Consider the following 230,686-nt stretch of genomic DNA (forward strand, 5'->3'; position numbering starts at 1 on the left):
TCAGGCCCGCACCTGTCAGAACAGCAAGCCGCTTGCCGCCCAGAATCCTTGCGGCTTCGCGGAGAGACTCGAGCTCATCCCCGCCCAATGCAACGGCGTCAGCCGGCGCCAGAATGGCAAAGCCAGTCATTCCAACGCCCGGCCGCTGGGTGCTCATCGGGGCTAGGCCTGGCCCAGCGCGGACAACGCCTCGCGATATTCCGCTAGATCCCGTGCCTGGCCGCGCGGATTGACAACGACATAACGGATGATGCCCGCGGCATCAATGATGAATGTACCCCTCAAGGACATACCGGTAGCGGAGTCAAACACCCCATACTTTTCGGCAACTGCCCCGTGCGGCCAGAAGTCGGCTAGGAGATCAAACTCGTAGCTTTCCTTTTCCGCGTAGGCCCGTAAAGCAAACTTGCTGTCAACCGATATGCCAAGGACGGTGGCGTTGGCGTGCTCGAAAATACCGAGATTGTCACGGATCTCACACAGTTCCCCTGTGCAGATTCCGGAGAAGGCGAAGGGATAGAAGACAAGTACCACGTTGCGGCCGCGAAGTCCGGACAAGCGAACTGGCTCCCCAAACTGGTTCACCAGCTCAAAATCCGGGGCTTCCTGCCCGACAACCGGAACGCCGGGGCGCAACCCGGCAGCGCTCAACTTGGCGTGCGTCACTTGTTCTTCTTGCGTGCCACCAGCCGAGTAGCGCTCCAGTCCTTGGAGACGCCTGCGGACGTAGTGCAGTGCAATCCCGCAGTCGGGGCAGCATCCTGAATATCCGAAGGCGAAACGTAGTTGTCGCGGCCCGATTTAGGCGTCAGAACCCAAACCACACCGCCCTCACCCAAGGTGGTCAGTGAATCCACGAGTCCGTCGACAAGGTCTCCGTCGCCGTCACGCCACCAGAAAATGACGGCATCCACTACCTCGTGATCGTCTTCATCGAGCAGTTCGGAACCCGTGAGTTCCTCAATGTCATCACGCAAATCGAAATCGACGTCATCGTCGTAACCGAGTTCCTGAATCAGATCCCCATCTTTGAAACCCAATCTTTCCGCCACATTTACCGATGTGGCGGCGTCGGCCTCGCTCACGTTTCCTCCTCTTGAAGTGATTTCGATTACTACAAGCCAACACCCTTTGGGCGTGGGCTTCAAGCCATTGTCCCGCGTTCCGCCATATTCCGCGCCCTAGCCACGCCTGTCACTGGGGCAACAGCTATGACTACAGCAACGACTGCATACGATGTAACAGCTTGAGTGTGACATACAACGCCTTCGCGGCAGCGCGGCTACGCATCGCGGCTCGTACAAAGCTACAGTGGCCAGTGAAGACTTTGGCTGCAGGGCAACCGCCCGCCGCGAATAGCGCAGCTTGAGCTCAAGAACCTGCCCGGCGCACATGACCGGGCTGTTGTAACCGATATGTCGCACACGCCGCGTTCATGACGGGCAGTTACCCTGCCGGACCTGAGGCGACGATGAATGCGCCAAAAGAGAGGTTGGACGTGGCTGCAGGAGAAGAGACCTCACACATCCTTAGCGGGTTGACTTCCCAGCTGCCTGATCGTGATCCGGAAGAGACTGCCGAGTGGGTTGAGTCTTTGGATGCGTTGATCAGGGAGCAGGGCACGGAGCGGGCGCAGTTCATCATGCGCAGCCTGCTTCAGCGGGCGGGGTCCCAGTCGGTGGGTGTGCCGATGGTGACGACCACCGATTACGTGAACACGATCCCGGCGGACCAGGAAGCGGAGTTCCCGGGCAACGAGGAGTTCGAGCGCCGGTACCGGGCGTACATGCGCTGGAACGCGGCCGTGATGGTGCACCGGGCGCAGCGGTCCGACATCGGGGTGGGCGGGCACATCTCGACCTATGCCGGGGCCGCGACCCTGTACGAGGTCGGCTTCAACCACTTCTTCCGCGGCAAGGACCACCCTTCCGGCGGGGACCAGGTGTTCTTCCAGGGCCACGCGTCCCCGGGCATGTACGCCAGGGCGTTCATGGAAGGCCGGCTCACGGAGGAGGACCTGGACGGGTTCCGGCAGGAAAAGTCCAAGGAAGGCCACGCCCTCTCCTCCTACCCGCACCCGCGCCTGATGCCCGCGTTCTGGGAATTCCCCACCGTGTCCATGGGCATCGGCCCGATGAACGCGATCTACCAGGCCCAGTCCAACCGCTACCTGCACGACCGGGGCCTGAAGGACACCTCCGGCCAGCAGGTCTGGGCGTTTTTGGGCGACGGGGAAATGGACGAGCCCGAGTCCCGCGGCCTGCTCCAGCTCGCCGCGAACGAGAACCTGGACAACCTGAACTTCGTGATCAACTGCAACCTCCAGCGCCTGGACGGGCCGGTGCGGGGCAACGGGAAGATCATGCAGGAACTGGAAGCGTTCTTCCGCGGCGCGGGCTGGAACGTCATCAAGGTCGTCTGGGGCCGGGAATGGGATGATCTCCTGGCCAGGGACACCGACGGGTCCCTGGTGAAGATCATGAACGAAACCGTCGACGGCGACTACCAGACCTACAAGGCCGAGTCCGGCGGGTTCGTCCGCGAACACTTCTTCGGGAAGACCCCGGCCACCAAGGACCTGGTCGCGGACCTGGACGACAACCAGATCTGGAACCTCAAACGCGGCGGCCACGACTACCGCAAGGTCTACGCCGCGTACAAGGCCGCGACCGAGTTCAAGGGCAAACCCACCGTGATCCTGGCCAAGACCGTCAAGGGCTACGGACTCGGACCCCACTTCGAGGGCCGCAACGCGACCCACCAAATGAAGAAACTCACCATGGAAGACCTCAAGGCCTTCCGGGACCACCTGCGCATCCCCATCACCGACGAACAACTCGACACGGACCTGTACCGGCCCCCGTACTACCACCCCGGCATGGACGCCCCGGAAATCCGGTACATGATGGACCGCCGCGCCGCCCTGGGCGGTTCCGTCCCGGAACGCCGCAGCACCCACACCCCCGTGGTGCTGCCGGAAGAGAAGTCCTACGAGGTCGCCAAGCGCGGCTCCGGCAAGCAGCAGGCCGCCACCACCATGGCCTTCGTCAGGCTCCTGAAAGACCTCATGCGGGACAAGAACTTCGGCGCCCGCTTCGTCCCGGTGGTGCCGGACGAGTCCCGGACCTTCGGCATGGACGCGTTCTTCCCCACCGCGAAGATCTACAACCCCAAGGGCCAGAACTACCTCTCCGTGGACCGGGACCTCGTCCTGGCCTACAAGGAATCCCCCCTGGGCCAGCTCATCCACCCCGGCATCAACGAAGCCGGCGCCGTCGCCGCGTTCACCGCCGCCGGCACCGCCTACGCCACCCACGGCGAACCCCTCGTGCCGATCTACGTGTTCTACTCCATGTTCGGCTTCCAACGCACCGGCGACGCCTTCTGGGCCGCCGCGGACCAGATGACCCGCGGCTTCATCATCGGCGCCACCGCAGGACGGACCACCCTCACCGGCGAAGGACTCCAACACGCCGACGGCCACTCCCCCATCCTGGCCTCCACCAACCCCGCCGTCCTCACCTACGACCCCGCCTACGGCTACGAAATCGGCCACATCATCCGCGACGGACTCCAGCGCATGTACGGACCGGACTCCGAAGACCGGAACCTCATGTACTACCTCACCGTGTACAACGAACCCATCACCCAGCCCGCGGAACCGGAAAACCTCGACACCGAAGGCCTCCTGAAAGGCATCTACCTGCTGGCCCCGGCGAAAACCGACGGGCCCCGCGCACAGATCCTCGCCTCCGGCGTCTCCGTCCCCTGGGCCCTGGAAGCCCAGCGCGTCCTCGCCCAGGACTGGGGCGTCTCCGCCGATGTCTGGTCCGTGACCTCCTGGAACGAACTCCGACGCGACGGCCTCGCCGCCGAGGAACACGCCTTCCTCAACCCCGGCCAGGAACCCCGCACCCCCTTCGTCGCCCGGCAACTCGCCGGCGCCACCGGACCCGTCATCGCCGTCACCGACTACATGAAGGCCGTCCCGGACCAGATCCGCCAATTCATCCCCAACGAATTCGCCTCCCTCGGCGCCGACGGCTTCGGCTTCTCCGACACCCGCCAAGCCGCCCGACGCTTCTTCAAGAACGACACCCACTCGATCGTCACCAAAACCCTCCAACTGCTCGCCCGTCGTGGCGAAGTGGATGCCCAGGCTCCGGCCCAGGCAATCGAGAAGTACCGTCTTCTCGATGTCAACGCGGGAACCACCGGCGGTGCAGGCGGCGAAAGCTAAGCCTCAGCGAGGCGAATCAAAGTCACCAAGACCACGACGGCGGTCCACACCGGAAGGTGCGGGCCGCCGTCGGGCTTAACAATCTCTCCTCAGCGCTGCGCGACCCGGACACTCGCGTGACCCACACCAAACGCAGTTGTAGCCTTCGCACAAATGGAGCTTGCGGATGATGCGCCGTATGCTCAAGGAATGGCAGAGCCGATTCAAACCCCCGCGAAACGCAAAGCGGCTGCGCGCGCGCTATCACCCGAAAAGGCGGAGACCCTGAAGCGGCTCCGCGCCAATGTGGGGCAACTGTCCACCACCACCATGCGCAAGCTTGAGAAATCACTGCCTTGGTACAGCCGGTTGAGCTCCGACGAACGTTCGGCGCTGGGCTTGGTTGCCCAAAACGGAATCGCGGCTTTCGTGACGTGGTACGAACGGCCCAGCTCGCCGTCGTGGATCCTGACGGATGTCTTCGGCAATGCTCCCACCGAGCTGACGCGCTCCATCAGCTTGCAAAAGGCCCTCCAGTTGATCCGTATCGTGGTCGAGGTGGTGGAGGACCAGGTGCCTGTGATCGCTCCTGAAGCCGACCAGCCTTCCTTGCGCGAAGCGGTCCTGCGCTACTCGAGGGAAGTGGCGTTCGCCGCCGCTGACGTCTACGCCCGGGCCGCGGAATCGCGCGGTTCTTGGGACACCCGGCTCGAAGCCTTGATTGTCGACGCCATCCTCCGTGGCGAGAACACCGATGCCCTTCGCTCACGCATTGCGGCCCTCGGCTGGAAGGCCCAGGAACGCTTCACCGTGATGGTGGGAAACTCGCCGTCGGAACCGAGCGCAAGCTATGTGAGCGAGTTGCGCCGGACGGCCGGACGCTACGCGGAGGACGCCTTGGTTGGCATCCAGGGCGATCGACTCATCCTTATTCTGGGTGGCGTGCAGGACCGCGATACCGCCTATGTGAAGCTGAGCGAGCTGTTCGCCCCGGGCGCGGTGGTCTATGGACCGGAGGCCGGCTCCCTGCTGGAAGCGAGCAGCTCTGCCCAGGCAGCCTTTGCGGGGCTCACGGCGGCCAAGGCCTGGCCCTCGGCTCCGCGACCGGTAGCCGCCGACGACCTGCTCCCGGAACGCGTGGTCTCCGGCGACGACGCCGCGCGCCGTTCCCTCATCAAGAACATCTACCGGCCGCTGCTTGCTGCCTCCAACGGGCTCGTTGAGACGCTGGGCACCTATTTGGAGCTCGGCCATTCCCTCGAAGCAACCGCCCGCGAGCTGTTCGTCCATGCGAACACAGTGCGGTATCGTCTCAAGCGCGTCTGCGACGTCACAGGGTGGGATCCACTCCTTCCCCGGGAGGCTTTTGTGCTCCAAACTGCCCTGGTTGTGGGCAGGCTTTCGGCTCAGCCGAAGGCGACGTCGGAGCGTCACGGTACCCGATCCGCGGGTTGAACCGTTGTAGACTTCCTACAAACTGACCCAGTGAGCTTGGTGTACGCAAACACCAGTAGTTCACGCGGCAATTTGGAAAGCTGGTTACGTGCTTGCAATCGTCTGCCCTGGACAGGGCTCCCAGACCCCTGGATTTTTGGCCCCTTGGCTGGAGCTCCCTTCCGTAGAGGCCCATTTGGCCTCCCTGAGCGAAATCGCAGGCATCGACCTCAAGGCCCACGGCACCACCTCCGACGAAGAAACCATCAAGGACACCGCGATCGCGCAGCCTTTGATCGTCGCCGCAGGACTCGTGGCAGCGAAGTCGCTGTTCGACGTCGAGCTCAGCACCCTTCCGATCGTTTTGGCCGGTCACTCGGTCGGTGAGATCACTGCCGCAGCACTTGCGGGTGTCCTCAGCGAGGAAGAAGCCATGACGTTCGTCCGCGAGCGTGCCAACAACATGGCAGCCGCTGCCGCCGTCACCCCCACCGGGATGAGCGCCGTGGTCGGCGGTGACCCGGCTGAGGTTCTCTCGGCAATTGCGGCCGCGGGCGCAACACCCGCGAACGTCAACGGCGCCGGGCAGACCGTTGCCGCGGGCACCTTCGAACAACTTCAGGCCCTCGCTGACAACCCGCCGGCCAAGGCCCGGGTGATCCCCCTGAAGGTCGCCGGCGCGTTCCACACCTCCCACATGGCTCCGGCCGTGAACGCACTTGAAGCACTCCGGCCCTCGCTCAAGCCGCAGGCCCCCACGGTTCCCCTGCTCTCGAACTTCGACGGCCAGGAAGTCACTGACGGCGGCGCCGCCGTCGAAAGCCTGATCGCCCAGGTGTCACGCCCGGTGCGCTGGGATCTCTGCATGGAGAACCTGGTCCAGCGCGGGGTCACCGGACTCATCGAGCTGGCGCCGGCCGGCACTTTGGCAGGGCTTGCCAAGCGCGGCATGCCCGGCGTCAAGACCGTTGCCGTCAAGACCCCGGATGACTTGTCCGCGGCACTTGCACTCTTCGCAGAACTGGAGGGAGAAGCATGAGCGCCCCCGTACTCAGGCAGGCACCGACCAACGAATATTCACGGATCGTAGGCATCGGGGCATACCGTCCGGACATCATCGTCACCAATGACGACGTTTGCCAGTGGATCGATTCCTCGGACGAATGGATCCGCCAGCGCACCGGAATCGTGACCCGTCACCGTGCAGCCGCCAATGTCAGCGTCATCGACATGGCGGAGGGAGCTGCCCGCGAGGCACTCAAGCAAGCGGGCATCGAGGCGTCGCAGCTGGGCGCCGTGATCGTTTCCACCGTCACGCACCCGTACGCCACACCGTCCGCAGCCGCCGCGCTCACCGACCGCTTGGGCGCAACCCCCGCACCGGCGTTCGACATCTCCGCGGCATGTGCGGGCTACTGCTACGGCATTGCCCAGGGCGATGCCTTGGTCCGATCGGGGGCAGCAGAATACGTTTTGGTGGTAGGCGCCGAGAAGCTCTCGGACGTCATCGACAACCACGAGCGCACCATCTCCTTCCTCCTCGGCGACGGAGCCGGCGCAGTTGTCATCGGCCCCTCCGATACGCCTGGCATCGCCCCCTCGGTCTGGGGATCCGATGGAAGCAAGTGGAACGCGATCGGCATGACGCATTCCCTCGACGAAGTCCGCAACCTTGGCGAGACTGCCCGCCATTCGGATGAGTCCGATGATCAGGCCATTATTTCCGCCGCGCAAGATGTTTGGCCGACGCTCCGCCAGGACGGCCAGACGGTCTTCCGCTGGGCCGTCTGGGAAATGGCGAAGGTTGCCCAGCAAGCCCTCGATGCCGCCGGGATAGAAGCCTCGGATCTTGCGGCTTTTGTCCCCCACCAGGCGAACATGCGGATCATCGATGAGATGGTCAAGAAGCTCAAGCTCCCGGAGACCGTTGTGGTTGCGCGCGATATCGCGGATGCCGGCAACACCTCTGCCGCTTCCATTCCGCTGGCCACGCATCGTCTCCTGCAGGAAAATCCCGGACTCAGCGGCGGCCTCGCCTTGCAGATCGGATTCGGTGCCGGCTTGGTCTTCGGTGCCCAGGTAGTCGTTCTTCCGTAGTTTGGACCGCTTCACCCCCCAATTGAATAGTGCTTTGAAACCCAAGCCGTATCCGCGGTTTGCCCCATTTCCGGCAGCAGCCGGCACAACAAGAAAAGGAGCCAACAATGGCTAGCAACGAAGAAATCCTGGCCGGCCTGGCTGAAATCGTGAACGAAGAGACCGGCCTCGCCACCGACGCCGTCGAGCTGGACAAGTCCTTCACCGAGGACCTGGACATCGACTCGATCTCCATGATGACCATCGTCGTCAACGCTGAAGAGAAGTTCGGCGTCCGCATTCCGGACGAAGAGGTCAAGAACCTGAAGACCGTCGGCGACGCCGTCAACTTCATTTCCAACGCACAGGCCTAGTCTGGCCTCAACTGTGCCGGACTTCGGGTGCGCCCTGTTGCATCCGAAGCCCGGCACAGCTGCTTTATCTCCCAGAGTTTTTTCCTGCCGTCCCAGTGAGAACAGCACATGGGTTGGCTGATCCGACAGAGAGTGATCGCATGGCACGCAAAGTAGTCATAACCGGTCTGGGCGCCACAACGCCCATCGGCGGCGACGTCCCCACGATGTGGAAGAACGCGCTCAAAGGGGTCTCCGGTGCCCACACACTCGAGGACGAGTGGGTTGCCAAGTATGACCTTCCGGTCCACTTTGCCGCCCGGTGCTCGACGCCGGCCCTCGAGGTTCTGAGCCGCGTTGAAGCCAAGCGCATGGACCCGTCCACGCAGTTCGGCGTCATCGCCGCACGCGAAGCCTGGGCAGATTCCGGCATCACCGAAATCGACCACGATCGCCTTGCCGTGGCTTTCGCCACCGGCATCGGCGGTGTCTGGACGCTCCTGGACGCTTGGGACACCCTGAAGGAAAAGGGCCCTCGACGGGTACTGCCCATGACGGTCCCCATGCTCATGCCGAATGGCGTCGCAGCTGCCGTCAGCCTTGACCTTGGTGCCCGCGCCGGTGCGCACACCCCGGTTTCCGCTTGCGCCTCGGGCACCGAAGCCATGCACCTCGGCCTCGACCTCATCCGCTCGGGCAAGGCCGACGTCGTCGTATGCGGCGGCGCCGAAGCCGCCATCCACCCGATGCCCCTCGCCGCCTTCGCCTCGATGCAGGCGCTCTCCCGCCGTAATGACGATCCCGAACACGCTTCGCGGCCATACGACCGCGACCGCGACGGCTTTGTCATGGGTGAAGGTGCAGGCGCCCTGGTCCTGGAAGCCGAAGAGCACGCCATCGCCCGCGGTGCGCGCATCTACGCCGAGCTCGCCGGCACGTCGGTAACGGCCGACGCCTACCACATCACCGCTCCGGACCCGGAAGGCCTGGGCGCCACCCGCGCATTGAAGGCTGCCATGTTCGATGGCCGGATCCAGGCCGAGGACGTCGTACACGTCAACGCCCACGCCACGTCAACGCCGGTCGGCGACAAGCCCGAGTACACGGCGCTCCGTGCCGCCCTGGGCACGCACGTCGACAATGTGGCGGTCTCTGCCACCAAGTCCCAGATGGGCCACCTGTTGGGTGCTTCAGGGGCCGTGGAGGCCGTGCTGACCGTGCTCGCGGTCTATGAACGCCAGGCTCCGTTGACCATCAACCTCGAAAACCAGGATCCGGAGATCCCGCTCGACGTCGTCACTTCGGCACGCTCACTGCCTGCCGGTGACATTGTTGCGTTGAGCAACTCCTTCGGCTTCGGCGGCCACAACGCCGTCATCGCTGTCCGCAGCGTCTGACAGCTCCTGCCAGTTCGGCGCGCAATCGGTGCACAAGAGGAGGGCCCCACCACGGTGGGGCCCTCCTCTTTGCTATGGAAAAGCTGTCTCTACGCCTTCGCGGCGGAGCTTGGGCCGGGCTTAGCCGACCTGGTGGAGCCAGCGGACAGGTGCGCCTTCGGCAGCATGGCGGAAAGGCTCGAGTTCTTCGTCCCAAGCCTCGCCGAGCGCCAGGGAAAGCTCGTGATAGACAGCCGCGGGGTCCCCTGCTGCCGACTCATACGCGTAGCGGATGCGGTCCTCGGTAACCATGATGTTGCCGTGGACGTCCGTCACGGCATGGAAAATACCGAGTTCCGGCGTGTGGGACCAACGCGCACCGTCCACGCCTTGGCTCGGCTCCTCGGTGACTTCGTAGCGAAGATGCGCCCACCCGCGCAAGGCCGACGCCAATTGCGCGCCGGTTCCGGGGACTCCTGCCCAAGACAATTCGGCGCGGAACATTCCGGGCGCAGCCGGTTGAGGGGTCCACTCAAGGTCGGTCCGCTTGTCAACGACCGATCCGATGGCCCACTCAACGTGAGGGCACAACGCGGTAGGGGCCGAATGCACAAACAAGACACCGCGGGTTGTTGCAACAGACATTCCATCCTCCATAGCTGTAGGTACGTCTTCCCCAACGACCTCTGCCTGGATGAAATTTTTGCTGCGCTCATGCCGCGCTGTTCCCGTTTCCCTACCTTTCTATGATTTTTCCGCAACGGAAGAACATTCAAGTTTTGGTTGAAAGTTCCCCCGCAGTGCTTTCATTTTGCCGTACAGACCGGAATTACGCCAGTGCGATTCCCGGGCGCGCCGATTTCGTCCCCGCAGGAGCTCTTCAGCCTGCTGCGAGGTTTCTCCGGACGTCGCTTTCCCTCAAGCACGCGGATGGGCCTGTTGATAGCTCTTACGAAGCCGGTCCACCGACACGTGGGTGTAGATCTGGGTTGTTGCCAGGCTACTGTGTCCCAGAATTTCCTGTACCGCCCGCAGGTCCGCCCCGCCGTCGAGCAAATGGGTGGCAGCTGTGTGGCGCAGGGCGTGTGGCCCTGTTGCCGCGGTGTCACCGAGCGCCGCCAGGAGGTCGTTGACCACGCTGCGTGCCTGGCGTTGGTCGATTCGGTTGCCCCTCAAGCTGAGAAAGAGCGCCGGTCCGCTGCGCTCGGTGACTAGCCGAGGACGACCGCGACGGAGCCAGTCGTCGACGGCGAGCGCAGCCGGGACCCCGTAAGGGACAGTACGTTCCTTGTTGCCTTTGCCAAGCACGCGAAGGGTCCGACGATCCGGGTCGAGATCGTCGATGTCGAGCCCGGCCAGCTCCCCGACACGAATTCCCGTGGCGTAGAGCAATTCGACGACGGCACGATTACGCAGCGGCATCGGGGAACCATCCGAAGCCGCCTCGGTGAGGTTTTCGAAAATCCTGGCGATTTGCTGTTGATGAAGTACTCCGGGGAGAGCGTGATCCCGTTTGGGGGCTTGGAGGCGAAGGGCCGGGTCCGACGCAATCAGTTCCTCCCTCAATGCCCAGGAGGTGAATGCCCGGGCCGTGGCGGCATGCCGGGCCAGAGTCGCTCTCGACCTGCCGGCTTCACTCTGTGCGCCCAACCAGCGACGTAGAGTGCCAAGTTCCAGGGCCGCGAGCTCCCCCACACCCTCCGCGGCGGCAAAGCCCAGTAAGTTCTCGACGTCCGCAATGTACGCCCTCACGGTGTGGGTGGATCTTGCCCGTTCGCCCTCGAGGTAGCGCCGAAAGTTCTCCACGGACTTGGCGAGCGCTTCGGGGAGCGGTTTCTCTTGCACTCCTCCACTGTGCCAGCAGTGGGCCCGGGCGGGTGGGATCGCCACGTTCGCCGCCAAGGGTCAGATTCCGGCCGGCTGGATCCCATTCGGTTGTGCACCCCCACCGCTTGCTCAATCCCGCTTCCCAGATCTCTTCCAGGCGCCGCTCACAGATGCTGCCAGTCCCAACAATCCGAGCCGTCCAAGTCCGGCCCTCACCGACTCCGGGCTGAGTCCCGCCACCACAGCGAGCTTCTCCACTGAGCTCGTTGAACGGACTGGAAGGGCATCCAACAGTATGAGGTCCTCAAGCGTGAGCCCATCGTGATCGGAAGCATCCTTTTCCTTATCCTCCGCGAGCGCTTCACCGCTGGACCCCGCCAGTTCGGCAATCTCGCCGATGTCCGTGACGCAAACGGCCCCGCCGTCCCTGAGAAGCCGGTGGCAGCCCGCCGAGTTGGCACTGTGGACGGATCCCGGAACCGCCGCGACGGCCCTGCCGATGGATTCGGCATGATGGGCGGTATTCAGCGCGCCCGAACGCCAGCGGGCCTCCACCACGACCGTCACTCCAGCCAAAGCCGCGATGATTCTGTTCCTCTGGAGGAACCGGTACCGGGTGGGCGCCGAACCCGGGGGAACCTCAGCGATGACCGAACCTTGATTTGCCACGGCACGCAGCAAGTCCTCGTTCCCCGACGGGTAGTACCTGTCGACTCCCCCGGCCATCACCGCGATGGTCGGCATGTCGTTGGTGCCCCCGGTGAGCGCTCCACGATGGGCATGGGCGTCTATGCCGTACGCGCCTCCCGATACGACGGTATAGCCTCGCTGGCCCAGCCCGTAGGCGAAGTCACCCGTTACGGAGGCTCCGTAACTGGTGCTGTCCCGTGAGCCGACAAGGGCAACGACCCGCCGCAAGGGCGGAAACTCCAATTCGTGTCCACGCCACCACAAACACAGCGGTTCATGGAGGCCTAGATCGGCCAACTGGGCAGGCCACATCGGGTCGCCGGGAATGATCATGCGGCCACCGAGGCGTTGCACGGTGGCAAGATCCCGTTCAGGTGCCAGATCCGGGATCCTTGGCGCCCACCGACGCAGCGCGGGAGCCAATCCGGCCCCTGCTGCGGAAACCCCGTTGTCAAGCAGCAAGGAAGTCACCTCCTGCTCAAGGCCGGGACCAGGCGCGAGCCGACCGGTCGCTATCCTAAGACCGTCGACGGCCCCCGCGGCTTGCACCAGCGCGAGTCCGGCCGCGTCTTGCGGCTCCATCAGCCTCGACAGCGCTGCCCGGGCAAGGCGTTCTTTCGACCGTTCCGGCGTTCCGATTCCAGGCAAGGACGGGGCGGCCTCCGAGGGAGGCGTTTCGCACAGCGGCTGCGGGTGGTTCTCAGTCATGGAGTGTCCTTTCATGCGGCCGCAACCGCCTGCCGGAGGCCAAGGGCCTGCCCAATGTCGTCGCTGTGTGGCCGGTCCCTGTGGCCTAGATCCGCAAGCGTCCATGCCAGCCGCAAGACGCGGTCGTAGCCTCTCGCGGTGAGGATTCCGCGTTCCAGGGAAGTATCCAGAATTTTCGTGGTCGCGGAGGGAAGGCGTAGTTCGCCGCGCAGTACACGCCCGGGAACTTGCGAGTTGGTTTCCATCCCGAGAGTCCCGAGGCGTTCACGTTGCCGTGACCGGGCGGCATGGACTCGCCCTGCGACTGTAGCTGTGTCCTCCTCCGCGCCGGACTGCCCGAAGTCCGCGAGGGATACACGTTCTACTTGAAGCTGGATGTCCACCCTGTCCAACAACGGTCCTGACATACGCCCGAAGTAGCGTCGCCGCATCACCGGAGTGCAGGTGCAATCGACGCCCTTGCCGGTGGCCTTTCCGCACGGGCAAGGATTCGCTGCAAGAACCAGCTGGAAACGAGCCGGGTATGCCGCGGTACCGGCCGAGCGGTGGATGACCAGTTCGCCGCTCTCCAGTGGTTGCCGCAGGGCGTCCAGAACGCGGCGTTCGTACTCGGGCGCCTCGTCCAGGAACAATACGCCACGATGGGCCCGGGAGGCCGCTCCAGGCCGTGGCAGGCCGGAGCCGCCACCGATGATGGCTGCGGCAGTCGCACTATGATGGGGGTTTTCAAAAGGCGGGCGGCGCAACAGCTGTACCGAGTCAACGTGGACAGCCGAAAGCGAGTGGATCGCTGTGACCTCCATGGCTTCCTGGTCGCCGAGATCCGGCAAGAGCCCCGGGAGCCGTTCTGCGAGCATCGTCTTGCCGGCGCCGGGTGGTCCGCACAGCAACACATGGTGTGCCCCGGCCGCCGCAACCTCGAGGGCACGGCGGGCGTCGCCCTGTCCCGAGACATCGCAAAGGTCCGGAACAACCGCGGCACCGCTGTTGCCGTCGCCCGTGGCTTCATCATCCGCGGGATCGTAGTCCAGGGCCAGGTCCTGGGGATCAGCGCCGAAATCAAAGGCCAGACGGGCCAAGGTCTTGTAGCCGCGAACTACCGCTCCAGGAACCAGCTTTGCTTCGGCAACGTTCGCCTGGGCCACCACAATTTCATGGTGTCCCGCCTGGACGGCAGCCATGACTGCCGGCAGGATGCCACGAACCGGCCTCAACCTGCCATCGAGTCCCAGCTCTGAGATGAATACCGTACTTTCGGTAGAACGGATGTCACCAGCAGCGCGCAACACTGCCATGGTGATCGCGAGGTCGAACCCCGAGCCACGTTTCGGTAGCGATGCCGGAATCAGATTTGCAGTGATCTTCCGACGGCTCAAGGGGATGCCGGAATTCTGGGCCGCGGAACGAATACGCTCCTTGGCTTCGTTCAAGGACGCATCGGGCAACCCCAGTATCACGAAGTTCGGGAGGGTCTGGCCAATGTCTGCCTCAACCTCCACGATGTAGCCGTTCAGACCCAGCAACGCCACGGAGTAGCTTCGGCCCACGCCCATCTAGCCCACACCCCTGAGGTGTTCGAGCCTTGGTTCGCCTACGCCGTCGTCGATGACCCCCACGACGTCCACCCGGCGGCGCAAGCAGCGCAGCTCGTGGTCACGGCACCATGACGAGGCCAAGCGGTGCAGCCGCGCAAGCTTGGCGGCACCAACGGCTTCGAAGGGATGCCCATAGGCCAAGTTCTTCCGGGTCTTCACCTCGGCAATCACCAGGATATCGCCGTCGAGCGCCACAATGTCGATCTCGCCCTCAGGGCATCTCCAATTGCGGTCAACAATTCGCATCCCTTGGTTTTCAAGGAACCCGGCGGCCAGCGTTTCACCGTGCTGGCCCAACACGTCTTTGGCTTTCATAACCACCTCCACTACCAGCGTGGAGGCGCGGAAAGTCCAACGACAGGGAGGAGTTTGGCTATGTGGGAAAGTCCGTCAAACGGACGGTGTGGAGGAGAAGTTGCCGAGCTCTCCTGGTTGGCGGGCTTTCCTAGTTGCCCAGGTTGCCGAGATCGCCTAGATCGCCGTCTTTCGGCAAGGAGAGTTCCTCGCTCCGCGGCAGTTCTTCGACGTTGACGTCCTTGAACGTGATCACCCGGACGTTCTTGACGAAACGGGCCGAACGGTAGACGTCCCAAACCCAGGCATCCTGGAGCGTCAGGTCAAAATAGACCTCGCCGTCGGCACTGCGGGCCTGCAGGTCGACGTGGTTTGCCAGATAGAACCGGCGCTCGGTCTCGACAACGTAGCTGAACAACCCGACGACGTCACGGTATTCGCGGTAGAGCTGAAGCTCCATGTCGGTTTCGTAGTTCTCAAGATCCTCGGCACTCATAGTTCCATCTTGCACCATGGAGCGGGCACACGCCGCAACGCCGGCGCGGCCAGCGTCCGCCACAGGGAAAAGCGAAGCTAGAGCAGGTTCCAACTGGTCCGGTGGTACGGCGTTGGGCCAGACGAACGGAGGGCCTCACGGTGGAAAGACGTGGCATAGCCCTTATTCTCATTCCAGCCGAAGGCCGGGTATTCCTCATGGAGCTCAAGCATGATGCGGTCTCTGGCTACCTTGGCCAGCACACTGGCGGCTGCCACGCTGAGACAGCTCATGTCCGCCTTCACCCGGGTGTGCACTGGCGCCTCGCAGGCGGGCCCGGAAGGCTCGTCGTCGAACAACGAACCTTGGCTTTGCGGAGAGAGCCAGTTGTGGCTCCCGTCCAGCAGGACGAGGTCCGGATGCACGCCTGCGGCGAGGATCTCGAACCAAGCGCGTGTTCCCGCAAGGCGCAAGGCGCCCACGATTCCCAGCGCATCGATCTCCGCCGAACTTGCGTGGCCCACCGCCGAGCCCACGGCCCATTCGCGAACCAACGGTTCCAGCCGCTCACGGTCTTCAGGCTTGAGCAACTTGCTATCGCGGACATCAGCGAGCAGGCCGTGGTCCCGGAGATCGACGACGGCGATCCCCACCGAAACCGGTCCGGCGAGGGCCCCACGGCCTACTTCGTCGACGCCGGCCAGGAGCGTGACTCCCGGGGCAAGGAAACCCCGTTCGACATCCAGGGTTGGAAAATCGGCGGGCTGTTTGGGCTTGGTCCCCGCGGCCTTCCCCGCTCTGGCAGCCTGCCGCTTTTTTGTGGGCGCGGCCGGCTTGGTCCCCGCGGGCGCCATCATTTGCTCGCTGGAGCCGTGGGCGAAGCCGTGTTCTGCGGCGACGGCGCGGGAACGTTACGGAAAACCTCGGAGTGGTTGTCGAGGATCTGCCAACGATTGACGGGCCAGGCAATAACGGTGGCTTTACCCTCCACGTCGGAGATGTTGATGAACCCACCATTGACAGCTTGGTGTTCGCGGGAGTCTGCGGAGTTATTGCGGTTATCGCCCATAACCCAAATTTTCCCCTCCGGGACCACCACATCGAAAGACTTGGCCATCGGAACTTGGGCAGGGTTGATATAGCTTTCGTTGAGAACCGTGCCGTTGACGCTGACCCGCGCGGAACTGTCACAGCATGAGACCCTGTCCCCTGGCAGGCCGATTACACGCTTGACGAGGTGCTGATTGGTCTCATCCGGGAGCAGGCCGACAAAGACCAGGCCATCCTGGAACCACTTGAACGGCCCTGGCGACGCCTTCTGCGTGGGCGGCAGCCACCCCTGAGAGTCTTTGAAGACCACGATGTCGCCACGTTCCAGCGCAAACGGCTTCGGGACCAGGAGGTTGACGAAAATCCGATCGTCAACGTCGAGGGTGTTGACCATGGACTCCGAGGGGATAAAGAAGGCACGGAACAGGAATGTCTTGATCAGGAAGGACAACACGACGGCGATGACCACCACGGTGCCGATTTCCTTGAGCCAACTGAGGAACGGACTGCCGTGGGTCTTGGCGTCGGCATCGGACTCATCGGTTTCGGCGGCGCGCCGCGCGGCCCGCCGAGGAGACTCGTGCCCATCCGGAGCCGCCGCTTGAACCGTCGGCACTAAGGAGGCCGGATCGGCGTCGTCCGCGGCGAGATCCCTGGCGGGAGCGGACGGTCCGTCCAGGAGCCGGGCGTCGTCGTCGTGCCGTTCTGGCTTCCCGGGAGTTGTCTCCGGCATCTACTGTCCGTTCTTCGAGGTTGTACCGGCCTGCGCAGGGCGAGGCAGTTCTGCAAATCTATCAAGCGGCCAGATAATCCGGACCGGACGGCCGATGACACGCTCCAGCGGCACCATTCCTCCACCGGGTGCGCCCAAAAGGCTACGCGAATCGGCCGATCGTGAACGGTGGTCCCCCATGAGCCACAATCGGTCATAGGGAACGATGATGTCGAATTTCTGCTCGCTCGGCGTGTCGCCGGGATACAGATAGGGTTCCTCAAGCGGCTGACCGTTGACTGTGAGTTTGCCACCGGTGCCGCAACAAACGACGTGGTCTCCGGGAAGTCCGATGACACGCTTGACGTAGGTGGTGTCACTTCCCGTCAGTCCCAGCCAGTGGCCCGCTGCGGCCAGCATGTCGGCAAACGGGCCTTTGCCGCTGTTGAGCGGGGCAAAAGTGCCCCTGCCGTCGAAGACCACGATGTCTCCACGGCGAATGGGATCCGAGGCGAAATCGGTCCTGGACACAAGGATGCGATCTCCCGTGCCCAGGAGCGGCTCCATGGACTCAGAGGGGATGAAGTAGACGTCGATCCACAAGGATCGGACAAGCCCGCTGATGGCCACGGCCAGGACGAATGCGAGCAAAACAAAACGCCAGCCCTGTTTCCGGGGCTGGCGTTTTGCGTGGTCCATGATTCGTTTCCTGTTGCGTTGCGGATTTCTCCGGCGCAGGCCGGACACGAATCCAGGACCCGCTATTGGTCGAAGACCTACTTGCCGGTGGCGAAGTCGCGCTTTTCCTTGATCTTCGCAGCCTTACCGCGCAGTGCACGCATGTAGTAGAGCTTGGCGCGGCGGACGTCACCCTTGGTGACGACCTCGATCTTGTCGATGATCGGGGAGTGCACCGGGAAGGTACGCTCTACGCCGACACCGAAGGAGACCTTGCGGACGGTGAAGGTCTCGCGAACGCCGTCACCCTGGCGGCCCAGGACAAAACCCTGGAAAACCTGGACACGGGAGTTCTTGCCTTCGATGATGTTCACGTGAACCTTGATGGTGTCACCCGCGCGGAACTCTGGAACATCGTTACGCAGCGAAGCTGCATCTACGCTATCGAGGATATGCATTAATCCACTCCTGGTGAACGCCACAGGTCATCCACTTTGGGTCACGGCGGGCAAGCCCGGGGCGCAAGGCCGTCCGGAAATTACCGCCGAAGATTTTCAAGTCCGGTACCGCCACTGATTGGCGGTTCCGGGTTGTCAGGCTGTTGGTGACGCTCCCCCTGTGGCAGGCGCGAACCCAGTAGACACAAGGGTTAATTCTGCCACACCCCGGGAGTTCCGGCCAATCCCGCGGATGCGGTCCGGCTTTCGCGGTCCAATCGCGGCACGCGCTGCCCGACGGCGGCAGGCTCAGGCCGGGACGTCGCCGTCAGGGCGGTGCCGCAACTGGCCGTTGACGACGTCGTACCCCAGTTCCCCGAAAACCGTACGGTCCGCACGTGTCAGGCCGCCGGCGTCGAACCCTGCCAGCAGATCCGGGCGGCGTTCCGCCGTGCGGCGGAACTGTTCGTGGCGCCGCCACTGGGCGATCTTGCCGTGATTGCCGCTCAAGAGGACGGCAGGCACGTCGCGATCGCGCCATGATGAGGGCTTCGTATAGACCGGGTACTCCAACAAGCCGTCTGAGTGGGATTCCTCCACCAGGGATTCGGGGTTGCCGACGACGCCTGGAAGCAACCGCCCGATCGCTTCGACCATGGCCAGGACTGCCACTTCGCCACCGTTGAGGACGTAGTCGCCCAGGCTGACCGGACGGACAGTGAAGTGCTCGGCCGCCCACTCAATGACTCGTTCGTCAATGCCTTCATAGCGGCCGCAGGCGAAAACGAGCTGTTCTTCTTCGGCGAGTTCGTAGGCGAGGGCTTGGTTGAAGCGCTCCCCCGCCGGCGACGGGACAATCAGGACCGGCTTCTTCCTCGGTCCGTCCGATGAATTCCCAGTTGCCGCACTCCCGGCTTCGGCACTCGCTGCAGAGGCAATGGACTCCAAGGCTTGGGCCCAAGGCTCGGGCTTCATGACCATTCCCGCCCCGCCACCGTACGGAGTGTCGTCCACGGTGCGGTGCTTGTCCGTGGTGAAGGCCCGCAGGTCATGGACATTCAACTCCAGGAGCCCATCCTGACGAGCCTTGCCTATGAGGGAAAGTTCGAGGGGCGCCAGGTACTCCGGAAAGATGCTGACGACGTCGATGCGCATCTAGGCATCGTCCTTGCCGTCGGTGTCCTCGGCATCGGTGTCCTCTTCCGCGTCCTCGGCGGATGAGTCTGTGTTCAGCTCGAAGAGGCCCGGCGGAGGAGTGAGCAGCACGTAGCCGTCCTCGACGTTGACCTCGGGCACGATCTCCTCGACGAAGGGCACCAGGATTTCCTTGCCATCCGCGTCTTCAATGACCAGCAGATCTTGGACGGGCATGGTGTTGAGTGCGGTCACCTTGCCCACGGCCTGCGAGCCAACGCGGACCTCAAGGCCAACGAGCTCGTGCTCGTACCAGCCCTCGTCGTCGTCCTCGTCCAGTTCTTCTGTCTCGATGAAGAGCTTGGCGCCGCGGATTTCCTCGGCTTGGTTGCGCGTGGAGATCTCTTCGAATCCGAGGAGCAGGATGTCTTTGTTCCACCGCGCGCTGTTGATGGTCAAAGGACCAGCCTTTGCCGGCTCCACCACGAATTCGGTCCCGGGGACAAAACGATCGCCGGGCGCGTCAGTGAGCACCTGTACTGTGACTTCGCCGCGGATTCCGTGGGGCTTGCCGATTCGGGCAACCTGAAGCTGCATGGGATTCCTCTGATTTCTTCGCTGGGCCGGATTCGGGACCAATGCTGGGTTTGGTCGTAAAACAATCCGGCCCCTCCACCATAATCTGGTGAAGGGGCCGGATCTAAGACAAGTATTGCTGAGCGCGTTACCGGCGACGGTCGGTGTCGACGACGTCGACCCTGACCTGTTCGCCGCCCGCCAATGCCGCAATCACCGTGCGCAACGCGCGTGCGGTACGGCCTTGGCGTCCGATTACCCGTCCGAGGTCGTCCTGGTGAACGCGTACCTCGAGGGATTCCCCGCGGCGGTTGTTCTTGGCACTGACCTTGACGTCCTCAGGGCTGTCAACGATCCCACGGACCAGGTGCTCGAGCGCTTCTGCCAGCAATTTACTCAGCCTCGGTGGTCTCTGCTTCAGCGTCAGCGGGAGCTTCAGTTGCTTCCGGCTGCTTGGCCTTCTTGGTGATGGCTTCCGGGATGATGACGGAAGCCTTCTCCGGAGCAACGAAAGCAGGCTTGGCGACCTTGGTCTTCAGCGTGCCTTCCTGGCCCGGGAGACCCTTGAACTTCTGCCAGTCACCGGTGATCTTGAGGATCGCAGCAACCTGCTCGGTCGGCTGGGCGCCGACGGACAGCCAGTACTGTGCACGCTCGGAGGCAACCTCGATGTACGAGGGCTCTTCGGTGGGGTGGTACTTGCCGATCTCTTCGATCGCACGGCCATCGCGCTTGGAGCGGGAGTCCATGACGACGATGCGGTAGTACGGTGCGCGCATCTTACCGAAGCGCTTAAGGCGAATCTTTACGGCCACTTTTGTGGTCACTCCTGTTTCTGAAACGGGGTTGAGCCCGTCGTTCTGCACCCGTGGGGCGGGCCATACTTGAGGGTTCGAAGGACAAGATGCACACACGGAGAGAGGGGCCGCGCGGATCGAGTACCTGTCCATTGTGCCAGATGGCAGACGGTATTTCGAACTACGGGCCCGTGTGGCGGGTTTACTGCGGGATTACTGCTCCGCTGACCAGACGTAAAGACCAGCGCGCTCGGCCTTTTCGACGTCGCTCGCGAGGGCCGCCAACTGCTGGACATAGAGGCGGGACTGCTGGGCATCGAAAGGCATATCTTCTTGGGCTGCCCAGCGCTCGGCGACGTCTTCGAGGACGCTGCCTTCACCCTCGGTCTCGTAGCTGAGAAGTTCGGACAGGGCACGCACCATGGCTTCAGGAACGCCCAGCAAGGCGTCGCTGGTGACATCCACCAGGGCCAACTCGTAGTCGGCGCCGGCCGCGTGCACGGCAGTGCCTGCCAGGTCGCCGAGCTGTTCTACTTCGAAATCGCTGATTCCCGGGATCCGTACAGCAGCGCCGGAAACGTCGCTGCCCTTCTCCAGGGCAGCGGCCCTCTTGAGTGCTTCATCGTGGGTGGCAACAAAGATTTCAGCAAAGCCCATGGAAACTACCCTCATTCATTCGTGCCGACGGAGCTGCGGCGTGGCCGAAAATATGCGCCACGCCGTGTACTCCACCCTAGCGGACAGCGACCCGCAACCGGTTCCGCCACGGGTCCTCGAAGCGCAACTCCAGCCCGGTGTGGTGGGACGCAATACCGGCAACCTTGAGGCGGTCGGCGAGCGCGCCGACGTCGTCCCCCGACGGCACTTCAATCACCACTTCACCCAGACCCAGCGTGTCCTTGCGCGGCCCGGCGCCACGGCTATTCCAGACATTCATGGCCATGTGGTGGTGGTACCCGCCCGCGGAGACGAACAATGCCTGCCCATGCCAGCCGGCGGTCTTCTCGAAGCCAAGCGTGTCAACGTAGAAATCGTAGGCGGTCTGCACGTCTCCCACCTGGAGGTGGACGTGCCCGACGCCGGCGCCCGCCTCATGCTGGCCGGTCACCGCTGCGTCGCTCAGGTACTGCTGGAGGTAGCGCTGCGGCGGGAGGGGCAGGCTGTCCATGACAACCGAACTGCCGTTCCATTCCCAGCCTTCGCGGGGCTTGTCATAGTAGAGCTCGATGCCGTTGCCCTCGGGATCCGTGAAGTAGAAGGCCTCGCTGACCAGGTGGTCGGCACTGCCGACGAAGGCGTGGGGCTCGTACTGCGCGGCAGAGGCAACGGTGGCGGCTAGTGCGGGCTGGTCTTCGAAGAGCAACGCTGTGTGGAAGAGTCCAGCTTCTCCGCGGCCCGGGACCTGGAGTCCGGAGGCCGGGGCCAAGTGCACCAGGGGCTTGCCGAGCCGGCCGAAGTAGAGTCCGCCATCCTGTTCGGCGACGACGTCCAGCCCGAGGGCCCGCTGGTAGTAGTCGCTCATGAGCAACATGTCCCCCACTTTGAGCATGACGGTACCCATGGTGAGTTCGGCAGGAAGGAGATCCTGGCTGGATGTGATGGTCATGTGAAACTCCCGGCTTTTGTGGCGCCGCCCTTCGGCAACCTCTATCTATCTAAATTACTTGAAGCTTCAATTTATTCCTAATGCTCGCCGCTTCCCGAAACTTGCCCCTCAGCACGATGGCCTTCGGTTTCAGCACGACGTCCAGGGACACCCGGGGATCCTTCTCGTACAGGACGACGTCGGCGCTGGCACCTTCGTTGATCCCCTCCGCACCAAGCCATTCCCGGGCGGACCAGCAGGCGGCATCGAGGGCGGCGGCCGCAGGCAGTCCCGCGTGGTGCAGCTCCAGGATTTCCTCGCCGATACGGCCATGCTTGATGACGCTGCCGGCGTCGGTCCCGGCATACAGCCGCACCCCGGCGTCGAAGGCCTCGCGGACCCGCTCGTACCGGCGCTCCCAGAGCCTTGTCATGTGGGCGGCGTAGCGCGGGAACTTCGCTTCAGCCTGTTTGGCGATGTCCGGGAAGGTGGCAATGTTGATGAGTGTCGGCACGATCGGCACGCCCTGATCCAGCAGTCTCGGAATGTGGTGCGGCAACAAACCGGTGGCGTGCTCGATGCAGTCGATCCCGGCGTCGAGCATGTCGTCAATGGTTTCCTCGGCGAAGCAATGAGCCGTCACCCGGGCCCCCTCGTCGTGTGCGGCCGCGACGGCGTCTTTGACGATGGCGGCCGGAAAGGACGGACCCAAGTCTCCGGAGGAGCGGTCGATCCAGTCTCCTACGATCTTGACCCAACCGTCTCCGAACCGGGCCTGCTTGCGTACCGCTTCCACCAGACCCTCCGGCTCAACTTCCTCGGCCAGCCCACGGATGTACCGGCGCTGCCTGGCGATGTGCCGGCCCGCGCGGATGATCCTCGGCGTATCCGCCTGGTTCTGAAGCCAGCGGGTATCACTTGCGGAACCGGCGTCGCGGATCAAAAGCGTTCCTGCATTCCGGTCCGCCGTCGCCTGGCGGCGAGCGGTCTCCTCGTCGACCGCCCCGCCCTTCCCCAAACCAACATGACAGTGCGCGTCGACAAGGCCGGGCAACACCCACCCGTCCAGGACGACGTCGGACTTCGCAAGGGGTCGGACAAAGGTCAGCCGGCCGTCGACGGACCAGAGCCCGCGCCGCTCATCTTTCGGCCCTGTGAGGACAGTGCCGCTGAACTCGATGATTTCTGCCATGATTCCACCTTAAACTCCGACACCGTTCCCGGCCCGGTCACATCTGTCCTGGGTCACATCTGTCTTGGGCACCAACGGCTGTGGTAGCTTCGTCTACGACCACACGGGGGCCCTTGCAAGGGCTGAGATCGGGCTGACGCAGCCTGCGACCGTTGAACCTGTCCGGGTAATGCCGGCGAAGGAAGTGAGTAATCCTTTGAGCACCAAAGAAACACAGCTAAGCCCTATCCACAACGGATCAACGCAGGAAGTGACCCAGTCCCTCAAGTCGCATTCCCTCGCGTTCCTGGAGGATACCGAGACGGGAATCCGGGTCCCGGTGACGGAAATCGCCTTGGAACCATCCCCGAACGGGGAGGCCAACGCACCCTTCCAGGTGTACCGCACCGCAGGGCCCGGGAGCGATCCGGTGGTCGGCCTTGAGCCGTTCCGCAGCGAGTGGATCGAGGCCCGCGGCGATACCGAGGCTTACAGCGGCCGTGAGCGGAACCTGCTCGACGACGGCAAGTCGGCCGTGCGCCGCGGCGCCGCCTCCGCGGAGTGGAAGGGCGCACAGCCGGTGCCCCGCCGCGCCGTCGAAGGCAAGACTGTCACCCAGATGCACTATGCCAAGCAGGGCATTGTGACGCCCGAGATGCAGTTCGTCGCGCTTCGCGAGAACTGCGATGTTGAACTGGTCCGCAGCGAAGTCGCCGCCGGCCGGGCGATCATTCCCAACAACATCAACCACCCGGAATCCGAACCGATGATCATCGGCAAGGCCTTCCTCGTGAAGATCAACGCCAACATCGGCAACTCGGCCGTGACCAGTTCCATTGCCGAGGAAGTGGACAAGCTGCAGTGGGCCACGCAGTGGGGCGCAGACACGGTCATGGACCTGTCCACGGGTGACGACATCCACACCACTCGTGAATGGATCATCCGCAACTCCCCCGTCCCGATCGGCACCGTACCGATCTACCAGGCCTTGGAGAAGGTCAACGGCGAAGCCAACAAGCTCACCTGGGAAATCTTCCGCGACACCGTCATTGAACAATGCGAGCAGGGCGTGGACTACATGACCATCCACGCCGGCGTGTTGCTGCGGTACGTGCCGCTGACCGCCAACCGCGTGACCGGCATTGTTTCCCGCGGCGGCTCCATCATGGCGGGCTGGTGCCTGGCCCACCACGAGGAAAACTTCCTCTACACCCACTTCGACGAACTCTGCGAAATCTTCGCCAAGTACGACGTCGCTTTCTCTCTCGGCGATGGACTGCGCCCAGGCGCGACGGCGGACGCGAACGACGCCGCGCAGTTCGCCGAGCTGGACACTTTGGCCGAGCTGACAATGCGGGCGTGGGAGTTTGACGTCCAGGTCATGGTCGAGGGGCCGGGCCACATTCCGTTCCACTTGGTGCGGGAAAACGTCGAACGCCAGCAGGAGCTGTGCAAGGGCGCTCCGTTCTACACCTTGGGCCCTCTGGTCACCGATGTGGCCCCGGGCTACGACCACATCACCTCAGCGATCGGCGCCACGGAGATTGCCCGCTACGGAACCGCCATGCTTTGCTACGTCACGCCCAAGGAGCACCTGGGACTGCCGAACAAGGATGACGTCAAAACCGGTGTGATTACCTACAAGATCGCTGCCCATGCCGCCGACCTCGCCAAGGGACACCCCGGCGCCCACGAACGCGACGATGCCCTGTCCAAGGCCCGCTTTGAGTTCCGCTGGCGTGACCAGTTCGCTCTGTCGTTGGATCCAGTCACGGCGGAAGCGTTCCATGACGAGACGCTCCCGGCCGAACCAGCCAAGACGGCACATTTCTGCTCCATGTGCGGACCGAAATTCTGCTCCATGCGCATCAGCCAGGACATCCGCGATGAGTACGGTTCAGCGGATTCCCAAGCGGCCATCGCAGAAATGTACAGCGGCATGCGCGAAAAGAGCGAGGAGTTCCTGGCATCCGGTGGCAAGGTCTACTTGCCCGAGCTCGAAGTTCCCGCAGGAAGGGGAACGAAGTCAGGAAGCTTGAACTGATCAGGAAGCTTGGACTGATCAGGAAGCTTGGACTGATCCGGCGCGGCTGACGTCCGCGATGAAGGAGCGGATCATCCGGTCTCCTTCGACTGAATCATGAGGCCGGTGTCCTCCTGCCGCAACGCGGTGGAGGGCACCGGTTTCCTGCAGGTAGCCGGCGATCTCTTCGTAAAGCGGTTCCCAGCCACCGGTCAAGACAAGCGTGGGGACTCCCGGCACAATGTGCAGGGGCGCTTCCCACGGTGGCGCCTGCAGCCGCAGGCGCCGAGCGGTACGCCGGGCCTCCGGGGTGCTGAGGACTGCGGCCTCCGAGGAAAACGCCCGGCGGACGAATTCCCGTTGGTAATCGTCATCGCTGAGTTCGTGCCGGATCGCGAACAAGGGCTCCATGAGTGCCCGGTAGGCCGCGGTGGCGGGTAATTCAGCCGTCAAGGAAAGGCACGCCGGTTCAACCAGGACGAGGGAACGGACCAGGTCCGGCCTCTCCACCGCAGCCAGCATGGCGGAGACCGCGCCTTGAGAGTGCGCCACAACATGGCCACCACGGGCCGGGCCGGAAGATGACGCGGTCTCCCGCGCTCCCAGGCACTCCAGCACGATGTCCACGTCGGCGGCGACATCGGATTCCAAAGGCTCGGCCTGCGCATCAAAGCCGTGGCGTTTCAGGAAGAGCGCGTCGTAGTCCAGAGCCATGCCGTGTTGCTTCGGCCAAGCGGCAGCGCCGAACGTGCCTGCTCCATGGACAAACACAACGCGCTGCTTTTGCATTCATCCAGCCTATGGCACGGGGCCGACAACCCAACTAGCTAGCAGTAGTTGTCGTTTTGAGCCTTCAAAACGACACTTACTGCTAGTTAGTTGGGTGGGACACCTGCTAGTTGGTTGGGTGGGACGGCTACTTGCCGAGGAACTTGTCGAAGCCCTTGGGCAGGTTCAGTTGGGAGGGGTCGAAGTCGCCGCCGGGCTGGCCGAACGCCGCACCGGTGGGGACGGCTTTCGCCCGCTTGTTCTCGGCGTCGCGCAGTTCCTGGGCCGCCTTGGCGGGGTTTCCGGAACGGGCCTTCTTCTTGGGCGCGTTCTTGCTAGCCTTGCGGGCACCGCCACCGAGGCCGGGCATGCCAGGCATCCCGGGCATCCCGCCACCCTGGGCCAGCTTCTTCATCATCTTCTGGGCCTGCGCGAAACGCTCCAGGAGGCCGTTGACCTCGGAGACGTGCACGCCGGAGCCTCGGGCGATGCGGGCGCGACGTGAACCGTTGATGATCTTCGGAGCCAGGCGCTCATGCGGAGTCATGGAGCGGACAATGGCTTCCACGCGGTCGATCTCGCGCTCGTCGAACTGCTCCAGCTGCTGGCGGATGTTCTGCGCACCCGGCATCATCATGAGCATCTTCTTCATGGAGCCCATGTTGCGGATCTGCTGCATCTGGGCGAGGAAGTCGTCCAGGGTGAAGTCTTCCTGGTCGGCGAACTTCTTCGCCATCCGGGCCGCTTCGTCCTTGTCCCAGTTCTTCTCGGCCTGCTCGATCAGGGTGAGAACGTCACCCATATCCAGGATGCGGGAGGCCATACGGTCCGGGTGGAACAGTTCGAAGTCGTCCAGGCTTTCGCCGGTGGACGCGAACATGACCGGCTTCCCGGTGACGGACGCGACCGAGAGCGCGGCACCGCCCCGGGCGTCGCCGTCGAGCTTTGACAGCACGACACCAGTGAAGTTGACGCCTTCATCGAACGCGACGGCCGTGTTCACGGCATCCTGGCCGATCATGGAGTCAATGACGAACAGCACTTCGTTCGGGATGATCGCCTGGCGGATGCGGCGCGCCTGGTCCATCATTTCGGCGTCGACGCCGAGGCGGCCCGCGGTGTCCACGATCACGACGTCGTGCAGCTTCTGGCGGGCTTCGTCGACGCCCGCCCGTGCGACGGCGACGGGGTCGCCCGTGGGAACGTCCAGGTCCGAAGTGGTGCCGGGGTGCGGAGCGAAGACATGGACGCCAGCGCGTTCACCGACGATCTGCAACTGCGTCACAGCGTTGGGACGCTGGAGGTCGGCGGCAACAAGCACGGGGCTGTGTCCCTGGGCCTTGAGCCATTTGGCCAGCTTGCCCGCGAGGGTGGTCTTACCCGCACCCTGCAAGCCGGCGAGCATGATGATGGTAGGGCCGGTCTTCGCCAAGCGGATACGTCGGGTCTCGCCGCCGAGGATCTCCTGGAGTTCCTCGTTGACGATCTTCACGATCTGCTGGCTCGGGTTCAGGGCTGCGGAAACCTCGGCACCCAGGGCACGTTCGCGGATGCGGCCGGTGAACTCGCGGACCACGGAGACGGCAACGTCCGCGTCCAAGAGGGCACGGCGGATCTCCCGGACGGTGGCATCGACGTCGGCCTCGGTGAGGCGACCCTTGCCACGGAGATTCTTGAAGGTTGCTGTCAACCGGTCAGAGAGTGAATTGAACACGCGCCGTGCACTTCTTTCAATGGTCTACGAATGGCGGCCGTTCCGGCGCACCAACATCTTGACGATTCCTGCCCCAAACAAATCTGACTCAACTGAGGGACTCGACTATCTAGGGTACCAAGACGCGCCTGCAAGATGGCATGCTGGCACAGTGACCAGCAAAACAACAGTAAAAACGTTGCTCATCCTCGGTGCCTCCGGAGACCTGACAGGCCGATTGCTGTTGCCGGGCCTTGCCAGGCTTGTAGCCGGCGGGCTCGCGGACGGCCTGGAGCTTGTGGGAGCAGGTTCCGACCCCTGGACCCCCCAACAATGGACAAAACGGGTACGGGGCGCCTTTGAGGAGGCTGCAAAGAATGCCGACGCCGCAGGAAAGAAGGCGGTCGCGGCGCTGGCGGACAACACCGCCTATCACCAGCTGGATGTCACGGCCGATGGCCAGCTAGCAACGCTGCTGGCCGGACTCGAAGCGCCGGTGGCCGTCTATTTTGCCTTACCGCCACACATCAGCCAAAAGGCCTGCGAAGTCCTCACCGCCGAAGACCTGCCTGCCGGGACGCGCTTGGTGATGGAGAAGCCGTTCGGCTCCAGTTCGGAATCTGCCCGGGAACTCAACAAGACCCTCGCCACCCTGGTCCCCGAAGACCACATCCACCGGGTGGACCATTTCCTTGGCAAAGCCACCGTCCTGAACATCCTGGGCCTGCGCTTCGCCAACAGGTTCCTCGAGCCCGTGTGGAACCGGGACCACATCGAAAAGGTGGAGGTCATTTTCGACGAAGACCTCGCACTCGAAGGGCGTGCACGCTACTACGACAACGCTGGCGCCCTGAAGGACATGATCCAGAGCCATTTACTGCACATCATGGCACTCTTGGCCATTGATGCCCCCGCCAGCATCGGCGAGCGCGATCTCCGCGAAGCGATCTCCACGGTGCTGCGTGCGAGCAGCATCAGTGCACCGTACCGGAAGACCACTCGCAGGGCCCGGTACAGCGCCGGCCGGAGTGGCGGGCATCCGGTTCCTGACTATGTCGAAGAGGAAGGCGTGGATCCCGCCCGGAACACCGAGACGCTCGCGGAAGTGGAGGTGGGGATCGACAACTGGCGTTGGAAGGGAGTCCCTTTCATCCTGCGCTCAGGCAAGGCCCTGGGACTCATGCGCAAGGAAGCCATCATCACCTTCCGGCCCGTTCCGCACCTGCCGTCCGGGTTCCAAGGCGTGGACTCCCCCAACCAGCTACGCATCGGATTCGGACCGGACACATTGCAGCTCGACGTTGACGTCAACGGCCCCGGGGACATCTTCACGCTTGACCGCGTGACACTCAACTCCGACCTGAATGCTTCCGATCTCCTGCCGTACGGAGAAGTCCTGGAGGGTGTCATCACAGGCGATCCCCTGCTTTCCGTCCGCGGGGACACCGCGGTGGACTGCTGGCGGATCGTTGAGCCTGTGCTCAAGGCTTGGGCCAAGGATTCGGTGCCGCTCGAAGAGTACGACGCCGGCGGCTCCGGTCCCGCGGATTGGCCCACCGCCGTCGGGGGCTAGCCAGGCAGGTTGCGCTCCTTCGGGAACACACACGCAAGAGGGGCCGGGTACCTTTCCAGGTACCCGGCCCCCTCTTTGCGTTGGTGCCTTAGATGGCTGCCGCGCCGCGTTCGCCGGTGCGGACACGGACTGCTTCGTAGACGTCCACGGTCCAGACTTTGCCGTCACCAGCGCGGCCGGTGTTGGAGGAAGCGATCAGGACGTCGAGGATGTCGTCTGCCTGCTCGTCCGTGGCCAGGACCTCCACGCGGATCTTGGGAAGCAGGTCCACGTTGTACTCGGCCCCGCGGTAAACCTCGGTGTACCCACGCTGCCGGCCGTATCCGCTGGCAGCACTGACCGTCAGTCCCTGTACCCCGTAAGCTTCGAGCCCCTCTCGGATGGCGTCGAGCTTCTCCGGGCGGACGATCGCCGTGATGAGTTTCATGCCTGGACACTCTCCTTGCCTGATACGGATGCTTCGTCAGCTGTTTCGGACGATGACTTGCCGGTGATGAGGTCGTGCAGTGGCTGGAAGCTTCCGCCGTGGCCGCCAACGCCGAACTCGTATGCCGTCTCGGCGTGCAGGCTGAGGTCTGCGCCGGCGATCTCCTGGCGTTCGGAGATGCGGAAGCCCATGAGCTTGTGGATCGGGTAGGCGATGATGAACGTCATAACGCCGGTGAAGACGATCGAGCAAAGCGCTGCGAGGGACTGTGCAACCAGTTGGGTGGTACCTCCGCCGTAGAACAGGCCGGCCGCACCCTGGGTTGGCGTGGCAAGGAAGCCGATGGCCACCGTGCCGATGATGCCGGATACCAGGTGGACGCCGACGACGTCCAGGGAGTCGTCGTAGCCGAGCTTGAACTTCAAGCCGACGGCGAGGGCCGAGGCAACGCCGGCTGCGACGCCGAGGGCGATCGCACCAAGCGGGGAAACGTTGGCACAAGCCGGGGTGATGGCAACCAGACCGGCGACGACACCCGACGCAGCCCCGAGGGAGGTGGGGTGGCCGTCACGGATGCGCTCCACGATAAGCCAGCCGAGCATGGCCGCTGCGGGAGCAGCGAGGGTGTTGATCCAGATGAGGCCCGCCTGCTCCACGGTTGCTGCTGCACCGGCGTTGAAGCCGAACCAGCCGAACCAGAGGATGGCGGCACCGAGCATGACCAGGGGCACGTTGTGCGGGCGGTGGTTCGGGTCCTTGCCGAAGCCCTTGCGGTTGCCGATGATCAGGACGAGGATCAGGCCAGCCACACCAGCGTTGATGTGCACCACGGTGCCACCGGCGAAGTCGATGACCGGAGCGAAAGTCTGGCCGAACCAGCCGTCCTTGGAGAAGAGGCCGCCGCCCCAGACCATGTAGGCCATGGGTGCGTAGACAAGGGTTGCCCAGATCGGGGTGAAGAGCGTCCAGGCCGAGAACTTGGCACGGTCCGCGATGGCACCGGAGATCAGGGCCACGGTGATGATCGCGAAGGTGGCGGCGTAGCCAACTTTAAGAAGGTCAGCGGGGTCCGTGAAGTTGTGCAGGCCGAAGTGGCTGAACGGGTTCGCGAAGAGCTGGAAGAAGTTGTCCGTGTTGCTCGTGGACATCGACGCGCCCCACAAGACCCAGACGATGGTCACTGTGCCGATGGCGATGAAGCTCATCATCATCATGTTCAGGGCGGCCTTGGCACGGGTCATGCCGCCATAGAAGAATGCCAGGCCCGGGGTCATGAACAGCACGAAGGCTGACGCGACCAGGAGCCAAACGAGACCGGCGCTGAATTCCATGGTCTACGTCCTCTCTGCTCTTTGTTGCGGACTTTGCCGCCTGTCCCAACGCATTTGCGTTCTATGTAAGAGTTTTGCGGGGCAGTGTTTCACCTGCGAAGGTTTTAGATTGCGGGCCTGTTACAAGAACTTCTCGAACGTAAATGGTGCATATCACCCTTGTTACGGATATGTTTCGTCAGTTCCACCCTCCCCGCACCAACACGACCCGAAGGACCTCAACACGATGACCGCAAGCCCCAAATCCCGCGCAAATCAAGGGGCTCGGGCCACGAAGGCTGCCATGCCCCGGGACATCAAGGTGATGTTGGTGGCAGCGTTCCTGATTGCACTGGGTTTTGGCCTCGTTGCCCCCGTGCTCCCGCAGTTCGCCACCACATTCGACGTCGGAGCAACGGCGGCCGCCGTGATCGTGAGTATCTTCGCCTTCATGCGCCTGGTATTCGCGCCGGCCGGCGGCGCGTTGATGGGCCGCTTTGGCGAGCGCCCCGTGTACATCGCGGGGTTGCTGATTGTGGCGGCCTCGACGGCGGCCTGCGCCTTCGCCCAGAACTATTGGCAGCTGTTGGTATTCCGGGGCCTTGGCGGGGCCGGTTCCGTGATGTTCACGGTTGCGGCGATGGGCCTGTTGATCCGCCTCGCTCCTCCGGAAAGCCGCGGACGGGTGTCCGGAGCGTACGCCTCTGCCTTCCTGATAGGAAGCGTCCTCGGTCCCGTGGTTGGCGGGCTGCTGGCCGGGTTCGGGCTGCGCGTCCCATTCCTGGCCTACGCGGCGGCCCTGGTGCTGGCGGCCCTCGTTGTGCGCACGCAACTGAGGGGAAGCTCCAACGCAGCGAGCAAAGGAGGCACTGCGGGGCCGGCAATGCAGTTGAAAGAAGCCCTGGGCGATTCGGCCTACCGGGCCGCTCTGTTCTCGAGCTTCAGCAACGGCTGGGCGACCTTTGGGGTGCGGATGGCCACCGTGCCATTGTTCGCCGTGGTTGTCCTGGCAGCTGGCGCGGGCTCGGCGGGCTGGGCCCTGGCCGTGTTCGCAGGCGGCAATGCGCTGGCACTGACGTTCTCGGGCCGCCTGGCGGATAGCTTCGGCCGGAAGCCCATGATGCTGCTGGGCTTGATCGTCACAGGCTTGGCCACCGCCACCATCGGTCTGACGAGCAATCTTCCCGCGTTTTTCGCGGCTTCCGCTGTTGCCGGCTTCGGCTCGGGATTGCTGAACCCAGCCCAGCAGGCCGCCGTCGGGGACATCATCGGCCGCGGCCGCTCAGGCGGCAAAGTACTCGCGGCGTTCCAGATGGCCTCCGATGCGGGTGCGATCGTCGGACCGGTCCTGGTCGGCCTCCTTGCCGACGGTTTCGGTTACGGCTGGGCGTTCGGCGCAACCGGCGGCATCCTCCTGCTCTCCGCCGTCGGCTGGTCCGTGGCCCGCGAGCCGATGCAGCGCGGCCCGGAACCCATCGACTCACCCAACTGAGCGCCCACCCAACTAGCTCGCAGTTAATGTCGCTTTGAGGGTCCAAAACGACATTAACTGCTAGTCAGTTGGGCTCGATGCACTTAGTTCAGCAGGGCGTCGACGAAGGCTTCGGCCTCGAACGGCGCGAGGTCGTCCGGGCCCTCGCCAAGGCCAACAAGCTTGACCGGGACGCCGAGAGCCTTTTGGATCGCGACGACGATGCCGCCCTTCGCAGTGCCGTCCAGTTTGGTGAGCACGATTCCCGTGATGTTGACCACCTCGGCGAAGACCTTGGCCTGGTTCAGGCCGTTCTGGCCGGTGGTCGCATCCAGCACCAGCAGGACCTCGTCCACTTCAGCCAGCTTCTCGATGACCCGTTTGACCTTGCTGAGCTCGTCCATGAGGCCGACCTTGTTCTGCAGGCGACCGGCGGTGTCGATCATGACGACGTCGACTTCCTGCTCGATGCCGGATTTGACGGCCTCATACGCGACGGAGGCGGGGTCCGCGCCGTCGACGTGGGATCTGACCGTCGCGACGCCGACGCGCTGCCCCCATGTGGCAAGCTGCTCCGCGGCCGCCGCCCGGAAGGTATCAGCAGCGCCCAGGAGGACGTCCTTGTCCTCGGCGACGAGAACGCGCGCCAGCTTGCCCACGGTGGTGGTCTTGCCGACACCGTTGACGCCGACGACGATCATGATGGCGGGGTGGTCTCCCTTCCGTTCCACGTTCAAGCTGCGGTCCATGGTGGGATCGACGAGCTTGATGAGTTCCTCGCGCAGGAGTGCTTTGACTTCCTCAGGGTTGCGGGTGCCTTGGACCTTCACACGTTCACGCAATGCATCCACCAGCTGCATGGTGGGCTCGGTGCCAAGGTCGGCAAGCAGCAGCGTCTCTTCGACTTCGTCCCAGACATCCTCGTCGATCTTGTCGCTCGCAAGCAGCGCCAGGAGACCCTTGCCGAGGATGTTGTTGGATTTGACCAGTCGCGCCCGAAGCCGGTTGAGGCGGCCCTCCACCGGCGCAGGGGTCTCCACCTGGATGAGTTCCAGTCCCGCGGCGTCGTCAAGAACATCCGTCTCGGGTACGGCGAGATCGGCGGGCTCGACGATGCTGCCGGGCGCCGGCCGTTCCCGCACGATTCCCGGGGCGTCGTCGACGATCGTTCCGCCGCCTGCCGACGCCGAATCAACGGGATCGTTGGCGTCGCGCGTTCCAGCGTAGGTCGAGGAGGACTTCCGCGCCTTGAGCAGGACAGGAATCAGCCCTCCGACCACCACAATGGCAGCGACAATGGACAGAATAATGGGGAGGAGATCGTTCACTCCCCTAGCTTCTCACAAAGCTAGACATCGGCACCGAGCCTCTGGCTGATGACGGTGGACACCCCATCGCCTCGCATTGTCACTCCGTACAGGGCGTCCGCGACTTCCATGGTCCGCTTCTGGTGGGTAATGACAATCAGCTGGCTGGACTCGCGCAGTTCTTCGAAGATCGTGATCAGCCTGCCCAGGTTCGTATCGTCCAGCGCAGCTTCCACCTCGTCCATGACATAGAACGGGGAAGGCCGCGCCTTGAAAATCGCCACGAGCAGGGCGACGGCTGTCAGAGACCGTTCGCCACCGGAAAGCAAGGACAAGCGCTTGATCTTCTTGCCTGCAGGCCGTGCCTCAACCTCGATGCCGGTGGTCAGCATGTCGTCCGGGTCCGTGAGCACCAATTTGCCCTCCCCACCGGGGAAGAGCCGCGCAAAGACGTGGTCGAACTGCTTGGAGGTATCGGCGAAGGCCTCGGCAAAGACCTGCTGGACGCGGTTGTCCACTTCCTTGATGATGTCCAAAAGGTCTTTTCGGCTGGACTTGAGGTCTTCCAGCTGCGTGCTCAGGAATTGGTGCCGTTCCTCGAGTGCCGCAAATTCCTCAAGCGCCAAGGGGTTCACTTTGCCAAGCGCGGCGAGGTCCCGTTCGGCCTTCCGGAGCCGTTTTTCCTGCTCGGAGCGGACAAAAGGAACACCCTCGACGATGGCGTTACCTTCTTCGTCCACCGGGGCGCGGAGTTCGGCCCACTTGTCCACCGTAGCGGCGGGCACGGGAACGGGCTGCTCCGGACCGAAATCGGCCACGAGTTGTTCCGCTGACAAGCCGAGCTCCTCGATGGCGCGCGTTTCCAGGGCTTCGATCCTGAGCCTTTGTTGGGCTCGCGCGAGTTCGTCGCGGTGCACGGAATCCGTCAGTCCTGCCAGTTCTTGGGCCAGGACGTCGTTACTGCTCCGGACCTCGGCAAGTTCCTTCTCACGCTGTTCACGGACCGCCTCCGCGAGGTCGCGGGCGCGCGCGGCCAAGTCCACTGAAACGTCAACGAAGCGCACTGTCTGTTCGACGGCGGAGGCCACTGCCGAGGCCCGCTCGGCTTGGGCTTTACGCCGCAGGGCCCGGCGCGCCGCCTCCTCACGGGCACGCCGTTCACTTGCGGCGGCCCGTTCCAAAGATGCGGCGCGGTTGCTGGTTGCGGCGAGTTGTTCCTCGGCACTGCGCAACCCTAGCCTGACCTCCATCTCATGGGACCGGGCTTCGCTGGCAGCCCTCGACAAGGCATCCCGGTGCTCGGTGGAAGGTTCTTCTTCCTGGGGGGCTTCTTGTGCCGCGGCCAGCCGTTCCGCCGCGAGCTCAAGGGATTCCTCGGCGACGGCGATGTTCATTTCAGCCTTGGCCAAGGACTCTGCCAGGCGATCGCTTTCCGCGACGGCGCTGCGCAATTGGGAATTCAGGTGGCCAAGCCGTTCGGCCACGGCAGCCAGCCGGGCATCCGAGTCGTGGAGTCTGTCCAGCGCCGCGTCAGCGCGCTCTTGGGCGTCGGCCCGGCGCGCTTCTGCTCCAGCAAGGGCGAACTTGCCTCGTTCTAAACGCGCGGTGAGCTCAAGAAGCCGGGCTTCGGCGTCGTCCACTGCGGCTTGCACCTCGAGGAGCGACGGCGCCGTGGCCGATCCGCCATCCACAGTCAGGGCTCGAAAGACGTCCCCCTCGAGGGTTACCGCGGTGAGCCTCGGATTGCTGGCAATGAGGCTTGCCGCCGCGCCCAGTCCGTCGACGACGGCGGTGAGGGCCAGGAGGGCCACGGCGCCACTGGCTTCGGGACCATCGGCCTGAACCAACTCGGTGGCCCACCGCGCGCCGACCGGCAACTTCGGCACTTCCGGCAAGTTAGGCTCCGGGGCAGCGGACGGGACCGCGCCCGCCAGCAAGAGGGAAGCGCGTCCGGCGTCGGCGTCCTTCAGCAACTGCATCGCGGCGACGGCTCCCGCGCCGTCGGCCACCACCACGGCGTCGGAGGCCCTGCCGAGCGCCGCGGCCACTGCCGCCTCATAGCCGGGCTCCACTGTCAGAAGCGAAGCCAGGGAACCCACGACCCCGGGGTGGCCCGAGGACAGGATCCGTGAGGAGCCATCCTTGCGGTTGAGTCCAAGCTGCAAAGCATCACGGCGGGCGACGAGGGCATCACGTTCGCGGACTTCGTCCCGTTCCGCAGCTTTCAACGCCTCGATCTCGGCGTCGATCTCGTCAAGAAGTGCGGTGGCGTCCTCGTATTCGGCGTCGAGGGTTTCCTCGCCGTCTTCAACCCCCGCCACCTGTGATTCGAGGCCCGTGAACTCGCTCTGCGCGTGGCGGCGGCGCTCCTCACCGGCAGAGAGCGACTCCCTGAGCCTGCCTCGTTCTGCCTCGGCCGCCTCCGCCCGGGAACGCGCGGCAGCCAACTGTCCAACGAGTTTCGCGAGTCCTTCACGACGATCGGCCGCTGCGCGCAGCACGGCTGTCAGTCGCTTGTCCTCGGCTGCGGCCAGGTTCTCGGCTTCCTGCTTGGCAGCGGTGGCCTCGAGAAGGGCCGCCTGCTTCGCCAGGATGTCGTGCTCGAGTTCCGACTGTTCCTGCCGAACCCGGGCCGCTTGCCGGTCGAGGTGGTCCGGGTCGCGGCCGGAATCGGGGGCAGCATCTGTGGATCCGAGGAGGCGGCGACGCTCGGTGGCGAGCGATCCCAAGGCTCTAAGCCGGTCCCTGGTTGCGGACAGCTGATACCAATTGTCCCTGGCGGCATTGAGCCTAGGTGTGGCCTCGGCCGCGAGTTGCTCAAGACGGATCTGGCGTTGGCGGCCTGCGCCGAGCTCCCCTTCAACGGTCTCGCGGCGTTCCTTCAACGCAGCTTCGTCGGCGACATCCTTCTCCAAAGCCTTGGTGAGCTGCACCAGTTCGTCAGCCAACAGCCGGGACTTGGCATCACGGACGTCGAACTGCACGGTCTGAGCCCGGCGGGCGACTTCAGCCTGCTTGCCCAGGGGCGTGAGTTGTCGGCGGATCTCTGCCGTAAGGTCGCCAAGGCGTTGCAGGTTTGCCTGCATGGCTTCCAGCTTGCGGACAGTCTTTTCCTTACGACGCCGGTGCTTCAGGATGCCTGCGGCTTCTTCGATGAATCCCCTGCGGTCCTCGGGAGTGGCGTGCAGGACCCGGTCCAGCTGTCCCTGCCCCACGATCACGTGCATTTCCCGGCCCAGGCCTGAATCCGAGAGCAGTTCCTGGATATCCAGGAGACGGCACGGCGAGCCGTTGATGGCGTATTCGGACCCTCCGGTCCGGAAGAGCGTGCGGGAAATGGTGACTTCGCTGTATTCGATAGGCAGGGCGCCGTCGGCGTTGTCAATGGTCAGCGAAACATGCGCCCGGCCCAATGGCGGCCGCCCCGATGTCCCGGCGAAAATGACGTCTTCCATTTTGCCGCCGCGCAGGGTCTTGGCGCCTTGCTCACCCATCACCCAGGCCAGCGCGTCAACCACATTTGACTTGCCCGAACCGTTGGGGCCGACAACGGCAGTGACGCCCGGCTCGAAGTCGAACGTCGTGGCCGACGCGAACGACTTGAATCCCCGGACAGTCAAACTTTTCAGATGCAAGGTGTTTCGGTTCTCCTGAGTGGCTGATTTCCCCTTCTCAATCTACTGCCCGACGGCGGAAATCCCCGGATTTGCGGGCCATACCCGTGATATCCGGCGGGCGCAGCTCCTGCCGCACTAGTTCACGGCTGTCGCCTGCGCCTGATCCCGGAACGCCCGATCAATGCTGTGGCCCTGGCCTCAAGGCCGTCGTCCACGAAGTTGTAGATCAGGGAGGCCAGCCAAATCACCACGGTGGCTGCAACCCAGCCCACTATTCCGTTGATCCGGAAGCCGCTGGAGAAGATGCCGGTGAGGATCAGGATGCCGAGGGTTGCCAATAGGCCGGCGGCGGAACTCAGGAGCTTTCCTGCACGCCCGGAGCGGGAATGGAGTCTTGCACCGCCGAGCGCGATCAGGGCAGTCATGCCGGGCTTGATCAGCAGGGTGGCCACCGTGAAGACCACCACCGCCCAGAGGAAACCCCCACCAAGCCGTACTCCGGGGAGGACGGAAGCCGCCCAGAGAGTGATGGCATTGAAGACAAGTGCAATGCCTATCCGGATGACCCAGGCTCTCATGCCCACAGTCTGCCACCGTAGCCCGGCAATGGAAACGGTGGAGATTGCCGGGCGAAACGTACTACCAGCGGCCGTTGCGCGGCTTCGGCTGGCAGACGGGGCACGTGTAGGAGGAACGGTTCATGAACTGCTCGCGTTTGATGACACCCGGCAGCCCTGCAGCGGCGCAGCGTCTGCACGGTTCGCCCGCCCGCCCGTAGGCATCGAGGGATCGGGCAAAGTAACCGGAATCACCGTTGACGTTGACATAGAGCGAATCGAAGCTCGTACCGCCAGCCGCCAGGGCGTCCCTCATGACGTCCCTCGCAGCATCTACAACCCGCAGTGCGTCGGGCCGCCGAAGGGTGTCCGTCGGCTTGGCATAGTGGAGTTTGGCCCGCCAGAGGGCTTCGTCGGCGTAGATGTTGCCTATTCCGGAAATGACGCCCTGATCCAACAGCACACGTTTGAGCCCGGTCTTGCGGGCTTTGACCTTGCGGTAGAAGTCGTCAAAGGAAAAGTGCGGATCCAGCGGATCACGGGCAATGTGGGAGGCTTCTTCGGCGATTTCCGGAAGGGGCGTCTCGCCCTGGCCGCCGGGACCGCCGTCGGGCGTTGGTACAAGGGAGGTGACAAACAGTCCGCCGAAAATCCGCTGGTCCACAAACCGCAATTGCTCGGGCATCCCGTCGGACTGGCTCAGGCTGATGCGGACTTTGAGGTGCTTCTCATCCGGAACATCGGGATCCTGCATAAGCAACTGGCCGCTCATCCCAAGATGCGCCATGAGTGCGACGCCGGGCAGCTGATCGGCTCCGGAACTGCGGGTATGGTCGGCGCTGTGGGCTTCTCCGGCCTGCAGCGGCATCCAAAGGAACTTGCCGCGACGGACGACGTCCAAAACCGTGGCGTGTTCCAGGTTGCCGATGAAGTCTTCCGTGCCCAAGCCGTGGCGGCGGATGGAGCGCGGGTCCAGGACATCCACAGACGTGATGGTCCGGCCCCGCACCCAGCGCGCCAAACCGCGGCGTACCACTTCGACTTCGGGGAGTTCCGGCATGGGACTCAGGCGCCGTGCGCGGAATCCGCCGGGGCGTCAGCCTTGCTGCCCAGATTGCCCTTGCTGTTCAGGGTGCGCCACGCATCTGCGGCGGCTTCCTGCTCGGCTTCCTTCTTGGAGTGGCCCGAACCCTTACCGTAAGCGGTGCCGCCGATCTGGAGCACCGCCTCAAAAGTGCGCGCGTGGTCCGGACCGGAGCCCTCCACCGCATAGTAGATGGATCCGAGCTGGCGGCTGGCGGCAAGCTCCTGCATGCTGGTCTTCCAGTCGGTACCGGCCCCGAGGGCTGCCGCGTCCTTCAGCAACGGACCAACGAGTCGCATGACCAACTGCCGCGCGGTCTCGATGTCATTGGACAGGTAGGTTGCGCCGATGAGCGCTTCCATGGTGTCCGCAAGAATTGAGGACTTGTTCTTACCCTCGGTGAGCCTTTCGCCCTGCCCGAGGTAGATGTATTCGCCGATCCCAAGGTCCCGGCCAATACCTGCCAAGGCGCGGGTGCTGACCACGGCGGAGCGTCGCTTGGCGAGTTCGCCTTCCGGCAGTGCCGGGTTGTCCCGGTAAAGGGAATCGGTCACGGAAAAGCCCAGAATGGAGTCGCCGAGGAATTCTAGGCGCTCATTGGTGGGAATCCCGCCGTTTTCATACGCGTATGAACGATGTGTGAGAGCAAGACGAAGCGTCTCGGCGTCAATAGAGACACCGAGACGCTTCAGAAGCTCTTCAGTTGAAGACATCCTTTGTCAGCCTATGTGGCGGATTTAGGCGTCTGCGACCTTGCGGCCCTTGTATTCAAGGAACAGCGCAGTGCCGGCAGAGTCGGTAACGACCTTTGCCTGGTGCGGCAGGCTGTAAACAACCTGGCCGTTTTCAATGGTCTTGACCAGGTTGGGGGCAGTTGCCTTCCACTGGGCACGGCGGGCGCGTGTATTCGCGCGAGACATTTTCCGCTTGGGAACAGCCACGGCTATCTCATTTCTCTCTTAGTCAACACTTACTAATCAGTTTGCCGGTCAGACTTAGCCAGTTCAGCTAGGGCAGTCCAGCGAGGATCCAGGACCTCGTGGTGGTGCCCCGGCTCGTCTTCCAGACGCACTCCGCATTCGGAGCAGAGGCCCTGGCAGTCTTCCCGGCACACCGGCTGGAACGGCAGCATAGTTACAACTGCGTCCCGCAACACCGGCTCAAGATCGATTAGATCGTGCTCGACTCGACGTTGCTCTTCATCGTCTTCTTCATCCGAAAGCTCAATGCCCTCATAGAAGAAAAGTTCTTGCACATTGACCTCAAGGTCATACGCAAGGGGATCCAGGCATCGTCCGCATTCGCCCTTTACTTCGGCGAATGCGGTTCCAGATACCAGAATTCCTTCGTGTACGGCCTCAAGCCTCAGGTCGAGCTCGATATCCGAGCCTTCCTGAACGCCAATGAGTGCCACACCAAGGTCACTTGGCGCGGGTACATGTTCAGTGAGCGTCCGCATGCTTCCTGGACTACGTCCGAGGTCCTTGACGTCCAGCGTCAAAGGCGAACTTGCATCTCGCTTAATGAGAACTCCTGTAGAACATATGACCGACGTACCATCTTAGCCTGAACGCGTGAACGGACTCAAACCGGGCCAATTGCAGCGCGTTCCGCCCCGAGGTACCGATCCAGCTTACCCGTTGCGGGGCTGCTATGCGGACGACTCGCCAGCCAGGAGCCTCTTGAGGACGGACTTGGGCACGAAATCGGAGACGTCGCCGCCCAGGACGGCGATCTCCTTGATCAGGGTGGAGGACAAATGCAGGTAATGGGCCTCCGCCGGAAGGAAGACAGTCTCGACGCCGGATAGCTGGCGGTTCATGGTGGCCATGGGGAGTTCGTAGTCAAAATCCGAGGACGAACGCAAGCCCTTCACGATCGCCGAAATCCCCCGATGCCTGCAGTACTCGGCCAGCAGTCCCTCCCCCATGGGCTCCACGATGATCCCTCGGAGGGAAGCCAAGGTCTGCCGCGCCATCTCCATGCGTTCTTCAAGGCTGAAGCGGTACTTCTTCGCGTAGTTGGTGGACACTGCCACGACCACTTCATCGAACAAGCCAGCGGCCCTCGCGATGACTTCCAGGTGTCCGTTGTGGATCGGGTCAAAGGAGCCAGGGCACACTGCGCGTCTCATGGTTCGAACCTACCGTATCCAGGGCCGTAGGCACTATGGCGATAGCATGGCTGACATGCTGGCCCGGACGAGCCGGAAGCCATCACTTCAGGAAGGCAACATACAGTGACGAGCCCGGCCCCTCTCAGCGCGAACACCTCTGGCGCCCCCCGGCAGCATGATGCCGGCGCTGCCCCGTGGCAACGTGCCGCAAGCGGCGCCAACCTGCTTTCCGCTGACGGCGGCCTCGGAGTGACCATCTTCGAAGAGATGACAACCCTGGCAATATCCACCGGAGCCATCAACCTGGGCCAAGGATTCCCGGACGAGGACGGGCCCGCGGAAATCAAGGCAGCGGCACAAGCAGCCATTTCGGCGGGGGCCAACCAGTATGCACCGGGCAAGGGCATCCCTGAACTTCGTGAGGCCATCGCCGCACACCAGGCACGCTTCTACGGACTGACTCCGGACCCGCAGACCGAGGTCATCGTGACCACCGGGGCCACCGAGGCCATCGCCGCGTCATTGCTCGCATTCATCGAGCCCGGCGACGAGGTCCTGACCTTCGAGCCGTTCTATGACTCGTATGGTGCAATCATCGGCCTCGCTGGCGCCAAGCATGTGACAGCTCCCCTGCTGGCGCCTGATTTCCTGCCGGACCTGGACGCCTTGGAAACAGCCTTCAGCGCGCGCACCAAGGTTGTGCTCCTCAACAACCCACACAATCCCACCGGAGCGGTCTTCCCGCGCGAGGTGCTGGAACGCGTCGTCGAGCTTGCCCGGAAATACGACGCCTTGATCTTCAGCGATGAAGTCTACGAGCACCTGACCTTCGGTGTGCAGCACATTCCTGTCGCAAGCATCCCCGGTGCTGCGGAACGAAGCGTGACCATTTCCTCGGCCGGAAAGACGTTCTCCTTCACTGGCTGGAAGATCGGCTGGCTCAGCGGACCTGCCCACCTCGTGGCAGCGATCCGCACCGCCAAACAGTTCCTCAGCTACAGTTCCGGCACTCCTTTCCAGAGCGCGATAGCCGTGGGCCTGGCCTTGCCGGATGAGTTCTACGCCGGCATCGCCTCCACTCTCCAGCACAAGCGGGACATCCTGGCCGAGGGCTTGCTGGCCGCTGGCTTCGGCGTCTACACGCCCCAGGGAACATACTTCATCAACGTTGACACCGCACCGCTGGGTATCGACGACTCCGTGGACTTGGCACGACGACTGCCGTCGCTTGTAGGGGTTGCCGCCATCCCCGTCCCGGTGTTCTGCCATCCCGAAGGCGCGGAACGGACGCGCAGCCTCCTTCGGTTCGCCTTCTGCAAGAAGACCGAAGTACTGGAAGAAGCCGCCGCAAGGCTGGCGACGCTGCGGAACAAGCTCTAACGGTGTCGACTCGCCAAAACCATGAGGGACGCCGCTTCCTCCGGACCACCGGGCAGCATGCGGCGATCGAAGCCGACGCGTTAATTGACGGCGCCTACGTATTGCGAATCGGCGACGCCGAGCAATCCCACGTCAATCTCGCGGAGCCCGCAGAGATCTTCTACGAGTACTTGCGCAGGATCGGCCATGTGGTGGATCTTGCAGCGCCCAAGGGACAGCCGATCACGGCCCTTCACCTCGGTGCGGGAGCACTGACCCTGGCCCGGTACATTCAGGCGACGAGGCCCGGTTCGGAACAGCACGCCGTAGAACTCGAACGCGAGCTACTGGACTTCGTGCTCCAGAAACTGCCCCTGCCGGACGGTACCCGCCTGGCTACGCACATCGGCGACGCACGCGAAATCCTCGCGGAACTGCCCCCGGAACTCGCGTTCGACGTCGTGATCCTGGATATCTTCTCCGGTCCCGAGGCTCCGGCCCACATTGCCTGCCAGGAGTTCTATGAAGAGGCCGCGGCGCGGCTTCGGCCGGACGGCGTGCTGATTGTCAACGTCGGCGATGAGGCAGCGCTGACCTTGGTGCGAAGCCAGGTTGCTGCGATGCGCGAGGTGATGCCCGATGTCGCGGCCTTCGCCGAGAGTGGCATGTTCGACGGGCGGTATCCCGGCAACATCATCCTCGTGGGAACGCGCTGGCCATGGCCAGCCGCATGGACAGCGGAACTCCTGGCCCAGGGACCGCACCCCGCTGGCGTGTTGAGCGGAGTGGACCTGGACCGGCTTTCGGGCTGATTTAGACGGGTTCGGCGAACCAGAGCTTGGTTTCGCCATACTTCTTGTCGGCAAACCGTTCGAGGGTGTCCGGCCAGTCCGGTTCCGGAGAGCGCGAAGAACGTTCGACGACGACGACGGCGCCCTCGTCCAGATGGAAGGCAAGCTTGGCGAGGACAGCCTTGAGGGAAGGCTCGTCCAAGGGATACGGCGGATCCAGGAAGACCAAGTCCCAAAGGGCGTCATCGGCAGCCCGCTCCAGGAAAGACTCCACTTTCGAACGGTGGACGGAGACGATCCTGCGTCCGAGCACCTGGTTGGCCATGTCGGCGTTTCGCTGGCAGACCTCGGACGCTCGGGCATCAAACTCGACGAGTTCGGCCGTGCGGGCACCTCGGCTGGCGCTTTCGATGCCAAGTGAACCCGAGCCGGCGTAGAGGTCAAGGACCCGGGCATCGTCGATAGCGTCGAGCGCCTCGAGCCGCGAGAACAAGGCCTCCTTGACGCGGTCCGTGGTGGGCCGGGTGGCATTTCCCGGGACGCTGACCAGCGGGTTGCCGCCCACCACGCCCGCAATGATCCGGCTCACGGGTGTTCTCCCAAGGGTTTGCACCCAGAGGTACCGTCGGGCGTGGATTCCTTAGCCGCGTTCAAGGAACGCCTCCTTTTCGGGGTTGAGATATTCGTCGATTGCCGCGGCGAGTGCCTGTTGGCCTTGCAGTCCTGGATCGTTGGCCACGAGCTGCTGGGCATCGGTGCGGGCACGGGCGATCACATCTTCATGCTCCAGGACCCGCAACAGCTTGAGGGTGGAACGCCCACCGGATTGCGAGGCACCCAGGATGTCACCTTCGCGACGCAGCTTGAGGTCTTCCTGGGAGAGCTCGAAGCCGTCGGTGGTGGAAGCAACGGCGTCGAGGCGCCTACGGCTTGGATGGCCGGGCTCGAGCGTGGTGACCAGCAGGCACGTGCCGGGCAGACCGCCCCGGCCCACCCGCCCGCGCAACTGGTGAAGTTGCGATATGCCGAAGCGGTCGGCATCCAGGATCACCATGAGGGTGGCGTTATGGACGTCCACTCCCACCTCGATGACTGTGGTGGACACCAGCAGCTGGGTCTGGTTGGCAGTGAACGAGGCCATGGTTTCAGACTTGAGCGCTGGATCCTGTCGTCCGTGCAGGGGTTCCACCCGGACGCCGCGCAAGGCGGGTTCCTGGCTGAGTGTTTCGACGACGGCGGTTACCGAGGCGAGCTCGCGCGCGGGGCCCTCGTCCGAAAGTTCCGCGTCGCTCGGTTCCGCTTCGCCGGGGCTGAAGTCGCCGTCGTCGTCGCCGCCGATCTTGGGACAGACCACATACACCTGGTGGCCGGCATCAATCTCTTCCCGCGAGCGTTTCCAGATCCTCGCCGCCCAACCCGGGTTTTCGGCGAGCCCTACGACGTGGGTGGAGATCGGTGCCCTGCCAGCGGGAAGTTCGTCCAGCACGGACGTCTCGAGGTCGCCGAAGACCGTCATGGCAACGGTGCGCGGAATCGGAGTGGCGGTCATCACCAACAGGTGGGGCGGACGGTTTGCCTTGGCCCGCAGGGCGTCCCGCTGTTCCACTCCGAACCGGTGCTGCTCATCCACGACGATCAGTCCGAGGTCCTGAAAGGACGTCTTGTCGCTCAGCAGCGCGTGGGTGCCGATCACAATGCCGGCGTTACCCGAGGCGGCGTCCAGCATGGCCTGCTTGCGGGCAGCCGTCGGCATGGAGCCTGTCAGCAAGGTGACCTGGACAGATCCCGGGCCGCTCCCGGGGTCGCTGCCCAACAGTCCGGCCCCGCCCAGCATTCCTGCGCCGCCGAACAAACCATCGCGGGCCAGCGGACCAAGGGTCCTCCGGATGGAATCGAAGTGCTGTGCCGCGAGGACCTCGGTGGGGGCAAGCAACGCCGCCTGCCCGCCGGCATCCACCACCTGCAGCATGGCCCGCAAGGCCACAATCGTTTTTCCGGACCCGACTTCACCTTGCAGCAACCGGTTCATGGGCGAGTCCAGTGCCAGTTCCTGGGAAAGCGTCTTCCCGACGGCGGCCTGGCCGGCGGTCAGCGTGAACGGCAACTGCCGGTCGAACGAGGCAAGGATGCCATCGGGTATGGGCCGTCGCGCGGTCGCCTCTTCGGCCGCCAGTTGGGCCCGACGCCGTGCCAGCGCGGTCTGCAACACCAAGGCTTCCTGGTAACGGAAACGGTCCCGGGCACGCTGCCAGTCCGTTGCCGTTTCCGGCGAATGGATGAGCCGATACGCCTGCCCTACCTCCAGGAAATTCTCCCGGGAGGCAATTTCCGAAGGCAGCGGATCTTCGATGCTGTCCACATCTATAGTGTCCAGAAGCGTGGTGACGACCTTGTGGATGGACCAGCTGGTGAGCTTCGCGGTGGCGGGATAGACGGGGATGGGCATGGCCGCGAGCTTCTCCGGATCAACGGAACCGGCCAACTCGGGGTCCTCGTCCAGCAGTATGAAGTCCGGATTGGTCATGCCCAGGGATCCGCCGTAACGGCTGACTTTGCCGGAGAACATGACGCGGCGCCCCGGTTGGAGTTCGCTGCGGGCGCGGAAGCCGTTGAAAAAACTGATCTTCAGGGTTCCGGGGATCTGCTCGCCGCTGGCCTCGTCAGTGACCACCACGTCGGTCAACGATCCACGCCTTGCCCGCATCTGCCGTGTGGAGTTGGATAGCACCCTGGCGATGAGGGTGGCCTCTTCATCCAGCGGCAGTTTGCTGATGGGGGTCAGCTCCCCGCGGCTCAGGTAGCGGCGGGGAAAGTAGTTCAGCAGCTCCCCGACGGTGTCCAACCCGAGGTGCTTCTCGATGACGGAGGCGGAGCGTTTGCCGATCCTTCGTTCGAGCGGAAGCTGGAGCTCAGGATTCATGCCCGTGCTGGCCTGCCGGGAGGCCAGGGTCGCGCGGCATCGACAGCTGGCTGACGGAGATGTCGGTGGGGTCGCCGAGTGAGCGGATGATCGCCACGGCCGGTTCCGCTTCCGGTACGTGGACATGCACGCGCCAGCGGTAGTTGGTTTCTACTGCGTCATCGTCGTCGTCATCATCGTCGTCGTCCGGTCCTGCCGGGCTGCCTGCATGGCTCGCGCTGCCCACCTGGCTCATGATGACGGAATCACCGAGTTCGTCCAATCGCTGGCGCAGCGTTGCAGCGGCGAGCGGTGAAAGACTAATGGTGCACATGACTTCGACCCCATCGTCATCAGGCATTCCCGCATGGATGTGCGGATCCTGCAGGTCATAGCCGTGGAGTCCGTCCAGGAGCTCATCCTGGAGTTCTTCGCCGAGGACGGCCGAACGCAGGCAGTCGAGGATCAACAACATACCCACGCCGCCCGCGTCCACCACATGCGCAGCATGGAGTGGGGCGAGCTGGTCCTCGGTGCGCACCACCGCATCCAACGCGGCATTGACGGCGGCATCGAGGGCCAAGCCCAAAGCCTGGTTGCTGTCATCGCCGTTGTGTGCGGTGTCGCATTCACCCGCGGCCCTTGCAGCAGCCTCCAGAACGGAGAGCATAGTGCCCGGCACAGGCTCGCTCAAGGCCGACCATGCCCGGATCTGGGCACGGTTCAGGGCGGTGGCAAGGAGCGGCGCGCTGAGCCGGGTGTGGCCGACGAGCGGCTCAGCCGCGGCACACAGAAAGACGGCAAAGAGTGTTCCGGAGTTCCCGCGCGCCTGCTCCATGGCCGCCCGGCCTGCACTGGCCAGAACGGCACCGACGTCGTTGCTTGGTTCGTCCGGGCCGGAACCATCAACGAATGCCGCGGCAGCGGCGCGGACTGTGAGGTATAGGTTGGTGCCGGTATCGCCATCTGCAACGGGGAAGATGTTGATGGCATTGAGGCGATCGCTGTGATTCCCGAGCGTGGTCTCCGCCTTGCCCAGCCACCGTTTCATGGCGTGCGCATTGGCGGCAATCTTAGTCTGCAAAGTGATCCCATCCCACGGTGTCAGCGGGCATTCCCGCTATCCGGACGCCGCTGTGCTGCCCTTCGGCAACGGCCTGGATCGAGCCTATCGCAGTGAAGCCGGAAGGTAACTGAACATTTGCTGGAAAAGTCGCCAGCAGGCCATGGTCCTCTCCACCGCCGAGAATCCAGTCCATGGGATCGCTGCCAAGGAAAGCCGAGGCAGCTTCCAAGCCAGTGGCGAGGGCCTTGAGCGCTATGGGGTCGAGATCGAGTGCGACACCGCTGGCTTCGGCGAGCCGGACGCCGTCGCGCAAGAGGCCATCGGAGACATCCATCATGGCGGTTGCTCCGGCTTTGGCACCCAGCGGACCTGCAGCAAGCGGCGGCTGCGGCCGGCACTGGCTGTCCATGAGTGCGCGCTGGGCAGGGTTCAGGTTTCCGAAGGGAATGGTGCTTTCCAGGAGAGCCAAACCAGCGGCAGCGCGGCCAACAGTTCCCGCAAGGGCCAGGACATCCCCCGGCCTGGCACCGGAGCGCAACACAGCCGGAAGCCCGTGCATTGTCCCGATGACCGCGACCGTCACGGCAATTTCACTGCCACGGCCCAAGTCTCCCCCGGCAACCGAACAGTCGGTAGCCCCCAGACCGACGATGCCGGCAGTCAAACCATCCGCGAAGTCCTCAACCCACTGCACGGGAGTACCGGGCGGCATGGTCAGGCTCACGACGAGGGACACCGCGGTTCCACCCATCGCGTTGATGTCGCTGAGATTCTGTGCCGCCGATTTCCAACCGACGTCATACCCTGTGGTGCGGTATCCGTTGTTCCATTGCAGGCGGAAGTCCTGGTCCTGGGTCTGGGTGTCAATGGAAATCAAGGTCCGGCCATCCGGAGCGGCGACGACGGCGGCGTCGTCCCCCGGTCCGAGCAGCACACTGCTGCTGCGGTGCAGGCGCGGAAAAATACGCGCAAGGAGCTCCCCTTCGGAGAGCTCAGCGACAGTCTGTTTTTCTATGGACACAGCTCTACGCTATCGCGAACCGCAGACAACAAAGGGCTGTCCCTTGGCGCGAGGGGCTTGCCGCGGCCGCGATAGGCTTGATCAATGCAACAAACGAAAGCCGCTGTGTACGTCCGCGCCCTTTGCTCCCTGACGGCCGCGGCGGTTTCGGTTCTTACCCTCGCGGCCTGCTCCCCCGTGGTCGACGTCAAGCCTGCCGCCGATGCAGCGAACGCGGCTTGCGCACCCATGATGGTGGCACTTCCGGACACCGTCGGCGATGCCGCCCTGCGGAAGACCAACAGCCAGGCGACGGCCGCATGGGGCGATCCTTCTGTCCTGATACTGCGTTGCGGCGTCAACATACCCGGCCCCACCACGGACCGCTGCGTCACCGTGAACGACGTCGACTGGGTAATCAAGGAAGGCGACCCGGTGTGGACACTGACCACCTACGGGCGCGAGCCCGCCACGGAAATCCTGATGGACCCGAACAAGATCAGCTCTGCGACGGTCCTCGCCGATTTGGCTCCTGCTGCAGCGAAGATCAAGGCCGTACGCAAGTGCGTTGGCCAGCCTGAGCTGCTGCAAAACCTGCCGACTAGCACCCCTGGGAAGTAGCTGTCCCGGCGCGAGCCGGCTTTCAGCGCGAGCCGATTTTCAGCGCTAACCTTTCAGCGCAGGCCGGTTTTCCGATTGAGCGCCAAATAGATGAGTTCGTCGATCAACTCGGCATAGCCCAGCCCGGAAGCCGCCCACATCTGCGGATACATGCTCTTGGGCGTGAATCCCGGCATCGTGTTGATCTCGTTGATGATGAGCTCGCCGTCCGGCGTGTAGAAGAAATCAACGCGGCTGAGGCCTTCAGCACCGACGGCATCGAACGCTGCCGCAGCAAGCTCACGCACGCGGACAATGGCCTCGTCCGGAATATCGGCCGGGCAGCTTAAGGCAGCGGCGCCGTCTTCCACATATTTGGCGTTGAAGTCATAGAACTCGTGCTCGCCTGGAGCGACCGCGATCTCTCCCGGCATGGAGGTGCGCGGAGCCGCAGTGCCGCGTCCTTCAAGGACAGCGCACTCGATTTCGCGGCCAACAATGCCGGCCTCGATCACCAGTTTGAGGTCGTGCCGACGTGCTTCCTCGATGGCGGCATCCAACCCGTCCATGGAATCGACCTTGGAAATCCCCATCGAGGAACCGGCGCGGGCGGGCTTGACGAAGACCGGGAAGCCGAGGCGGTCCACGCGCTTGCGCACGGCTTCGGCGTCGTTGATCCATTCACGGTCAGTGACAGCGACGTACGGTCCCACGGTAAGGCCGGCGGCCTCGAAAACGACCTTCATGAAGTGTTTGTCCATGCCGACCGCGGAAGCCAGGACTCCGGCTCCAACATACCGGGTGTCCGAAAGCTCCAAGAGTCCCTGGACCGTGCCGTCTTCGCCCCAAGGTCCGTGCAGGAGCGGGAAAACTACGTCCACGGAGCCCAGTTCCTCCGGCACAGCGTTCGGTGCCGTGACGATCAACTGGTGGGCCCCGCCTATCTCGGCAAGCGTGACGGTCTTCCCGGATGGTGCCACCTCCGGCAGTGCCGCGCCGCTCAATGACCACTTGCTGATGTCAGCGGAAGGGAGCACCCACTGGCCGGACTTCGCGATCCCGATGGGAACGACGTCGTACTTGCTCTTGTCGATGGCGCCCATGACTCCGGCAGCCGTGACACAACTGACGGCGTGTTCGCTCGAGCGGCCTCCAAAGAGTACTGCGACGCGCGGCCGACGACGTTCGGAGGGTTTTGCGGAAGCAGCAGTTCCAGGGGACTCAGCAGCTCCGGCGGACAAGGATTCTTCGGTCACAGTCAGTAATCGCCTTCGGACTTCAGGGAGCGGGCCAAGAGTCTGGGCCCAAGTTCATCAACGGAAAGTTTGCCTTCCAGGACGGCTACGACGGCCGCCGTGATCGGCATGTCGACACCGAGTTTTCCGGCTAGTTCGTAGACAGCGTACCCGGATTTGATACCTTCCGCGGTCTGCGTCATGCGCTCTGTAACCTGTTCGAGGGTCAAGCCTTCGCCGAGCAAACGGCCCGCCGTATGGTTGCGGGACAGCGGCGAGGAACAGGTCGCCACGAGGTCGCCCAGGCCGGCAAGACCGGCCATGGTGCGTGCCTCGCCACCCAGGGCAAGGGCAAGCCGTGACGTTTCCGCGAGGCCGCGGGTGATCACCGAGGCCTTCGTGTTGTCTCCCATTTGCTTGCCTTCGCAGATGCCGACGGCGAGGGCGATGACGTTCTTCACGATTCCGCCGATTTCGACACCGACCACGTCGTTGCTCGTGTAGGGGCGGAAGTAGGGCGCTGTGCAGCAGTGCGCAATTTCGGCAGCGGTTGCCTCGTCGCTGCATGCCACCACGGAAGCCGTCGGTTCTTGCCGCGCGATTTCCATGGCCAGGTTTGGCCCTGAAACCACGGCGACACGCTCCTGCGGGATGTCGAGTTCCTCGGAGATAACCTGGCTCATGCGCGAGTCCGTGCCGAGTTCAAGGCCCTTCATGAGGGAGACGACAATGGCCTCCGGGGCCACGAGTGGCTTCCATTTGCGCAGTTGAAGCCGGAGCGATTGTGCCGGCACGGCGAGAATGACGATCCCGGCACCGCTAAGGACCTCTGACACGTCCGTTGACGCGGTAATGCAATCGGGCAGCGCGATGTCCTTCAAATACTGCGTATTGCGGTGCTCCAAGTTGATCTGGGCAACTACTTCGTCCCGCCGGCCCCAAATGCGGATGCTGCGCTCTGTGCCGCTGGCTATTGCCGCATCCGCCAGGACCTTGGCGAACGTGGTGCCCCAGGATCCGGCGCCAAGAACGGCAACTACCGCCGTGTTAGCCATAGGTACCTCGGGAGCGGTCACTTCTGTCCGTCCGTGCCGTTGGTGCCCGTGGTTTCCTCAGTCGCCTGGAAACGACCGTGCTTGGACTGGTTGTGGGCTGCAGGATCCCAGCGTTCCGCGGGCGGTTCTTCCCCGCGCAAGGTAGCCAGGAGTTCCGTGATGGCGTCCATGATGATGTCCGTCGCCTCCACCAAAGTGGCCCGGTCCAGCGTCCGGCCGTGGAAGGCACTGAGATCCACGGGATCGCCCACCAGGACGCGGGAGGTCTTCCTCGGGAAGACATGGAGGCGCTTGGCGTACCGGGGAAGACCTCGTGGGCACCCCAATGGGCAATGGGAACCACGGGCGCACCGGTCTGGATTGCCAGGCGCGCAGCTCCGGTGTGGCCCTTCATCGGCCACAAATCAGGGTCACGCGTCAAGGTGCCTTCGGGATAGATGATGATGGCGCCGCCGGCATCCACCACTTGCTGGGCGGCTTGCAGCGAGCGGTTCGCACCCGTCGTTCGAGCGTTCCACCGGAATCTGGTTCGTGGCGCGCAACAGGCCCCCCAGGATCGGGGCCTTGAACAGTCCGGACTTCGCAAGGAAATGCGGTGGACGCTTCATGTTGTAAAGCATGTGACCCACTACAACCGGGTCGATTTCGGTGCAATGGTTCGGGGCGGCAATGAAGCCGCCTGCGGGAAGCTTTTCAGTCCCCTCCCACTTCTTCGCCATGAGGATATTCATGAGCGGACGCGCAATTCCCGCGAGAACTGCGAACATGGCACGGCTCCGGGCCGATTCCTTCAAGGTATCCCCCGTTACTTGGAGTCGGTGAGGTCGAAATCGGCACCGAGGCCGGCGAGCTTTTCAGTAAAGCGCTCGTAGCCGCGGTTAATGATGTCGATCCCGGTCACCCTGGACGTGCCGGTCGCGGCAAGCGCCGCAATTAGGTGGCTGAATCCGCCACGGAGATCGGGGATATCGATGTCGGTACCCCTGAGCGGGGTGGGTCCTGAGATGACCGCGGAATGCAGGAAATTGCGCTGGCCGAATCGGCACGGAACGCTTCCGAGGCACTCACGGTGGACCTGGATGGTGGCACCCATGCGGGTCAGCGCATCGGTAAAGCCGAAGCGGTTTTCGTACACGGTTTCATGCACGATCGACACGCCTTCAGCCTGGGTCAGGGCGACCACCAGGGGCTGCTGCCAGTCGGTCATGAATCCCGGGTGCACATCTGTTTCAAGGACGAGCGGGCTAAGCTTGCCGCCAGGGTGGTAGAAGCGGATGCCGTCTTCGCGGATATCCATGCCGCCACCTACCTTGCGGTAGGTGTTCAGGAAAGTCATCATGTCTCGCTGCGAAGCACCCTCGACGAAGATATCTCCACGGGTCACCAAGGCAGCGGAAGCCCATGACGCCGATTCGTTGCGGTCAGGCAGCGCGCGGTGGTCGTAACCGCCCAGGTCCTTGACGCCTTCGATCCTGATGGTGCGGTCAGTCTGGACGCTGATGATGGCGCCCATCTTTTGCAGGACAGCAATGAGGTCGATGATTTCGGGTTCGGTGGCGGCACCGCTCAGTTCAGTGATGCCCTCGGCGCGCGTGGCGCTCAACAGGACCTGTTCCGTGGCTCCCACCGAAGGGTACGGGAGGGAGATCTTGGCGCCGTGGAGTCCCTTGGGGGCAGAAATGTGGATGCCGCCGGGGCGCTTTTCGACAACGGCGCCAAACTGGCGGAGTACGTTGAGGTGGTAATCGATGGGCCTGTCACCGATCTTGCAGCCACCGAGGTCCGGAATGAAGGCTTCGCCAATGGCATGGATCAGCGGCCCGCACAGCAGGATCGGGATGCGGGAGTCCCCTGCGTGGGCGTCGATCGCGGTGCTGGACGCTGTTTTGGCGTTCTTGGGATCCAGCGTGAGATCGCCAGAGACAGGGTCTTTCTGAACAGTCACACCATGGAGCTGCAGCAGGCTGGTGACGACCTCCACGTCCTTGATTTCCGGGACGTTCCGCAGCACCGAGGGTTCGTTGCCGAGAAGCGAAGCCACCATGGCCTTGGGAACAAGGTTCTTGGCCCCTCTGACGGTGACACGGCCGGTCAATGGGACGCCGCCGCGGATTGTCAGGACACTACTCATCTATACCGGTTTCCTCACGAGTTGATGCCCCCATACTTACGAAGGCTCCAGCTAAGCATAAAAGCTGACGTTACCGATTCGAAATGGAGCACGCCCGGAAATGCTTCCACCGACGGAAAAGGACCGGCACGGAGCTTCGTCCCTGCCGGTCCTATCGGTTGAGCTACTGGATCTCCGTTGAGCTACTGGATCCGCGCGGGCAGGGTTTTCGGCTTGAAAGAGGGCCTCGTGGCTTCGTAGGCCGTGATATCTTCCTCGTGCTGGAGTGTCAGGCCGATGTCATCCAGGCCCTCCAGGAGGCGCCAGCGGGTGTAGTCGTCGATCTCGAACGGTGCCACGACGTTGCCGCACTCAATGGTTTTGGACACAAGGTCCACCTTGACTTCGGTGCCCGGGGCGTTTTCAAGCACTTTCCAGATGAGCTCGATATCGTCCTGGGCGAGTTCCGCAGCCAGGAGGCCCTGCTTTCCGGAGTTGCCGCGGAAGATGTCCGCGAAACGGGAAGACAACACGGCCTTGAACCCGTAGTCCTTCAGCGCCCAGACTGCGTGTTCACGGGATGAACCGGTGCCGAAATCGGGGCCCGCTACCAGGACGGATCCCGCGGTGAAGGGCTCCTGGTTAAGGATGAAGGACGGGTCCTTGCGCCACGCTGAGAACAGTGCGTCCTCGAAGCCGGTACGGGTAATCCGCTTCAGGTAGACGGCTGGAATGATCTGGTCCGTGTCCACATTGCTCTGGCGCAGCGGGACACCGATGCCGGTGTGTGTAGTGAACTTTTCCATGGGGATCCTCCTAGGCGGCGTCGGTGGTGGTGGATGCGGAGACGGAGGCGGGCTCCAGGTCCGACGGCGAGCTCAACGTCCCGCGTACAGCCGTGGCCGCAGCGACTACCGGCGAAACCAAGTGAGTGCGGCCGCCCTTGCCCTGGCGTCCTTCGAAGTTGCGGTTCGAGGTGGATGCGCAGCGCTCCCCTGGTTCGAGCTGATCCGGATTCATGCCCAGGCACATGGAGCAGCCGGCGAAGCGCCATTCAGCGCCGAATTCCTTGAACACCTTGTCCAGGCCCTCGGCTTCGGCCTCAAGGCGGACGCGTGCCGAGCCGGGAACCACGAGCATCCGGACCTTCGGGTCCTTTTCCCGGCCGCGGATGACGTCCGCGGCGGCGCGGAGGTCCTCGATGCGGGAGTTCGTGCAGGAACCGAGGAAGACCGTGTCCACCCGGATGTCCTTCATGGGCGTGCCTGCCTCGAGTCCCATGTACTGCAACGCGCGTTCGGCCGCCAGCTTGGCGTTCTCGTCACCGAAGTCCCCGGGGAACGGAACCGCTTCGTTGAGTGAAATACCCTGGCCCGGGTTGGTCCCCCAGGTCACAAACGGCTCCAGGGTATCGGCGTCGAGGTCCACCTCGACATCGAAAGTGGCGTCGTCGTCCGTGTGCAGCGTGTTCCAGTACGCGACGGCGGCATCCCATTCCTCGCCCTGGGGGGCGTGGGGACGGCCGTACATGTAGTCGTAGGTGGTCTGGTCCGGGGCCACCAGGCCAGCGCGGGCACCGGCTTCAATGGACATGTTGCAAATCGTCATGCGGGCATCCATGGACAGCGCACGGATGGCCGATCCGCGGTACTCCAAGACGTAGCCCTGGCCGCCACCCGTGCCGATCTTGGCGATGACCGCCAGGATGATGTCCTTTGCAGACACGCCCGGGCGCAGGGTGCCCTCGACGTTGATGGCCATGGTCTTGAACGGCTTGAGGGACAGCGTCTGGGTGGCCATGACGTGTTCCACCTCGGAGGTGCCGATGCCCATGGCGAGGGCGCCGAATGCACCGTGCGTGGAGGTGTGGGAATCGCCACAGACAACCGTCATGCCGGGCTGGGTGAGCCCCAGCTGCGGACCGACGACGTGGACAATGCCCTGCTCGGCATCGCCGAGCGAGTGCAGGCGGACCCCGAACTCCTGGCAGTTGTTGCGCAAGGTCTGGATCTGCGTGCGGCTGGTGAGATCGGCAATCGGCTTGTCGATGTCCAGCGTGGGCGTGTTGTGGTCCTCGGTCGCGATGGTGAGGTCCGGCCGGCGCAGTTTACGGCCGGCCAACCGGAGACCTTCAAAGGCCTGCGGCGACGTCACTTCATGCACGAGGTGCAGGTCGATGAACAGAAGATCGGGCTGGGCGTTGGCTCCTTCGCCTTCGCCCTTGCGCACCACGTGCGCATCCCAAACTTTCTCGGCCAGTGTCTTTCCCACGGCCTGCTCCCTTCACTGCGGTTGGCTTGACTACTTCCACTGAACATCAGCGATTCAAACTGCGCCAGCGAAACAACTTGCATCTCAGATATTGAGACGGCAATATCATTACATGGACAATTCTAGTGGAGTCGGCGTCATCGATAAAGCGGCCCAGGTGCTCGATGCACTTGAGGCGGGGCCAACCACGCTCGCCCAACTTGTGGCCGCGACCGGACTGGCCCGTCCCACCGTGCACCGGCTGGCACTGGCACTGGTCCACCACCGCCTCGTGAGCCGTGATATCCAAGGGCGATTTGTCCTCGGCAGCCGCCTCGTTGAGCTCGCCTCGGCGGCCGGCGAAGACAGGCTCATCGCCTCAGCCGGTCCCGTCCTCATCCAGCTCCGCGACGCCACCGGAGAAAGCGCCCAGATCTTCCGCCGGCAGGGCGACTGGCGGGTGTGCGTCGCCTCCGCCGAACGCCCGATCGGCCTGCGCGACACCATTCCCGTGGGCACCCAGCTGTCCATGAAGGCCGGCTCCGCCGCGCAAATCCTGCTGGCATGGGAAGACCACGACCGTCTTCTGGACGGACTCCAGAATGCCCGGTTCACGCCGACGGTCCTGGCGGGAGTACGACGCCGGGGCTGGGCCCAGAGCCTGGGCGAACGCGAGCCTGGCGTCGCCTCAGTCTCCGCACCGGTGCGCGGCCCTTCCGGCCGGGTCATTGCTGCGGTGTCCATCTCGGGCCCCATCGAGCGCCTGACGCGCCAACCTGGACGCCTCCATGCCGAAGTCGTCTGCAATGCCGCCCGGGTGCTGACAGAAGCCTTGCGCAAGAACAACGACTGACTTCTTTCGCCGAGCTCAGTCATAGTCGCCGAGATGCCGCAGAACGAGTTCGTCGGAGACGGAACATGCATCCACGACGCCGCTATTCGGACCCAGTGTCGAGTTGACCCCCAGATCGATTTCGTCCATGCGCATGATTCGGTCGTGGAAGAGATGCGTCTGTAACGCATCCCCTGTGGATGGTGACGCGTCGCGGGGCGTGATCAGGTCAAATTCTGGAAGCTGGCGCGTCTCCCGCCAGGTGTCCGTCCCGAGCTGGATCCCGCCGGAGTCCGGTTCCCGGAGCATCCGGCTCACTACGCCAGTCCCGGGCCTGAGTAGACCTCCCAGTCCGGATCCGCGCCCGGGAGGGCTACTACGGCCACAGGAAAAGGATCGCCATCCGCTCCCAGGGAGCAACTCCCAACAGCCTTTCGTGGGAGTAAAGCCGGGCTTCGGCGGCGCACTACCAGGTGACTAGGCTCAGGCCATAGTTATTTGCGATGGTTCGGGTTGAGGTGAAGAGGACGGCTTGCGAGCACAGGTAGCCGGGGTCATGGACTGAACCGCAGTTGTCGTAGCGGGCATTTAGGACGGCCTGGATCATGCCAACGGCCCCTACGGTGCCGTTTGAATAAGGCATGAGGACCGGCCCGCCGCTGTCGCCCTGAATGGCCGCGATCTGAGGCCAGGTCATCTGGAAGGCCTCAATGTTGTAGGCGCTACCGTATCCGTCATCCCACAAGTACCACATGCCCTCGACTTGAATTCCGCAGTGGACCCCGGAGTTGCCGCCGCTTGTGCAGATCCAATCCCCGAGAGACACATCTTGAAATCCGGCTGTTGCCTTCGAGTAGCCCCAGCTGTTGTCCCACGTACCGTCGTACATCCATTTGCTGCCGTACCCGGTCATCAACGATGCTTGGCCACCGGAAGAATCCCAGAATTCGCTTCCTAAGGAAACACCCCAATCATTGCGGTCATACCAAGGCCCGAGGTCACAGTGTCTGGCAGTGATCGTGTACGTCCGATTCGCATCCGCGAGGGCGAATCCTGTGGTGCATTTGGAATAAGAGCCAGTTTGCATGTAGGCGCCCGAGTTAAATGGCGAGGAGTCGTTGGAACGTGTTGCAGGTGTGCTTCGCTTCCCGTCAACCAATCTGACCGCCGTGCCCGCCGCTTGTTTTGCGACGTCGGCTACTCTTGCCGTGTCGACGGCAGCGGCCCCAATCGCATGACCTTCAACTGCGATGGCTCCGTCATCGTCCCGAACTCCGACGATTCCCTCAACTTGGAACCCCAAAGCCGTTATTGCCTTCTTCTGGGCGTCGATCCGTTTGATGGCGGCACGGATTTCAGGCAACGAATACGGGCGCTCTGAGAATGTCACTGATATCCCACGGGCCTTCGATTCGTGGGGACGAATTTGACTCTGGGATGCTGTAGATGGCTACTTCGGTTTGAAGGCCAGCGAGTCGGTTCCGCTGGTCCATGTCAGAATGCCGTTGTTGTATGCCATATCGATGGGCCTCTTGAGGAAGGCCAGGACCCATTGCTGCTGGGAGGCGGTGAGTTCGGCGCAGGCGGCGGCACCCACGGCGATATCTCCCACCGTGAGAACCGTTCCTGTTCTTGTTGCGGGCCCGCCTAATGGTCCACACGTGGTCGTGACGGTCAAATGGAGCGATCCGTCCACGGTTTGCAGTTTCGCGGTAACAGATCCGGAGGATGCCCAGGGAAGGTCCTTGCCGTCTGTCTTGCCCGAAACGCTTGCGTAGGTGCTGCAGGGAGCTGTCGGCAGGAACGACGCGCAGGTAATAGTCGGTGTGGGAGTCGGAGCAGCGGTGCCCGGGCCGGGAGATCCTCCACACGCTGCGAGCGCGAAGGAAGCGATCAGAACGGGTAATGCTTTCTGCCACCAGCGAGTGTTCGCCACCGTTCACCCCTCAACGTAGATTTGACGAGAATTTACATTGAGTGTGTCTGACTGAGAACGGGGATCTTGGCCACCGAGACAGGGCCGATTGTCTCGGCATCGAGTCCTCTTCCAGGACGGTATTTGACCTGAGATCCCTTAGCTAGGAAACACAAACGCCACTGTTCCATGATTCCCCCAATATGCCCTAAATCCATTGGAAACCACGACGATCCTCGTCGGTGAGCAGACTCTCCTCCGCCACCAGGCTCTCTGTCAATACCCAATGCGCATTAAGAACAACGACTGTAAAAAATGATCTCAACACAACGTTCCCCGATTGCTGGGCCAAGTCATGAACTTGCGCCAACCGCAAGGCTCTCCTGTCCAAATGGGCTTGCTTGAAAAGCCGGCATGTTGTCCCCGGGCTTTGGCGTGTGGTTCGCAGATTACAGCTTCACTCAGCCGGGGAATATCTACGGCTCGGAACAACGGTCTCCGCCATGTGTCCGACCGGAGCTGGACGCCGCCGGCGTCAGGCTCCCGGACCATCTGGCCTAATAGGCCAGTCCACGGCCCGGTCCTCGACTGTTGACCGGCCGCGCTGCGGGCTTGCTTGTGGCTAAAGTGCGGAGGGCGGCTCTCGACGGCTGACATGCACCCTGCCTTGCGTACTGCGTGATTGCAAGGTGCCCGCCGATCACTGCGCAGACGCCCGCTTCCGACCGCGCAGTCTCCACCCGTTCTTCCGGCTCTTCGATGTCGACCGGAACGTAGGCAGCTCCGCAAGCCATGACTCCAAGAATGGCAGTGTATCGATCCAAAAATCCTGCGTGCATCCGGACGCCCAAAGGCGCCGGGCGAGTGCGTCCACCCGCGAAGCAAGCGCTTATTACGTCACGCGGACGGTTCCATCGTCAATGGCGGGCGCTTCGAGGCATTTTGCGATCGTTTCATAAATGACGTCCCTCAGCCTGCGGGCCGGGTGAGCCTTACTCCTTGGGACAACCGCGGCCTCCGGTGGATATCGGATGGGCCAGGCCTTTTCGGAGACCGTATGTGCACCAGGAAAGATTTGGGGTGGCTCGTCCTGTCGTGAGCCGCCGGTCGGAAAACGACGCAATATGGCCGCACAGATCAATCCGCCGGCCGCGCTGAGACCCATTACGCTGACCCAGCCGCGGATCTACTCGTCTTCGTCCGCAGCGACCTTTGTGCCGGGACGCCCGCGGCGAGCAGATCGGCATTGGCCCCGCGGGGGACGGCCGCGCAGATGGAGGCTTCGTTGATCACGGACATGGAATTGCTGTTCCAGTCGGTAGTGCAGACCGCGTGACTACAGGAGTCCACTGCAACCGCGTGCGAAGACTACCCATGACATCACGACCTTCGAGATGTTGGCCTCGGAGTGGACCCGGCCGGACAGCCACGTTCCATTGGGCGAATTCATTTTGGCTTGACTCGAAAAAATGTTGCCCCGGCCGGACTTTCGTATTGGTCGGCCCAGACGGAAGCGCGAGTGGCGACTACTTGGCCCATGTCAACTGCACACTCGATTCGGCACGGCGTAAAGAGGCCAATCCATCTGCTCGGCGCCGACGGCCACCAACCGTACAGGGGACTCCGCCAACCATGCCCAACGACTAAGAGCCGTTATAGGGTGGGCGCATGAACAGCTTTGCCGTGTTCCTGCGCGGGATCAACGTGGGCGGAATCAACATCAAGATGGCCGACCTCAAGACAGCCCTCAGCGCGTATCCTTTCACCGGCGTCAAGACTCTGCTGGCCAGCGGCAACGTGGTGCTTCAAAGCGAACTGGACGCGACGGAAGTCAAAGAGCAATGCGAGAAATGCCTGAGGGATGCATTCGGTTATGACGCCTGGGTAGTGGTCCTGACCGCGGAACGGGTTGCCGAACTGGTGGAAGCCTGCCCCTATCCCGCCGACGACAAGACCACGCACAGCTACATCACCTTGGCTTCGGACGCAGCCATGTTGGACGAACTGTTCGACGCCGGCACGGCCCTCGGCATGCCGGGACAGGGCGGCGTCGAGCAAGTCCGCTTGGGCCCCGAGGCTTCGGCCTGGCTCGCCCCGGCAGGAGGCACGTTGGACAGCCCCTTCAGCAAGCTCTCTTCAAAGGCTCGATACAAGGCGGGCACTACCACCCGGAACTTGCGCACGCTCATCAAGGTCAGGGACGCAGCGGGAGCCCTGCAGAGTGACAGAGCCTAGTGTCCTAGGACCTGGATGTGGATGCCCGCGGCTGCCGCCCGTACCGTCCTCCCCTCCTTTGAGGTGGGAAAGCGTTTGCGGCACGGCGAGTCGAGCCATTTGGGGGCTTTCGGGCGGCAAACAAGGGGAAGAAGGAACGGCACAAAAAGAATCCCGGAACTTATCGGTTCCGGGGATTCATGTTGTGACCCCAGCGGGATTCGAACCCGCGTTACCGCCGTGAGAGGGCGGCGTACTAGGCCGCTATACGATGGGGCCTTGTACTTTATTGAACACCGCTTCCGGCATTCAAGCTGAATGAGTATTTCATACATTCAACATTGTTTCAAATCGGCGAACCGCTTCAAAACTTCCGAATTACCGCGCAAACTCGCGGGTTATTCAGAGCTGGGATACCAGGACTCGAACCTAGAATGACGGTACCAGAAACCGTAGTGTTGCCAATTACACCATATCCCATTGGTGCTTTTAGGCCGGATTCGAAGGCCTAAACCTTCGCTCCGTGCCCCTCAGCACGAGTAATTACTTTACCCGAGACTCTCGATGCACACAAATCGAGCGCGCGATCGCGCGTCCGGCGCGACTCCCGCACTCAATGATCCGCCGACGAGAGCAAAAAAACCTTGCAATACCCCGGAACTTAAGTTTACTCTCGGTAAGTTACCACTCGGTAACCCACGCCAAACACTTGTTTTCGTGGCACAGCCGCAGGCCGTCCCGTCTGTTAGCTGCGTCACATGGGGGGTATCCCCGGCAGCAGCGCCGCCGTCGGGAAGTCATCGAGAGGAATTGCCCATGACACGGAACCCTGCCCTTGCCACCAGAACACGAAGCCGGGCCCAGATGATCGCCATCGGTGTGCTCGCTCTCCTGCTGATCGCGCTCTTCGGGTTCTACACCTTGGTCATCGGGAAGATCGCTGCGGGATCCGAACAGCTCAATGACGGCGCCGGACAGGCATCAGCCGGCGCAGGCCAGCTCAAGGACGGTGCGGCAAGGCTTGCGGGAGGAGCCGCGGAAGCCGGGACCGGCGCGGCCAAACTCGCCGACGGCGCGTCAAAGGTCCAAACCGGAATCCAGGGAAAACTGGCCCCGGGAGCCCAGCAGTTGAAGGATGGCGCCGACAAACTGGCGACAGGTGCAGTGAAGATTCAGAACGACGTCAACGCCAAGCTTGCGCCGGGCGTCTACAAAGTGGACGACGGCGCGCAGAAACTCGCGGCCGGGGCTGTGCAGCTCGCCGCAGCGTTGACCCCGACGCCGGCCGGGGACGCCGAAAACAATCTCGCCGACGGCGCCACCCAGCTCAACAATGGTGCGATCCAGCTCAATGACGGCGCAGCTCAACTCGACGCCGGCGCTGCCCGACTCGACGCAGGCGCCGCCAGGCTGGCGGCGGGCACTGATCAGCTCAAGGGATACCCGGGAGCCGGAAACGATCCCACCAAGGGAACCGGAACCGCGGCATTGGCCCAGGGACTGCAGCAACTGGCCGACGCCGCCAACGGAGTCCAGGGCGTGGTGCCCCTCGCAGTGCTGAAGGCTCAGATCAATGCCCTGAACGATGGCGCACATCGCCTTGACGCCGGGGCCGGGCAACTGCAGGCGGGAGCCGGCCAGCTCCAAACCGGCGCGGGGCAACTGCACGATGGCACCGGAAGGCTCGCCGACGGCACCGGAAAACTGGCGGCGGGAACCGGAAAGCTGACGGCTGGTTTCGCGACGCTCGCCCAGAAGCTCAACAGCCAGGACCCGGCATCTCCGGGCGTGGTGCTTGGAACCCAGATGCTTGCTGATGGAACGGCAAAGATCCGTGTGGGCATGGACGGAGTACCGGGCGACCCCGAGCATCCGGGGCTCCTCAAGGCCACGGCCAGCATGACGGACGGAACGTCACGGTTGGCATCAGGCACGGATTCACTGATGGCGGGAATCAAGGGCAGCCCGGCTGATCCTTCCTCCCCGGTCTTCTGGACGGCTCCACGGCACTGGCCGCCGGCGCCTCGAAGTTGTCCGAAGGAAACGCCAAACTGGCTGCGGGCTCGGCCCAACTGTCCACCGGCGCCGACAAACTCGCGGACGGGAACGCGCGGATCGCGGCGGGTACGGCAGAACTCCATCAGGGTGCCGCGGCGGTGTCGCCGTCGAGCATGGCTGAAAAGTCAGATACCGGCACGGCGCTCGGACTTGTGGGCGTCCTGGGTGCCGGTTCCGTGGGCGCGTTTGTCTTCCTGCGGAAGTTCCGGCTCGGCGCGTAGTCGCCGAAGCCGTGCCACCGCTCAGGCGAGCAGCAAGGCTCAGGCGAGCAGTCGCGACAAGGAGTCTATTTCCCGGCCGGAAAAGTCGGAAGTGACCTCGCCTGTGCGGTTCAACCAGACGCCTTGCAATCCGGCTGCGGTGGCGCCGTCTGCGTCAAGCAGGCGATTGTCTCCGACGAAGAGCGTCTCGGCCGGGATGGTGCCCAAGCGGCGGACCCCTTCGAGGTAGATGGCGGGGTCCGGCTTGGGCACGCCAACGGTGTCCGTTCCCACAAGCACCGAGATCCGTGCAAGTCCTGCGCTGTCGAGTTTGACGCGCTGGTAATCGTGGACATTATTGCTCACGGCGCCATAGGGAATGCCCGCGGCGTCCAAGGCGTCAAGCACCGGAACGACGTCGCTGAAGGCCCTCACATAGCTGGGCTGCAGGCGGGAGTAGTCGCTGAGCCATGTGTGGGAGTCCTCGCCGCCAAGCTCGACGCCGAAGTGCCCCAGCGCGGCACGGCCACGCAGGAGTCGCTGCTCGTTAAACGTCAACTCGCCCGCGAGGTAGCGATCATAAAAGTGCGTCGTTTCGTGAGTGAATATCCGACCGAATTTCTCCCACCCGGCCTGGTCCAGGCCGGGCAGGAGATGTTCGCTGACGTCACGCAACGCCGTGGTCATGGCGTATTCGAGATCCACCAGAGTGTCGTCAATATCGAAGAGGACACCCCGGACCGTGCCAAAGGATTCCTGAAGTGCGCTGATCACGGCGGGCCTGGACTAGCCGCGGAACGCGCGCAAGCGGGCGAGCGAGGAATCCTTGCCCAGGATGACCATGGATTCGAAAAGCGGCGGCGAGATGCGTCGGCCGGAGATGGCCGTGCGCACGGGGCCGAACGCGAGGCGCGGCTTGATGCCGAGGTCCTCCACCAGGGCCTGCTTGAGCGCGGTCTGGATGCTTTCCGCGCTCCAGTCCTCGACGGGTTCCAGGGCGGCCAACGCAGCGTCCAACACCTCGGTCAGGTTTTCGGGGAGGCCCTTGCGGGCGTCGTCCGCGACGTCGATCTGTCCGTCCTGCTTGAAAAGGAAGGCGAGCATCTCGGGAGCCTCGCCCAGAAGGGTAATTCGTTCCTGGACCAGTGGCGCGGCCTCCTCAAGGATCACTTCCTGGCGCGGGGTCAGGATTTCCCCCACGAAACCCGCGGCGCGCAGGTAGGGAACGAGCCGCTCACGGAAGTCTTCAGGGGTGAGCATGCGAACATGCGTGCCGTTGATCGCTTCGGCCTTCTTGATATCGAAGCGCGCCGGGTTGCCCAGGACATCGTGGATGTCGAAGTTTGCCACGAGTTGCTCCACGGTGAAGATATCCTCGTCGGCGCTCAGCGACCAGCCCAGGAGAGACAGGTAGTTGAGCAATCCCTCGCGGATGAAACCACGCTCGCGGTGCAGGAACAGGCTCGATTCAGGATCGCGCTTGGAAAGCTTCTTGTTGCCCTGGCCCATGACGTACGGAAGGTGGCCGAACTCCGGCATGTACTCGGCCACGCCGATGGCGTACAGCGCACGGTAGAGGGCGATCTGACGCGGAGTGGAGCTAAGCAGGTCCTCGCCGCGGAGGACGTGGGTGATGCCCATGAGCGCGTCGTCGACCGGGTTCACCAAGGTGTAGAGCGGCGCACCGTTGGCCCGCACCACGGCGAAGTCGGGCACGGAGCCTGCCTTGAACGTGATCTCCCCGCGCACGAGGTCATTGAAGGTCAGGTCTTCGTCCGGCATGCGCAGGCGCAGCACGGCTTGGCGGCCTTCTGCCTTGTACTGGGCGAGCTGCTCCTCCGTCACGTGGCGGTCGAAGCCGTCATAGCCGAGCTTGGGATCCCGGCCGGCCGCCCGGTGCCGGGCTTCGATCTCGTCAGGAGTGGAGTACGACTCATAGATGTGACCGCCGGCTTTGAGCTTGGCGATCACATCCTGGTAGATGTCGCTGCGCTGCGACTGGCGGTACGGTTCATGCGGTCCGCCGACCTCGACACCCTCGTCCCAGTCGATGCCGAGCCACTTCAGCGCATCAAGCAGCTGATGGTAGCTTTCTTCGCTGTCGCGGGCCGAATCGGTGTCCTCGATGCGGAAAATCAGCTTGCCATTGGTGTGCCGAGCGTAAGCCCAATTGAAGAGGGCCGTACGGATCAATCCGACGTGCGGAGTTCCCGTGGGCGAGGGGCAGAACCGGACGCGGACCGGGGTTTCGGCGTTCACGGCAGGAATGGCGGCAGAGTTCGACGCAGCAACAGTAGTCATAATGGTTCCAACTTTACCGCCTGCCGCATGCCTGTTTTCGCCTGCTGCTTGACCGGGCGTCAAGCAGCAGGCGGACCATCAAACCTTTCAGCGGCGGACTACCGGGTTGGACAAGCGCCCGATGCCTTCGATCTCGATCTCGTAGCGATCACCCTCCTGGACCAGGCCGACGCCGGCCGGAGTACCTGTCATGATGACGTCGCCGGGCAGCAATGTGAATGCTTGCGAAACGATCGACACAAGTTCGCGCACGCTGCGGATCATTTGATTGGTGCTGCCATCCTGGCGAAGTTCGCCATTGAGCCAGCCCTTGATTGCCAGGTCCTCGGGGTCCAGCTCGGTCTCGATCCACGGGCCCAGGGGCGCGGAGGTGTCGAAGCCCTTGGCGCGTGCCCACTGTAGATCCGTTTTCTGGACGTCGCGGGCCGTGAGGTCGTTGCCGCAGGTGTAACCGAAAATGACATCGTCCACGCGGTCTTCGGGCACGTCCTTGCAAATGCGGCCAATGACGACGCAGAGTTCCGCTTCGAAGGAAACTTCCTCTGAGAACTCGGGCAACACGATGGGGTCGTTGGGGCCAACGACCGCCGTGTTCGGCTTCAGGAAGAGCAGGGGATGCTGCGGAACTTCATTGCCCAGTTCCCGGGCGTGATCGGCGAAGTTCCGTCCGACGCCGATCACCTTGCTGCGCGGGATGATGGGAGCCAGCAGGCGCACGTCTTCCAGCTTGTGGCGGACCGAGGTCCGCTCGACGCCGTTGAAGAAGGGATCGCCGTGGATGACAGTGATGACTTCACTGCCGGGCTCACCTTCGACGACGCCGTAGACGGGATCAGAATCAACAACAAACCGAGCGATACGCATGGTTTCTAGCGTACCGTCCGCTAACCGCGCAGATAGTCCAATTGCGCGGCAACCGAGGTTTCCGCCGCCCAACGCACGGAAGGATCGACGTCGGGATACACCGCATCGGTGACAGCCTGGACCGCGGCCTCCGCTCCGAGTCGCGCGAGGGCCTCACGGATCTGGTCCAGGCGCATCTCCCGGTGGGCCCGATACTCGCGGCACACGGCGTCCACCGCCGGCAGGACGGGCCCGTGAGCGGGCAACAGAGTTGCCGGACCTAGTCCTTCAAGTGTGTCGAGGCTCGCGAGGTAGTCCCCTAGCCTGCCGTCGGGATAATCCAGGACCGTGGTTCCGCGTCCCAGAATGGTGTCGCCGGTGAGCACGGAGCCGTCAGGCCCGTCGCCGGGAAGATGAAAGCACACCGAATCCGAGGTGTGGCCCGGCGTGGCAAGGACGTGGATCTCCACGCCTGCTGCCTCGATGACCTCGTCCGCGCGGAGCGGATCCCCACCGTGGCAGTGCGCCGGGTCCACCGCACGGACGGGTGCACCGGTGATTTCGTGGAAGCGGGCGGACGCCTCGGTATGGTCCTTGTGGCGGTGGGTGATGAGAACAAGCTCAACCGATCCGCTGGCGGCCAGGGCCGCGAGGTGGGTTTCGTCGAGCGGCCCGGGATCGACGACCACAACTCCGGTAGCGTCCGGGGCGGCAATGACGTACGAGTTGGTCCCGTCGAGGCTCATCGGCCCCGGATTGGGCGCCAACCGTGAGCGGGTGAGGAAACTGCTGTTCTGGAAAGAGGCGTCATTGACCGGATTCACGGTTCCATCTTGGCACATGTCACATGCCCGGGCCTCGGAATTAGAGCAGATGCACAGGAGGTAAAAACGGCACACGACGTAGCATGGTGCCAAGGCGCCAGGACACATCGTGCGATCAAGAGATCGCCGGCAGGGCTGATTTGCAGCGTGGCTTGCCTTTGAACGGATGCAGAGGAGTGATCGAATTGTTGCGGACTCAAATCCCTCGAAGAGGACTCCTTTGGACCACGACGGCGATCGCAACCGTTTGCCTTTCCGTCCTTGCGATCCTTAGTGCTTGTTCGTCCGACGCCGGACCTCGCGCCGCCGCAGCGGAACCTTCGGTGGTGATCATCGGGGATTCCCTCAGCACCGGACACGGCACCTCACCCGCTGACGCGTGGCCAAACCTCGTGGAGAACGATCCCGCTTTTCAACAGTTCCAGGCAACCATCGTCAATGCCGCGCAGGATGGAAGCGGCTACGTCAGCGTCGGCGAGGACGGATCGACCTTCGGTTCCCAAGTGGACGGGGCAGTAACTGACTCCACGCGTTTGGTGGTGTTCTTTGGTTCCGAAAATGACATAGGTGCCGCTCCGGGCGAGACCGAGGTTGCAGCGGCACGGGCTTTCGCCTCAGTCAAGGTCCGGGCTCCGCACGCCGACATCCTGGTGATAGGTCCGCCGTCGTACACGAGCACCCCGGAATCGGAAAGACTTGAGATCCGGGACCAGGACAAAGCCGCTGCCCAGCAAGCAGGCGCCGACTTCGTGGATCCCATAGACCTCGGCTGGATCATGGGCGATGCCGAGAACCTCATTGGGCCCGACGGCGACCACCCCTCGGCTGCCGGCCAACAGTACCTGCAGGCCAAGATGGAAGCGCTCATCGAACCGCTGATCCAAGGGCCCCAGCCCCAGTAGCCCCGATCTTCCAGCCAGCCGACTGTTCCGGGGTGAAACGACGACCCGGTGAAACGCCGACGGCGGCCTGCCCACCGAAGTGGGAGGCCGCCGTCGGGCGCTCTCAAAGACAGGGCCCACGCCGGCGAGGGACCCGAGCCGAGCTTGCGAGGCTTGGGAGCCGGTAGGGCCCACGCCGGCGAGGGACCCGAGCCGAGCTTGCGAGGCTTGGGAGCCGGTAGGGCCCACGCCGGCGAGGGACCCGAGCCGAGCTTGCGAGGCTTGGGAGCCGGTAGGGCCCACGCCGGCGAGGGACCCGAGCCGAGCTTGCGAGGCTTGGGAGCCGGTGGGGACTTAGGCCAGGCGGGTCAGCCAGCCGTGCTTGTCCTCGACCGTTCCGGTCTGGATGCCGAGCAGCTGCTGGCGGATGGCCATGGTGGTTTCGCCTGCCTTGGCGTCCTCGGAGCCGATAAACTCGGTCTTGTCCTTGAGCACGCCAATGGGAGTGATGACGGCCGCGGTTCCGCACGCGAAGACCTCGGCGATTTCACCGGAGGCCACGCCGTCGCGCCACTCGGCAAGGGTGATCTTGCGTTCGGATACTTCGCGGCCCATGTCCTTGGCCACCTGGATGACGGAGGATCGGGTCACGCCTTCAAGGATGGTTCCGGTGAGCGCCGGGGTGACAAGCGAACCGTCCTTCATGACGAAGAAGACGTTCATGCCACCGAGTTCCTCAACGGCGTCGTCATTGAAGTGGTCCAGGAAGAGGACCTGCTTGCAGCCGTTCTCCTCGGCCTCCATCTGCGCGATCAGGGAGGCAGCGTAGTTTCCACCGCACTTGGCAGCACCCGTGCCGCCGCGGCCGGCGCGGGCGTATTCACGGGAGATCCAGATGGACACCGGCTTGAGTTCGCCGCCGAAGTAGTTGCCGGCCGGGGACGCGATGACCCGGAAGGAGACCTCGCGGGCTGCACGGACACCCAGGAAGGCCTCGGTGGCGATCATGAACGGGCGCAGGTACAGGGCTTCGCCGTCGCCGGACGGAACCCATTCCTTGTCCGCCTGCACGAGTTCGCGGATGGCGCCGAGGAAGTACTCCTCAGGCAGTTCCGGGAGTGCCAGGCGGCGGGCCGACTTGTTCAGGCGGGCAGCGTTGGCCTCAGGACGGAACGTCCAGATGGAGCCGTCAGCGTGGCGGTATGCCTTGAGGCCTTCGAAGATCTCCTGGCCATAGTGCAGCACTGCCGCCGAAGGATCCAGGGAAATCGGTCCGTAGGCTTCGACGCGGGCACTGTGCCAGCCGCCCTTGCCCTCGGTGTCAACGCTGTAGTCGACAATGACGGTGTTGTCGGTGAAGTAGTCGCCAAATCCCGGGTTTGCCAGGATAGCTGCACGCTCCTCAGCAGACTTCGGGGTCTCCGAGAGCTGCTGGCTGAATTCGACGCCGTGGGCAGTCTGAGTCATGTTTCCTCCAGTCGGCTACCTGGCAGAGCGAACCATCTCTTGGAGGATATGGTTCAGCGACGGACCACGGCAGCAGGTAAATAATTCAAGTAAAGCTTACGCCCGAGCACAGGCCCTAAAGTGCGGCCGCGATAGCGTCGCCGATGGCCGCGGTGCTACGGCTCTCGCCATTGCGGCTTTCGATGTCGGCCACGACGGCGGCTTCGATCCGGCGGGCGGCCGTGGTGTAGCCGAGGTGGTCCAACAAGAGGGCCGCGGACAGGATGGCGGCGGTTGGATCCGCTTTCTGCTGGCCCGCGATGTCCGGAGCGGAGCCGTGGACGGGTTCGAACATGGAGGGCGCCGTGCGGTCCATGTTGATGTTGCCCGAGGCTGCGAGTCCGATGCCGCCGGTGATGGCCGCGGCAAGGTCCGTGATGATGTCTCCGAAGAGGTTGTCGGTGACGATCACGTCGAAGCGGGAGGGGTCGGTCACCATGAAGATCGTGGCGGCGTCGATGTGCAGGTAGTCGTGGGTGACCTCGGGGAATTCCCTGGCCACAGCCTCGACAGTGCGCTTCCACAAGTGGCCGGCGAAGACCAGGACGTTGTGCTTGTGGACGAGGGTGACGTGCTTGCGGGGCCGCTCGCTGGCGCGGCGGAACGCGTCACGGACAACGCGCTCGACGCCGTGGGCCGTGTTCAGTGACACCTCGGTGGCGACCTCATGGGGGGTGCCTCCGCGCAGCGTGCCGCCGTTGCCGACGTACGGGCCCTCCGTGCCCTCGCGGACCACGATGAAATCGATGTTGCCGGGGTTGGCCAGTGGGCTTCCGACCGTGCCGTAGAGGCGTGAAGGGCGCAAGTTCACAAAGTGGTCCAGGCTGAAGCGGAGCTTGAGCAGCATCTCGCGTTCAATGATGCCGGAGGGAATGCGGGTGTCCCCCGGGGCTGCACCGACGGCGCCGAACAGGATGGCATCGCGAGTGCGCAGATCGGCCAGGACCTCGTCCGGGAGGGTCTCCCCTGTTTCAAGCCAGTGCTGGGCTCCAAGCTTGTACTCGGTCTGCTCCAGGGTGACGCCTTCTTCGGCGACAACCTTTTCCAGGACCTTGAGGGCTTCGGCAATGACTTCGGGGCCAATGCCGTCGCCGGGAATGACGGCCAGATCGATCGTTGCGGCGGGGTGCGTTGCGCTCATGTTTTCAGAGTGCCAAGGCATCCACATGCTGGTCAAAATCGTCTCAGTATTTGAACCCTCCGGATCCTCTCCGACCACGGCATGATGTGGAGGGGCAACACCGCCGATAGAGTTCTTGGGTGGACAGACGGCACGCGATATACAACTGGTTCCGGAGCAACCCCTTCAAGCTGGACCTGGCCGCGATGCTGCTGCTTCTCCTGCTCTTTGGTCCCGTCTACCTCATTGCCGGACACCCGGAGCTGTTTCTGGTTTCCTGCGGACTCATTCTGCCGCTCGCGTGGCGGCGGGTACGCCCGGTGTATGCGGCCGCCGTCGTGGTTTTCGTCTGCCTCATCCAGTGGGCGCTGGCCCTGGAACCGGTCGCCGGACAAATTGCCGTACCCCTGGTCATCTATGCGACTGCCGCCTACGGCCCGTCCTGGGCAAGCCGCGCCGTTCTGGGCTTGGGCCTCCTGGGAGGCGTCATGCTGACCACCCGCCTGTACTCCGGCACACCAGGGATCGGGATCCTCGGCCTGACGATCGGAGCCCTGTACACGGTACTGATCTGGCTTCTGGTCCTGGTCAGCTGGACCATCGGCGATCTCACCAGGGTCCGCCGGCTTCAGCTTCAAGCTCTCGAAGACCGCACCCGGCGCCTCGAGATCGAACAGCAACAAGAGCGCCAACTGGCCGCAGCGGATGAGCGATCGCACATCGCACGGGAAATGCACGACATCGTGGCACATTCGCTTTCGGTCATCATTACCCAGGCCGATGGAGCCCGCTACGCGGCAGCAGCCAATCCGGCCCTCGCCACCGAGGCCCTCGCCACCATCGCCGCCACGGGCCGCAGCTCCCTCGGTGAAATGCGCCGCCTGCTCGGCGTGCTCCGCTCCGACGATGCTTCCCCCACCCGCCCCCAGCCCGGACTTGGCGATCTCGACGAGCTTCTCCTGGGTTTCCGCGCCGCCGGCCTCCAGGTCTCCTTCGAACAGAGCGGTACACCCCGGCGCCATTTGCCTCCCGGCGCCGAACTCACGGCCTACCGGGTGGTCCAGGAAGCACTCACCAACGTCATCAAGCACGCCGGCCCGCGTGCCCGCGCCACAACGTCCCTCGAATGGCAGCCCCGCGGGCTCCAGATTGACGTGCACGACGACGGCCGGGGCGCCGCCGCCGACCCTGCCCAGCGCGACGGGGAAAGGGTTGCTCGGAATGGCCGAGCGCATCTCCCTCTACGATGGTTCCTTGGCCGCCGGCCCGACGACGGGCGGCGGCTTCCACATTTCCGCTTTCATCCCCTATTCGGAGGCTTAAGACATGCCGGCAGAGCACCACCCCATCCGCGTTGCACTTGTTGACGATCAGCAGTTGGTGCGCTCCGGATTCGGAATGCTCATCAACTCGCAGGCGGATCTGCAGGTTGTTGCGGAAGCAGGCAACGGCATCGAAGCCGTCCAGGCCCTGGCAGCCACAAGCGCCGACGTGGTCCTCATGGACGTGCGCATGCCGGGAATGGACGGGATCGAGGCCACCCGCCGCATTCTGGAGAACGCGGCGGCCCAGCCTGCCGGATCCCGGCGCCAGGACATCAAAATCATCGTGCTGACCACCTTCGACCTCGACGAATACGCTTTGGCGGCCATCCAGGCAGGAGCCAGCGGGTTCCTCCTCAAGGACGCGCCGCCCGAAGAACTCCTGGACGCGATCCGCACAGTGCACCGCGGCGACGCCGTCATCGCACCCTCCACCACCCGCCGGCTCCTGGATCACGTTGCGCCGCTGCTGCGCGCCCGGACACCGGAACAGGAAGGTCACGCTGCCGCCGTCGAACGCCTCACCGCCCGTGAGCGCGAAGTCTTCGAACTGATCGCGCAGGGACACTCGAACCCCGAAATTGCCGCAGGCCTGTTCTTGTCCGAGGCCACGGTGAAGACCCATGTAGGTCATATCCTCGCCAAATTGGGCGCCCGTGACCGTGTGCAGGTGGTCGTGATCGCCTACGAGACCGGAGTGGTAACACCCGGCGACTAGGCCGGTCCTCCTACCGACCGGCGTCCTACCGGCGGCGCTCCCGGCTCAGACCACGGTATGAGCGGTGCGCGCGGACAATCGCCCCGCAGCCCGATCCGGAGGCCCTTGCCTGGAAAATAGCGTGGAAGCATGACGACTTTCACTCCGCTCCCCCGCCCCTCCGGCCCCGAGGCTTTCCCCGCAGCCCCCGCCGTCGAAGCCTTCAATCTGACGAAGGGCTACGGCCAGGCCGATACCCGGGTCACGGCCCTGGACGACGTCAGCGTCAGCTTCCAATCAGGCCACTTCACCGCGATCATGGGACCCTCCGGTTCGGGCAAATCCACGCTCATGCACTGCCTTGCGGGACTGGACACCGCGGATTCCGGCAAGATCGTGCTGGGCGGTACCGATATCACTGCTCTCAACGACCGGCAGCTCACCGCGCTGCGCCGCGAACGCATCGGCTTCGTGTTCCAAGCCTTCAACCTGGTTCCGACCCTCACCGCCGAACAGAACATCAAACTGCCGCTCGCACTTGCCGGAACCACCGCTGACTCCGAATGGTTCGACTACGTCGTGGGAACCCTCGGACTCAAGGACCGGCTCACGCACCGCCCGCACGAGTTGTCCGGAGGGCAACAGCAGAGGGTCGCCGTCGCGCGCGCCCTGCTGACCCGTCCCGACGTCGTCTTCGGCGACGAGCCGACAGGCAACCTGGACTCAAGGGCAGGTGGCGAAGTCCTGGGTCTGCTGCGGCGCAGCAGCAAGGAACTGGGCCAGACCATCATCATGGTGACTCACGACCCCGTCGCGGCGAGCTATGCGGACCGGGTTGTGCTGATGAGCGACGGCGGACTGGTGGGCGAGCTCCACGACCCCACCGCAGAGTCCGTGCTTGCAGCCCTCGGCAAGCTGGGGGCCTGAGGATGCTCCGCGTTGCCCTGTCCCAGTTATCCACCCACTTCAGTCGGTTCGTCGCGATCGGACTGGCCGTGATGCTGTCAGTGGTCTTCCTGTCTTCCACCCTGATGGTCGGAGCCAGCACCCAGGCGACTCTTGGTGCGAGCGTCGGCGAGGCGTACCGAAAAGCCGACCTCATCGTGAGTCCAGGGCCTTCCGGTGCCCTGCAGCAAAGCGCTGTTGATGCCGCAGCATCGGCCCCGGCTGTCCAGGACAGCTACGCCGAGCGCCTCGCGCCGGTCATGTTCACTGCGGCCGGTGACGAGCAGTACGGCCAGCTCCGCAGCCTTGCCCCCGCCAGCATGGAGCCCTCCGTCCTGGCCAGCGGCGCATACCCCTCCGCAGCAAACGAAGCCGCTGTGGACGTCAAGACCGCAGATCGATTCGGCCTCAAAGCGGGCAGCGTTCTTGAGCTTCAGTCCCCTGGCTCCGGGCGTTCCGGGGAGAAACCACGGACGTCGATGGTCAAGATCACAGGGCTGGTCCAGTCCAGCAACGATCCTTTCTCGGCGTCGGCTCCCCAGCTCGTGGCGACTGCGGGCACGGTGTCTTCCTTGGGTGATGCGGGCGCGGGATACTCCGCACTTCAACTCGTGCTCAAGCCGGGCCAGGACACGGCGTCAGCCAAGGACTACCTCGCCCGCCGCCTGGATGCTGCGGGAGCCGATGGCGCTACCGTGCAGACCGCACAGGAAAAGGTGACTGCCGCCGTCGCGCAAATGAGCGGCGGCCACGACCAGCTCACCATCATCCTGCTCGCCTTCGCTGGCGTCGCGATCCTTGTTTCCACTTTGGTGGTTGCCAATACTTTCTCCGTCCTTATTGCCCAGCGCACCCGGGAACTGGCGTTGCTGCGTTGCCTGGGGGCTGGGAAGGCCCAGATTCGTTCCTCGGTGCTTCTCGAAGCGCTTGTTGTTGGATTCATCTCCTCAGTGCTGGGCGTCCTCGCAGCCACCGGGCTCATGGCCGCCCTGATCGCCTGGGCGCGGACCACCCCGGACAAGGCCTTCGCCACCCTGGCCGTCCCGCCGTCGGCAATCATCGCCGGGCTGGTCGCCGGAACCGTCTTGACCGTCGTCGCCGCCATGGTCCCCGCCAAAGCGGCGACCGCCGTCGCGCCCTTGGCCGCCCTGCGGCCCGCCGACGACGCAACAGTCAACAACAAGCGTGGCAGGTTCCGCTTGTGGATCGGCTTGGCCGCGCTGGTGATCGGAGCACCTGTCCTCGTCCTGGGAGCGATGGCCAACCTGCTGCCCGTCGCGATGTTGGCCGGAGCGTTGTCCTTCATCGGGGTGCTGTTGTGCGCCAGCCTGTTTGTCCCGCCGCTCGTGGCGGCCGCAGGGCGTCTCGCTGCTCCGGCCGGCGTTCCCGGAAAACTCGCGGCCGTCAACGCAGTCCGCAACCCGGCCAGGACGTCGGCCACCGCCTCCGCCCTGTTGATCGGGGTGACGCTCGTGACCCTCATGATGACCGGGGCTGCCACATCCCGACAAGCCTTCAACACGATGCTCGCCGAGAACTACCCCGTGGATATGGCAGTGAACTTGGGCAACGGCGGCTTGGGCGCGCCGCCCGCGACGGGCAAGACCGATATTGTCGGTGCGGTCGAGAAGGTCAAATCGATCACCGGCGTCGAGGCCGCCGTGCTGTTGCGTCCGGTGGGAACCATCTCCGGGACGGGAAGCCCCGCGGATACCCGTGCGGTTTACGCCATCTCCTCCGATGACGCCGCACGGATCCTTCGGGACAAGGCACTGCGCCCTGCACCGGGTTCCGTGTACCTCCCCGAAGGATCGAAACCGGGTACGACGACGATCTCCGCCCAAGGCGGTTCGCTCACCTTGGACTCGGTGGTGCTGCGGAGCCGGAACATCGAACCCTTGGTGGACAGTGCGGACGCCGCAAAGCTTCCTTCCCGGGAGATCCCGGCGGAGAGCGGGACCGTGTGGCTCAAGCTGAATGACAACCTCGGAGCCGACCAAGTCCAGAGCATCCGAAAGGACGTCGCAGCGGAATTCGGCGTGCCCGACGCAAATGTCAGTGGAGCTGCCATGGAACGCGTCACCTTCAACAGCATCATCGATGTCCTGCTGCTGGTGGTGACCGGGCTGCTGGGTGTCGCGGTCGTGATCGCCCTGATTGGTGTCGCCAACACGTTGTCCCTCTCCGTTCTGGAAAGGACGCGTGAGAACTCCCTCCTGCGGGCACTTGGCCTGAGCAAGGGACAATTGCGCGGAATGCTGGCGATCGAGGCGGTCCTGGTGGCAGGCGTGGCGGCCGTGATGGGCTCGGCGCTGGGCATCCTGTACGGATGGCTGGGCGCAAAGGCCTCGCTCGGCCCCGTGGTGGAAGTAGTGCCGGCCGTGCCTTGGCTGCAACTGCTGGGCGTATTCGCCGTGGCAGTAGTGGCCGGACTCCTCGCGTCCGTTTTGCCTGCCCGACGCGCAGCGCGCCTGTCGCCCGTACAAGGCTTGGCAACGGTGTAGGCCGGGCAGCCCTCCTCCGACGCTCGCTCACTTACAGGGCATTTTCCTTCGATCCTCGCTCACATATGGGCGAGAAAAAACGAACGCTCCTTCAGATCTGCCGGACTGGCCGGACGGATCTGAAGGAGCGTTTGCGTAATGCACCACAAAAGCGAGCGGGCGTCTGCGTCACGCACCACAAAAGTGAGCGGGCGTCTAGGGCTCGGCGGGCTCCTCGTAACGCGGGAAGACCGGGGCCGGGGCCGGGAGCTGCGTGCCGGGGACGATCGGCGTGGCGATGGCAGCGAATTGGCGGGCCTCGCCTTCCGGCTGTCCCAGCACCTCAAGCAGCTTGGCGGCCGACGTCGGCATGATCGGTTGGGCGAGGATCGCCACGATGCGGACAACTTCCAACGTGACGTACAGGACCGTGTTCATGCGCTCGACGTCGGTCTTGCGCAAGACCCACGGGGCCTGCTCGGCGAAGTAGGCGTTGGTGTCACCGAGCACGGCCCAGATTGCCTCGAGGGCGCGGCTGAATTCCTGCTTCTCGAAGGCAGCGCGGGCCACGTCCAGCAGTCCGCCGGCCTGGGCCAGCAGCGCGGTGTCCTCGGCCGAGAATTCGGCGGGAACAGGCACCTTGCCTTCGCAGTTCTTGGCCACCATGGACAGCGAACGCTGTGCGAGGTTGCCGAAGTTATTGGCAAGGTCTGCGTTCATGCGGCCCACGATAGCCTCGTGGTTGTAGCTGCCGTCGGCGCCGAAGGGCACTTCGCGGAGGAAGAAGAAGCGCACCTGGTCCAGACCGTACTGCTCCACGAAATCCTTCGGAGCCACCACGTTGCCGAGGGACTTGGACATCTTGACGCCATTGTTGGTCAGGAAGCCATGGATCATGACCCGCTTGGGCAGTTCCAGGCCGGCACTCATCAGGAAGGCGGGCCAGAAGATGGCGTGGAACCGGGAGATGTCCTTGCCGATGATGTGGACGTCCGCCGGCCAGAACCTGCGGAACGCTTCCGATTCGGCATCCGGGTAGCCGACTCCCGTCAGGTAGTTGGTCAGGGCATCAACCCACACGTACATAACGTGCTTGTCGTTCCCCGGCACCGGGACGCCCCAGTCGAAAGTTGTCCGGCTGATGGACAAGTCCTGCAGGCCCTGCTTGACGAAGCTGATGACCTCGTTGAAGCGGTACTGCGGGGCGCCGAATTCCGGCTGCTCCTCGTACAAAGCCAGCAACTTATCCTGGTAGGCGGACAAGCGGAAGAAGTAGCTCTCCTCCGCGGTCCACGTCACTTCGGTGTCGGTACCGAGCGAGTATCGGACGCCGTCGTCCTTCAGTATGGTCTCGTCCTCGGTGTAATAGGCCTCATCGCGGACCGAATACCAGCCCTCGTACTTGGACAGGTAGATATCCCCCTTGGCTTCCATCTTCTTCCAGATGGCCTGGGAGGCAGCGTAGTGATCTTCATCCGTGGTGCGGATGAAGCGATCGTACGAGATGCCCAAGGCGGCGTGGGCAGCCTTGTAGATTTCGGCATTCCGGTCTACGAGTTCCTTGGGGGTGATGCCTTCCTTTTCCGCCGCCTGGGCAATCTTCATGCCGTGCTCGTCCGTACCGGTCAGGAACATCACGTCGTAGCCGTCGAGGCGCTTGAACCGGGCCATCGCGTCGGTGGCAATGTACTCGTAGGCGTGGCCGATGTGCGGCACGCCGTTCGGGTACGTAATGGCGGTGGTGATGTAGAACGGGGGTTTTTCTGGAGACGTCACTCTACGAAGTTACCTTCTCTTGGAGATGGAAAGACCGGACCGGCCGCATGTGACGGCCGGTCCGGAGGCATCGGCTGCTAGTTCAATTCAGTCAGCGTATCGCTGAGCCGGACCAACTCGTGGTCGTGCGACGCCACCAGTACGGCAATACCGTCGTTGGTGGTGTCCTTCAGGATGCTGATGATGCGGTTGGCCGAGGTACGGTCCAGGCTGGCCGTGGGCTCGTCCACCACCAGGACGCGGGTGCCGAGGATCAGGGCGCGGGCGATGGCGACACGCTGGCGCTCACCGCCGGACAGCTGCGCCGGACGGTGGCGCATTCGCCGGCCCAGTCCGACCAGGTCCAATAGGTCCTTGGCCATTTCGGTGCGCTGCTCCACTTCGCCGTCGGGAACGGCCGGCAACAGCACGTTCTCCAAAGCACTCATGCCATCGATCAAGGCACCGCCCTGGTCCACGTACCCGATCAGCGCGCGGCGGCGGTCGGCGATTTCGTCGTCGCCCATCTTCTCGAGGGAGTCGCCTTCCCAGAGGACCCGGCCCGACGTCGGAAGCGTGAGTCCCGCGCCCACCGTCAGGATACTGGTCTTGCCTGAGCCGCTTCGCCCGGCGATGCAGTGCATCTCGCCGGCGTGGAGGGTGAGGCTGAAGTCCTCGACGACCGTGACCGGCTCGGCACCGCCCTTGTCCCCGCCATAGCGGATGGTGATGTTGGCCAACTGAAGGGGCGTAGCGTGGTCCGCCGCCTTGACGATGGTGTTGGCGCGGGTCTGAAACGACTCGTCGGTGGATTCCGTGGTCGGGGTCAGATCGGGATGAAGATTGTCAGTCATTTGACCACTTTCGTTGCAATGGGAATCCAGCAAAGTACGGCCAGCACTCCGGCCAAGGCGGCCCAGAGCGCAGCATAGGGAGCGAGCAGCAGGCCTAGGCCCAACGCCCCCACGACGCCCAGGATCAGGGCCACAGCTCCGACCAAGGCATTTTCGAAGAACCGGACCTGGCCAAGCATGTCCGGGTTCCAGCCCATGGCCTTGAGCGTGCTGAGTTGCTCGCGCCTGGCCTGGAGTTCGAACCGACCTGTGACCAAGGTCAGGACGAGGCCCACGAGAACCCCGCTGACCGCCAGGATGACGCTCGGCAGAGCGATGGTGGCCGACGCCAGTCCGCTGAGCGCACTGGCTCCTGCTGCTCGTGGAATATCAATCAGCAAGGCGATCAGGGCACCAACGGCCGCTCCGAACACGCCCACGGCCACGGCGAGTGCCACTGAGCTGAATCGGTGGGTGACGAGTTGGCGGTACGCAAACGTCAGCGGCGAATCCACGGCGATGAGGCGTTCATCGTGTTGTGGTTCCTGATCTATGACGTCACGGTGCCGCAATTGCTGGGCCGCGATGTAGGCGGCAGCGGCGTAAAGGACCAACACAGAGGCGGAAACAATGACCGTAGCCAGGTTCCAGCTCAAGAGGCTCAACGCTATGCCTGCCACGGCAACGATCGCCGCACCGATGCCGAATTCCTCAAGGACCCAACTGCGGATCTTCCTTTGGGTCCAGCCCATGGCCCGGAGGATCCCGGCTTCGCTTCGTCGTTGACGGATGTAGCTGACCGTGGAAGCGCCTGTCAGCAAGGTGGCTCCGCACAGTGTCAGGAAGAGGAGGGTGATGTTGGTCCCGGTCAGCGAGCCGGACACGGCGTCTGCCGCATCCTGCCGGACCCACGACTGCTGGACGGTGCCGAGTGCGGACTCCTTGCCGGCGTCGTCCTTGGAGTACCCGGGGACGAAGATGTTGGCGTCTTCGCGTGCAGAACCGGCCACCACGGTGGCTTCGAGTCCCATGTCACGGATCTGGGCTGCGAGCTTGTCGACCTCCGGCTGAGCCTGCTTCCAGTTGCCTGCGGCACTGGCGCGGACCCGCACGGCATCGATCACGTCGGCGTTGGTGTTGTACCCGCGCGCCGCGGCAAGACCGTAGTAGTCGGTGATGGCGCCGGCGGACTGGCTGACAAGACCTGTGGCACTCAGCGAAGGCTTGAGGCCCTTGGCTGCGGTGTCGCTGCCTGCGGCGTCCTTTTGGAGCGTCATCGGAGCGGGGTCATAGCCGCCCAAGGGCAACTTGTTGACGTCACCCGCTGCTTGCTGGATCTGGGCCGGATCAAAGGTCCCGTAAACCATCGGCAAGGGCGTGGCGGGCTTCGATCCCGTGGGAAGGTTCTCGCGGTACGAGCGCTCATCGACGGGCTTGCGTTGGGCCTGGTCCACCATCGCCCCAAAGGCTGACTTCTCGGGCAGCTTGTTGACGGTCACCCAGTCCCCCGGCGTGGCAGACTTGCCGACGGCGCCATTCGCCGAAGTTTCGCCGTCCTTGTACTTGGGTGCGGCCGCGAAGTCCGTGCTCCACTGGGCGGGCTGGTAGAGGCCCCGGCTGAAGTTGCCGGTGTTGCCGAGCAACTGGCTGTGGTCGGTGGATCCAGGCCATTCCAGGGCGAACGGCGACTTGGACACGAAGGGCAGGTAGTCCTTCTCCAAGGAACGCGAGACAGTGCCGACGTCGTTGACGACCTTGCCGGAATCGTCGATTTCTTCGATCTTCACCGAGTACTTCAGATCCAACGACGTTCCCTGCCGGACGATCAGGGGAATGGCCTGCGAGGAATCCGTGATCTGGCCGGACAGCTTGGCCTGCTGGTACTGGGTCATGAGGGGCGCCCAGTACTTGAGCTTGACGCCGAGGAAATCCGGGCCCTGTTCGAGCTCTTGCTGCGTGGGGCTCTTGGCGAAGAGCTGCTCAAAGTAGCGGCCGATGGCGCCCGCGTTGCGGGTGTCGGCAGGCGGTGCCTTTTGCAGCGGCGCCAGGAAGTCACCGGCGGAGCCAAGGAGGGCACGTTCGGCCGTCGGGTCGACGGCGACCACGGATTCAGTGACCTGCGGAGCCATGGGAAGCGCCACCGAGAGGTTGAAGAGGTTGTGCTCAGAGCCACCGGCAGGTGCAGGGAACTTAATCCCGGTCTCCCCTGCTGGGCCGGCAATGCGGATGCTCTTGCCTCCGGCGGTCTGCTGCTCAACAACCTGGCCTTTGCCCAGGGTGCCTTCGGCACTGGTCTGGAACAGGGTTTGCTGGGACACTCCATCGGAGCTCACGGCAGTGGCTGTCAGGCGGTACTTCTTGGGCTGGGCGGAAAGGACGGATTCCGGCGCTGGCCACTTCTTGGAGTCCGTTCCGGTCGGGTCTCCCGCAGTGGCACCACCAGCCAGGCCCGCGTTGTAGCCAAGGTAATCCATCGCATCAAGCCGGGGGTCTCCAGGTTCTGTGTAACCCGGGAGACGAGGCTGATGGGGGCGGCGACGGACGTGCCCCCCAGCCCACGGATCTTCTCGAGTTGCTGGAAGCTGATGCCGCCCTGGCCGTTGGCGATGTCCGGCTGGATGAGTGCCCCGCCGTCTTTGGTACTCCCGGCCTTGGCCTGCACCAGGATGTCGTACAGGCCTCGTGAGTTCTCATCCACCGTCCGGTTCAGCGCGGCCTGCGACTGACTCTGTATGAATACGGACAAGCACATGGCGACGATCAAAATGGCCGCGGTCAACAAAAGCACGCGGCTTCTGATGAACCTCTGGACGGCGTTCATAGGGCTCCCTGAGTCCTGGATTGCGGGTGCGCACACTGCTCTCCCTGGATCCATGCCGAGGCAATAGGAATCCACTGGGTGTGTGCAAAAGGTATTGGCCGGCCTGCCGGCGGATCCGAATTTCGGACCAAGCCATTGTAGGCAGACCGGCCAATGGTTTGTGGCCGATGTGAACTGCGGCACACGATTTTAGCTCAAACGGTGCGGACGCTAGTCCTCCAGATCCACTTCACGAACCATGTCGGCACCGATGCCGGCCTTGATGGCTTCAAGGACCTGCTGCGGTACGGAAGTGTCGATCGTCAGCAGCGCCAGGACCTGACCGCCTTCACTCTGGCGGGCCACCTGCATGCCACCGATGTTGATGTTGTTCATGCCGAGGATGTGCCCGATGGTGCCGATGACGCCCGGACGGTCAGCGTAGGAAACAACGACCAGGTGCTCGCTGATCGGGATTTCGACGTCGTAGCCGTTGACGCCCACCAGCTTCTGGACCTGCTTGGGTCCAGTCAGGGTACCGGCCACGGAGATCTGGGAACCGTCGCTGAGTGCGCCGCGGATGGTCAGGACGTTGCGGTAGTCCTCGGCTTCCGACGTCGTGATCAATCGGGTGTTGATGCCGCGCTGCTCGGCAATGACGGGCGCGTTGACGTAGGAGACCTGCTCGGTTACGACGTCGGCGAACACGCCCTTGAGAGCGGCGAGCTCGAGGACCTTCACGTCCAGGCTGGCGATTTCGCCCGCGACCTCGACGTCGATCTGGGTCAGGGATGCGTGGGTCAGTGCCGTGAAGATCCGGCCGAGCTTTTCGATGAGCGGAATTCCGGGGCGAACGTCGGAAGCGATCACACCGCCCGCAACGTTGACGGCGTCGGGCACGAGTTCGCCGGCGAGGGCGAGCCGTACCGACTTTGCCACGGAGACGCCGGCCTTTTCCTGGGCCTCATCGGTGGAGGCCCCCAGGTGGGGGGTCACGATGACGTTGTCCATGCCGAAGAACGGGAGGTCGGTGCTCGGCTCCTTGACGAACACGTCGACGGCGGCGCCGGCGATCTGGCCGTCTTCCAAGGCCTCGTGAAGGGCTTCCTCGTCGATCAGGCCACCACGGGCAACGTTGACCACGTAGGCCGTTTCCTTCATCTTCTTGAAGGCATCGGCGCCCAGCATGCCCACGGTTTCCGGGGTCTTGGGCATGTGGATGGTGATGAAGTCCGACTTCTCCAGCAGCTCGTCCAAGGTGACCAGCTTGACGCCGAGCTGCGCTGCACGGGCGGAGGTGATGTAGGGGTCGTAAGCCAGGATCTCGGTCTCGAAACCCTGGAGGCGGGCAGCCACGAGGGCTCCGATGCGTCCGAGGCCGATGATGCCGATCTTCTTTTCGAAGAGCTCGATTCCCGTGTACTTGGACCGCTTCCACTCGCCGCCCTTGAGGGCGGAGCTGGCCTGCGGGATGTGGCGGGCAAGGCTGAGGATGTGTCCGACCGTAAGTTCGGCTGCGGACACAATGTTCGACGTCGGGGCGTTGACCACCATGACACCGGCCTGGGTGGCGGCCTTGATGTCCACGTTGTCCAGGCCGACGCCGGCACGCGCGATGATCTTGAGGTTCTTGGCTGCGGCAATTGCCTCGGCGTCCACCTGGGTGGCTGAACGCACCAGGATGGCGTCGACGTCGACGATTGCGGAGAGCAGCTGGGAGCGGTCCGCACCGTCGGTTTGGCGGATCTCGAAGTCCGGACCAAGGGCCTCGATCGTGGCGGGCGAAAGTTCCTCAGCGAGGAGTACTACTGGCTTGGTGCTAGTCACCGGTGACCTCTTTAGCTCTCTTTTTTCAGGTGGGGTTTTGGTGAAACGATTCTTTGACGACGAAGGCCGGACCCGGTATACCGGGTCCGGCCTCCATGCCGGGCGGCTTCATTCCGAGCCTATCCCGAACGGCGTTCTGTGTTGAATTGCTACGGCTCCTGCCGCGGCTTCAACGGGTGCCTTGATTAGCGGGCTGCAGAGCCTTCGACGTAGTCCTCGTCCTGCTGCTGCCAGGAGAACAGGGAACGCAGTTCGCGGCCGACACCTTCGATGGGGTGCTGCTCTGCCTTGGCGCGCAGTTCCTTGAACTCGACTGCGCCGTTGTCCTGGTCGTCAATGAAGCGCTTGGCGAAGGCACCGGACTGGATGTCGGCGAGGACGCCGGCCATGTTTTCCTTGACCCGGGGGTCGATAACGCGCGGTCCCGAGACGTAGTCTCCGTACTCTGCGGTGTCGGAAACGCTCCAGCGCTGCTTGGCAATGCCGCCTTCCCACATGAGGTCAACGATGAGCTTGAGCTCGTGAAGAACCTCGAAGTAGGCGATCTGCGGCTGGTAGCCGGCCTCGGTCAGGGTCTCGAAGCCGTACTGGATCAGCTGGGAGACGCCGCCGCACAGGACAGCCTGCTCGCCGAAGAGGTCGGTTTCGGTCTCTTCGGTGAAGGTGGTCTTGATGACGCCGGCGCGGGTGCCGCCAATGGCCTTGGCGTAGGACTTGGCCAGATCCCAAGCGGAACCAGTGGCGTCCTGCTCCACGGCGATGATGTCCGGAATACCGCGGCCGGCTTCGAACTCGCGGCGCACGGTGTGGCCCGGAGCCTTCGGGGCGATCAGGATGACGTCAACGCCCTCCGGTGCCTCGATGTAGCCGAAGCGGATGTTGAAGCCGTGTGCGAAGGCAAGGGCCTTGCCGGCGGTCAGCTTGTCCTTGATGGAGTCGTTGTAGATCGAGCGCTGGTGCTGGTCAGGAGCCAGGATCATGATGACGTCGGCCCATTCGGCGGCGTCGGCGACGTTCTTGACCGTGAAGCCTGCGTCCTCGGCCTTGGCGATCGACTTCGAGCCTTCCTTGAGCGCGATGACAACCTCGACGCCGGAGTCGCGCAGGTTCAGCGCGTGGGCGTGGCCCTGGGAACCGTAGCCGACAATGGCAACCTTGCGGCCCTGGATGATCGACAGGTCTGCATCGTCGTCGTAGAACATTTCAGTCACTTGCGTAACTCCTTTGAGTGGATTTCTTTGTAGATATTGTCTGTGGTGCGTTGTTGGGCGGCTACGCAGTGCATTACGCGCTGCGAAGTGCCCTGTCACTCATGGAGCGGGATCCCCGTCCAACGGCCAAGGTGCCGGACTGCACGATTTCGCGGATGCCGAAGGGCTCGAGCACAGAAAGCAGCGCTGCGAGCTTTTCCGGAGTACCGGTTGCCTCGATAACCACCGAGTCTGTGGAAACGTCAACCACTGAGGCACGGAACAAGTCTGCAGCTTGGGTGACTTGCAGGCGTGTCGCGGCATCCGCACGTACCTTGACCAGGATGTGGTCACGTTGCACGGAAGATTCTGGGGTCAGCTCGACAATCTTGATCACATTGATCAATTTGTTGAGCTGCTTGGTGACCTGTTCGATCAGGTCGCCATCGGCGTCGACGACGACGGTCATCCGGGAAATCCCGGAGACTTCGGTGGGGCCGACGGCCAGGGAGTTGATGTTGAAGGCGCGCCGGGCGAAGAGGCTGGCCACGCGGGTCAGCACGCCGGGCTTGTCTTCGACCAGAACGGACAGTGTGTGGCGGCTCATGGCTAGTCCTCCTCTTCCCATTCCGGGGTCATGTTGCGGGCAACCTGGATCTGGTCGTTGGAAACTCCTGCGGGGACCATCGGCCACACCATGGAGTTCGGGCTGACCACGAAGTCGATGACCACAGGGCGGTCATTGATTTCCAGGGCCTTCTGGATGGTGGCGTCGATGTCTTCATCCCGCTCGCAGCGGAACGCAGCACAGCCGTACGCGTCCGCCAGCTTGACGAAGTCGGGGATACGGACGGTGTCGTGGCCGGTGTTCAGGTCGGTGTTGGAGTAGCGGCCCTCATAGAAGAGGGTCTGCCACTGGCGCACCATGCCCAGCGAAGAGTTGTTGATGATGGCAACCTTGATGGGAATCTTGTTGATGGCGCAGGTGGCCAACTCTTGGTTGGTCATCTGGAAGCAACCATCGCCGTCGATCGCCCAGACCACACGGTCCGGTTCACCGACTTTGGCACCCATGGCTGCCGGCACGGCATAACCCATGGTTCCGGCACCGCCGGAGTTCAGCCAGGCATGGGGACGCTCGTACTTAATGAACTGGGCGGCCCACATCTGGTGCTGGCCAACGCCTGCAACGTAGATGCCTTCCGGGCCCGTGAGCGCACCAATGCGTTCGATGACCCGCTGGGGGGCACTGAGTCCGTCTTCCGGCTCGGTCCAACCCAGGGGGTAGGTATCGCGGAGGTTGCTGAGGAACGCCCACCAACCGGCGAGGTCCGGGGTGCCGGATTGCTCGAATGCGTTGCGGACAGCCTCGCTCAGTTCCGGAATGATCTCCTTGACGGAGCCCACGATCGGAACGTCGGCCGTGCGGTTCTTGGAGATCTCCGCAGGGTCAATGTCCGCGTGGATGATCTTTGCGTGCGGAGCGAAGGTGCTGAGGACACCCGTCACGCGGTCGTCGAAGCGCGCACCAAGGGTGATCAACAAATCAGACTGCTGCAGTGCGGTAACCGCGGAAACCGTGCCGTGCATGCCGGGCATGCCGACGTGCTGGGGGTGGGAATCCGGGAACGCGCCGCGGGCCATGAGTGTGGTCACCACGGGAGCGCCGGTGAGTTCCGCGAGCTCACGCAGTTCGGCCGAAGCGTGGGCCTTGACCACTCCGCCACCGACATACAGGACGGGCTTGCTTGCCGCAGCGATCAGCCGGGCAGCCTCGCGTACCTGCTTATTGTGGCCGCGGACCACCGGACGATAGCCCGGCAAATCGATCTTGGGCGGCCAGGAGAAGGTCATGGTGCCCTGCTGGGCGTTCTTGGCGATGTCCACCAATACGGGGCCGGGACGCCCGGTGCTCGCAAGGTAGAAAGCCTCCGCCATGACATGCGGAATGTCGTTGGGATCCGTCACCAGGAAGGAATGCTTGGTGATCGGCATGGTGATGCCGACGATGTCTGCTTCCTGGAAGGCATCAGTGCCAATGACGGAAGCCGATACCTGGCCGGTAATCGCAACGAGGGGCACGGAGTCCATGTGGGCATCCATGATGGCGGTAACGAGGTTGGTGGCACCGGGGCCCGAGGTGGCGATGCAGACGCCAACCCGTCCGGTAACCATGGCGTAGCCTTGCGCTGCGTGGCCGGCTCCCTGTTCGTGACGGACCAGGACGTGATTCATCTTGGAGGCCATCAAAGGGTCATAGGTGGGGAGGATCGCGCCACCGGGCAAACCAAAAATATCGTCCACGCCGAGTTCTTCGAGCGAGCGGACAATAGCTTCCGAGCCGGTCATCACCGTTGGGGGTACAACGTTGTTCGGCCCGAGTACAGGAGAGAGAGTTGCAGCATTGTCGACGACGGCGTCAGCCGGACGGTCGACCTTTTCCGGAGCTTTGGGGGCTCCAGCGGACTTTGCAGCCATCAGCGAGGGGCTGATCGGCGATCCTTTGCTCATCGGACTCTTCCTTTGGGGATCTTCAATTAGTGAAAGTTACTGCTTGGGTACTGCGTTCATGCGGGTTCTTGCTAATGCGCCGTCCCCTGAGGGAAATAAAAAAACCCCTCAGCCTTTCGGCTCTTCGAGGGGTTGCGCGTGACGGTTCGTTACCAGTCGGGCTAGGAAGCCACGCGCTTGGTAAGTACGACAGTGCCCACGGTGGCGCCGACAGTAACGAATGCGATCATGCGTTCAGTGTTCCCTCTTTGTGAGATAAGTGTCAAACGGTGAAGGTGTCATCTCACGATGTGGACCTCATTGTCCACGGACTGGTCCTCCCTCGGACGCTCACCCAAGTGACTCGCAGTTGTTGTCGTTATGAGGCGTCAAAACGACAACAACTGCGAGTCAGTTGGGAAGGGCTGGAACCAGGAGCTGCTAGCCGCAGTAGGCGCCCGTGGAGGCGCTGTGCACCAGCTTGGCGTACTTGGCGAGGACACCCTTGGTGAACTTCGCCGGGAGGGGCTCCCAGCCGACCTTGCGGGACTCAAGCTCGGCCTCGTCCACCAGGAGGTCGAACGAGCGTGCAGCGATGTCCACGCGGATCTTGTCTCCATCCTTGACGAAGGCGATAGGGCCGCCGTCGACGGCTTCCGGCGCGACGTGGCCGATGCAGAGACCAGTTGTACCGCCGGAGAAGCGGCCATCGGTCAGAAGGAGCACGTCCTTGCCGAGGCCTGCGCCCTTGATGGCACCGGTGATGGCGAGCATCTCGCGCATGCCCGGGCCGCCCTTGGGTCCTTCGTAGCGGATCACGACGACGTCCCCGGCCTTGATCTCGCCCTTGTCCAAAGCGTCGAGGGCGCCTTGTTCGCGCTCGAACACGCGAGCCGTGCCTTCGAAGACATCGGCGTCAAAGCCTGCGCTCTTGACGACAGCGCCTTCCGGCGCCATGGAACCGTGCAGGATGGTGATGCCGCCGGTCTTGTGGATCGGGTTGTCCAGGGCGCGCAGGATCTTGCCGTCGAGGTCCGGCGGGTTGATGGAGGCCAGGTTCTCGGCAAGGGTCTTGCCGGTGACCGTGAGGCAGTCACCGTGCAGCAGGCCCGCGTCGAGCAGTGCCTTCATGATGACCGGCACGCCGCCGATCTTGTCGACGTCGGTCATCACGTAGCGGCCGAAGGGCTTGAGGTCGCCCAGGTGCGGGATCTTGTCGCCGATGCGGTTGAAGTCGTCCAGGGTCAGTTCGACTTCGGCTTCGCGGGCGATTGCGAGCAGGTGCAGGACAGCGTTGGTGGAACCGCCGAAGGCCATGGTGACGGCGATGGCGTTCTCGAACGCCTTCTTAGTCATGATGTCCCGCGCGGTGATGCCGAGGCGGAGCAGGTTGACCACGGCCTCGCCGGACTTGCGGGCAAAGTCATCACGACGGCGGTCTGCCGAGGGCGGAGCGGCCGAGCCCGGCAGGGACATGCCGAGGGCTTCGCCGATGCACGCCATGGTGTTGGCCGTGTACATGCCGCCGCAAGCGCCTTCGCCGGGACAGATGGCGCGTTCGATGCGGTCCAGGTCTCCGCGGCTCATCTTGCCGGCAGCGCAGGCCCCAACGGCTTCGAAGGCGTCAATGAGGGTGACTTCCTTCTCCGAGCCATCCTCGAGCTTGACCCAGCCCGGCATGATGGAACCGGCGTACAGGAACACACTGGCGAGGTCCAGGCGGGCGGCGGCCATCAGCATGCCCGGAAGGGATTTGTCGCAGCCGGCCAGCAGGACGGAGCCGTCAATGCGCTCGGCCTGCATCACGGTCTCGACGGAGTCGGCAATGACTTCGCGGGAGACGAGCGAGAAGTGCATGCCCTCATGGCCCATGGAAATTCCGTCCGAAACGGAAATGGTGCCGAACTGCATGGGGAAGCCACCGCCGGCGTGAACGCCTTCCTTGGCGCCCTGGGCGAGTCGGTTCAGCGAGAGGTTGCACGGCGTAATTTCGTTCCACGAGCTCGCGACGCCGATCTGGGGCTTGGCGAAGTCGTCATCGCCCATGCCTACGGCCCGGAACATGCCTCGCGCGGGGGCGGCATGGATGCCGTCCGTTACGACCCGGCTGCGTGGCTTGATGTCCGGCTGGTTGTCTGTCGCAATTGGGGTGTGGTCACTCATGGGCACGAGTCTATGACTCTTGGGCTGTGGCCAACGAACACGATGGGCGGGTTGGGGCAAATTTAGCGCTATTTCCTTCAATATTTCATTCAAATAGTGGACACTCGTCTCAATATGTGAGACAGCCTAAGGCTGCACCACCCTCCGGGTGTCACTCGTCACTCAATCGAAGCTCCTGGGCAATCACTGCGGCCTCCTCCTGAAGCAGGCTGAGAGTCTGCCTGATGGTGGTACGGGCAGCCACTTCCGGACGGGCAAGGGCCACAATGCTGCGGCTCGCGCGGACCCCTGTGAGCGGCCGCAGGACCAACCGCTTACCCTGGTTGGCGCGGGCAGTGTAGCGGGGAAGAAGGCAGATTCCGTGACCCGACCCGACCAGGGCCTCGAGGACCCGGAGGTCGGGGTACCGCTGGCCCCGCACCGCCGTCGTACCCGCTTGGAGCTCAATCTGCCGGAGCACGGTGTCAAACGGAAAGCCGACAGGAACGCCAAGCCACGGGTAGCCCACCACGTCATGGGCCGTCAGCCGCGCCTTGGCCGCGAGCTCGTGGCCCGCCGGCATGGCGACGTCCAAGGCTTCCTCCAGCAGTGGAAGCACCTCGAGGCCGTGCCGGGCGAAGACTTCCGGACCGTCCACGCTGTGGGCGAGGACGATGTCGTAATCCGCTGCCAATCCGGCGAAACCGTCCGTTCCGGGATCCTCGAAATGGGCTTCGAAATGCAGCCCTTCAATAGCCCCGACACGGTGCAATAGTCCAGGCAACAACATCTCGGCGGCGCTCGGGAAGAAGGCTGCCCGGATGTGGGCCTGCCACCCCCGGCGATAGGTGTCCACCGTCGATTCCGCCCGAGCCATCGCCGTGGCGACGTCGGCAGCCGCTCCCGCCATTGCGTGGCCCGCCTCGGTCAGACGGACTCCCCTACCATCCTTCTCCACGAGAACGACGCCGAGCTCCTCCTGGAGCGTCTTGAGCTGCTGTGACACCGCGGAGGCTGTGACGTTCATCGCTTCCGCCGTGGCGCCGACCGTCTGCCGGTCCGCCAGTTCGCGGAGGATGCGCAGCCTCTTGAAGTCCATGAAGACACCCTAGGGGATGCGGCTCCCACCTCAGTTCCTTCCAGCAGGGGCACCGGAGCGATGCGGACACGGCGCGCGCCTCGAATCGATTGACAAACCTAGACAGCCCCGTGACACGGACGTAACGTCAAATCACGACAGCTGTGCCAATCGAATAGAAGGGCTCCTCCCATGGAATGGTTGATCACGGTCATCGTCATTGTGTTGATCGTCGCGATTGTCTGGTGGCTCTTGAGCCGCAACCGCGCGAAAACTCCCTCGGACGGCATAGCACCGTCCTCTCCGTCGCAAACTGCTTCGTCCCCCCAAATCGACACCACCGCGGCCGCCCTGACAGGCTCCGCCCCGTTGGTCGCCGCAGCCGCGACCGCCGAACAACTTCTAGCCGAGTCACGCTCCACCGAACCGGAGCCCGAGCCCGAACCGTCCCCGGAGCCAGGCGGTGTCGACGTCGATGACTGGGAGCGCCCTGGCCCCCCGCTCGAATCCGAAATGGCCGCACAGGCAGAGTCCACAGCTGCTGAAACCGCAGCGGAGGAGCCACTCACTGTCGAGGAGCCACTATTCGAAGAGCCCACACTCCCGGAACCGGTGCTGTCCGAAGAGGTAGCTGAGGGGACCGCTGCCACCGGTGCCGCAGTCTCCGAGACCGCAGTCTCCGGAGAGACCGAGCCGATCGTTCCGGAGCCGATCGTTCCCGAACCGGTCCTTTCCGAGCCGGAACTCGAAGAAGGCGTTACTGCCGATGACGTCGCCACGGCTGACGACGGACCTTCCGCGCCTCACGCAGCCGGCAGTTCGGTGGCATCAGGAACTCAAGCGGACGCCCCCGCACCAGCCACTCCCGAACAACTAGCGGACAGCGCCGAATGGGAAGCCACGTGGAGCGAAGTCGGAGCACCGGCCGCACCGGTTCCGGTCCACCACCGCGAGTACACGGACGCCCACGCACCGACTCTCCCCGGCGCCGAATCCGCCGCAGCGGAGATTGACGACACGGCTCCGGATCATGAGCAAGGAGAGCGGCAGGAGGCTTCCGACGCCGTCGCACCGCCCACCGCGGCAGCCGGCCCGGAAGTGGCGCCGGGCGACGCCACCGCGCTGGGCGGCCATCTCGCCGCCGACCAGCCGTACGGCGAGGGATCGGCGGCCGCGGGCGCTGACGGGAGCGGCCCTGACGGCTATACCGTCAAAGGCAACGCAGACACGATGATCTATCACGATGAAGACAGTCCGTCCTACGACGAGGTCAAGGCCGGGGTCTGGTTTGTCTCGAGTGCCCACGCCGAGGCGGCCGGCTTCCGGCCGCCTCGCAGGAATCGGCGCTGAGGACGGACGCAACCGACGGTCCCAGAGACGACCAGGGCACACCATGAACCAGGCAAAGGCGGGTTCCGGGAGCTTCCTCCGGCCCCGCCTTTTGCCTGCCCGGGCACTCATGGCGGTTGCATGTATCTCGGCTTTGCTCCTGAGCGCTTGCACAGGGAGTCCCCCTGGCCCTGGATTGTCCCCGGGAGGACCGTCAATGGGGTCGTCGGCAGCGTCACCGTCCGCGAGCCAGTCACCCGCCGTCCAGTCCTCCGGGCCGGAAGGCAACGGACCGGAGTTGCTTCGGAAACTGGACCTGAATCTCACTCTCCCGTGGTCGGTCGTGTTCCTCGAGGACGGCACCGCCATCATCTCCGAACGGGACACCAAACTCCTCAAATCCGTCCGGAACGGTCACGCCACAACCATCGGCGAGTTTCCCGGCGTCGTGCCCGGCGGCGAAGGCGGCCTGCTGGGTCTGGCGCTCTCCCCGACGTTCGCCAGGGACCGCCTGCTTTACAGCTATTTCACGGCCGAATCGGACAACAGAATTGCCCGGACCCGGCTGGAACAGTCCGCGGACGGCCGCTTCAGCCTTGGCACGCCCGACGTCATCTTCTCCAGTATCCCCAAAGCCTCAACCCACAACGGCGGCCGTATCCGTTTCGGCCCCGACGGCTTCCTCTACGTTGGTACAGGTGATTCGCAGCGCCCGGAGCAAGCACAGGACCGCAATGCGCTTGGTGGGAAAATCCTGCGGCTTACCCCCGATGGAAAACCCGCACCGGGCAACCCCTTCGGCAACAATCCGGTGTACAGCTACGGACACCGCAATGTGCAGGGCCTGGCATGGGACAGCGCCGGCAGACTGTGGGCGAGCGAATTCGGGCCCGATGTGAACGACGAACTCAACCTCATCAAAGCGGGCGGCAACTACGGCTGGCCAGAAGTAACCGGGGCGCCCGGCCGCGCGGATTACCTTGATGCCAAGGTTGTGTGGCCGTCGACGGCGGATTCCTCCCCGAGCGGCCTGGAAATCGCCAACGGAACGGCGTTCACGTGCGCGTTGCGGGGGCAGCGATTGTGGACGGTGCCGCTCAGCGGTGAAACCGCTGGGACTCCTGTGGCATACTTCACAGCCCAATACGGCCGGCTCCGGGACGTTTCGCTTGCGCCGGACGGCACTCTGTGGGTTCTCAGCAATAACCAAAACCCTGACTTTGCGCTGGTCCTGAAGCCTCCCCGGTAGCGGCGCCGACGGGGCTCGTGCCGATTTCACACTTCGGCAAGTGTCGTGTAGAGTTACATGTCGTTGCGGAGATCAACGAGGGAAGAAAAGCCTTCAGCTGATCGAAATCGACGAATGCACCTCTAGCTCAATTGGCAGAGCAATTGACTCTTAATCAATGGGTTCCGGGTTCAAGTCCCGGGGGGTGCACCAAGGGAAGGGCCCTTGAGCGGCAATAGCCGCTCAAGGGTTATTTCTTTGCGTGTGAGCAACAAACAATTGCACCTCTAGCTCAATTGGCAGAGCAATTGACTCTTAATCAATGGGTTCCGGGTTCAAGTCCCGGGGGGTGCACCAAAAAGAAGGATCCCTGGATGGCCGAAACGCCATCCAGGGATCTTTTTGCTTTTCGACCTGCTCCGCCCGGACCGGCGCCTTGCGGTGCCCCGGACCGGGGCTTTGCTGTGTCCTGGGGCCCTGGCGGTGCCCCGGACCGGGCCCCTGGCGGGGCTAGTCCGGGACGTCGCCCTGCGATGCGCCAGAGTCAGCTGTGGCCACCATGGCATTGACGGCGGGGGAAGAATGGTTGTTCGCCAGTTCGCGCACCAGGGCCTGAAGTTCCCGCCGTAGTTTGGCGGTGTCCACTGGAACCGGTTCAAGCACTTCCCGTTCCAACTGAGTTGCGAGCCCGAGCGTGCGTTCCCCCGCTTCGGTCAGACTGACCACTTGGCTTCGGCGGTCGGAAATGCCGCGCGTGCGGCTGACATGGCCGTGAGTCTCCAGCCTGGCGAGTGTCTTCCCCATGGTCTGCGCCTGAACGCGGACAATCTGTGCGAGCATCGACTGCGTGGTGGGTCCCTTGACGGCAAGTACTTCCATGACAATGACCCCGGCGTGGGTCAGTCCCATACCGCGCAGTTTCTCGTTCCAGGCGTGCTCCACGAGCCGCGCCGCCGTGGAGAGCAGGCGCCCGGTGGGCCACCGTTCCATATCAGGCATAGGGGCCAGTATATCGGGCGTGACGTACAGATCCGGTCCGAGTCCAATTCGTGTAGCGCACAACTCGTCACTAAGCTGAGTGCGCGCGAACCCAAGCAAGCAAGGAGCACACTATGGCGGATCGACTCATTCCGGGCGACACTGCCCCCGATTTCACCCTCAAGGACCATACTGGCCGCGACGTCAGCCTGGCCTCGTACCGTGGCCGCAATACGGTCATCTATTTCTACCCGGCGGCCTCCACCCCGGCATGCGCGAAGCAGGCTTGCGACTTTCGCGATTCCCTCGAAACTCTTCGTGCCGCCGGCTACGAAGTCCTTGGCGTCTCTCCGGACACGGTGAAGGACCTGGAGAAATTCGTGGCCGAGGAGTCCCTGACTTTTCCCCTGCTGTCCGACGAAGGACACCACGTGGCTGACGCCTACGCGGCTTGGGGCGAAAAGAAGAACTACGGACGGACGTACCAAGGGCTGATCCGCTCCACGATCGTGGTCGACCCGGACGGAAAGGTAGCCGTAGCCCAGTACAACGTGCGGGCCACCGGACATGTGGCAAAGCTCCGCAGGGACCTCAAGCTCGACACGTAGCCACCACATGCCCGCGCCAGGCCAGGGGCGGAACGGCTTGCACAAAACCGCAGGTACAATAGAGGGCGGTATATGCCCGGGACCCAAGAGACCTTCGATCCCGGCCAGGTACCGGCACCCGCGCGAGTGGTGAAATTGGCAGACACGCAGGATTTAGGTTCCTGTGCCTTCGGGCGTGGGGGTTCAAGTCCCCCCTTGCGCACATGTCGGAAGTGCCCCGGTCCTTGACCGGGGCACTTCCGCGTTTTCAGCCAGGACTCAGGCCCCTGAACTAGACTGGACCGCGGTCCGGCTGCCACGGGCCTTAGCCCGTCCAACTGCCTTGAGGGGACAAGAGTGGTAAGCAGCAAGCTTCGCCGAGTCACGCTACAAATCGGCGCAGGCCTTCTGGCCGCGGCCTTGACCTCGTGCACGGTAGCCCCTGGTCCGGCTCCGTCGACATCGGCCGCGGGCGACGTACCGGCGGAGCCGAGCAAGACGTTCAACTTCGGCACCCCGTCGATGCCGCTTGGACTCGATCCCGCCCTGACCAACGATTCCGAGTCATACCGCGTCACCCGGCAAGTGATGGAAGGCCTTGTAGGCGTCGATGCTTCCACCGGGCAACCGACGCCTCTCCTGGCCACTGCATGGTCCCAAGGAAATGACGGACTCAGCTACGACTTCACGCTGCGCACAAAAGTCACTTTCCACGACGGAACGGCCTTTGATGCCGCGGCAGTCTGCACCAACTTCAACCGCTGGTTCAACTTTCCGGCAACCGTGCGCCAACAAGTGCCAGGCATTCCCTTCAAGAGCGTCTTCAAGTCCTTCTCGGACGACGCCGCGCTTTCCCTCTTCAAGAACTGCAAGGCGGTTTCTGCCGACCACGTCCAGATCAACTTGGCGAAGCCCTTCACAGGCTTCCTGCAGGCCTTGACGCTGCCTGCTTTCGCAATGTCGTCCCCCAAAGCGATGGCCGACGGCAAGGCGAACGTCCTGGACAAGAAATTGGCCGGACAACCAGCGTCGGCGTACGCCTCCCATCCCGTGGGCACGGGCCCTTACGTCTTCTCCTCCTGGGGCCAGGACCGCATCACCCTCACGAGCTACAAGGGTTACTGGGGCGACCGTGGACAGATAGCCACGGTCAACTTCATTCCATTCGACCATCCGCAGGGTCGCCTTCAGGCCCTGCTCGCAGGCACAATAGACGGCTACGACCTCGTCACCGCCGGAACCTTCGACCAACTGGTCAAGAAGGGCATGCAGATTGTCCAACGGGATCCGTTCTCCGTGATGTACCTGGGAATGAACGAGTCCGTGGCGCCCCTCCAGAATCTTGGGGTCCGCCAGGCAATCGAGATGGCCATCGACAAAGAAACCCTCATCCATAAGTTTTTTATCGACAACACGTCGCCGGCATCCCAGTTCGTTCCGCCCAAGCTGAGCGGATTCAACAACAATGCTCCGGCGCTCGGGTATGACCCGGACAAGGCCAAGCAACTGCTCGCCAAATCCGGCTACAAGGGCGAAGAGCTCAAGTTCTACTACCCGCTCAACGTCACCCGCGCCTACATGCCCACCCCGGAAAAGATCTTCGCGGAAATCAGCGCCGAACTGACCGCCGTCGGGCTCAACATCAAACCGGTGCCTGTGAGCTGGGACGACGGCTACCTCCAGAAGGTCCAATCGCCGGGCGACCACGCGCTCCACCTGCTCGGCTGGAATGGCGGCTACTCGGATCCGGACAACTTCGTGGGCACCCTTTTCGGTGAGAACAACGGCGAGTTCGGCTACAGCGATCCACAGGTTTTCTCGAAAATCGACCGGGCCCGCGGGCTCCCTGACGGCTCTGACCGCAACTCCCAGTACCAGACCATCAATTCCCAGATCGCTGCGACCGTCCCGGCAGTCCCCATTGCCTTCCCCATCTCGGCTTTGGCCCTTTCCGACCGCGTCGAGAAGTACCCTGCATCGCCTGTCTTAAACGAAGTTTTTACAAACGTTCGCCTGAAGTCTTGACGTCCCGCCGCAATTTCAGTTATGTGCCCACGCGGGGATATTCTGTGACAGCCAGTGCCGCCGCTATCGGAGATAGATCGTGACCTTCATTTCCAAGACACACCACGCTGACGTCGTCCTTATTGGGGGCGGAATCATGAGCGCAACCCTGGGCGCGTTCATCAAGCAACTCGAACCCAGCTGGACCATCTCCCTCTTTGAGCGACTCGACGAAGCCGGCCTGGAAAGCTCCGGGCCGTGGAACAACGCGGGAACCGGGCACGCAGCGCTTTGTGAGCTTAATCACTCCCCCGCAGCGAAGGACGGCTCGGTTGACCCGTCCAAGGCCCTGCACATCAACGAGCAATTCCAGCTTTCCCGGCAGTTCTGGTCCCATTTGGTGGACAACAAATTGATCGGCTCCCCCAAGGGCTTCATCAACACCGTTCCGCACATGAGCTTTGTCATCGGCGACAAGCACGCGGACTTCCTCAAGACCCGCTACGAGGCACTCAAGCCGAACACGCTCTTCCGCAGCATGGAATACACGGAAGACCAGGCACAGATCGCCAAGTGGGCTCCCCTGATCGTCAAGGGCCGCGACGCCAAGCAGCGCGTTGCCGCCACCCGCGCAGCGGAAGGCACCGACGTCGACTTCGGCGCCTTGACCCGCGAACTGACCGGCTACCTCGCCAACAACGGCGTTGAAGTCAATTACGGCCACGACGTCACCAACGTTCGCAAAGCCTCCGACGGCGGATGGGACCTTTCGCTCAAGCACCCCGCTTCCGGCGAGCACGGCCAGATCCACGCCAAGTTCGTCTTTGTCGGCGCCGGCGGTGGAGCACTCCACCTGTTGCAGGCATCCGGCATCCCGGAGAGCAAAGGCTACGGCGGTTTCCCGGTCTCGGGCCAGTTCTTCCGCTGCACCGACGAGGCCATCGCCAGCCAGCACAGCGCCAAGGTGTACGGCCAGGCTTCTGTCGGCGCCCCGCCCATGTCCGTGCCGCACCTCGACACCCGCTACGTCAACGGCAAGCGCTCCCTGCTCTTCGGCCCGTACGCCGGTTTCTCCACGAATTTCCTGAAGACCAGCAGCTACCTTGACTTGCCGCTGTCCATCCGTCCGAGCAACATCATCCCGATGCTCGCTGTGGCCAAGGACAACATGGACCTGACCGCTTACCTGATCAAGGAAGTGGCCAAACGCCACGAAGCCAAGGTGGAGTCGCTCCGCGAGTACTACCCCCAGGCTGATGGCGGCAACTGGGAGCTCATCACGGCGGGCCAGCGCGTGCAGATCATCAAAAAGGACTCCCGGAAGGGCGGCGTGCTGCAGTTCGGCACCGAGGTCATCACGGCTCGTGACGGCTCCATCGGAGCACTGCTCGGCGCCTCGCCTGGTGCATCCACCGCGGTCCCGATCATGATCGAGATGCTGCAGCGATCCTTCCCGAAGAACTTCAAGGGCTGGCAGTCGAAGCTCAAGGAAATGATGCCGGGCTACGGCGTCAAGCTGAACGACAACCCCGAGCTCGCCGAGGACCTGGAAGCGAGCACTGCCCGTTCGCTCCAACTCGAGGCCGCCAACGCCGTCCAGCACTAGGAACAGTCCGGGCTGCGGCCAGTTCGAGACACGAGACAGACCGTAGACCCCAGGAGACTGTGCAATGTTCCGTCTGGCAAGGCTTTCACTGGCGAACAGGGCATTGATCGCGCTGATCACCGTTTTCGCTGCGGTGTTCGGCCTGATCACCATGTCCTCACTCAAGCAGGAACTTATCCCCTCGATCGAGTTTCCGCAGATTTCAGTGATCACTGCCATGCCGGGCGCATCTCCGGAAGTCGTGGACAAGCAACTCAGCCGGCCCCTCGAAACAGCGCTGAACAGCGTCGAGGGCCTCGAATCGACCACGTCGACATCGCGGAACGGCGTTTCACAGATCACCATGGTGTTTACCTACGGGTCGAATCTGGACCGCGCGCGCAACCAGATTGATCGCGCCATCTCCAACGCCAAACGGGTGCTGCCGGCCAATGTCGAGCCCCGCTCCTTTGCCGGCAGCATCAGCGACTTCCCCATCGTGTTTTTGGCCGTATCCTCGGACAAGCCGCTGAGTGAGCTGAACACGGACCTTCAGCGACTCAGCGTTCCCCGGCTCCAAAAATTGGACGGGGTCCGCAGCGCCGACGTGACCGGCGGGGCAACCCAGCACATCCTGATCCAACCCAAGGCCCAGGCCATGGCCGCAACCGGCGCCACGGTCCAGTCGCTCGCAAACGCCCTCAAGAACAACGGCACGCTGGTTCCGGCCGGGACCATCGAGGACCAAGGCAAGACGTTGTCCCTCCAGATCGGCAGCCCGGTGGACTCCCTCGACGTCATCAAGGGCTTGCCCCTCGCCGGGGCAAAGGGCGGTACCACCATCGGTACGGTCGCGGATGTGAGCATCAAGGACGACGCCGCGACCTCCATTACCCGCACCAACGGGAAGCCGACGCTGGCCCTGTCCGTGACGAAGAAGCCCGACGGCGATACGGTTGCCATTTCGCACGCCGTCAAGGATTCCCTTGCCCAGATGGAGGCCGAACTCGGCTCCAATGCCCACTTCACCCCGGTGTTCGACCAAGCCCCGTACATCGAAAAATCCATCAAGGACCTCACCACGGAAGGCCTTCTTGGACTTGGCTTTGCTGTAGCCGTCATCCTGGTGTTCCTGATGTCCGTTCGCTCCACCTTGGTGACGGCAGTGTCCATTCCCCTGTCTCTCCTGATCACGTTCATCGGAATATCGGCGACCCACTACTCGCTGAACATCCTCACCCTGGGCGCGTTGACCATTGCGATCGGCCGCGTGGTGGACGACTCGATCGTGGTGGTTGAGAACATCAAGCGCCACCTCAGCTATGGAGAACACAAGCTCGCGGCAATCCTCAATTCCATACGCGAAGTTGCCGGGGCCATCACGGCGTCCACCCTCACCACGGTTGCCGTCTTCCTTCCGATCGCCTTCGTGGGCAATTTGGCGGGCGAGCTGTTCCGCCCCTTCGCCCTGACGGTGACCATCGCCCTGTTGTCGTCGTTGCTCGTGTCCCTCACCATCGTTCCGGTGCTGGCCTACTGGTTCCTTAAGTCGCCATCTCCGGCCGGGGACGCCGGTGCCGCCGAGCGCGCCGTTGCCGCTGCGCACGAGGCAGAACAGCGGAGCCTGCTGCAGCGCGGATACTTGCCCATCCTGGCCAAGACCCAGAAGCACCCGGTCGTGACCATCGTCGCCGCGGTCCTGGTACTGGGTGGAACCGCAGCCATGTCCCCGCTGCTTGCCACAGACCTGCTGGGCAACTCGGGCCAAAACAGCATGACCGTTCGCCAGGTCCTTCCCGCCGGTACGAACCTGGAACAGACCGCCGCTGCCGCCGCCCAAGTGGAATCGGTCCTGCGCGGGATCGACGGCATCAAGGACGTCCAGGTAACCTCGGGCAATGCCCAAACCGGTTTCGCCGCCCTCACGTCAACTGGCGCGTCGAACTCGACATTCACGGTAGTGACCGACGAAAAGGCCGATCAACAGAAACTGCAGGACACGGTCCGGTCCCGGCTCACAAGCGCCCCGGCCGCAGGAAAGGTCACTGTGGGTGCCCAACAGGGTGGCCTGGGCACGTCTTCCAGCGTGGACATCACCATCAACGCCGCCAACGCCGCTGATCTGAAAACCGCAAGCGACGCTGTGGCGAAGGCCATGGACGGCGTGCCCGGGAGTTCCGAGGTAGCCACCAACCTGGACGCCAGCCAGTCCGTGGTGCAGGTACGGGTCGATCGCGCCAAAGCCGTCGCCGCCGGGCTGAACGAAGAACAAGTGGCCGGAGTCCTGGCGTCCACGGTCAGTCCCATACCCGCGGGCACGGTCCGTATCGACACCACGGATTTCCCGGTCCAGATCGGCGAAGGCACGCATTTCAGCAGCATCGCCGCCGTCAGGGCCATCAACCTCCCGACGGCGGCAGGGCCCGTTCCGCTGTCCAGCATCGCTTCGGTGGAGCAAGTGGACACCCCGGTCTCCATCACCAGCAGCAACGGCCAGAGAAGCGCGAAAGTGACCGTCACGCCGTCGGGCTCAAATCTTGGTGCCGTCAGCACCGCCGTCCGCGACAGGCTTGACTCCGTGCAATTGCCTGCCGGCGTCACCGCCGCGATCGGTGGCGCCACAACGCAGCAGGCGGACTCGTTCCGGCAACTCGGGCTCGCCCTCCTGGCCGCCGTCGCCATTGTTTATGTGATCATGGTTGCCGCCTTCAAGTCCCTCATCCAGCCCCTTATTCTGCTCGTGTCCGTGCCTTTCGCTGCGACAGGTGCCATCGCCTTGCTCCTGCTCACGGGCGTCCCGCTCGGCCTGCCTTCCCTCATCGGCATGCTGATGTTGGTGGGAATCGTGGTGACCAATGCGATTGTGCTGATCGACCTCATCAACCAGTACCGCAAGCCACGCGACGGAAGCCCCGGAATGAGTGTGGCCGAAGCGATCACCCATGGCGCCCGGCAGCGGTTGCGGCCCATCCTGATGACCGCCCTCGCCACCGTATTCGCCCTCACTCCCATGGCCCTGGGCTTCACGGGAGGCGGCGGCTTCATTTCCCGGCCGCTTGCCATTGTGGTCATCGGAGGCCTCGTCTCGTCCACGGCGTTGACTCTCGTGCTGGTGCCCGTGCTCTACAAACTGGTCGAAGGCCGGCGCGAAAAGAAGGCGCTGCTCAAGGCACTCACGCAGCGCCGCGCCGTCCGGAAGGATGCGACTGCCGGCCACGGCGAGGCAGACCACCTGGACTGGACCACCGGGATGATCCCCAGGGTCACCGGCCGCCGATCCGCCTCCGGCCCCGCCGAGTAAGGCAACACACCGGGAACAAAATGATGCCGTGCCCTGTTACACCCGGCGATACATGCAAATGCATCTATCTTGGGATAGACTGTTTGACAGAGCCCGGACACCAACCGGGCAGGCAGAAAGGTACATCATGGAGATCGGCGTATTCAGCGTTAGCGATATCACCACTGACCCCACCACGGGCCACACCCCCACGGAGAACGAGCGCATCAAGGCCGCCGTGGCCATCGCCAAGAAGGTCGAAGAGATCGGCATGGACGTCTATGCGATCGGCGAGCACCACAACCGCCCCTTCTTCTCTTCGTCCCCCACCACCACACTGGCCTACATCGCGGCGCAGACGGAACGCATCACGCTGTCCACCTCCACCACGCTGATCACCACGAACGATCCCGTCAAGATCGCCGAGGACTTCGCCATGCTCCAGCACCTGGCGGACGGGCGCGTGGACCTCATCATGGGCCGGGGCAACACGGCTCCTGTGTACCCCTGGTTCGGCAAGAACATCCAGGACGGAATCGAACTCGCGGTGGAGAACTACTCCCTGCTGCGCCGGCTCTGGGATGAGGACACCGTCAATTGGAGCGGCAAGTACCGCACCCCGCTGCAGAACTTCACCTCCACGCCCCGCCCGCTCGACGGCGTCGCGCCCTTCGTCTGGCACGGCTCCATCCGCAGCCCGCAGATCGCGGAACTTGCCGCCTACTACGGCGACGGCTTCTTCGCCAACAACATTTTCTGGCCCAAGGAGCACTACCAGCAGCTGATCGGCCTGTACCGCGAACGCTACGAGCACTACGGCCATGGCAAGGCAGACCAGGCCATTGTGGGCCTCGGCGGGCAGTTCTTCATGCGCAAGAATTCGCAGGATGCCGTGAAGGAATTCCGCCCCTACTTCGACAATGCTCCGGTCTACGGCCATGGGCCTTCCTTGGAGGACTTCACCTCCCAGACACCCCTGACCGTGGGCAGCCCGCAGGAAGTCATCGAGAAGACGCTCACGTTCCGCGAGTACTTCGGCGATTACCAGCGCCAGCTGTTCCTGGTGGACCACGCCGGCTTGCCGCTCAAGACCGTTCTGGAGCAGTTGGATCTGTTCGGCGAAGAAGTCCTGCCGGTCCTGCGCAAGGAGTTCGCGGACCGCAAGCCCGCCCACGTCCCTGACGCGCCTACGCACGCATCACGTGTTGCCGCTTCCTTGGCCGCCTCATCCAGCGATGATGTGACCGATCCCGTCACTGACGCCGTCGGGGAGTCGGCGTGAGCACCAAGGCGCCCACCTCGTCGGCCGTGCGCCTCGCCGCAGAAACCTGGGAGTCGTTGTTCCGCTCCCAGGTGGCGGTGATGCGCCGGCTCCAGGCCGGCAAGGCGTTCAAGAAGCTCCCCATCAAGGAGTATGACGTCCTGTTCACGCTCTCCCGGTGCCCCACGGGCAAATTGCGCTTGAACGAGATCAACGATCACGTCTTGCTCAGCCAATCCAGCCTGAGCCGTTTGGTTGACAGATTGGAGAAGCGCGGACTCCTGGAACGCAGCATCGCCCCCGACGACGGTCGCGGCATCCTTCTTGGGCTTACCGAAGCCGGACAGGAACTGCAGAAGGAGATCGGCCGTGAGCACGTCCGCGACATTGCCGAGCTTGTGGCCCCGGCCCTTACGGCCGAGGAGCAGCGTGAGCTTCTCCGACTGACCGAAAAGCTGCAAGCGTTCGTCGCAGGGAAGTAGGCGGCCGTACGGCGGCTAGCGCAGGACGACGAGCTTTGCCGGATCCTCATCCGGCAGCTCGTCGGCCACTACCGCTGTGACCTTCAAGCTCTTCAACGACAAACTTCCGCCCACCGTGGACAGGAACGCGGTGTCCGAGGAATCGCGGCCGGCCGTGATGCGGAGCATCGACTCCCGAGGGGCCAGTCCGGTGGGGTCGATTACGTACCATGTTCCGTCGATGTGGGCCTCCGCCACGGCATGGAAGTCCATGGGACTCAGCCCTGGGGCGTAAACGGCGGCGAGGCGGGCGGGGATGTCCTTGGAGCGGAGGAGGGCAATGGCAAGGTGTGCGAAGTCCCGGCAAACACCCTTGCGGTGCAGGAGCGTTTCCACGGCGCCGTCTGTCCCCCGGGAGGATCCACTGACGTAACGCAGTTCGTCGTGGACCCAGTTCCGAACGGCCTGCAACAGCTCCTCGCCATGCAAGCCCCCGAACTCGGCGTACGACGTCGGAAGCAAGCGATCCGACTCGGCATAGCGGCTGGGCCGCACATAACGGATGAGCTCCATCCGCGAGGACTCATCGGGTACACCAATGCCCTTCACCGAGGCGCGGTAGTCCACCGTGACCTCGCTGGGTTCGGCGAACTCCATGTAGTGGAAACGTCCACCATGATGGTCCGTCAGCTCAGCGAGTGGTACGGCGTCGCCTTCCACCGTGACTGACAACTCTTCGGTCAACGAGTCGTAGCCAGGATTGCTGGCCACGGCGATTGCCATCGCCACCTTGGTGTTGGCGACGGTCTTGAAAACGAGCTGGGCAGCAACGTTGCGTTCCATGGATCTCCGGATTGTTGCGGCTGGACAACCCCCCGCTGTCGCCGATCTGCGTGTGTCAATCGTCGTTCTACAGATTGATCTTCAGAGACAGTAGCATCCGCTGGACGTTGGCGAATTCCGAACCCTGATCAACGTACTTGGCGGCCTGGTCCAGGGTGTCAAAGGACTTCGCGGGCGCAACTACTTCGTCCGTGGCAAAAGCGTGCACGGCGGGCATGTCGCCAAAGTAGTAGTTGCCTTTTCCTGCAGGCCCCACCACGAGATTCCGGAGTTGGCAGGCTTGGCCATCAGTTCCAGCCACCATGTTGGTGATGCCGTACGAACCGAAGAATTTGTAGCCCTGAATAACCCTGAACACCACATGCGGAGGAATCGTCGAATCGCCATCCGCGTGGGGCAGGTCAATCGGGACGCTGCTGACTACCACATAAGGCCGCTTGGCGGCCGGACTGCAGTCGGCCGGGCTCGTCGTAGGGAGCCCGGTGTGCAGCGTCGCCAGATACCCTCCCTTGGCGTCCTTGACCACGATCTTCAGGGCGCCCGGCAAGGAGCCGGCGTCGGGCGTGACCGATTGCGCAATCCAGTCGCTTGGAAGATCAAAGCTGACCTTCTTGGCCGCATCCGAGTACGTCTTCCACGCCGAGGCCGTCGCCCCCGCCGTCGTCGTACTTCCGGCGGAAGGGCTCACAGTGGAAGTGCCCGACGGCGGGGCCGTACTCGCGCCCGACGGTGCCGTGGTGCCCGGCGCCGCACTAGTGGAGCCGGCCGTCCAGACCGTTCCGCCCTTGCCCTCGGAACTGCAGCCAGCCGCGGACACCACAACGAGCGCCGCCACGACGGCGACTGAAAACTTCAACGGGAACCGCTTCGCTCTCATGCGAACCAGCCTAGCGGCGCCGCGCCGATGCCGGCCCGTCCAGGTCGGCGTTTCGCGCACGCAAAGCTGCAGAGAGCGTTCGGCCAGCGGCTGCGCCCGCGCCGTAGGACTGGGCTCAACGGCCGTGGGACTAGGCTGGACGCATGGCTCCAGATCAGTTTGACGAGGACGAAAACAGCGTGGCGGGAATCTCCGCCGTCGACATCGCGGATTGGCGCTTGCGTACGTTTGCCTTGTACGACGACGTCCGGAAGATTGCGGTGAGCGATCCCTTTCAGGCCCATGTCTATTGGCGCCAGGAACGCGACCGGATGTTCGGAACCCACCCGGCCTCGGCCTTGACGCCCGCCAGCAAGCAAGCTTTCTCCGGCCTGCGCACCGCAGACTACAACCCTCATTTCCGCCGCTATGCAGCCTTGTCTCCTGAGGGCGCGGGCCAGGAGATGAACGTCCAGACCGGAACCGACGGCGTGGTGCCATTCGTCCGTCTCGGCACCTTCGATCTCGACGAGCTTGGTTCCCTGGCCGTGTGGCGCCTCCGCAGCTATGGCGGCGGTATCTTCGTCCCCTTCCGCGACGCCACAGCCGGCAAGCCGGGAGGAAGCTATGGGGCCGGCCGATACCTGTTGGACACCATCAAGGGCGCTTTCCACGGCCTTCGCGGATCCGGGCAACAGCAGGAGTTCGTGCTCGACTTCAACTTCGCTTACAACCCGTCCTGCGCGTACAACGAGGCCTGGGCTTGCCCCTTGGCCGGACCGGCGAATCGCCTGGCCGCGGACATCCCGGTCGGGGAACTCTACCTGCCCCTTTAGCTGCGGGAAGGCGCCTGCTGCGGGAGTAAGCCGCACGCCGTCGCGTGCCAAACCCGTACCCGTACGGAGAGGACGTAGGATGTCTTCATGACCTCCTCACGTGCACGCCGGATCGCCCGAGTCCGCCCCCTCTCCCCCGCCACTCCGGATGAACAATTCTTCGTGGCGAACGACGCCGTCGACTTCGCTTCGGAGGCAGGGCGCATCTGGACCGTGGTGGAGAGCCCGTTCCCAGGTTCCCCGGCAAACGGCAGCAGCGCTGAGCAGCCGGGGTGGCACAGGGGCGCGGAGGTCCTGGAGGACACGTTCACTTTCCTGGCCCCGTCTGTTCCCGCCAACGTCTTCGGCATGGCGCACAACACCGGCCAGCCGGGCCGGGACCTGCCCGCACAGGCGTTCCACAAGGCCGCCACAAGTGTCATCGGACCGGGCGACGCCATCGAGCTCGCCTCTGCGGTTGGCTACGTGGACCCGGAAGCGGAACTGACGGTCGTCGTCGGGCGCAAAGTCCGCGGACTCACACTCGAGAATGCACGCGGCGCCATTCTCGGTTTCACAATTGGCAATGACGTCTCTGCGCGGGACCTGCAGAAGACCGACGAACTGTGGATCAGCGCCAAAAGCCAGGACACCTTTACTCCTGCAGGACCCTGGGTTGTCACGGACCTCGACGACCGTGATCTTTCGATCGGCATCGTGCACAACGGCAGGGAATTACGGACGGCCAGCTCCGCCGACCTCGGCTGGAACGTGGACGAAATTCTTGTCTACCTCAGCTCGTTCATGACTTTGCACCCCGGCGATCTGGTGCTCACCGGCTTCCCGGCTGAGTGCGCCCGGATCGCGCCAGGAGACGTTGTGACCTGCCGCGTTGAGGGCATCGGAGAGCTGACGAACCCTGTCAAGGCTGCTTCCTGGGAGAAATCCCCGGCGTGATATGACAGGCTTGAGCCATGGACTCTTCTGCCGCGCCCACGACTGAGACGCGGCAGACGTCCCTTTCGAGAACGCTTACTAGCAAGCGTCGCAAAGGTATCCTGCGCTATCCGGTGGTCCGGCAGCTCATCCGTTTCACCGGCGTCGGAATCATCTGCACTGCGGCGTCGCTGGCCCTTTACGCACTGTTTCGGCCGTGGATGGGACCCCAGCTGGCCAACGCCGCAGCGCTGATCATCACGTCGCTCATGAATACGGCACTGAACCGGCGGCTGACCTTCAAAATCGCAGGCAACCGGAAGAGGACCCGGGACCATCTGAACGGGCTGATCGTGATCGCCGTGGCTCTGGTCATCACGGGAGGGAGCCTGGGCGTGCTCCATGCGTTCCGGCCCGATGCCACCCTGACCGAGGACCTCTGGACCACCACCCTGTCCGGATTCTTCGCCACGGCCGTGCGCTTCACCATGCTGCGGCACTGGATTTTCCGCCGGGCCCGTCACGTCTGAGCTGCCCGGCCCGACCCGTGGGTAGGGGACAGTCAGCGGCGACCGAGTCCCTGCACGCTCCCGACGGCGGCAGCCACGGCTTGCGCGGCCTCTTCCAGTTCCGCTGAGGTCACCGTGGAGTTGAAGCTGAAGCGGACAGCGGTCTGGGCTACCCCGGCCTCAATGCCCAAGGCCAGCAGGACTGGAGACGGAGCATCCGATCCCGCGGCGCATGCTGATCCGCTCGAACAGACCACGCCAAGCCGCTCAAGTTCCAGCAGGACGGATTCTCCGCTGGTGCCCGGGAAACAGAAGGACGCGATGGATGGCAGCCGCCGCGAGGGGTGGCCGGTGAGAACAGCTCCGGGCACTCTTTCAAGGACTGTCCCGATGAATGCATCCCGCAGCTCAGAGACCCGGCCAGCCAGTCCGGATTGTTCAGCCAATCCGGATTGTTCAGCGTGGGCAAGGGTCAATGCCGTGGCCAGCGCAACGGCACCTGCCACGTTTTCGGTTCCGGAGCGCCGCCCCCGCTCCTGGCCACCACCGTGGACTACCGGCTCGATCTTCAGCCGTCCCTTGGCATAGAGAACGCCGCTGCCCTTGGGCGCGCCGAGTTTGTGGCCGGAAATACTGAGGGCGTCGACCCCCAGTTCCTTGACACCGACAGGCAGCCAGCCCGCGGCTTGGACGGCGTCCGTATGGAACGGCGCGCCGTGTTCCGCGGCCACCTCCGCAAGTTGCCGCACGGGCTGCACGGTCCCGATCTCGTTGTTGGCGTACATGATGCTCACGAGGGCGGTTTCCGGACGCAGGGTGGACCGGAGCGCCTCAGGGGTCACGACTCCATACCCATCCACGGGGACCACGTCCACGTCGAATCCATGGACGCGTTGCAAGTAGCGTGCGGATTCCTCGACGGCGGGGTGTTCGATGGCGCTGATGACAACGCGGTTCAGGGAAGGATCCGCGGCCCGCCTTGCGAGGGCGATTCCCTTCACGGCGAAATTGTCGGCTTCGGTGCCGCCGGAAGTGAAGGTGACCTCCCCTGGCCGGCAGCCCAGGACCTTCGCCACCGCCACACGAGCTCCGGACAACGCGTTCGCAGCTGCTTCGCCGAGGCTGTGGTGGCTCGAAGGATTGCCGAACTCGCCCGTCAAGTAAGGCCACATCGCTTCGAGGACTTCCCTGCGGACGGGAGTGGTGGCCGCGGCGTCGAGGAAAATCATGGCGTCAGCCGAGACCCGAGGATGGGTCCGGTGCCACGTCCAGCGTCACGTCGAGGCCCAGATCCAGCGCCGTAACGCTGTGAGTGAGTCCGCCGATGGAAATGACGTCGACTCCCGCGGCGGCAATGTCCGCCACAGTGTTGACGTTGACGTTGCCGCTCGCCTCGACGACGGCGCGCCCGGCCACTTGCTTCACGCCGGCGCGGAGCTCCTCAAGCGAGAAGTTGTCCAGCATGATCGTGTCCACCCCGGCCGCGAGCACGGGTTCGATCTGCTCTGCGCTGTCCACTTCCACCTCGAAGTGCGTGGTGTGGCCGAGCTGCGCCTTGGCGGCCTTGAGCAGTGCGGTGAGCTTGGCGGAATCCCCGCCCGTCATCACGGCCAGGTGGTTGTCCTTGGCCAGGACGGCATCGGACAAGCTGTAGCGGTGGTTGGCTCCCCCGCCGCAACGCACGGCGTAGCGTTCCAATACCCGCAGCCCGGGCGTTGTCTTCCGGGTGTCCGTGATGCGGGCCTTCGTGCCGTCCACCAGCTTGACGAACTCCGCCGTCTTGGTGGCAATGGCACTCATGCGTTGGGTCAGGTTGAGCCCGACGCGTTCGGCAAGCAGCACCGAGCGGGCGCGGCCGCTGACCCGCGCGAGGTGGGTTCCGGCGTCGAACGCTTCGCCGTCGGCGAGCAGCAGCTCCACTTGGGTGTCCGGGTCGACGAGCAGCATGGCGTCGCGGAACACCGTGCCGCCGCTGAAGACCCCCGGAACCCGGGCATTGAGCACGGCGGTGGCACGGGCTTCCGCGGGAATGAGCAACTGCGAAGTGATGTCCCCGCTTGGCGCGTCCTCCGCGAAGGCACGCTCCAGAATGTCCCGGACGGGTGCTGCGGGGAGGGTCAGGCTAGTCATTGACGAGGCTCGCTTTCCGGCGGATGGTGTATCTCTGAACAATTTCTTCGCGTGGGGTTTCGACGGCGTCGCGACGGTAATGCGCCCCCAGCGACCCCCGCCGCGCCCGCGCAGCCCGCACAAACAACTGCGCAGCAAGGAGCAAATTGGCATCCTCGTGCACACACGGATCCACAGAGTCGGGCACATTCTCAGGAACCACGACGTCGGCCCAAGCGTCGAGTGCCTCAGCAGCCTCCCGAAGCAACCCCCCAGTCCGAAGCACCCCGGCCTTGGCAGTCATAAGCCGACGAAGGGCGGTGCGGTTGAAGGGCTCGGGGACAAGCTCGGGCTGCCACGAGAGCGCCCCGGCCGGCTCGGTGGTTCCCGAAAGCGCCGTTGTTGCGTGCAGGTCCACGCCGGCCGCCGAGCTTGCGAGGCGTTCGCCGACGTGAGACCGGAGCGCAGGCGCCGAGGGAACTAGCGAGTCGGTCTCCCCGCTGTTGGACTGCACCTCGCCAAGGAACCCCTCGACAGCCCGCCGCCCAAAGACAAGTCCTTCGAGCAAGGAGTTGCTGGCCAAACGGTTCGCGCCTTGGACCCCGGTGCAGGCAACTTCGCCCGCCGCGAGCAAGCCGGGAACAGAGGTACGGCCGAATAGATCGGTGACTACGCCACCCATCCAGTAGTGGGCGGCCGGGGCAACCGGAACGGGCTCGCGGGTCCAGTCGACGCCGGCTTCGCGAGTCCGGGCGCTGAGCGTGGGGAATCGCTTCTCAAGGAAGCCTTGGCCCTTGGCTGCTTCGACCACCCGGGCGTCAAGGAAGACGTGGCCGTTGGGATCGCCCAGCGAGGCAAGATGGAGGGCAATGCTGCGGGAGACGACGTCGCGCGGAGCAAGTTCGCCGTCCGGGTGGTAGGCCGGCATGAATCGTTCCCCCTTGGCATCCACCAGGATGGCGCCTTCGCCGCGGACAGCTTCGGAGATCAGGAGGGGATCAGCGTCGGGGGGAGAGGAGGCTCCGGCGGCGGACAGCACCATGCTCGTGGGGTGGAACTGGAAGAACTCCAGGTCCGCGAGCTCAGCTCCCGCCCGCCACGCGAGCGCGAGTCCATCCGCTGTCGCAACCGAGGGGTTGGTGGTCTGGGCGAATAGTTGTCCCGCTCCACCGGTGGCAAGCAGCACGGCATCGCCGCGTACAGCCTCAAGGCGGCCGTTGCGCAGGAATTCAACGCCTGCCACGTGTCCCTCGGACTGGATCAGGCCGGTGGCCTGTGCGTGTCCCAGCACGTGGAGTTTCCCGGCGGCCTGCGCGTCAAGGACTGCGAGGATGAGCGCCTTCGCAATTCCGGCCCCGGTGGCGTCTCCGCCGGCGTGCAGGATCCTCGGGGCGGAGTGGGCGGCCTCGAGCCCCAAGGCGGGATCGCCGTCGTCGTCCGCGTCGAAACGAACACCGAAACGCTCCAGCCCCATGATGTCCCGGCGCGCTTCGGTGCACAGCACCCGCACGGCTCCCTCGTTGCAGTGGCCGCCGCCGGCCCTGAGGGTGTCCGCAATGTGCGCGGCGACGGTATCCCCGGGTGCTGGCTGCTCCAGCACTGCCGAAATCCCGCCTTGCGCGAAGAAGGTATTGCTGTCCGCCAGCGCGCCTTTGCTGAGCAGGACCACGTCCGCACCGGCTTCAGCGGCCAGCAGTGCGGAATAAAGTCCGGCGATACCGCTGCCGACGACGACGAGTCGCCGCCGCGCCGTAGCACCGAGAAAGCGTTCTGCAGTCATATCAGGCTCAATTCGACTGGTTGATACGGGGTGTGGCCTAGAGCGGCCGTGCTGCGAGCATGCGTTCGAGGGCGATCTTGGCGTTGTCCTTGACGGAGTCGTCCACCGTGATGCGGTTGACCACGCGGCCTTCCACCAGTTCCTCGAGTACCCAGGCGAGGTAGCCGGGGTGGATGCGGTACATGGTGGAGCAGGGGCAGATCACCGGGTCAAGGCAGAAGATGGTGTGCTGCGGGTTCTCCGCGGCCAAGCGGTTCACCATGTTGATCTCCGTGCCGATCGCGAAGGTGGTGGGCTCGGTTGCGGCGGCGATGGCCTTCTTGATGAAGTCCGTGGAGCCTGCGCCGTCTGCCGCGTCAACAACTTCCATGGGGCACTCGGGGTGCACAATGACGTTCACGCCGGGGAATTCGGCGCGCGCCTTCTCGATCTGGCCCACGTTGAAGCGCTTGTGGACGGAGCAGAAGCCGTGCCAGAGGATGACGCGGGAATCCAGCAGGGTCTGCTCATCGTTTCCGCCGAGTTCCTTGCGCGGGTTCCACATAGGCATCTGCTCGAGCGGTACGCCAAGGGCTTTGGCAGTATTGCGGCCGAGGTGCTGGTCAGGGAAGAAGAGCACCCTCTGGCCGCGTTCGAATGCCCATTCGAGCACCGTCTTGGCATTGGAGGACGTGCAGACGATGCCGCCATTGCGGCCGCAGAAGGCCTTCAATGCGGCTGACGAGTTCATGTAGGTGACCGGGATGACCGGGGCACGGCCTTCGGAATCAGGCGCGGTCCCGAAGATCTCTTCGAGTTGCTCCCAGCAGTCCTCCACCGAGTCCTCGTCCGCCATGTCTGCCATGGAGCAGCCCGCGGCCAGGTTCGGCAGGACCACGGCCTGGCCCTCGCTGGAAAGGATGTCCGCGGTCTCTGCCATGAAGTGCACACCACAGAAGATGATGGCTTCGGCGTCGGGCTTGGTCAGCGCCGCGTTGGCCAGTTGGAAAGAGTCGCCCACGAAATCCGCGTACTGGACTACTTCGTCGCGCTGGTAGAAGTGGCCCAGAATGACGGCGCGGTCCCCCAGCGTTTCCTTGGCGGCGCGGATCCGGACGTCCAGCTCGGCGTCGCTGGCCGACTTGTATTCTTCAGGCAATTGGCCCTGCCGGGGTGTGGCCTTTGGAGCGTCGTCGGAACTGGAAGCGCCGGGACCGTAGGCGGGAACGCCGGCGAGGGCCTCTGCGAGGTCGTACTCCCACGGGCCCTTGGCCAGAGCGGGGCTGCACGTTGAGCCCGCCGCGGAACGGCCACTCTCGGCTTCCTCGCGCGTGATCAGCTGGATAGCTGTGTTGACGCTGCTCATGGTGTACTCCTGTTGTCTGGCCCGAGTCCGGGCGTGCCGGTGAAGCGGTAGAGGCGGGGCGGGCGGTGTTTTCCGCCCTGGAGGTATTCACCGGTCTCCTCGATTTCCGGTGTTCCCTTGATTTGCCGGCGAAAGTTCGCCGGATCCAGCTGGCGGTCCAGGACAGCCTCATAGACTTCGCGGACCTGGGCCAGGGTGAAGAACTCCCCCAGCAAGTGATAGGCGATGGACCCGTAGGCCATCTTGTTGCGCAGCCGCCATAGGGCGTAGTCCACGATCGCGTTGTGGTCGAAGGCCAATTCGGCGAGCCTGTCTGCCCGGAACCAACGGACGTTTTCTGATTCGTCCGCCAATGCGGCCTCCGTGGGCTGTACCAAAGCCCAGTAGACGATCGAAACAACCCGTTGGGCAGGCGAGCGGTGCAGGCCGCCGAAGGCGTAGAGCTGCTCGAGGTATTGAGGCACCAACCCTGTGGTTTCGCGTAGGTTCCGCGAAGCGGCATCCTGGAGGGACTCGTCATGCTGCAAGGGACCGCCGGGAAGCGCCCACATGTCCTTGAATGGTTCGCGGATGCGGCGTACCAAAGGCAACCAGAGCGTGGGGCGGCCAGAGCTCTCACTAGGGCGGAGGGCGAAAATCACCGTGGATATAGCCAACGACGGCGGTGCGAGCCTTCGCTCTGCCACATTGGCGGAGTTGGCGTACACGGTGTTCACCCCGCTTCTTTGCCTCAGGGACCAGAAAGATAGTTAAAGTCAAAATGACTAGAACTAATGGTACGACCGTCGGGGTGCAGTGTCCAAATGTTTCAGCCCGCATTCTCCTTGGCTGCCGCCTCCAGGAGGGGCAAGGTACGGCCCTGGAAATGCGTATTCAGCACGATCACCGACGACGAGCGGAGCACGGTCTTGGTGCCGATGAGCGAATCGAGCACGCGCTGCAGGTCCGAGTTCGACTTGCCCACCACCCGCACCATGAGATCCGAACTGCCGGAAACGGTGTGGATCTCGATAAGTTCGGGAATGGCGGCCAGGGCTTCGACGACGGCGTCGTGCCCCAGGTCCTGGTTGATGGTGAGCGAGCAGAAGGCCACCACGGGATAGCCGAAGCCTGCAGGGTCCGGCTGTGGAACCCAGGGAGCCACCACTCCCCGCTCGGCCATCCTGTCCAGCCGGGACTGGACCGTTGCGCGGGCTACCTTCAAAACCCTGGATGCCTCGAGGACAGAGGCCCGCGGGGAGTCCGTGAAGAATCGGACAATCTTGGCATCCAACTCGTCAACAGCCACCAATTTTCCCTACTTCCACGCGGGCACTGCACAAATCGACAGGAGACGTGCCGATCTCCGGTCACATTGCATCCATCGTCTCACAAGTGTTTTTCGCCACTTTCCCTGTGGAAGCGGTAAATTCGATAAGTCCCATGAGGACCAAGCGACAATCCATCCACAAGAAGGTAAACACGAATGACAACGAAGTCCACCGCTGTTAAGCCCGCCATTCCTTCGCAGGGCCTCGGCCACTCGATGAAGCCGCGCCAACTGACCATGATGGGCCTGGGCAGTGCCATTGGCGCAGGCCTCTTCCTCGGCTCGGGGGCCGGGATCCACGCTGCCGGGCCCGCGGTGCTCATCTCCTACCTCGTGGCCGGCACCCTGATCATCCTGGTGATGTGGGCACTGGGCGAGATGGCCGCAGCCAACCCCAACAGCGGCGCCTTCTCCGTCTATGCGGAAAAGGCCATGGGCAAGACGGCCGGATCCACGGTCGGCTGGCTCTGGTGGTTGCAGCTGGTAGTGGTCATCGCCGCTGAAGCCCTCGGCGCAGCCGGGCTACTGTTCTCTGTCTGGCCGGTCATTCCCGTGTGGGCGCTGGCCCTGGTTTTCATGGTGGCCTTCACCGCGATCAACCTCGCCGGCGTCCGGAACTTTGGTGAGTTCGAGTTCTGGTTCGCCATCCTGAAGGTTGCGGCCATTGTCGCGTTCCTCATCATCGGCGCGGCATTGCTGTTCGGTTGGCTGCCTGGAGTGACCTCCCCGGGCCTTGGACACATCACTGGCAACTTCGCACCGTCCGGTTGGGCCGGAATTGCCGCGGCGCTCTTTGTCGTGATCTTCGCCTTCGGTGGCACCGAAATCGTGAGCGTGGCCGCCGCGGAAACGCAGGACCCGGCACACAGCGTCGGCAAGGCCATCCGCACCGTGGTGTGGCGCATCCTGGTTTTCTACATCGGCTCAGTCTTCGTTATTGCGGCCGTCCTTCCCTCGGACTCAGAAGGGTTGAAGTCGCCGTTCGCTGGTGTCCTGAACCTTGCGGGCATCCCGGGAGCAGGCACCGCAATCACTCTCGTTGCCGTTGTGGCCCTGCTGTCAGCGCTCAACGCCAACCTCTACGGGGCCTCGCGCATGGTCTTCTCGTTGTCTGAGCGCGGCGAAGCGCCGGCTTTCCTGTCGCGACTGCGCGGCGCACAGGTTCCCATGGCCGCCGTCGGGGTCTCCGTCGCTTTCGGCTTCATCGCCACCGTACTGGAACTGCTCTTCCCCGATCACGTCCTGCCGGCCTTGCTCAACCTTGTAGGCTCCACCTGCCTCGTGGTGTGGGGTACGGCCCTCGTGTCGCAGTTCATCCTGCGTCGCCGCGCCGACCGCGAAGGAACAGAGTTGCCGCTTCGCATGAAGGGCTTCCCCTTCCTCACAGTGTTCGGACTGGCACTGCTTGCCCTGATCTTCGTGGTGGGCTTCTCGAACGCCGAGAGCGCGGGCCAGTTGATCGGCACCTTCCTACTGATCGCGTGCATCGCTGTGGCCTGCCGTATCGGAGCCAAGGTCAAGACAGCACGAAGCGCCTAGGTAAACCCAACTGGCTAGCAGTTGTTGTCGTTTTGACGCCTCAAAACGACAACAACTGCGAGCTACTTGGGTGAGCGAAAGGTGCACAAACTGCTATGCATTCCCTCGGAACCACTAGCAGTTCTTGGCAGTTTGCCTAGCCACAAATAGGCGGATTGCCTACGGCCCGCACAGTGACTACGGTCACGTCCATGGACTCATTTCTTCCCGCTGTGGCCGCAGCCGACGCCGCGCCCCTGGCCTCCGAGCAGCTCAGGGAGCTCTATTCCCTGATGGCTGCCGTTCGATATCTGGATACCTCGGCCGTCGCCTGGCAGCGTCAGGGAATCATTCCCGGCTATGCTCCGGAACTCGGCCAGGAAGCGGCTCAGGTCGGCAGCGCCTACGCCCTCGACACTGCGCGCGACTTCGCCTTTCCGACGTACCGCGAGATGGGCGTCGCCCGGACCATGGGCGTGGACATGGTGGCGTACATGTCCACCCACAAGGCAACGTGGCACGGCGGAATGTACGATCCCCTGGCAAGCCGTCTCGCGCCCATTCAGGCCGTGGTGGCAGGCTCGGTGCTCCATGCCGTCGGTTGGGCCCATGGCCAGACCCTGAGCGGTGGGCACGGAGTGGCCCTCAGCTACTTCGGCGACGGCGCTTCCTCCCAAGGCGATGTCCATGAAGCCATGAACTTCGCCGCCGTGATGAAAGCACCGGTTGTCTTCTTCATCCAGAACAACGGCTGGGCGATTTCCGTGCCCACCGAGCGGCAGGTGGCAGGGGGTTCAGTGGCCGCCCGCGCCGCCGGCTACGGCATCCCGGCCCTCCAGGTGGACGGCAACGATGTGGTTGCCGTCTACGAGGCCACCCGCGACGCCTTCGCCCACTGCCGCGCAGGAAACGGTCCGGTGGTGGTCGAGGCGATGACCTACCGCCGCGGCCCGCATTCCACCGCCGACGACCCCGGCCGGTACCGAAGCCTCGACGACGAGCGCATCGACGCCGGCGAGGACCCGCTGGAACGCCTCCGCAAGCGTTTGCTGGCCGAAGGCGTAGCCGACGAGGCATTCTTCGCCGCCGCCAACCAGGCAACCCGGGCAGAGGAGGAAGCGATCCGCACCGGAATCGAAGCCCTCGGCCCCCGGCCCGGCAACGAGATGTTCGATTTCGTCTTCCAGGAAACCACCCCCGCCCTTGAAAACCAGGCCACCCGTTGGCGCGAGGAGTCCGAACATGTCTGAGAGCACCACCGCCATCCTTGAAGCCGGGGCGCCCACCGAGACCCAGCCAACCCGGATGTCCATGCAGCAGGCCCTTAACCGCGCCTTGGACGAGATCCTCACCATCGATCCGAAGGCAGTGGTCTTCGGCGAGGACTGCGGCCAATTGGGTGGCGTCTTCCGTATCACCGACGGATTGCAGGCCAAGCACGGAGAGTCCCGGGTCTTCGACACGCCGCTCGCGGAATCGGGCATCCTAGGCATGTCCGTGGGCCTGGCCATGGCCGGTTTCCACCCCATTCCGGAGGTGCAGTTCGATGGCTTCGCGTATCCCGCCATCAACCAGATCGTGTGCCAGATCGCCCGGATGAACTACCGCAGCCGCGGCACCTTGCCGATGCCCATCACGCTCCGGGTGCCCAGCTTCGGCGGCATCCGCGCCCCCGAACACCACGGCGAAAGCCTCGAGGCCCTCTTCGCGCATGTTCCGGGCCTCAAGGTTGTTTCGCCGTCGGATCCGCATGATGCCTACCACCTGCTCAAGTACGCGGTCTCGCGGCCGGACCCGGTGATCTTCATGGAACCGAAGTCCCGGTACTGGCAGAAGGGCGACGTCGACGCATCCGACGGCGGTAGCCTCACCGGCGCCCGCATTGTCCGGCCGGGCCGCCACCTGACCCTCGTAGCCTGGGGTGCCATGGTTGCCCGGTGCCTGCAGGTTGCCGAACTCGCCGCGGAAGACGGAATCGACGTCGAGGTCCTCGATCTGCGCTGGCTCAAGCCGATCGACGCCGAAGCACTGGCGACTTCCGTCGGAAAGACGCGGCGCGCCGTCGTCGTGCATGAGGCCCCGCTGACCTCCGGGCTGGGGGCCGAAGTGGCCCAACTGATCACGCAAAGCTGCTTCGACACGCTCAAGGCGCCCGTGGAGCGGGTCACGGGCTTCGACGTGCCGTATCCGTCCGGCGACCTGGAGGACGAATACATCCCGAACATTGACCGCATCCTCCTGGGGATCCAACGAGTACTGGAGTATCGACGTGGCTGAAATCAGCTTCCCCCTGCCCGATCTTGGCGAAGGCCTCATCGAAGCAACCGTGCTGGACTGGCTCGTCTCCCCCGGCGACCAGGTGGAGCGCAACCAGCCGCTCGTGGAGCTGGAAACGAGTAAATCCGCCCTCGAGTTGCCGAGCCCGCAGGCAGGTAAAGTGATCCGTATCCACGGTGCGCCGGGCGATACGATCAACGTCGGTGAGCCGCTGGTGGTGTTCGAGGTGCCGGACAATATTGCCGGCATCGTGGGCACGGTTCCGAAGGATGACGCACCCAAGCGCCGGGTCCGCCTGAGCGCCGTACTTGATGAGGACTGACACCATGAGCGGCAGGCACGCAGAAGAGCACATCCATACGGTGGAAGGAACGGATCCCCATATCTTCGTGGAAATCCATGAACCCGCCACAGGGACCGACGCCGGACTGCGACCCATCCTGCTCCTGCATGGCTTCTCCTCCTCGACCAAGCTCAACTGGGGAGACACGGGCTGGATTTCCACCCTCCAGGCAGCCGGCCGCCGCGTTATCACCGTGGACCTTCCGGGGCACGGCCGGAGCGCCTCTCCCGAGGACTTGGATTCGTACTCGCCCAGCAGGATCCGCGCGGACCTGCTCCAAATAGTGGCCGACGCCGGTGCGCGCCCCTTGCGCGACGGTGACCCCACCAGCGGGCTCGACATCATTGGTTATTCTTTGGGCTCCCGGCTGGCCTGGGAATTCGGGGCCACCCAACCCGAACTCGTGCACCGCCTGGTGTTGGGCGGCCCGAACAAGGAAGACCCGCTGGCATCCTTCGACCTCGTGGCTGCCCAGCACTACCTTGCGGACGGCACGCCCATCGAAGACGAGTCCACCGCGGGGTTGCTCAAAATGGCGCAACTCCTGCCGAGCAACGATTTGTTCGCGCTCTTGTCGCTTATCGAGGCCATCAAAGGCGAACCGTACGATCCCGCCGAAGCAGTGCCGCACATGCCAATGCTGCTGGTGGCCGGCGACAAGGACGAACGGGCCGTCACCATGCCGGAACTCGCTTCGATCGCCGCCCACGCCGGTGGCATGGTGGAACAATTGCTCGTCCCCGGGCGGAACCACAGCAACGCCGTGACCAGCCGGGTGTTCAAGGACGCCGCAGTAGCGTTCCTCGGCGTCTAGGCCGGCAATGAAACGGCTGGCCTTACCGGGCCAGCCGTTCCGCGTTAAGGGTCATGCGCTCCAGCACGCTGAGGGCCATGGCGTATTCGTCCATGCCTACCCCCATCGAGATGTCCCGGCGGGAGTCCTCGACGAGCCTTTGGGCTTCCGTATGTTTTACGTGGCCCAGTTCGCTGAGGCTGATGCGGTCGTCCACCATGATGATCATTCCGCGGCCTACGAGCGCGGCCAGTTCACTTTCGCGACGACGCGTCTCGCCGCCCCAAAAGGGGCTGAGGACGCCGTCAAGGTCTTCGGGACTGAGGGGTGCCTCCGCCAGGACGTTGAGGGTCTGCCACTGCCTCCGGCTGAGTTTCAATCTCGCCAAGGTGCTGTCCAGATGCGCTTCCAATGCGGCGTCCAGGCGTTTGATCCAATAACCGATGGGCTTGTTCACATGGCCCATGGTGGCAGCGGGGAGCGTCCGCGGCAAGAAAGGTAGGCTTGATTCAGCGCCGGATTACGTGGAAGTGAGACGAATGGGCATGCGCTTCAAGGACCGTGCGGACGCCGGACGCCGTCTGGCAGCAGGGCTTCCGCAGCTCCGGGAACGGCCGGACACGATCCTGCTTGGGCTGGCTCGCGGCGGGGTCCCCGTGGCGGCAACGGCAGCCGTCGAGCTCTATCAGCCGTACGGTGCCGTCCTAGTGCGCAAACTCGGCATCCCGGGGCGTGAGGAAACAGCCTTCGGCGCCCTTGCGTGGTCCAACGGCAGAATTGTCCGCGTGCTCAACCGCCCCTTGACCGAACGCATGCTGTGGCACGGAATTACCCAGGCTTCGCTTGACGCTGTGGAGGTGCGGGAGCGGGGCGAACTCCTGCGACGGGTGAAAACCTATCCGGGAATCAGCTTCAACCTCGCGGGGAAGACTGTTGTGCTTGTGGACGACGGACTCGCGACGGGAGCAACCATGCGCGCCGCCGTCGAGGCTGTCCGCGCCGGCGGCGCGGCGACTGTAGTGGCCGCCGTCCCCGTGTCATCCCTGGAAGCCCAAGCGTCCATCAGCCGGGTGTGCGACTTCATGATCTGCCTGCACACGCCGGGCAGATTCCACGCGGTGGGCGCGTTCTACGAGCACTTTGAACAGTTGACGGACGACGACGCCGTGCGGCTCCTGGAGCGGGCGGGCTAGGCTCGGCTAAATTTGCGCGAGTTCCGATGCTCGTTCACATCCGACGGCCCGTTCCCCGACGCTCCTGCACGTATGAGGGAAGAATTCGGCACCCGCCTGCACATCATCTGCAGGAGGGTGCCGCTGTTTGGGCTCATAGGTGAGCGAGCGTCGGAGAATTTCGCGTCATAGGTGAGCGAGCGTCGGAGTGCGTCTGATGCCTAGCGCGCGCTGAACCCGAGCGGACGGCCCTTGGTTTCCTTGGCCAGCACCACTCCTACCGCGGAGATGACGCACAGGACCATGATGTAGATGCCCACGGAACCTGACCACTTGGTACCGTCCAGGAGGGCCTGGGCGATCAACGGCGCAAAGGCTCCGCCAAGGATCGAGCCCAGCGCGTACCCGATGGAAATCCCGGAGTAGCGGACTTGGGCAGGGAACATCTCGGCGTACATGGCGGACATGGGGCCATAGGAAAGGCCCAGCCCGATCGTCAAGACAAAGAGGGCTGTTCCGTACAGGAGGATGTCCTTGGAATCGATCAGCGCGAACATCGGAATCATCCAGGCGAACACGAGTCCGTAGCCGATCAGGAACGTCTTGACCCGGCCGATCTTGTCCGAAAGCCAGCCACCCACCATGGTGAAGATGAGCCATCCGAAGGAAGCCACCGTCGTCGCCAAAAGGACCTGTGCCGATGGCATCTTGAGGGCCTTGTTGGCGTAGGAGATGAAGAACGCGATCAGCAGGTAACCGGCCGCGTTGTTGGCGATGAAGATCAGGGCAGCGAGGATGACTTCTTTGCTGTTCTTGCGGAAGAGTTCGCGCAGCGGAGCCTTGCTTTCGGCTTTGCGCTGGGAGATTTCCTTGAAGACCGGGCTCTCCCCGACCGCCCGGCGGATCAGGTAGCCCACGACGATCAGGACGACCGACAGCAAGAACGGCACACGCCAACCCCAGGCATTGAAATCCGCCTTGGACATGCCCGAGGTCAAGAAGTAGAGCAGGCCCGTGGCCAGGATCATGCCGATGGGAACACCGATCTGGGGGTAGGCACCAAACAGGCCTCGCTTGGCTTTCGGCGCATGTTCCACGGCCATCAGCGCTGCGCCACCCCATTCACCGCCGGCCGAGAAACCCTGCAGCACGCGCAGCGCAATCAGCAGGACCGGCGCCCACAATCCGATGGTTTCATAAGTGGGAAGCAAACCGATCAGGGCCGTGGCCCCGCCCATCATCACGAGCGTCATGACCAGGACAGCCTTGCGGCCCAGCCGGTCGCCGAGATGTCCGGCAACAAACGCGCCGAGCGGACGGAACAAGAAGCTGATGCCGATCGTGGCGAAGGAGAGGATCTGCGCCAGCCCGGGGCTGGACTTCTCCAGCGGGGTCAGGAACAGCGGCGCGAGCAACGTCGCCGTCAACTGGGCAAAGATGAAGAAGTCGTACCACTCGATGGTGGTGCCCACCAGGGTCCCGGCGAGGACCCTGCGCTCTTCGCGCTTGCTGCTTGGGCCCGATTGGGTGTCGACAGAGGAAGTTGCGGTCATTGAAACTCCAGTGTTGGGTGCGGTGATGACTGTCGCCCTGAATTACCGACAGAACGGTCAGTTGGAATAGCCTACTACGCGAATGTGATGGACGGCACAAGATGACGACGACGGCGGGAGGCCGCCATCGTCGTCGCACGTCGCCGTGGCGCGCCTAGTCTTCCCGTTCGAGGAACTCCCGCACCCTGGCCCGGACCGGTTCGCGATCGTAGCTGTTCACGAGTGCGCCGGCCATGCGGACGGGATCACCGAAGAAGAAGTATTCATACAGAGCCTGGCGACCGGCGAACGAGGAAATGCTCGCATCGAAGGCGAGCTTGAAAAGGCGGACGCGCTCCGGGCCGGTCAGGGTCTTCGCCTGCAGGTACATTTCTATGTCCGGCAGCGCCTCGCTGGCCACGTCCGCTTCGCCCGGCAGCGCCATAAGGCCGGACGCCGAGAACTTGCGGATGATTGCCGGGAATCGCTGGGCAACCTTGGGGTACCAGTTCCGGGCGGCATTCAAGGTAGGCCAATGCGGCAGGAACACGCCATCCGGACTTGGAGCGGCCTGAGCCTCGGCGGCCACCATAAGGGCTTTTTCAATTTCAACAGTTTCGATCAGCTCCGCGAGGTCTTCCTGGATGTGCTGGAAACCGTCGATCCCGATGGAAGCGGCAATCTCCGACGCGAGGCCAAGGAAGAACTCGCTCTTGGCGATGGTCCGCGTGACCACTTGGTGGGTCATGAGGGCGCCGGCACCCGTCTCGGAATAGAAGGCGTTGCAGAGTTCGGGATGACCAAGCATGAAGATGCGCTCGTTGGGGACGAACACATGGTCGAAGACCACCACGGCGTCCATCTCCTCGAAACGGCTGGCAAGGGGCTCGTCGTGGGTGCTTCCGCCGTGATGAAGCGAAGTTCGGCACAGGTAGCGCATGCCCGGTGCGTCATTCGGGAGGGCGAACGCATAAGAGTAGGGAGCATCTTCGGGCGTCGCCCGGAGAAGCGTCGAGGGAAACACCAGGAGTTCATCGGCAATCGGCGCGATCGTGGCCAGCATGCGCGCGCCATGCACCACGATTCCATCCTCCCGCTCCTCTACCACCCTGGCCGAGAGCTGGCCACCGAGCTGTTCGGAACCGGACACCGAGCGGTTGACCTGCGGCGGAATGAGCGTGTGCGTGGCAAGCAGATCGTTCTCGCGGCAATGCTCGTAGTACTTCCGCATGTTCTCACCAAACATCGGATCGGCCTGGGCGAACCACTTTTCCGCAGCCGCGAGCGCCGTGAGGGCTCCGTTCATGTAGTCACCGGTCCGGCCCAGGAATCCATGGGAATACTCGGCCCACGTGCGGATGGCCGCATGCCGGTGCCCAAGGTCCTCTTTGCTCCGCGGCACCAGGAACGAAGTGCTGACGCGATCCCCCGTCGTCGGAGATACGTAGGTGAGGGCGTCCGCATACTTCGGGTCATGCTGCATGTCGAAGAGCTTTGCGTACGTGCGGGCCACGTTCCTGAAGGACGGGTGGTCGGCGATCTTCTCGGTGACCATTTCGCCGTCGATCAGGACGTGGGGGTTCATCGAGTTGAGCTTGTCCAGGTACTGCTGTCCGGTCCGGATTCCCATGGTTGTCTCCAATGATGGTTGAGCTGAAACGGCATTGCGTGTGCGGATGCGGCATTTCCCCGGCGCCGCGGCAATTACAGAAGGTCCTCCATTCCCAATTGGCTTTCCGGGATGGTGGTGAAGGAGCTATTGGCGAAAGCGAGCGCATCGCCGCTGCGGTAGTTGAAGTCGACCACCTCGCCCACATAGAGGGTGTGGTCACCGCCGTCGTAAGCGGCCCATGGTGTGCATTCGAAGTAGGCGAGGACATTGGATAGCCGGGGCGCCGTGCCGCCCTCGACCCAACGGGGCTCAGGACCGGGACGGCCCGCGAAGTGCAGGGCGAGTTCCTGTTGCTCAGCACCCAGGATGTTGACGCTGAACGGCCGGCCGGCGAGCTCGTCGTGGGCTTTGGTGGTGCGGGCGATGCTGACAAGGACCAACGGTGGCTCCATGGACACCGAGGTGAAGGAATTCACGGTGATGCCGTATCGCTTGGTGGCGCCGTCGAACGTTACGATGGCCACGCCTGTGGCAAATCGGCCCAGGCTGCCGCGGAAGTGATGTGCCCGCGGCCGCGAAGTGCGGCTCAGGGGGCCCGGCTCCGCATTCTGGCTGGACTTGGCAATCATCATTGATTCCTGGCTGGAGATTGTTCTATATGTGAACTTGTTCTATATTTGAACAACAAATTCTCATACAGAACCATAGTCTGTTGCGGACCGGGGCACAAGACGGCAGGTCCGCCGCGTTAGACCCCAACATAGGATGGAGCCCATGATGTCGCCCAGTGCCACGAAAAAACCGCAGGAAACGACGGCGGCCGCCTCACCGTCGCAGACTCTGTCCCGCGGAATCCAGGCCCTGGAAATCCTGGCTGCCGCCGAGCGTCCCTTGACTATTGCGGAACTCGCCAGCGCCTTGGGCGTTCACCGCTCGGTGGCGTACCGGATCCTGCGCACGCTGGAGGACCACTCCCTTTTAGTGCGCGATGATGCCGGCCGCGTCCAGCCCGGCCCCGGCTTGGCAGTGCTGGCGCGGGGCGTCTCCCGCGATCTCCAGACGGCAGCCCTCCCCGAACTGACCCAGCTTGCCAACACCCTGAACATGACGGCATTCGTGGCGGTCTGGGACCATCAGGATTGCGTCACGCTGGTCACCGTGGAGCCGCGCCACTCGGCCGCGACCCTGGCGCAACACCCCGGAACCCGCCACCCGGTGAACACCGGAGCGCCGGGAATCGCCATCCAGTCCACCATGAGCGAGGACGAATGGGCCACCCGCGCCCCGGGCCTGCCCTATCGGCCCGAGGCAGCCGAAGCGCGCCGGCTCGGCTACGCGGCAAGCCACGACGAGGTCATCGCAGGTTTGTCATCCCTGGCCGCTCCCATCAAGGTGCCCGGCGGGCGGCCCGCGGCGATCGCCGTCGTCTACATCCGCCGCGAACAGGACCAATCCGCCGTCGGGGAAGCCCTGGCCGCGAGCGCAACTCGGATAGAGTCCCAACTGGCGTAAGGCAACGGCGTCCGGCCGGGGCCGAGCGGAACCCATTCCGCTCACGTCAAGTGCCCTTCCCTCGCAGACAAGACTTCCACCTCCCTTCCACCCAATACTCAAAGCAGTGCCGGCGCTCGCCGGCGCCGCTTCTGAGAACTGGAAGGAACCACATGAGCGTGAATCTTCTCGATACTGCCAACTGGCTGCCCTTGGATGGCCTCGCCCCTGGCTTCGACGCCAACAAGGCACCCCACTCACCGGACCTGGCCGGGCGGACCATCACCCTCAACGCCTCCAACGGATCCGTGATCACGCATACATTCACCGAGGACCGCGTCATCTGGGGTTATGACGCGGCCGACGGCGATCCGCACGGCGACGAGCGCGGGGACGATTCCTACGAGGCATTCCTGGTTGACGAGGACCTTTACTTCGTGCAGTTCCACACCCAAGTGCGTCCGCTCGACGCCGTCAGCCTGGTGCTGGACCTGAAGTCGGGCCGGTCACTGACGGTTGTCACGGTCATCGACGACGAGGATTCGCAGGGCACCCGCGTCAAACAGCTGTTCGACGCCGGCACCATCGTCGAGGTTCCGACGAGTGGCACAGCGCCTGCCCCGAGCCGTGGCCTTATTGGCCGGCGTGTCATGTGGGTCTATAGCCCTGAGCACGCCTACGAGCACATCTACCTGAGCCCCGAGTGGTACACCTGGCAGTGCCTCGCGGGCCCCGAAAAGGGCCTGGCCGACACCGATGAGAACACCGTCTACGAAATCCGTCCCGGCATCTTCGTCTTTGCTTGGCGTGAGAAGGTCATTCCCTGCGCTTCGGTAACCATCGCCGACCACCGAAACGTGCGCAGCATCCGCTCCCATGGCGCACTGTTCGGACTCGACGAGTCGGGCGAGGTGCCCACGCATTTCACGTTCGGGGCATTCGGCCGCTTGATTTCCACCACTGTGCATCCCAAGGAGTTCGACCCGGCAGGCTGATGGACATGCCTTTCGGCGCCGCCCCTCAAGAGGGGCCGCGCCGAAAGGCCGCGGGGGGGTTTGGGGCCGCGGGCGTGTATTCAGTCCTCCAGAATGTACTTCGCGGCCTTTTCCCCGATCATGATGGACGGCGCGTTGGTGTTGCCGGTGGTGATGCGCGGCATGATCGAGGCATCCGCTATGCGCAAGCCCGCCAGTCCGTGCACGCGAAGGCGCGGGTCCACCACGGCGAGGGCGTCGACGCCCATTTTGCAGCTGCCGACCTGGTGGTGATAGGTCACTGCGCGGCGGCGCACATAGTCGCGCAGTCCTTCGTCGTCGACGACGGCGGGACCCGGGTACAGTTCCTGGGCGCCCCAGGCCTCGACGAGGGCAGGGGCTGCGCCGATCGCGCGGCACTGGCGGACGGAGGCGACGAGCGAACGCACGTCTTCCTCCTCGTTCAGGGCCGCAAGGTCGATCAACAATGGATCGCGCGGATCGCTCCCGGACAACCGGATGCTTCCGCGGCTCGACGGGCTGACGATACCGGCCATGAGGGTGAACGCGTTGCTGTCCGGCCCCGTCATGTCGTCCTGGTACATCGGAACGCTGAAATGGATAGGTTGCGTATCCGGCACGTCAAGGTCCGGACGGCTCTTCCAGAACAGGTGGCTTTGGGTGATCGAAACGCCCGGACGCGGCCCATCAATCTCCCGTGTTGTCGTGAAAATGACGGGGGCGAGCAAGTGATCGTGCAAGTTCTTTCCGACGCCCGGGAGATCGTGAACGGGCGCGATGCCAAGATCCGTGAGCTCTTCGGCTGGCCCGATCCCGCTCCGCAGCAGGATTCGCGGTGAGTCGATCGCCCCGGCGCACAGGATGACTTCATCCGCGTACGCCCTCAGCAGCTCCCCGCGCCGCTCATATTCGACCCCGCTCACACGCCCGTCCTCAAGCAGTAGCCGGTGGACGTGGCAGCCGGTTTCAAGGTCCACGTTTGGCGCAGCCAGCACGGGCTTGAGATACGCGATGTAGGTGTTCAGTCTCTTGCCATCACGGATGGTGAGCTGCTGTTGCGACACGCCATCAAGCTGGCCGCTGTTGTAGTTCGGGTTGCGCTCAAGGCCGATCTCGACGGCGGCATCGACCACGGCGCCCTGGATCGGATCCAGCGGATAGTCGTCGCTCACGTCGAGCATGCCGGCTTCGCCGGGGAATGCCTCGATCTGCTGGTAGACCGGCAGTACATCCGCCCAAGACCAACCGTCGTTGCCTTCGGCCGCCCAATGGTCGAAGTCAGCTGGAGCGCACCGGACCCAGATCATGGCGTTCAGTGAGTGGGATCCGCCCAGGACCTTGCCTCGCGGTAAGTGCAGACGGCGGCCGGACGCATGCTCCTGCGGAACTGTGTAGTAGTCCCAATCGTCGGCGCTATGCCACAGCTCACCCATCCGACTGGGATCGTGGATTGCCGGATTACTATCCTCGCCTCCGGCTTCAAGCACGCGAACGTGCACTCCCGCATCGACGAGACGGCGGGCGACGACGCATCCCGCCGATCCTGCTCCAACAACAATGGCGGATTTCGGTGCGGTCATGGGCGCGTTCCCTTCAGTCTGCTTCGAAAGTGACATGTCCGGCCTTGGACTAGGCCTCGCCCAGGTGGACGGCTGTATCGTCTTCCTCGCCGTGGCCGATGGCGCGGTAGATATCGGGGCGGGTCCTGCGGAGGCGCAGGCCCCACAGGATTCCGGCAATACCGGGCACCATGATCAGGGCCGGCAGCACGAAGGAGGCCGCGCTGGATTCGGTCTGGCCCAGCAACACGTTGAAATTCACCAGAATCAGGACGAACACCACACCCAGGAACACAAAACCAAGAGCAGGGGCGATCACACGGGCCCACAGACTGACTTGGTGGCCCTTGCGCCGGAAGAATCCGATGACGGCAAGGGACACCACTGTCATCAACAGGACCAGGCCCATGGCACCGGTGTTGGTGAGCCAGGTGAACATGGTGAGCACGGGATACAGATCGCCCAGCTCCGAGCCGGAACCACCGACAGCGAAGCCTATTGTGACAACCACCGCTATAGCTGTCTGCGCGATCGATCCGGCGAACGGTGCACCGCTTCCCTTGCGCACGGCGGCCAGGAAAGGCGGAATGACCCGTTCCCGTCCGAGGGAGAAGAAATAGCGGGCCACGGCATTGTGGAAACTCACGAGGGACGCAAAGAGGCTGGTGACGAAGAGCAACTGTGCCAGGTCGCTGATCAGGACGCCGCCATGGGCACCCAGGAAGTGGAAGATCAGGTCCGGGCCTTCCTTGGCGGACGTTTCGACGACGGCGGACGGACCGGCGCCCACGGTCATCGCCAAAGAAGACACCGCATAGAAGACGGCAATGATGGCCACAGCCGTGTAGGTTGCCCGGGCGACGGTGCGCCGGGGATCCTTGGATTCTTCACCGTAGATTGCCGCCGATTCGAAGCCCATGAAAGCCGCGATTCCGAAGGCAAAGACGGCTCCGATACCGGGGACAAAGAGACTGGCCGGGCTGAGTGCCTCCATGCTGCCGCCCTCAGGGGCAACCACAAACGAGATCACGTCGTACACAATCACCACGAGGAATTCGAGGCCAACCAACAAGCCCAAGACCTTGGCGGAAAGATCCACTCGGTTCACGCCCAGGGCGGCCACGATGCCAATACACACGAGAACCGGCACCCACCACGGGATGCTGACGCCAAAGCGGGTGCTGACCAGGGAAGACACTGTAAAGCCGAAGATGCCGTAGATACCTACCTGCATCACGTTGTAGGACATCAACGCCACGAGGGAAGCACCCACGCCAACAGGCCTGGAGATGCCCTGGGCAATGTAGGCGTAAAAGGCGCCGGCGTTGGTCACGTACCGGCTCATGGCGGCGTATCCAACCGCGAACAGGGCAAGGATCGCCCCCAGCAGCAAGTACGACAGCGGCACTCCGGTCACCCCGGTGACCGCGAACGTCGTCGTCACCCCGCCGGCGAGCACCGTCAGCGGCGCCGAAGCAGCAATGATCATGAAGGTGACGGCGGGAACTCCCAGGCGCCGCTTCGCATCCGTGGAACTGGCTGCCCGGTCTTTTGCGGGGGCGTCAACGCTCATCCTGCACTCCTGTCTTCAGCTGCCATGGCCAACTGGCCGCAGGCTGTCATGAGCAATCCTGCACCCGGGACGCCGCGCGTGACTTGTCTCACAAAGCAAGGCCCTTGTCGAACCATGCACGCGCCATGCTTCGAATCACAGGAGTGTAGAATTGCGGCCAAGCTCACACCCGGCAGGCCAACGGCCTGCGGCGAGGGGCACTCAAGAAGGAGTTTGATGACCGCCGTGGCCGATGCCGGCTCTGCCACCGTTCACACCGTCGTGTCCGACAGTTTCCAGGACTGGAGCCGTGCCATCTCGGAATCGTTCGTGCCGTTGATGGTTCGGTCCAACGACGCTCCCACCTTTCATGGGAGCATGCGTTCCCGCGTCCTTGGCGACATCTCGGTGGTTGAAGTCAAAGCCGGGCGGCACACTGCTGTGAGGACTCCGGCGCTGATCGCGAAGTCCACAGGGCGCTATTTCAAGCTCAGCATCCAGCTCGCCGGCACCGGCCGGCTCGTCCAGGATGATCGGGAAGCCGTGCTGAGTCCCGGCGACCTCGCCATTTACGACACGTCCAGGCCGTACGAACTCTCCTTTGACGGAGAGTTCCGAACGCTCGTACTGATGTTTCCGCACGGGCTGCTGGACCTCCCTGCGGAGGCCATGGGGCAGGTTACCGCACTGAGAATCCCCGGCGACGAAGGCCTCGGAGAGATCATCAGCCCCTTCCTGGTGCGCCTGGCAGACAATCTGGAAGCATTGTCCGGAGCAAACGGTCTGCGCCTGGCCCATAACGCCCTGGACCTGGTGACCACTTTGTTCAACGGCGAGCTTGACCAGTTGATCGACTCCGGCCGCGACCCTCACTTGTTGTTGCTTGGCAGGATCCACGACTACATCGAAAGCAATCTTGGCGATCCGGACTTGGGGCCGGGCTCGATCGCGGCGGCGCACTACATTTCGACCCGGCACTTGCACGACCTCTTCCAGGAGATCGGCACCACGGTGGCCGCTTCCATCAGGCAACGCAGGCTTGAACGCTGCCGCCGCGACCTACGTGATCCTGTCCTGGCCAAACGACCAGTCACAGCTATCGCCGCCCGCTGGGGTTTCACGGATGCAGCGCACTTCAGCCGCATCTTCCGGGCGGCCTTCGGCAATTCGCCCACCGGTTACCGCAATCAGCCCTGAAGACGCTCCGGAGGTACGCGAATGGCAGCCTTCGCCCATGGTCAAGTGCCATGCCCCCGTACACAAGACCTGCAGTTGCGCCCTGCGACATAGTCAAGGCAAGGAGATGGGCACACGAACGCCCACGACTTTGCACCTGACGAGGGAGTTCTGGCATGGTATCGAAGCTGTTCATTGATGATGATTCGGCCGCGGCGAGTGGCGCTTCATGCCACGCCGACGGCGCAACGCAAGTCACCGCCGTCGGGCATCCACTGGACCCGCTGACCGCACACGAGATCTCCGCCGCGCGCCGGATCCTGGCCGACGCCGGAAAGCTGGTGGAGACCAGCCGCTTCCCCCAGGTCCTACCGGTTGAGCCCGACAAAGCAGCCATGCTGGGCTACAAACCGGGCGACGCCTTTGATCGGCAGGTGATCCTGACGGTACTGGACACTGCAACGGGGGACGCGGCCGAGGGCGTTGTCTCCGTGACGGACTCGAAGCTGCTTTCGTGGACGCCCCTCAACAACCGCGAAAGCCCATACGGCCAGCCGCAGTACCTGTTCGAGGAGTACGACCTCGCCGCAGAAATCGTCAAGGCCGATCCCCAGTGGCAGGCCGCCATGGCCCGCCGCGGTTTGAGCGACCTGGAGAACGCGTTTGCCGCTCCCCTCGCCCCGGGATCCTTCGGCCGCGAGGACGAAGTAGGCCGCCGCGTGATCCGCTCCCTGACGTTCATGCGCAATTTCGCCGGTGACAGCCCCTGGGCGCACCCGGTAGAAGGCTTGATTGTGCACATCGACCTCACCGAACGCCGTGTCATCCGGGTGGACGACGACGGCGACGTGCCTGTACCCGCGGCGGAAGGCAATTACACGCCGGAATTTACCGGACCGGCCCGGACCACGCTCAAGCCGATCGAAATCACGCAGCCGGAAGGCCCCAGCTTCCTGGTGGATGGCACCCACGTGACGTGGGAGAACTGGAAACTGCGAGTGGGATTCAACGCCAAGGAAGGGCTGGTGCTGAACAACATCACCTTCCGCGACGGCGAGGAAGACCGCTCAGTGCTCTACCGGGCGTCGGTGCCGGAAATGGTGGTGCCCTACGGTGACACCTCCAACACGCGCTTCTGGATCAGCTACTTCGACGCCGGAGAGTATCTTCTGGGCAAGAACGCCAATTCACTCAAGCTCGGTTGCGACTGCTTGGGAGTAATCCACTATTTTGACGGTTTCGTAGCGGATGACCACGGTCACCCCGTCAAGATCCCCCAGGCCATCTGCATGCACGAGGAGGATTACGGGATCCTCTGGAAGCACACCGAACCCGGCGAGGAATCCGTAGTCCGCCGATCCCGGCGCCTGGTGATCTCCTACTTCGCCACCATCGGCAACTACGACTACGGCTTCTTCTGGTATTTCTACTTGGATGGCACCATCCAGGTGGAGGCCAAGGCAACCGGCATCGTCTTCGCCGGAGCCACCATCCCGGGCGTACCCAACCGTCACGCCCCGGAAGTAGCCCCGGGAATCATCGCTCCGGTTCACCAGCACTTGTTTTGCGCGCGTCTGGACGTTGCCGTGGACGGCAATGCCAACACTGTGCAGGAAGCCGAAATGGTCGGCATCCCGATGGGACCCGAAAACCCCTACGGCAATGCCTTCACCTACCGGAAAACGGACCTCGTGAAGGAGTCCGAGGCGGCCAGGATGGCGGACAGTAGCGTCGGACGTTCCTGGTACATCACCAACCCGAACCGCCTCAACCACGTTGGCCAGCCAACGTCGTACCACCTCATCCCCCAGCCGGGGCCGTCGCTCATGGCGCAACCGGGTTCCTCTGTGGCCTCACGGGCGGCGTTCGCCACTAAACACTTGTGGGTGACCGCGTTCGATCCCGCGGAACGCTTCCCCGCCGGCGACTACCCCAACCAGCACGCCGGCGACGGCCTGGCCAAGTGGACGCAGGCCGACCGCAACCTGGAGAACACCGACGTCGTGCTCTGGCACGTCTTCGGCCCAACGCACGTGCCGCGCACCGAAGACTGGCCGATCATGCCGGTGGACTACTCGGGCTTCATGCTCAAGCCCAACGGCTTCCTGGACCGCAACCCCGCGCTGGATTTGCCCGACGGCTCGGCGAAGCACCGTCCCGCGTCGGCGGACAAGACGGAGGACGCCGGCGGAGGCTGCTGCCACTAAGGCGGCTATTCCCGCGAAGCGTTGGCCTCGATGCGGCCCAGAATTTCAATGAACACCGCTTGATCCGCCTTGTCCAGCCCTTCGATCAGCGAGCGCTCGGTGGCCAGGTGATCGGGCAGAACGCGCTCCACCAAGGCCTTGCCCTCTGTCGTCAAGGTCACCACGGTGCCGCGTTTGTCATCCGGGTCCTTGGATCGCCTCACCAGGCCGCGTTCGGCCAGCTTGTTCAGCCGCTGGGCAATAGCACTCGAAGTCACCATGGCCGAATCCGCGAGGGCGGCCGGGGAGAGTGCGTGCGGGGCTCCGGACCGCAGCAGGGTTGCCAGCACGTCGAAGGAACCGGAATCAAGGCCATGCCGGGCAAAATTCCGCGCGAGCTGAACTTCCGCGGCATTCATCGCACGCGTCATCCGCCCGATGACCGCCATCGGTGAAACATCAAGGTCCGGCCGCTCGCGCCGCCACTGTTCCAGGATCCGTTCGACCGCATCGTTCATGACCCCACACTAGCATTTTGCTAAGCTCTTAGTTATTATCGCTAAGTGCTTAGCAATCGAATTCTTGTCATCGCATCAACTGCCGTCGCGCCCGTCACGTGGGGATCGACCTACTTCGTCACCAGCCAGTTTTTGCCACCGGACACACCCCTGCTTGATGCGGTGGCACGGGCCCTTCCTGCCGGGCTGGTCCTGCTGGCGATCACCCGCCAGCTCCCGCATGGGGCATGGTGGTGGAAATCGGCGGTGCTGGGGCTCCTCAACATCGGAGCCTTCTTCGCGTTGCTCTTCCTCGCCGCGTACCGCCTGCCGGGCGGCGTAGCGGCAACCGTCGGAGCCGTGCAGCCGCTCATCGTAGCCGTCCTGGCCAGCCGGTTCCTCGGCGAACGCCTCGGCCGCCGCCAGATCCTAGCGGGCACAGCGGGCGTGGCCGGCGTCGGAATCCTGGTCCTCCAGTCCCAAGCCCGCCTTGATGCCATCGGTGTACTTGCCGCGTTGGGAGGTGCTGCGTCAATGGCGGCAGGAGTTGCGTTAAGCAAGAGATGGGGCCGGCCTGCATCGCCCCTCGCGCTGACAGCCTGGCAGCTCGTCAGTGGCGGGATTCTCCTTCTGCCTGTCCTTCTGCTGGTCGAGGGCCTTCCCGCACACCTGCCATCAGCCACCAATCTGGCGGGATTCACGTACCTCGCGCTCGTCGGGACCGCCCTGGCCTACTCACTCTGGTTCCGGGGGATCTCGTTACTACCGGTGGGGGCGACCTCTTTCCTGGGCCTGCTCAGCCCACTGGTGGCGGTGCTGCTCGGATGGGCCTTCCTCGGACAGTCCCTCTCCTGGGGACAGATCCTCGGGGCGGCCATTGTTTTGGCAGCCCTGGTCTCGGTCTTTGTCCCACAGCGCGAAGAGCCGGGACCGAAGGTGAACTGGTCCCCGAAAGTTGGACTCGTTATTGTGCGAGGTCTACTTTAGCGGCCAGCGATCGGCTCTTCGAAGAAGTCCCCGTCCCATTTGGGACGGGGACTTCTGTCGTTGCTAACAGTTCTATGGCCGCTAAAGTGAGTGTTCGTTTGAGGTTCGTCCAATCGGAAGTACGGTCGGAGATTGGTCTATGGCGTTAGTCCTATCCCCAGATTCTGAGACCATAGCGCTATGAGCATCAGCGGCGCACACGCATCTGCGTTCTTCGACGAAGTAGTCCGAGAAGGGCGGGTGTGGACGATTAGGGATTCTGACGGCATCCCAGCCCCAATGGGAAGCAACGGAGTACGTTCAATGCCCTTTTGGTCCTTAGCCTCTCGGGCAGAAAAAATCATCTCGACAGTCGAGGCATACGAAGGCTTTGAAAAGGTAGCCATCCCTCTTAGTGAGTGGCGAACAAAGTGGATACAGGGTCTTGACAACGACGGGCTGAACTTGGGACTCAATTGGTCGGGGAACCGCGCAACAGGCTACGACGTAGAACCCGCCGCTGCGCTGTCATCCCTTATTGCCCGGGAGTCAAGTGACTAGATCAGGCGGCGCTGACCGACATCGTTAAGAAGTGGAGCCAGGTGTCCTGCCCAGGGTTGGCTAAGAGGGACCTATGCCGCAAGCGTTTGAGCACGGTACTGTACCGGACTCAAACCCTTGAGCCTGGTGGAAATTCGTTCGGTGTTGTACCAGCGGATGTACTCGTGCAGCGCTGATGCAAGTGCGTCGGTGTTGAGGAACCGGACACGGTGGAAGAGCTCTTCCTTCAGGTGTCCGAAGAAGTTCTCCATGACGGCGTTGTCGTAGCAGTTGGCTTTGCGTGACATCGATTGGACCGCGCCGGCGTTCGCCAAGAGTGTGCGCCAGGAGTTGTGCTGATACTGGAATCCCTGGTCGGAGTGCACGAGTGGTTTCTGCCCGTTCTCCAGCGTGGCCAAGGCGCCGCGCAGCGAGGCGTTGGCCAGCTCTAAATTGGGCGAGGTGCCAATCGCGTAGGAGATGATCTGCCGGTCGAAAAGATCCATGATCGGTGAGAGGTAGAGCTTCCGGTCACCGACGCTGAACTCGGTCACATCGGTAACCCACTTCTGGTCCGGGGCGTCCGCTTCGAACTGGCGTTTCAGCAGGTTCGGGGCCACGATGCCCTGCTCGCCCTGATAGGAGTTGTACCGCTTCCTGCTTCGGACCTTGCAGACCAGCCGCAGGGAACGCATCAGCTTCAGGACGGTCTTCTTGGCGACCGTCCACCCTTGCTTGAGCAGTTCGATATGGATCCGGCGGTGGCCATACCGGCCGTGGTTCTTCTTGAAAATCTCCGTAATAGCGGCCTTCAGGGACGCCCGTGGATCAGGTCCTTGGAGACGGGCCTGGTGGTAGAAGAAGGTTGACCGGGCTAACCCGGCTACGTCCAGGAGAACTTCCAACCGGTGCTCAGCCTTGAGAGCGATGACAGCGCGGACCTTTAGCGCTGTTCCTCGTCCCTCAAGGCGTTTACTTTTCCCAGGAAGGCCACTTCTGCGCGCAGTCGTTCGTTCTCACGGCGCAGCCGCTCTACCTCAGACTCAGGTTTCCTTGCTGTCCCGGGATTCGTCTTCGGACGGCCTTTCGGCTTGGGGCGCAGCCCATCCTCGCCTTCGGTCCGGTACTGACGCGCCCACTTCTCGAGCAACAGCGGAGAGGACAGCCCAAGCTCTTTCGCCAGGGCGACTTTGGGCTCACCCGAGCGGTATCGCTGCACAGCATCAAGTTTGAACTCAAACGAGAACACCGGTCGTGTTGGCTTCGCCACCAGGGTCGTACCTCCGCGTGTCCGCCATCGTCCATACAAACGCTTGATGGCACCTCTACCTACTCCGAGTCGGGTCGCTACCGCCCAAGCACCCCAACCCGTTTCAAACAACGCTACCGCGGCCTCGCGCTGCTCCTCGGACAACGAACTTCTTCCATCCATAAAACTGCTCCCCGAAAGTCAGAACTGATTTCTCAGTCCAACTTTCGGGGAGCAGTTCAAGGCCCCGGCTCTTCCTGAGCACCCCCGGCCGGCAGCCTCCACAAGGTAGAGGACAGCCTCAGGCAGCTGCCGTGGGCGCCGTTCCCTCATCGGCTACGGCAGCCATTTCATCCAGCATCGCCTGCATGAGCCGCTGCTCCAGCTCGCGGTGTTCCGGAATTCCAGCGAGGTTGTTCAGTTCGTCCGGATCGGAACGATGGTCGTAGAGCTCGGTCATCCCGTTGCCGAAGTAACAGGTCAGCCTGCCATCCGCGGTGATCACAGTGCGCATGCGGACCGGCCCTGGCAACCCGTCCAAGCCGAAGGGCTGTTCCTCCTCCACCAAGAGCCGCTCCCGATGCGTGTCCGTCCGGCCTTCCAGCAACGGCGACAGGGACCTGCCTTGGATTCCCCGGTAGGACGGTGCTCCGGCGAGTTCCAGCAACGTCGGGGCAAGGTCTGTGCTGGACACCAGCGCGCCACTTTGGCGGCCAATGCCACCAGGAACATGGATCAACAGCGGAACGTTCGTCACGGCCCGGTAATGGACGAAATGCTTGAGCATCAACCCGTGGTCGCCGAAGAGGTCACCGTGATCGGCAGTGAAAACGATGATGGTGTCATCGGCCAAGCCCTGGCGTTCCAATTCATCCAGGATCCGCCCGATGTGTTCGTCCATCAGGGTGATCAGACCGTACTGGGCGGCAGCGGCGTGCCGGTATTGCTCCTCGGTGGCTGCCCACGTCATGGTGGGATCGATGTTGGGTTCGCCGCGGTGTTCGATCATACGGCGAACATGCTCGGGCGACTTCGAGTGATCCTGGGTGAACCCGACGGGGAGTTCAATTCCGTCCGGGTCGTAGAGGTCGGCGTATCCGCGCGGCGGCGAGAAGGGGTGGTGGGGATCCGGGAAAGAGACGAACATGAAGAACGGCTGGTCTTGGCCTGCGGCATCTTTGAGCTGCTCGATCGCCTTTTCGCTGACGTAGCTGCTGGGGTGCACTTCGGCCGGGATCGCCGTCTGGTACACCTGCTCCCATCCTTCGTAGGCGCTGGACGAGTTCTCCGGCCCGCCCACCGCCGCCGGATCAATGCCGCGTTCCCGGGCCCAGTGGACATAGTGCCCGCCGGGCCGGTCGCCGTGACCGATGACGAGGTCCACGTGGTTGTAGCCGTAGTAGTCCGTAGGCAGCTCGATGAACCGTTCGTCATGGGCGTCGCGGTTTTCCCATTGGTCCCAGCCCGGCGCAAAGCCGGGCTCCCGGGCATCTGTTGCCCGCGGCTCCACCAGCAACGGGGCTACCGCGGCGATCTCCGCTTGCTGGTGGGGTTCGAACTCCCAGCCCATGTTCTGGTGGTGGAGCTTCCCGACGCCGATGGTCCGATATCCCTCGCCGCGCAGCACCCGCGGCAGTGTTCGCGCCACCGGATCCAGCGTGATGCCGTTACAGCGGGTTCCATGGACCGAGGGCCACCGCCCCGTCATGAGGCTGGCCCGGTTGGGCATGCACGTGGGGTTGGCCACCGTGGCCTCAGTGAACACGGTACTCTTGGCCGCGAGCGCATCCAGGTTCGGCGTCCTGACGGTGTTGTTGCCGCCGAAGCCGAGATGGTCTGCCCGCAACTGGTCTGCGATAAAGAACAAGATGTTGGGCCGGCCGGTGGTTCCCCCATTGCCCCCTGTCACGCCGGCCTCTTGATGAGCGAGAGAACATCGGTGCGCTGCCGGGCAAACCCGGGCAGCGAGCGCGTAGTGATCTGGTCACGCCGCGCCGGAAGGTCGACGTCGACGATCCGCAGGACGCGGGCCGGCTTGGATCCCAGCACCACAACACGATCGGCGAGATAGACGGCCTCATCGATGTCATGGGTGACCACCAGGATGGTCATGTTGAAATCGCGCCGGATCTTGAGGCAGAGATCTTCCAAATCGAAGCGGGTCTGCGCATCAACGGAAGCAAACGGCTCGTCCATGATCAGGATTTCCGGGCGGTATGCGAGGGCCCGGGCGATCGCCACGCGCTGTTGCATGCCTCCCGAGAGCTGCCACGGGTATTGGTGTTCGGCATGCGCGAGTCCGACGGCGGCCAGGGCGCCGTCGCAGCGTTCCTTCAGTTCGGCGGCGCTCAGGTGAAGGTGGCGCAGGGGCAGCATGAGGTTCTTGCGCACCGTGAGCCAAGGCATGAGCGAGCGGTTGTAGTCCTGGAAAACGAGCGCCATTTCGGGCGGAGGTCCGATGATGGTGCGGCCGTCGATGGCGGCCCGCCCGCTGCTGGAGGGGTGCAAGCCTGCAAGGCATTTGAGCAGGGTGGTCTTGCCCACGCCGGAGGGGCCGACGATACAGACAACCTCGCCGGCGTCCACCGTGAATGTCAGGTCCTCGATGACAGTCCGGGCTTTGTCCCCCGTCCCGTAGGTCTTGGCGAGGTGGGAAACGTCGAGGCGGGGCGGCGCCGTCGTGGATTCCGTGACCCCTGCGGGGGCGATCTTTTCGGTCATGGCATTCTTTCCGGGCTGGGCCGCGGTCACGGCGCTGGAAGTTCGGGAAGTCCCCAGGGTGGTTTTCATGATGATCGGGCCAATCGACGGGATCCGATGTACCAGGCGAGCACCCGGCGGCGGATGAGGCTAAAGACAAGGTTCGCGGCGAAGCCGATGACCCCCAGCAGTAGGATCCCGGCCCACATGTCCGAAATCATGAAGCTCTGCTGGGCCAGCAGGGTCATCGCCCCGATGCCCTGCGAGGGGCCGAGCATTTCGCTGGCGATCATCACCACGAAAGCAACCTGGAGGCTGACTTGAAGGCCGGAGAAGATCTGCGGACCCGCCGAGGGCAAATAGACCTGGGTGACTTTCTCCGCCGTCGTGAAGCGGTACACGCGGGCTACATCCTTCAGCCCGGAGTCGACGCTGCGGATGCCGTCCACGGTTGCAATCAGGGTGGGAAAAAGTGCCGCCAGCGCAATGCTGAAGACCCGCATCTCAGTTCCGAAGCCCATGAGCGAGATGAGGATCGGCACGAGGGCAACGGGCGGGATGCTGCGCAGGAAATGGATCAGCGGTTCGAGGACGTTCCGGGCCACGGGCACCAAGGCGATGACAAAACCGAGCGCGACACCTGCCACCGAGGCCACCACGTAGCCCAGCAGCAGATTGCCCAGGCTCACCAGGACATCCGATTGGAAATGGGCGAAAAGCCACAGCTGCTGGAAGCTCTGCAGGATGTCCCTGAGCGGGGGAAAGAACGTGTCCGTGGATTGCAGCGACGTTGCCCACCACAACACCAGGAGCAGCACCGGGGTACCCGCTCCCAAAAGCCAGAGCAGAAGTTTACGGTTCATCAGTGTGCCACCTCTCGGAAGGATTCGTGCCAGTGGAGCATGCGGCGTTCCACCGCGCTGGTAGCGCCCTGGAACAGCATTCCGAGCACGCCGAGAACGATCACCAGGGCATACAGGGTCGGATAGTCGCCCCCGGCCTGGGCTTGGTAGATGCTCTGGCCGAGCCCGGGGCCGCCGCCCAACAGGCCGGCTACCACGGTGATGATCAAGGCTCCGGGCGCCGCCACCCTGATGGCCGTGCCGATGAACGGCATGGCACTGGGCAGCACCACCCGCAGCAGGATCTCAGGCTGCTTGAGTCCGTAGGAACGAGCCGTATCGCGGGCCACCGGGTCGGCGTCATGAACCCCGTCCACGGTCTGCATGATGATCGGCAGGAGGCAGCCCAGGAACACCAGGAACCAGGACATCTGTCCGGTGGGCCCCAGGACCAGGACCACCAACGGAAGAATGACGATCGGCGGAATGGGTTTGAGGAACTCCAGGACCGCCACCGTGGCGTAGCGGAACGGCTCAAAACTTCCCACCAGGATGCCCAGCGCAATGCCAGCGACGGCGGAGGTCACCAGTCCGAGCAGGGCGATCCCCACCGTCGTCGCCAGGGAAGTCCAAAAGGCCTCCGTAGCGACGACGGTGGCGAGGTTTCCCGCGACCGAGGTGATGGTGGGCAGCGGCCCGCCGGCCATAGGCCCGGTGGCGATCAGCTGCCACGCAACCACCGCCACGACAAAGCCTGCAGCGCTGGTAAGCAGCGTCTTCGGCTGGATTCTCATGATTGCATCTCCAGGAGATTGTGGTCCGCGCCGTTCAATTGCCCATGATGAGGTCGGGAGCGAGTTGCACGCTCTGCTTCAGGAAGCCCAGATCCACCAGTTCCTTGTCGACGCGCTCGATGTCCTCAACGCGCACGGTCACCGGCCAGTAGTTCGCAGCTCCGGCCTGGACGACGTCAAGGCTGGTCTTGGTGATTTTGGCACTCAGCGCCTGGGCTTCGGGGAGGTTGGCGTTGGCATAGGCATTTGCTTTGTAGATGGCCTTCTTGAAGCCCTCCAAAGCCGGCTTCTTGGAGGCCACGGTGCCTTTGCCGGCCAGCCAGAGGCCAACTGCGCCCTTCCCGAAGAATTCGATTCCCGGCGAGGCAAGGAGCTTTTCGCCGTCGTTGACGGCTTGCGAGCTGAAGGGCGATATAAGCGATGCCGCTTGGATCCGTCCTGCCTTGAGCGCCTGCATGGCCGAGGACGGGTCGAGGACCATCCAGTTGACCTTGGCGGGATCGCCGCCGTCGTCCTTGATGACCTTGCTGACGGTGACTTCCAGTTGGGCTTTGCGGGCAGGAACGGAAACGGACTTGCCTTCAAGGTCCTTGGGGCGGGTTATGCCGGAACTCTTCCCCGCAACCAGTGCGGTGTCGTCCACCTTGGAGAGGTCTTTCGTGCCGAGGGCGTCGTCTGCGTACCCGTCGGCGGCGGCGACGATCGTCACCGGGACGTTCTGGCTGAGGGCGTTGAGCATGGGGATCGACGGCGAATACGTCAGGTCCAACTGTCCGCTCTGGGCTGCGGCCACACCCGCCGGCGGGTTGGCCACGACCGAGACCTGGACGTCCAGCCCCTGTTCCTTGAAGTAGCCCTTGTCGATCGCCAATTGCAGCGCTGCGTCCGAGCCGATGCCGATGGTACCGACCTTGAGGGTGGTAAGTCCTGCCGGGTTACCCGTGGAGGAGGGGCTGGGGCCCGATCCGCAGGCAGCGAGCGTGAGTGCCACAGTGGCCGCCAGGACGATGGGAATGCTTCGTCGCATTGTGTGTCTCCTTGCTAGTACGGCAAGTTGCCGAAGTTGGGTGCCATCTTTTTTTGTCGGGAATTCGTTGGGGCGAAGTCTTGGTGCATCAGCCATCGGTGGCGTCGTGGACAACCCGGCCGCCGCTGACAGTCATGAGGACATCGTTTTCGGCCAATGCCTCGATATTGCAGTCGTCGGGCCAGCCTTCGGCCAGCAGGCAGATGTCTGCCGCCATTCCGGCCCGGAGGGACCCCTTAAAGTGCTCGGCCTGGTCCTGCCAGGCCGCCTGGCTGGTCATGGCTGCGAGCGCTTGGGTGCCGGAGATCCGTTCAGGATCGTCCTTGCGTCCGGGACGGGTCCGCGTTGAACGCTCGACGGCGGCAATCACCGTGCGGCGCCAGTCGGTGGATGCAACGGGTGAGTCCGATGCCAGGTTGAAATGCACCCCTGCCATGGATGCGGAACGCAACGGTTGATGGCGGTCAAAGCGTTCCTCGCCCAGTATGGAGCGCATCGCGTCCCCGGCCATCGAACGGATGAGGGGGTTGGTACTGTATCCGATGTTCAGGGTCGCCATGGTGTCCAAGGTCCGGTGCGAGCTGAAGGAACCGTGGATGATGTAGTGCCGCCTGGCAACGGTGTCAGTGCGGGCAATCAGAGCCTCCACGGCGGCCTCGGTGGCGGCGTCGCCTGTGGCGTGGATACCTGCCTGCAAGCCGGCGGTATCGATCAGTTCCAGGATGTCGCCGAGTTCGGCTACCCGCTCGGCGTCGCTGCGGCCGCGGACCACCAGGCTGCCGTGTTTGCAGGCATCTCCGTAGGGCTCGGACATCCAGGCCGTTCCGCTGCGGGGGATTCCGTCCGCAAAGACTTTGACGCCGGCGACGCGCAGGAGTTGTTCGTCGATTCCGCGGTCCGTGTAGTGGGTGGCAAGCCCTGAGGCCAGTCCGTCCGCTACCGCGTCGGCGCTGACTCCCCCGGTTCCAGCGAACAAGAGGAGGACATTCATGCGCAGGCTCAACTCCCCCGCGACGGCGAGATCGCCCAGCAGCTTGAGTGCCGCCGTCGAACCCGTTCCGTCCAGCAGCCCGGCGCTGGCCGGCCCCAGTCCCGGTTCCGTGAGCGAGGTTATGCCTTGCTGGTGCAGGAGGGACTGCATTGACAGGGCCGAGCGTCGCAGGGTCTGGACGGGGACGGGCGGCAGGGCTCGAGAGATGAGTTCCATGGCGCCGTCCTTGAAGAGGCCGCGGGGGCTCCCATCGGTGAGCCGGGCGACAACTCCCCCTGGCATATCGGACGTTCCTGCCGTGATGCCTGCGGCTGCCATCGCGGCTCGGTTGGCCAGGAGTTGGTGTCCGGTCTTGTCGAAGGCAACAACCGGTACGTCCGGCCGGGCATCCAGCAATTCACCATGCTCAGGGCCAATCAGGACCTCATCCCAGCCGTGGGCACGGATCCAGCCGTCCGCTCCAGGTTCTGCCGAGTCGATCATGGACCTCACAGCTGCCCACGATTCCGCGGAGCCTACGCCGAGATAGCCGAATCCGACCATGGACGAGGCGATGAAGTGCAGATGGGCATCGTTGATTCCGGGGATGACGGCTCCGCCGGCGGCGTCAACAACTCGAGTGTCCGGGCCGACCTGGGCCAACACGTCGCTGTCACTGCCTACCGCCGTGATCTTGCCGGCACGGACCGCAATCGCGGTGGAATCCGGGATGGAGCCGCCAGCCACAACCGGCAGCACTTGGCAGTTGACCATGACCAGCTCCGCGAATTGCTCCATCGCCGCCTCCGACCTTTCACGCACTCGTAAGTGTGATTTCGATTACTCGTTGCAGCTAAGTATGTCGGTTGACTAGGTCATTTGACTAGGTTTATGTCGAACTTTCTTGTTTAGTTGCTTTCAGGGCCATCGGCGCCGCGCTTCCGAGGAAGCGAGGGAGCCGGACATAAGATGGTCAACGACGTATCTGGGAGGACACCATGGCCAGAGTTCCGGTCGAAGAGCGCCGGTTGCAGTTTGTGCGTGCGGCCGCGAAGGTCATCGCGAGCGATGGACTGGCCGCCGCCACCACGCGGCGCATCGCGGCTGAAGCCGACGCGCCCTTGGCTGCGCTGCACTATTCCTTCCGGAACAAGGATGAGCTGCTCCAAGAGGTGTACAACTTCCTGAGCCGCGACTACGCGCAGGCGCTGCCTCCAGTAGGCGAACCGGAGCTGGGCCTGGAACACGTGATCCAAGCCCACGCCCGGCGTATCTGGACCCGCATGGTGCAGAATCCGCACGAGCAGATAACCACGTTCGAGCTGCTGCTGCGCCGTTTCCGCGTGGGTCCGGATGATGAGCCGCAAGCGCTTTTGATGAACAGGAGCATGTACGAGGGGTGGATCAGTTCAACTCTGGATCTCTTTCGTGGTGCGGCTGAAGCAACCGGCGGGCCTGTTCCCGTGAACCTCGAACAGGTCACGCGCCTGTTCATTTCCGGCATCGACGGCATCAGCATGCAGCACCTGGCGGATCCGGACGAAGAACGGTCCCTAGGGCTCGTCGACTTGCTGGCACGTTCGCTGACAGGCGCGCTGGATTACAACTGACGGCTTGGTTTTGTCCGCGCCGGAAGCCGACGCCTTACTGTCGAGTGGCTGGCTTGCGCCGGAGGACCAGTCCCGCAACGATGCCGAGCACCAGAAGCGCGCCCGAAGCGGCCGTGGACACCACAAAAGCGGCGCCAGGCCCCTGGGTCTGTGCCAACTGGCCGGCAAGGTAGGCGCCCAAGGCCGTACCGGCAACGATCCCGCTCGCCAAGGCGGTCATGACCGTTGCCATGCGGCCGGCCGGAGCCACGACTCCCCCGATGCTGAAGACCGTCACCATGACAGGTCCCACTGGAATTCCCAACACCAACAGAACGATGACCATCGGCCAGATCCCGTCCGGAAGGAACAACAAAAGGGAGAACGCCGTCATCGCCGCGGCGGCGACCACCCAGCGGATTGCCAGCCCGAAGCGCTGCGGCCAGTAGGCAACAGACAGGGCCGCGACAGCGGAGCTCAGGCCCATGACCGAATACATCAGCCCCGCGATTTCCGCTGTGGCGAATTGGGCGGAAAAGGCGCTCAACGCGTTCTGCGTGGCACCGAAAAATGTCCCCATGCAAACCATGGCCAACACCGGAACTGCTACCTTCAACCAGGCAAGGGAACGGACACGTGATCCCTGTCCTTCAGGAACGCTCCCGACGGCGGCCGGTGCCTTGCGCCGTGCCGGCACCACGGCCAATTGCGAAGGATGCACGGCAAAAGCGGGAACGAGTGTGGCAGTGAGGACCGCTGCCAATGCCAGCGGCAGCCAAGGAGCTACGAGGCTGGCCAAAATGCCAACCAGAGCCGGCCCCAAAACGAAAGTGACTTCGTCCGCGGTTCCTTCATAGGACAAGGCAGTATCCAGGTCTGCACGGCTCGCCGCTACGCTGCGGGAAGCGGCGGGATTTCCGCCGGCTCCGGGGCCCAGGTTCCGGGCCGGCAGGTTCCTCGTGGTCAGGGCCATCCAGCGGACCCGGGCCATGGGACCTACCTGCGGGCAACTCGCTCCGGCGAGGAAGGCTGTCACCAGAATGGCGATCGCGTCCGTGGGCGCATTGAAATCCGGCGTCAAGTAGGCGGCCACAAGCAATGCGATGACTGTGACGGCGTTGACGGCCGCAGCTACGAGCAGGACCGGGCGCTGGCCTGCCCGGTCAGCGAGCAAGCCAAGCACCGGCGCGCCCACGGCTGACCCGATGCCGACAGCGCCGGCGGCCAGGCCGCCGATCGCGTAAGAATGGCTGACAGCCGTGACAAGGGTCAGGGTGCCAACGGTCAACATGGCGAGAGGCAGCCTCGCGAAGAGTCCCAACGGCAGGAAGTTTCGGCCAGCCAGTTCGGGTAGCCGCGCGAAGCGACCCGGTAGGCGCGAACGGCGCTGCGAGGCGGAAGGGGAGGCCGAAACCGTGGCCGACGGGTTTGATCTCAGGCCGCGGGTTTCGATGCTGCTTTCCTCATGCTGAGGGGCAGGCTGTGACAGGGCGGGCTCTGAAGAGGCAGGCTCGAGCGCGGTGTTCACCGCAGAGTTTTGTGGAAAGGAGTTCATGATTCCGGGTTCGCTGAATGATGCGCATCGTCCCTCCTCCCGATGCGCGCGACCCGGTGTAACCCTCCAAGTCTACCGGACGGCTCGCGGAGGAGATGCATCAGTTCCGGCGGGCCGTATCCTTGAGGGAAGTCTTGGCTGCCGTGCCTAGGCGGCCGCGGCGTCGACGATTCGCACGGTGGAGCCGTTGCGACTCTTGATCACCTGGAGCTGGCTGCTGATTCTCTGCTTCATTTCGGCAACGTGGCTGACGAGTCCGACTACCCTGCCGCCGTCGCGCAATCCTTCCAGCGCATCCATCACCTGTTCAAGGGACTGCTCGTCGAGGCTCCCGAAGCCCTCATCCACGAACAGGGTCTCGATATCTACGCCGCCGGCCTCTTGCTGGACAACATCCGCGAGCCCCAGGGCCAAGGCGAGCGAGGCCATGAAGGATTCCCCGCCGGAAAGCGTGGCGGTGTCCCGCCGCTGTCCCGTCCATTCATCCACGACTTCCAGACCCAGCCCTGATTTCGCGCCCCGGGCCGCCCTGGCGTCCGTGTGCTGAAGGGTGTAGCGGCCGTCGCTCATGGCAACAAGGCGCTCAGACGCCGCCGCCGCGACTTGTTCGAGCCGGGCAGCCAGGACGTAGCTGTTGAGGCTCATTTTGTAGCCATTGTCGCCCGCCCCCCTGGCGGTTTCGGCGAGTTCGCCGAGTACCCGGGCCCGCTCGCGGGGTTCCCGTCCCGAAGCCGCAGCTTCTTCATACCGCGAGCGGAGCGTTGCAAGGCTGGTTACCGTTCGGGCGGAGAGCCCCGCCGCGAGGGCAAGGCGCCGGGCCGCATCTTCGGCTTCATTGGCCTCCAGTTCGAGGGCGGCCAGCTCGACGGCGGCCAAGGGCATCTCGCCGATGCGGGCTTCCTTGGCAGCAAGCACAAGATCCTCGGACTCAAAAAGCTCCGCGAGACGCGCACTCTCGGTCTCGGAAGCCCTGATGACTTCGTCAAAGCGGGCGGCGTGCTGTTCGTCGAGGATCTCGCGCCGGGCATCCTCCGCTGTTTCGAAGCGGTTTGCCGAAAGGGCACGATCCAATGCCGCGGAAGCATCGTCCAGGGCCTCCCTGGCGCCGTCCAACTGGGCGTTAGCCGTGACGGCGGACTGGACAAGCTCGCGTTGCCCGGTCAATGATTCGATCCTGGCGCGGAGGGTGTCGAAGCCGTCACGAAGCCCCGAAAGCAAGGTATCGAGGGACTCGCGTTGTTCGCTCAACAGGACCAGGGCGGACTCCTCCTGGGCCGCAGCAGTGTCCTCGTGGAGTTGTTCTTCTTCCAAGCCGGAAATCCGCTCCATCACGCGGACGAGATTTTCCTTGCCCCGCTTGACTCCGTCGACCGCGAGCCGTGCCGAGGCGAGCGCGTCCTTGGCAAAGGCATCAGCGGAAGCGGCTTCCTTGGGATCGACGTCTCCGCCTTGGGCAGCGAGCACGGCGACCTCCTGCTCGGCGGACGCGAGCTCGGCCGACGCCTGGAGCAGTTCGTGCTCGCTCTCGTCATAGCGCTCGTGGGCGGATTGCTCTTCCTCGGCAAGGGCCAAGGCCGTCAGTCCGGCTGACGCTGGCGAAGGGTGCTCAGCGCTTCCGCAGACAGGGCATGCTTCACCATCATGCAGCTTGGCTGCGAGCTCGGCGGCGGCGTTGGCCAACCGGGATTCGCGGAGGTCCAACCAGAGTTGGCGGAGGTCCTGGGAAAGCGCACGGGCAAATGCGTGCCGTTTCACCGCCGCGGAGAGGGATTCGAGGGCTGCTGTGTGACGAGCCGCGGTCTTGACAGTGGTCTGTGCTGCCGTGGCTTCACTTTCGCGCAGGGGCAGTTCGAGGGCCGCAGCTTCCAATGGGCCCAGGCGGGCTTCCAAGGCAGTTGCCTCCGCGCGAAACCCTGCCAAAGCAAGGGACCGCGCCGCTTTGGCCGATTCCCGCTGCTGCGCAGCCAGTTTGAGCGAATCAAGCCTGCCAGTAATGTCCTCGAGCTTTTGTTCGTCCGCCGCCCGGGCCTCCAGGACTGCCGTGGTTTCGCGAATCCTGGCCAGGGCGGCGGCCGGGTCGCCTACGTCCAGGGAGGCCGCCAGGAGCTTCGCCGTAGCCGACTCGGCGTTCGAGACCGCAAGGTTCAGTGCATTCGAAGCACGGTCTACGGCGTCGAGCTGGCCGCCGAGGACAGCGGCCTTCCTGTGACGTCCAAGACGCTCGCGGAGTTCCTGGACTTCGGCCGCGCGGGCGGAGAGCGCTTCGTGGCGGCGCGTGGCTGCGTCGAGCTTCGCGTGCCGTTGAACCCGTTCCCGGGCAGAGTTGAGCTGATCTGCCAGCTGAAGCCGGACAGCATCGGCGGAGCTGGCAGCCTGTTGCCGCTCCAGCGATTCGGCCCTCGCCTGTGCTTCCAGGTGCCCAAGCCTGAGTTCGGGCGTAGCCAAGCCGGACACGACCTCGTGGCTATCCGGCTCCACCGATTCTTCAATGCCAAGCTGCGCGAACTCCGATTCGGCCCGCTGGAGGAGCAAGTGAAGACCGTTCTGGTTGTCCTCCACCTCTGCGCGCGCGGCGTTTGCCTGGAATGCGAGCTGCTGCTCGATGGCTTCAAAACGCTGGGTGCCGAAGAGTTTCTGCAGCAGGTCGAGCCGGTCGGAAGCCTTGGAGCGCAGGAAGGCCGCGAAATCTCCCTGCGGGAGCATGACCACCCGGGTGAATTGCTCCCGGTCCATCCCGAGGACATCACCGATTTCCGCGCCGGCTTCGTCGTTGCGGGAAGTCCTTTCTTCCCACGAACCATTGACCCGTTCGCGCAGGAGGGTTTTAGCCTGCTGGGTGGTGAAGCCTTTGCGCCCGCGGGCACTGGGCCTGTCCCACGCCGGGGAGCGGGTCACTTCGAAGCGCCTGCCGCGCGCCGAAAATTCGCAGACAACGCGGGGCTCTGCAGCCGGTTCCGCGTGGTCGCTCCGCAAGCGTTTGCCGTCCTGGCGGGCGCCGGGCACCGAACCGTACAAGGCAAAACAGATGGCGTCGAGCACGCTGGTCTTGCCGGCGCCAGTAGCACCATTCAGGAGGAACAGACCCTGGGCGCCCAGCTGATCGAAGTCGATCGACTGAACCCCGGCAAACGGCCCGAAAGCTTCAATCTCAAGGCGGTGGATTCTCACAGCTCCGCTCCTTCCAACCGGACGGTTTCCAAGGCTTCACGAAGGGCGGAAAGTTCGGTTTCGTCGGCTGGCCTCCCCCGCACGTGATCAAGGAAACCGCAGCAAACGCCGAGATCATCCTCAGCTTCGGCAAGCCTGCTGCTGTAGCTGGCCTTGGTCCTTCCCTCTGCGTCCTCCGGGTCAAAGCCCAACACCAGTGTGTCCGGGAACCGGGTGCGCAGCTGTTCCATGGCCTGAGCCGGCCGCGCGGAGTCTGTGAGGGTGACCTGGCAGTAGGCGGACTCGGCCCAGTTGTGTTCCTCGGACTCCAAAAGCTCCGCGAGCTTACCCCTGAGAATCGCCAGCTCCCGCGGTGCCGTCCACAAAACTTCCCCAACGCTCTTCAATCCGTCCACGCCGACGTCAATCAGCCACGCGCCCTTTCGGTGCCTGGCTTCGGAGAACGAATAGGCCAGCGGCGAACCCGAATAGCGGACGTGCTCCGAAAGTTCCTGGCGCCCGTGGAGATGGCCCAAGGCCGTGTAGCCAAAGCCATCGAAGAGATCAAGTGGCACGGCTCCCAAACCGCCGATGCTCAGATCGCGTTCGCTGTCCGAGGTAATGCCTCCAGTCGCGAACGTGTGTGCCAGCACTACGGAATGTACAGGTCCCGTCTCGCTTCGCCGGGCGATGTCCTCGCGGATGAGCTGCACCGCTGCCTGGGTGACATCGAAATGACTGGCGGTTGGTGTGCCGAGCCGTTCGGCGACGAGCCTGGGTTCAAGATAGGGAATACCGTAGACGGCCAGCACCGGGGCACCAGGATTGGCTGCGCCGGCGACGTTGCCGCTGCCATCCAGTGCGAACAAGACCGGGGAATCTAGGTCCTCCACGCGTGTCCTCAGATGGACTCCCCCGCGTTCCAGCAAGCGTGATGCGAACCCGAGGCGGATCGCGGAATCATGGTTGCCGCTTGTCAGGACCACCTTCGCGCCGGCGTCCGTGATCTGAACCAAGGCGTCGTCGAGAAGCTTCACAACATCCAGGCCGGGAAGGGCACGGTCATAGACGTCGCCGGCAATCAGCACGACATCGACCGACTGCTCGCGGACAACCGTCAGCAATTGCCCAATGAAATCGCGCTGGGCATCCAGCATCCCGACGCCGTGGAACGAGCGGCCCAGGTGCCAATCCGAGGTGTGAAGAAGCTTCATGTTTTCACGCTAACCGGAGGCACAGACATTTTTGGCGCGGCACGGCGGCACCGGCAATATCGGGGCCCTCCGGCAACTAATTCCGGTCTCAGTCCCGCTTGCCGTCGAAGAAATCACGGGCGGGGTCGACGTCGGGCTTGGCTTCGGCGGGTGCGGTAGCCGCAGCGGGCGAGACCTTCGCCGCGCCTTCCGAGGCACCGGCGTCAGCGTCGTCGTCGGACTCTTCGTCCCACTCTTCGGCCAGCGCGGGATCCTCGATCCCAGCAACGGCTACCGGAGCGGACTCGCCAAAACCGCGGAAGATGAGACCCGCGATCGCTGCCCCCACCAGGGGCGCCACCCAGAAGAGCCAGAGCTGCTCCAGGGCCCAGCCTGAGCTGAATACTGCGGACGCGGTGGCACGGGAGGGGTTGAAGGCAAGGTTGCCGGTGGACTGGCCCAACTGCAGCAGTACTGCCACGGTCAGGCCGACGGCGAACGGTGCGGCAACCTTGCTGGGGTTCCGCCGTGCGGTGACCCCCAGGAACACTCCTACCAGGATCGCTGCGCCGAGTACCTCTATGAGCATCACGCCGGTCAGCGGAACCTGGAAGCTGGAATGCGCACCGAACCCCGAGGTCGCGGTGTCAAAGACATTGCGGCTGTCGGTGATCCCGGGAACCGTCCGCACGACGGCGAAGATCGCCAATGCGCCGAGCAAACCACCCACAAGCTGGGCCCCCACGTAGACGGCCCCGTCCACGAGCTTCGTGCGGCCCGCGATCACGTGGCCAACAGTGACTGCCGGGTTGAAGTGCCCACCCGACAAGTAGCCGAAGGCAAGCATTGCAGCGGTGACAGCGAGGCCGCTTGCCAACGACGCCGGCATCGGAACCGCCTGGGGATTGATGAAGATGAGCACACCCAAGCCAATAACCACAAGGAACAACGTCCCCAGAGCTTCAGCGGACGCCCGGGCGATGAGCCCGGTGCCGCGGGAGGAGGGAACGGACACAGTTGTGGTCATGTCGAATGATTCCTTAGTTCGAAGTTCGGGTGGCGTGTGCGGACGCGCACGGGCAACAGCAAGCCACGCCGCAGATCGCGCGCTGTGCCCTGCAGCATCCTGTCAGCCGAGTCTGGACGCTTCCTGAATCCGAGCCTAGTCGCCCAACGCGATCGCAGCGACCGCCGCGCAGCCCAGGGCGATGATGGACAGCGCGCTTGCCAGCATAAGGACAGCCGACGCTTCGTCCGCGCCCTGGTGGAGCTGACGGGATCTAACCCAAACTACGCTGCCAAGGACGATCGTCGCAGCGGCGGCCGTCAAAGCGCAGATTCCCTGGTAGTCGAGCCCCGGTATTCCGGTGGGCACTTGCCCCGCGCCGGACTTAGCTGACAGCCACCTGCGCCAGATAAAGAGATCCACTACCAAGAGCGAAATCAGGGTCCGGCGCCAGGCGAGCGTGGTTCGCTCTGGCTGCAGCCCTGGATCCCTGGCCTCGACGCTCAACGCGCCACCAGGATCAGCACCGCAAACGTGAAGGCTGTCACGGCGACCACGATGGTCATCAGCATCATGACCCGCGAGAACGGGAGGGCTTGGTCGTTGCGCATGGCTGCTTCCATCTGTGCCCAACGTCGGTAAGCGAGCGTCGCGAGGCCTGCGCCGATGATTGAAAGCACGACGCACAGGACGATGCGCACCGGCTGCGGCGCGATGTTGGGAGCCAGCTGGTCGATCGCGACGGCGCCGGCCAGCAGCGCCAACGACGTCCGAATCCAGGCAAGGAAGGTCCGCTCATTCGCGAGGGAGAATCTGTAGTCCGGGGTCGTTCCGGTTTTCCGCCATGCGGGTTCACGCATCGTTGCCTCCTGGTTCAGGAGCCACCGTATCAGTGGGCATGTGAAGTCCGGCGAAGCAGCCGCGGTAAATTACCACTATGAGTGCTGAACCGTCCCCCTTCGCCGTGCCATCCTTCGAGTCCCGCGTCCGCGGCTGCCTGCTGGGCGGCGCGCTAGGCGATTCGCTTGGCTACGCGGTGGAATTCGACGACATGGACACCATCCGCTCCCGCTACGGTGCGGCGGGCCTCACCTCCTTCGGACAGCTCGACGGCGGCAGCCACTTTTCGGACGACACCCAGATGACGCTGTACACCGTGGACGGCCTCGTGGAAGCACTTGAGTGGGCCAACGACGGCGTGGCCGCCGACGAAACGGCATGCCTCTGGCTGGCCTACCTGCGCTGGCTCGCCACCCAGGACGTGGCCTTGCCGGCATCGGCCCCCGTTCCCCAACCCCGTTGGATTGACAGCCAGGACGTGCTCCGGCACCGCAGGCATCCGGGCAGAGCGTGCCTGAGCGGGCTCGCGACAGGCGACATGGGGACTGTCTTCCGTCCCGTCAACCCGGATTCGAAGGGCTGCGGCACCGTGATGCGCTCTGCGCCCTTTGGCCTGGTTCCGCACATTTCCGAGGCCGCGGTCTACAAGTTGAGCACCGATGCCGCATCCTTGACCCACGGGCACCCTTCGGCGCGGCAGAGTGCCGGCGCCTTCAGCGTGTTGGTGCACAAACTAGCCACGGGCGCGGATGTACGGACTTCGGCTGAACATGCTTTGAGCGTAGTAGCAGCATTGCCGGATCCAGCCCCGGAACTGTTGGACCGTCTCCGCCAGGCGCTGGAACTATCCTTCACCGGCCCCGTGCTCGGCCCGGAGGAACTCACGGCGCAACTGGGCGAAGGGTGGGTCGCGGAGGAAGCACTCGCCGTCGGGCTCTATGCCGTGTTGGCGACCGCCGCCGCGGCCGGGGCACCGCTCGATCCGGCCGCCCATTTCCGCCAGGCGGTGGCCGTCGCGCTGAACCACAGCGGTGACAGTGACTCCACCGCGTCCATCGCGGGCAATATCCTGGGGGCATTCCATGGGGAGGCCGCCCTGCCTTCGGACTGGCTAGAAGCCCTTGAGGCGCCGGAGGTCATCCGCGGGATGGCACAGCAATTGATTGCCGTCACAGTCGGCTAAGAAAAGCCGGTTCAGGCCTGGCGAAGTGCGATGTTGTTGCAGGCTTCGCAGACTTCCTCGGGAATGAGGCCGCGCTTCTGCAGGAAGCCGAAAATGGCGCAGCCAAGGCAGAATCCCACAAACGACTCGAGGGACGCCGCGACAATCAAGAGGGCAAGCAGGATCCAGGCTCCCAGCGCGAAATCGGCGAAGAAGAGAACCACTGCCGCTGTACTCAACACGGCGCCGATTCCTTGTGCGAAGCGCTTGGGTGGGCCCGGGACAAGCTTGGCCGGACCGACTCGGGGTGCCAGGACCTTGACGGACAACAAGGCAAACGGCGAGATCCTCGGCCCGAACAGCACACGCAGCCAGAAACCGGCCGCAATCAGCACGAGCCCCCAGCCAAGGCCGGTGAGGATGGTAGCCGCCGAAGCCAAAACCACAAGGCCGGCCGTGATCCTTGCGGCGTACTCGTTGACAGGATTGGGGAAAGCGAAGACGGTGCGCCAGCCGGTGGCCGCCGGAGCCGGCGTCCCTGTGGTGAGCCGTGCAGTATCGGCCTGCTTTCCCTGTGTCATGGCTCAAGGCTAGGAGTGCAGGCACGCAACAGGAAGCTTTGTTGCTCCGTATGAATATTGACGCTGCTAGCTTCCGCCGACCATCTGCAGGAACTCTCCCTCGGAAAGCACCTCGATCTGCTGGCCGCGGCTATGCAGCTCCAGGACCCGCTTGGCTTTGCCCGTCAGGCGACCGTTCCGGAGATCGCCCGCAACGAAGCCGTCGCCCACCACCAGGACCGTGGTCCTTCCCGTGACTCGGCTCTCCGGACGGGCACCCATCTCGGCTGCCCGTTGTTTCGCTTCCGGCCGGGCGATGGCGAGTTCACCGGTGAAAACTACAGTCTGGCCGAACAGCGGGTGGCCCGGTTCCGCCGCAGGGTTGGGCACCGGATTGGCGCCCTCTTCCGGCCAGTTGCTCCAGGCTCGCCCAAGTTGGCCGGCGCCATTCCCGACGCCGGAGCGGCCGGAAAGTTGCGAGCCGGACCCGACGGCCGCGAGCGCAGCCAGGGTTTGCTTGGACAGGCCGTCTCCGGGCTGGAAGGCCTGCTGTTTGGGCAAGGCCAGGCCGAGGGACAAGTAAAGCTCGGCAATACTGTTCGCGTTGTTCCTGCCGGCAATATCGACCAGGATCCCCGCACAGGCCCGGGCGTCCTCGGCGGCATCATGATGGTTGACGAGGGGCACGCCGGCCTCTTCGGCTGCGTAGGGCAAGGAATTGGACACCAAGGAGTAGCAGCGCCTGGACAACATCACAGTGCAAACGTATTCGTAGGCCGGTCCGGGCAGCCCGGACACTTCAAGCCCGGAACGAATGACGCCGAGGTCGAAGGCGGCATTGTGGGCTGCCAAAATATCCCCGCCGATGAAAGCCCCGATTTCGGGGAAGAGTTCGCCAAAGCGTGGAGCGCCGGCGACGTCCTCAGCCCGGATGCCATGGATTCGCGTGTTGTGGTACTCGAAGTAGTCATGGTTTTCCGGTGGGCGCATGAGCCAGGAGGCTTCCTCCACCACCACTCCGCCGCGGACCTTGCTCAGGCCAACCGAGCACGGCGAGCCCCTGAAGCCGTTCGCAGTTTCAAAGTCGATCGCCGTAAAGTCCAATGCCACTGGTCAAGGTTACAGGCCCCGGGGACCGGCAAAGTCCTTCGGTGCTGCCCGTCGAGCACGCGTCCATACCGCCCCCGCCTTTTGCCCTAAGCTGATCTATGACTGGGGATAATCAGCATGCTTAGCATTCAGCATAAGTGAAGAGCAGGAGAACAAAATGAGTTCTGTGGATTCCACTGAACCTGAATCCCGCGAGACCCCGGCGAGCAACACCAAGCCAGAAAACTCCTCCGGCGGCGATCTGGCTCCTTCGGGCGCGAAACGCTCGCCGATCCGGCGGTTCCTCGGCTTGCTCGGCCCGGGCCTGGTCACGGGTTCGGCCGACGACGACCCTTCCGGGATTGCCACCTACGCCCAGGCTGGTGCCACCTTCTCCAACGGCATGCTCTGGACCGCTCCTTTGACCTTGCCGATGATGATGGCGGTCCAGGAAATCTGTGATCGCACCGCCCTGGCCACCGGGGACAGCCTGGGCAGGCTGGCGCGCCGGAAGTTCTCGCGCAAGCCACGTGTGGTGATCGCAATCCTGATCGTGGCCTTGCTCGCGGCGAACACACTGAATGCGGCGGCGGACCTGATGGCAATAGGGCAGGGCATGGAGATGCTCGGGGCCGGTCCGGGCCACCTCTGGAGCGCGGTCGCCGGTATCGGCATAGGGGTTGCCCTGATGGTCGGCGGGTTCGACATCATTTCCAAAACCTTCAAGTGGCTCTGCATGGCCCTGCTGGCGTATGTGGCGGTGCTGTTCGTGGCCAAAGTGGACTGGGGTGACGTCGTGGCCGGCACGCTGGGCCTGCAGTTCCGGTTCAGCTGGGACTATCTGGGCCTGATCGTTGCGATCTTGGGCACCACCATCTCTCCGTACCTGTTTTTCTGGCAAAGTGCGCAACGGGTCGAGGAGTTGAGGGAAGATGACCTCGGCGGGGACAACGCCGTCGGGCTGGACGACAGCTCCGCGTCAGCCGCCCATCGCAAGCTCCGCAACGCCCGCGCCGACGTATTCATCGGCATGTTCTTCTCCGTCTTGGTCATGTTCGCCATCATTGCGGCTACCGCGGCGACCCTTGGCAAGAACGGCACGGACGTCAAGACAGCGGCAGACGCCGCCAAAGCGCTCGAACCTATGTTGGGTCCGGCCGCCAAGTTCCTTTTCGCAGCTGGCTTTATCGCTTCCGGAATCCTCGCCGTCCCTGTCCTGGCCGCGGCGGGCTCCGCCGGTCTGGCAGGCTTGCTCGGAAAGGAGTGGGGCTTCGATCGTCGCCCCAGCAAGGCACGCACCTTTTACGTGCTGTTAGGCGTGGGAACGATCGGCAGCGTCATCATCAGCTTCCTTGTCTCCGATCCCATCGGACTGCTGATCCTGAGTGCCATCATCAACGGGATCGCCGCTGCCCCGTTCCTCATTGTCACCATGCTCATTTCCAGGGACAAAGACCTCATGGGCAAATACCGCAACGGAAAACTTGCCGCCACATTCGGCTGGTCCACCACCGCCATCGTGGTCGTCGCCGGCGCCGTCGGCATCTGGACAACCGTCACGGGCTCAGCCTAGGACCATTCGAAGCCCTGGCGCCTCGGCCTTTTGGAAGGCCGCTCTCCTGGAGGCTGTAGCTCTAGGGGATCCACAGGGTATCCGCCCCGGCGGGCTTGTCAGTCGTGACCTGTTGCGAAGCGGCCTGCATCGACGCATGTTCATGGAGTCCTAAGCGTCCGCGTAAGCGAGGCTGCTGGAAAGTTCGCGGTGGGCGGCAGCCAGGGCAAGCAAGTCCTCGGCCCTCTGTTCGAAGACACCCACAGCGTCGGCGCCGGCGGCGAAGCGCAGCGGTGGTTCCTCCAGCTCGGCCAGTTGGATCAGGGCCTCGGCGAGTTTGGCCGGGTCTCCACCCTGCAAGCCGTTCATGCCCTTCCACGACGTGACGGTCTGTTCGGTGCGCTCGGCGTAGTCCTGAATGGTGGATTCGACGTAGCTGGTGGATTCCGGAGTGAGCAGCTCCGTGCGGAAGAACCCGGGTTCCACGAGCATGGTGCGGATCCCGAACGGTGCGATTTCGGGGGCCAGGGACTCGGCCCAACCCTCGACGCCGAACTTCGACGCGGCGTAGGCGGCCAGGAACTCTCCGCCTGCGATGCCGGCTGTTGAGGAGATCGTGACGACCAGGCCCGAGCGTTGGGCCCGGAGTACCGGCAAGGCCGCGCGGGTGACGTTCACGGGCCCGAACATGGTGGTTTCGATCTGTGCCCGGAAGTCTTCCGGGGTGATTTCCTCGAAGAACCCGGCGTAGAAATTGCCGGCGTTGTTTACGAGCACGTCGATCCGGCCGAACCGTTCGACGGCGGCTTGGACGGCGGCCGTCGCGCCAGCCGGGTCGGTGACGTCGAGTTTCACGGCCAGCAGATCTTCGCTTTCGCCTACGGCCTGGGCGACTTTTTTCGGGTTTCGGCCGGTGGCAACCACGGCGTGACCGGCGGCCAGGGCCGCCTTCGCGATGTCGGACCCCATACCGCGGCCCGCTCCGGTAACGAACCAGACCTTCTTTTCTCTCATGTTCCTGGGCTATGTGTTTCTGGCTGCGAATGGGAATGCAGGCCAGGAACGGTGAATCCACCGGCGGGATCGCCGGCGGCGGGTGGTTCGGGTGGCGGGGCAACCCAGCTGGCGAGGAACGCCAACGCGTTTTCGGACGCAGAGCCAGGCTCCGCGGTGAAGGTGAACAGTGTCTGACCCTCATCACCGGGAAGGTCCAGCGTCTCGAACTGCAGGGACAAATCCCCGGCGACAGGGTGGTGGAAGCGCTTGGTCCCTGTGGTGTGGATCCGCACGTCGTGTCCGGCCCATAACGCGGCGAACAGCTCGCTGCGCGTGGTCAGCTCCCCAACCAGTTCGTTCAACGCCCGGTCGTCGGGATTCCGCCCCGCTTCCGAGCGCAGCATCGCGACCGTGGTCGCCGCGACCCCGCGCCAATCGGGGTAAAAGTCACTCGCGCCCCGATCGAGGAAGAGGTAGCGCGCCTGGTTGGGCGACCGGCCCGAAGCGTCCTGTCCAGGCCGGGCGGCGAAGTTGAACACTGGCCCGTATAGCGCCCGGCCTAAGAGGTTTGCAGCCAGCACGTCGGAACGACCGTTCTGCAACATGGCGACCGCTCCGGTCATCCCGTCCAGCAGGCGCAACACTCCAGGACGGACCCGCTGCTGCTGCGGCCGGCGCGGCGTCCGACGCGACGGAGCGTTGGCCGTCCGCGCCAGATCCATCAGGTGTGCCCGCTCGGCCTCGTCCAGCTGAAGGGCGGAAGCCACAGCCTCGAGAACAGCGTCCGAGACGCCGCGAATGCTGCCACGTTCCAAACGGGTGTAGTAATCCGTGCTCACCCCGGCGAACTGCGCCACTTCCTCACGGCGCAGCCCCGGGACACGGCGCAGATCCCCATACACGGGGATGCCGGCCTGCTCCGGGCTGATCTTCGCTCGACGCGAGATCAGGAACTCACGGATTTCGTCTCTTCTGTCCACATCCACAACGCTACGCACGTCAGGCGACGCGTGGCAGTGTCTGCTGTACACCCCCGGAACGGTGACGTGTCAAGGGCCCGACGGCGGTTGTCCCGTACCCTTGAAGGGTGACCCTTTCTGCGATGAACGACTTTGCCGTATCCACTTTGGGGGGCGCAGGACCGGTGCAGCCGCACATGTCCGCGCTTCTCCCCGACTGGTTGAACCCGGATGTATTCCTCCGCGACTCCCCCTTGGGCTCCTTGGTGGTGCTGCTCGTATGCGGCATCGTCTTCGCAGAGACCGGACTTCTGGTCGGATTCTTCCTGCCAGGCGACTCCATGTTGTTCACGGCCGGCCTGCTCGTGGCCACCGGCGCCATCCAGTTCAACCTTTGGGCCATGTGCGCAATGATCATCGTGTCTGCGATCATCGGGAACCAAATGGGCTACCTGATCGGGGCGAAAGCCGGTCCCGCCATCTTCAACAAGCCAGATTCAAGGCTCTTCAAGCGCGAAAACGTCGAGAGCGCGCACGCCTTCTTCGAGAAGCACGGTGGCAAGGCCTTGGTCCTGGCCCGCTTCGTACCGATCATCCGCACCTTCGTCCCCGTGATCGTAGGCGTCGCCAAGATGGACAAGCGCAAGTTCTTCCTCTTCAACGTTATCGGCGCCGTGCTGTGGGGCGGCGGCGTCACGCTTCTGGGCGCCTGGTTGGGTCAGTATGAATGGGTCGGCAAGAACATCGACATCATCTTCATGGTGATCGTTCTGGTCTCAGTGATCCCCGTCGCCGTCGAGGTGATCCGCGGATTCCTGGCGAAGCGCAAAGCCGCGGAAGGCGGAACAGCACCCGTCGAAGAATTCATCGAAGAGCACGAAGCCGGCAAGCGCGGCGAAAGCTAGCCCACAGGCATAAACATGAGGCACCCCGCAGTTCAGCACAGCGGGGTGCCTTTGTCGTTAGCGCGTGCGCTAGCGCAGGGCGTCCACGATGGCCGGAAGCAGCGCACGGAACGCCTTGCCACGGTGGCTGATGGCGTTCTTCTCCTCGGAACTCAGCTCGGCGCAGCTGCGGTCCAAGCCCTGGGGCTGCAGCACGGGGTCGTAACCGAACCCGCCCGCACCGCGAGGTTCACGCAAGAGGGTGCCTTCCAACTGGCCGTATTCCACCACCTCCCGCCCACCGCCGTCGACGGCGTCCGGTACCGCGAGCGCCGCAGCGCAGACAAACGCCGCTCCGCGGTGTGCATCGGGGACGTCGGACAATTGCGCCAACAAGAGCTGGAGATTGGCGGCATCGTCACCATGCCGGCCGGACCAACGGGCCGAGAAGATGCCGGGGGCTCCACCCAGCACGTCCACCGCGAGCCCGGAATCATCGGCAATAGCCACCAGTCCCGTGGCTTCAGCCACGGCCCGTGCCTTGAGCAGGGAGTTCTCGGCAAAAGTCACCCCGGTCTCAGCAACGTCCGGGGCTCCGGCCGCAGCTGCGTCAATCACTTGGGTATCAACGTCGAGTCCTGGCACCTGCCCCCTGAGGAGTTCCCTGAGTTCGCGCAGTTTGCCTTTGTTGTGGGTGGCGAGAACGAGTCGCGGCGCAGCCCTGGTCATTGCCTCGCTCACGGGGCCTCGGCCAGGGTCTCGCGCTGGATTGCTGCCAACTCCCCCGTGCCGATGAGGGCAAGGTCCAGCAAGGCATTCAGTTCATCGCGGTCGAACGGGGCACCCTCCGCGGTTCCTTGGACCTCCACGAACTTCCCCGAGCCCGTGACCACCACGTTCATGTCGGTTTCGGCGCGCACGTCCTCTACGTAGGGCAAGTCCAGCATGGGGATGCCGTCGATGATCCCTACAGAGACGGCAGCGATGGTGTCGATCAGCGGCTGCGCGTTCTTGGCGATCATCTTGTTCTCCCGGGCGAAGCGGATCGCTTCGGCGAGCGCCACGTAGGCGCCGGTGATCGCTGCGGTGCGGGTGCCGCCGTCGGCCTGCAGGACATCGCAGTCAAGCACGATTGTGTTCTCGCCCAGGGCCTTGGTGTCGATGATGGAACGCAGCGAACGGCCGATCAGGCGCGAAATTTCGTGGGTGCGTCCGCCGATCCTGCCTTTGACGGACTCACGGTCGGAACGGGTGTTCGTGGCCCGCGGCAGCATCGCGTATTCGGCCGTGACCCAGCCGCGGCCTTCGCCTTTGAGCCAGCGCGGAACGCCCTCGGTCAGGGAAGCCGTGCACAGCACCCGAGTGTTGCCGAATTCGATCAGGGCCGAGCCTTCGGCCTGCTTGGACCAGCCGCGTGTGATGCTGATGGGGCGGAGCTGATCAGGCGTGCGGCCGTCGGCACGGATGACAGGGACAGATGTGGCTTCGGAAGTCATACTGCAAGCTTAGCGATCCCCCAGCCTCCGCTGGACTGCTCGATCGGACGGCCCAGCCGGACTGCGGGTTCAGACAGTGTAGTGAACCCCGGCAACCGCGACGGCGACATCGCCGACGAACTCGGGCCGCGCCTCGGCCATGACCTTGGTCTGGGATGTCCACACCGGGATGTGGGTCAAGAGGAGCCGCCGGGCGCCGGCTGCTGTGGCGGCTTGTCCCGCGCGCTTGCCGGTCAGGTGCACATCCTTGATGTCGTCGTCGCGCCCTTCTTCGAAGGCTGCCTCGCACAGGAAGAGATCCGCGTTGCGGGCTGCATCCTCAAGCCCCTGGCACGAGTCGGTGTCTCCCGAGTAGGTCAGGATCCTGGTGACGGGACGTCCTTCTTTGTCCGGCTCTGTGACCTCCACGCGCAAGGCGTAGGCCTCTTCCACCGGGTGGTTCACGGCATACGGCGTCACTGTGAACGGTCCAAGCCGCACAGACCGGCGTTCGCTCCAATTGCTGAAGTCGAATTCCTCGTGCATTCCAGGGTCCAGCTCAAGGCCGTAGGCAGTGGCCATGCGGTCAGCCGTCGCGGCAGGGCCCCAAACGGGGATCCGGTCCCGTCCCCAACCGCCCGGCTTCCAACGGACGGCCACGTGCAATCCGCACAGGTCCATACAGTGGTCCGGGTGCAAATGGGTCAGAAAGATCGCGTCGATGTCTTCGAGGTCCGTATAGCGCTGGATGGCCCCGAGGGCACCGCTGCCGAGGTCCATGACGATCTTCCACTGGCGTTCGCCGTCTTGTGCGGTCAGCAGGTAGCACGACGCCGGAGAGCCCGGCCCGGGAAAGGAACCTGTGCAGCCAACAATGGTCAGTTTCACTGGATGCGGCCCCCGCGGGCCGCGCCGAATTCGTTCACAGTGAAGGCTGCGGGGTCTACGAAGTTGGAGGTTCTCGCATGGTGGCCTCCCGCGCGGGCGGCCTCGAGCATTTCCGGGGTGATGCGCGCGAGGCTTCCTGTAGGGTACTGGGCGGCTACGTGGTCCACGTGGCGCACGGACAGGACCTCCGGGCCGAGGAAGCGGCGCGCCAGGGTTTCGAACTGGGCAGCGTCGCCGGTCGCCATGAAGTCGTGCCGCGGCAGGCCGGCGTCGGTCCGCTGGATCCCGTGGGTGGCCAGGGCGCGATACACGTCCTTGGCCGTCTCCTCGGCGCTGGACACGAGGGTGACGTCCTCCCCCATGACGTACGAGATCACTCCGGTCAGCAAAGGATAGTGCGTGCAACCCAACACCACGGTGTCCACACCGGCATCCCTGAGCGGTTCCAGGTACTCGTGGGCCGCTGCCAGGAGCTCGGGACCGGTGGTGATCCCGGCTTCTACGAAGCTCACGAACTCCGGACATGCCACCGAGGTGATACTCAGGTCCGGGGCGGCCGCAAAGGTGTCCTCGTAGGCGCGGGAACCCACTGTGGCCGACGTCCCGATTACGCCGATCCGGCCGGATCTCGTCGCGGACACCGCCCGGCGGACTGCGGGTTGGATGACCTCAATGACGGGAATACCGTAGCGCGCCGTGTACCGCTCCCGGGCATCGCGCAAAACTGCGGCCGACGCCGAGTTGCAGGCGATGGTCAGGAGCTTGACGCCGGAGTCCACGAGCTCGTCCATGACGCCGAGTGCGTTGGCCCGGACTTCGGCGATGGGAAGGGGGCCGTAAGGTCCGTTGGCAGTGTCCCCCACATAAATGATGGACTCATTGGGCAATTGGTCGATGATTGACCGTGCGACGGTCAGCCCGCCCACCCCGGAATCGAAGACACCTATGGGGCGTGATCCCAGCAAAATGTTGTCTGCGTTGATGTTCAGTATTTCCGGCTTGCGCTGGGATTCCGGCGCCGATGCGGCGCTCTCCCCACCCGATACCGTATCCGATGCTGAGTTCATGATTCTTAGAGAATAAGCCAAGGCATGTGCCGCAGCCATGACTTGTGGCGGGGGCCTCGTGTCTGTTTTGTCACACGGAAGGCCGCGAGCACCCCTGGTACCACCTCAGGATTTCCGGTCCATCGATGCCATCATGGCCTGCACCAGCGATTCCTGGAGCCACGTAGTGAAGTTGTACACGAGCGCCAGATAGCTCTCTACGTCTTCGGCCTGGGACCAGTCCTGCATGGCGTGGACATGGTCGGCATCGGCTTCGTCGCGGATATCGAGGCGCTCGGCCAGCACCAGGCGGACGTCGTTGAGCGCCATGGACCAGAGCTTGGCCTCCTCCGGGGTAAGCACGAGCTCGTTGCGGTCCAGGCCCATCGCCGCGGCCCGAAGCGCACCGATTTTTCCTTCCCGCAGCGAGCGCTCGGTGAGCTGGCGGAACTCGAGGGAAGCGGCGTCGTCGTCCTTCATGACGTTTGGCAGCAACCTCAGCAAAGCGCGATCGGACGGTTCCTTGACGTTCATGTCCAGGCCGATCAAGGCCGTCAAAGGGTCTTCATCCCGGGACAACTGTGGTTCCAGCATGGAAATGACATCGTCCAGAAGGCCGCGCAGGAGTTCCCGCTCGGCGGGCTCAAGGTAGCCGGTGATGCCTTTGAGTCCGTACTTGAAAGCCTTAGCCACGTGCGCCGCCCTTGCGTCCCCGGCCCTCGCCGCTGCTGCTCGCCTTTTCAACCGTTGCCCACAAACCGTAGCCGTGCATGGCGACCGCGTGCTGCTCAACCTGTTCCTTGCCACCGTACGCGACGATGGAACGGCCCTTTCTATGGACCTCGAGCATGAGCTTGTTGGATTTCGCCTCGGAGTAGCCGAAGTAGCTCTGGAACACATAACTCACATAGCTCATGAGATTGACGGGATCGTTCCAGATCACCAGGTTCCAAGGGATGTCAGCAGCGCTGAGGAGGTCGGTGGACGACTGCTCCGCGGTGTCCGTCCGTTCCTCTCCCTTAAGCCTATGTCTGTGGCTGCGCAGGTGCCGGGGGCGACGGTAGTGGTCATCTGTCCATTCTAATGGTGATGGGTGGGCCCACATCGGCGAGACGTGGGAGCCGGTGGGTGGGCCCACACCGGCGAGGGCCCCAGGTCGAGCGGAGCGAGACGTGGGAGCCGGTGGTGGGCCCACACCGGCGAGGGCCCCAGGTCGAGCGGAGCGAGACGTGGGAGCCGGTGGGGACTAGAGTGAATTCGTGAGTAGATCCGTCGCCTGGGACCATCCCCGCACGTCGTTGTACACCGATCACTATGAGCTAACAATGCTGGAAGCTGCCCTCCATTCCGGGGCAGCGAACCGGCGCTCGGTCTTCGAGGCCTTCGCCCGCCGCCTGCCCGATGGCCGCCGCTACGGCATCGTCGCCGGCACCGGCCGGCTGCTCGAGGGAATCAAGGACTTCCGTTTCGGCGACGCCGAGCTCGCGTTCCTGGACCAGCACAAAGTGGTGGACAGGCAAACCTTGGACTTCCTCGCCGACTACAGGTTCTCCGGGGACATTTGGGGCTATCCCGAGGGTGAAGCGTACTTCCCCGGCTCCCCCATCCTGATCGTCGAATCCACGTTCGCGGAAGCGTGCATCCTGGAAACGTACATCCTGTCGGTGCTCAACCACGACACCGCCATCGCTTCGGCCGCCTCCCGCATGACCAGCGCCGCCGGAAACCGGCCCTGCATCGAGATGGGCTCCCGGCGTACTCACGAGGAATCCGCGACGGCGGCCGCACGCGCCGCCGTCATCGCAGGTTTTGGGAGCACGTCCAACCTTGAGGCCGGCCGCCGTTACGGCATCAAGACCGTGGGCACCGCGGCCCACTCGTTCACGCTCCTGCACGATACCGAGCGCGAGGCCTTCGAAGCGCAGATCTCCGCCTTTGGACCGGGAACAACGCTGCTGGTGGACACCTACGACGTCGAGACCGGGGTTCGCACCGCCGTCGAACTCGCAGGTGACAAGCTCGGGGCGGTCCGTCTGGATTCCGGAGACCTGGTTGCCCAGGCACAATGGGTTCGCGAGCTTCTGGACAATCTCGGCAACGTCAACACCAGGATTGTCGTCACCTCGGACCTCGATGAATACGCCATCGCGGCGCTCCAATCGGCCCCGGTGGATGTGTACGGCGTGGGCACCTCCTTGGTCACCGGATCAGGAGCCCCGACGGCCAGCATGGTCTACAAGCTGGTCAGCCGGACCAACGATGCAGGGGAATTCGTCTCCGTCGCCAAGGTTGCCAAGAACAAGGCCAGCGTGGGCGGACGCAAGTACGCCCTCCGCAAACTCGACGAACACGGCATCGCAACACATGAGATCGTAGGCATCGGACACCGGCCGGACGACGACGGCAACGACCGCCCGTTGCTCCAGCAATTCATCAAGAACGGCGAACTACTCCCGGGGTGGACAGGACACGAAGGCGTGGTCCGGGCCCAGGACCGCCATGCAGCCACCATGGCTGAACTCCCACCGGTGGTCCGGAGGCTGCAACGCGGCGAGCCGGCGATCCCCACCATCTACGAGGAGGACTGAATGTCCCGGGCCCTGATCATCGTCGACGTCCAGAACGACTTCTGCGAGGGCGGATCCCTTGCCGTGGAAGGTGGCGCCGCCACAGCTGCCGCCATCAGCGAATATCTTGACGCCAATCACCAGCATTTCGACCACATCGTGGCGACGCAGGATTGGCATGTGGACCCGGGCAGCCATTTTTCGGACACGCCGGACCTGATGGACAGTTGGCCTCCGCATTGCCGCGCGGGGAGCAAGGGCGCCGAGCTCCACCCGGATCTCGACGCCGAATACGTCCAGGCCTACTTCCGCAAGGGACAGTACACCGCCGCCTATTCAGGCTTCGAAGGAGTCCTCGCGCCTGAAGACGAAGTGCCCATGGGAGAGCTCGCACCCGGCGCCGTCCCCTCCGTCGAACTGGATGAAGACGCGCTTGGCCTCGACGACTGGCTGCAGAGCCACGGGGTGGAAGAAGTGGTGGTGGTGGGAATAGCCACGGACTATTGCGTTAAGGCCACTGCTTTGGACGCCGTCCAAGCCGGCTACTCCGTGACAGTGATCAGCGAACTCACCGCCGGAATCGCGGAAGATCTGGCCGAGACCTACGCGGAACTTGAGGAAAACGGCGTCGAACTGGGGCAGGGCTGAGGCCGGGAGCCTAGCCACGCTGCCAAGCGGTTCTATTTTCGCCCGATGAACCAATCCTGAAGCTTGCGCAGCCGCGACTGCAATTGTTCTTCGTTCGCTTGGGCGACGGCCGGCCCGCCGCACACCTCGCGCAACTTGTTGTGAACGACTCCGTGCGGGGTGCCCGTCCGGGCAGACCAGGCCGCTACGTTCTTGGCAAGCTCGTTGCGCAGATCCATCAGCATCCGGTGGTCCGGAACCGCGGGTGAGGCAGCGGCCGCCAAGGGCGATTGGCGCTTCTTTCGCGACTGTTGATCATGCTGCCGTTGACGGAGCAAGGTTCCGACCTGTTCGGCATCAAGAAGCCCGGGAATCCCGAGGAAGTCAAGCTCGTCCTCGGAACCGATGTCTGCTCCCGTACCGAATTCGCCGCCGTCGAACAGCACACGGTCAAAGGACGCCTGGGAATCGAGGGCCTCGAACTTGCCCTTTTCGAGGGAGTCAGAGGCCTTCTCCTCGCGGTTGGCCTCGGCCATCAGGTTCTCTTCGGGGTTGAAGAGACCGTCCGGGTCCTCCTTCTCGGGCCGGTCCAGGGCGTGGTCCCGCTCGGCTTCCATGGAGTTGGCGAGGGCCATGAGGGGCGGCACGGAGGGCAGGAACACCGATGCCGTCTCACCGCGCTTGCGGGCACGGACGAAGCGGCCAACGGCCTGGGCGAAGAACAGCGGTGTGGAGGTGGATGTCGCGTAGACGCCGACCGAAAGCCGAGGGACGTCAACGCCTTCGGACACCATGCGGACGGCTACCATCCAGCGCTTGTCGCTGGCGGTGAACTCCTCGATCTTGTGCGAAGCCTTCGAATCATCGGACAGAATCACTGTGGGCGACTGACCCGTGATCTTCTTGAGCTGGCCGGCGTATGCCCGAGCGTCGTCGTGGTCCGTCGCAATAACGAGGCCTCCGGCGTCGGGCACTGTACGGCGCACCTCACTAAGGCGCTTGTCGGCGGCCGCAAGAACCGCTGGGATCCATTCGCCGCTGGCGTTCAGCGCCGTCCGCCAGGCCTGGGAGGTGATGTCCTTGGTCACGGCGGCCTCGCCGAGGGAAGCAGCCATTTCGTCGCCGGCACTGGTACGCCATCGCATCTGGCCCGAATACGCCATGAACAGCACGGGGCGGACAACATGGTCCCTCAAGGCGTTGCCGTAGCCGTAGGTGTAGTCCGCCTTCGACCGGCGGATGCCGTCGCGGTCTTCGGCATATTCGACGAAGGGAATGGGTGACGTATCGGAACGAAACGGTGTACCTGTAAGGGCCAGGCGTCGCGCAGCGGGATCGAAAGCCTCCCTCAACCCGTCGCCCCAGGACAATGCCTCTCCACCGTGGTGGATTTCGTCCAGAATGACCAACGTGCGGGCGGCCTCGGTCTTGGCACGGTGGAGCATCGGCTTGCTGGCCACCTGCGCATAGGTCACCGCGACGCCGACAAACCCCCTACCGTGCTGGCCGTCGGAATTCTTGAAGTTCGGGTCGATGGCAATGCCCACCCTGGCAGCGGCGTCAGCCCACTGGCGCTTCAGGTGGTCCGTGGGAGCCACGATCGTCACGCGGTTGACGGTTCCGTTGTCAATGAGCGTCGAAGCGATCCGGAGAGCGAAGGTGGTCTTACCCGCGCCCGGCGTTGCCACGGCGAGGAAATCGCGGGGGTTAGTGTTCAGGTACAGATCCAGGGCTTCCTGCTGCCAGGCGCGCAGTTTCGGGGCGGTTCCCCAGGCTGCACGTTCCGGATATGCCGGAGGCAGCGCAGGGCCGCCGAAAAGTGTTTCAGTCACGCGGATTCCACCCGCCTGGCGTCTGCCTGACTCGCGGCAATCGAGCCGCGGGCCGCGCCACCAGGCACAGCTCCATGCAGGCCACTGCGCGAGGCAGCGGCGATTCCAAGGAAGGCCGCTGCAGCCAGCGAAACCCAAATAACCACAAAAACACCAATCTTTTCCGAATACGCCGGATCACGCAGGGCAGCAAACAGGCAGGAGAAAGCACTCCCCCGCCTGCTACTAGGAAATATCCAACTACTAGGGATTGCCCACTGCTGGGACTTGCTGACTACTTGGAGTCGCCCGAGCCGCTGCCCTTGTCTCCGCCGTCGTTGCCCGGGCGAAGTCCGTCATAGATTTCTTTGCACTCGGGACAGACAGGGAACTTCTGCGGATCGCGGCCAGGAGTCCACACTTTGCCGCACAGCGCAATCACGGGTGCGCCTGTCAGGGCGGACTCCATGATCTTTTCCTTGCGGACATAGTGCGAGAAACGCTCCCGGTCACCGGGTTCCACTTCCTGGCGCACTTCCTCGCGCTCAATGGTTGCAGTGGAAGTTCCGGCTCCGGAAAGCTCGCGCATGGGATCGTTTTCGAATGGGTCCGGAGGCAGCGTCGTCATGCCATCCATCTTAGCCGCTGCAGCTAGGCGATCAGATGCTCTGCCACTTCGGCTTGTTGTCATACGTGTGGCGGTAGTAATCGGCGAGCTTGAGCGAGGAGGCGGCAGCTTCATCAATCATGATGGTGGCGTGCTGGTGCATTTGCAGCACCGATGCGGCGCAGATGGCAGCGACGGGCCCCTCCACGAAGTCCCGGACGGCCTGGGCCTTCTGCGCGCCAGTGGCAATCAGGACAACGTGCCGGGCATCCATGATGGTTCCGAGCCCCTGCGTGACCACGTGGTGCGGGACGTCGTCGATGCTCTTGAAGAAACGGGCGTTGTCCTTGCGGGTCTGCTCGATCAGCGTCTTGATCCGGGTCCGTGAGGCGAGCGACGAGCCTGGCTCATTGAATCCGATGTGGCCGTCGGTCCCCACGCCAAGAATCTGCAAGTCAACGCCGCCGAGTGCCCGCATGGAGTCCTCGTACGCCTGGCACGCTGCAGGAAGGTCGGCTGCCGTACCGTCCGGGCTGTGGACGTTGGCGGGATCGATGTTGACCCTGTCCGTGAATTCGCGGCGGATGACTTCACGGTACGATTCCCGGTGCCCAGGCTCGAGCCCTACATATTCGTCCAGGGCAAAAGCGTGTGCCTGGCTGAAGTCGAGGCCCCTTTCCTGGTGGCGGCGGGCAAGCTCGTCGTAGACAGGGAGCGGAGACGACCCCGTGGCCAGGCCCAGGACAGCGTTCGGCTTTCGACGGAGCAGCGCCTCGATGGCGTCTGCGGCAAGTGCCCCGATCTGCTTGCTTCCCGGAAGGATGACAACTTCCACGGTCCACGACCTTTCTCGCTGAGTTTCCGGATCGACTGGTTCGACTTTTAGGTTATCCCATGTCCCATATCTTGTCATAGTTGTTCATGGAATCAACGGTTGACGCTCAGTTGCGCGAAGAGCTCCGGCCCGCGTCGGTCAAGCCAGCGGCCGCCGATCCGGACACCCGCCACGAAAAGAACCACTCCAAGAAGCGCGCCCACTGCCAGGTTGATCCACCCCCACGAGGGATCGCCCGTGACGGACTGGACAATCACAAGAGCAAGTTCCGGAAGGAGCAGGACAAACAGGACCGCTATCCCTCCGAACTGGACGGCCAGCGTCTGGGCAACGTTGCCCGGCGGCTTCTTGAACGGGCTGTCACCCGGCAACGGCACGCTTGACGTGTACCGTGCCGACACGATGGAAGACAAGCCGAGGCCGGTAAACAGAACGCCTAGGGAAAGGCCAAGAACTCCGGGCAGCCAGTCCCAATCTCCCGTCAGGAAAAACGGCCCGACGGCGAAGATCAGCACCACCGGGAGCGCGAATGCCAGGCAAGCCAAGGCCCGGCCAAGCCGGTCGTGGATGCCGCGGACCCCGGTGGCCAGATGCAAGGCAAACGCGGTGTTGTCGTAGGAAACATCGGCGGCGATGGACCAGGAAAGGACAAAAGCAGCCAAGGGTCCGAGGATCATCAACATGGAGTAGCCTCCGGACTGCCCGGACTGGAACAGGAAGATCACAGGCAACAACGGGACCACAATCAGCGCGGCTGCATAACGCGGATCACGGAGCCAGTAGGTGAGGGCGCGTGCGGCCACAGCACCGGTGGGAGTTGCCGGCAGAAGTCCGAACAGGCCAAGCTTTCCGCCGCGTTTTCCTGATCCGCCGGAGTATCGCGGAGTGACCAGCGCCTGCTTGAGCAGGGCATTCCAACACGCAAACAACGCGAGGAGAGTGGCCAAGGAGATGAGCGTCTTGATGCCGGCGCCTGCGACATCTCCCGATGCCAAATCTCCGCCAAGGGCCCAGGAAGCCCCGAGCGGGGTCCAGGACACCGTCCGGGCGAGTCCGGGGAGATAGTCGGTGGAACCGGACACTCCCCCGACGACGCCGGCCACTATCGGTCCCATCAAGACAAGCGGCACAAAGACCACAATGGAGCTCGCATCCTTGAAGCGACGGGAGGCAGCGAGGCTGGCAGTCGCCGTCGTTACCACTTTCGACAGCACCACGCAGCTGAGCACGCCCAACACGGCGCCCAGCACAGCACCGGCCACCGCGGGCACACTTCGCCACCATGTTGCCGCAGTGGACAGCGCCACCAATAGGGTGGACAGGCCTGGCAATCCGATGAAGCCGGCGAGGGCGAGGCCGGCCAGCAGTTGGCGCATGGGAATCGCCGAGGTCGTGAAGCGGGAAGGGTCCAGTGTCATGTCCGCCGCAGAAGCCACAAGCGGCACCACGGCCCAGCCCAGGGTCGCGGCCGCGCCGCCGAGGACGACGGCGGTATGGGCGGTCTCAGTATCGGCCCACCGCAAGGCAACGAGGGCCGCAATCAGGGTTGCCACGACTCCCAATGCGTAGAGCCCGCCGATCGCGATTCCGACGATCTGGCCCGGACTGCGCCGGAAGCCGTTCAGTAGGAGCCGCCATTTCAGGCTCAGAAGGTGCGCAACCATTCCAGCCCTTCCGTCCGGTTTCCGCCGCCCACCAACTGCACAAAGCGGTCCTCGAGCGTAGCGCCGTCGCGGACTTCATCCACGGTTCCGGCCGCCAGCACCCTGCCCGCAGCCACCACGGCAACGTGGTCGCACATGCGCTGGACCAGGTCCATGACGTGGCTTGAGACGATCACGGTCCCTCCCGAGGACACATAATTGTCCAGGATCCCCCTGATATTGGCTGCTGATATCGGATCCACCGATTCAAAGGGCTCGTCCAGCACCAACAGCCTTGGCGCATGGATGAGTGCCGAGGCCAGTGCGATCTTCTTTGTCATGCCGGCGGAGTAGTCCACCACGAGGGTGCCCGCATCGCCGCTGAGATCCAATGCTTCAAGCAGTTCGCCAACCCTCTGGGCGACGACTTCCCTGTCCATGCCGCGTAGCAAGCCTGCATACGTAACCAGCTGTTCGCCGGTCAATCTGTCGAAGAGCCTCACACCGTCCGGCAATATCCCCATCAGCTTCTTCGCTTCCAGGGGCTTCGCCCATATGTCCACGCCATGAATGAAGGCAGTTCCGAAATCCGGGCGTAGGAGCCCCGTTGCCATGGACAATGTGGTCGTCTTGCCCGCACCGTTGGGACCAACTACCCCGTAGAAGGAACCGGCAGGCACGTCCAGGCTGATGCCGTCGACGGCGATCTTGCCGCCGAAGCGTTTGGCCAGTCCGCGAAGCGCCAGTGCAGGCACCAGGAAGGTGGGAGAGGAATCAGGAAGCTGGACACTCATGCAGCCAGCCTAGTCCCGGCGGGGCTCCCGGGGGTCGTCCCTGAGGGGGAACTCCGGACCGCCTTCCGGACCTGCCTCATCCCAAAGGACTAGATCTCCAAGGACTAGATCTCCAAGGACTAGATCTCCAAGGACTAGGCTTGCCCAGGGTCGGCCTCAGAAGCTGTGCCGCGGAACCGCGCGCTGATACTGCGGTGCCCACTCCAACGAGAACCCGAGTTCAAAAGCTGCACGAAGCCACCAGTGCGGATCCCGGAGTGCCGCGCGGGCCATGAAGACGCCGTCGGCTTGGCCGGTGGCAACGGTGTGTTCGGCTTGCCCGGAGGACGTCAGGAATCCGACAGCCCCGGTGGGGACGCCCGCCTCGCGCCGGATCTGCTCGGAGAATCCCGTCTGGTAGCCAGGACCGGCTTTGATCCGCTGATGGGCCACAGCGCCGCCGCTCGAGACATCCACCAAGTCCACACCGTGCTCGGACGCCGACCGGGCCAGACGCACCGAGGCGTCAATGTCCACACCACCATCAGCCCAGTCGCTGGCTGAAATCCGCAACAACAATGGCATCGAGTCGGGGATCACGGCACGAACGGCATCGATGACCGCAAGCGTCAGGCGGTTACGGCCGGCCTCGCTGCCTCCCCAGGAATCATCGCGTTTATTGATCAGTGGGCTTTGGAACTCATGCAGGAGGTAGCCATGGGCGCCGTGGATCTCGACAGTGTCGAAACCCGCGTCCACTGCCCGCACGGCCGCCCCTGCGAAATCGGAGATCACGGCCTGGATGTCCGCCTCGCTCATGGCAACGGGGCTGGCGAGCCCGGCAAAGGCTTCGAACCCGGGACCCCGGGCGACCCAGCCGCCGTCGGACTCGGGAACGGTTCCGTCCTGTTCGGCAAAGGGCCAGTAGGTCGAAGCCTTGCGGCCGGCGTGCGCCAGTTGGGCGCCGATCTTGCCGCATATGGGGCTGTTGCGGTGGACGAAGTCCACGATCCGCTCCCAAGCGGCCGCCTGCTCGTCCGTATACAGCCCTGCGTCCCGCGGGCTGATCCGCCCCTCGGGGTTGACCGCTGCCGCCTCGGTGAGGATGAGTGCGGCGCCGCCCGTGGCAAACGCTCCAAGGTGCACCAGGTGCCAATCGTCGGGCACGCCGCCCCCGCCGTCGGGCGAGCAACTGTACTGGCACATCGGGGAAACCCAGCCCCTGTGCGGCAAAGTCAAGGAGCGTAACTGAAGCGGGCTGAACAAAGCCGGCTGCGTCATCAGAAGAGGACCCGCGCGAGACCTTGCCGGGCCTTGGCAACACGTTCGTCCGAAATGCCGACGACGTCGAACAGTTCCAGCATGCGCACGCGCGCCGTTTCGCGCTCGGGCCCGAAGTTGCGGCCGATGAAGGCAATGATGCGGTTGAACGCGTCCTCGATGTGGCCACCGGAGATGTCCAGATCCGCCACACTAAGCTGCACGTCGATATTGTCCGGTTCCTCTGCCGCCTGGTGGCGCAGGGATTCGGCTTCTGTCGCGGTCAACGACTCAAGCCGGCCCATCAGTTCCACCTGCGCGAGTCCGGCCTTGGCTTCCGCGTCAGCTGGCTTCTCGGCAAGCGCCTGGCGGTAGGCGATCGCGGCAGCGGCATAGTCCCCGGCCTCAATGGCATCGAAGGCTGCTTGATGCAGGGGTGGCAAAGGCGGGGCCTCCGCCCCAGGGGCACCTGCGCCGATGCTGCCCGTCACTCCGTTGGCTTCGGCCACTTTGAGGAGTTCATCGATCAGGTTGCGGATATCCTCGTCCGAGGCGGGCCCCTCAAAGAGCGGCACAGGCTGGCCTTTCAACACCGCGACGGCGGTGGGGATGGCCTGGATCTGGAATGCCTGCGCGAGCTGCGGAAACGCGTCAACGTCCGCCGCGGCGAGCACCACTTTGCCGGCGAAGCCTTCGACAACGGCTTCGAGGCTCTGCAACAGATTCGAAGATTCCAAGGAGCGGTTGGACCACAAGAGGAAAAGGACGGGAATCTGCGAGGACAGCTGGACGAGGTCTTGGAAATTGGCCTCGGTGGCATCTACTCGCAGGGGCTGACTGCTTCCGCTGCTTCCGCCTGAGGCAGCCGGGACACCGCTCGATGCCGACGGCGCGGGGCGCCGCAATGCAGAGAGGTCGACGGCGCCGCGAAGGTTGAGCTGGCTGGCAGCGGCTGGAGAGACGGGACGGGATCCTGGCGAACTCATACCGTCCACTCTAGCCGCTGCGCCAACGGCATTTGCCTACTTGAAGCTCGCCCCCACGAGACCGCGGACCGCGGCAACGAGCTTCATCGGAGCAGTCGAACCGGCCGGCGGAATATACACGGCTACTGACTCCGCGAACGTCTGCACGAGGCCTACCTTCGTGGAATCCCCGCCAGCGAGTACTGCCGCAGCCTTGTCCACGGTCAGGGTGTCGCCATCAGCCTTGGGCTTGCTGGTGAAATCAAAGTCCAGCTTCCCTACAACCACAGCGCCGCCGTCGGACGTCCTGAACACTGCCGTGTCCGCCGGAGTGGGAGTGTGGGTGAAGGTGAAGTTTCCATTGGCGCCGGCCTTCACGGTACTGGCCTGGTAGTCCAGGACGTCAGCAATGTAGGGCGAGTTGGTCCCCTCCACCAGCTTGTCCTTGAACGCGGAGTCCGCTTTGGTCAAGCGATCGCCCAGGGCGGCCAGCGCCTCGGTTCCGCTGTACTGCAACCCGGACTTGTCCCCGGCTGCTACCTGCTGGGTTCCGCCCAAGGGGATCGCAGGGAAGGACGTCCCGGGCTGGAGGGGGGACGTACCCTTGAGCTTGTAGTTCTCGCGCGGCGAAGCCTGCACGAGAGTCAGGACCTGGGGTACAACATTGCCGTCGCCTTGTGTCACGGCGATCACCGTGCGCGGCCAAGTGCGCTGAGTGGTGATGACGCTGCCCAGCAACTTGCTGGACCGGACGGGCATCCGCGCCTCGTGCGTCGCGACCTGGGACCGGATCTTGTAGTTCTGGGTCCGCACCTGTAGCTCAGCGCCGTCAACCCGGGGGGCGAGCTTGGCGGCATCACGCGCGGCATCGCCAGCGGCCACGGCGCTGGCGACTTGGTCCAGGATGCGCTTGAGTTGCGTGTCCACCAGGACCGGGGCAGCGGTGGCCCCGGAAGTGCCCGACGGGCTCGCCGTCGGGGATCCTGAGGGAGAAGGAGTCTCGCTCGCCTGGGCGACTGCCGCAGTGCCACCAACGAGGGCAGCCGCCACAGCAGCTGCCACGACAGAGACACGGAGCGCGGGACCGCTGCCCGTGCTCTTCTCGGTGTCCTCGCCGGCAGTGTCCCCACGGGCGGTGTCCTCGAGAGCAGTGTCCGTGTCGGCTTCCGTGCTCCCGTCAGCGTTCGCGCCGCCGGTGGGACCGATTGGGCGGGGGCCCTTGCCTCGGCCGCTGGTGAACTTGTTGACGAACGGCAGCGCCGCACCCGCGACGATGAGGATCGCGCCAATGACGATGAGCGGCACGGCCCACGGCATGGTGGCATCGTTGGGGAACGTCACGGAGACCGATGAAGGTGCGGGCTTGGTTCCGTCGCTGGCCAAGAGCAGCGACCAGTTGCCGTTCGCAGGTGGAGTAAAGGTGTAGTCCAACTGACCGTTGGCGTTCTCTGTTTCCACCCACAGGTCCGATCCGGCCGGGGAGGGAGCGGTCGCTTCGCCGTCAGTGCGTGCAACCTGGAGGGACTTGCCGTCCTCGGACACGCCGTTGACGCTGTTGTGTGCGGTCTTTCCTACCCACGCATCGACGTCATCCGGGCGGCCGACAGCCAATACGAAGTTGCCATCGCCCTTGACGCTGATCTTTGTGGGACCGCCCTTGTGGGTCAGCACGTTTTGGTTGATCACCGTCAGCGGTGCGGATTTGGCGTCGCCGGGAGCGGACGCGGTCACGGTGTCGGCCGGAGCCCAAAAGGTCAGCTGGCCAATGCCGGCCAACAGTGTCAGCAGGCCAAGCAGCACCAGCGAAACTGCAGTCTTCAATCGCACAGGAATACCAATCATCAGCGGTCGTTGAACTTCAAGGGTAACGGTTTTGTTACCGAAGAGTCAGTTCGGAGTCCTCCCCTTGAGCCCCCCGGCGCACCGCTTGACCCCTAGAATCCGCCAATTCCGGCCTGCTGATAGTGTGGCGAACAACATCATATCGGGCACCGCCGGAGCCTGAACGCGGAACGAAAAGGCAGCTGAAACACGTGAAAGAGCGCAAGGATCCGACTCCCGCCGAACAACAGCCCGGGACCAGCCCGGGTGGTTTGGCTAACGGGTCCGCCCAGGATGGCAGGGATCACGGCGAGGGGCTGATGGCTTCCTTTGTGCGCCGGCTCCGCCAGCCCATTCCGGGCGCACAGCCGCGGGTCCGTTTCGAGATGCCGCCCGAGCTCGAGCACGACGGCACAGCCGAGGCCGATCAGGACGAATCCGGCGGTCCGCGCTTCGGCTCCCCCGGTCCGAGGATGTCTGCGCAGCATCCGCTCTATGTCGGCTTCATGGGCACCGCCGGCGTCGGCGTCGCTCTCTTGTTGTTCTACATCGGCACCAATACCGCCCAGCTCTTGCTATGGATCGTGACCGCCTTGTTCATTGCGCTGGGCTTGGATCCCGTGGTTCGTTGGCTCGAGGGCCGAAGGATTCCGCGCCCTGCGGGCGTCGTCGTCGCGGTCGGAGCGGTTGTTGCCGGCGTGGCAGCGTTTTTTGGCACCCTTATCCCCACCATCGTGGAGCAGGTCTCGCAGATCGTGCGGCAGGCTCCTGATTGGATCAGGGGTTTCGTGGATTCCGATTTCTTCCGGTCCCTGGACAGCCAGTTCGGCGTCCGCGACAGAATCAGCCAGGAGCTGGACAAATTCGTCAAAAACCCTGACGCCATGGGCGGAATCTTCGGCGGCGTGGTCGGTTTCGGTTCGACGGTGGCCAACGGTGTGTTCGGGACGCTGATCGTCCTGGTCCTCAGCCTTTACTTCCTGGGTGCACTGCCTGCCATGAAGAGGTGGGGCTACAGGCTCGCCCCCCGGTCGCGCAGGCCCCGGGTGGAGGCCCTGTCAGAGGAAATCACGCGCTCAGTAGGCAACTACGTGATCGGCCAGGTTTGTGTGGCCTTGCTCAACGCATTGTTCGCCTTCATCGTCATGAGCATCCTGGGCATTCCGTTCAGCGTCCTTCTGGCTTTCGTGGTTGCCCTGCTTGCGTTCATACCGCTGGTGGGCGGAATGATCGCCGCTGTGGTGGTCATTCTTGTGGCCTTGACCGCTGGCTGGCAAACGGCCGTGATCTACGCCATTTGCTACTTCGCCTATCTGCAATTCGAGGCCTACTTCATCTCCCCACGCATCATGCAGAAGGCCGTCGCCGTTCCCGGCGCAGTCGCCGTGATCTCGGTGATTGCAGGCGGCAGCCTGCTGGGCGTCCTCGGTGCCTTGATTGCCATCCCGACGGCGGCAGCCATCATGCTGCTGATCAAGGAAGTCTTCATCGTCCGCCAGGACCGCCACTAGGCGTTAGCAACCGGACCTGTCCATTGGCGCGGCAGGCCGTCAGGTCCCGCGCCGGCTTCTGTTACGTCGTCGACGATCTCGTCCAGAACCCGCGCCGCGTATTTCTCCCCCACCCATAGGTGCTTGGCGCCGTCGATCCCCAGGACACGGGCCTGGGGCACCAGGCTGAACCGCTCAGCGGCCTCCGCGGGCTGAAGATAGTCGTCGTGTTCCGGAACCAGGACCGTCAGGGGCTTTCCCGAGGCAGCCCATTCCTTCAGGTGCACGTCCGTTGCCCGGTGCAGTGGCGGTGACAGCAGGACAGCGCCTTCCACCTGGGAAGCCACAGGTTCAACTGCCCCGTACATCAAAGCCAGTTCCGTGCCAAAGGACCAGCCGACCAACCAGCGGTTCGGAAGCCCACGTTCCACCGCGAAGCGAACGGCGGCTTCGACGTCGTACTTTTCGCCGATTCCCTCATCGAACTGCCCCTGGCTGGTACCCCGTGGCGAATGCGTTCCCCGGGTGTTGAAGCGCAAAACCGCGACGCCGGCCAGCGCCGGAAGCCGATAGGACGCCTTCCGGTAGACGTGCGAATCCATGAATCCGCCATGCGTCGGCAAGGGGTGCAACGTAATAAGCGTCGCCGAGATCTCGCCCGATTCCGGCAGCGCCAACTCTCCCACGAGCCGCTTGCCGTCCTCAGTGGGGAACTCCACGTTCTCGCGGCGCGCCGGCAGAACCGTCGACGCCCGGATATCCGTTGCAGACTCCGGCTGGCTGAAAACGAGGGAGGCAGGATCGAAACTCATGCTTCCAAGCTTAAGTGCTCAGCGGTACCTGTACGTGCGGCCCGTCCAACAGTTGTTGTGCCAGTGCCGGCGTTCCGCCAACCCTGCGGCATCGCCGAAAAGGTGCGTCTCGGACCACACCACCAAGTGGGCGATTCCGGGCACGATGGCCATCGAACAACCGGGACATATATAGGTCTTCTCGGCATTCCGTGCGGTCATGGTCCGGACCATCCAGTCGCCGTCAGGGGCGCTTTCCCTGCGGGCAATGCCCGAACGGGCACGTTCCAGATCCAGTTCCGGTGACTCGCCTGTCCGTTTCCAGCTTGCCTTGGCTGATTCGGTGCGTCGGGGGCGGTTGGAGCGGGGCATGTCTCCATTCTGCCCCAGTCGCTGAATGCAAGCGGCGGAGGAAGTAAAGTGGAGCGGGTGCGACTCGTCATAGCCCGTTGTTCCGTTGATTACGTTGGCCGCCTCAAGGCCCACCTCCCGCTTGCCACCCGGCTTTTGCTCGTCAAGTCCGATGGTTCCGTGCTGGTCCACTCCGACGGCGGCTCCTACAAGCCGCTGAACTGGATGAGCCCGCCCGCTACCCTGCGGGTGACGACGCCGGAGGAGACCGAGGTCGAAGAAGGCGTGGTGGAACAGTGGACGGTGCAGTCAGCCAAGACCGATGACCGGCTCATCATCAACATCTACGAGCAAATCCACGACACGTCCCACGACCTCGGAACGGACCCCGGGCTCATCAAGGACGGAGTCGAGGCCGACCTGCAGCGACTGCTTGCCGAGCAGATCGAAACCCTCGGGGCCGGTTATTCGCTGATCCGTCGCGAGTACTTCACCGCCATCGGGCCGGTGGACATCCTCGCCAGGGACAGCGACGGCGGGACAGTCGCCGTCGAACTCAAGCGGCGCGGCGACATCGACGGCGTCGAGCAGCTCACGCGCTACCTTGAGCTTCTCAACCGCGATCCCCTGCTGGCACCCGTACGGGGCATCTTCGCTGCCCAGCAGATCAAACCGCAGGCCAAGGTCCTCGCAAACGATCGTGGAATAGACTGCGTCACCTTGGACTATGACGCCATGCGCGGCGTAGATGACAGCGAGTCGCGCTTGTTCTAGGTGGTCCCGTTCGCCCGGTCCTCATCCTGCCCCAAACCGGGTCAGAGACAACCACAGGCAACTAGAATCAAAGCATGACTGTCCCAGACCGGCCTGCGTCTTCTTCTGCGCCTGTGCGCCACCTCATAACCGGAACGATCGTCAGTGACGGTGTGGTGATCGAAGATGGCCTGGTGGCGGTGGAGGACGACCGCATCGCCTTTGCCGGGCCCGCCGCTGAATTCCACGAAGCATCCTTTGAAGGCTTCGAGGAAACGCCGCGGAAGGATTTCCCCGCGGAACGCTACATCGTTCCCGGTTTCGTGGATGTGCATTGCCATGGCGGCAACGGTGGCGACTTCCCGGGGGCCGACGAATCTTCGGCTCGCAAGGCCATCGATTTCCTCCACCGGTCCGGAACTACCACCTTGCTCGCCAGCATGGTCACCGCGCCTCGGGAGGACCTTCTGCGCGGCATCGAGCTCTACGTGCGTTTGGCCGATGAAGGACTTGTGGCGGGAATCCACTTGGAGGGGCCTTTCCTCTCCCATGCCCGCTGCGGCGCGCAAAATCCTGAGTATCTGCTTGAGCCGGACCTGGATCTCATGAACGAGCTGGTTGAAGCCGCTGCCGGCAAGCTCGCCACCATGACTTATGCCCCTGAGCTTCCCGGAGCCGCAGCGCTGGTGGACCTGATGACGTTCCACGGAGTGACGCCGTCGCTCGGTCATACGGATTGCGACGACGCGACGGCCGCCGCCTCCCTCACCGCGGCAAGGGAGGGTTTGGAATCCGCTGGATTCGACGGCGTCAGCTCTTTGCCGACTGTCACCCACTTGTTCAATGGCATGCCTCCCATGCACCACCGCTCCCCCGGCCCAGTAGCCGCTTGCCTGCGCACGGCCCAAGAAGGCAAAGCCGTGGTGGAACTGATCGCCGACGGAACCCACCTCGATCCGAGCACCGTGGCAACCGTTTTTCAGCTGGTAGGTGCCGCGAACGTTGTCCTCGTGACCGATTCGATGGCAGCAGCGGGACTCTCCGACGGAAACTACATGCTTGGCCCCTCACCAGTGACCGTGACGGACGGGGTGGCCACCTTGGATGCCACGGGCTCGATTGCCGGCGGGACTGCCACCATGCTCGACGTCGTCCGGCGCACTGTTGCGGCAGGAGTCGGGCTCGCTGACGCCGTTTCGTCGGCGACGACCGTGCCAGCCGCAGTATTGGGGCTCTCCGATGAACTTGGTGGCCTTCGGAGGGGCCTGCGGGCCGATCTGGTGGTCGTGGACAAGGAACTGCAACTTGCGGGTGTATTGCGCAATGGGGATTGGCTTGCCTAGGCCGAATTCGCACACGCCCAATGCGGGCGTCGCTTTCTACCGTTACCTTCTTTTTACTTAAAATTTGTCGGAATTCCTGAGCAGACCGTTGACCTCCAGTATCCGCCATGAAAGTGTTGTAGCAGTCTTTGTGTAGGTGTGATTCATGCTCGCAAGACGTGTTGCGAGCGTGAAGCTCCTGCGAAGCCAACCAAGCCTGGCTTGGACGGAATACCAGGTCTTCTCGCGGAGTAACCAAGGTCGGCACGCGGTGTGCCGGACTTAAAGTTCCACAATGAGGAGAAACAAAAATGGCACTGGGCACCGTCAAGTGGTTCAACGCTGAAAAGGGCTTCGGCTTCATTACCCCGGACGACGCAGAAGGCGACGTCTTTGTCCACTACTCCGAGATCCAGACCGGCGGCTTCCGCACCCTCGATGAGAACCAGCGCGTTCAGTTCGAGATCGGTCAGGGCGCCAAGGGCCCGCAGGCCACCGGCGTCACCGCTGTCTAGTTTGACCGCTTGAATTCTGCTCGGCAGATTCGGCGAAGGGGTTCCGCACAGGATGCGGGACCCCTTTCTTTTCAGGCAACGAGGGTACGGAGAAGCCTGGCAGTTTGCCGAACGGACAACCCTGGTAAATATGCCCGGCTTAGCGCAGCGCCGATCGCGGGAATCTCCAAGCTGTCCTGGTAGTACATATAGAGGGTCCTGTACTCGGGCTGGAACCTCGATTTGAAGCGTGCCAAAGACCGAAATCCGTAAACAGGTTCCAAGGTCCTGCCAACAAGGTCGAGAATGCCCGCCATACCGGCTTCCCCGCTGGAGAATTCCTCGCTCGCTCCAGCCAATGGTGAACCCGACAGCGAAATGACCTCCACTCCGTGACGCAGCTGCTCCACGGCTGAGGCAATCATGAATTCCATGATGCCGGGAAACGCATCACCCCGCCGGCGCATGAAGTCCAATGTCCAGCTCATCACGCGGCCCTCGCGAAACACGGGCAGCCAACTGGTGACCCCGTAGACAAACCCCTTGCTGTCGACGGCTATGCAACACAGCACGTCATCGTCCATCAGCTCGTCGAGGGAACCCAAGGTAAAGCCCATTTCAGGTACCTTTTTCCTGGCGGCCCATTCTTCTGACACCTCGCCAAGTTGGGAACGGATGTGCTGGGAGAACTCTGAATAGCGTCCCCACCGGGCTTCAACGCCGGCTTTAAGCGCCCGGTTCTTGGCTGTGCGGACGTTTTGCCATGCTTTGCCCGTGAACTCGAGGTCGCGGATGGAGAGCCGGGTTTCCTGGGCGACGGCAATTCGGCGAAATCCGGCGGATTGCAACATCGGCCACAATTCCTCGGTACAGGAGTACAGACACGGCACCAATGCGTGGTCCGCGCAGTAGTCGAGGAAACCTTCGGTCGCGGCCAGGGCCAGTTCGGGAACACCGAACGGACCGGCGAGGGTCAGTGCAACGTTTCCGTGCTGCTGGTAGGCGATCCCGGCGTCCATTCCGGGAGTGAACCAAAACTTGTTCGGCTCCCATAGCGCCATCCAGGAAAGGGACTCTCCGCCGCGCTTGACCAAATCCCTTGCCACCAACCGGGCCGGATCGTCTCCGCCAGGACCGTGTTGCCGCTTGAGAAGCAGCGTCCAGACGGCGGCGAGGGCCACAAGCCAGAAAACAATCCCCGACCAGGCGAACAATATTGATTCCGCGGCACTGCGCTCGGCGAACACCCGCCCGTAAGCCGTGGGTATCGGCAGGGGAAGATACTGCCGGGCGAGTTCGGCAACGAGCCCCAAGATGCCGCCGTCGTGCGCCATGCCGCCCGAACCGAGCCAGGCCCCGGTATAGGCACTCGCCAATACCAACCACGTTCCGCCAACAAGCCAGGCCATCTTCCGGCGAAGCGGTGCCCTCGACCCCACCACAAAGTTGCCCCTGAATAGGAAAAGCAGAACTGCCAGGATGAGCGGAACCAGCGCGAGCGTCAGGATATGGAACACCGCGGAGCCCAGGACCACGGTGCGGCCCCGCCCTGGAAAGTGCGGAATGCTGGCAAACAGAACCAGGTAGGCGAAGGACAGTGCGACCACGCCGAGCTGTACCCCGATGGCGATCTTCAGCGCCAAGCGCCTCCCTTGGCGCATGCCCACAGCGCAAATGAGGAGAAGCAATGCGGGCACGACGGCCAGGGCCACCCCGGCGGGCCCGGGATAGCCCTGCCGTCCAAGTTCCAGGCACTTGATGTCCACGGTGCCGCCGCAGTTGGCCTGCAACTGCGTGAGCGTGGGGACGGGGTTCAGGACCATCTCGCGGAGCAATGCCAACGGCCCCGTCGGGCTCCGCACGGCGCCGGCCACGAGGGGCCCGACGCCGAAAATCGCCACCATGAGTGACAACAGGTTTCGCGTCTCACGCCTGGTTGCGCGATGGCTCGGCTGAATGCCTTGGTCGAGTTGGAGCCAGAGTCCGGCCGCCAGTCCTACCAGCGCACCGGTGAGCGCCATGACAGCCGAGGGATCGCCAACGTAGAGGACCAGGAGGAGCGCCAAAGACACCACCGTCGCCCTGAGCCGCCGCCGCCACAGAGTGGGCAGAAGACCGCTGGCTGCCATCGAGACGAAAAGGGTTGCGGGAATCGGCCCGGAAGTTCTGGCATCCATCATCCGTCCCAGCCAACCGTCATCGGCGTAGGCCGCAAGCTGGACCACCAACAGAAAAGCCGTGACCGTGGCAAACTGGCCGCCAAGGAACCCTGCTGCAGTGCGGAACCATCCCAGTTTGCGCTCTGTTGAGCCCAGCAGCACGACCAGCAGCAACGAGCTCGTGAGGTAGTCGAAAGGGTTGACGGCAAAGAACATCGAGGTCCAAATGGACCACCAGTCCCCGGACTTCAATCCGCCACCGCTCACGCTGGTGAGGTGCCGCAAAACATCGGGGCTCGACGCGACGTCGGGGTCGAAGATTGCCGGAGCGAGCAGGTAGAGCGCGAGTACCACAACAGTGAAGGGGATCGCACCAATATGGACTGCCACGTTTCCAAGCAAGGCCCGAACGAGCGCTGCCGCCATCTTCCGCGCGGGCTTGGAGTCCTTGTGGTCAGCCACTTGGTCCTTGGACAATTGAGCTTCCTGGGTGCTCATTTCGTGATCCCCCACCGCGGGGCCAGGAAATCCATTGCGGAAGGAAGCTCCTGAACGGCCACTGCCCACGAGTGGCCGGCGCCGGGAACCGAAGCCTGCCTGATATCGAACCCTGAACCGCGGGCTGCCGTCCCAAGCTCTGCGGCGAAATGGCTGAACTCACTATCAGCGGTACCCACCGCTATGAAACCAGCATGCCCGGCGTAGCTTTGCTTCTTCATTAAGGTCAGCGGTGTCAGGGCATCGAAAGCCGCAGAGTCTCCGCCGAATGCGGTCTGGATGGTCCGCTGGCGGTCAGGACCAAGTGAAGGCTCCCGCTCGCCCGAGAAAGCAATAAACGAAGGATAGATTTCAGGATGCAGGGTAGTCATTTGCATGGCACACGTCGCACCGAAGGAGAACCCGCCGACGGCCCATTTCCTTGGATCGGCGGATACGTCGAGAGTCGAGTTGATCCAGCGCGGAACATCGATCGCGAGGTATGTGTCGGCACGCGCGATCCGGCTATCCATGCACATGGTGTTTGCCGTATCGGAACCGTTTGGATCGACCACCACCACAACGGGCGCCACTCCACCATGTTTTGCCGCGAAGGTATTCATGGTCGGTTCGAGCAGCCCGCCGGTCAGCCAATCGGCGGGGCGTCCGGGCTGGCCGGCAAACAATACCAGCACGGGTAGTTGGGTGCGGTCGGGGGCAAGGTAGGCCGGTGGAAGGTAGATGAAGGCGTCCTGCGCGTTGAAACCGGATTCGGTCCCCGGAATCGATGCCCTGCGGACCATTCCGGCACGGTGCGCTGACACCGGCAGGGTGCCGGAAGCACCCTTCTTAACTCATCCCCAAGCTCCGGGATCCGTCCGACGTTGTGGCCGAAGAGATCAGCCGCCGTGTGGTTGAGTCCAAAATAGCTGTTGATCTGAAGCGCCGAGAGGAGCAAGACGGCGACGAACGACGCAGCGGCGGCGCTCCTGATGCGCCACGAAGAACCAGGGAGCCGGAACAGGAAGAGGGCCAGCGCCGAGAAGGCAACCACGGACCACGCGAGAACGTCGATCGGGAGGTCGTCCGGGAACACGGTGAGAACGTTGACGAGCAACCAATGGATGAATGCCACAACTCCGATTGCAAGCACAGCAGCCAAAACAATGGAGAGTAGCCAGCGCCACCTTCGTCGAAGGAGGAGGAATACGCCCCCGGCGGTTCCCGCGCCAAGGATCGTCCAAAAGAATGGACCATCGACAAGGCTTACTTTGTCAAGAAAGTCCACGGTCCTCAGCGCCAGGTGCCGACGCCCACCACGGGGCCAGCTTCCAGCCAAGAAGACAACCCGGCATAGGCATCAAATCTCATGGCCAGCATGAACCGCTGGCCTTCATGCTGGAGTTCAACGACTACGACGTCGGGCTGTAGCCTCGTCAGTTCTTCCTCCGTTGGCTTCCGGCGGCCCAGGAGCTCCAAGGAGCTGCGGCGGAAGCTGTGCCTTGGACGGAAACTAAGGGAGAGCAAACGGAACCACTCGAGCTCCGAGTCCTGATAACGACAAACCCCCATCCGCCAGCTGTTTCCAGCCATGCAAATGGAGGCGTCAACCGTGCCCAGGGCGCGCCGCAAATTGAAGCGGCGCACCCCGACGAGGCACAGTGTAAAAATCAGCAACGCAAACGCCGTTGCCAAGGCGATGAACGGAAGAGCAGAATCGTCCATCAAGGTCTTGCTATCGGATCCCCGCAGTAGCTGCTTCGCCCAGCTGGGCGTTGTCAGCGACGATCACCACGCGGTTGTTGTCGACGGAGAAGAACCCGCCGTCCACAACAACCGACAGGCGGTCTCCGGAAACCGGCTCGATGGCCAGCTCGCCCTCGGCCAGGATGGCGAGGAGCGGCGAGTGGCCCGGCAGGATCCCGATTTCACCATCGCTGGTGCGGGCCTTGACCATCTTGGCCGCACCGGACCACACAAAGTGGTCCGCTGCGACAATCTCAACCTCGAGCTCAGCCATACTACTTGGTCTGTTCCTGGATCTTGGCCCACTGGCGCTCGACGTCATCCAGGCCGCCGACGTTGAAGAACGCCTGCTCTGCGATGTGGTCCAGCTCGCCGTCGCAGATGGCCGTGAAGCCTTCCACGGTGTCCTTGATGGACACGGTGGAACCTTCGACGCCGGTGAACTGCTTGGCGGTGTAGGTGTTCTGGGACAGGAACTGCTGGATGCGGCGTGCACGGGACACGACGATCTTGTCTTCTTCGGACAGTTCGTCAACGCCGAGGATGGCAATGATGTCCTGGAGTTCCTTGTTCTTCTGCAGGATCTGCTTCACGCGGACGGCCGTGTTGTAGTGGTCCTTGCCGATGTACTGCGGGTCCAGGATGCGGGACGTCGACGTCAGCGGGTCAACGGCCGGGTACAGACCACGGGAGGCGATTTCACGGGAAAGTTCCGTGGTCGCGTCCAGGTGTGCGAAGGTCGTTGCCGGAGCCGGGTCGGTGTAGTCGTCAGCCGGCACGTAGATGGCCTGCATCGAGGTGATCGAGTGGCCCTTCGTCGAGGTGATGCGCTCCTGCAGGAGGCCCATCTCGTCGGCAAGGTTCGGCTGGTAACCAACTGCGGACGGCATGCGGCCGAGCAGGGTGGAGACCTCGGAACCGGCCTGGGTGAAGCGGAAGATGTTGTCGATGAAGAGCAGCACGTCCTGGTTCTGCACATCGCGGAAGTACTCCGCCATGGTCAGGGCGGACAGCGCCACGCGCAGACGCGTTCCCGGCGGCTCATCCATCTGGCCGAACACAAGGGCGGTGTCCTTGAGGACGCCTGCCTCTTCCATTTCAACCCAGAGGTCGTTGCCTTCACGGGTACGCTCACCAACACCGGCGAATACCGAAGTACCACCGAAGTTACGGGCAACACGGGTGATCATTTCCTGGATCAGAACGGTCTTGCCAACACCGGCACCACCGAACAGACCGATCTTTCCACCCTTGATGTACGGGGTGAGAAGGTCGATGACCTTGATACCGGTCTCGAGCATCTCCGTGGAGCCTTCGAGGGACGCGAAGGCAGGAGCCTTGCGGTGGATCGGCCAGTAAGCGTCAGCCTTGATCTCGGACTCGTCGACGTCCAGCGGCTTGCCGAGAACGTTGAAGATGTGGCCCTTGACGCCGTCGCCGACAGGCACGGAGATCGGGGCACCGGTGTCCTGCACGGAGGTGCCGCGGACAAGTCCGTCGGTGGCCTGCAGGGCGATGGCGCGGACGAGGTTGTCACCCAAGTGCTGGGAGGTCTCGAACGTGATGGTCTTGGTCTCACCGTTGAGAGTGATCTCAGTGGTAAGCGCATGGTAGATCGACGGGATTGCGTCAGCCGGGAATTCGACGTCGACAACCGGGCCAATGACACGGGCAATGCGGCCGGTGGCACCGGCCGTTGCAGCTACGTGCTCGGTAGCGGTGGCAGTCATCTCTCTCACTTCACTCAGTAGATGGCGTGGGGTTAAGTTTATCTGTTTGGTGCAGGTGCAGCTTGCGCCGAACCAAGTACCGGCGGCTACGCGCTCAGGGCGTCGGCGCCGGCCACGATTTCGGAAAGCTCCTGCGTGATCTCAGCCTGGCGGGCCGTGTTGCGCAGTCGCGTGTACTTCTTGATCAGTTCGGTCGCGTTGTCGCCTGCCGACTTCATGGCGCGCTGGCGGGCTGCGAGCTCGGAAGCTGCTGCCTGCAGCATTGCTGCGAAGATGCGGGACTCGATGTAACGCGGCAGCAGTGCGTCAAGCACTTGCTCCGATTCCGGTTCAAACTCGTACAGCGGCAGAAGCTCGGACTCACTGACTGTCTGCTCTTCAACTTCGAGCGGCAGCAGACGAACAACTGTGGGCTCCTGCGTCACCATCGACTTGAAGCGGGTGTAAACCACGTGGATCTCATCCACGCCACCCTCAGCGAAGTCGTTGGCGAACTCTTCGAGAAGAGCGGCGCCGACTTCCCTTGCAGTCTTGAATTCCGGTGCGTCCGTTCCGCCGGTCCATACGCGGGAGTAAGAACGGTTGCGGAAGTCGAAGTATGCCTGGGCCTTACGGCCAACCAGGTAGGTCTTGACTTCCTTGCCCTCTGCTCGGAGAAGTTCGTTGAGTCCTTCGGCCTGCTTGAGCACGCTCGCCGAGTAGGAACCGGCCAGGCCACGGTCCGAGGTGATAACCAGGACGGCGGCACGGCGGATCTGCTCCGGCTCGGTGACGAGCGGGTGATCGATTTCGCTCTGGCTTGCGACAGCAGAAACGGCACGGGTGATCGCGTTTGCGTAAGGCAGTGAAGCTGCCAAGCGGGCGCGGGCCTTACCGATGCGCGAGGTAGCGATCAGTTCCATCGCCTTGAAGATCTTGCGCATCGACGTCGTCGAGCTAATCTTCTGGCGGTAGACCCGGATCTGGGCTCCCATACATTTCCTTTCCTAAGATCCCGATGGATCAGCGGCTAAGGCTTTGGCGAAGGCCCCGGGCCTGCGTTCTTACGCAGGCCCGGGAACCAATGCTCTAGCGCTTCTGCTTGACGATCTTTTCCTGGTCGACTTCGCCGCCGGAGATCGCTTCGTGCTCTTCGTGTCCGGCACCAACCAGGCGGTTGTCGCCTTCGCCGAAAAAGCCCTTCTTGAAGGCAACGATGGCGGTCTTCAGTGCTTCAGCGGTGTCGTCGTCCAGGACGTTGGTCTGCGCCAGCGTGGTCAGGATGGAGGACTTGTGCTTGAGGTGCTCCAGGAACTCGGTCTCGAACCGGCTGACATCCTCAACGGGAACATCGTCCAAGTAGCCCTTTGTACCGGCCCAGATGGACACAACCTGGTCCTCGACCGGGAACGGCGAGTACTGGCCCTGCTTGAGCAGTTCCATCAGGCGTGCACCACGGGTCAGCTGCTGGCGGGAGGCCGCGTCAAGGTCCGACGCGAACATCGCGAAAGCCTGCATGTCGCGGTACTGTGCCAGGTCCAGCTTCAAGGTACCGGAGACCTTCTTCATGGACTTGACCTGCGCCGAACCACCAACGCGGGACACGGACACACCGACGTCAACAGCGGGGCGCTGGTTGGCGTTGAAGAGGTCCGACTGCAGGAAGATCTGGCCGTCGGTGATCGAGATGACGTTGGTCGGGATGTAGGCCGAGACGTCGTTTGCCTTGGTTTCAACGATCGGGAGACCGGTCATCGAGCCTGCGCCCAGCTCGTCGGAGAGCTTGGCACAACGCTCCAGCAAACGGGAGTGCAAGTAGAAAACGTCACCCGGGTACGCTTCGCGTCCCGGCGGGCGGCGGAGCAGCAAGGAAACTGCGCGGTAGGCTTCAGCCTGCTTCGACAGGTCATCGAAGATCACCAGTACGTGCTTGCCGCCGTACATCCAGTGCTGGCCGATGGCCGAGCCTGCATACGGAGCCAAGTACTTGAAGCCAGCCGGGTCGGATGCCGGGGAAGCCACGATGGTGGTGTACTCCAGCGCGCCGTGGTCTTCCAAAGTCTGGCGGACAGCAGCGATGGTGGAAGCCTTCTGGCCGACACCGACGTAAACGCAGCGGACCTGCTTGGTCACATCGCCCGAAGCCCAGTTGGCCTTCTGGTTGATGATGGTGTCCACGGCGATGGCGGTCTTGCCTGTCTGGCGGTCACCGATGATCAGCTGACGCTGGCCACGGCCGATCGGAATCATGGCGTCGATGGCCTTGAGACCGGTCTGCATGGGCTCGTGAACCGACTTGCGCTGGGTCACGCCCGGAGCCTGGAGTTCCAGTGCGCGGGTGGTCTCGGCCTTGATCTCGCCGAGGTCATCGATCGGCTGGCCCAGGGGGTCAACTACGCGGCCCAGGAAGGCGTCGCCTACCGGGACGGACAGGATTTCACCGGTGCGGTGGACTTCCTGTCCTTCTTCGATACCGGTGAAGTCACCGAGGATGATGACGCCGATTTCGCGGACGTCGAGGTTCTGGGCCAAGCCCAGGGTGCCGTCTTCGAAGCGAAGCAGCTCGTTCGCCATGACCGAGGGAAGGCCCTCAACACGGGCGATGCCGTCACTTGCGGCGGTCACGCGGCCGACCTCTACGCGCTCTGCGTTTCCGGGTTCGTAGGACGCCGCGAACTCGTTCAACGCATTACGGACGTCGTCGGCGTTGATGGTCAATTCGGCCATCTGCAGTCCCTGCTCTCCTGTTTTCGTGATCATCGTTGCTCACGATGACCGGTTTTTGTATCAGTTAAGTTGTGCTTGTCTGGCTTAGCCAGCGAGTTGCCGGCGAAGCTCGGACAGACGGGCTACGACCGAAGCGTCAAGCACTTCGTCCCCCACCTGAACCCGGATTCCACCGATCAACGTCGGATCAACGCTGACGTTGACCTTCAGCTCGCGGCCGTAGAGGGCATCAAGCCCGGCCTGCAGACGGCTGGTCTGCGCATCCGTCAACGGACGGGTAACACGGACAGTTGCGATCCAGCGCTGCTGGCGCTTGGCTGCAAGCTTGGCGAAGTTGTCGACGAGCTTGCTCGGCTTGATGCCGCGCGGCTGCGACACGGCCTGGCCGATGAGAACTTTGGCTTCCAGGCTTGCGCCAGGAACCAGCTTCTCGGCCAGGCTGATCTTGGCCGCAGCACTTGCCTGCGACTCTCCCAGAGCACGTTGTACCTCGTGGCTGGAAGCAACGGCCTGGTTGAAAGCAAACAGATCGTTTTCCAGCTCTTCCAGCCCCGTGATTCCGGAGGCAGAAACGGCCGACTTGTTTTCAGCCACGGCAATGACCACCGTGGCGGCAAGAGTCTCGAGTGCATCGCCGATATCGCGTGCCGATGCCCAGCGTGAGCTGGCCAATCCACTCGCGATTTCCGCAGCATCAGCGGAGACTTTCCCGCCAACCAGCTGCTTGACCAGCGCCGACTTTTCTTCTCCGCTGCGGGAGGGGTCAGTCAGGGCGCGGCGCAAGCCAGCCGAGCTGTCCACCGTTCCCAGGATTCCGAAGAGGTCCTTAGCCAACTGCAGCGAGGCCGTCGGAAGCATGGCTTCCAACTGCTCCAGCGCTTTGGTCAGCGATTCGCTCGATACACCTGCCATTACTTAGCTGCACCTGCGCTCTGGGTCTCCAGATCTGCCAGGAAACGGTCCACCACGCGGGCGGCGCGTTCGTCATCGCTCAGCGATTCGCCAACGATGCGCTCTGCCAGGGTCGTGGCCAAAGTGCCCACCTCGGAACGCAGGGAGACAACAGCTGCCTGACGCTCCGATTCGATCTGGGCATGCGCCTGCTCGGTGATGCGTGCCGACTCGGCTGCAGCCTTGGTCTTCAGCTCCGCGAGGATCTGGGCACCTTCGGCACGAGCTTCTTCGCGGATGCGGTTTGCCTCTGCGCGGGCGTCGTGGAGCTGCTGCTTGTACTCTTCAAGAGCTGCAGAAGCTTCAGCCTGGGCCTTTTCAGCCTTGGCAATGCCGCCCTCAATCGCCTCTGCGCGCTCCGCGAAAGTCTTCTCGAACATCGGGACAACAAACTTGACCACGATGTACAAGAGGACCACGAAGCCGGCCAGGACGACGCCCATTTCCCACGGGTTGGGAACGAGCGGATTAGCCGACTCGGCGGCGCCTTGAGCGGCGGCTGAGATGATCTGCTGATTCATTTTTCACCCGTCCTTATCTACTCGGTTCTGAATGTTCGCTTGGTTCTTAGCTGTTTACTTGAGAACGAAAGCGAAGACCAGGCCGAGGATGGCGAGGGCTTCGGTAAGAGCCAGACCAAGGAACGCGATCGGCTGGAGCACGCGCTGGGCTTCCGGCTGACGTGCAACACCGTTGATGTAAGCAGCAAATACGAGACCCACACCGATACCACCGCCGATGGCGGAGAGACCGTAGCCAATGAGGTTAAGGGAGCCGTTGATGTCGCCGTTCATTGTATTCCTTTCAAGATGCCGCAGTCGCGGCAGGTTGTTTGGTTTGCTTCAACCCCCGAGGGGGAAGATTGAGGTTGTGCCTAGTGGCTGTCGGCGTGGAGTGCGCCTTCGATGTAGATCGCAGTCAGCAGGGTGAAGACGTATGCCTGGAGCACCATGATCAGAGCTTCGAGCATGTACATGGCGATGGCGCCTACGAGGACCAGCACGGAAGCACCCTTGAGGAGGACGTTTTCCTGCGAGATAAGGAACTCGATGCCTGAGCCGGCGATCATCACAATGAGGTGCCCGGCCATCATGGTGGCGAAGAGACGGAGGCTGTGCGTCACCGGGCGGACCAGGAAGTTGGAGATGATCTCGATCGGTACGACGATCGGGAGGATGAACCACGGGACGCCGGAGGGAACCGTGGCCAGCTTGAAGTACTTCAGGCCGTTCTTCCTGATGCCGATGCCGATCCAGGTGACGTATACAACCGCGGCCAGGACATAGGCTCCGCCGACGTGGGAGAAGCTCGGAAGCTGGATGAAGGGAATTGCGCCGTAGATGTTGTTCACCAGGATGAAGAAGAACAACGTGAACAGGAGCGGCACGTACTTCATGAAGTCGCGGCCGCCGATAATGTCCTTGGCGATGCTGTTGCGGACGAAGCCGTAGGCCATCTCGCCTGCGAACTGCAGCTTGCCGGGAACCAATTGCTGCTTGCGTGCAGCAGCAATGAAGAATGAAGCGATAAGGACGACCGACAGGATCACCAGCAACATCTGCTTGGAGAAGCCATCGCTCGCACCCCACGGCAGGATAGCCGGCAGGTGCATTTGGTCGATTCCGGGAGGAGTAAAGGTCCCTGAATCCTGGGCCGGGAGCGCAAGCGCGATCAACGCGTTTCCTCTCTGCAGTGTCCATCATTGGGCGTTGTTGAGGATCCGGCCGCGTTTTTTGCAGCCATTTCCCGTGTGAAATTATTTGGCATTACTGTCCCCGTCCTGGGGCGGGCCGCTGTCTGCCTTGCTCTCACCAGATGTAGACCGCTGACTGGTAAGGCCATGCATGTGGGAAAGATAGAACCCCCCTGCGGCTCCGAGCAGAGCGCCAACGAGCACAATCCAGCGAGTCCCCCACAGAATATCCAGACCCCAGCCTATCAAACTCCAGACTATGATTCCGCCAATAATGTAGCTAAAGACGGCAATGCCGGCGTTGTATCCGCCGTCGCTTCCGTCGCTCGCTGGCTCAGTGGAATCGCCGGGTTTTGCGACATGCGGTGTAGCGGAGCGTCGCTTGTTCCTAAGAGTGGACATCGTCGCCTCCCTTGCCTGCTGCGGGGTCGTTGTAGATCTGGAGCCGGGCTTTGCTGAAGCCGTAGATTTCGGCGGCTTGCCACGAGACAACCGCGACGACGGCGCCAATCACGAACCAGCGTCCGTGCAGCCATGAGGGGGCTCCGAAGACGAACAGCACCACCGCGAAACCGACGACCTTGACGAAGTAGCTGGCAACGAAGAGGCCGACAGCGCCGGAGGGGTTGTCCCGGCCAACAAAATGGCCGATCAGAAGGCTGATGGCAAAGAATGCCATCACCAGCGCGCCGCCGAAAGCGGCCGAAAGAACGCCTTGGCCACCATTCATGACCGCCGCAACGACCGACGTTGCCGCGAGAGCCAGCACGGCCGCCGTCGAACTGATGAACAGGAGCCGCAGCCACAATGACGACGTGGAGCGGGAGACAGCAACGCCGTTGGAGTCGGACTGTTGTCCGCCGGCGTTGGAGGTCATGGGGATGCCAATCGTCGTGGCAAAGATGCCAAAGTCTCAAAAAGGGTGGGTGCGCGGGCGAGTGACTGTCCGCCCTAGAATTCTACATGAGATAGAACTGTGATGTTAACGCACTTGTCACACACCATCTACCGGGCGGCGCGTCCCCTGCGGGCGAAGTACGGCCACGCTGTCACGCCAGCCATGATCAATGCGGCCACGATGTCCGCCGTGAGAACCATCTGCCAGGGGAAAATAGCAAAAGCCAGGCCTCCGAACGCCAGGATGCAGGTCCACACGTACATCATGAGCACCGCCGTCCGGTGTGTGTGGCCGAGCTCTATGAGCTTGTGATGCAGGTGTCCGCGGTCAGCGGACCACGGTGATTGCCCGCGTGCTGTCCGCCGCAGCACCGCCAGTCCGAGGTCCAACAACGGCAGCGAGAGAATCGCGAACGGAAGCAGGATGGGGACGATCGTCGGAATACCGTTGGCGCGGTCGTAAAGTCCGGAGCTGATCTGGCCCGTGGAAACCACGCCGGCCGAGGCCATTACGAGGCCCAGCAGCATGGCACCCGAGTCGCCCATGAAGATCTTGGCCGGGAACCAGTTGTGTGGCAGGAATCCGATGCAGCAACCCACGATGATTGCCATCAGCAGCGCGGCCAGGTCCGAGCGGTCCGTGAGCGTTGCATTGCGGTGGACCCAGTAGGCCGTCAGGAAGAACGCGACTCCGCCAATCGCGGCTACACCTGCGGCCAAGCCATCGAGTCCGTCGATGAAATTGACGGCGTTCATGGTGGTCACAATGAGGAGCGCGGTCAGGACGACACGCAGCGGTTCCGACTCAATCCGAATGGGCTCCGGAACAAACGGAATCACCGACATCTGCACGCCCCACACCGCGACGACCGTGGCGGCTGTGCACTGGCCGATCAGCTTGACCCACCATCGGATGTCCATCACGTCGTCGGCAACACCAACCGCGACGATCACGAGAGCGCCGGCCAGTATCCCCCACGGCGCACCGTTCCCGTGGAAGATGTCCTTCACGAAGAAAGAATTGCTCGCCACGACGAGTGCCACGGCAAACCCTGCGAAGAGTCCCAGGCCACCGAGTCGGGAAATGGGCACCGAGTGCATGTCGCGGCTGCGGATCGGGGCAAACAGCCGAAGTTTGTTCCCCATCTGGCGGGCTACCCAGGTAGCGAGATAGGACACGACGGCAGCCGTGAGCATCATGAGTGAGTACATGATCACGTGGCGGCTCCTGTTGGTGGCGGTGGTGGTGGATTTCGTCCCCGGCGAATAGCTGCCGGCACGTCACCCGCAACACCTCTGCGCACCGCCGAATATTGCTGTACTACAGTTGGACTCTGTCAAGATACTAGCGGCAACGGCGGCTTTGCTCCGTTTCACGCGCCCCTAGGGCGAGCCGGGAGGACCCTCTCCGCTACTGCCCGGAAGGAACCCTACATGACTGTCTCCGTTGCCGTTGCGGCCGTGACCTTTGACCGCCCCGGAGAGCTTGCAGTCCTGCTCGACGCCGTCAACAAGCAGTCCATACCAGTGGACACCATCTGTCTCGTGGACAGCGGTACGGCTCCTTCGCGGGAGCTCGCGTCAAGCCACCCTAACGTGGACTACGTTCGCTCGGAGGCCAATCTGGGCGGGGCGGGCGGCTTCGCCCTGGCGATCCTCAAGGCAGTGGCCAGCGGCGCTGAATGGGTCTGGATCATGGACGATGACGCCGAACCAGGCGATCCCGAATGCCTCGAAACCCTGGTTCGCGAAGCGGAAGCCCGGGGATTGGATGCCGTGGTCCCGCTCGTGGTGGCCCCCGGCCACCCGGACAAGCTCTCCTTTTTCTTCCGGATCGACGGCAAGGTGACCCACGACCGTTCCGAAGTCGAGAAGGCCGGGTTCCTGCCCGACGTCGGGCACTTCTTCAACGGGGCCCTGATCCGTTCCAGCGTCTTCTTCAAAGTGGGAGTGCCGGATATCCGGCTGTTCATCCGGGGCGATGAAGTGGACTTCATGATCCGCCTCAGGAAAGCCGGGATACGCTTCGGTACGGTCGCCACTGCGTGGATCACCCACCCGCACGCGTTTTCCGAGACCAAGCACGTCTTTGGGGCGCGCTGGCACGTGATCGTGCCGGATTCGGCGTTCAAGCGCTACTTCTACTACCGCAACCGCGGCTATTTGATCCGCCGGTATCGGCGCGGCAAGTCCATGGTGGCCGACGTCGGAGGCTACCTGGGCTACTTCCTCCCCCGCGGTGACTTCCGCGGGCTCGCCGAGTGGTTCCGGGCGTTCTCCGCCGGTTTGCGGAACAAGGGCTTTGGTCCGCTGGAGGACCAGAAGTTCTAGCGGAGTTCGACGGCCCGGCTTCGGTTCAGCGGGCCCTGCCGGCGCCGTTCCTGCCGGCGCCGTTCTTGCCGGAGAGCCGGCGGCGGACCAGCAGGCTGAGTAGCACCCACGGCTCACCGAAAACCCGGTACGCAACCCGTCCGGGATGCAGGACAAGTCGCCAAGCCCATTCGAGCCCAAGCCGGCCGAGCCAGCGTGGAGCAAGCTTCTGGAGCCCCGCCAACTGCTCGATAGCCCCGCCCACCGTGCAGTAGACGGCCGGCGGAAGCTCGTCCAGCCGCCGGTGCAGGACCGACTCCTGCAGCGGCATTCCAAGGCCAAGAAGCACCAGCTGGGGACGAAACTCCGCCAGCCAGGCAACGGCGGCCTCTTCGCTGGAGTTGTCCCAGTTCTCACCAGGCCGCCCCGAGACCTCGGCACCAGGCACGATCTCGCGGAGCCGTTCGACCGTCTTGGCGTTGGCCTCGGGGCCTGCCCCGACGACGGCGATCCGGCGTAGTCCTTCGACGCCGCCCAGCGCCGGCACCCAGTCTGTGGATCCCAAGCGGTATTCCATCAGCCCTGGGCCGTCACCGTGTGAATCTCCACGGCGGCCAAGTCCCCAAAGCATTGCGACAGGCGCGCCATCCAGGAGGACCACATCGCTGCGTTCGTAGAGATGGCGGAAATCCGGACTCGAATGAAACAGCGTGACACTGTGCAGGTTGTGTCCAAGAACCACCTTGGTGGTGCCATCCGAAACGAACCCGCTCATGGCCTCGATAAGTTCGTCCGTGCACAGGGCAGTGACGTCTACGTCAAGAAGGGGAACACGATCCCGGACCAGGCTCATTCGGCCCTAGTCTCGCCGGGCACGGGGGCGTCGACGGTGGCGACGGCGGTGGCGCCGGAGTCGCTGGTGGCGTCGGGCGCCGCGTCGCTCGCGGCTTCCGCTTCTCCTGCGTCCGACTCCGGCTCAGGCACGGCTTCGCCGAGCGCCAGCACGCCCGGAACCACCTCGCGGAGGCGTTCCAGGGAAATAGCGCCGTCGCGGACCACACGAAGTGGCAGTGTGGTGGCGTCAACAATCGTGGACGCTACGGACTCGGTTCCCTCGATAGGCCGGAACCCGCCTTCGAGGTACACCTCTACCGATTCGGCAAGCTGGGTCCTCGCCTCGGCAGCTGTCTGCGCGGCCGGTTGACCGGTGCGATTGGCTGAGGACACCGCCAGCGGACCGGTGCGGTTGAGTAGTTCGAGCGCAATTTCGTCGTCGGGCATACGCAGGGCCACCGTTCCGCGGGTCTCCCCCAGATCCCAATCCAGGGATGGCTGGGCGTGGAAGATCAGCGTCAGGCCACCGGGCCAGAAGGCGTCTGCCAGTTTGCGGGCTTCTTCCGACACATCGCTCGCCAGCCCGTCCAGGGCATTGAGCCGTGGGATAAGCACCGGGGGCGGCATGTGGCGGCCGCGGCCTTTGGAGACGAGCAGCATGGTCACAGCCTGGGGCGAGAACGCATCAGCGGCGATGCCGTAGACGGTGTCGGTCGGCATGACGATGCATTTCTTCTCGCCGATGGCGCGCTGCGCATGCTCCAGGCCTTCGGCGCGTTGTTCCTCTGACGTGCAGTTGTAGCTTGTGGTCACAGCGCTATTCTTTCATTCCCCGGAGGCAGCGATTGCCAACACCGCACTGGTGGCACGTTCCTTGCCGTTGAGATCGACGTGGGTGGTGACCTGCGTCCAACAACCGGCAGACTTCAAATGTTCGGCAATCCACCCTGCCTGCACCTCTGCGTGCTCCATCACGAAGAAACCACCGGGCTTCAGGAGCCGGGCAGCCGAGGCTGCGGCAGCCGTCGGAAGCTCCATGCCGTCCGCTCCCCCGCCGTACAGCGCTTCGGGCGGATCGTGCAGTGCCACTTCGGGTTCGTTCGGAATTGCTTCAGCCGGGATATAGGGCGGATTGGAAACGACGACGTCGAAAGTTCCGTTGTGTTCGGGCAAGGCATTTCGGAGGTCGCCTTGCACGAGCTTCACCCCGAGTGGCTTCAGGTTCTTGGTGGCCCAGGCATGGGCGAACGCGCTGAATTCGACGGCGTGGACATCGGCCCCGGGCAATTCGTGGGCGATCGAACCAGCAATAGCACCTGAGCCGGTGCCAAGATCCACAACCTTCGGGTGTGGAAGTCCCTGGAGGTGGTCAATGACCAACTGCACCACCGATTCCGTTTCCGGCCTCGGAATGAACACGCCGGGGCCGACGGCAAGCGTGAGGTAACGGAAGTGCGCGACGCCGGTAATGTGCTGGAGCGGAACGCGCTGTGCGCGCTCGGCCACCAAGTCCGCGTAGCCTTCGGGGGCGGCAGAATCGCCGAGCAGCATGGCCCGCAGTCGCCCGAGGCCGACACCCAGGAGATGTTCGGCGAGGAGCTCGGCATCCACGCGCGGGGTGGGAACTCCGGCGTCGGACAGGATAGCGGTCGCCTCGCGGACAGCGTCAGCGAGGCTCTGGCCCGGAAAGAGCGTCATGAAATTCCCTGCAGGCTCTTACTCGCCCAGGGCATCCAGGCGCGATTGTTCGTCCATCTCGATGGCCGACTGGATGACCGGTTCCAGGTCGCCGTTCATGACCGCGTCGAGGTTGTAGGCCTTGTAGCCGGTTCGGTGGTCGGCAATCCGGTTTTCCGGGAAGTTGTACGTGCGGATGCGCTCTGAACGGTCCATGGTGCGGATCTGCGACTTGCGCTGGGCCGAGTTCTCGGCGTCGATCTGCTCCTGCTGGTGGGCCAAGATGCGGGCGCGCAGGACGCGCATGCCGGCTTCCCGGTTCTGCAGCTGGGATTTTTCGTTCTGCATGGCCACCACGATGCCCGTGGGAAGGTGCGTGATGCGGACTGCCGAGTCCGTGGTGTTGACTGACTGGCCGCCAGGACCCGAGGACCGGTACACATCGATCTTGAGGTCGTTCTGGTTGATTTCGAGCTCTTCGGGCTCATCCACTTCCGGGAGCACCAGTACACCGGCCGCCGAAGTGTGGATGCGGCCCTGCGACTCGGTGACTGGAACGCGCTGGACGCGGTGAACGCCACCTTCAAACTTCAACCGGGCGTACACGCCTTCGGCGGGATCGTTCGAATTGCCCTTGACGGCCATCTGTACGTCTTTGTATCCGCCAAGATCCGACTCCGTGGCCGAGATGAGTTCGGTCTTCCACCCTCGCGACTCTGCATAGCGCATGTACATACGCAGCAGGTCACCGGCGAAGAGGGCAGCTTCATCGCCGCCTTCACCACCTTTGACCTCAAGAATGACGTTGCGGGCGTCGTCGGGATCGCGAGGAATCAGCAGCCGGCGCAACTTCTCCTGCGCCGCCGGAAGCTTCGCCTCGATTTCCTCTACCTCAGCAGCAAATTCGGCGTCCTCGGAAGCCATTTCCTTGGCCGCTTCAAGATCGTCCATGAGCCCGCGCCAACGGTTGTAAGCCTCCACGATGCCCTGCAACTGAGCAGAACGCCGCCCCAACTTGCGAGCCAACGACTGGTCGGCGTAAACAGCAGGATCGCTCAACTGCGCCTGGATAGCAGCATGCTCATCAAGCAATCCCTGTACGGACTCAAACATTTCCAAACCTCTTTCGACTTGTAACCAAGTCTAGTTGCGCCTACGAATTGAACCGCGAACGGCGTCTTAACGACGAAGCCGCACGGATTTTCCGCCCCGGGAGTGGCATCGGGCCTGCCGAAGCCGGGTGGCTTGCGATCGTAGATCGGAAGCCACCCGGCGAAGGGGCGGGCGGAAAATCCGTGCGGCGTTAGCGCGGGACCGCCATTATCTAGCGGTAACCCAGCTACTTGTCGTTATCCGACTTGGCTCCAAGAGTCGTCTTCTGAACCTGCATCAGGAATTCGACGTTGCTCCCGGTCTCCCGGATCTTGTTGGTCAGGAGTTCAAGGCTCTGCTGGGTCTCGAGTCCGGACAGGACGCGGCGCAGCTTCCACATGATCTTGACTTCTTCGGCCGAGAGCAGGTTCTCTTCGCGACGGGTACCCGAGGCGTTGACGTCCACAGCCGGGAAGATGCGCTTGTCCGCCAGCTGGCGGGACAGGCGGAGCTCCATGTTGCCCGTGCCCTTGAACTCTTCGAAGATGACCTCGTCCATCTTGGAACCGGTCTCCACGAGGGCGGTTGCCAGGATGGTCAGAGAGCCACCGTTTTCGATGTTCCGCGCAGCACCGAAGAAGCGCTTCGGCGGGTAGAGCGCGGCGGAGTCGACACCACCGGACAGGATACGGCCCGAGGCCGGTGCTGCCAGGTTGTAGGCGCGGCCCAGGCGGGTCATGGAGTCCAGCAGGACCACCACGTCCATGCCCATTTCCACGAGGCGCTTGGCGCGTTCGATGGAGAGCTCGGCAACCGTGGTGTGGTCATCTGCGGGACGGTCGAAGGTGGAGGCAATGACCTCACCCTTGACGGTGCGCTGCATGTCCGTGACTTCTTCGGGACGTTCGTCAACCAGCACCATCATGAGGTGGACCTCAGGGTTGTTGGTGGTGATCGCGTTGGCGATGGACTGCAGGATGAGCGTCTTGCCGGCCTTGGGCGGGGAGACGATCAGGCCGCGCTGGCCCTTGCCGATCGGGGCCACGAGGTCGATGACACGCGGGCCGATCTTCTTGGGGTCCGTTTCCAGGCGCAGGCGCTCGGACGGGTACAGCGGGACGAGCTTGGCGAATTCGACGCGGTCCTTGAGCTCTTCCGGTGTCTTGCCGTTGACCGACGTGACGCGGACGAGCGCGTTGAACTTCTGGCGGGCGGACTGCTGATTGCGGTCCTCACCGTCGCGCGGGGCGCGGATTGCGCCGACCACGGCGTCGCCCTTGCGCAGGTTGTACTTCTTGACCTGGGCGAGGGAGACGTACACGTCGTTGGCGCCCGGAAGGTAACCGGAAGTGCGGATGAACGCGTAGTTCTCCAGCACGTCCAGGATGCCTGCTACAGGCAGTAGGACGTCGTCCTCGGTGACCTCGACGTCGTCGACGTCGGGGCCCTGGCCGCGGCCGCGACGGCGTTCGTTGCGGTCGCGGAAGCGGTCGCTGCGGGTGTTTCCCTCGCGGTTGTCACGGTTGTCCTGCGGAGCTGGACGGTCGTTGCGGTCGCGACGGTTCCGACGGTTGCGGCGGTTGCCGGTGTCATCGCCGTCGTTGGTGTCTTCGCGCCGCGGACGGGTGTTGTCGCGGCGTTCGCGCTGCGCAGGTTCGCCAGCCTCGACCGAGGCCTGCTCGCCCTGGCGCGGCTGGGTTTGACGCTGATCGGCCTGGCGCTGTTCGGGCTGACGCTGTTCCGTCTGACGCTGCTCAGTTTGGCGCTGTTCCGCGCGGGGCTGTTCAGCCTGGGGCTGTTCGGCCGCACGGGTCTCGCTGGGTTCGCCGGTCTCCGCAGGAGCACCGGCGGCCTCGCCACGACGACGATTGCGCGTGCGGGGCTGGCGGCGTTCGCTGACGGCCTCGCTTGCTTCGGCGACGGGGGCAGCGGGAGCCTCCACGGCGGGGGCGGGAGCCTCCACGGTTTCCGTTGCGGCAGGAGCGGCAACAACGCCGTCGCTCGTGGCGCGACGGCTACGGCCACGGCCACGTGCCCGGGTGCCTTCCTGCGCAGGAGCTTCAGTGGATGCTGCGGCAGCTGCGGCAGAGTCCTCAACTGCTGGTGCTGCGGGCGCGGCCTTTGCGGCTACGGCCTTGGCCGCAGTAGGAGCCTTGCTGGTGGTTGCACCGGCACGGTGGGCTGAGATAGCCGAGACCAAGTCCCCCTTGCGCATCCGGGATCCGCCCGAAATGCCCAGCTGACTGGCGAGAGCCTGAAGCTGCGCGAGCTTGAGGCCTGCAAGGCCGCTGCTCTTGGCGGTTGCGGCCGTTGAATCAGCTGCAGAAGATGTTGTGTCCACAGCTGAAGCCAGCTCAGTGGTTTCTGTCACGAAGGATCCTTCCCCCTCGACGGCGTCCAGACCTAGAGCTGGACGCGATGATTTGTTCTGGACTGCAGTTCAGATCTGCAGCCGTGATTTCGGTCTTGCCGGTTTAGTTTCAGCAGGGCCGGATACTGATACGTCTTCGATGCTCCGGCGGGCGGGGCGCGGGCTGACGGTCCGGGTAACAGAAAGGGTTCTGTGGCACCTGCGACAGGCCGATAAGGAGACGGCACCGGCAGACTTCGACACAGTAGGAGACGGGAACGGCGTTAAGCCGGGATCCAATGTCAGGGAACTGCCCGCGGTTCTACCGCCGGTGCAAGTCCACTCTAGCACCTTCGACGTCCACTGCCAGTGTCATCACGCGCCAAGAAACGTCTGGTGTGTTGTCCGCAGTGAAATCGGCAATCAATTCCGTAATCACTTCTGCTTCGTCCGTGCCGTTCGCCAATGCCAGGACTGTGGGGCCCGCGCCGGAAACAACCGCCGCATGGCCTGAAGACCGCAATGCCGCAATCAGCGCCGCGCTAGGCCGCATGGCCTCCGCGCGGTAGCTCTGGTGGAGATAGTCCTCGGTTCCGGGAAGCAGGAAACGGGGCTGCGCAGTCAACGCGTGGATCAAGAGCGCGGCGCGTCCGGAGTTCATGGCTGCGGCATGATGGCCGATGGAAGCCGGAAGCAAGCCGCGGGCTGTCTCGGTGGACAGTTCATAGTCGGGCACGGCGACGATGGGGATGACGGACGGAACCACTTCTGCACGGGTGCTGCTGTACTGCTCGCTGTCCTGCCATGACAAGGCCAGTCCGCCGAAAATCGCCGGTGCGACGTTGTCCGGGTGGCCTTCCATCTCGCTCGTGAGCTGCAGGATCCACTCACGGTCACGTTGCGCCGATTCGGGTACCAGCGCGTTCGCTGCGGTAACGGCCGCAACCACTGCCGAGGCCGAGGAACCGAGCCCGCGGCCATGCGGGTTGACGTTGTCCGCGGTGATCTTCAGGCCGTTGTGCCGGAAGCCGAGGCGTCCCAAGGCCGTGTTGATGGCACGGACCACGAGGTGGCTGGCATCACGGGGAAGGGTGTCGGCCCCCTCACCGGAGAGCTCGAACTCGAGCTCTCCGGTGGTGAGTGTTTCGACGGTCAGGGTGTCGTAGATCGACAATGCCAGGCCGAGGCTGTCGTAGCCGGGGCCCAGGTTGGCGCTGGTGCCCGGGACCCTGACGGTCAGCTGCTGGCCTGCCGCGACAAGCTCGAGTCCGGTCGCGGTGGGCTGCGTGGTTTCCACTCTTAGTTTTCTTCCAGTCCCAGTTCAGCTGCCACAGTCACGACGTCGTTCGGTACCTTGACGGGCTGGACTTCACTGCCGTCTTCGGTGCGGAGGGCCCACTGCGGGTCCTTGAGCCCGTGCCCGGTGACCGTGATAACGATCGTCTTACCGGCGGGAACTTCGCCCGCAGCGTGCTTTTTGATGAGGCCGGCGACGCCCGCTGCGGAGCCGGGTTCGACGAAAACGCCTTCCCTGGCGGAAAGCCAGCGGTGCGCGTCGAGGATTTCTTCGTCGGTCACTGCGTCGATGAAGCCGCCGGATTCATCACGTGCCGCGATGGCGGTGTCCCAGGACGCCGGGTTGCCAATGCGGATGGCGGTGGCGATGGTGTCCGGTTCAGTGATGGGGTGGCCCGCCACGAACGGTGCTGCACCTGCGGCCTGGAAGCCCCACATGGCCGGCGTTTTGGTGGAGACGGCGGGGAGGGTGCCGGCGGTTGCGGACTCGAAGGGCGCGGAGTACTCCTTGTAGCCCTTCCAGTAAGCGCTGATGTTGCCTGCGTTGCCCACCGGCAGGACGTGGATGTCCGGAGCGTCGCCGAGGGCGTCGACGATTTCGAAGGCACCGGTCTTCTGGCCCTGGATACGGGCCGGGTTGACCGAGTTCACGAGGAACACGGGGTAGGACTCGCCGAGCTTGCGGGCGATGTCCAGGCAGTTGTCGAAGTTACCGTCCACTTGGAGGAGCGTAGCGCCATGCGCGATCGCCTGGCTGAGCTTGCCCATGGAGATCTTGCCTTCGGGAACCAGCACGGCGCACTTCAGACCGGCGGCCGTGGCGTATGCGGCGGCCGAAGCCGAGGTGTTGCCCGTGGACGCACAAACAACTGCTTTGGCGCCTGCTTCGACAGCCGCTGTCATGGCCATGGTCATTCCGCGGTCCTTGAAGGACCCGGTGGGGTTCATGCCCTCCACCTTCAGGTACACGGTGGATCCAGTGAGCTCGGAGAGCTTCTGCGCGTGGACGAGCGGCGTCCCGCCCTCACCGAGGGTAATGACCTTCGTGGCTTCCGTTACAGGCAAACGATCAGCGTATTCGCGGATTACTCCGCGCCATTGGTGAGCCACTTAGACCCCTTCTACCCGCAGGACGGATGTCACAGAATTGATGACGTCCAGGCCCTTGATGGCCTCGACGGTTGCCGCGAGTGCGGCTTCGGATGCGCGGTGCGTGACGATCTTCAGCTCGGCCGACTCAACGTTCGAGGCGGCGTCACGGTGGATCGTCTGGCGCATGATTTCAATCGATACGCCGTGCTCCGCAAAGATCTGGGTGATCCGGGCCAGCACCCCGGCCTCGTCGGCAACGTCGAGGCCGATGTAGTAGCTCGTGGTCGAGGCATCGATCGACAGCGCAGGCACGTAGCCGGTGGTGGTCTCGGTACGGCCGGGACCGCCCAGCACCACACGGCGGGCAGCCGAGACGAGGTCACCCAGGACGGCAGACGCCGTCGGGGTTCCGCCGGCGCCCGGGCCGTAGAACATCAGTTCGCCGGCATTTTCGGCTTCGATGAAGACTGCGTTGAACGCCCCGCGAACGGCCGCAAGCGGGTGTTCGCGAGGCAGGAGGGTGGGGTGGACGCGGACCGAGATACCTCCGCCGTTGCCTGGCTCCGGGTTCTCGATCTTCTCGGCGATGGCGAGAAGCTTGATCACAAAGCCGGCCTCCTTCGCTGACGCAATGTCAGCTGCGCTGACCTTGGTGATGCCTTCGCAGTAGACGTCTTCGAGAGCGAAACGCGTGTGGAAAGATAAGGACGCGAGGATGGCAGCCTTGGCGGCCGCGTCGTGGCCTTCGACGTCGGCGGTGGGGTCCGCTTCCGCGTAACCGAGCCGTTGTGCCTCGGCCAGTGCGTCGGCGAACTGTGCACCAGTGCTGTCCATTTGGTCGAGGATGAAGTTGGTGGTGCCGTTGACGATGCCCAGGACCCGGGTGATGCGGTCGCCGGAGAGGCTGTCGCGGATGGGGCGCAAGATCGGAATGGCTCCGGCGACGGCCGCTTCATACGAGAGCTGGACGCCGGCCTTGTCGGCCTCTTCGTAGAGCGTGGGGCCGTCTTGTGCCAGGAGCGCCTTGTTGCCGGTGACGACGCAGGCGCCATTCTGCATGGCGGTCAGGATGAGCGAACGGGCCGGCTCAATGCCGCCCATGAGCTCGATCACCAGGTCCGCGTCCTTGACCAGGGTATCGGCGTCGGTGGTGAAGAGTCCGCGCGGCAGGTCGACGTCGCGCTCTGAGTCGATGTTGCGCACGGCGATGCCGGACAGCTCCAAGCGCGCACCGCTGCGGGCCGCAAGGGCGTCGGCGTCGTCAAGGAGAATCCGCGCAACCTGGGCTCCAACGTTGCCACAGCCCAGCAGGGCCACCTTCAGGGTTCGCACTTCAGACATTCGCCACTCCCATGTCGCGGTTCAAGAGATCTTCTTCGGTTTCCCCGCGGACGATCAGCCGGGCGGATCCATTGCGCACAGCGACAACGCCAGGCCTGGCCAGATAGTTGTAGTTGCTTGAGAGGGCCCAGCAGTAAGCGCCGGTCCCCGGTACAGCGAGCAGATCACCGGCTGCCACGTCTTCGGGCAGATATACATCTCTAACAACTATGTCGCCGCTCTCGCAATGTTTGCCCACTACTCGGGACAGTCGCGGGGCAGCGTCCGAGGCGCGCGAGGCGATAATTGCCGAATAATCCGCGTCGTACAGCACCGGACGGGCGTTGTCGCTCATGCCACCGTCCACCGACACATAGCGGCGCGGGAACGTAACGTTTTCTTTGCCATCGGCATCTACAGGCGCGTCCACGCGAACGGTTTTCAGCGTCCCGACTTCGTACAAAGTGAAGGTGCTGGTACCGACGATCGCGCGGCCGGGCTCAATCGAAATACGCGGCGAGGTGATGCCCAGCTCAGCGCACTTCGAGCGTACGACGGCGGCCATCGCCTGCGCGATTTCGGCCGGCGGGCGCGGGGTGTCCGCTGGCGTATAGGCGATGCCGTAGCCACCGCCGAGGTCCAGTTCCGGCAGGACGATGGAGTACTTGGCCTGCATTGCGGCGAGGAATCCCAAGAGCTTTTCGGCCGCCACGGCGAACCCGTCCGGCTCGAAGATCTGCGAACCGATATGGCAGTGCAGCCCCAGGAGTTCCACGTTGGGGTAGGACGTGGCCGCCGCCACGGCCTCCTCCGCAGCCGAGAGGCCAACTGCGTCCGTGGAATCTTCGGCCATGGAGAGCCCGAATTTTTGGTCCTCGTGGGCCGTGGCAATGAATTCGTGCGTGTGGGCGTGAACACCGGGAGTCAGCCGCAGCATCACCTTCGCCGTTTCGCCGCGGCCGGAGGCTATCTTGGCCACACGTTCAAGCTCGTCGAGGCTGTCCACCACAATGCGTCCGAGCTTCATGTCCAGTGCCCGGTTGATCTCGGCGTCGGACTTGTTGTTGCCGTGCAGGCCCAAATTGGCGCCGCTGATGCCGGCGCGGGCCGCGACGGCGAGTTCCCCGCCGGAACAGGTGTCCAGGCGCAGGCCTTCCTCGGCCACCCAGTTCGCCACGGCAGTGCACAGGAAGGACTTTCCGGCGTAGTAGACGTCCACTCCCCCGCAGATGTCCTCGAAAGCTGCGTCAAAGGCGTCCTTGAAGGAGCGGGCGCGGGCACGGAAATCACCCTCGCTCATGACGAACAGCGGGGTGCCGAACTGCGCCTTGAGTTCGCTGACGGGGACGCCGTCGATGGCGAGTTCACCGGCGTCGTTCCTCTGGACACCAGCGGCCCACATCGGAGCGTGGAGCGCGTTCAGGTCCTCCGGTACGGCGAGCCATTCAGGAGCAAGGGGTGAAGCTGCGGCGTTGTTGGGGCTGTGCTGCACGGTATTGGGCTCGCTCACGGGGATCACATCCGTTCCGGAGCTGAAACGCCGAGGAGCTCAAGTCCGTTGGCGAGAACTTGGCTCGTTGCGTCGTTGAGCCACAGTCGGGTGCGGTTGACGTCCCGCACCGGCTCGTCGCCCAGCGGCGAAACGCGGCAAGCGTCGTACCAACGGTGGTATGCCCCGGCGATGACCTCAAGATGGCGCGCCACCCGGTGCGGTTCGCGGAGTTCCGCGGCCTTGGCCACGATGGACGGGTAGCTGCCGAGGTAGGACAGCAACTCGTTCTCGGTGGCGTGGTCCAGCAGGGAGGCGTCGAAGGCGCTGTGGTCCACGCCGGCCTCGATCGCGTTGCGGGCCGTTCCGCGGGAACGGGCATGCGCGTACTGCACGTAGAACACCGGGTTTTCGTTGCTGTTCTTCTTCAGCAGTTCCGGATCCAGCGTCAGCGGCGAGTCTGCGGGGAAGCGCGCCAACGAGTAACGCACCGCGTCCTTCCCGAGCCACTCGATCAGGTCCTTGAGCTCGATGATATTGCCGGCACGCTTGGACAACTTGGCGCCGTTGACGGAAACCAGTTGCCCGATCAGGACCTCAATGTTGACCTCGGGGTCATCGCCCGCGCACGCAGCAATGGCCTTGAGCCGGTTGATGTAGCCGTGGTGGTCCGCACCGAGCAGGTAGATCTTCTCCGTGAAGCCGCGGTCCTTCTTCGACAGGTAGTAGGCGGCGTCGGCGGCGAAATAGGTCGGTTCGCCGTTGGCGCGGATCATCACCCGGTCCTTGTCATCGCCAAAGTCCGTGGTGCGCAACCAGACGGCCCCGCCGTCGTCGAACACATGGCCCTGCTCCCGGAGGCGCGCAACAGCCGATTCGATCGCACCGGCGTCGTGCAGTTCCTGCTCGGAGAAGAAGACATCGAAAGCCACGCCGAATTCGGCAAGGGTGTCCTTGATGTCTTTCATCTGGGCTTGGTAGGCGGCGGCGCGGATCACCGGCAGCGCTGCCTCGTCGGTCAGCTCGCGGATTGCCGGATGGGCCTTGAGAACCTCGTCGCCGAGTTCCCGGATGTACTCTCCGGGGTAGCCGCCTTCCGGAACGCCCCGCCCGTGCAGGCGCGACAGCACCGAGTTCGCAAAAACGTTCATCTGCGTGCCGGCGTCGTTGATGTAGTACTCGGCGGTGACATCCGCGCCCGAGGCGCGGAGCACACGGGCAATGGAATCGCCCAGTGCGGCCCAGCGCGTGTGTCCAATGTGCAGCGGTCCCGTGGGATTGGCGGAGACGAACTCCATGTTGACCACATGGCCTGCGAGCGCCTGGTTGGTTCCGTAGGAGCTTCCTGCCTCAACGATGGCCTTGGCCAGCGCGCCGGCGGCGGCTGCGTCCACGGTGATGTTAAGGAAGCCCGGGCCCGCGATGTCCACGGCCGTGACGCCGTCGATCGCTTCGAGTCGCTTGCTGAGGATCGTGGCGAATTCGCGCGGGTTGGTCCCGGCTTGTTTGGCCAGTTGCAAAGCAATGTTGGTAGCCCAGTCGCCGTGCTCCCGGTTCTTGGGTCGCTCCACGCGCACGTCCTCGGGGAGGGCAGATTCGGAAAGCGCAAGCTCGCCAGCGGCGACAGCATCTTTCAGGCAGGCGGATATGGCGGCGGAGAGTTCTTCGGGAGTCACCCGTCTAGCCTACCGGTGGGGCTTGCAAGTGGTGGAATTCTTTGCTTGGTGATCACGTACACGCGTGCACCAGTTGGCGCACAGGCTGCGCACAGTTTCGGCACGTACAGCTCCCAGATTGAACCGCTAGGCTGAATTCAATGTTGAACATGGGAACGGCCGCAGGCCCGGACCATGCGTCCGGTCCATGTGCCAAGACCATTTCTTGTCCAGTTGAAACGAGCAGAATATGACTACGCCACTCCACAAGAGCATCCTCGTCGGCGCCGCCGGCCTCTCCCTCGCCGGCTCGGTGGCCGCCTGCGCGCCGTCCACAGCCCAGAGCAGCACACCACAGAACACGAGCACGCAGGCAGGCTCCAGCAAGCTGGCTACGACAGGCTCGTCGTCGGGCTCGTACAAGGACGGTACCTACAGTGCCGATGGCTCCTACACCTCGCCCAACGGGCAGGAAACCATAGGCGTCCAGCTGACCTTGACCGGTGGCACCATTTCCGGTGTCGACATCACCGTCCACCCCTCGAACCCGAACACCAAGAAGTTCCAGGGCGAATTCAAGGACGGAATCGCGGCGCAGATCGTCGGCAAGAAGCTGGACGACATCAACGTGTCCAAGGTCGCAGGCTCTTCCCTGACCAGCGGCGGGTTCAACCAAGCCGTGGAAACCATCAAATCCGAGGCCAAATAGCCGCCATGCCGCACGCGGGCTGGAGCGGCTTCAGCTTCGACGGAATCGGAACCAGGTGGGAGATTTCGACGCCGGATCCGCTCCCCAGCGCCGTCCGCCGCAGTGTGCTGGACGTCGTGGAGGACTACGACCGAAGCTATTCACGGTTCCGCGCCGACTCGCTGATTGCGCGGCTCGCGCGGGAACCCGGGACTGTCGTGCTCCCGGCAGGTGCGTCGGCGCTGGAAGTTCTGTTCAGGAAGCTGTACCGCCTCAGCAGCGGTGCCATGACGCCACTCATCGGAAGCAGCCTTGAGCGGCTGGGCTACGGGGCAGACTATGCCCTGCGACCCCTCGGCAACCCCGTGCCGGCGCCGCCTTGGGAAGACGTCTTGGAGTGGAACGGCACAAAGATCAGCACTTCCGCTCCCTTGGTACTGGACATAGGCTCTGCCGGAAAAGGCCAGCTGGTGGACCTGGCAGCCGCGGTCCTGCGCTCCGCGGGGATCACTGAGTTCCTTGTCGATGCGAGCGGCGACATGCTCCACTCCGGTGCAGAACCGCTGGGCGTGGCCCTCGAACACCCTTACGACCCCACCCAGGCGATCGGCGTCGTCGAACTCCACGACGGTGCCCTGTGCGCTTCTGCAGCCAACCGACGCGCGTGGGGCGACGGCCTGCACCATGTCCTGGACGGCGCCACCGGGCGCCCGGTGGAGACAGTGGTTGCCACCTGGACCATGGCCGCCACGGCAATGGAAGCCGATGCGCTGGCCACCGCGCTCTTCCTGGTGGACCCGGCGGTCCTTGCCAAGGAATTCGAGTTCGACTGGCTCACGGTCTATTCGGACGGACACGCCGCCTATTCGGCAGGTTTTGAAGGGACACTGTTCACATGATTGCCATCAAAGCGCGTGCCGACGCCTGGCTTGGCCGTTTCACCATGTACCGGCTGATTCTGTGGATCCTCGCCATCCTTGCGGTGTACAGCATGGTGTTGAACGTCCTCGGCTGGCTGACCTTCGGCCTGCCGGAAATGCTCGTCCACCTTGTGCTGTGCGTGGGACTGACCTATGCGTCCAACCGGCTCGTGGCCATGCTGTTCAAGGTCCGGCCGCACTCCGAGTCTTCGCTCATCACGGGGCTTCTCCTGTATTTCCTGTTCTGGCCCACCGAACTCGTCCCCACGGTCCAGGCGCCTGACCTTGCCGGGGTGGTTGTGGCATGCGTGCTGGCGTCGGCATCGAAGTACGTGCTGGCCTTCCGTGGCCGGCACATTTTCAACCCCGCGGCTGCCGGCGCCTTCATCGCCAGCCTCACGGGTTTGAACATCGCGACATGGTGGGCAGCGACTCCGGCCATGTTGTGGCTCCTGGTGCCCGGGGTCCTCCTGGTGCTGTACAGGACGCGGAAGATGCTGATGGCCTGCACGTTCCTCGTGGTCACGGTATCCATCGTGTCCGCCGAACTCCTGCGGGCCGGCATGGCCTGGGGACCCGCCCTCTGGCAGCCGCTTGCGCAACGGCCGCTCCTGTTCTTCGTGGGCTTCATGCTCACGGAGCCGCTCACCTTGCCGCCCCGCCGCTTGCAGCAATTGGCGCTGGCCGTCGTCGTCGGCGTGTTGTTCGCGGTGCCGTACAACCTGGGCATCGTCGCAAATTCTCCGGAGCTTGCGCTGCTCGTGGGCAACTTACTCGCGTTCCTTGCGGGACAACGCGGCGGGGTCATGCTGACCTTCAAGGGTTCGCGTCCGCTGACTCCGTTCACTACCGAATTCCGTTTTGAGCCGAGCCGTCCCGTTCGCTTCCTTCCCGGGCAATTCATGGAACTCAACCTCCCGCACCCGCGTTCCGACGGGAAGGGACGGAGACGGGTCTTCAGCATCACCAGCGCGCCGGGATCGCCGGAGGTGACCTTCGGCGTCGGAACCGCGGAGCCGATCTCGGCCGCCAAGCGAGCGTTGCTCGCCCTTGAGCCCGGAGAATGCGTTCGTGGTACCGCGGTGGGCGGCGACTTTGTCCTACCGCCCGACGCCGGCAGGCCAGTCCTGCTCGTCGCTGCCGGAATAGGGATCACGCCCTTCTTGTCCCAACTGGCGACCGCCGGCTCTGCCCGCAGGGACATCGTGGTGCTGTATCTCGCCCCCAGCGCTGCCGAACTTGCCGGGCGGGATGTCCTGGAGGCCTCCGGCGCGCGGGTCATTGCGCGTGTGGCAGACGGTTCGGCACCGCCGTCGTTCATGCACGACGCCGGGCGGCGCCGGATCGACGGCAACTCGCTGCGGGAGCTCGTTCCCGATGTCGCCAAACGGGATGTGTACGTGTCCGGGTCCCCGGAAAACGTCGATTCCCTTCGCTCCGCCGCACGCCGTGCGGGGGCCCGTCGGATCCATACCGACTCGTTCTCGGGCTATTGACGCGGCGCACCGCCTCCGTTTTCCATTGCGGCGCGGTGACCTGCTAAGCTCGTGGACGTCCCTCCGGCAACGGACGGGAACCCTGGATGCCCTCGTAGCTCAGGGGATAGAGCGTCTGCCTCCGGAGCAGAAGGCCGTAGGTTCGAATCCTATCGAGGGCACAACGGAAAACCCCGCCAGTTCATGGAACTGGCGGGGTTTTCTTTGCCTCCGGCGAGTTGCTGCCCGGGCAATCGAAAAATAAGTGGAAAAACCGCGTCACGTTTTGCTGCCTGCCACCACATGGTTCTTGTGCAGACAACAAAAAGACTTGTGCAAACACCACAAGAGGAGCCCGCGGCTGTGCTCCACGAGCTCGAAGCCCAAGCCCCGGTCCTTGCCAGGAAACTCTCGCGGCTGCCAGCGACACAACTCGCAACCATCCTTCACCCAGAACCCAAGGACACCGATGCCGGACTGTGAAGCCGCCCGTCGCAACAAGCAAGCCCTCTACGAAATCGAGTTGGCATGGGGCAACGGCATCGTGGACCTCGGCAAGCTGCAACGGATCCTCAAGGGTTCCGAAAACGACGTGGAACCGTTCCCTCCATGCCCCCTGGAGGCCTCTCACTTAACGTGATCGCGGACATGCCGCACCGAGCCGGCCAAAATGTCGGCGGCCGCTTCTAAGCTGTTCGTACCCGGTCAAGTCCACCAGGTACGAAAGGGTTCGCCATGATCTGTTCCATCATTCCGCCCTATATGCTGCGTCGGCTGGCAACCCAGAATGAGCCCCGCCTGCGGATGATTGCGCGCGCAGCCAAGGAATCCCTGCTCCACATCAAGTCCCTCCAGGCGGTCCGCTCGCTTCCCGTGCCGGCCCCGGTACCCACGGCGCGCCAGGCCAAGCCCGGTCCGCCCAAACGGACCATCTACGACACCGGATCCACGGAGATCCTGCCCGGCAAGCTCGTCCGCAAAGAGGGCGGTGCGGCTACCGGCGACGCGGCCGCCGATGAAGCATACGACGGACTTGGCGAAACCCACAGGCTCTACGCAGAGGTGTTCAGCAGGAATTCGATCGACGGCGCCGGGCTGAAACTCGATGCCTCCGTCCATTACGGCCAGCTGTACGACAACGCGTTTTGGAATGGCAGCCAGATGGTCTTCGGTGACGGCGACGGCGAGATCTTCCAAAGATTCACGAAGTCACTCAGCGTGATCGGGCACGAACTTGCGCACGGCGTCACCCAGTACACAGCAGCCCTCGCCTATCGGAACCAAGCGGGAGCCCTCAACGAGTCCATGTCCGATGTTTTCGGGGTGCTAGTGGAGCAGCATGCCAAAAATCAATCCGCGGCCGAAGCCAGCTGGCTGATCGGCGAGGGCTTGTTCACCGATGCCGTTCAAGGCGCCGCCCTCCGTTCGATGAAGGCACCAGGCACCGCTTACGACGACGACGTGCTCGGCAAGGATCCGCAACCGGACTCCATGGATACCTATGTCCGCACTACTGCGGACAACGGCGGTGTCCACATCAACTCAGGCATCCCCAACAGGGCTTTCTCCATCGTTGCCCTGGAACTCGGCGGCAATGCGTGGGAAGCGCCGGGCCAGATCTGGTACAACACCCTGACAGGCGGCTCCCTGCCTGCCACGTGCACCTTCCGGCGCTTCGCCAAGGCAACCGCGACGTCTGCTGAGGAACTGTTCGGCGCTGGTTCATCCGAGCATGACGCCGTCTTGAAGGCATGGGAAACTGTGAAGGTAAAGCTCTAGCAACACACTCCAGAGCAGTGGAAGCCGTCGAACATGAAAATTACTGTCCAGCGCAGCGGCGGCGTCGCCGCGATCACACGCGTCTGGACCGTGGATGCCGCCAGCACTGAAGCCAAGCAACGCTGGATGCCCATCGTGGAGGCCTGCCCTTGGGACCAAGTGCCGTCCCGCGCGCAATCGGCCGGGCAAATGGCCGGGCAAGCCGACCGGTTCATGTATTCGATCCGCGCAGGACAACACCGGGCAACGCTTCCGGAAACCGCTGTCACCGGACCATGGCACACCCTCGTGGAGCACGCCAAGGTGGAAGGCCGGGAAACCCTCCGCTAGCCGACTTCCGCCAACTGACCGCGGAAAGCCCTCCGATAGGACTGCGGGCTCGTGTCCAGGACCTTGGCAAAGTGGTGCCTCAGCAGCACCGAATGCCCGAACCCGGCTTCGCGTGCAACTTCGTCGATGTTCAGTTCGGTGGTTTCCAGGAGTTCCTGGGCCCGGAGCACCCGCTGCGAGTTGAGCCAGGCCGCCGGTGTGGCGCCTGTCTCGGCCCGGAAGCGGCGCGCGAAGGTCCGTGCGGACATATGAAGCCGCGTCGCCAGTTCGTTGACGCTGTGGTCCCGGTCAAGGTTCTCCACCATCCAGCGCAGCAAGGCCTCCATGGGCGCTGAGCCGCACGTGGGCATGGGCCGATCAATGAACTGGGCCTGGCCGCCGTCCCGGTGCGGCGGAACCACCATGTCGCGCGCAATGGCCGCTGCGACATTGGCGCCCAACTCCACACGGACCAGATGCAGGCAAGCGTCAATCCCTGCTGCCGTGCCCGCGCTGGTGATGAGTGTTCCGTCCTGGACGTAGAGTACGTTCTCGTCCACGTGGATCTTGGGATACCTGCTGGCAAGGTCCTGTGAGTAGTGCCAATGCGTGGTGCAGCGGCGCCCGTCCAAGAGCCCGGCGCGCGCCAGTGCGTAGGCTCCGGAGCAAATCGACATGACCCAGGCTCCGCGGGCGTGCGCTGCCCTCAGTGCATCAAGCACGGATTCCGGAACGTCCTCGTCCCTGCCGTAGGGCGCCATGATGACGAGGTCTGCATCTGCCGCGGCCTCGAGTCCCAGTTCCACATGCATCGACAGGCCGGACTTCATCTTCACATCGCCCGGAACAGGGGTGCAGACCCTGAAATCAAAGCTGGGAACGCCGCTCCCCCGGTCCTTGCGATCAATGCCAAAGACCTCGTAGGCGGTCCCGAACTCGAAGATCGAGAAGTTGGGGACCACAATGATTGCCACCGATTTCAACATAAATCCAGTGTGGCAGAAAATTGTCTAAATGGGTCATTTCTGCCACTGTTTCTTGGACCGGATCAGGAACACGATGGAGACATGGAAATCGTCGGAATCTTGGTGTTCATCATCCTCGTCATCACTGCCGCTGCTACCGTCTCAGCAGTCCTTCGGGACGGCCGCGGCCACCTTCCCCCGGTCCGTTCCGAACAGCCTTGGACCGCCCGCGAACTGCCCAGCGCCCCTTACTGGACGCTTCGCGTCTTCTAACCACGCACTGCCCCTGACCACGCACCGTCCGAGCCGTGCCGCGCGACGTATCCTGCGCCGGCGGCTCGGACACAGCCTAGAACTCAATGGGGACAGCTATTGTCCGCATTGTGGGCTAGATTCAATGCCATGATCCAGACGTCCGCCAGGCTGCTGCAATTGTTGTCCTTGCTGCAGGTCCGGCGTGAATGGACAGGTCCGGCATTGGCCAACCGGATGGGTGTCACGGAGCGCACCGTCCGGCGCGACATCGACAAGCTCCGCAACCTCGGCTATCCCATCCATGCTTCGCCCGGAATAGCCGGTGGCTACCAATTGGGCGCCGGGGCGCAACTCCCGCCGCTCCTGCTCGATGACAATGAGGCCTTGGCCGTCGCTTTGGGACTGAACTCCGTCGCGGCGGGCCCTGTGGCCGGTATCGGGGAAGCGTCGGTACGCGCACTCGCCAAACTCGAACAAGTGCTGCCCTCGCGCCTCCGCCCCAAATTCGCGATGCTCAAGGCCGCCGTCACCACCCTGCCAAGCAACGCGGCGTCGGTGGACCCCCAGCAACTCACGGTGGTCTCTGCGGCAATCGCGGACAAACGGCAACTCAGTTTTGACTACGTCAAGGCCGACGGCGACGCCGGCCGGCGCCTGGTGGAACCGTACCGCTTGGTGGACACCGGGCGCCGCTGGTACCTGGTCGCGTGGGACGTCGACCGGGAGGACTGGCGCACGTTCCGTGCGGACCGCATCTCCTCCTTGCCGGTGGAACGGAAAAAGTACCTGCCGCGCCCCTTGCCGGCCAAGGACCTCGCAGATTACGTCCAACGATCCGTGACCCGCTCGCCCTACCGCTACGACGTCGTCGTCCGCCTCCACGCCCCCATTGGCGAGGTGGCCGCCGTCGTCGGCCCGCAGCTCGCCAGCTTGAGCGACGACGGCGGGAATGCCACCCTGCTCCGGGCGGGCTGGGACAGCCTGGCGCAACCAGCCGCACACCTCGCAGCGCTGGACATGGACTTTGAGATCATCTCTCCCGAGGAATTCAAGGATTACGCCCGCACCATGGCCGGACGATTGGAAAAAGCTGCCGGGAACCACGCACTGCGAGGCAACGCGCTGCCACAGTAGACTGTCAGCAGCCATGACACTTCATATTTCCTACCCCGCAGAGCTGCCCGTCTCCGAGCGCCGCGAGGACTTGATGGCGGCCATCGCCGCAAACCAGGTGACCATCATCGCCGGCGAAACCGGCTCCGGCAAGACCACCCAGATTCCCAAGATGTGCCTGGAACTTGGCCTTGGGGACAAGGGGCTGATCGGCCACACCCAGCCGCGCCGCCTTGCCGCACGTACTGTTGCCGAACGCATCGCCTTTGAGATGGGCGTGGAGATCGGGCAGGAAGTGGGCTTCCAGGTCCGTTTCACGGGCGAGGTCAGCAAGGCCACCAAAATCAAGTTGATGACCGACGGCATCCTGCTTGCGGAAATCCAGCGCGACAAGCTGCTGCGGAAATACAGCGCCATCATCATCGACGAGGCACACGAGCGCAGCCTCAACATCGACTTCATCCTGGGGTATCTCAAGCGGATCCTGCCGCAGAGGCCGGACCTGAAGGTCATCATTACCTCGGCCACGATCGATCCCCAGCGTTTCGCCAAGCACTTCGGCAGCGAGGAAGAGCCCGCGCCGATCATTGAGGTCTCGGGCCGGACGTACCCGGTGGAGATCCGCTACCGGCCGCTGTCCCAGCCCGCCGGCGGCGGCGATGAAGACGCGTCCGACGACGAACTCGAGGAAGACCGCGATCCCCTCGATGCAGTGTGCGACGCCGTCGACGAACTTGCGCTGGAAGCTCCCGGCGACATCCTGGTGTTCTTCTCCGGCGAGCGCGAGATCCGCGACGCGGCGGAGGCCCTGAACGGCCGGATCCCGTCCAACCGAAGGCTGGCGGGAACCGAAGTCCTGCCACTGTTTGCCCGCTTGAGCCTGCAGGAGCAGCACAGGGTCTTCAACCCCGGCGGTAAGCGGCGGATCATCCTGGCCACGAATGTCGCGGAGACCTCTCTAACGGTTCCCGGCATCAAGTACGTCATCGACACCGGCACGGCCCGTATCTCGCGTTACTCGCACCGGACCAAGGTGCAGCGGCTTCCGATTGAACGTGTTTCACAGGCATCGGCGAGCCAGCGTTCGGGTCGCTGTGGGCGTGTCTCGGAGGGTATCGCCATCCGGCTCTATTCCGAGGAAGACTTCGAGTCCCGCCCCCAGTTCACCGATCCGGAGATCCTGAGGACCAACCTTGCGGCCGTTATCCTGCAGATGACGGCCATGGGAGTAGCCCGAGGCCCCAAGGACGTCGAGAACTTCCCCTTTGTGGAGCCGCCGGACTCCCGCGCGATCAACGACGGCGTCACGCTGTTGCGCGAACTCGGTGCCCTGAGCCCTGCCCGCACGGGCGACGGCGGCACTCCGCCCACGGGCGAGCGAGGCAATGGGCGTACGGCAGGTGGCCTGACCGCCGTCGGGCAGAAGTTGGCCCAGCTTCCGGTCGACCCGCGCCTCGGCAGGATGATTGTGGAGGCCGGGAAGCGCGGCTGCGTCAAGGAAGTCATGATCCTGGCGGCTGCTTTGACGATCCAGGATCCCCGCGAACGCCCGACTGACAAGCAACAACTTGCGGCGGAGAAGCACGCACGCTTCCGGGACGAGAACTCGGACTTCACCGGATTCCTGAATCTCTGGAACTACATCCAGGAAAAGCAACAGGAGCTCTCTTCCACGCAGTTCCGCCGGCTATGCAGGAACGAATTCATCAACTACTTGCGGGTCCGCGAATGGCAGGATCTCTTCCAGCAATTGCGCCAGCTCGCCAAGCCCCTGGGCATCACGATCGACAACAAGCGCGAAGCCGACCCCGTCGGTAACAGCGAGGGCATCCACATCAGCTTGCTCTCGGGGCTGCTGAGCCACATCGGCATGCTGGATGAACGCAAGCGCGAATATGCCGGAGCACGCGGCAGCCGTTTCGCCATCTTCCCCGGCTCGGCACTGTTCAAGAAGTCGCCGACGTTTGTCATGGCAGCGGAATTGGTTGAAACCAGCCGGCTGTGGGCCAGGGTTGCAGCCAAGTTTGATCCCTTGTGGGCTGAACAGGTAGCCCCGGATCTCGTGAAGCGCACGTACAGTGAGCCCCATTGGTCCGCCCGGACGGGCTCGGTCATGGCGCACGAGAAGGTCATGCTCTACGGAGTTCCCATCATCCCGAACCGCCGCATCAATTACGGCCGGATCGACCCGGAACTCTCCCGCGAGCTGTTCATTCGGCATGCCCTCGTGGAGGGCGACTGGAAGACCCACCACAAGTTCTTCCACCGCAACCGCGCCCTCCTCCATGAGGTCGAGGAGCTTGAGACGCGGATGCGCCGCCGGGACATCCTGGTGGATGACCACACGCTCTTCGAGTTTTACGACGCCAGGATCGGCACGGACGTGGTCTCGGAAAGGCACTTCGACAAGTGGTGGAAGGACGCCCGCCAGCAGGATCCCACGCTGTTGGACTTCGACCAATCGCTCCTCATCAGCGAAGACGCCGAGGCATTGGATGATTCCGCTTATCCGAAAACCTGGCTACACAAGGGCTTTGAGCTGCCACTGAGCTACGAGTTCCATCCCGTGGCGCCCGGTTCGCCGCCCAATCCCTCGGATGGCGTCACGGCCGAAGTGCCGGTGCTTTTCCTCAACCAACTCGACGACTCCGCTTTCCGATGGCAGATACCCGGCCAACGGGTGGAACTCCTCACGGCGTTGATCAAGTCCCTGCCTAAGCACATCCGCAAGAACTTCGTCCCGGCCCCGGATGTTGCCCGGCAGGCAGCTGCTGCCTTGGAAAATGACTTCGATCCTGCCTCGGACGAGCTTGAGGCCTCTCTCGAGCTCGTGCTGCGCCGCATCCGCGGACACATCATCCCACCGGGCTCCTGGAACTGGGAGGCCGTGCCGGCACATCTGCGCGTCAGTTTCAAAGTGGTGGACAGCCGCGGGAAGGTGCTGGACGAAGGCAAGGACCTCGCCGCACTCCAGGAGCAACTGGCGCCGGCTACGCGCCGAGCCATCGCCGAATCCCTCGGGGCAACACCCGCGACAACCGCACGCATCAAGGGGCCGAGGGGCGCCGGAATGCCCACTGCCGTCGCGGGTCCCAGCTCCCCTAACGGAAACGGCAGCGGCCTGACCTCACAGACCGGCGGTTTCCTGTCCGAACAATCCGGGCTGACCGAATGGACTTTCGGCGCGATTGAGCGCAAAGTGACCCGCACGGTGAAGGGGCACGACGTCACGGGGTTTCCGGCCCTGGTAGACGAGGGCAAGTCCGTGGCGTTGCGGGTATTCCAGACCCGGGCGGAACAAGAGTCGGCCATGCGTGGCGGTGTTATCCGTTTGCTCGCGCTGCGGGTTCCCGCCCCGGACCGCTACGTCCTGGAACATTTGAACAACACGGAGAAATTGACGTTCAGCCAGAATCCGCATGGTTCTGTGAGCGCCTTGATCGCGGACTGCGTCCTCGCGGCCATCGACAAGCTGACCCCGGCAGAACTCCCTTGGGACAAGGCAGCGTTCGATGCCCTCTACGAACTGGTCCGCGCGGAACTGATCGACACCGTCTTCACTGTGACGGCCGTCGTCGAACGCGTTCTGGCCAGCACCCGGCGGATCGAAAAGCAACTCAAGGGCAGCACGAGCCTTGCCTTGATCAGCGCGCTCAATGATATGAAGAGCCAACTGGAGCAACTCGTGTTCGCTGGTTTTGTGGCACAGACGGGCTACGCACAGCTCAGCCAACTGCCTCGGTATCTGGCCGGAATTGAGAAGCGCCTCGAAAAGCTTCCAAACAATGTCCAGAGGGACGGGCTGAACATGTCCGTGGTGCAAGCCTTGGAAGATGACTACGACGACGCCGTCTCCGCGCTGCTGCCCGGGCGACGGGCGGGCGCTGAGTTAACACGGGTGCGCTGGATGATCGAGGAACTCCGGGTGAGCCTCTTCGCGGTGGAGCTTGGCACCGCCTACTCAGTCTCGGAAAAACGTATCCGGACGGTGCTCAACCAGGCGTTGGCACCCGCGTAGGCGGGGCCTTACCAACGCTCGCTCACCTATAAGGCCAAATCCCCCAACGCTCGCTCACCTATACGGCCAAATCCCAGGACGCTCGCTTACCTATACGGCCAAATCCCCCGACGCTCGCTCACCTATACAGGCCTTTCCCTGCCAAACATGAGCGAGCGTTCGGGAAAACACCACCAAAGATGAGCGAGCGTTTGCGAAAACACCACCGAAAGTGAGCGAGCGTCGCCCCGGAACGCGGTCGCCGGACCGGCAAGGTGCGGCCACCTCGACGGCTTCCCCAGCGTCAGTCCGCCGGAACAGAGTCGCCGTGTCCGGCGGCGACGAGGCCGGCGCGGAGTTTCGCCGCGTTCGCGTCGAGCCGGGCAGGGTCCGGGTTGTGCTCTACGGTTCCGAAGTCGAAATCGGCCAGGGACGTTGCCGGGAAGACGTGCACGTGGAAGTGCTCCACTTCGAAGCCCACCACGGACAGTCCCGCCCGTGGTGCGCCAAACGCCTTCACTTGTGCTTTGCCGATTGTCTGCGCGACAGACATGACCTTGTTGAGGAGCTCAGGGGGGACGTCGGTCCAGCGGTCCACCTCTTTGCGCGGCACCACGAGCGTGTGGCCGTCGGTAAGCGGGGCGATGGTCAGGAAGGCCACCACGTCGTCGTCCTTCCACACAAAACGTCCAGGGATCTCGCCGTTGATGATCTTGGTAAACAGGGTGCTCATGCGTCTGCCTTTTCCGAAGGGGTCTGAAGGGTCTTGGTATCGAGGACGAATCGGTATTTTACGTCGCCGGCGACCATGCGATCGTAGGCCTCATTGAGTTGCCGCGCGGTGACCATTTCGATATCGCTCACTACGCCGTGCTCGGCGCAGAAATCCAGCATCTCCTGGGTCTCGGCAATGCCGCCGATCAACGAGCCCGCGTAGGAGAGCCGGCGTCGGATCAGCGCGCCGGGACTGACAGGAGGCATGTCGGTAGGAGGCAGCCCCAATTGGAAGAGGGCACCGTTCAGCCGCAAGGTGCGGAAGTACGGGTTCAAGTCATGGGGCGCCGCAACGGTGTCGATAATGACGTCGATGGTGCGGTTGACGCCTTCCATTGCCTCGGGATCCTTCGAGAGGATCACGTCGTCGGCGCCAAGTTCTATTGCCGCCTCGAACTTGGCCTCCGACGTCGTGAACACCACCACGTGCGCGCCCATGGCCTTGGCAATCTTGACGGCCATGTGGCCGAGGCCGCCGAGTCCGACGACGCCCACCACGTCCCCTTCCTCGACGTCGAAGTAGCGCAGCGGAGAGTAGGTGGTGATCCCTGCGCAGAGCAAGGGCGCCACCGCGGCAGGGTCCAGGCCCTCGGGAACGCGCAGCACGAAGCGGCGGTCAACCACCACCGAGGTGGAGTAGCCACCTTGGGTGATCGAATCGCCGTTCCGGAAATCCTTCACCCCATAGGTGCCAACGTTTCCGCGTTCGCAATACTGTTCGAGGCCTTCGAGGCAGCTATCGCACTCGCGGCAGGAGTCCACCAAGCAGCCGACGCCCACCAGATCACCCGGTGCGAAATCGTCGACGGCGGAGCCCACCCTGCGGACCCGGCCCACGATTTCGTGGCCCGGGACCAAAGGATAGGTTTGGGCGCCCCATTCGCCTCGCGTCGCGTGGACATCGGAGTGGCACAGGCCGCAGAAATCGATCTCGATCTCGACGTCGTCTTCCTTGGGAACGCGGCGGGCGACCGTCAGCGGGACAAGACCGCTCACCGCAGAAGTGGCGCCGTAGGCGGCCGCGAGTGTTGGCGTGCCGTAGGCGGCCGCGAGTGTTGGCGTGCCGTAGGCGGCCGCGAGTGTTGGCGTGCCGTAGGCGGCCGCTGTCCCGTTACTCGGGAGGAGCGGTTTGCCAAGGGGCGGGGAACAGGGCGTCCGGGAGTCATGCTTCGACGCTACCCCCGCGGGCTGAATTTCTGCCACCCAGCACCGCTCGCCCTGCGGCTCCACTGCAGCCAAGGTTCACTGGCCAGGCGCGCCCAGAGGCTCGGCACCGACCACCACCCGGTTCGAGTCAAGCGAGGACCACTGGGAAAAAGAACCCGGGAACAGTGCCGCCCTGAATCCGGCAATTTCGAGTGCGGCGATTTCATGGGCTGCCGTCACACCGGAGCCGCAGTAGACCGCCACCTTGGCGCCATCGTCGATGCCCAGGGCAGCAAATCTATCGCGGAGCCCAGCTGGATCCAGGAACCTGCCGTCCGAGCCGAGGTTTCCGCTGGTGGGGGCGCTCAACGCGCCGGGAATGTGCCCGGCGCGGGGATCAATGGGTTCGATCTCGCCGCGGTAGCGTTCTCCCGCGCGGGCATCGAGAAGGATTCCGTGGCTGGACCAGTCCGCTGCTTCGTTCATGTTGATGGCGTCCATGTGGCCGTGTCCAAGCACGACGTCGCCGGGTACCGGCGGTTGCTCGTCCTGGGCCAACGGGTAGCCGGCCGCCCGCCAGGCGCCCAATCCGCCGTCGAGCAGGAACACGGAATGGAAACCAGCGTCCCGAAGTAGCCACCACAGCCGTGCCGCCGCGGTGCTGCCGCTGTCGTCGTAGGCCACCACGGTGTCGCCGTCGTTGATTCCCCAGGCACGGGCACTTCGCTGCAGAGCAGCGGTCCGCGGCAATGGGTGCCTGCCCTGTCCCTCGGCCTTGGGATCCGCGAGCTCGTTGTGCAAGTCCACATAGACGGCGCCTGGAATGTGGGCCTGGCGGAAGTGCGAATGGCCGTGCGGATCGCCCAGCACCCAGCGGACATCGAGCAATACGGTCCGTTTGCCCGCGTCCATGCGGTCCTTGAGCGCGGCAACATCAATGAGGGTGGCCATCAAATCTCCTTCGTTTTGCAGTGTCTACCAAAAGACTTCGAAGCTGCTGCCATGCAGCTGCCAACCGGCTACCAGCCTATCCTTGAGCGGCAGGCACCGCCGGTAGGCTGGATCGGTGAGCACTCTACGCAATCAGGACCGGGCATGGGCCAGCGAGGCAATCCGCCGTATCGAAGCCGAGAACAACCGCTCGGCGGACACGCACCTCTATGCGGTGCCGCTCCCCGAGCACTGGGGTGTCCAGCTCTACCTCAAGGACGAATCCACGCACCGTTCCGGCAGCCTCAAGCATCGCTTGGCCCGGTCACTCTTCCTTTACGGCCTGGTCAACGGCTGGATCACCGAAGGGACCACCATCGTGGAGGCCTCGAGCGGCAGCACGGCGGTATCGGAGGCATATTTCGCCAGGCTGATCGGGCTTCCATTCATCGCCGTGATGACTCGAACCACCAGCCCGGAAAAGATCGCGCTCATCGAAGAGTTCGGTGGCGCCTGTCTGCTGGTGGACCATGCCTCCGAGGTTTATGCGGTGGCCGAGGACGTTGCCCGCACGTCCGGCGGCTACTACATGGACCAATTCACTTTCGCCGAACGCGCCACCGACTGGCGGGGCAACAACAACATCGCCGAGTCGATTTTTGAGCAACTCGCCCTCGAAGAGCACCCCGTGCCCGAATGGATCGTAGTGGGCGCCGGCACGGGCGGTACCAGCGCAACCATCGGCCGCTACCTGAGGTACCACTGCCACTCCACCCGGCTTGCCGTTGTCGATCCAGAGAACTCAGCCTTCTATCCCGGTTGGCGCGACGGCGTTTCGGACTATTCCACGGGGATGCCGTCCCGCATCGAAGGCATTGGGCGGCCCCGCATGGAGCCAAGCTTCATCCCGGCCGTCATCGACACCATGATCCAGGTTCCCGACGCCGCCTCGGTGGCTGCCATGCGGCAACTGCAGCGGCTTGCAGGGCTCCACGCCGGGCCATCCACAGGAACCAACCTTTGGGGCGTCTGCCAATTGATTGCCGGCATGGTGGCCGAGGGAAAACGCGGGAGCATTGTCTCCCTCATGTGCGACGCCGGCGATCGCTATGCCGGAAGCTATTACAACCCTGACTGGATCGCCGAGCGCGGCCTGGATCCCGCTCCTTATGAGGCGATCCTGGCCGATTTCTTCGAGACAGGCACGTGGCCAAGCAACATGTAGACGGCGCCGCCGGCGGAATGCGCTAGACCTCCACCGACTCCCGCGGAGACAGCCTGGCGTAGCTGGTGCCGTACTTCGCGCCGATCCGGGTCACGTGGGCTTCGACCAAACCGCGTCCCAGTTCGTTGAGCAGGGCATCGTGAACCGGGTAGGCCTTGGGCGCCCGGACGGCGATGACGAAGTCAACCACTTCCCCTACCTTTGACCACGGTGCGTGAATGGGTACCAGCAAGGTTTGCACGTCTACGCCATCAGGGACAACAAACGAGTCCCCCGGGTGGAAGACGTTTTCATCCACGAGGTAGCCGATGTTGGCAACCACGGGAATTTGAGGGTGGATGAGGGCATGCTGACCTCCGAAGGAGCGCACCGCGAAGCCTCCGGCTTCAAAGGAGGTTCCGGGTTCGACGGCGTGCACCCGGCCGCCGTCGTCGCCCGCCTTTTCAGCCAGTTGGGAAGCGACACCGGCAGGTGCGTGCACCTGCAATCCGGGGTTTCCCTTGAGGGCATCGACGACGGCGGCGGCGTCCACATGGTCCGCGTGCTCGTGGGTGATCAAGACCGCGTGGGCACCGGCAAGGGCTTCCTCGGACTCGGAGAAGGTGCCGGGATCAATCACGAGGACCTGGTTGTCCTTTTGCAGGCGGACACAGGCATGGGTGAACTTGGTGAGCTTCATGCTGCCAGCCTAGGGGCGGGCCTCCGGCGGTGTCCACGAGGCAGTGCCCGTGCGCCGGTGTCCAGAAGCCGGTGCCCGTGCGTGGCTGGCTGGTAACCTTGGAGTTTGCGAACATCAACATCGAAATGAGTCCACGAATGTCACACGGCGCCAATGCCGCCACGTCCGGGCCCGCAGCCCAGCCGCTTCCGGCTGCGAAGGATCCCGCTGTCAAGGAGCAGCGCGTCACCAAGCAACGCCTGGCCGTCAGCGCCGCCCTGGACGAACTGGACGATTTCGTGAGCACCCAGGAACTGTACCGGCTGCTCCAGAACCAGGGCGTCTCCGTGTCCTTGGCCACGGCCTACCGCATCCTGCAATCCCTTGCCGACGACGGTCTCATCGATGTTCTTCGCAATGCCGACGGCGAAGCCGTCTACCGCCGCTGCGCCGTGACCGGCCACCACCACCATTTGCTGTGCCGCCATTGCGGCAAGGCCGTCGAGGTGGAGGCACCGGCCGTCGAGACGTGGGCGGCCCGGGTGGCAGCTGAGAACGGCTATACCGAGGTGGCGCACACCGTGGAGATTTTCGGACTCTGCCCCGAGTGCACGGCCAAGAAGGCCGCAGGCCTGCTCTAGCCAGCTACCGTCTGGTCCTCCACCGCTTCGCCCATGGCCGCGTGGGGGCGGACTATCCTGCCGTTAATTCCCTTTTTGGCGCGAACGTTGCCGATGATCCGGCACGCCACATAGATCAGGAACGACAATGTGGTGACGTACGGGCTGATGGGAATCCTGCTGCCAAGCGCCAGGAGTATGCCGCCCACGGTGGCAGTGATGGCAAAGAGTACGCTCAACAGGACCACAAGCCGCGGCGAAGTGGTCACCCGCAGAGCAGCTGCGGCGGGGGTGATCAGCAGGGCCAGTACCAACAGTGCGCCAACTATCTGGATGGACAGGGCAACGCTGACGCCCAGCAACACCATGAAGGCAATCGCCAATCCACGGACCGGCACTCCCCTGGCTTCCGCCATCTCCGGATCGACGCTCGCGAAACTCAGCGGCCGCCACATTGCGGCCAGCGCGATCATGACCACCACGGCCGTGCCGGCCAGAACCTGGAGTTGCACCGTGTCCACCGACACGATTTGGCCGGTCAGGAGTCCGAACTTATTGGCAGCCCGGCCCTGGTAAAGAGCCAGGAACAAGATGCCAAGGCCCAGGCCGAACGGCATGATGACGCCGATGATCGAATTCTTGTCCCGAGCCCGGACGCCCATCAGTCCCAGCAGCAGCGCGGCAGCAACGGAACCTGCCAGCGAGCCAAGAATGATGTCGGTTCCTATGAGCAACGCGAAGGACGCACCGGCGAAGGACAACTCCGAAATGCCGTGCACCGCGAAAGCAAGGTCCCGTTTCATGACAAAAGTGCCCACGAGCCCGCCGAGCAGGCCCAGGACGGCACCAGCCCAGATGGAATTCTGTACCAACGCCAGCAGTTCGCCGTAGTTTTCAAAGTTGAAGATGGTGTGCAGGATGCTGCCAAAGTCCATTTAGTGGCCCTCTTCCACGCCGGCATGCGCGTCATCATGGTAGTGGGTGGTGGCGTCCGGAAGTCCGACGACGACGATCCGGCCATTCGCGCGGATCACCTCCACATGGCTGTTGTACAGCTCGGAGAGGACCTCGGTGGTCATGACCTCTTCGGGTGTTCCCACCCTGAACCTGCCGCCTGCGAGGTAGAGGACACGGTCCACATAGTCAATGACCGGGTTGATCTCGTGGGTCACGAACACCACGGCACTGTTCCGTTCGTGGCATTGCCGGTTAACGAGGGCGCTCACGGCCTGTTGGTGGTGCAAATCCAGGGAGAGCAGCGGTTCGTCACAGAGCAGGAGTTCAGGCTCGGTGGCCAACGCCTGCGCAACGCGGAGCCTCTGCTGCTCCCCGCCGGACAATTGACCAAGCGGAACGCGGGCGTAGTCGCTTGCCCCCACCAGTTCGAGGAGACCGTCGACGCGGTCATTGACAGCCTTGGCTTTCAGCCGCAGACCCCAGCGGTGGCCGTCGACGCCGAGGGCAACCAGGTCCCGGGCGCGCAGGGGTGTGTCTGGAGCAAAGGACTTCTGCTGAGGGACATAGCCGATCTTGCGGCTACCTCGTTCTACGGGATGTCCCCCCACGGTCACAGTCCCGGAGTGGAGTTGCTGCAGGCCGAGGAGGACTTTGAGGAAACTCGTCTTGCCACTGCCGTTGGGACCAAGCACAGCGAAGAACTCACCCGCCCTGATATCCACATCGAGGTCCTTCCAGAGGGCCCGCTGGCCAAACTGGAGACCCGCGCCGCGAAGGCTCACTACCGGTGTCAAAAAGAATCCTCGATCCATGGGGTTCGCGAAGCTGTGTTGCTGTTGGCATGCGCCTGGAATGCACCCGGTGTTTTGGAAAGCACCCTTTGTTCGGAACACAAAAGGCTGTTCGGAACGCAAAAGGCCCCGCAGCCGCCCTGTACATCTTAGGACGATTGCGGGGCCCATCAGCTTCCTGTCCAGCCTAAGCCGGCTACTTGTTCAGCGCAGCGGCGATGTTGCCCACGTTGTCCGTCATCCAAGTGACGTAGTCCTTGCCTTCGGGAAGTGTCTCGGTGAAGCCGACAACCGGAACGCCAGCCGTGGTTGCTGCGGCCTTCAGCTTTTCCGTCTCGGCGCCCGCAGTCTGTTCGTTGTACGCCAGGAAGCGGACGGACTTCGAGGTAATCAGATCGGTCGTTTCCTTGACTGCCGCGGGGAACGTCCGAGCCGGCCTCGATAGCGTGGCTGAATTCCTCAGGCGTCTTGTTTTCCAGGCCGGCAGCGTCAAGCAAGTACCCCGGGACGGGCTCGGTGATGGCTACCGGAGCGGAGCGCTTGGCTGACTTGATCTCAGCGATTTTGGCGCTGAGCCCGGTCAAGGACGACTTGAACTTGTCCGCATTGGCGGTGAACGTCTTGGCTTCCGCGGAGTTCAGGCTCCCGAGCTTCGCAGCAACGGCATCGGCCAGTTTACCCATGGCGTCGAAGTTGTACCAAACATGCTCGTTGAACCCTTCCGGCACCTTGGCGGCGGCCCCGGCGGTCGGAGCGGGAAGGAGCCCGGACGCGTTGACGGCGGTGATGACCTTGTCAGCGGGGACTTTACTGTCATCGCTCAGCTTGCTGAAGAAGTCGTCGTAGCCCGCCCCGTTGTCGATCACCAGCTGGGCTTTGGAGATGGCCAGCTTGTCCTGGGTGCTTGCCTCGTAGGAATGCGGATCCTGGCTGGTCTTGGTGATGATGGAGGTCACCGACACTTTGTCGCCACCGACGGTTTTGACGATGTCGCCGTAAACACTGGTGGAGGCGACCACATCGATCACTCCGGAGGACGACGACGGCGCCGTCGCGGCAGGTGCCGCGCATGCGGCAAGCAGGACGGCGAGGCCGGCGGAGGCGGCAAGGGAAAGACGGGCGGCAGTGCGACGCACGGGAAACCTCGGATCTACTCAAATGAGAATCAAGCACAACAGTTGGCTCAATGAGTGTATCCATAAATGGGAATGATTCCTATTTAGGATTCATGAGGCAAGAGGCTAGGTTGACGCGGGTCCGCCCAGGCGCCGGATTCCCGTGGCCTGGGTGGCATCCCGGATCTCGCCAACCAACTGTTCGATAACGTCTTCCAGGAACAACACGCCCAGCGTCGCGCCGCCCGCCCCGACAACGCGGCCAAGGTGCGAGCCGGTTCGCTGCATCACGGACATGGCATCTTCAATCTCGTCCTCGGGTGCGAGGTTCACGAGGGACCGAATCCGGCTTTCCGCAATCGGATAGCGGCGTCCTTCTTCGGGGATCGAGAGGACGTCCTTGACGTGCAGATAACCGGTCAGCTCGCCGTCGTCGTCCAACACCGGAAAACGTGAGAAACCGGTGCGGCTGACCGCCTTCTCCAGTTCGCGCGGCGTGGAACCTGGCTTGAGCATCACGAGTTTGTCGAGCGGCACCATGATGTGCGCCGCGGTGTGCTCGGAAAACTCGAGCGCGCCGCTCAGCAGGCCGGCATCGTCGTCCACCAACCCGTGGCGGGTCGATTCCTGGACGATCGACTGCACCTCTTCCAGGGTGAAAGAGGAAGTCACCTCGTCCTTCGGCTCGATCTTCATCAGGCGCAGGATCCGGTTGGCCAGCCAGTTCAGCGTCCAGATCACGGGCTTCACGAAACGGGCGATGTGGACCAGCGGAGGCGCCAAAAGCAATGCTGCCTTGTCCGCCACGGAAACCGAGATGTTCTTGGGGACCATCTCGCCAAAGGTCACATGCAGGAACGTGACTGCCAGCAGGGCAACCGCAAAAGCGATGACGTCTGCCAATTCGACAGGGACGCCCACGGATTCCAGAGGTGCCCCCAGCAAGTGGTGGATGGCCGGCTCTGCCACAAGGAGGATCAGCAACGAACACACGGTAATGCCAAGTTGGGCACACGCCAGCATCAACGAAACGTGCTCCATCGCGTACAGGGTGGTCTGCGCGCGTTTGGAACCGCTCCGGGCCAACGGCTCGATCTGGCTACGGCGCGCCGACATCACGGCAAACTCGGCGCCGACAAAGAATGCGTTGCCAATCAACAGGACCACGAGCCATAGGATTCCTGCCCAGTCGCTCATGCAGCACGTCCTTTGCGGATATTTTTGCCTGCGGGGTTGCCTACGGCATCGCCCGCCGAGCGGCCTGCGCCTTTGTTTACGTGCTTACTGGCTTGCTTCCTGCTTTGCCAACCAGTCGAATCGCGTTCCGTGGTACCCCTGTCTTCCGCGCCGTCATCATTCGGCTCGGGCGCCGTGGGGTGGAAGCAAATGCGGTCGATCCGTCGGCCGTCCATTCGTGTGACGGCAAGGGTGCCGCCGCCGGCTTCGACGACGTCACCGACAACGGCGATCCTTCCCAGCTGGCTCATGACGTAGCCGCCTACGGTTTCGTAGGCGGGGTCGTCAGGGACCGCCAGGCCCGGGATCTGTTCGCTGACCTCGTCCGGGCGCAGGAGTCCGGGGAAGTACCAGTCCCCCGAGGCACTTTGCAGCAATCCAGGCCGCACTCTGTCGTGCTCATCCGCCACTTCACCGACGATTTCCTCCACTAGGTCCTCGAGCGTCGCGATTCCCGCGGTTCCGCCGTACTCGTCAAGCACGACGGCGAGTTGCAGGTTGCCTTCGCGGAGTTCCAAGAGCAGGGAGTCAAGGTGGATGGTTTCGGGAACGCTCAGGACATCTGACATGATGGCGCCGGCCTCGACCCTGCGCCTGCGTTCGGACGGGACGGACACGGCTTTCTTGATGTGCACCACGCCGCGGATGTCATCGGCGGACTCACCGATGACCGGAAAGCGTGAATATCCGGTGCGCCGCGCCGCCTCGATGATGTCTGACACCGGTTGATCGGCGTCAATGGTTTCCATGCGGATGCGCGGCGTCATGACATCGGCCGCGGTACGGGCGGAAAAGTTCAGGGTGCGTGCAACGAAGTTGGCCGTTCCGGCGTCGAGGGTTCCCAGTTCCGCCGAACGGCGCACCAACGAGGCCAGTTCAGAAGGCGAGCGGGCGCCCGAGATCTCTTCCTTGGCTTCTAGTCCAACGAGGTTGAGCACCTTGTTGGAGAAGCCGTTGAGCACAACGATTGCGGGCTTGAACACGGCAGTGAACATCAGCTGCGGGCGGGCTACGGCCCGGCCCAGCGGAAATGCCAAGGCTATGGCCATGTTCTTGGGGACGAGCTCACCGATCAGCATCGACAAGACGGTGGCGAAGGTCATGGCCAGGACAAGTGACAAGGACTGAGCGGCGGCCTCAGGCAGCCCGGCCCAGAGCAGCGGTCCATGCAACAGGGAGCCAACGGAAGGCTCCATGACGAAGCCGGTCAGCAAGGTAGTGAGGGTGATCCCCAATTGGCAGCTGGAAAGCTGGGTGGAGAGGGATTTCAGGCATTTCAGGAGTGCCACCGCCGCATGGTCGCCGCCGTCGACCGCTCTTTGGACGGTCGTCTGGTCGAGTGCCACGAGTGAGAATTCCACCGCCACAAAAAAGCCCGTGCCCAGAATCAGGAGCACACCGGCAAGAAGGAGAATCCACTCCATCAGAGGCCACCGCCGGCTGGTGCGGACGCCTGAAGCAAAGGCCCGGGAAGACTGAGGGTCGATTGACCCGGCGGGGGTTGGTCGGACGCAGCGGAAGAACGATCCGCTGCCCTGCCGGCCTGGAGCTCCGGGGTGCGATGGGCATTTGTACGGGTGTTGCCGGCTCGACGGGTGCGCTGCGTGGAGATTGCCAAACGGCTTCCCCCGCAGCTCCCAGGCCGGCACCTAGAATTACTGTCCATAAGAATCCCAGTCTACAGTCCGGCCGCGAAGCGAATTCACCGGCCATGACAGGGTCCGCGCCGTGATACGCCGCGGGAAAAGCCCACATGAGAAGGGCCCTGCCGGTGCGCTTGAGCGGACGCACATTGGGATTGGCATGATTTAGGTCACCACTATTGGCAGATAGCCGCCGCTCGTCACTAGACTGGCAAGGGTCTGAGTTCGCGGGACCCGGACCCTGGCTCGCCTTTGCACCCCTGCAGTTCCCCGGGCCAGCTGGAAATCAACACTCATGGAAGAGGCGTATTTCAAGTGCCAGAGCAGCCAAGCCACCGTCTACCCGAGGAATTTGGCGGAAACGAGTGGCTCGTTGACGAACTGTACGAGCGGTACCAGCAGGACAAGAATTCGGTCGACGCCAAGTGGTGGCCGCTTTTCGAATCCTTCGATACCGCTGACGGCACTTCTTCCAACGGAACATCCGCAGCCCCTGCAAACCCTCCCACTCGTGAAATTCCTGTCGTGGCACAGGCGGCAGCAATGGCAATGACGCCGATTGCGCCCGTGGTTGCCACGGCACCCGCGCCTGCCACCCCCACACCTGCCCCGGCTGCTCCCGCCGTAGTGGCACCGGCCAAGAAGGCTCCGGCCACTGTCGCCAAGGACGGCGCGCAGAAGCCGTCCGACGGCCAGGCACAGCCGATCCCTGCACAGCTTCCCAAGAGCACCAAGGCCCCCACTCCTCCGGAAGAGGACGTCGTTTCCGTCCTCCGTGGTCCGGCCAAGGCCATCGCTTCCAACATGGTCTTGAGCCTTGAAGTTCCCACAGCCACGAGCGTCAGGGCAGTTCCGGCCAAGCTGCTGATCGATAACCGCGTCGTCATCAATTCCAACCTTGCCCGTGCCCGCGGCGGCAAGGTCTCCTTCACCCACCTCATTGGCTACGCAGTGGTCCGCGCCCTGTCCCAGTTCCCGTCAATGAACGTGTACTACGACGAGGTTGATGGCAAGCCCGTTGCCGTGCAGCCCGCACACGTCAACTTCGGCATCGCCATTGACATGCCCAAGCCCGACGGCACCCGCCTCCTGATGGTCCCCAACATCAAGAAGGCCGAGACCATGAACTTCGCGGAGTTCTGGCACACCTATGAAGACCTGATCAAGCGCGCCCGCAACGGCAAGCTCACGGCGGACGACCACGCCGGCACCACCGTCTCCCTGACAAACCCGGGCGGCATCGGTACCGTCCACTCCGTACCCCGACTCTCCAAGGGCCAGGCCGCCATCATTGGCGTTGGAGCACTCGACTACCCGGCTGAATGGCAGGGCGCCAGCGAGAAGATCATCGCCCAGAACGCCATCAGCAAGATCCTCACGCTGACGTCCACCTACGATCACCGCGTCATCCAAGGCGCCGGCAGCGGTGAATTCCTCAAGCTTGTCCACCAGTTGCTCCTCGGTGCACAGAACTTCTACGACGAAATCTTCGAGGCCCTGCGCATTCCGTACGAGCCCGTCCGTTGGAGCCCCGACCTGCAGGTCGACCCCGCTGACGAGATCAACAAGGTTGCACGTATCCAGCAGCTGATCCACTCCTACCGGGTCCGCGGCCACCTCATGGCAGATACCAATCCGCTTGAGTATGTCCAGCGCAAGCACCCGGACCTCGACGTCCTGACATATGGCCTCACCTTGTGGGACCTGGATCGAGAGTGGCCCACCGGTGGTTTCGGCGGCAAGCCTATGCTCAAGTTCCGCGACATCCTCGGTGTCCTCCGCGATGCATACTGCCGTACCACGGG

208 protein-coding genes, 6 tRNA genes, 4 pseudogenes and 1 riboswitch (2 of these 219 cut by a window edge) are annotated in these 230,686 nt (G+C 63.6%); of the genes and pseudogenes, 72 read left to right on the top strand and 146 right to left on the bottom strand.

The annotated features are described in order from the left end of the window. The 3 genes in view from ACX5I4_RS13060 to ACX5I4_RS13070 are tightly spaced (at most 5 nt apart) and all read right to left on the bottom strand, a layout consistent with a single transcriptional unit that may run on beyond the window. Positions 1-157, bottom strand: partial view of an NAD-dependent protein deacetylase gene (locus tag ACX5I4_RS13060; RefSeq protein ID WP_461837035.1) — the beginning only. The gene continues 800 nt to the left of window position 1, outside the view; 157 of the gene's 957 nt are visible here — the first part of the coding sequence; its start codon is at positions 155-157; its stop codon lies beyond the left edge, outside the window. A 5-nt stretch (positions 158-162) separates the two neighbouring features. Continuing rightward, on the bottom strand, positions 163-666 hold the full coding sequence (locus ACX5I4_RS13065) for a peroxiredoxin (RefSeq protein WP_461837036.1): 504 nt from the start codon (positions 664-666) through the stop codon (positions 163-165). Further along, positions 663-1,085 carry a DUF3052 domain-containing protein gene (locus tag ACX5I4_RS13070; RefSeq protein WP_461837037.1) on the bottom strand — a complete coding sequence of 141 codons (423 nt, stop codon included), beginning with the start codon at positions 1,083-1,085 and terminating at the stop codon, positions 663-665. Before ACX5I4_RS13070 ends, ACX5I4_RS13065 begins: the two co-directional genes overlap by 4 nt. Positions 1,086-1,471: 386 nt before the next feature. Here ACX5I4_RS13070 and aceE point away from each other — a divergent pair, with 386 nt between their 5' ends. From aceE to fabF, 6 genes are all read left to right on the top strand, one after another. Then, positions 1,472-4,240: a pyruvate dehydrogenase (acetyl-transferring), homodimeric type gene (aceE, locus tag ACX5I4_RS13075; RefSeq protein WP_461838721.1), complete on the top strand. Its 2,769-nt coding sequence runs from the start codon at positions 1,472-1,474 to the stop codon at positions 4,238-4,240. 189 nt (positions 4,241-4,429) lie between these two features. Further along, complete coding sequence (locus ACX5I4_RS13080) at positions 4,430-5,674, top strand: PucR family transcriptional regulator (RefSeq protein ID WP_461837038.1); 1,245 nt, start codon at positions 4,430-4,432, stop codon at positions 5,672-5,674. A gap of 88 nt (positions 5,675-5,762) precedes the next feature. Further along, the gene (locus ACX5I4_RS13085; RefSeq protein WP_461837039.1) at positions 5,763-6,692 is read left to right on the top strand and encodes an ACP S-malonyltransferase; all 930 of its coding nucleotides are present in this window, start codon (positions 5,763-5,765) and stop codon (positions 6,690-6,692) included. After that, the gene (locus ACX5I4_RS13090; RefSeq protein WP_461837040.1) at positions 6,689-7,750 is read left to right on the top strand and encodes a beta-ketoacyl-ACP synthase III; all 1,062 of its coding nucleotides are present in this window, start codon (positions 6,689-6,691) and stop codon (positions 7,748-7,750) included. The genes ACX5I4_RS13085 and ACX5I4_RS13090 overlap by 4 nt, the downstream gene beginning before the upstream one ends. Before the next feature lie 107 nt (positions 7,751-7,857). After that, complete coding sequence (locus ACX5I4_RS13095; RefSeq protein WP_184737393.1) at positions 7,858-8,103, top strand: acyl carrier protein; 246 nt, start codon at positions 7,858-7,860, stop codon at positions 8,101-8,103. A gap of 140 nt (positions 8,104-8,243) precedes the next feature. Further along, the gene (fabF, locus tag ACX5I4_RS13100) at positions 8,244-9,479 is read left to right on the top strand and encodes a beta-ketoacyl-ACP synthase II (RefSeq protein WP_461837041.1); all 1,236 of its coding nucleotides are present in this window, start codon (positions 8,244-8,246) and stop codon (positions 9,477-9,479) included. 120 nt (positions 9,480-9,599) lie between these two features. Here fabF and ACX5I4_RS13105 read toward each other — a convergent pair whose 3' ends face one another. The 17 genes from ACX5I4_RS13105 to ACX5I4_RS13185 all read right to left on the bottom strand — a co-directional run bounded on the left by ACX5I4_RS13105 (position 9,600) and on the right by ACX5I4_RS13185 (position 23,208). Continuing rightward, on the bottom strand, positions 9,600-10,103 hold the full coding sequence (locus ACX5I4_RS13105; protein ID WP_265980849.1) for a DUF3145 domain-containing protein: 504 nt from the start codon (positions 10,101-10,103) through the stop codon (positions 9,600-9,602). A gap of 273 nt (positions 10,104-10,376) precedes the next feature. Beyond that, a complete protein-coding gene (locus ACX5I4_RS13110) occupies positions 10,377-11,303 on the bottom strand; it encodes a tyrosine recombinase XerC (RefSeq protein ID WP_461837042.1) in 927 nt (308 codons plus the stop codon). Positions 11,304-11,414: 111 nt separating this feature from the next. Further along, positions 11,415-12,557: a DNA-processing protein DprA gene (dprA, locus tag ACX5I4_RS13115; protein WP_461838722.1), complete on the bottom strand. Its 1,143-nt coding sequence runs from the start codon at positions 12,555-12,557 to the stop codon at positions 11,415-11,417. Between the two features lie 137 nt (positions 12,558-12,694). After that, the gene (locus ACX5I4_RS13120) at positions 12,695-14,236 is read right to left on the bottom strand and encodes a YifB family Mg chelatase-like AAA ATPase (protein ID WP_461837043.1); all 1,542 of its coding nucleotides are present in this window, start codon (positions 14,234-14,236) and stop codon (positions 12,695-12,697) included. Then, complete coding sequence (locus ACX5I4_RS13125) at positions 14,237-14,593, bottom strand: YraN family protein (protein WP_461837044.1); 357 nt, start codon at positions 14,591-14,593, stop codon at positions 14,237-14,239. A gap of 130 nt (positions 14,594-14,723) precedes the next feature. After that, positions 14,724-15,068, bottom strand: a complete 345-nt coding sequence (locus tag ACX5I4_RS13130; protein WP_059387678.1) for a DUF2469 domain-containing protein — start codon at positions 15,066-15,068, stop codon at positions 14,724-14,726. 77 nt (positions 15,069-15,145) lie between these two features. Then, positions 15,146-15,901, bottom strand: coding sequence for a ribonuclease HII (locus ACX5I4_RS13135; RefSeq protein WP_461838723.1), 756 nt, complete (start codon positions 15,899-15,901; stop codon positions 15,146-15,148). Further along, complete coding sequence (gene lepB / locus ACX5I4_RS13140) at positions 15,901-16,830, bottom strand: signal peptidase I (RefSeq protein WP_461837045.1); 930 nt, start codon at positions 16,828-16,830, stop codon at positions 15,901-15,903. The genes ACX5I4_RS13135 and lepB (ACX5I4_RS13140) overlap by 1 nt, the downstream gene beginning before the upstream one ends. Beyond that, positions 16,831-17,508 carry a signal peptidase I gene (lepB, locus tag ACX5I4_RS13145; protein ID WP_461837046.1) on the bottom strand — a complete coding sequence of 226 codons (678 nt, stop codon included), beginning with the start codon at positions 17,506-17,508 and terminating at the stop codon, positions 16,831-16,833. It abuts the gene before it with no gap. A gap of 77 nt (positions 17,509-17,585) precedes the next feature. Further along, on the bottom strand, positions 17,586-17,945 hold the full coding sequence (rplS, locus tag ACX5I4_RS13150) for a 50S ribosomal protein L19 (protein WP_284984571.1): 360 nt from the start codon (positions 17,943-17,945) through the stop codon (positions 17,586-17,588). Between the two features lie 288 nt (positions 17,946-18,233). Continuing rightward, positions 18,234-19,079 (bottom strand): tRNA (guanosine(37)-N1)-methyltransferase TrmD, encoded by an 846-nt coding sequence (trmD, locus tag ACX5I4_RS13155; RefSeq protein ID WP_461837047.1) that lies wholly within the window; start codon positions 19,077-19,079, stop codon positions 18,234-18,236. After that, positions 19,080-19,655 (bottom strand): ribosome maturation factor RimM, encoded by a 576-nt coding sequence (gene rimM, locus ACX5I4_RS13160; protein WP_461837048.1) that lies wholly within the window; start codon positions 19,653-19,655, stop codon positions 19,080-19,082. Between the two features lie 127 nt (positions 19,656-19,782). Beyond that, the gene (locus tag ACX5I4_RS13165; protein WP_028267532.1) at positions 19,783-20,025 is read right to left on the bottom strand and encodes an RNA-binding protein; all 243 of its coding nucleotides are present in this window, start codon (positions 20,023-20,025) and stop codon (positions 19,783-19,785) included. A gap of 1 nt (position 20,026) precedes the next feature. Further along, complete coding sequence (gene rpsP / locus ACX5I4_RS13170; protein WP_461838724.1) at positions 20,027-20,449, bottom strand: 30S ribosomal protein S16; 423 nt, start codon at positions 20,447-20,449, stop codon at positions 20,027-20,029. A gap of 195 nt (positions 20,450-20,644) precedes the next feature. Beyond that, a complete protein-coding gene (locus ACX5I4_RS13175; protein ID WP_461837049.1) occupies positions 20,645-21,088 on the bottom strand; it encodes a hypothetical protein in 444 nt (147 codons plus the stop codon). 76 nt (positions 21,089-21,164) lie between these two features. Next, a complete protein-coding gene (locus ACX5I4_RS13180; RefSeq protein ID WP_461837050.1) occupies positions 21,165-22,037 on the bottom strand; it encodes a VOC family protein in 873 nt (290 codons plus the stop codon). A gap of 49 nt (positions 22,038-22,086) precedes the next feature. Continuing rightward, positions 22,087-23,208, bottom strand: a complete 1,122-nt coding sequence (locus tag ACX5I4_RS13185; protein WP_461837051.1) for an amidohydrolase family protein — start codon at positions 23,206-23,208, stop codon at positions 22,087-22,089. A gap of 93 nt (positions 23,209-23,301) precedes the next feature. Continuing rightward, positions 23,302-23,409: riboswitch (TPP riboswitch) on the top strand. On the opposite strand from ACX5I4_RS13185, the gene thiC reads away from it, so the two are divergent. Beyond that, positions 23,405-25,231: a phosphomethylpyrimidine synthase ThiC gene (gene thiC / locus ACX5I4_RS13190; protein ID WP_461837052.1), complete on the top strand. Its 1,827-nt coding sequence runs from the start codon at positions 23,405-23,407 to the stop codon at positions 25,229-25,231. It overlaps the preceding riboswitch by 5 nt. A gap of 18 nt (positions 25,232-25,249) precedes the next feature. Here thiC and ACX5I4_RS13195 read toward each other — a convergent pair whose 3' ends face one another. Further along, the gene (locus ACX5I4_RS13195) at positions 25,250-25,999 is read right to left on the bottom strand and encodes an alpha/beta fold hydrolase (protein ID WP_461837053.1); all 750 of its coding nucleotides are present in this window, start codon (positions 25,997-25,999) and stop codon (positions 25,250-25,252) included. Positions 26,000-26,126: 127 nt separating this feature from the next. Next, complete coding sequence (gene ffh / locus ACX5I4_RS13200) at positions 26,127-27,692, bottom strand: signal recognition particle protein (protein ID WP_461837054.1); 1,566 nt, start codon at positions 27,690-27,692, stop codon at positions 26,127-26,129. Positions 27,693-27,843: 151 nt separating this feature from the next. On the opposite strand from ffh, the gene ACX5I4_RS13205 reads away from it, so the two are divergent. Beyond that, positions 27,844-29,244, top strand: coding sequence for a glucose-6-phosphate dehydrogenase (locus ACX5I4_RS13205; RefSeq protein ID WP_461837055.1), 1,401 nt, complete (start codon positions 27,844-27,846; stop codon positions 29,242-29,244). Between the two features lie 88 nt (positions 29,245-29,332). Here the strand turns inward: ACX5I4_RS13205 and ACX5I4_RS13210 are convergent, their stop codons facing one another. Together ACX5I4_RS13210 and ACX5I4_RS13215 are read right to left on the bottom strand one after the other, a co-directional pair. Further along, positions 29,333-29,671, bottom strand: a complete 339-nt coding sequence (locus ACX5I4_RS13210) for a P-II family nitrogen regulator (RefSeq protein WP_028264639.1) — start codon at positions 29,669-29,671, stop codon at positions 29,333-29,335. After that, positions 29,668-31,002 carry an ammonium transporter gene (locus ACX5I4_RS13215; protein ID WP_461837056.1) on the bottom strand — a complete coding sequence of 445 codons (1,335 nt, stop codon included), beginning with the start codon at positions 31,000-31,002 and terminating at the stop codon, positions 29,668-29,670. The genes ACX5I4_RS13210 and ACX5I4_RS13215 overlap by 4 nt, the downstream gene beginning before the upstream one ends. A gap of 226 nt (positions 31,003-31,228) precedes the next feature. On the opposite strand from ACX5I4_RS13215, the gene ACX5I4_RS13220 reads away from it, so the two are divergent. Next, positions 31,229-32,473, top strand: a complete 1,245-nt coding sequence (locus tag ACX5I4_RS13220; protein WP_461837057.1) for an MFS transporter — start codon at positions 31,229-31,231, stop codon at positions 32,471-32,473. 83 nt (positions 32,474-32,556) lie between these two features. Here the strand turns inward: ACX5I4_RS13220 and ftsY are convergent, their stop codons facing one another. The 8 genes from ftsY to coaD form a co-directional block, all read right to left on the bottom strand. Then, complete coding sequence (ftsY, locus tag ACX5I4_RS13225) at positions 32,557-33,780, bottom strand: signal recognition particle-docking protein FtsY (RefSeq protein ID WP_461837058.1); 1,224 nt, start codon at positions 33,778-33,780, stop codon at positions 32,557-32,559. A 20-nt stretch (positions 33,781-33,800) separates the two neighbouring features. After that, positions 33,801-37,394 carry a chromosome segregation protein SMC gene (smc, locus tag ACX5I4_RS13230; protein WP_461837059.1) on the bottom strand — a complete coding sequence of 1,198 codons (3,594 nt, stop codon included), beginning with the start codon at positions 37,392-37,394 and terminating at the stop codon, positions 33,801-33,803. Between the two features lie 122 nt (positions 37,395-37,516). After that, on the bottom strand, positions 37,517-37,954 hold the full coding sequence (locus tag ACX5I4_RS13235) for a hypothetical protein (RefSeq protein WP_461837060.1): 438 nt from the start codon (positions 37,952-37,954) through the stop codon (positions 37,517-37,519). Positions 37,955-38,015: 61 nt separating this feature from the next. Next, positions 38,016-38,993, bottom strand: coding sequence for a bifunctional DNA-formamidopyrimidine glycosylase/DNA-(apurinic or apyrimidinic site) lyase (gene mutM / locus ACX5I4_RS13240; RefSeq protein WP_461837061.1), 978 nt, complete (start codon positions 38,991-38,993; stop codon positions 38,016-38,018). 5 nt (positions 38,994-38,998) lie between these two features. Beyond that, complete coding sequence (rnc, locus tag ACX5I4_RS13245; protein ID WP_461837062.1) at positions 38,999-39,730, bottom strand: ribonuclease III; 732 nt, start codon at positions 39,728-39,730, stop codon at positions 38,999-39,001. 24 nt (positions 39,731-39,754) lie between these two features. Next, entirely contained in the window at positions 39,755-39,958 is a 204-nt protein-coding gene (gene rpmF / locus ACX5I4_RS13250) for a 50S ribosomal protein L32 (RefSeq protein ID WP_090818901.1), read from the bottom strand. A gap of 32 nt (positions 39,959-39,990) precedes the next feature. Then, complete coding sequence (locus tag ACX5I4_RS13255; RefSeq protein ID WP_461837063.1) at positions 39,991-40,518, bottom strand: YceD family protein; 528 nt, start codon at positions 40,516-40,518, stop codon at positions 39,991-39,993. A 150-nt stretch (positions 40,519-40,668) separates the two neighbouring features. Beyond that, a complete protein-coding gene (coaD, locus tag ACX5I4_RS13260) occupies positions 40,669-41,151 on the bottom strand; it encodes a pantetheine-phosphate adenylyltransferase (RefSeq protein WP_461837064.1) in 483 nt (160 codons plus the stop codon). A 105-nt stretch (positions 41,152-41,256) separates the two neighbouring features. Between coaD and ACX5I4_RS13265 the strand changes: the two genes are divergently transcribed. Together ACX5I4_RS13265 and ACX5I4_RS13270 are read left to right on the top strand one after the other, a co-directional pair. Further along, on the top strand, positions 41,257-42,513 hold the full coding sequence (locus ACX5I4_RS13265; RefSeq protein WP_461837065.1) for an aminotransferase class I/II-fold pyridoxal phosphate-dependent enzyme: 1,257 nt from the start codon (positions 41,257-41,259) through the stop codon (positions 42,511-42,513). A 2-nt stretch (positions 42,514-42,515) separates the two neighbouring features. Continuing rightward, positions 42,516-43,304 (top strand): spermidine synthase, encoded by a 789-nt coding sequence (locus ACX5I4_RS13270; RefSeq protein ID WP_461837066.1) that lies wholly within the window; start codon positions 42,516-42,518, stop codon positions 43,302-43,304. Between the two features lies 1 nt (position 43,305). Here the strand turns inward: ACX5I4_RS13270 and rsmD are convergent, their stop codons facing one another. Genes rsmD through thiL form a run of 4 tightly spaced genes read right to left on the bottom strand, consistent with a single transcriptional unit; the run spans position 43,306 to position 48,269 of the window. Next, entirely contained in the window at positions 43,306-43,872 is a 567-nt protein-coding gene (gene rsmD / locus ACX5I4_RS13275) for a 16S rRNA (guanine(966)-N(2))-methyltransferase RsmD (protein ID WP_461837067.1), read from the bottom strand. A gap of 51 nt (positions 43,873-43,923) precedes the next feature. Next, on the bottom strand, positions 43,924-46,203 hold the full coding sequence (locus ACX5I4_RS13280; RefSeq protein WP_461837068.1) for an ATP-dependent DNA helicase RecG: 2,280 nt from the start codon (positions 46,201-46,203) through the stop codon (positions 43,924-43,926). After that, on the bottom strand, positions 46,193-47,233 hold the full coding sequence (locus ACX5I4_RS13285) for a DAK2 domain-containing protein (protein WP_461838725.1): 1,041 nt from the start codon (positions 47,231-47,233) through the stop codon (positions 46,193-46,195). Before ACX5I4_RS13285 ends, ACX5I4_RS13280 begins: the two co-directional genes overlap by 11 nt. Before the next feature lie 22 nt (positions 47,234-47,255). After that, positions 47,256-48,269 carry a thiamine-phosphate kinase gene (gene thiL / locus ACX5I4_RS13290; protein ID WP_461837069.1) on the bottom strand — a complete coding sequence of 338 codons (1,014 nt, stop codon included), beginning with the start codon at positions 48,267-48,269 and terminating at the stop codon, positions 47,256-47,258. Positions 48,270-48,353: 84 nt separating this feature from the next. On the opposite strand from thiL, the gene ACX5I4_RS13295 reads away from it, so the two are divergent. Further along, positions 48,354-48,869 (top strand): DUF3515 family protein, encoded by a 516-nt coding sequence (locus ACX5I4_RS13295; RefSeq protein ID WP_461837070.1) that lies wholly within the window; start codon positions 48,354-48,356, stop codon positions 48,867-48,869. A 53-nt stretch (positions 48,870-48,922) separates the two neighbouring features. On the opposite strand, the gene ACX5I4_RS13300 is transcribed toward ACX5I4_RS13295, so the two are convergent. From ACX5I4_RS13300 to leuC, 6 genes and pseudogenes are all read right to left on the bottom strand, one after another. Next, positions 48,923-50,089 carry a D-alanine--D-alanine ligase family protein gene (locus ACX5I4_RS13300; RefSeq protein WP_461838726.1) on the bottom strand — a complete coding sequence of 389 codons (1,167 nt, stop codon included), beginning with the start codon at positions 50,087-50,089 and terminating at the stop codon, positions 48,923-48,925. A 17-nt stretch (positions 50,090-50,106) separates the two neighbouring features. Beyond that, the gene (locus tag ACX5I4_RS13305; RefSeq protein WP_461837071.1) at positions 50,107-51,138 is read right to left on the bottom strand and encodes an NAD(P)H-dependent glycerol-3-phosphate dehydrogenase; all 1,032 of its coding nucleotides are present in this window, start codon (positions 51,136-51,138) and stop codon (positions 50,107-50,109) included. Positions 51,139-51,155: 17 nt separating this feature from the next. Next, positions 51,156-51,932: pseudogene (locus ACX5I4_RS13310) on the bottom strand (lysophospholipid acyltransferase family protein). Positions 51,933-51,943: 11 nt separating this feature from the next. Next, complete coding sequence (murA, locus tag ACX5I4_RS13315; protein ID WP_461837072.1) at positions 51,944-53,269, bottom strand: UDP-N-acetylglucosamine 1-carboxyvinyltransferase; 1,326 nt, start codon at positions 53,267-53,269, stop codon at positions 51,944-51,946. A 182-nt stretch (positions 53,270-53,451) separates the two neighbouring features. Further along, positions 53,452-54,054 (bottom strand): 3-isopropylmalate dehydratase small subunit, encoded by a 603-nt coding sequence (gene leuD, locus ACX5I4_RS13320; protein ID WP_461837073.1) that lies wholly within the window; start codon positions 54,052-54,054, stop codon positions 53,452-53,454. A 10-nt stretch (positions 54,055-54,064) separates the two neighbouring features. Next, positions 54,065-55,519: a 3-isopropylmalate dehydratase large subunit gene (gene leuC, locus ACX5I4_RS13325; RefSeq protein ID WP_461837074.1), complete on the bottom strand. Its 1,455-nt coding sequence runs from the start codon at positions 55,517-55,519 to the stop codon at positions 54,065-54,067. Positions 55,520-55,631: 112 nt separating this feature from the next. On the opposite strand from leuC, the gene ACX5I4_RS13330 reads away from it, so the two are divergent. Next, complete coding sequence (locus ACX5I4_RS13330; protein WP_028264661.1) at positions 55,632-56,351, top strand: IclR family transcriptional regulator; 720 nt, start codon at positions 55,632-55,634, stop codon at positions 56,349-56,351. A gap of 15 nt (positions 56,352-56,366) precedes the next feature. Here ACX5I4_RS13330 and ACX5I4_RS13335 read toward each other — a convergent pair whose 3' ends face one another. The 3 genes from ACX5I4_RS13335 to ACX5I4_RS13345 form a co-directional block, all read right to left on the bottom strand. Then, the gene (locus ACX5I4_RS13335) at positions 56,367-56,648 is read right to left on the bottom strand and encodes a hypothetical protein (protein ID WP_461837075.1); all 282 of its coding nucleotides are present in this window, start codon (positions 56,646-56,648) and stop codon (positions 56,367-56,369) included. Positions 56,649-56,796: 148 nt separating this feature from the next. Beyond that, positions 56,797-57,720, bottom strand: a complete 924-nt coding sequence (locus ACX5I4_RS13340; RefSeq protein WP_461837076.1) for a chymotrypsin family serine protease — start codon at positions 57,718-57,720, stop codon at positions 56,797-56,799. 60 nt (positions 57,721-57,780) lie between these two features. Beyond that, positions 57,781-58,266 carry a hypothetical protein gene (locus ACX5I4_RS13345; RefSeq protein WP_461837077.1) on the bottom strand — a complete coding sequence of 162 codons (486 nt, stop codon included), beginning with the start codon at positions 58,264-58,266 and terminating at the stop codon, positions 57,781-57,783. 1,647 nt (positions 58,267-59,913) lie between these two features. Here ACX5I4_RS13345 and ACX5I4_RS13350 point away from each other — a divergent pair. Next, a complete protein-coding gene (locus ACX5I4_RS13350) occupies positions 59,914-60,480 on the top strand; it encodes a DUF1697 domain-containing protein (RefSeq protein WP_461837078.1) in 567 nt (188 codons plus the stop codon). Positions 60,481-60,665: 185 nt separating this feature from the next. Here ACX5I4_RS13350 and ACX5I4_RS13355 read toward each other — a convergent pair. Further along, positions 60,666-60,738, bottom strand: a tRNA-Glu gene (locus tag ACX5I4_RS13355). 129 nt (positions 60,739-60,867) lie between these two features. Next, positions 60,868-60,939, bottom strand: a tRNA-Gln gene (locus ACX5I4_RS13360). 384 nt (positions 60,940-61,323) lie between these two features. Here ACX5I4_RS13360 and ACX5I4_RS13365 point away from each other — a divergent pair. Further along, a pseudogene (locus ACX5I4_RS13365) lies at positions 61,324-62,157 on the top strand (hypothetical protein); the annotation flags it as partial. Positions 62,158-62,489: 332 nt separating this feature from the next. After that, positions 62,490-62,738 (top strand): hypothetical protein, encoded by a 249-nt coding sequence (locus ACX5I4_RS13370; RefSeq protein WP_461837079.1) that lies wholly within the window; start codon positions 62,490-62,492, stop codon positions 62,736-62,738. Positions 62,739-62,777: 39 nt separating this feature from the next. Here ACX5I4_RS13370 and ACX5I4_RS13375 read toward each other — a convergent pair whose 3' ends face one another. The 4 genes from ACX5I4_RS13375 to ACX5I4_RS13390 form a co-directional block, all read right to left on the bottom strand. After that, the gene (locus ACX5I4_RS13375) at positions 62,778-63,491 is read right to left on the bottom strand and encodes an HAD family hydrolase (RefSeq protein WP_461837080.1); all 714 of its coding nucleotides are present in this window, start codon (positions 63,489-63,491) and stop codon (positions 62,778-62,780) included. Positions 63,492-63,503: 12 nt separating this feature from the next. After that, the gene (gene gltX / locus ACX5I4_RS13380; RefSeq protein ID WP_461837081.1) at positions 63,504-65,018 is read right to left on the bottom strand and encodes a glutamate--tRNA ligase; all 1,515 of its coding nucleotides are present in this window, start codon (positions 65,016-65,018) and stop codon (positions 63,504-63,506) included. 87 nt (positions 65,019-65,105) lie between these two features. Next, positions 65,106-65,882 carry a fumarylacetoacetate hydrolase family protein gene (locus tag ACX5I4_RS13385; protein ID WP_395797257.1) on the bottom strand — a complete coding sequence of 259 codons (777 nt, stop codon included), beginning with the start codon at positions 65,880-65,882 and terminating at the stop codon, positions 65,106-65,108. A 20-nt stretch (positions 65,883-65,902) separates the two neighbouring features. Next, entirely contained in the window at positions 65,903-66,685 is a 783-nt protein-coding gene (locus ACX5I4_RS13390) for an MBL fold metallo-hydrolase (RefSeq protein ID WP_461837082.1), read from the bottom strand. A gap of 326 nt (positions 66,686-67,011) precedes the next feature. Between ACX5I4_RS13390 and ACX5I4_RS13395 the strand changes: the two genes are divergently transcribed. Beyond that, a complete protein-coding gene (locus tag ACX5I4_RS13395; RefSeq protein ID WP_461837083.1) occupies positions 67,012-67,587 on the top strand; it encodes an SGNH/GDSL hydrolase family protein in 576 nt (191 codons plus the stop codon). Positions 67,588-67,920: 333 nt separating this feature from the next. Here the strand turns inward: ACX5I4_RS13395 and ACX5I4_RS13400 are convergent, their stop codons facing one another. Together ACX5I4_RS13400 and ACX5I4_RS13405 are read right to left on the bottom strand one after the other, a co-directional pair. Continuing rightward, positions 67,921-69,033, bottom strand: a complete 1,113-nt coding sequence (locus ACX5I4_RS13400; RefSeq protein ID WP_461837084.1) for a branched-chain amino acid aminotransferase — start codon at positions 69,031-69,033, stop codon at positions 67,921-67,923. 115 nt (positions 69,034-69,148) lie between these two features. After that, positions 69,149-70,213 carry a 3-isopropylmalate dehydrogenase gene (locus ACX5I4_RS13405; protein WP_461837085.1) on the bottom strand — a complete coding sequence of 355 codons (1,065 nt, stop codon included), beginning with the start codon at positions 70,211-70,213 and terminating at the stop codon, positions 69,149-69,151. A 119-nt stretch (positions 70,214-70,332) separates the two neighbouring features. Here ACX5I4_RS13405 and ACX5I4_RS13410 point away from each other — a divergent pair. From ACX5I4_RS13410 to ACX5I4_RS13425, 4 genes and pseudogenes are all read left to right on the top strand, one after another. Further along, a pseudogene (locus ACX5I4_RS13410) lies at positions 70,333-71,515 on the top strand (sensor histidine kinase). Positions 71,516-71,518: 3 nt separating this feature from the next. Then, on the top strand, positions 71,519-72,232 hold the full coding sequence (locus ACX5I4_RS13415; RefSeq protein ID WP_461837086.1) for a response regulator: 714 nt from the start codon (positions 71,519-71,521) through the stop codon (positions 72,230-72,232). 129 nt (positions 72,233-72,361) lie between these two features. Next, positions 72,362-73,138, top strand: coding sequence for an ABC transporter ATP-binding protein (locus ACX5I4_RS13420; protein WP_461837087.1), 777 nt, complete (start codon positions 72,362-72,364; stop codon positions 73,136-73,138). A 2-nt stretch (positions 73,139-73,140) separates the two neighbouring features. Beyond that, positions 73,141-75,660, top strand: a complete 2,520-nt coding sequence (locus tag ACX5I4_RS13425) for an ABC transporter permease (RefSeq protein WP_461837088.1) — start codon at positions 73,141-73,143, stop codon at positions 75,658-75,660. A gap of 195 nt (positions 75,661-75,855) precedes the next feature. Here ACX5I4_RS13425 and metG read toward each other — a convergent pair whose 3' ends face one another. From metG to ACX5I4_RS13470, 9 genes and pseudogenes are all read right to left on the bottom strand, one after another. Next, positions 75,856-77,415, bottom strand: coding sequence for a methionine--tRNA ligase (metG, locus tag ACX5I4_RS13430; protein ID WP_461837089.1), 1,560 nt, complete (start codon positions 77,413-77,415; stop codon positions 75,856-75,858). A gap of 77 nt (positions 77,416-77,492) precedes the next feature. Further along, positions 77,493-78,248 (bottom strand): ABC transporter ATP-binding protein, encoded by a 756-nt coding sequence (locus ACX5I4_RS13435; RefSeq protein ID WP_461837090.1) that lies wholly within the window; start codon positions 78,246-78,248, stop codon positions 77,493-77,495. Continuing rightward, a pseudogene (locus ACX5I4_RS13440) lies at positions 78,245-81,048 on the bottom strand (ABC transporter permease). Before ACX5I4_RS13440 ends, ACX5I4_RS13435 begins: the two are co-directional and overlap by 4 nt. Positions 81,049-81,258: 210 nt before the next feature. After that, the gene (gene serA / locus ACX5I4_RS13445) at positions 81,259-82,854 is read right to left on the bottom strand and encodes a phosphoglycerate dehydrogenase (RefSeq protein WP_461837091.1); all 1,596 of its coding nucleotides are present in this window, start codon (positions 82,852-82,854) and stop codon (positions 81,259-81,261) included. Positions 82,855-83,039: 185 nt separating this feature from the next. Further along, positions 83,040-84,065 carry a ketol-acid reductoisomerase gene (ilvC, locus tag ACX5I4_RS13450; RefSeq protein WP_461837092.1) on the bottom strand — a complete coding sequence of 342 codons (1,026 nt, stop codon included), beginning with the start codon at positions 84,063-84,065 and terminating at the stop codon, positions 83,040-83,042. Between the two features lie 73 nt (positions 84,066-84,138). After that, positions 84,139-84,651: an acetolactate synthase small subunit gene (gene ilvN / locus ACX5I4_RS13455; RefSeq protein WP_236811607.1), complete on the bottom strand. Its 513-nt coding sequence runs from the start codon at positions 84,649-84,651 to the stop codon at positions 84,139-84,141. 2 nt (positions 84,652-84,653) lie between these two features. Beyond that, a complete protein-coding gene (locus ACX5I4_RS13460; protein WP_461837093.1) occupies positions 84,654-86,555 on the bottom strand; it encodes an acetolactate synthase large subunit in 1,902 nt (633 codons plus the stop codon). A 420-nt stretch (positions 86,556-86,975) separates the two neighbouring features. Next, complete coding sequence (gene ilvD / locus ACX5I4_RS13465; protein ID WP_345449920.1) at positions 86,976-88,697, bottom strand: dihydroxy-acid dehydratase; 1,722 nt, start codon at positions 88,695-88,697, stop codon at positions 86,976-86,978. A 151-nt stretch (positions 88,698-88,848) separates the two neighbouring features. Next, the gene (locus ACX5I4_RS13470; protein ID WP_461837094.1) at positions 88,849-89,775 is read right to left on the bottom strand and encodes a LysR family transcriptional regulator; all 927 of its coding nucleotides are present in this window, start codon (positions 89,773-89,775) and stop codon (positions 88,849-88,851) included. A gap of 171 nt (positions 89,776-89,946) precedes the next feature. Here ACX5I4_RS13470 and ACX5I4_RS13475 point away from each other — a divergent pair, with 171 nt between their 5' ends. From ACX5I4_RS13475 to ACX5I4_RS13490, 4 genes are all read left to right on the top strand, one after another. Further along, complete coding sequence (locus ACX5I4_RS13475) at positions 89,947-91,104, top strand: sunset domain-containing protein (protein WP_461837095.1); 1,158 nt, start codon at positions 89,947-89,949, stop codon at positions 91,102-91,104. Positions 91,105-91,213: 109 nt separating this feature from the next. Beyond that, on the top strand, positions 91,214-92,332 hold the full coding sequence (locus tag ACX5I4_RS13480; RefSeq protein WP_461838727.1) for a PQQ-dependent sugar dehydrogenase: 1,119 nt from the start codon (positions 91,214-91,216) through the stop codon (positions 92,330-92,332). A 116-nt stretch (positions 92,333-92,448) separates the two neighbouring features. Further along, positions 92,449-92,524, top strand: a tRNA-Lys gene (locus ACX5I4_RS13485). A 68-nt stretch (positions 92,525-92,592) separates the two neighbouring features. Continuing rightward, positions 92,593-92,668: transfer RNA gene (locus ACX5I4_RS13490), tRNA-Lys, on the top strand. Positions 92,669-92,821: 153 nt separating this feature from the next. On the opposite strand, the gene ACX5I4_RS13495 is transcribed toward ACX5I4_RS13490, so the two are convergent. Continuing rightward, entirely contained in the window at positions 92,822-93,310 is a 489-nt protein-coding gene (locus ACX5I4_RS13495; protein ID WP_461837096.1) for a MarR family winged helix-turn-helix transcriptional regulator, read from the bottom strand. A gap of 113 nt (positions 93,311-93,423) precedes the next feature. Here ACX5I4_RS13495 and bcp point away from each other — a divergent pair, with 113 nt between their 5' ends. From bcp to ACX5I4_RS13530, 7 genes are all read left to right on the top strand, one after another. Then, positions 93,424-93,897: a thioredoxin-dependent thiol peroxidase gene (gene bcp / locus ACX5I4_RS13500; RefSeq protein WP_461837097.1), complete on the top strand. Its 474-nt coding sequence runs from the start codon at positions 93,424-93,426 to the stop codon at positions 93,895-93,897. Between the two features lie 120 nt (positions 93,898-94,017). Next, positions 94,018-94,099, top strand: a tRNA-Leu gene (locus tag ACX5I4_RS13505). 134 nt (positions 94,100-94,233) lie between these two features. Continuing rightward, positions 94,234-95,901 carry an ABC transporter substrate-binding protein gene (locus ACX5I4_RS13510; protein ID WP_461837098.1) on the top strand — a complete coding sequence of 556 codons (1,668 nt, stop codon included), beginning with the start codon at positions 94,234-94,236 and terminating at the stop codon, positions 95,899-95,901. A gap of 79 nt (positions 95,902-95,980) precedes the next feature. Beyond that, entirely contained in the window at positions 95,981-97,486 is a 1,506-nt protein-coding gene (locus tag ACX5I4_RS13515) for a malate:quinone oxidoreductase (RefSeq protein WP_461837099.1), read from the top strand. Positions 97,487-97,550: 64 nt separating this feature from the next. Next, on the top strand, positions 97,551-100,766 hold the full coding sequence (locus ACX5I4_RS13520; RefSeq protein WP_461837100.1) for an efflux RND transporter permease subunit: 3,216 nt from the start codon (positions 97,551-97,553) through the stop codon (positions 100,764-100,766). A 127-nt stretch (positions 100,767-100,893) separates the two neighbouring features. Continuing rightward, entirely contained in the window at positions 100,894-102,027 is a 1,134-nt protein-coding gene (locus ACX5I4_RS13525) for an LLM class flavin-dependent oxidoreductase (protein WP_461837101.1), read from the top strand. Continuing rightward, positions 102,024-102,488, top strand: a complete 465-nt coding sequence (locus ACX5I4_RS13530) for a MarR family winged helix-turn-helix transcriptional regulator (RefSeq protein ID WP_461837102.1) — start codon at positions 102,024-102,026, stop codon at positions 102,486-102,488. Before ACX5I4_RS13525 ends, ACX5I4_RS13530 begins: the two co-directional genes overlap by 4 nt. A gap of 15 nt (positions 102,489-102,503) precedes the next feature. On the opposite strand, the gene ACX5I4_RS13535 is transcribed toward ACX5I4_RS13530, so the two are convergent. Both ACX5I4_RS13535 and ACX5I4_RS13540 read right to left on the bottom strand, forming a co-directional pair. Beyond that, the gene (locus ACX5I4_RS13535; RefSeq protein ID WP_461837103.1) at positions 102,504-103,310 is read right to left on the bottom strand and encodes a transglutaminase-like domain-containing protein; all 807 of its coding nucleotides are present in this window, start codon (positions 103,308-103,310) and stop codon (positions 102,504-102,506) included. Between the two features lie 67 nt (positions 103,311-103,377). Continuing rightward, entirely contained in the window at positions 103,378-104,187 is an 810-nt protein-coding gene (locus ACX5I4_RS13540) for a hypothetical protein (RefSeq protein WP_461837104.1), read from the bottom strand. A gap of 143 nt (positions 104,188-104,330) precedes the next feature. On the opposite strand from ACX5I4_RS13540, the gene ACX5I4_RS13545 reads away from it, so the two are divergent. The 3 genes from ACX5I4_RS13545 (at position 104,331) to ACX5I4_RS13555 (ending at position 106,447) form a co-directional block, all read left to right on the top strand. Then, entirely contained in the window at positions 104,331-105,002 is a 672-nt protein-coding gene (locus ACX5I4_RS13545) for a DUF1684 domain-containing protein (RefSeq protein WP_461837105.1), read from the top strand. A gap of 87 nt (positions 105,003-105,089) precedes the next feature. Then, positions 105,090-105,938 (top strand): fumarylacetoacetate hydrolase family protein, encoded by an 849-nt coding sequence (locus tag ACX5I4_RS13550; RefSeq protein WP_461837106.1) that lies wholly within the window; start codon positions 105,090-105,092, stop codon positions 105,936-105,938. A gap of 17 nt (positions 105,939-105,955) precedes the next feature. Then, positions 105,956-106,447: a GtrA family protein gene (locus ACX5I4_RS13555; protein ID WP_461837107.1), complete on the top strand. Its 492-nt coding sequence runs from the start codon at positions 105,956-105,958 to the stop codon at positions 106,445-106,447. Positions 106,448-106,479: 32 nt separating this feature from the next. Here the strand turns inward: ACX5I4_RS13555 and ACX5I4_RS13560 are convergent, their stop codons facing one another. The 6 genes from ACX5I4_RS13560 to ACX5I4_RS13585 form a co-directional block, all read right to left on the bottom strand. After that, the gene (locus tag ACX5I4_RS13560; protein WP_461837108.1) at positions 106,480-107,655 is read right to left on the bottom strand and encodes a cysteine desulfurase family protein; all 1,176 of its coding nucleotides are present in this window, start codon (positions 107,653-107,655) and stop codon (positions 106,480-106,482) included. Positions 107,656-107,659: 4 nt separating this feature from the next. Further along, positions 107,660-108,556 (bottom strand): carboxylating nicotinate-nucleotide diphosphorylase, encoded by an 897-nt coding sequence (gene nadC, locus ACX5I4_RS13565; RefSeq protein WP_461837109.1) that lies wholly within the window; start codon positions 108,554-108,556, stop codon positions 107,660-107,662. Further along, positions 108,549-110,315, bottom strand: a complete 1,767-nt coding sequence (nadB, locus tag ACX5I4_RS13570) for an L-aspartate oxidase (RefSeq protein ID WP_461837110.1) — start codon at positions 110,313-110,315, stop codon at positions 108,549-108,551. Before nadB ends, nadC begins: the two co-directional genes overlap by 8 nt. Positions 110,316-110,352: 37 nt before the next feature. After that, positions 110,353-111,660, bottom strand: a complete 1,308-nt coding sequence (nadA, locus tag ACX5I4_RS13575) for a quinolinate synthase NadA (RefSeq protein WP_461837111.1) — start codon at positions 111,658-111,660, stop codon at positions 110,353-110,355. Further along, positions 111,657-112,376: an NUDIX hydrolase gene (locus tag ACX5I4_RS13580; RefSeq protein WP_461837112.1), complete on the bottom strand. Its 720-nt coding sequence runs from the start codon at positions 112,374-112,376 to the stop codon at positions 111,657-111,659. Before ACX5I4_RS13580 ends, nadA begins: the two co-directional genes overlap by 4 nt. Positions 112,377-112,468: 92 nt before the next feature. Continuing rightward, the gene (locus ACX5I4_RS13585; RefSeq protein ID WP_461837113.1) at positions 112,469-112,948 is read right to left on the bottom strand and encodes an Lrp/AsnC family transcriptional regulator; all 480 of its coding nucleotides are present in this window, start codon (positions 112,946-112,948) and stop codon (positions 112,469-112,471) included. Positions 112,949-113,125: 177 nt separating this feature from the next. On the opposite strand from ACX5I4_RS13585, the gene ACX5I4_RS13590 reads away from it, so the two are divergent. The 5 genes from ACX5I4_RS13590 (at position 113,126) to ACX5I4_RS13610 (ending at position 117,921) form a co-directional block, all read left to right on the top strand. After that, complete coding sequence (locus ACX5I4_RS13590; RefSeq protein ID WP_461837114.1) at positions 113,126-114,508, top strand: amino acid permease; 1,383 nt, start codon at positions 113,126-113,128, stop codon at positions 114,506-114,508. 191 nt (positions 114,509-114,699) lie between these two features. Continuing rightward, positions 114,700-115,737, top strand: coding sequence for a thiamine pyrophosphate-dependent enzyme (locus ACX5I4_RS13595; protein WP_461837115.1), 1,038 nt, complete (start codon positions 114,700-114,702; stop codon positions 115,735-115,737). Beyond that, entirely contained in the window at positions 115,730-116,764 is a 1,035-nt protein-coding gene (locus ACX5I4_RS13600; RefSeq protein WP_461837116.1) for an alpha-ketoacid dehydrogenase subunit beta, read from the top strand. The genes ACX5I4_RS13595 and ACX5I4_RS13600 overlap by 8 nt, the downstream gene beginning before the upstream one ends. Further along, positions 116,757-117,086, top strand: a complete 330-nt coding sequence (locus ACX5I4_RS13605) for a biotin/lipoyl-containing protein (protein ID WP_461837117.1) — start codon at positions 116,757-116,759, stop codon at positions 117,084-117,086. Before ACX5I4_RS13600 ends, ACX5I4_RS13605 begins: the two co-directional genes overlap by 8 nt. A 4-nt stretch (positions 117,087-117,090) precedes the next feature. After that, complete coding sequence (locus tag ACX5I4_RS13610; RefSeq protein WP_461837118.1) at positions 117,091-117,921, top strand: alpha/beta fold hydrolase; 831 nt, start codon at positions 117,091-117,093, stop codon at positions 117,919-117,921. Positions 117,922-117,943: 22 nt separating this feature from the next. Here ACX5I4_RS13610 and ACX5I4_RS13615 read toward each other — a convergent pair whose 3' ends face one another. Beyond that, on the bottom strand, positions 117,944-118,393 hold the full coding sequence (locus ACX5I4_RS13615; protein WP_461837119.1) for a MarR family transcriptional regulator: 450 nt from the start codon (positions 118,391-118,393) through the stop codon (positions 117,944-117,946). Between the two features lie 46 nt (positions 118,394-118,439). On the opposite strand from ACX5I4_RS13615, the gene ACX5I4_RS13620 reads away from it, so the two are divergent. Continuing rightward, the gene (locus ACX5I4_RS13620; RefSeq protein ID WP_461837120.1) at positions 118,440-119,093 is read left to right on the top strand and encodes a phosphoribosyltransferase; all 654 of its coding nucleotides are present in this window, start codon (positions 118,440-118,442) and stop codon (positions 119,091-119,093) included. 200 nt (positions 119,094-119,293) lie between these two features. Here the strand turns inward: ACX5I4_RS13620 and ACX5I4_RS13625 are convergent, their stop codons facing one another. The 3 genes from ACX5I4_RS13625 to ACX5I4_RS13635 form a co-directional block, all read right to left on the bottom strand. After that, a complete protein-coding gene (locus ACX5I4_RS13625) occupies positions 119,294-120,625 on the bottom strand; it encodes an MFS transporter (RefSeq protein ID WP_461837121.1) in 1,332 nt (443 codons plus the stop codon). 154 nt (positions 120,626-120,779) lie between these two features. Beyond that, positions 120,780-122,234, bottom strand: coding sequence for a 4-hydroxyphenylacetate 3-monooxygenase, oxygenase component (hpaB, locus tag ACX5I4_RS13630; RefSeq protein ID WP_461837122.1), 1,455 nt, complete (start codon positions 122,232-122,234; stop codon positions 120,780-120,782). A 74-nt stretch (positions 122,235-122,308) separates the two neighbouring features. Beyond that, on the bottom strand, positions 122,309-122,845 hold the full coding sequence (locus ACX5I4_RS13635) for a flavin reductase family protein (protein ID WP_461838728.1): 537 nt from the start codon (positions 122,843-122,845) through the stop codon (positions 122,309-122,311). Between the two features lie 148 nt (positions 122,846-122,993). Between ACX5I4_RS13635 and ACX5I4_RS13640 the strand changes: the two genes are divergently transcribed. Both ACX5I4_RS13640 and ACX5I4_RS13645 read left to right on the top strand, forming a co-directional pair. After that, positions 122,994-123,728 (top strand): IclR family transcriptional regulator, encoded by a 735-nt coding sequence (locus tag ACX5I4_RS13640; protein WP_461838729.1) that lies wholly within the window; start codon positions 122,994-122,996, stop codon positions 123,726-123,728. 152 nt (positions 123,729-123,880) lie between these two features. Next, a complete protein-coding gene (locus ACX5I4_RS13645; RefSeq protein ID WP_461837123.1) occupies positions 123,881-124,702 on the top strand; it encodes a molybdenum cofactor biosynthesis F family protein in 822 nt (273 codons plus the stop codon). An 80-nt stretch (positions 124,703-124,782) separates the two neighbouring features. Here the strand turns inward: ACX5I4_RS13645 and ACX5I4_RS13650 are convergent, their stop codons facing one another. Further along, positions 124,783-126,282: a GMC family oxidoreductase gene (locus ACX5I4_RS13650; protein ID WP_461837124.1), complete on the bottom strand. Its 1,500-nt coding sequence runs from the start codon at positions 126,280-126,282 to the stop codon at positions 124,783-124,785. A 49-nt stretch (positions 126,283-126,331) separates the two neighbouring features. Then, a complete protein-coding gene (locus ACX5I4_RS13655) occupies positions 126,332-127,834 on the bottom strand; it encodes an APC family permease (protein WP_461837125.1) in 1,503 nt (500 codons plus the stop codon). A gap of 216 nt (positions 127,835-128,050) precedes the next feature. Between ACX5I4_RS13655 and ACX5I4_RS13660 the strand changes: the two genes are divergently transcribed. Both ACX5I4_RS13660 and ACX5I4_RS13665 read left to right on the top strand, forming a co-directional pair. Next, positions 128,051-129,010, top strand: coding sequence for an AraC-like ligand-binding domain-containing protein (locus ACX5I4_RS13660; RefSeq protein WP_461837126.1), 960 nt, complete (start codon positions 128,051-128,053; stop codon positions 129,008-129,010). A gap of 155 nt (positions 129,011-129,165) precedes the next feature. Then, positions 129,166-131,196, top strand: coding sequence for a primary-amine oxidase (locus tag ACX5I4_RS13665; protein ID WP_461837127.1), 2,031 nt, complete (start codon positions 129,166-129,168; stop codon positions 131,194-131,196). Between the two features lie 5 nt (positions 131,197-131,201). Here ACX5I4_RS13665 and ACX5I4_RS13670 read toward each other — a convergent pair whose 3' ends face one another. Next, complete coding sequence (locus tag ACX5I4_RS13670; protein ID WP_461837128.1) at positions 131,202-131,693, bottom strand: MarR family winged helix-turn-helix transcriptional regulator; 492 nt, start codon at positions 131,691-131,693, stop codon at positions 131,202-131,204. Between the two features lie 45 nt (positions 131,694-131,738). Between ACX5I4_RS13670 and ACX5I4_RS13675 the strand changes: the two genes are divergently transcribed. Beyond that, positions 131,739-132,659, top strand: coding sequence for an EamA family transporter (locus tag ACX5I4_RS13675; protein ID WP_461837129.1), 921 nt, complete (start codon positions 131,739-131,741; stop codon positions 132,657-132,659). A 180-nt stretch (positions 132,660-132,839) separates the two neighbouring features. Continuing rightward, positions 132,840-133,199 (top strand): DUF2750 domain-containing protein, encoded by a 360-nt coding sequence (locus ACX5I4_RS13680; protein WP_461835805.1) that lies wholly within the window; start codon positions 132,840-132,842, stop codon positions 133,197-133,199. 71 nt (positions 133,200-133,270) lie between these two features. On the opposite strand, the gene ACX5I4_RS13685 is transcribed toward ACX5I4_RS13680, so the two are convergent. The 8 genes from ACX5I4_RS13685 to ACX5I4_RS13720 form a co-directional block, all read right to left on the bottom strand. Beyond that, a complete protein-coding gene (locus ACX5I4_RS13685; RefSeq protein ID WP_461835804.1) occupies positions 133,271-134,083 on the bottom strand; it encodes an IS3 family transposase in 813 nt (270 codons plus the stop codon). Positions 134,084-134,121: 38 nt separating this feature from the next. Then, positions 134,122-134,610, bottom strand: a complete 489-nt coding sequence (locus tag ACX5I4_RS13690) for a helix-turn-helix domain-containing protein (protein WP_461835803.1) — start codon at positions 134,608-134,610, stop codon at positions 134,122-134,124. Positions 134,611-134,728: 118 nt separating this feature from the next. Beyond that, positions 134,729-136,336: a sulfatase family protein gene (locus ACX5I4_RS13695; protein WP_461837130.1), complete on the bottom strand. Its 1,608-nt coding sequence runs from the start codon at positions 136,334-136,336 to the stop codon at positions 134,729-134,731. Then, complete coding sequence (locus ACX5I4_RS13700; RefSeq protein ID WP_461838730.1) at positions 136,333-137,148, bottom strand: ABC transporter ATP-binding protein; 816 nt, start codon at positions 137,146-137,148, stop codon at positions 136,333-136,335. The genes ACX5I4_RS13695 and ACX5I4_RS13700 overlap by 4 nt, the downstream gene beginning before the upstream one ends. Before the next feature lie 65 nt (positions 137,149-137,213). Next, complete coding sequence (locus ACX5I4_RS13705) at positions 137,214-137,990, bottom strand: ABC transporter permease (RefSeq protein ID WP_461837131.1); 777 nt, start codon at positions 137,988-137,990, stop codon at positions 137,214-137,216. Continuing rightward, a complete protein-coding gene (locus ACX5I4_RS13710) occupies positions 137,990-138,763 on the bottom strand; it encodes an ABC transporter permease (RefSeq protein ID WP_461837132.1) in 774 nt (257 codons plus the stop codon). Before ACX5I4_RS13710 ends, ACX5I4_RS13705 begins: the two co-directional genes overlap by 1 nt. 34 nt (positions 138,764-138,797) lie before the next feature. Then, the gene (locus tag ACX5I4_RS13715) at positions 138,798-139,790 is read right to left on the bottom strand and encodes an ABC transporter substrate-binding protein (RefSeq protein WP_461837133.1); all 993 of its coding nucleotides are present in this window, start codon (positions 139,788-139,790) and stop codon (positions 138,798-138,800) included. A gap of 88 nt (positions 139,791-139,878) precedes the next feature. Further along, positions 139,879-141,558, bottom strand: coding sequence for an amidohydrolase (locus ACX5I4_RS13720; protein WP_461837134.1), 1,680 nt, complete (start codon positions 141,556-141,558; stop codon positions 139,879-139,881). Positions 141,559-141,758: 200 nt separating this feature from the next. Between ACX5I4_RS13720 and ACX5I4_RS13725 the strand changes: the two genes are divergently transcribed. Then, positions 141,759-142,370, top strand: a complete 612-nt coding sequence (locus ACX5I4_RS13725) for a TetR family transcriptional regulator (protein WP_461837135.1) — start codon at positions 141,759-141,761, stop codon at positions 142,368-142,370. A gap of 34 nt (positions 142,371-142,404) precedes the next feature. On the opposite strand, the gene ACX5I4_RS13730 is transcribed toward ACX5I4_RS13725, so the two are convergent. The 6 genes from ACX5I4_RS13730 to ACX5I4_RS13755 all read right to left on the bottom strand — a co-directional run bounded on the left by ACX5I4_RS13730 (position 142,405) and on the right by ACX5I4_RS13755 (position 150,110). Continuing rightward, the gene (locus tag ACX5I4_RS13730; RefSeq protein WP_461837136.1) at positions 142,405-143,904 is read right to left on the bottom strand and encodes an MFS transporter; all 1,500 of its coding nucleotides are present in this window, start codon (positions 143,902-143,904) and stop codon (positions 142,405-142,407) included. Positions 143,905-144,051: 147 nt separating this feature from the next. Next, positions 144,052-147,072 (bottom strand): AAA family ATPase, encoded by a 3,021-nt coding sequence (locus ACX5I4_RS13735; RefSeq protein WP_461837137.1) that lies wholly within the window; start codon positions 147,070-147,072, stop codon positions 144,052-144,054. After that, complete coding sequence (locus ACX5I4_RS13740; RefSeq protein WP_461837138.1) at positions 147,069-148,265, bottom strand: exonuclease SbcCD subunit D; 1,197 nt, start codon at positions 148,263-148,265, stop codon at positions 147,069-147,071. Before ACX5I4_RS13740 ends, ACX5I4_RS13735 begins: the two co-directional genes overlap by 4 nt. An 88-nt stretch (positions 148,266-148,353) precedes the next feature. Further along, positions 148,354-149,271 carry an MIP/aquaporin family protein gene (locus ACX5I4_RS13745; protein ID WP_461837139.1) on the bottom strand — a complete coding sequence of 306 codons (918 nt, stop codon included), beginning with the start codon at positions 149,269-149,271 and terminating at the stop codon, positions 148,354-148,356. A gap of 135 nt (positions 149,272-149,406) precedes the next feature. Continuing rightward, positions 149,407-149,757 (bottom strand): DUF202 domain-containing protein, encoded by a 351-nt coding sequence (locus tag ACX5I4_RS13750; protein WP_461837140.1) that lies wholly within the window; start codon positions 149,755-149,757, stop codon positions 149,407-149,409. Then, on the bottom strand, positions 149,754-150,110 hold the full coding sequence (locus tag ACX5I4_RS13755; protein ID WP_461837141.1) for a YidH family protein: 357 nt from the start codon (positions 150,108-150,110) through the stop codon (positions 149,754-149,756). Before ACX5I4_RS13755 ends, ACX5I4_RS13750 begins: the two co-directional genes overlap by 4 nt. A 77-nt stretch (positions 150,111-150,187) precedes the next feature. On the opposite strand from ACX5I4_RS13755, the gene ACX5I4_RS13760 reads away from it, so the two are divergent. Then, positions 150,188-151,273: an ADP-ribosylglycohydrolase family protein gene (locus ACX5I4_RS13760; protein WP_461837142.1), complete on the top strand. Its 1,086-nt coding sequence runs from the start codon at positions 150,188-150,190 to the stop codon at positions 151,271-151,273. Positions 151,274-151,284: 11 nt separating this feature from the next. On the opposite strand, the gene ACX5I4_RS13765 is transcribed toward ACX5I4_RS13760, so the two are convergent. Together ACX5I4_RS13765 and ACX5I4_RS13770 are read right to left on the bottom strand one after the other, a co-directional pair. Further along, positions 151,285-151,833 carry a DUF4395 domain-containing protein gene (locus tag ACX5I4_RS13765; protein ID WP_461837143.1) on the bottom strand — a complete coding sequence of 183 codons (549 nt, stop codon included), beginning with the start codon at positions 151,831-151,833 and terminating at the stop codon, positions 151,285-151,287. A gap of 66 nt (positions 151,834-151,899) precedes the next feature. After that, positions 151,900-152,922: a 3'-5' exonuclease gene (locus ACX5I4_RS13770; protein ID WP_461837144.1), complete on the bottom strand. Its 1,023-nt coding sequence runs from the start codon at positions 152,920-152,922 to the stop codon at positions 151,900-151,902. Positions 152,923-153,079: 157 nt separating this feature from the next. On the opposite strand from ACX5I4_RS13770, the gene ACX5I4_RS13775 reads away from it, so the two are divergent. After that, positions 153,080-154,474 carry an Nramp family divalent metal transporter gene (locus ACX5I4_RS13775; RefSeq protein WP_461837145.1) on the top strand — a complete coding sequence of 465 codons (1,395 nt, stop codon included), beginning with the start codon at positions 153,080-153,082 and terminating at the stop codon, positions 154,472-154,474. A gap of 150 nt (positions 154,475-154,624) precedes the next feature. On the opposite strand, the gene ACX5I4_RS13780 is transcribed toward ACX5I4_RS13775, so the two are convergent. Both ACX5I4_RS13780 and ACX5I4_RS13785 read right to left on the bottom strand, forming a co-directional pair. Then, positions 154,625-155,467, bottom strand: a complete 843-nt coding sequence (locus ACX5I4_RS13780) for an SDR family oxidoreductase (protein WP_461837146.1) — start codon at positions 155,465-155,467, stop codon at positions 154,625-154,627. Further along, positions 155,464-156,429, bottom strand: coding sequence for a helix-turn-helix transcriptional regulator (locus tag ACX5I4_RS13785; RefSeq protein WP_461837147.1), 966 nt, complete (start codon positions 156,427-156,429; stop codon positions 155,464-155,466). Before ACX5I4_RS13785 ends, ACX5I4_RS13780 begins: the two co-directional genes overlap by 4 nt. Before the next feature lie 122 nt (positions 156,430-156,551). Between ACX5I4_RS13785 and ACX5I4_RS13790 the strand changes: the two genes are divergently transcribed. Then, positions 156,552-157,313: a DedA family protein gene (locus ACX5I4_RS13790; RefSeq protein ID WP_461838731.1), complete on the top strand. Its 762-nt coding sequence runs from the start codon at positions 156,552-156,554 to the stop codon at positions 157,311-157,313. A gap of 69 nt (positions 157,314-157,382) precedes the next feature. Here ACX5I4_RS13790 and rdgB read toward each other — a convergent pair whose 3' ends face one another. The 6 genes from rdgB to clpS all read right to left on the bottom strand — a co-directional run bounded on the left by rdgB (position 157,383) and on the right by clpS (position 161,746). Further along, the gene (rdgB, locus tag ACX5I4_RS13795) at positions 157,383-158,021 is read right to left on the bottom strand and encodes an RdgB/HAM1 family non-canonical purine NTP pyrophosphatase (RefSeq protein WP_461838732.1); all 639 of its coding nucleotides are present in this window, start codon (positions 158,019-158,021) and stop codon (positions 157,383-157,385) included. A gap of 8 nt (positions 158,022-158,029) precedes the next feature. Then, the gene (gene rph / locus ACX5I4_RS13800) at positions 158,030-158,788 is read right to left on the bottom strand and encodes a ribonuclease PH (protein ID WP_078108499.1); all 759 of its coding nucleotides are present in this window, start codon (positions 158,786-158,788) and stop codon (positions 158,030-158,032) included. A 69-nt stretch (positions 158,789-158,857) separates the two neighbouring features. Then, positions 158,858-159,655 carry an MBL fold metallo-hydrolase gene (locus ACX5I4_RS13805; protein WP_461837148.1) on the bottom strand — a complete coding sequence of 266 codons (798 nt, stop codon included), beginning with the start codon at positions 159,653-159,655 and terminating at the stop codon, positions 158,858-158,860. After that, positions 159,652-160,722 carry a glutamate racemase gene (gene murI, locus ACX5I4_RS13810; RefSeq protein WP_461837149.1) on the bottom strand — a complete coding sequence of 357 codons (1,071 nt, stop codon included), beginning with the start codon at positions 160,720-160,722 and terminating at the stop codon, positions 159,652-159,654. The genes ACX5I4_RS13805 and murI overlap by 4 nt, the downstream gene beginning before the upstream one ends. Before the next feature lie 105 nt (positions 160,723-160,827). Next, the gene (locus ACX5I4_RS13815) at positions 160,828-161,394 is read right to left on the bottom strand and encodes a DUF2017 domain-containing protein (protein ID WP_461837150.1); all 567 of its coding nucleotides are present in this window, start codon (positions 161,392-161,394) and stop codon (positions 160,828-160,830) included. Next, complete coding sequence (gene clpS / locus ACX5I4_RS13820; RefSeq protein WP_461838733.1) at positions 161,387-161,746, bottom strand: ATP-dependent Clp protease adapter ClpS; 360 nt, start codon at positions 161,744-161,746, stop codon at positions 161,387-161,389. Before clpS ends, ACX5I4_RS13815 begins: the two co-directional genes overlap by 8 nt. A 214-nt stretch (positions 161,747-161,960) precedes the next feature. On the opposite strand from clpS, the gene ACX5I4_RS13825 reads away from it, so the two are divergent. Together ACX5I4_RS13825 and ACX5I4_RS13830 are read left to right on the top strand one after the other, a co-directional pair. Further along, a complete protein-coding gene (locus ACX5I4_RS13825; RefSeq protein WP_461837151.1) occupies positions 161,961-163,289 on the top strand; it encodes a nicotinate phosphoribosyltransferase in 1,329 nt (442 codons plus the stop codon). Next, positions 163,290-163,916, top strand: a complete 627-nt coding sequence (locus tag ACX5I4_RS13830) for an isochorismatase family protein (protein ID WP_461837152.1) — start codon at positions 163,290-163,292, stop codon at positions 163,914-163,916. It begins immediately after the preceding gene. 32 nt (positions 163,917-163,948) lie between these two features. Here ACX5I4_RS13830 and ACX5I4_RS13835 read toward each other — a convergent pair whose 3' ends face one another. The 8 genes from ACX5I4_RS13835 to ACX5I4_RS13870 form a co-directional block, all read right to left on the bottom strand. Beyond that, positions 163,949-165,727 carry a DEAD/DEAH box helicase gene (locus ACX5I4_RS13835; protein WP_461837153.1) on the bottom strand — a complete coding sequence of 593 codons (1,779 nt, stop codon included), beginning with the start codon at positions 165,725-165,727 and terminating at the stop codon, positions 163,949-163,951. A gap of 274 nt (positions 165,728-166,001) precedes the next feature. Beyond that, positions 166,002-166,343, bottom strand: coding sequence for a DUF3039 domain-containing protein (locus ACX5I4_RS13840; RefSeq protein ID WP_265977242.1), 342 nt, complete (start codon positions 166,341-166,343; stop codon positions 166,002-166,004). Between the two features lie 22 nt (positions 166,344-166,365). Then, positions 166,366-167,148 carry a glucosamine-6-phosphate deaminase gene (nagB, locus tag ACX5I4_RS13845; RefSeq protein ID WP_461837154.1) on the bottom strand — a complete coding sequence of 261 codons (783 nt, stop codon included), beginning with the start codon at positions 167,146-167,148 and terminating at the stop codon, positions 166,366-166,368. Positions 167,149-167,240: 92 nt separating this feature from the next. Further along, complete coding sequence (locus ACX5I4_RS13850; protein WP_461837155.1) at positions 167,241-168,812, bottom strand: transporter; 1,572 nt, start codon at positions 168,810-168,812, stop codon at positions 167,241-167,243. Then, complete coding sequence (locus tag ACX5I4_RS13855; protein WP_461837156.1) at positions 168,794-169,585, bottom strand: ABC transporter ATP-binding protein; 792 nt, start codon at positions 169,583-169,585, stop codon at positions 168,794-168,796. The genes ACX5I4_RS13850 and ACX5I4_RS13855 overlap by 19 nt, the downstream gene beginning before the upstream one ends. A gap of 156 nt (positions 169,586-169,741) precedes the next feature. Next, positions 169,742-170,845 carry an NADH:flavin oxidoreductase/NADH oxidase gene (locus ACX5I4_RS13860; RefSeq protein WP_461837157.1) on the bottom strand — a complete coding sequence of 368 codons (1,104 nt, stop codon included), beginning with the start codon at positions 170,843-170,845 and terminating at the stop codon, positions 169,742-169,744. After that, positions 170,845-171,810, bottom strand: a complete 966-nt coding sequence (locus ACX5I4_RS13865; RefSeq protein WP_461837158.1) for a co-chaperone YbbN — start codon at positions 171,808-171,810, stop codon at positions 170,845-170,847. The genes ACX5I4_RS13860 and ACX5I4_RS13865 overlap by 1 nt, the downstream gene beginning before the upstream one ends. A 36-nt stretch (positions 171,811-171,846) precedes the next feature. Beyond that, complete coding sequence (locus ACX5I4_RS13870) at positions 171,847-173,631, bottom strand: hypothetical protein (protein WP_461837159.1); 1,785 nt, start codon at positions 173,629-173,631, stop codon at positions 171,847-171,849. Between the two features lie 299 nt (positions 173,632-173,930). Here ACX5I4_RS13870 and ACX5I4_RS13875 point away from each other — a divergent pair, with 299 nt between their 5' ends. After that, positions 173,931-175,121 carry an AI-2E family transporter gene (locus tag ACX5I4_RS13875; RefSeq protein ID WP_461838734.1) on the top strand — a complete coding sequence of 397 codons (1,191 nt, stop codon included), beginning with the start codon at positions 173,931-173,933 and terminating at the stop codon, positions 175,119-175,121. Here ACX5I4_RS13875 and ACX5I4_RS13880 read toward each other — a convergent pair. Beyond that, positions 175,118-175,912: an alpha/beta hydrolase gene (locus tag ACX5I4_RS13880; protein ID WP_461837160.1), complete on the bottom strand. Its 795-nt coding sequence runs from the start codon at positions 175,910-175,912 to the stop codon at positions 175,118-175,120. The two genes, ACX5I4_RS13875 and ACX5I4_RS13880, sit on opposite strands and share 4 nt — an antisense overlap. 18 nt (positions 175,913-175,930) lie before the next feature. Next, complete coding sequence (locus ACX5I4_RS13885; RefSeq protein WP_236811708.1) at positions 175,931-176,263, bottom strand: ATP/GTP-binding protein; 333 nt, start codon at positions 176,261-176,263, stop codon at positions 175,931-175,933. Positions 176,264-176,320: 57 nt separating this feature from the next. On the opposite strand from ACX5I4_RS13885, the gene nucS reads away from it, so the two are divergent. The 3 genes from nucS (at position 176,321) to ACX5I4_RS13900 (ending at position 178,832) form a co-directional block, all read left to right on the top strand. Next, positions 176,321-177,016, top strand: a complete 696-nt coding sequence (gene nucS / locus ACX5I4_RS13890) for an endonuclease NucS (protein WP_184737151.1) — start codon at positions 176,321-176,323, stop codon at positions 177,014-177,016. 74 nt (positions 177,017-177,090) lie between these two features. Beyond that, positions 177,091-178,338: an N-acetylglucosamine-6-phosphate deacetylase gene (gene nagA / locus ACX5I4_RS13895; RefSeq protein WP_461837161.1), complete on the top strand. Its 1,248-nt coding sequence runs from the start codon at positions 177,091-177,093 to the stop codon at positions 178,336-178,338. Between the two features lie 290 nt (positions 178,339-178,628). After that, a complete protein-coding gene (locus ACX5I4_RS13900; RefSeq protein ID WP_028264741.1) occupies positions 178,629-178,832 on the top strand; it encodes a cold-shock protein in 204 nt (67 codons plus the stop codon). 71 nt (positions 178,833-178,903) lie between these two features. Here the strand turns inward: ACX5I4_RS13900 and ACX5I4_RS13905 are convergent, their stop codons facing one another. The 14 genes from ACX5I4_RS13905 to ACX5I4_RS13970 form a co-directional block, all read right to left on the bottom strand. Beyond that, on the bottom strand, positions 178,904-181,396 hold the full coding sequence (locus tag ACX5I4_RS13905) for a bifunctional lysylphosphatidylglycerol flippase/synthetase MprF (protein WP_461838735.1): 2,493 nt from the start codon (positions 181,394-181,396) through the stop codon (positions 178,904-178,906). A 68-nt stretch (positions 181,397-181,464) separates the two neighbouring features. Next, positions 181,465-182,250, bottom strand: coding sequence for an alpha/beta hydrolase (locus tag ACX5I4_RS13910; RefSeq protein ID WP_461837162.1), 786 nt, complete (start codon positions 182,248-182,250; stop codon positions 181,465-181,467). Between the two features lie 490 nt (positions 182,251-182,740). Beyond that, on the bottom strand, positions 182,741-183,172 hold the full coding sequence (locus ACX5I4_RS13915) for a DUF2550 domain-containing protein (RefSeq protein WP_461837163.1): 432 nt from the start codon (positions 183,170-183,172) through the stop codon (positions 182,741-182,743). 10 nt (positions 183,173-183,182) lie between these two features. Beyond that, positions 183,183-183,467, bottom strand: a complete 285-nt coding sequence (locus ACX5I4_RS13920) for a F0F1 ATP synthase subunit epsilon (protein WP_184737143.1) — start codon at positions 183,465-183,467, stop codon at positions 183,183-183,185. Between the two features lies 1 nt (position 183,468). Next, a complete protein-coding gene (gene atpD / locus ACX5I4_RS13925; protein WP_461837164.1) occupies positions 183,469-184,923 on the bottom strand; it encodes a F0F1 ATP synthase subunit beta in 1,455 nt (484 codons plus the stop codon). 86 nt (positions 184,924-185,009) lie between these two features. Further along, on the bottom strand, positions 185,010-185,897 hold the full coding sequence (locus tag ACX5I4_RS13930; RefSeq protein ID WP_461837165.1) for a F0F1 ATP synthase subunit gamma: 888 nt from the start codon (positions 185,895-185,897) through the stop codon (positions 185,010-185,012). Positions 185,898-185,991: 94 nt separating this feature from the next. Then, positions 185,992-187,629 (bottom strand): F0F1 ATP synthase subunit alpha, encoded by a 1,638-nt coding sequence (gene atpA / locus ACX5I4_RS13935; protein WP_461838736.1) that lies wholly within the window; start codon positions 187,627-187,629, stop codon positions 185,992-185,994. Positions 187,630-187,713: 84 nt separating this feature from the next. Beyond that, positions 187,714-188,541, bottom strand: coding sequence for a F0F1 ATP synthase subunit delta (locus ACX5I4_RS13940; RefSeq protein ID WP_461837166.1), 828 nt, complete (start codon positions 188,539-188,541; stop codon positions 187,714-187,716). Beyond that, positions 188,541-189,101, bottom strand: coding sequence for a F0F1 ATP synthase subunit B (locus ACX5I4_RS13945; protein WP_461837167.1), 561 nt, complete (start codon positions 189,099-189,101; stop codon positions 188,541-188,543). The genes ACX5I4_RS13940 and ACX5I4_RS13945 overlap by 1 nt, the downstream gene beginning before the upstream one ends. Before the next feature lie 54 nt (positions 189,102-189,155). After that, entirely contained in the window at positions 189,156-189,374 is a 219-nt protein-coding gene (atpE, locus tag ACX5I4_RS13950; protein ID WP_028264751.1) for an ATP synthase F0 subunit C, read from the bottom strand. A gap of 80 nt (positions 189,375-189,454) precedes the next feature. Next, positions 189,455-190,255 (bottom strand): F0F1 ATP synthase subunit A, encoded by an 801-nt coding sequence (gene atpB / locus ACX5I4_RS13955; RefSeq protein ID WP_461837168.1) that lies wholly within the window; start codon positions 190,253-190,255, stop codon positions 189,455-189,457. An 81-nt stretch (positions 190,256-190,336) separates the two neighbouring features. Then, positions 190,337-190,675: an AtpZ/AtpI family protein gene (locus tag ACX5I4_RS13960; protein WP_461837169.1), complete on the bottom strand. Its 339-nt coding sequence runs from the start codon at positions 190,673-190,675 to the stop codon at positions 190,337-190,339. After that, a complete protein-coding gene (locus tag ACX5I4_RS13965) occupies positions 190,662-191,150 on the bottom strand; it encodes a hypothetical protein (RefSeq protein WP_461837170.1) in 489 nt (162 codons plus the stop codon). The genes ACX5I4_RS13960 and ACX5I4_RS13965 overlap by 14 nt, the downstream gene beginning before the upstream one ends. A 128-nt stretch (positions 191,151-191,278) precedes the next feature. Continuing rightward, a complete protein-coding gene (locus tag ACX5I4_RS13970) occupies positions 191,279-192,388 on the bottom strand; it encodes an MraY family glycosyltransferase (RefSeq protein WP_461837171.1) in 1,110 nt (369 codons plus the stop codon). A gap of 216 nt (positions 192,389-192,604) precedes the next feature. Between ACX5I4_RS13970 and ACX5I4_RS13975 the strand changes: the two genes are divergently transcribed. Continuing rightward, entirely contained in the window at positions 192,605-193,501 is an 897-nt protein-coding gene (locus tag ACX5I4_RS13975; protein WP_461837172.1) for a glycosyltransferase, read from the top strand. A gap of 25 nt (positions 193,502-193,526) precedes the next feature. Here ACX5I4_RS13975 and ACX5I4_RS13980 read toward each other — a convergent pair whose 3' ends face one another. The 10 genes from ACX5I4_RS13980 to argS form a co-directional block, all read right to left on the bottom strand. Next, the gene (locus ACX5I4_RS13980) at positions 193,527-194,333 is read right to left on the bottom strand and encodes a WecB/TagA/CpsF family glycosyltransferase (RefSeq protein WP_461837173.1); all 807 of its coding nucleotides are present in this window, start codon (positions 194,331-194,333) and stop codon (positions 193,527-193,529) included. Then, complete coding sequence (locus ACX5I4_RS13985) at positions 194,330-195,127, bottom strand: L-threonylcarbamoyladenylate synthase (RefSeq protein WP_461837174.1); 798 nt, start codon at positions 195,125-195,127, stop codon at positions 194,330-194,332. The genes ACX5I4_RS13980 and ACX5I4_RS13985 overlap by 4 nt, the downstream gene beginning before the upstream one ends. 12 nt (positions 195,128-195,139) lie before the next feature. After that, a complete protein-coding gene (gene prmC, locus ACX5I4_RS13990) occupies positions 195,140-196,012 on the bottom strand; it encodes a peptide chain release factor N(5)-glutamine methyltransferase (protein ID WP_461837175.1) in 873 nt (290 codons plus the stop codon). An 18-nt stretch (positions 196,013-196,030) separates the two neighbouring features. Then, positions 196,031-197,104, bottom strand: a complete 1,074-nt coding sequence (gene prfA / locus ACX5I4_RS13995; RefSeq protein ID WP_461837176.1) for a peptide chain release factor 1 — start codon at positions 197,102-197,104, stop codon at positions 196,031-196,033. Positions 197,105-197,330: 226 nt separating this feature from the next. After that, a complete protein-coding gene (gene rho / locus ACX5I4_RS14000; protein WP_461837177.1) occupies positions 197,331-199,454 on the bottom strand; it encodes a transcription termination factor Rho in 2,124 nt (707 codons plus the stop codon). Between the two features lie 301 nt (positions 199,455-199,755). Continuing rightward, the gene (thrB, locus tag ACX5I4_RS14005; RefSeq protein ID WP_461837178.1) at positions 199,756-200,730 is read right to left on the bottom strand and encodes a homoserine kinase; all 975 of its coding nucleotides are present in this window, start codon (positions 200,728-200,730) and stop codon (positions 199,756-199,758) included. A gap of 2 nt (positions 200,731-200,732) precedes the next feature. Further along, the gene (gene thrC / locus ACX5I4_RS14010; protein WP_461837179.1) at positions 200,733-201,839 is read right to left on the bottom strand and encodes a threonine synthase; all 1,107 of its coding nucleotides are present in this window, start codon (positions 201,837-201,839) and stop codon (positions 200,733-200,735) included. Next, entirely contained in the window at positions 201,840-203,162 is a 1,323-nt protein-coding gene (locus ACX5I4_RS14015; RefSeq protein WP_461837180.1) for a homoserine dehydrogenase, read from the bottom strand. It lies immediately after the preceding gene. Continuing rightward, a complete protein-coding gene (lysA, locus tag ACX5I4_RS14020; protein ID WP_461837181.1) occupies positions 203,155-204,651 on the bottom strand; it encodes a diaminopimelate decarboxylase in 1,497 nt (498 codons plus the stop codon). Before lysA ends, ACX5I4_RS14015 begins: the two co-directional genes overlap by 8 nt. A 5-nt stretch (positions 204,652-204,656) precedes the next feature. After that, the gene (gene argS / locus ACX5I4_RS14025) at positions 204,657-206,306 is read right to left on the bottom strand and encodes an arginine--tRNA ligase (RefSeq protein WP_461837182.1); all 1,650 of its coding nucleotides are present in this window, start codon (positions 206,304-206,306) and stop codon (positions 204,657-204,659) included. A gap of 229 nt (positions 206,307-206,535) precedes the next feature. Here argS and ACX5I4_RS14030 point away from each other — a divergent pair, with 229 nt between their 5' ends. From ACX5I4_RS14030 to ACX5I4_RS14065, 8 genes are all read left to right on the top strand, one after another. Then, a complete protein-coding gene (locus tag ACX5I4_RS14030) occupies positions 206,536-206,994 on the top strand; it encodes an FMN-binding protein (RefSeq protein WP_461837183.1) in 459 nt (152 codons plus the stop codon). A 5-nt stretch (positions 206,995-206,999) separates the two neighbouring features. Continuing rightward, complete coding sequence (locus ACX5I4_RS14035) at positions 207,000-207,872, top strand: FAD:protein FMN transferase (RefSeq protein WP_461837184.1); 873 nt, start codon at positions 207,000-207,002, stop codon at positions 207,870-207,872. Next, a complete protein-coding gene (locus ACX5I4_RS14040; RefSeq protein ID WP_461837185.1) occupies positions 207,869-209,389 on the top strand; it encodes an FAD-dependent oxidoreductase in 1,521 nt (506 codons plus the stop codon). Before ACX5I4_RS14035 ends, ACX5I4_RS14040 begins: the two co-directional genes overlap by 4 nt. An 88-nt stretch (positions 209,390-209,477) precedes the next feature. Beyond that, positions 209,478-209,550: transfer RNA gene (locus tag ACX5I4_RS14045), tRNA-Arg, on the top strand. A 151-nt stretch (positions 209,551-209,701) separates the two neighbouring features. Beyond that, entirely contained in the window at positions 209,702-209,851 is a 150-nt protein-coding gene (locus ACX5I4_RS14050) for a hypothetical protein (protein ID WP_461837186.1), read from the top strand. Beyond that, positions 209,838-210,008: a hypothetical protein gene (locus ACX5I4_RS14055; RefSeq protein ID WP_461837187.1), complete on the top strand. Its 171-nt coding sequence runs from the start codon at positions 209,838-209,840 to the stop codon at positions 210,006-210,008. The genes ACX5I4_RS14050 and ACX5I4_RS14055 overlap by 14 nt, the downstream gene beginning before the upstream one ends. Positions 210,009-210,103: 95 nt before the next feature. Further along, positions 210,104-211,147 (top strand): M4 family metallopeptidase, encoded by a 1,044-nt coding sequence (locus ACX5I4_RS14060; protein WP_461837188.1) that lies wholly within the window; start codon positions 210,104-210,106, stop codon positions 211,145-211,147. A gap of 33 nt (positions 211,148-211,180) precedes the next feature. Further along, on the top strand, positions 211,181-211,477 hold the full coding sequence (locus ACX5I4_RS14065; RefSeq protein WP_461837189.1) for a protealysin inhibitor emfourin: 297 nt from the start codon (positions 211,181-211,183) through the stop codon (positions 211,475-211,477). Here ACX5I4_RS14065 and ACX5I4_RS14070 read toward each other — a convergent pair. Further along, positions 211,474-212,442, bottom strand: a complete 969-nt coding sequence (locus ACX5I4_RS14070) for a GlxA family transcriptional regulator (protein ID WP_461837190.1) — start codon at positions 212,440-212,442, stop codon at positions 211,474-211,476. The two genes, ACX5I4_RS14065 and ACX5I4_RS14070, sit on opposite strands and share 4 nt — an antisense overlap. An 81-nt stretch (positions 212,443-212,523) precedes the next feature. On the opposite strand from ACX5I4_RS14070, the gene ACX5I4_RS14075 reads away from it, so the two are divergent. The 3 genes from ACX5I4_RS14075 (at position 212,524) to hrpA (ending at position 217,807) form a co-directional block, all read left to right on the top strand. Beyond that, on the top strand, positions 212,524-212,694 hold the full coding sequence (locus tag ACX5I4_RS14075) for a hypothetical protein (RefSeq protein ID WP_461837191.1): 171 nt from the start codon (positions 212,524-212,526) through the stop codon (positions 212,692-212,694). Positions 212,695-212,823: 129 nt separating this feature from the next. Next, positions 212,824-213,810, top strand: a complete 987-nt coding sequence (locus ACX5I4_RS14080) for a helix-turn-helix transcriptional regulator (RefSeq protein ID WP_461837192.1) — start codon at positions 212,824-212,826, stop codon at positions 213,808-213,810. A 13-nt stretch (positions 213,811-213,823) separates the two neighbouring features. Then, positions 213,824-217,807 (top strand): ATP-dependent RNA helicase HrpA, encoded by a 3,984-nt coding sequence (hrpA, locus tag ACX5I4_RS14085; protein WP_461837193.1) that lies wholly within the window; start codon positions 213,824-213,826, stop codon positions 217,805-217,807. A gap of 283 nt (positions 217,808-218,090) precedes the next feature. On the opposite strand, the gene ACX5I4_RS14090 is transcribed toward hrpA, so the two are convergent. From ACX5I4_RS14090 to ACX5I4_RS14100, 3 genes are read right to left on the bottom strand one after another with little or no spacing between them, the layout of a single operon-like run. Beyond that, positions 218,091-218,519, bottom strand: coding sequence for an HIT family protein (locus tag ACX5I4_RS14090; protein WP_461837194.1), 429 nt, complete (start codon positions 218,517-218,519; stop codon positions 218,091-218,093). Beyond that, on the bottom strand, positions 218,516-219,763 hold the full coding sequence (locus ACX5I4_RS14095; protein WP_461837195.1) for an NAD(P)-dependent alcohol dehydrogenase: 1,248 nt from the start codon (positions 219,761-219,763) through the stop codon (positions 218,516-218,518). Before ACX5I4_RS14095 ends, ACX5I4_RS14090 begins: the two co-directional genes overlap by 4 nt. A 39-nt stretch (positions 219,764-219,802) precedes the next feature. Next, positions 219,803-220,657 carry a sulfurtransferase gene (locus ACX5I4_RS14100; RefSeq protein ID WP_461837196.1) on the bottom strand — a complete coding sequence of 285 codons (855 nt, stop codon included), beginning with the start codon at positions 220,655-220,657 and terminating at the stop codon, positions 219,803-219,805. Positions 220,658-220,772: 115 nt separating this feature from the next. Here ACX5I4_RS14100 and ACX5I4_RS14105 point away from each other — a divergent pair, with 115 nt between their 5' ends. After that, positions 220,773-221,861, top strand: coding sequence for a PLP-dependent cysteine synthase family protein (locus tag ACX5I4_RS14105; protein WP_461837197.1), 1,089 nt, complete (start codon positions 220,773-220,775; stop codon positions 221,859-221,861). Positions 221,862-221,883: 22 nt separating this feature from the next. On the opposite strand, the gene ACX5I4_RS14110 is transcribed toward ACX5I4_RS14105, so the two are convergent. Further along, positions 221,884-222,540: an MBL fold metallo-hydrolase gene (locus ACX5I4_RS14110; RefSeq protein ID WP_461837198.1), complete on the bottom strand. Its 657-nt coding sequence runs from the start codon at positions 222,538-222,540 to the stop codon at positions 221,884-221,886. Between the two features lie 137 nt (positions 222,541-222,677). Between ACX5I4_RS14110 and ACX5I4_RS14115 the strand changes: the two genes are divergently transcribed. Next, a complete protein-coding gene (locus ACX5I4_RS14115) occupies positions 222,678-223,160 on the top strand; it encodes a Fur family transcriptional regulator (protein WP_461837199.1) in 483 nt (160 codons plus the stop codon). Here ACX5I4_RS14115 and ACX5I4_RS14120 read toward each other — a convergent pair. The 5 genes from ACX5I4_RS14120 to ACX5I4_RS14140 form a co-directional block, all read right to left on the bottom strand. Further along, entirely contained in the window at positions 223,157-224,074 is a 918-nt protein-coding gene (locus tag ACX5I4_RS14120) for a metal ABC transporter permease (RefSeq protein WP_461837200.1), read from the bottom strand. The two genes, ACX5I4_RS14115 and ACX5I4_RS14120, sit on opposite strands and share 4 nt — an antisense overlap. Beyond that, positions 224,075-224,908 (bottom strand): metal ABC transporter ATP-binding protein, encoded by an 834-nt coding sequence (locus ACX5I4_RS14125; RefSeq protein ID WP_461837201.1) that lies wholly within the window; start codon positions 224,906-224,908, stop codon positions 224,075-224,077. 149 nt (positions 224,909-225,057) lie between these two features. Next, positions 225,058-226,023 (bottom strand): metal ABC transporter solute-binding protein, Zn/Mn family, encoded by a 966-nt coding sequence (locus tag ACX5I4_RS14130; RefSeq protein ID WP_461837202.1) that lies wholly within the window; start codon positions 226,021-226,023, stop codon positions 225,058-225,060. A 105-nt stretch (positions 226,024-226,128) separates the two neighbouring features. Next, on the bottom strand, positions 226,129-227,199 hold the full coding sequence (locus ACX5I4_RS14135; protein ID WP_461837203.1) for a hemolysin family protein: 1,071 nt from the start codon (positions 227,197-227,199) through the stop codon (positions 226,129-226,131). Next, positions 227,196-228,662 (bottom strand): hemolysin family protein, encoded by a 1,467-nt coding sequence (locus tag ACX5I4_RS14140; protein ID WP_461837204.1) that lies wholly within the window; start codon positions 228,660-228,662, stop codon positions 227,196-227,198. The genes ACX5I4_RS14135 and ACX5I4_RS14140 overlap by 4 nt, the downstream gene beginning before the upstream one ends. A 534-nt stretch (positions 228,663-229,196) precedes the next feature. Here ACX5I4_RS14140 and ACX5I4_RS14145 point away from each other — a divergent pair. Next, a protein-coding gene (locus tag ACX5I4_RS14145; protein WP_461837205.1) for a multifunctional oxoglutarate decarboxylase/oxoglutarate dehydrogenase thiamine pyrophosphate-binding subunit/dihydrolipoyllysine-residue succinyltransferase subunit crosses the window boundary here: on the top strand, positions 229,197-230,686 show its 5' end (the start). Its footprint extends 2,326 nt past the window's final position; only the first 1,490 of its 3,816 coding nucleotides appear in the window; the start codon lies at positions 229,197-229,199; its stop codon lies beyond the right edge, outside the window.

The organism is Arthrobacter sp. MMS24-S77 (assembly GCF_054888235.1).

Bases quoted from the DNA above. Each gene is read 5' to 3' on its own strand.
- ACX5I4_RS13125 (WP_461837044.1), bottom strand. From the start codon at position 14,593: ATGAAAGCCAAAGACGTGTTGGGCCAGCACGGTGAAACGCTGGCCGCC.
- leuD (WP_461837073.1), bottom strand. From the start codon at position 54,054: ATGGAAAAGTTCACTACACACACCGGCATCGGTGTCCCGCTGCGCCAG.
- ACX5I4_RS14080 (WP_461837192.1), top strand. From the start codon at position 212,824: ATGATCCAGACGTCCGCCAGGCTGCTGCAATTGTTGTCCTTGCTGCAG.
- ACX5I4_RS13965 (WP_461837170.1), bottom strand. From the start codon at position 191,150: ATGACCTCCAACGCCGGCGGACAACAGTCCGACTCCAACGGCGTTGCT.
- hrpA (WP_461837193.1), top strand. From the start codon at position 213,824: ATGACACTTCATATTTCCTACCCCGCAGAGCTGCCCGTCTCCGAGCGC.
- ACX5I4_RS13305 (WP_461837071.1), bottom strand. From the start codon at position 51,138: ATGGCTAACACGGCGGTAGTTGCCGTTCTTGGCGCCGGATCCTGGGGC.
- nadC (WP_461837109.1), bottom strand. From the start codon at position 108,556: ATGACTAGCCTGACCCTCCCCGCAGCACCCGTCCGGGACATTCTGGAG.
- ACX5I4_RS13560 (WP_461837108.1), bottom strand. From the start codon at position 107,655: ATGATTTTCCTCGACGCCGCGGCCACCACTCCCGTCCGCAGGGAAGTC.
- ACX5I4_RS13625 (WP_461837121.1), bottom strand. From the start codon at position 120,625: ATGACCGCAACTTCCTCTGTCGACACCCAATCGGGCCCAAGCAGCAAG.
- ACX5I4_RS14055 (WP_461837187.1), top strand. From the start codon at position 209,838: ATGCCGGACTGTGAAGCCGCCCGTCGCAACAAGCAAGCCCTCTACGAA.
- ACX5I4_RS13870 (WP_461837159.1), bottom strand. From the start codon at position 173,631: ATGATTGGTATTCCTGTGCGATTGAAGACTGCAGTTTCGCTGGTGCTG.
- ACX5I4_RS13135 (WP_461838723.1), bottom strand. From the start codon at position 15,901: ATGGCGCCCGCGGGGACCAAGCCGGCCGCGCCCACAAAAAAGCGGCAG.
- ACX5I4_RS13640 (WP_461838729.1), top strand. From the start codon at position 122,994: ATGTCGCCCAGTGCCACGAAAAAACCGCAGGAAACGACGGCGGCCGCC.
- ACX5I4_RS13915 (WP_461837163.1), bottom strand. From the start codon at position 183,172: ATGGACGATTCTGCTCTTCCGTTCATCGCCTTGGCAACGGCGTTTGCG.
- ACX5I4_RS13460 (WP_461837093.1), bottom strand. From the start codon at position 86,555: ATGAGCAAAGGATCGCCGATCAGCCCCTCGCTGATGGCTGCAAAGTCC.
- ACX5I4_RS13875 (WP_461838734.1), top strand. From the start codon at position 173,931: ATGGCTTCCTTTGTGCGCCGGCTCCGCCAGCCCATTCCGGGCGCACAG.
- ACX5I4_RS13705 (WP_461837131.1), bottom strand. From the start codon at position 137,990: ATGAACCGTAAACTTCTGCTCTGGCTTTTGGGAGCGGGTACCCCGGTG.
- ACX5I4_RS14090 (WP_461837194.1), bottom strand. From the start codon at position 218,519: ATGAGCACCCTGTTTACCAAGATCATCAACGGCGAGATCCCTGGACGT.
- ACX5I4_RS14125 (WP_461837201.1), bottom strand. From the start codon at position 224,908: ATGGATCGAGGATTCTTTTTGACACCGGTAGTGAGCCTTCGCGGCGCG.
- ACX5I4_RS13840 (WP_265977242.1), bottom strand. From the start codon at position 166,343: ATGGATGGCATGACGACGCTGCCTCCGGACCCATTCGAAAACGATCCC.
- ACX5I4_RS13385 (WP_395797257.1), bottom strand. From the start codon at position 65,882: ATGCGTATCGCTCGGTTTGTTGTTGATTCTGATCCCGTCTACGGCGTC.
- lepB (WP_461837046.1), bottom strand. From the start codon at position 17,508: ATGGACCACGCAAAACGCCAGCCCCGGAAACAGGGCTGGCGTTTTGTT.
- ACX5I4_RS13520 (WP_461837100.1), top strand. From the start codon at position 97,551: ATGTTCCGTCTGGCAAGGCTTTCACTGGCGAACAGGGCATTGATCGCG.
- ACX5I4_RS13900 (WP_028264741.1), top strand. From the start codon at position 178,629: ATGGCACTGGGCACCGTCAAGTGGTTCAACGCTGAAAAGGGCTTCGGC.
- ACX5I4_RS13425 (WP_461837088.1), top strand. From the start codon at position 73,141: ATGCTCCGCGTTGCCCTGTCCCAGTTATCCACCCACTTCAGTCGGTTC.
- ACX5I4_RS14070 (WP_461837190.1), bottom strand. From the start codon at position 212,442: ATGTTGAAATCGGTGGCAATCATTGTGGTCCCCAACTTCTCGATCTTC.
- ACX5I4_RS14100 (WP_461837196.1), bottom strand. From the start codon at position 220,657: ATGGCCACCCTCATTGATGTTGCCGCGCTCAAGGACCGCATGGACGCG.
- ACX5I4_RS13760 (WP_461837142.1), top strand. From the start codon at position 150,188: ATGAGTGCTGAACCGTCCCCCTTCGCCGTGCCATCCTTCGAGTCCCGC.
- ACX5I4_RS13830 (WP_461837152.1), top strand. From the start codon at position 163,290: ATGTCCCGGGCCCTGATCATCGTCGACGTCCAGAACGACTTCTGCGAG.
- ACX5I4_RS14015 (WP_461837180.1), bottom strand. From the start codon at position 203,162: ATGTCTGAAGTGCGAACCCTGAAGGTGGCCCTGCTGGGCTGTGGCAAC.
- ACX5I4_RS14060 (WP_461837188.1), top strand. From the start codon at position 210,104: ATGATCTGTTCCATCATTCCGCCCTATATGCTGCGTCGGCTGGCAACC.
- ACX5I4_RS13665 (WP_461837127.1), top strand. From the start codon at position 129,166: ATGGTATCGAAGCTGTTCATTGATGATGATTCGGCCGCGGCGAGTGGC.
- ACX5I4_RS13095 (WP_184737393.1), top strand. From the start codon at position 7,858: ATGGCTAGCAACGAAGAAATCCTGGCCGGCCTGGCTGAAATCGTGAAC.
- ACX5I4_RS13610 (WP_461837118.1), top strand. From the start codon at position 117,091: ATGAGCGGCAGGCACGCAGAAGAGCACATCCATACGGTGGAAGGAACG.
- ACX5I4_RS13655 (WP_461837125.1), bottom strand. From the start codon at position 127,834: ATGAGCGTTGACGCCCCCGCAAAAGACCGGGCAGCCAGTTCCACGGAT.
- ACX5I4_RS13215 (WP_461837056.1), bottom strand. From the start codon at position 31,002: ATGGAATTCAGCGCCGGTCTCGTTTGGCTCCTGGTCGCGTCAGCCTTC.
- ACX5I4_RS13175 (WP_461837049.1), bottom strand. From the start codon at position 21,088: ATGGGCTTTGCTGAAATCTTTGTTGCCACCCACGATGAAGCACTCAAG.
- ACX5I4_RS13865 (WP_461837158.1), bottom strand. From the start codon at position 171,810: ATGAGTTCGCCAGGATCCCGTCCCGTCTCTCCAGCCGCTGCCAGCCAG.
- rimM (WP_461837048.1), bottom strand. From the start codon at position 19,655: ATGCAGCTTCAGGTTGCCCGAATCGGCAAGCCCCACGGAATCCGCGGC.
- ACX5I4_RS13930 (WP_461837165.1), bottom strand. From the start codon at position 185,897: ATGGGAGCCCAGATCCGGGTCTACCGCCAGAAGATTAGCTCGACGACG.
- ACX5I4_RS14110 (WP_461837198.1), bottom strand. From the start codon at position 222,540: ATGAAGCTCACCAAGTTCACCCATGCCTGTGTCCGCCTGCAAAAGGAC.
- rplS (WP_284984571.1), bottom strand. From the start codon at position 17,945: ATGCATATCCTCGATAGCGTAGATGCAGCTTCGCTGCGTAACGATGTT.
- ACX5I4_RS13620 (WP_461837120.1), top strand. From the start codon at position 118,440: ATGGGCATGCGCTTCAAGGACCGTGCGGACGCCGGACGCCGTCTGGCA.
- ACX5I4_RS13330 (WP_028264661.1), top strand. From the start codon at position 55,632: ATGGACAATTCTAGTGGAGTCGGCGTCATCGATAAAGCGGCCCAGGTG.
- mutM (WP_461837061.1), bottom strand. From the start codon at position 38,993: ATGCCGGAACTCCCCGAAGTCGAAGTGGTACGCCGCGGTTTGGCGCGC.
- ilvD (WP_345449920.1), bottom strand. From the start codon at position 88,697: ATGAGTGACCACACCCCAATTGCGACAGACAACCAGCCGGACATCAAG.
- ACX5I4_RS13670 (WP_461837128.1), bottom strand. From the start codon at position 131,693: ATGAACGATGCGGTCGAACGGATCCTGGAACAGTGGCGGCGCGAGCGG.
- ACX5I4_RS13690 (WP_461835803.1), bottom strand. From the start codon at position 134,610: ATGGATGGAAGAAGTTCGTTGTCCGAGGAGCAGCGCGAGGCCGCGGTA.
- ACX5I4_RS14135 (WP_461837203.1), bottom strand. From the start codon at position 227,199: ATGAGCGACTGGGCAGGAATCCTATGGCTCGTGGTCCTGTTGATTGGC.
- hpaB (WP_461837122.1), bottom strand. From the start codon at position 122,234: ATGGGAATCCGGACCGGACAGCAGTACCTGGACAAGCTCAACTCGATG.
- ACX5I4_RS13975 (WP_461837172.1), top strand. From the start codon at position 192,605: ATGACTGTCTCCGTTGCCGTTGCGGCCGTGACCTTTGACCGCCCCGGA.
- fabF (WP_461837041.1), top strand. From the start codon at position 8,244: ATGGCACGCAAAGTAGTCATAACCGGTCTGGGCGCCACAACGCCCATC.
- ACX5I4_RS13540 (WP_461837104.1), bottom strand. From the start codon at position 104,187: ATGAGAGCGAAGCGGTTCCCGTTGAAGTTTTCAGTCGCCGTCGTGGCG.
- ACX5I4_RS13860 (WP_461837157.1), bottom strand. From the start codon at position 170,845: ATGACGCAGCCGGCTTTGTTCAGCCCGCTTCAGTTACGCTCCTTGACT.
- nagA (WP_461837161.1), top strand. From the start codon at position 177,091: ATGACTGTCCCAGACCGGCCTGCGTCTTCTTCTGCGCCTGTGCGCCAC.
- ACX5I4_RS13855 (WP_461837156.1), bottom strand. From the start codon at position 169,585: ATGAGTGTCCAGCTTCCTGATTCCTCTCCCACCTTCCTGGTGCCTGCA.
- ACX5I4_RS13790 (WP_461838731.1), top strand. From the start codon at position 156,552: ATGAACGACTTTGCCGTATCCACTTTGGGGGGCGCAGGACCGGTGCAG.
- ACX5I4_RS13555 (WP_461837107.1), top strand. From the start codon at position 105,956: ATGGACTCTTCTGCCGCGCCCACGACTGAGACGCGGCAGACGTCCCTT.
- ACX5I4_RS13715 (WP_461837133.1), bottom strand. From the start codon at position 139,790: ATGCGACGAAGCATTCCCATCGTCCTGGCGGCCACTGTGGCACTCACG.
- ACX5I4_RS14065 (WP_461837189.1), top strand. From the start codon at position 211,181: ATGAAAATTACTGTCCAGCGCAGCGGCGGCGTCGCCGCGATCACACGC.
- ACX5I4_RS13660 (WP_461837126.1), top strand. From the start codon at position 128,051: ATGACCGCCGTGGCCGATGCCGGCTCTGCCACCGTTCACACCGTCGTG.
- ACX5I4_RS13420 (WP_461837087.1), top strand. From the start codon at position 72,362: ATGACGACTTTCACTCCGCTCCCCCGCCCCTCCGGCCCCGAGGCTTTC.
- nadB (WP_461837110.1), bottom strand. From the start codon at position 110,315: ATGACTGCAGAACGCTTTCTCGGTGCTACGGCGCGGCGGCGACTCGTC.
- ACX5I4_RS13980 (WP_461837173.1), bottom strand. From the start codon at position 194,333: ATGAGCCTGGTCCGGGATCGTGTTCCCCTTCTTGACGTAGACGTCACT.
- lepB (WP_461837045.1), bottom strand. From the start codon at position 16,830: ATGCCGGAGACAACTCCCGGGAAGCCAGAACGGCACGACGACGACGCC.
- ACX5I4_RS13775 (WP_461837145.1), top strand. From the start codon at position 153,080: ATGAGTTCTGTGGATTCCACTGAACCTGAATCCCGCGAGACCCCGGCG.
- aceE (WP_461838721.1), top strand. From the start codon at position 1,472: ATGAATGCGCCAAAAGAGAGGTTGGACGTGGCTGCAGGAGAAGAGACC.
- ACX5I4_RS13700 (WP_461838730.1), bottom strand. From the start codon at position 137,148: ATGACCGAAAAGATCGCCCCCGCAGGGGTCACGGAATCCACGACGGCG.
- rnc (WP_461837062.1), bottom strand. From the start codon at position 39,730: ATGTCTTCAACTGAAGAGCTTCTGAAGCGTCTCGGTGTCTCTATTGAC.
- dprA (WP_461838722.1), bottom strand. From the start codon at position 12,557: ATGGAGCCGCAAGACGCGGCCGGACTCGCGCTGGTGCAAGCCGCGGGG.
- atpD (WP_461837164.1), bottom strand. From the start codon at position 184,923: ATGACTGCCACCGCTACCGAGCACGTAGCTGCAACGGCCGGTGCCACC.
- ACX5I4_RS13650 (WP_461837124.1), bottom strand. From the start codon at position 126,282: ATGACCGCACCGAAATCCGCCATTGTTGTTGGAGCAGGATCGGCGGGA.
- ACX5I4_RS13180 (WP_461837050.1), bottom strand. From the start codon at position 22,037: ATGACCATCACATCCAGCCAGGATCTCCTTCCTGCCGAACTCACCATG.
- ACX5I4_RS13435 (WP_461837090.1), bottom strand. From the start codon at position 78,248: ATGACTGACAATCTTCATCCCGATCTGACCCCGACCACGGAATCCACC.
- ACX5I4_RS13725 (WP_461837135.1), top strand. From the start codon at position 141,759: ATGGCCAGAGTTCCGGTCGAAGAGCGCCGGTTGCAGTTTGTGCGTGCG.
- ACX5I4_RS13595 (WP_461837115.1), top strand. From the start codon at position 114,700: ATGGACTCATTTCTTCCCGCTGTGGCCGCAGCCGACGCCGCGCCCCTG.
- ACX5I4_RS13295 (WP_461837070.1), top strand. From the start codon at position 48,354: ATGCAACAAACGAAAGCCGCTGTGTACGTCCGCGCCCTTTGCTCCCTG.
- ACX5I4_RS13350 (WP_461837078.1), top strand. From the start codon at position 59,914: ATGAACAGCTTTGCCGTGTTCCTGCGCGGGATCAACGTGGGCGGAATC.
- ACX5I4_RS13090 (WP_461837040.1), top strand. From the start codon at position 6,689: ATGAGCGCCCCCGTACTCAGGCAGGCACCGACCAACGAATATTCACGG.
- ACX5I4_RS13780 (WP_461837146.1), bottom strand. From the start codon at position 155,467: ATGAGAGAAAAGAAGGTCTGGTTCGTTACCGGAGCGGGCCGCGGTATG.
- ACX5I4_RS14030 (WP_461837183.1), top strand. From the start codon at position 206,536: ATGACTACGCCACTCCACAAGAGCATCCTCGTCGGCGCCGCCGGCCTC.
- ACX5I4_RS13105 (WP_265980849.1), bottom strand. From the start codon at position 10,103: ATGTCTGTTGCAACAACCCGCGGTGTCTTGTTTGTGCATTCGGCCCCT.
- ACX5I4_RS13185 (WP_461837051.1), bottom strand. From the start codon at position 23,208: ATGGCAGAAATCATCGAGTTCAGCGGCACTGTCCTCACAGGGCCGAAA.
- ACX5I4_RS13850 (WP_461837155.1), bottom strand. From the start codon at position 168,812: ATGGTTGCGCACCTTCTGAGCCTGAAATGGCGGCTCCTACTGAACGGC.
- ACX5I4_RS13210 (WP_028264639.1), bottom strand. From the start codon at position 29,671: ATGAAACTCATCACGGCGATCGTCCGCCCGGAGAAGCTCGACGCCATC.
- ilvN (WP_236811607.1), bottom strand. From the start codon at position 84,651: ATGAGCCGCCACACACTGTCCGTTCTGGTCGAAGACAAGCCCGGCGTG.
- ACX5I4_RS14035 (WP_461837184.1), top strand. From the start codon at position 207,000: ATGCCGCACGCGGGCTGGAGCGGCTTCAGCTTCGACGGAATCGGAACC.
- bcp (WP_461837097.1), top strand. From the start codon at position 93,424: ATGGCGGATCGACTCATTCCGGGCGACACTGCCCCCGATTTCACCCTC.
- nadA (WP_461837111.1), bottom strand. From the start codon at position 111,660: ATGAGCAGCGTCAACACAGCTATCCAGCTGATCACGCGCGAGGAAGCC.
- ACX5I4_RS13880 (WP_461837160.1), bottom strand. From the start codon at position 175,912: ATGAGTTTCGATCCTGCCTCCCTCGTTTTCAGCCAGCCGGAGTCTGCA.
- ACX5I4_RS14140 (WP_461837204.1), bottom strand. From the start codon at position 228,662: ATGGAGTGGATTCTCCTTCTTGCCGGTGTGCTCCTGATTCTGGGCACG.
- ACX5I4_RS13710 (WP_461837132.1), bottom strand. From the start codon at position 138,763: ATGAGAATCCAGCCGAAGACGCTGCTTACCAGCGCTGCAGGCTTTGTC.
- ACX5I4_RS13680 (WP_461835805.1), top strand. From the start codon at position 132,840: ATGAGCATCAGCGGCGCACACGCATCTGCGTTCTTCGACGAAGTAGTC.
- ACX5I4_RS14075 (WP_461837191.1), top strand. From the start codon at position 212,524: ATGGAAATCGTCGGAATCTTGGTGTTCATCATCCTCGTCATCACTGCC.
- ACX5I4_RS13745 (WP_461837139.1), bottom strand. From the start codon at position 149,271: ATGACCACAACTGTGTCCGTTCCCTCCTCCCGCGGCACCGGGCTCATC.
- ACX5I4_RS13535 (WP_461837103.1), bottom strand. From the start codon at position 103,310: ATGGAACGCAACGTTGCTGCCCAGCTCGTTTTCAAGACCGTCGCCAAC.
- ACX5I4_RS13235 (WP_461837060.1), bottom strand. From the start codon at position 37,954: ATGAGAGCCTGGGTCATCCGGATAGGCATTGCACTTGTCTTCAATGCC.
- ACX5I4_RS13720 (WP_461837134.1), bottom strand. From the start codon at position 141,558: ATGGAGCAATTCGCGGAGCTGGTCATGGTCAACTGCCAAGTGCTGCCG.
- ACX5I4_RS13940 (WP_461837166.1), bottom strand. From the start codon at position 188,541: ATGGCAGGTGTATCGAGCGAATCGCTGACCAAAGCGCTGGAGCAGTTG.
- coaD (WP_461837064.1), bottom strand. From the start codon at position 41,151: ATGAGACGCGCAGTGTGCCCTGGCTCCTTTGACCCGATCCACAACGGA.
- ACX5I4_RS13495 (WP_461837096.1), bottom strand. From the start codon at position 93,310: ATGCCTGATATGGAACGGTGGCCCACCGGGCGCCTGCTCTCCACGGCG.
- atpA (WP_461838736.1), bottom strand. From the start codon at position 187,629: ATGGCCGAATTGACCATCAACGCCGACGACGTCCGTAATGCGTTGAAC.
- rph (WP_078108499.1), bottom strand. From the start codon at position 158,788: ATGACTTCCGAAGCCACATCTGTCCCTGTCATCCGTGCCGACGGCCGC.
- ACX5I4_RS13590 (WP_461837114.1), top strand. From the start codon at position 113,126: ATGACAACGAAGTCCACCGCTGTTAAGCCCGCCATTCCTTCGCAGGGC.
- ACX5I4_RS13885 (WP_236811708.1), bottom strand. From the start codon at position 176,263: ATGCCCCGCTCCAACCGCCCCCGACGCACCGAATCAGCCAAGGCAAGC.
- ACX5I4_RS14115 (WP_461837199.1), top strand. From the start codon at position 222,678: ATGTCACACGGCGCCAATGCCGCCACGTCCGGGCCCGCAGCCCAGCCG.
- ACX5I4_RS13920 (WP_184737143.1), bottom strand. From the start codon at position 183,467: ATGGCTGAGCTCGAGGTTGAGATTGTCGCAGCGGACCACTTTGTGTGG.
- ACX5I4_RS13400 (WP_461837084.1), bottom strand. From the start codon at position 69,033: ATGACTCAGACTGCCCACGGCGTCGAATTCAGCCAGCAGCTCTCGGAG.
- ACX5I4_RS13080 (WP_461837038.1), top strand. From the start codon at position 4,430: ATGGCAGAGCCGATTCAAACCCCCGCGAAACGCAAAGCGGCTGCGCGC.
- ACX5I4_RS13280 (WP_461837068.1), bottom strand. From the start codon at position 46,203: ATGAATCCTGAGCTCCAGCTTCCGCTCGAACGAAGGATCGGCAAACGC.
- gltX (WP_461837081.1), bottom strand. From the start codon at position 65,018: ATGACTACTGTTGCTGCGTCGAACTCTGCCGCCATTCCTGCCGTGAAC.
- ACX5I4_RS13910 (WP_461837162.1), bottom strand. From the start codon at position 182,250: ATGGTCCGCAGGGCATCGATTCCGGGGACCGAATCCGGTTTCAACGCG.
- ACX5I4_RS13740 (WP_461837138.1), bottom strand. From the start codon at position 148,265: ATGAAGCTTCTTCACACCTCGGATTGGCACCTGGGCCGCTCGTTCCAC.
- ACX5I4_RS13635 (WP_461838728.1), bottom strand. From the start codon at position 122,845: ATGATTGCCAAGTCCAGCCAGAATGCGGAGCCGGGCCCCCTGAGCCGC.
- ACX5I4_RS13475 (WP_461837095.1), top strand. From the start codon at position 89,947: ATGGAATGGTTGATCACGGTCATCGTCATTGTGTTGATCGTCGCGATT.
- atpE (WP_028264751.1), bottom strand. From the start codon at position 189,374: ATGAACGGCGACATCAACGGCTCCCTTAACCTCATTGGCTACGGTCTC.
- ACX5I4_RS13550 (WP_461837106.1), top strand. From the start codon at position 105,090: ATGACCTCCTCACGTGCACGCCGGATCGCCCGAGTCCGCCCCCTCTCC.
- ACX5I4_RS13645 (WP_461837123.1), top strand. From the start codon at position 123,881: ATGAGCGTGAATCTTCTCGATACTGCCAACTGGCTGCCCTTGGATGGC.
- rdgB (WP_461838732.1), bottom strand. From the start codon at position 158,021: ATGACCAGGGCTGCGCCGCGACTCGTTCTCGCCACCCACAACAAAGGC.
- ACX5I4_RS13730 (WP_461837136.1), bottom strand. From the start codon at position 143,904: ATGAACTCCTTTCCACAAAACTCTGCGGTGAACACCGCGCTCGAGCCT.
- ACX5I4_RS13755 (WP_461837141.1), bottom strand. From the start codon at position 150,110: ATGCGTGAACCCGCATGGCGGAAAACCGGAACGACCCCGGACTACAGA.
- ACX5I4_RS13130 (WP_059387678.1), bottom strand. From the start codon at position 15,068: ATGAGTGCCGAGGATCTTGAGAACTACGAAACCGACATGGAGCTTCAG.
- ACX5I4_RS13195 (WP_461837053.1), bottom strand. From the start codon at position 25,999: ATGCAAAAGCAGCGCGTTGTGTTTGTCCATGGAGCAGGCACGTTCGGC.
- ACX5I4_RS13405 (WP_461837085.1), bottom strand. From the start codon at position 70,213: ATGAGCGCAACGCACCCCGCCGCAACGATCGATCTGGCCGTCATTCCC.
- ACX5I4_RS14120 (WP_461837200.1), bottom strand. From the start codon at position 224,074: ATGGACTTTGGCAGCATCCTGCACACCATCTTCAACTTTGAAAACTAC.
- ACX5I4_RS13525 (WP_461837101.1), top strand. From the start codon at position 100,894: ATGGAGATCGGCGTATTCAGCGTTAGCGATATCACCACTGACCCCACC.
- ACX5I4_RS13545 (WP_461837105.1), top strand. From the start codon at position 104,331: ATGGCTCCAGATCAGTTTGACGAGGACGAAAACAGCGTGGCGGGAATC.
- ACX5I4_RS13415 (WP_461837086.1), top strand. From the start codon at position 71,519: ATGCCGGCAGAGCACCACCCCATCCGCGTTGCACTTGTTGACGATCAG.
- ACX5I4_RS13960 (WP_461837169.1), bottom strand. From the start codon at position 190,675: ATGTCCACTCTTAGGAACAAGCGACGCTCCGCTACACCGCATGTCGCA.
- ACX5I4_RS13480 (WP_461838727.1), top strand. From the start codon at position 91,214: ATGGCGGTTGCATGTATCTCGGCTTTGCTCCTGAGCGCTTGCACAGGG.
- ACX5I4_RS14040 (WP_461837185.1), top strand. From the start codon at position 207,869: ATGATTGCCATCAAAGCGCGTGCCGACGCCTGGCTTGGCCGTTTCACC.
- murI (WP_461837149.1), bottom strand. From the start codon at position 160,722: ATGAACTCAGCATCGGATACGGTATCGGGTGGGGAGAGCGCCGCATCG.
- ACX5I4_RS13120 (WP_461837043.1), bottom strand. From the start codon at position 14,236: ATGGGCGTGGGCCGAAGCTACTCCGTGGCGTTGCTGGGTCTGAACGGC.
- ACX5I4_RS13285 (WP_461838725.1), bottom strand. From the start codon at position 47,233: ATGAAACGGTGGCTGGGCAAGGCGGAGACCACGCTCGGGAATCACAGC.
- ACX5I4_RS13600 (WP_461837116.1), top strand. From the start codon at position 115,730: ATGTCTGAGAGCACCACCGCCATCCTTGAAGCCGGGGCGCCCACCGAG.
- ACX5I4_RS13905 (WP_461838735.1), bottom strand. From the start codon at position 181,396: ATGGCGGCAGCGCTCGTTCGGGCCTTGCTTGGAAACGTGGCAGTCCAT.
- ACX5I4_RS13945 (WP_461837167.1), bottom strand. From the start codon at position 189,101: ATGAATCAGCAGATCATCTCAGCCGCCGCTCAAGGCGCCGCCGAGTCG.
- murA (WP_461837072.1), bottom strand. From the start codon at position 53,269: ATGAGTAGTGTCCTGACAATCCGCGGCGGCGTCCCATTGACCGGCCGT.
- ACX5I4_RS13470 (WP_461837094.1), bottom strand. From the start codon at position 89,775: ATGGACTTCAAGAGGCTGCGCATCCTCCGCGAACTGGCGGACCGGCAG.
- prfA (WP_461837176.1), bottom strand. From the start codon at position 197,104: ATGTTTGAGTCCGTACAGGGATTGCTTGATGAGCATGCTGCTATCCAG.
- prmC (WP_461837175.1), bottom strand. From the start codon at position 196,012: ATGACGCTCTTTCCGGGCCAGAGCCTCGCTGACGCTGTCCGCGAGGCG.
- ACX5I4_RS13765 (WP_461837143.1), bottom strand. From the start codon at position 151,833: ATGACACAGGGAAAGCAGGCCGATACTGCACGGCTCACCACAGGGACG.
- ACX5I4_RS13220 (WP_461837057.1), top strand. From the start codon at position 31,229: ATGACCGCAAGCCCCAAATCCCGCGCAAATCAAGGGGCTCGGGCCACG.
- trmD (WP_461837047.1), bottom strand. From the start codon at position 19,079: ATGCGCATCGACGTCGTCAGCATCTTTCCGGAGTACCTGGCGCCCCTC.